The organism is Nitrososphaerota archaeon (assembly GCA_027887005.1).
Taxonomy (GTDB): Archaea; Thermoproteota; Nitrososphaeria; order Nitrososphaerales; family Gagatemarchaeaceae; genus UBA183.
In genome coordinates, this window is record JAPCJI010000002.1 from 1 (window position 1) to 222,440 (window position 222,440).

At 59.4% G+C, this 222,440-nt stretch carries 247 protein-coding genes, 13 tRNA genes, 1 rRNA gene, 2 other RNA genes and 1 pseudogene (1 of these 264 running past the window's edge); 135 read left to right on the top strand and 129 right to left on the bottom strand.

The features are described from left to right. Window positions 1-89 precede the first annotated feature (89 nt). Complete coding sequence (locus OK438_01960) at window positions 90-767, bottom strand: hypothetical protein (GenBank protein MDA4124207.1); 678 nt, start codon at window positions 765-767, stop codon at window positions 90-92. Between the two features lie 170 nt (window positions 768-937). Between OK438_01960 and OK438_01965 the strand changes: the two genes are divergently transcribed. Both OK438_01965 and OK438_01970 read left to right on the top strand, forming a co-directional pair. Next, window positions 938-1,348, top strand: a complete 411-nt coding sequence (locus OK438_01965) for a hypothetical protein (protein MDA4124208.1) — start codon at window positions 938-940, stop codon at window positions 1,346-1,348. A 14-nt stretch (window positions 1,349-1,362) separates the two neighbouring features. Then, window positions 1,363-1,824 carry a cupredoxin domain-containing protein gene (locus OK438_01970; protein ID MDA4124209.1) on the top strand — a complete coding sequence of 154 codons (462 nt, stop codon included), beginning with the start codon at window positions 1,363-1,365 and terminating at the stop codon, window positions 1,822-1,824. Window positions 1,825-2,046: 222 nt separating this feature from the next. Here OK438_01970 and OK438_01975 read toward each other — a convergent pair whose 3' ends face one another. After that, window positions 2,047-2,265 carry a hypothetical protein gene (locus OK438_01975; GenBank protein MDA4124210.1) on the bottom strand — a complete coding sequence of 73 codons (219 nt, stop codon included), beginning with the start codon at window positions 2,263-2,265 and terminating at the stop codon, window positions 2,047-2,049. Window positions 2,266-2,434: 169 nt separating this feature from the next. On the opposite strand from OK438_01975, the gene OK438_01980 reads away from it, so the two are divergent. Further along, the gene (locus OK438_01980; GenBank protein ID MDA4124211.1) at window positions 2,435-3,193 is read left to right on the top strand and encodes a hypothetical protein; all 759 of its coding nucleotides are present in this window, start codon (window positions 2,435-2,437) and stop codon (window positions 3,191-3,193) included. 99 nt (window positions 3,194-3,292) lie between these two features. On the opposite strand, the gene OK438_01985 is transcribed toward OK438_01980, so the two are convergent. Further along, entirely contained in the window at window positions 3,293-3,991 is a 699-nt protein-coding gene (locus OK438_01985) for a hypothetical protein (GenBank protein ID MDA4124212.1), read from the bottom strand. A gap of 233 nt (window positions 3,992-4,224) precedes the next feature. Here OK438_01985 and OK438_01990 point away from each other — a divergent pair, with 233 nt between their 5' ends. Continuing rightward, the gene (locus OK438_01990) at window positions 4,225-4,581 is read left to right on the top strand and encodes a hypothetical protein (GenBank protein ID MDA4124213.1); all 357 of its coding nucleotides are present in this window, start codon (window positions 4,225-4,227) and stop codon (window positions 4,579-4,581) included. An 82-nt stretch (window positions 4,582-4,663) separates the two neighbouring features. After that, entirely contained in the window at window positions 4,664-4,834 is a 171-nt protein-coding gene (locus OK438_01995) for a hypothetical protein (GenBank protein MDA4124214.1), read from the top strand. Between the two features lie 221 nt (window positions 4,835-5,055). Here OK438_01995 and OK438_02000 read toward each other — a convergent pair whose 3' ends face one another. From OK438_02000 to proC, 3 genes are read right to left on the bottom strand one after another with little or no spacing between them, the layout of a single operon-like run. Further along, window positions 5,056-6,201, bottom strand: coding sequence for a cystathionine gamma-synthase (locus OK438_02000; GenBank protein MDA4124215.1), 1,146 nt, complete (start codon window positions 6,199-6,201; stop codon window positions 5,056-5,058). 4 nt (window positions 6,202-6,205) lie between these two features. Next, window positions 6,206-7,573, bottom strand: a complete 1,368-nt coding sequence (locus tag OK438_02005; GenBank protein MDA4124216.1) for a pyridoxal-phosphate dependent enzyme — start codon at window positions 7,571-7,573, stop codon at window positions 6,206-6,208. A gap of 8 nt (window positions 7,574-7,581) precedes the next feature. Further along, on the bottom strand, window positions 7,582-8,385 hold the full coding sequence (gene proC / locus OK438_02010; GenBank protein ID MDA4124217.1) for a pyrroline-5-carboxylate reductase: 804 nt from the start codon (window positions 8,383-8,385) through the stop codon (window positions 7,582-7,584). Between the two features lie 155 nt (window positions 8,386-8,540). On the opposite strand from proC, the gene OK438_02015 reads away from it, so the two are divergent. Continuing rightward, complete coding sequence (locus tag OK438_02015; protein MDA4124218.1) at window positions 8,541-9,593, top strand: hypothetical protein; 1,053 nt, start codon at window positions 8,541-8,543, stop codon at window positions 9,591-9,593. Window positions 9,594-9,631: 38 nt separating this feature from the next. On the opposite strand, the gene OK438_02020 is transcribed toward OK438_02015, so the two are convergent. Next, window positions 9,632-10,027, bottom strand: coding sequence for a RidA family protein (locus tag OK438_02020; protein MDA4124219.1), 396 nt, complete (start codon window positions 10,025-10,027; stop codon window positions 9,632-9,634). 185 nt (window positions 10,028-10,212) lie between these two features. Here OK438_02020 and OK438_02025 point away from each other — a divergent pair, with 185 nt between their 5' ends. Both OK438_02025 and OK438_02030 read left to right on the top strand, forming a co-directional pair. Continuing rightward, on the top strand, window positions 10,213-11,010 hold the full coding sequence (locus OK438_02025) for a hypothetical protein (GenBank protein ID MDA4124220.1): 798 nt from the start codon (window positions 10,213-10,215) through the stop codon (window positions 11,008-11,010). A gap of 10 nt (window positions 11,011-11,020) precedes the next feature. Next, the gene (locus OK438_02030) at window positions 11,021-11,452 is read left to right on the top strand and encodes a cupredoxin domain-containing protein (GenBank protein MDA4124221.1); all 432 of its coding nucleotides are present in this window, start codon (window positions 11,021-11,023) and stop codon (window positions 11,450-11,452) included. A gap of 238 nt (window positions 11,453-11,690) precedes the next feature. Here the strand turns inward: OK438_02030 and OK438_02035 are convergent, their stop codons facing one another. Beyond that, window positions 11,691-12,188: a hypothetical protein gene (locus tag OK438_02035; GenBank protein MDA4124222.1), complete on the bottom strand. Its 498-nt coding sequence runs from the start codon at window positions 12,186-12,188 to the stop codon at window positions 11,691-11,693. A gap of 286 nt (window positions 12,189-12,474) precedes the next feature. On the opposite strand from OK438_02035, the gene OK438_02040 reads away from it, so the two are divergent. Continuing rightward, window positions 12,475-13,056 (top strand): dihydrofolate reductase family protein, encoded by a 582-nt coding sequence (locus tag OK438_02040; GenBank protein MDA4124223.1) that lies wholly within the window; start codon window positions 12,475-12,477, stop codon window positions 13,054-13,056. A gap of 48 nt (window positions 13,057-13,104) precedes the next feature. Here OK438_02040 and OK438_02045 read toward each other — a convergent pair. Beyond that, window positions 13,105-13,236, bottom strand: a tRNA-Lys gene (locus tag OK438_02045). A 174-nt stretch (window positions 13,237-13,410) separates the two neighbouring features. Here OK438_02045 and dph5 point away from each other — a divergent pair. Further along, window positions 13,411-14,451 carry a diphthine synthase gene (dph5, locus tag OK438_02050; GenBank protein ID MDA4124224.1) on the top strand — a complete coding sequence of 347 codons (1,041 nt, stop codon included), beginning with the start codon at window positions 13,411-13,413 and terminating at the stop codon, window positions 14,449-14,451. Window positions 14,452-14,454: 3 nt separating this feature from the next. Then, window positions 14,455-15,054 (top strand): FAD synthase, encoded by a 600-nt coding sequence (locus OK438_02055; protein MDA4124225.1) that lies wholly within the window; start codon window positions 14,455-14,457, stop codon window positions 15,052-15,054. Here OK438_02055 and OK438_02060 read toward each other — a convergent pair. Further along, on the bottom strand, window positions 15,051-15,683 hold the full coding sequence (locus OK438_02060; protein ID MDA4124226.1) for an RNA-binding protein: 633 nt from the start codon (window positions 15,681-15,683) through the stop codon (window positions 15,051-15,053). The genes OK438_02055 and OK438_02060 overlap by 4 nt on opposite strands. Before the next feature lie 90 nt (window positions 15,684-15,773). Between OK438_02060 and OK438_02065 the strand changes: the two genes are divergently transcribed. The 3 genes from OK438_02065 to OK438_02075 are packed head-to-tail and all read left to right on the top strand — an operon-like array spanning window position 15,774 to window position 17,182. Beyond that, window positions 15,774-16,706, top strand: a complete 933-nt coding sequence (locus OK438_02065) for a DMT family transporter (protein MDA4124227.1) — start codon at window positions 15,774-15,776, stop codon at window positions 16,704-16,706. 3 nt (window positions 16,707-16,709) lie between these two features. Next, a complete protein-coding gene (locus OK438_02070; protein ID MDA4124228.1) occupies window positions 16,710-17,018 on the top strand; it encodes a restriction endonuclease in 309 nt (102 codons plus the stop codon). After that, window positions 17,015-17,182, top strand: coding sequence for a hypothetical protein (locus OK438_02075; protein MDA4124229.1), 168 nt, complete (start codon window positions 17,015-17,017; stop codon window positions 17,180-17,182). Before OK438_02070 ends, OK438_02075 begins: the two co-directional genes overlap by 4 nt. On the opposite strand, the gene OK438_02080 is transcribed toward OK438_02075, so the two are convergent. Then, window positions 17,174-17,533, bottom strand: coding sequence for a hypothetical protein (locus tag OK438_02080; protein MDA4124230.1), 360 nt, complete (start codon window positions 17,531-17,533; stop codon window positions 17,174-17,176). The genes OK438_02075 and OK438_02080 overlap by 9 nt on opposite strands. An 81-nt stretch (window positions 17,534-17,614) precedes the next feature. After that, window positions 17,615-18,103: an acyl-CoA thioesterase gene (locus tag OK438_02085; protein ID MDA4124231.1), complete on the bottom strand. Its 489-nt coding sequence runs from the start codon at window positions 18,101-18,103 to the stop codon at window positions 17,615-17,617. A 72-nt stretch (window positions 18,104-18,175) separates the two neighbouring features. Here OK438_02085 and OK438_02090 point away from each other — a divergent pair, with 72 nt between their 5' ends. Further along, window positions 18,176-18,778 (top strand): hydroxyacylglutathione hydrolase family protein, encoded by a 603-nt coding sequence (locus tag OK438_02090; protein MDA4124232.1) that lies wholly within the window; start codon window positions 18,176-18,178, stop codon window positions 18,776-18,778. Here the strand turns inward: OK438_02090 and OK438_02095 are convergent. The 6 genes from OK438_02095 to OK438_02120 all read right to left on the bottom strand — a co-directional run bounded on the left by OK438_02095 (window position 18,750) and on the right by OK438_02120 (window position 22,795). Continuing rightward, complete coding sequence (locus tag OK438_02095; protein ID MDA4124233.1) at window positions 18,750-19,745, bottom strand: threonine/serine dehydratase; 996 nt, start codon at window positions 19,743-19,745, stop codon at window positions 18,750-18,752. The two genes, OK438_02090 and OK438_02095, sit on opposite strands and share 29 nt — an antisense overlap. Further along, on the bottom strand, window positions 19,733-20,758 hold the full coding sequence (fen, locus tag OK438_02100) for a flap endonuclease-1 (GenBank protein ID MDA4124234.1): 1,026 nt from the start codon (window positions 20,756-20,758) through the stop codon (window positions 19,733-19,735). Before fen ends, OK438_02095 begins: the two co-directional genes overlap by 13 nt. 28 nt (window positions 20,759-20,786) lie before the next feature. After that, window positions 20,787-21,035, bottom strand: a complete 249-nt coding sequence (locus OK438_02105) for a hypothetical protein (protein ID MDA4124235.1) — start codon at window positions 21,033-21,035, stop codon at window positions 20,787-20,789. Window positions 21,036-21,106: 71 nt separating this feature from the next. Next, window positions 21,107-21,397 carry an elongation factor 1-beta gene (locus tag OK438_02110; GenBank protein MDA4124236.1) on the bottom strand — a complete coding sequence of 97 codons (291 nt, stop codon included), beginning with the start codon at window positions 21,395-21,397 and terminating at the stop codon, window positions 21,107-21,109. A 10-nt stretch (window positions 21,398-21,407) separates the two neighbouring features. After that, window positions 21,408-21,590 carry a zinc finger domain-containing protein gene (locus tag OK438_02115; GenBank protein MDA4124237.1) on the bottom strand — a complete coding sequence of 61 codons (183 nt, stop codon included), beginning with the start codon at window positions 21,588-21,590 and terminating at the stop codon, window positions 21,408-21,410. 56 nt (window positions 21,591-21,646) lie between these two features. Next, a complete protein-coding gene (locus OK438_02120; protein MDA4124238.1) occupies window positions 21,647-22,795 on the bottom strand; it encodes an NAD(P)/FAD-dependent oxidoreductase in 1,149 nt (382 codons plus the stop codon). 63 nt (window positions 22,796-22,858) lie between these two features. Here OK438_02120 and pth2 point away from each other — a divergent pair, with 63 nt between their 5' ends. From pth2 to OK438_02135, 3 genes are read left to right on the top strand one after another with little or no spacing between them, the layout of a single operon-like run. Next, complete coding sequence (gene pth2, locus OK438_02125; GenBank protein MDA4124239.1) at window positions 22,859-23,206, top strand: peptidyl-tRNA hydrolase Pth2; 348 nt, start codon at window positions 22,859-22,861, stop codon at window positions 23,204-23,206. Then, window positions 23,203-24,471: a tRNA pseudouridine(13) synthase TruD gene (locus OK438_02130; GenBank protein ID MDA4124240.1), complete on the top strand. Its 1,269-nt coding sequence runs from the start codon at window positions 23,203-23,205 to the stop codon at window positions 24,469-24,471. Before pth2 ends, OK438_02130 begins: the two co-directional genes overlap by 4 nt. 49 nt (window positions 24,472-24,520) lie before the next feature. Then, entirely contained in the window at window positions 24,521-25,516 is a 996-nt protein-coding gene (locus tag OK438_02135) for an NAD(P)/FAD-dependent oxidoreductase (protein ID MDA4124241.1), read from the top strand. 1 nt (window position 25,517) lies between these two features. On the opposite strand, the gene OK438_02140 is transcribed toward OK438_02135, so the two are convergent. Genes OK438_02140 through OK438_02150 form a run of 3 tightly spaced genes read right to left on the bottom strand, consistent with a single transcriptional unit; the run spans window position 25,518 to window position 28,125 of the window. Further along, entirely contained in the window at window positions 25,518-25,979 is a 462-nt protein-coding gene (locus OK438_02140; GenBank protein ID MDA4124242.1) for a 50S ribosomal protein L15e, read from the bottom strand. A gap of 45 nt (window positions 25,980-26,024) precedes the next feature. Continuing rightward, window positions 26,025-26,936, bottom strand: coding sequence for a hydroxyacid dehydrogenase (locus OK438_02145; protein ID MDA4124243.1), 912 nt, complete (start codon window positions 26,934-26,936; stop codon window positions 26,025-26,027). A 4-nt stretch (window positions 26,937-26,940) separates the two neighbouring features. Next, a complete protein-coding gene (locus tag OK438_02150) occupies window positions 26,941-28,125 on the bottom strand; it encodes an NAD(P)/FAD-dependent oxidoreductase (GenBank protein MDA4124244.1) in 1,185 nt (394 codons plus the stop codon). Window positions 28,126-28,178: 53 nt separating this feature from the next. Between OK438_02150 and OK438_02155 the strand changes: the two genes are divergently transcribed. Further along, entirely contained in the window at window positions 28,179-29,384 is a 1,206-nt protein-coding gene (locus OK438_02155; protein ID MDA4124245.1) for a redox-regulated ATPase YchF, read from the top strand. Here OK438_02155 and OK438_02160 read toward each other — a convergent pair. The 7 genes from OK438_02160 to OK438_02190 form a co-directional block, all read right to left on the bottom strand. Continuing rightward, window positions 29,364-29,987 (bottom strand): 30S ribosomal protein S3ae, encoded by a 624-nt coding sequence (locus OK438_02160; protein MDA4124246.1) that lies wholly within the window; start codon window positions 29,985-29,987, stop codon window positions 29,364-29,366. The two genes, OK438_02155 and OK438_02160, sit on opposite strands and share 21 nt — an antisense overlap. 34 nt (window positions 29,988-30,021) lie before the next feature. Next, window positions 30,022-31,578: a serine--tRNA ligase gene (gene serS, locus OK438_02165; protein MDA4124247.1), complete on the bottom strand. Its 1,557-nt coding sequence runs from the start codon at window positions 31,576-31,578 to the stop codon at window positions 30,022-30,024. After that, window positions 31,572-32,981 (bottom strand): DHH family phosphoesterase, encoded by a 1,410-nt coding sequence (locus OK438_02170; protein ID MDA4124248.1) that lies wholly within the window; start codon window positions 32,979-32,981, stop codon window positions 31,572-31,574. The genes serS and OK438_02170 overlap by 7 nt, the downstream gene beginning before the upstream one ends. A gap of 18 nt (window positions 32,982-32,999) precedes the next feature. Continuing rightward, window positions 33,000-33,449: a 30S ribosomal protein S15 gene (locus OK438_02175; protein MDA4124249.1), complete on the bottom strand. Its 450-nt coding sequence runs from the start codon at window positions 33,447-33,449 to the stop codon at window positions 33,000-33,002. 61 nt (window positions 33,450-33,510) lie between these two features. Beyond that, window positions 33,511-34,185 (bottom strand): Kae1-associated kinase Bud32, encoded by a 675-nt coding sequence (locus OK438_02180; protein MDA4124250.1) that lies wholly within the window; start codon window positions 34,183-34,185, stop codon window positions 33,511-33,513. After that, the gene (gene kae1, locus OK438_02185; GenBank protein ID MDA4124251.1) at window positions 34,154-35,146 is read right to left on the bottom strand and encodes a KEOPS complex N(6)-L-threonylcarbamoyladenine synthase Kae1; all 993 of its coding nucleotides are present in this window, start codon (window positions 35,144-35,146) and stop codon (window positions 34,154-34,156) included. The genes OK438_02180 and kae1 overlap by 32 nt, the downstream gene beginning before the upstream one ends. Before the next feature lie 6 nt (window positions 35,147-35,152). After that, on the bottom strand, window positions 35,153-35,674 hold the full coding sequence (locus OK438_02190; GenBank protein ID MDA4124252.1) for a hypothetical protein: 522 nt from the start codon (window positions 35,672-35,674) through the stop codon (window positions 35,153-35,155). Window positions 35,675-35,725: 51 nt separating this feature from the next. Here OK438_02190 and OK438_02195 point away from each other — a divergent pair, with 51 nt between their 5' ends. Genes OK438_02195 through OK438_02205 form a run of 3 tightly spaced genes read left to right on the top strand, consistent with a single transcriptional unit; the run spans window position 35,726 to window position 36,822 of the window. After that, window positions 35,726-36,160: a hypothetical protein gene (locus OK438_02195; GenBank protein MDA4124253.1), complete on the top strand. Its 435-nt coding sequence runs from the start codon at window positions 35,726-35,728 to the stop codon at window positions 36,158-36,160. Between the two features lie 25 nt (window positions 36,161-36,185). Then, entirely contained in the window at window positions 36,186-36,461 is a 276-nt protein-coding gene (locus OK438_02200) for a hypothetical protein (GenBank protein MDA4124254.1), read from the top strand. Further along, on the top strand, window positions 36,445-36,822 hold the full coding sequence (locus OK438_02205) for an SCP2 sterol-binding domain-containing protein (GenBank protein ID MDA4124255.1): 378 nt from the start codon (window positions 36,445-36,447) through the stop codon (window positions 36,820-36,822). Before OK438_02200 ends, OK438_02205 begins: the two co-directional genes overlap by 17 nt. Here OK438_02205 and OK438_02210 read toward each other — a convergent pair. From OK438_02210 to OK438_02230, 5 genes are read right to left on the bottom strand one after another with little or no spacing between them, the layout of a single operon-like run. Beyond that, window positions 36,819-37,250 (bottom strand): Zn-ribbon domain-containing OB-fold protein, encoded by a 432-nt coding sequence (locus OK438_02210; protein ID MDA4124256.1) that lies wholly within the window; start codon window positions 37,248-37,250, stop codon window positions 36,819-36,821. The genes OK438_02205 and OK438_02210 overlap by 4 nt on opposite strands. Before the next feature lie 4 nt (window positions 37,251-37,254). Further along, a complete protein-coding gene (locus OK438_02215; protein MDA4124257.1) occupies window positions 37,255-38,415 on the bottom strand; it encodes a thiolase domain-containing protein in 1,161 nt (386 codons plus the stop codon). A 7-nt stretch (window positions 38,416-38,422) separates the two neighbouring features. Further along, window positions 38,423-39,583, bottom strand: coding sequence for an acyl-CoA dehydrogenase family protein (locus tag OK438_02220; protein MDA4124258.1), 1,161 nt, complete (start codon window positions 39,581-39,583; stop codon window positions 38,423-38,425). A 51-nt stretch (window positions 39,584-39,634) separates the two neighbouring features. Beyond that, entirely contained in the window at window positions 39,635-41,623 is a 1,989-nt protein-coding gene (locus OK438_02225; protein ID MDA4124259.1) for an enoyl-CoA hydratase-related protein, read from the bottom strand. Window positions 41,624-41,667: 44 nt separating this feature from the next. Further along, a complete protein-coding gene (locus OK438_02230; GenBank protein MDA4124260.1) occupies window positions 41,668-42,813 on the bottom strand; it encodes a CoA transferase in 1,146 nt (381 codons plus the stop codon). A gap of 186 nt (window positions 42,814-42,999) precedes the next feature. On the opposite strand from OK438_02230, the gene OK438_02235 reads away from it, so the two are divergent. Continuing rightward, entirely contained in the window at window positions 43,000-43,185 is a 186-nt protein-coding gene (locus OK438_02235; protein ID MDA4124261.1) for a hypothetical protein, read from the top strand. 46 nt (window positions 43,186-43,231) lie between these two features. After that, complete coding sequence (locus tag OK438_02240) at window positions 43,232-43,378, top strand: hypothetical protein (protein MDA4124262.1); 147 nt, start codon at window positions 43,232-43,234, stop codon at window positions 43,376-43,378. A 3-nt stretch (window positions 43,379-43,381) separates the two neighbouring features. Here the strand turns inward: OK438_02240 and OK438_02245 are convergent, their stop codons facing one another. From OK438_02245 to rtcA, 3 genes are all read right to left on the bottom strand, one after another. Further along, window positions 43,382-44,035, bottom strand: coding sequence for an MBL fold metallo-hydrolase (locus OK438_02245; GenBank protein ID MDA4124263.1), 654 nt, complete (start codon window positions 44,033-44,035; stop codon window positions 43,382-43,384). Between the two features lie 11 nt (window positions 44,036-44,046). Continuing rightward, the gene (locus OK438_02250) at window positions 44,047-44,628 is read right to left on the bottom strand and encodes a proteasome subunit beta (GenBank protein ID MDA4124264.1); all 582 of its coding nucleotides are present in this window, start codon (window positions 44,626-44,628) and stop codon (window positions 44,047-44,049) included. Between the two features lie 79 nt (window positions 44,629-44,707). After that, entirely contained in the window at window positions 44,708-45,742 is a 1,035-nt protein-coding gene (gene rtcA / locus OK438_02255) for an RNA 3'-terminal phosphate cyclase (protein ID MDA4124265.1), read from the bottom strand. Between the two features lie 139 nt (window positions 45,743-45,881). Here rtcA and OK438_02260 point away from each other — a divergent pair, with 139 nt between their 5' ends. Then, window positions 45,882-46,016 (top strand): hypothetical protein, encoded by a 135-nt coding sequence (locus OK438_02260; GenBank protein ID MDA4124266.1) that lies wholly within the window; start codon window positions 45,882-45,884, stop codon window positions 46,014-46,016. Between the two features lie 320 nt (window positions 46,017-46,336). On the opposite strand, the gene OK438_02265 is transcribed toward OK438_02260, so the two are convergent. Next, window positions 46,337-47,446, bottom strand: a complete 1,110-nt coding sequence (locus tag OK438_02265; GenBank protein MDA4124267.1) for a DDE-type integrase/transposase/recombinase — start codon at window positions 47,444-47,446, stop codon at window positions 46,337-46,339. Window positions 47,447-47,621: 175 nt separating this feature from the next. On the opposite strand from OK438_02265, the gene OK438_02270 reads away from it, so the two are divergent. Then, the gene (locus tag OK438_02270; GenBank protein ID MDA4124268.1) at window positions 47,622-47,765 is read left to right on the top strand and encodes a hypothetical protein; all 144 of its coding nucleotides are present in this window, start codon (window positions 47,622-47,624) and stop codon (window positions 47,763-47,765) included. Between the two features lie 28 nt (window positions 47,766-47,793). On the opposite strand, the gene OK438_02275 is transcribed toward OK438_02270, so the two are convergent. Further along, window positions 47,794-48,282, bottom strand: a complete 489-nt coding sequence (locus OK438_02275; protein ID MDA4124269.1) for a hypothetical protein — start codon at window positions 48,280-48,282, stop codon at window positions 47,794-47,796. A 117-nt stretch (window positions 48,283-48,399) separates the two neighbouring features. On the opposite strand from OK438_02275, the gene OK438_02280 reads away from it, so the two are divergent. From OK438_02280 to OK438_02290, 3 genes are read left to right on the top strand one after another with little or no spacing between them, the layout of a single operon-like run. Continuing rightward, a complete protein-coding gene (locus OK438_02280) occupies window positions 48,400-48,936 on the top strand; it encodes a nicotinamide-nucleotide adenylyltransferase (protein MDA4124270.1) in 537 nt (178 codons plus the stop codon). Beyond that, entirely contained in the window at window positions 48,929-50,029 is a 1,101-nt protein-coding gene (locus OK438_02285; protein MDA4124271.1) for an alanine--glyoxylate aminotransferase family protein, read from the top strand. Before OK438_02280 ends, OK438_02285 begins: the two co-directional genes overlap by 8 nt. A gap of 37 nt (window positions 50,030-50,066) precedes the next feature. Continuing rightward, entirely contained in the window at window positions 50,067-50,855 is a 789-nt protein-coding gene (locus tag OK438_02290) for an FKBP-type peptidyl-prolyl cis-trans isomerase (GenBank protein ID MDA4124272.1), read from the top strand. Here the strand turns inward: OK438_02290 and OK438_02295 are convergent. Beyond that, window positions 50,852-51,892, bottom strand: a complete 1,041-nt coding sequence (locus tag OK438_02295; GenBank protein MDA4124273.1) for an NAD(P)-dependent glycerol-1-phosphate dehydrogenase — start codon at window positions 51,890-51,892, stop codon at window positions 50,852-50,854. The two genes, OK438_02290 and OK438_02295, sit on opposite strands and share 4 nt — an antisense overlap. A 42-nt stretch (window positions 51,893-51,934) precedes the next feature. After that, on the bottom strand, window positions 51,935-52,186 hold the full coding sequence (locus OK438_02300) for a hypothetical protein (GenBank protein MDA4124274.1): 252 nt from the start codon (window positions 52,184-52,186) through the stop codon (window positions 51,935-51,937). Between the two features lie 444 nt (window positions 52,187-52,630). On the opposite strand from OK438_02300, the gene OK438_02305 reads away from it, so the two are divergent. The 3 genes from OK438_02305 (at window position 52,631) to OK438_02315 (ending at window position 55,786) form a co-directional block, all read left to right on the top strand. Continuing rightward, entirely contained in the window at window positions 52,631-53,302 is a 672-nt protein-coding gene (locus OK438_02305) for a proteasome subunit beta (GenBank protein ID MDA4124275.1), read from the top strand. 32 nt (window positions 53,303-53,334) lie between these two features. Then, window positions 53,335-55,218 carry a beta-CASP ribonuclease aCPSF1 gene (locus OK438_02310; GenBank protein MDA4124276.1) on the top strand — a complete coding sequence of 628 codons (1,884 nt, stop codon included), beginning with the start codon at window positions 53,335-53,337 and terminating at the stop codon, window positions 55,216-55,218. Between the two features lie 97 nt (window positions 55,219-55,315). After that, window positions 55,316-55,786 carry a GNAT family N-acetyltransferase gene (locus OK438_02315; GenBank protein ID MDA4124277.1) on the top strand — a complete coding sequence of 157 codons (471 nt, stop codon included), beginning with the start codon at window positions 55,316-55,318 and terminating at the stop codon, window positions 55,784-55,786. A gap of 27 nt (window positions 55,787-55,813) precedes the next feature. On the opposite strand, the gene sepF is transcribed toward OK438_02315, so the two are convergent. Further along, entirely contained in the window at window positions 55,814-56,110 is a 297-nt protein-coding gene (gene sepF / locus OK438_02320; GenBank protein ID MDA4124278.1) for a cell division protein SepF, read from the bottom strand. 198 nt (window positions 56,111-56,308) lie between these two features. Beyond that, the gene (locus OK438_02325) at window positions 56,309-56,788 is read right to left on the bottom strand and encodes a hypothetical protein (GenBank protein MDA4124279.1); all 480 of its coding nucleotides are present in this window, start codon (window positions 56,786-56,788) and stop codon (window positions 56,309-56,311) included. Between the two features lie 63 nt (window positions 56,789-56,851). Here OK438_02325 and OK438_02330 point away from each other — a divergent pair, with 63 nt between their 5' ends. The 7 genes from OK438_02330 (at window position 56,852) to OK438_02360 (ending at window position 61,248) form a co-directional block, all read left to right on the top strand. Beyond that, window positions 56,852-57,082: an LSm family protein gene (locus tag OK438_02330; GenBank protein MDA4124280.1), complete on the top strand. Its 231-nt coding sequence runs from the start codon at window positions 56,852-56,854 to the stop codon at window positions 57,080-57,082. An 85-nt stretch (window positions 57,083-57,167) separates the two neighbouring features. After that, window positions 57,168-57,827: a hypothetical protein gene (locus OK438_02335; protein MDA4124281.1), complete on the top strand. Its 660-nt coding sequence runs from the start codon at window positions 57,168-57,170 to the stop codon at window positions 57,825-57,827. Further along, window positions 57,827-58,516: a ribose 5-phosphate isomerase A gene (rpiA, locus tag OK438_02340; protein ID MDA4124282.1), complete on the top strand. Its 690-nt coding sequence runs from the start codon at window positions 57,827-57,829 to the stop codon at window positions 58,514-58,516. Before OK438_02335 ends, rpiA begins: the two co-directional genes overlap by 1 nt. A 69-nt stretch (window positions 58,517-58,585) precedes the next feature. Then, window positions 58,586-59,014, top strand: a complete 429-nt coding sequence (locus tag OK438_02345; protein ID MDA4124283.1) for a ferredoxin family protein — start codon at window positions 58,586-58,588, stop codon at window positions 59,012-59,014. Window positions 59,015-59,151: 137 nt separating this feature from the next. Next, window positions 59,152-60,039 carry a DMT family transporter gene (locus OK438_02350; protein ID MDA4124284.1) on the top strand — a complete coding sequence of 296 codons (888 nt, stop codon included), beginning with the start codon at window positions 59,152-59,154 and terminating at the stop codon, window positions 60,037-60,039. A gap of 45 nt (window positions 60,040-60,084) precedes the next feature. Next, window positions 60,085-60,459, top strand: coding sequence for a hypothetical protein (locus OK438_02355; protein ID MDA4124285.1), 375 nt, complete (start codon window positions 60,085-60,087; stop codon window positions 60,457-60,459). Next, window positions 60,460-61,248 (top strand): proteasome assembly chaperone family protein, encoded by a 789-nt coding sequence (locus OK438_02360; GenBank protein ID MDA4124286.1) that lies wholly within the window; start codon window positions 60,460-60,462, stop codon window positions 61,246-61,248. It abuts the gene before it with no gap. On the opposite strand, the gene OK438_02365 is transcribed toward OK438_02360, so the two are convergent. Both OK438_02365 and OK438_02370 read right to left on the bottom strand, forming a co-directional pair. After that, window positions 61,245-62,702 carry an RtcB family protein gene (locus OK438_02365; protein MDA4124287.1) on the bottom strand — a complete coding sequence of 486 codons (1,458 nt, stop codon included), beginning with the start codon at window positions 62,700-62,702 and terminating at the stop codon, window positions 61,245-61,247. The two genes, OK438_02360 and OK438_02365, sit on opposite strands and share 4 nt — an antisense overlap. A 71-nt stretch (window positions 62,703-62,773) precedes the next feature. Beyond that, window positions 62,774-63,196 carry an archease gene (locus tag OK438_02370; protein ID MDA4124288.1) on the bottom strand — a complete coding sequence of 141 codons (423 nt, stop codon included), beginning with the start codon at window positions 63,194-63,196 and terminating at the stop codon, window positions 62,774-62,776. A gap of 62 nt (window positions 63,197-63,258) precedes the next feature. Between OK438_02370 and OK438_02375 the strand changes: the two genes are divergently transcribed. Next, on the top strand, window positions 63,259-64,005 hold the full coding sequence (locus tag OK438_02375; protein MDA4124289.1) for a lipoate--protein ligase family protein: 747 nt from the start codon (window positions 63,259-63,261) through the stop codon (window positions 64,003-64,005). Here OK438_02375 and OK438_02380 read toward each other — a convergent pair. The 8 genes from OK438_02380 to OK438_02415 form a co-directional block, all read right to left on the bottom strand. Continuing rightward, complete coding sequence (locus OK438_02380; GenBank protein MDA4124290.1) at window positions 63,991-65,184, bottom strand: aminotransferase class I/II-fold pyridoxal phosphate-dependent enzyme; 1,194 nt, start codon at window positions 65,182-65,184, stop codon at window positions 63,991-63,993. The two genes, OK438_02375 and OK438_02380, sit on opposite strands and share 15 nt — an antisense overlap. A 31-nt stretch (window positions 65,185-65,215) precedes the next feature. Beyond that, on the bottom strand, window positions 65,216-66,184 hold the full coding sequence (locus OK438_02385) for an NAD-dependent epimerase/dehydratase family protein (GenBank protein ID MDA4124291.1): 969 nt from the start codon (window positions 66,182-66,184) through the stop codon (window positions 65,216-65,218). A gap of 43 nt (window positions 66,185-66,227) precedes the next feature. After that, on the bottom strand, window positions 66,228-66,458 hold the full coding sequence (locus OK438_02390) for an Lrp/AsnC ligand binding domain-containing protein (protein ID MDA4124292.1): 231 nt from the start codon (window positions 66,456-66,458) through the stop codon (window positions 66,228-66,230). An 83-nt stretch (window positions 66,459-66,541) separates the two neighbouring features. Next, entirely contained in the window at window positions 66,542-67,840 is a 1,299-nt protein-coding gene (gene hisS, locus OK438_02395) for a histidine--tRNA ligase (GenBank protein MDA4124293.1), read from the bottom strand. Then, the gene (locus tag OK438_02400; GenBank protein ID MDA4124294.1) at window positions 67,815-68,780 is read right to left on the bottom strand and encodes a replication factor C small subunit; all 966 of its coding nucleotides are present in this window, start codon (window positions 68,778-68,780) and stop codon (window positions 67,815-67,817) included. The genes hisS and OK438_02400 overlap by 26 nt, the downstream gene beginning before the upstream one ends. A gap of 93 nt (window positions 68,781-68,873) precedes the next feature. Further along, the gene (locus tag OK438_02405; protein ID MDA4124295.1) at window positions 68,874-69,596 is read right to left on the bottom strand and encodes an ABC transporter ATP-binding protein; all 723 of its coding nucleotides are present in this window, start codon (window positions 69,594-69,596) and stop codon (window positions 68,874-68,876) included. Next, on the bottom strand, window positions 69,597-70,355 hold the full coding sequence (locus OK438_02410) for an ABC transporter ATP-binding protein (GenBank protein MDA4124296.1): 759 nt from the start codon (window positions 70,353-70,355) through the stop codon (window positions 69,597-69,599). A 36-nt stretch (window positions 70,356-70,391) separates the two neighbouring features. Further along, complete coding sequence (locus tag OK438_02415) at window positions 70,392-71,768, bottom strand: ABC transporter substrate-binding protein (protein MDA4124297.1); 1,377 nt, start codon at window positions 71,766-71,768, stop codon at window positions 70,392-70,394. 68 nt (window positions 71,769-71,836) lie between these two features. On the opposite strand from OK438_02415, the gene OK438_02420 reads away from it, so the two are divergent. The 15 genes from OK438_02420 to OK438_02490 all read left to right on the top strand — a co-directional run bounded on the left by OK438_02420 (window position 71,837) and on the right by OK438_02490 (window position 86,050). Beyond that, the gene (locus OK438_02420; GenBank protein ID MDA4124298.1) at window positions 71,837-72,934 is read left to right on the top strand and encodes a branched-chain amino acid ABC transporter permease; all 1,098 of its coding nucleotides are present in this window, start codon (window positions 71,837-71,839) and stop codon (window positions 72,932-72,934) included. Window position 72,935: 1 nt separating this feature from the next. Then, complete coding sequence (locus OK438_02425; protein MDA4124299.1) at window positions 72,936-74,135, top strand: branched-chain amino acid ABC transporter permease; 1,200 nt, start codon at window positions 72,936-72,938, stop codon at window positions 74,133-74,135. 128 nt (window positions 74,136-74,263) lie between these two features. After that, window positions 74,264-74,764 carry a hypothetical protein gene (locus OK438_02430; protein MDA4124300.1) on the top strand — a complete coding sequence of 167 codons (501 nt, stop codon included), beginning with the start codon at window positions 74,264-74,266 and terminating at the stop codon, window positions 74,762-74,764. A gap of 10 nt (window positions 74,765-74,774) precedes the next feature. Continuing rightward, on the top strand, window positions 74,775-76,814 hold the full coding sequence (locus OK438_02435; protein ID MDA4124301.1) for a minichromosome maintenance protein MCM: 2,040 nt from the start codon (window positions 74,775-74,777) through the stop codon (window positions 76,812-76,814). A gap of 16 nt (window positions 76,815-76,830) precedes the next feature. After that, window positions 76,831-78,972 (top strand): DEAD/DEAH box helicase, encoded by a 2,142-nt coding sequence (locus OK438_02440; protein ID MDA4124302.1) that lies wholly within the window; start codon window positions 76,831-76,833, stop codon window positions 78,970-78,972. After that, window positions 78,969-79,727 (top strand): asparagine synthase C-terminal domain-containing protein, encoded by a 759-nt coding sequence (locus tag OK438_02445; GenBank protein MDA4124303.1) that lies wholly within the window; start codon window positions 78,969-78,971, stop codon window positions 79,725-79,727. The genes OK438_02440 and OK438_02445 overlap by 4 nt, the downstream gene beginning before the upstream one ends. Window positions 79,728-79,763: 36 nt before the next feature. Continuing rightward, window positions 79,764-80,027 (top strand): hypothetical protein, encoded by a 264-nt coding sequence (locus tag OK438_02450; protein ID MDA4124304.1) that lies wholly within the window; start codon window positions 79,764-79,766, stop codon window positions 80,025-80,027. After that, complete coding sequence (locus tag OK438_02455) at window positions 80,024-80,548, top strand: methyltransferase domain-containing protein (GenBank protein ID MDA4124305.1); 525 nt, start codon at window positions 80,024-80,026, stop codon at window positions 80,546-80,548. The genes OK438_02450 and OK438_02455 overlap by 4 nt, the downstream gene beginning before the upstream one ends. Window positions 80,549-80,682: 134 nt before the next feature. Further along, complete coding sequence (locus OK438_02460; GenBank protein MDA4124306.1) at window positions 80,683-81,327, top strand: helix-turn-helix domain-containing protein; 645 nt, start codon at window positions 80,683-80,685, stop codon at window positions 81,325-81,327. Between the two features lie 121 nt (window positions 81,328-81,448). Continuing rightward, entirely contained in the window at window positions 81,449-81,982 is a 534-nt protein-coding gene (locus tag OK438_02465) for a hypothetical protein (protein ID MDA4124307.1), read from the top strand. After that, entirely contained in the window at window positions 81,979-82,464 is a 486-nt protein-coding gene (locus tag OK438_02470) for a hypothetical protein (protein MDA4124308.1), read from the top strand. Before OK438_02465 ends, OK438_02470 begins: the two co-directional genes overlap by 4 nt. Before the next feature lie 33 nt (window positions 82,465-82,497). Next, window positions 82,498-83,364, top strand: a complete 867-nt coding sequence (locus OK438_02475; GenBank protein ID MDA4124309.1) for a hypothetical protein — start codon at window positions 82,498-82,500, stop codon at window positions 83,362-83,364. A 71-nt stretch (window positions 83,365-83,435) separates the two neighbouring features. Then, the gene (locus OK438_02480; protein ID MDA4124310.1) at window positions 83,436-84,356 is read left to right on the top strand and encodes a Rieske 2Fe-2S domain-containing protein; all 921 of its coding nucleotides are present in this window, start codon (window positions 83,436-83,438) and stop codon (window positions 84,354-84,356) included. Between the two features lie 15 nt (window positions 84,357-84,371). Continuing rightward, on the top strand, window positions 84,372-85,784 hold the full coding sequence (locus OK438_02485; GenBank protein ID MDA4124311.1) for a cytochrome bc complex cytochrome b subunit: 1,413 nt from the start codon (window positions 84,372-84,374) through the stop codon (window positions 85,782-85,784). Next, a complete protein-coding gene (locus OK438_02490; protein MDA4124312.1) occupies window positions 85,781-86,050 on the top strand; it encodes a hypothetical protein in 270 nt (89 codons plus the stop codon). The genes OK438_02485 and OK438_02490 overlap by 4 nt, the downstream gene beginning before the upstream one ends. Before the next feature lie 1,070 nt (window positions 86,051-87,120). Here the strand turns inward: OK438_02490 and OK438_02495 are convergent. Both OK438_02495 and mtnA read right to left on the bottom strand, forming a co-directional pair. Further along, window positions 87,121-87,210: transfer RNA gene (locus OK438_02495), tRNA-Arg, on the bottom strand. A gap of 26 nt (window positions 87,211-87,236) precedes the next feature. Beyond that, a complete protein-coding gene (gene mtnA, locus OK438_02500) occupies window positions 87,237-88,259 on the bottom strand; it encodes an S-methyl-5-thioribose-1-phosphate isomerase (protein ID MDA4124313.1) in 1,023 nt (340 codons plus the stop codon). 113 nt (window positions 88,260-88,372) lie between these two features. Here mtnA and endA point away from each other — a divergent pair, with 113 nt between their 5' ends. Genes endA through OK438_02515 form a run of 3 tightly spaced genes read left to right on the top strand, consistent with a single transcriptional unit; the run spans window position 88,373 to window position 90,948 of the window. Continuing rightward, the gene (gene endA, locus OK438_02505) at window positions 88,373-88,921 is read left to right on the top strand and encodes a tRNA-intron lyase (GenBank protein MDA4124314.1); all 549 of its coding nucleotides are present in this window, start codon (window positions 88,373-88,375) and stop codon (window positions 88,919-88,921) included. A gap of 6 nt (window positions 88,922-88,927) precedes the next feature. Continuing rightward, window positions 88,928-89,773, top strand: a complete 846-nt coding sequence (locus OK438_02510) for a geranylgeranylglycerol-phosphate geranylgeranyltransferase (GenBank protein ID MDA4124315.1) — start codon at window positions 88,928-88,930, stop codon at window positions 89,771-89,773. Beyond that, entirely contained in the window at window positions 89,773-90,948 is a 1,176-nt protein-coding gene (locus OK438_02515) for an AAA family ATPase (protein MDA4124316.1), read from the top strand. The genes OK438_02510 and OK438_02515 overlap by 1 nt, the downstream gene beginning before the upstream one ends. On the opposite strand, the gene OK438_02520 is transcribed toward OK438_02515, so the two are convergent. Both OK438_02520 and OK438_02525 read right to left on the bottom strand, forming a co-directional pair. Then, the gene (locus tag OK438_02520; GenBank protein MDA4124317.1) at window positions 90,945-91,268 is read right to left on the bottom strand and encodes an ArsR family transcriptional regulator; all 324 of its coding nucleotides are present in this window, start codon (window positions 91,266-91,268) and stop codon (window positions 90,945-90,947) included. The genes OK438_02515 and OK438_02520 overlap by 4 nt on opposite strands. After that, complete coding sequence (locus OK438_02525; protein MDA4124318.1) at window positions 91,228-92,400, bottom strand: AAA family ATPase; 1,173 nt, start codon at window positions 92,398-92,400, stop codon at window positions 91,228-91,230. Before OK438_02525 ends, OK438_02520 begins: the two co-directional genes overlap by 41 nt. A gap of 131 nt (window positions 92,401-92,531) precedes the next feature. Here OK438_02525 and OK438_02530 point away from each other — a divergent pair, with 131 nt between their 5' ends. Further along, the gene (locus OK438_02530) at window positions 92,532-93,560 is read left to right on the top strand and encodes a zinc-binding dehydrogenase (protein MDA4124319.1); all 1,029 of its coding nucleotides are present in this window, start codon (window positions 92,532-92,534) and stop codon (window positions 93,558-93,560) included. Here the strand turns inward: OK438_02530 and OK438_02535 are convergent. Both OK438_02535 and OK438_02540 read right to left on the bottom strand, forming a co-directional pair. Continuing rightward, window positions 93,557-93,898 (bottom strand): OsmC family protein, encoded by a 342-nt coding sequence (locus OK438_02535; GenBank protein ID MDA4124320.1) that lies wholly within the window; start codon window positions 93,896-93,898, stop codon window positions 93,557-93,559. The genes OK438_02530 and OK438_02535 overlap by 4 nt on opposite strands. Window positions 93,899-93,971: 73 nt before the next feature. After that, the gene (locus OK438_02540) at window positions 93,972-94,535 is read right to left on the bottom strand and encodes a hypothetical protein (protein MDA4124321.1); all 564 of its coding nucleotides are present in this window, start codon (window positions 94,533-94,535) and stop codon (window positions 93,972-93,974) included. Between the two features lie 363 nt (window positions 94,536-94,898). Here OK438_02540 and OK438_02545 point away from each other — a divergent pair, with 363 nt between their 5' ends. Further along, window positions 94,899-96,041, top strand: a complete 1,143-nt coding sequence (locus OK438_02545; protein MDA4124322.1) for a hypothetical protein — start codon at window positions 94,899-94,901, stop codon at window positions 96,039-96,041. A 1-nt stretch (window position 96,042) separates the two neighbouring features. Here OK438_02545 and OK438_02550 read toward each other — a convergent pair whose 3' ends face one another. After that, window positions 96,043-96,165, bottom strand: coding sequence for a hypothetical protein (locus OK438_02550; protein ID MDA4124323.1), 123 nt, complete (start codon window positions 96,163-96,165; stop codon window positions 96,043-96,045). A gap of 229 nt (window positions 96,166-96,394) precedes the next feature. Here OK438_02550 and OK438_02555 point away from each other — a divergent pair, with 229 nt between their 5' ends. The 4 genes from OK438_02555 (at window position 96,395) to OK438_02570 (ending at window position 99,710) form a co-directional block, all read left to right on the top strand. Next, a complete protein-coding gene (locus OK438_02555) occupies window positions 96,395-97,048 on the top strand; it encodes a VIT1/CCC1 transporter family protein (protein MDA4124324.1) in 654 nt (217 codons plus the stop codon). Between the two features lie 140 nt (window positions 97,049-97,188). Beyond that, window positions 97,189-97,845 (top strand): haloacid dehalogenase type II, encoded by a 657-nt coding sequence (locus OK438_02560; protein ID MDA4124325.1) that lies wholly within the window; start codon window positions 97,189-97,191, stop codon window positions 97,843-97,845. A gap of 54 nt (window positions 97,846-97,899) precedes the next feature. Further along, entirely contained in the window at window positions 97,900-98,715 is an 816-nt protein-coding gene (locus OK438_02565) for an ECF transporter S component (GenBank protein ID MDA4124326.1), read from the top strand. 35 nt (window positions 98,716-98,750) lie between these two features. Beyond that, the gene (locus OK438_02570) at window positions 98,751-99,710 is read left to right on the top strand and encodes an AIR synthase-related protein (protein ID MDA4124327.1); all 960 of its coding nucleotides are present in this window, start codon (window positions 98,751-98,753) and stop codon (window positions 99,708-99,710) included. On the opposite strand, the gene OK438_02575 is transcribed toward OK438_02570, so the two are convergent. Then, window positions 99,681-101,264, bottom strand: a complete 1,584-nt coding sequence (locus OK438_02575; protein MDA4124328.1) for a DNA topoisomerase I — start codon at window positions 101,262-101,264, stop codon at window positions 99,681-99,683. The two genes, OK438_02570 and OK438_02575, sit on opposite strands and share 30 nt — an antisense overlap. A 129-nt stretch (window positions 101,265-101,393) precedes the next feature. On the opposite strand from OK438_02575, the gene OK438_02580 reads away from it, so the two are divergent. Continuing rightward, window positions 101,394-102,116, top strand: coding sequence for a PAC2 family protein (locus OK438_02580; GenBank protein MDA4124329.1), 723 nt, complete (start codon window positions 101,394-101,396; stop codon window positions 102,114-102,116). Between the two features lie 6 nt (window positions 102,117-102,122). Here the strand turns inward: OK438_02580 and OK438_02585 are convergent, their stop codons facing one another. Continuing rightward, entirely contained in the window at window positions 102,123-102,575 is a 453-nt protein-coding gene (locus OK438_02585) for a M48 family metalloprotease (protein MDA4124330.1), read from the bottom strand. A 12-nt stretch (window positions 102,576-102,587) separates the two neighbouring features. Then, complete coding sequence (locus OK438_02590; GenBank protein MDA4124331.1) at window positions 102,588-103,013, bottom strand: hypothetical protein; 426 nt, start codon at window positions 103,011-103,013, stop codon at window positions 102,588-102,590. Window positions 103,014-103,120: 107 nt separating this feature from the next. Between OK438_02590 and OK438_02595 the strand changes: the two genes are divergently transcribed. Next, a complete protein-coding gene (locus OK438_02595) occupies window positions 103,121-103,873 on the top strand; it encodes a DUF5781 family protein (GenBank protein MDA4124332.1) in 753 nt (250 codons plus the stop codon). A 4-nt stretch (window positions 103,874-103,877) separates the two neighbouring features. Next, window positions 103,878-104,387 (top strand): hypothetical protein, encoded by a 510-nt coding sequence (locus tag OK438_02600; GenBank protein ID MDA4124333.1) that lies wholly within the window; start codon window positions 103,878-103,880, stop codon window positions 104,385-104,387. A 126-nt stretch (window positions 104,388-104,513) separates the two neighbouring features. Here OK438_02600 and OK438_02605 read toward each other — a convergent pair whose 3' ends face one another. Together OK438_02605 and OK438_02610 are read right to left on the bottom strand one after the other, a co-directional pair. Continuing rightward, window positions 104,514-106,046, bottom strand: a complete 1,533-nt coding sequence (locus tag OK438_02605; protein MDA4124334.1) for a radical SAM protein — start codon at window positions 106,044-106,046, stop codon at window positions 104,514-104,516. Window positions 106,047-106,263: 217 nt separating this feature from the next. Continuing rightward, window positions 106,264-106,443: a hypothetical protein gene (locus tag OK438_02610; protein MDA4124335.1), complete on the bottom strand. Its 180-nt coding sequence runs from the start codon at window positions 106,441-106,443 to the stop codon at window positions 106,264-106,266. Between the two features lie 89 nt (window positions 106,444-106,532). On the opposite strand from OK438_02610, the gene OK438_02615 reads away from it, so the two are divergent. From OK438_02615 to OK438_02630, 4 genes are read left to right on the top strand one after another with little or no spacing between them, the layout of a single operon-like run. Continuing rightward, window positions 106,533-107,297, top strand: a complete 765-nt coding sequence (locus OK438_02615; GenBank protein MDA4124336.1) for a hypothetical protein — start codon at window positions 106,533-106,535, stop codon at window positions 107,295-107,297. Next, on the top strand, window positions 107,294-107,671 hold the full coding sequence (locus tag OK438_02620; protein ID MDA4124337.1) for a hypothetical protein: 378 nt from the start codon (window positions 107,294-107,296) through the stop codon (window positions 107,669-107,671). The genes OK438_02615 and OK438_02620 overlap by 4 nt, the downstream gene beginning before the upstream one ends. A gap of 6 nt (window positions 107,672-107,677) precedes the next feature. Further along, the gene (locus OK438_02625; protein MDA4124338.1) at window positions 107,678-108,100 is read left to right on the top strand and encodes a hypothetical protein; all 423 of its coding nucleotides are present in this window, start codon (window positions 107,678-107,680) and stop codon (window positions 108,098-108,100) included. Further along, on the top strand, window positions 108,097-108,504 hold the full coding sequence (locus OK438_02630) for a hypothetical protein (protein ID MDA4124339.1): 408 nt from the start codon (window positions 108,097-108,099) through the stop codon (window positions 108,502-108,504). The genes OK438_02625 and OK438_02630 overlap by 4 nt, the downstream gene beginning before the upstream one ends. On the opposite strand, the gene OK438_02635 is transcribed toward OK438_02630, so the two are convergent. Further along, entirely contained in the window at window positions 108,501-108,992 is a 492-nt protein-coding gene (locus OK438_02635; protein MDA4124340.1) for a DUF309 domain-containing protein, read from the bottom strand. The genes OK438_02630 and OK438_02635 overlap by 4 nt on opposite strands. 284 nt (window positions 108,993-109,276) lie before the next feature. On the opposite strand from OK438_02635, the gene OK438_02640 reads away from it, so the two are divergent. From OK438_02640 to OK438_02650, 3 genes are all read left to right on the top strand, one after another. Next, window positions 109,277-109,741, top strand: a complete 465-nt coding sequence (locus OK438_02640; GenBank protein ID MDA4124341.1) for a hypothetical protein — start codon at window positions 109,277-109,279, stop codon at window positions 109,739-109,741. 77 nt (window positions 109,742-109,818) lie between these two features. After that, window positions 109,819-110,154 carry an arcadin 1 gene (locus tag OK438_02645; GenBank protein ID MDA4124342.1) on the top strand — a complete coding sequence of 112 codons (336 nt, stop codon included), beginning with the start codon at window positions 109,819-109,821 and terminating at the stop codon, window positions 110,152-110,154. A gap of 26 nt (window positions 110,155-110,180) precedes the next feature. Beyond that, a complete protein-coding gene (locus OK438_02650; GenBank protein MDA4124343.1) occupies window positions 110,181-110,645 on the top strand; it encodes a peroxiredoxin in 465 nt (154 codons plus the stop codon). A gap of 73 nt (window positions 110,646-110,718) precedes the next feature. Here the strand turns inward: OK438_02650 and OK438_02655 are convergent. Further along, a tRNA-Gly gene (locus OK438_02655) sits at window positions 110,719-110,795 on the bottom strand. A 58-nt stretch (window positions 110,796-110,853) separates the two neighbouring features. On the opposite strand from OK438_02655, the gene OK438_02660 reads away from it, so the two are divergent. From OK438_02660 to OK438_02675, 4 genes are read left to right on the top strand one after another with little or no spacing between them, the layout of a single operon-like run. Next, window positions 110,854-111,717, top strand: coding sequence for a 6-carboxytetrahydropterin synthase (locus tag OK438_02660; GenBank protein MDA4124344.1), 864 nt, complete (start codon window positions 110,854-110,856; stop codon window positions 111,715-111,717). Next, window positions 111,717-112,340 carry a 7-cyano-7-deazaguanine synthase gene (locus OK438_02665; protein MDA4124345.1) on the top strand — a complete coding sequence of 208 codons (624 nt, stop codon included), beginning with the start codon at window positions 111,717-111,719 and terminating at the stop codon, window positions 112,338-112,340. Before OK438_02660 ends, OK438_02665 begins: the two co-directional genes overlap by 1 nt. A 54-nt stretch (window positions 112,341-112,394) precedes the next feature. Further along, window positions 112,395-113,252 carry a DUF72 domain-containing protein gene (locus OK438_02670; protein MDA4124346.1) on the top strand — a complete coding sequence of 286 codons (858 nt, stop codon included), beginning with the start codon at window positions 112,395-112,397 and terminating at the stop codon, window positions 113,250-113,252. Between the two features lie 4 nt (window positions 113,253-113,256). Beyond that, complete coding sequence (locus tag OK438_02675) at window positions 113,257-114,048, top strand: hypothetical protein (GenBank protein MDA4124347.1); 792 nt, start codon at window positions 113,257-113,259, stop codon at window positions 114,046-114,048. A 10-nt stretch (window positions 114,049-114,058) separates the two neighbouring features. Here OK438_02675 and OK438_02680 read toward each other — a convergent pair whose 3' ends face one another. Genes OK438_02680 through pstS form a run of 5 tightly spaced genes read right to left on the bottom strand, consistent with a single transcriptional unit; the run spans window position 114,059 to window position 118,555 of the window. Continuing rightward, the gene (locus OK438_02680; protein MDA4124348.1) at window positions 114,059-114,685 is read right to left on the bottom strand and encodes a phosphate uptake regulator, PhoU; all 627 of its coding nucleotides are present in this window, start codon (window positions 114,683-114,685) and stop codon (window positions 114,059-114,061) included. 12 nt (window positions 114,686-114,697) lie between these two features. Then, window positions 114,698-115,525, bottom strand: a complete 828-nt coding sequence (gene pstB, locus OK438_02685) for a phosphate ABC transporter ATP-binding protein PstB (GenBank protein ID MDA4124349.1) — start codon at window positions 115,523-115,525, stop codon at window positions 114,698-114,700. Then, window positions 115,518-116,354, bottom strand: coding sequence for a phosphate ABC transporter permease PstA (pstA, locus tag OK438_02690; protein MDA4124350.1), 837 nt, complete (start codon window positions 116,352-116,354; stop codon window positions 115,518-115,520). Before pstA ends, pstB begins: the two co-directional genes overlap by 8 nt. Next, window positions 116,351-117,286, bottom strand: coding sequence for a phosphate ABC transporter permease subunit PstC (gene pstC, locus OK438_02695; protein ID MDA4124351.1), 936 nt, complete (start codon window positions 117,284-117,286; stop codon window positions 116,351-116,353). The genes pstA and pstC overlap by 4 nt, the downstream gene beginning before the upstream one ends. Window positions 117,287-117,334: 48 nt before the next feature. Continuing rightward, entirely contained in the window at window positions 117,335-118,555 is a 1,221-nt protein-coding gene (gene pstS, locus OK438_02700; protein MDA4124352.1) for a phosphate ABC transporter substrate-binding protein PstS, read from the bottom strand. Window positions 118,556-118,692: 137 nt separating this feature from the next. On the opposite strand from pstS, the gene OK438_02705 reads away from it, so the two are divergent. Next, on the top strand, window positions 118,693-119,706 hold the full coding sequence (locus OK438_02705) for a phosphate uptake regulator PhoU (protein ID MDA4124353.1): 1,014 nt from the start codon (window positions 118,693-118,695) through the stop codon (window positions 119,704-119,706). A 21-nt stretch (window positions 119,707-119,727) separates the two neighbouring features. On the opposite strand, the gene OK438_02710 is transcribed toward OK438_02705, so the two are convergent. Further along, window positions 119,728-120,036, bottom strand: a complete 309-nt coding sequence (locus OK438_02710) for a hypothetical protein (GenBank protein MDA4124354.1) — start codon at window positions 120,034-120,036, stop codon at window positions 119,728-119,730. 129 nt (window positions 120,037-120,165) lie between these two features. Here OK438_02710 and OK438_02715 point away from each other — a divergent pair, with 129 nt between their 5' ends. Next, a complete protein-coding gene (locus OK438_02715; GenBank protein MDA4124355.1) occupies window positions 120,166-120,624 on the top strand; it encodes a DNA-3-methyladenine glycosylase I in 459 nt (152 codons plus the stop codon). Window positions 120,625-120,896: 272 nt separating this feature from the next. Here OK438_02715 and OK438_02720 read toward each other — a convergent pair whose 3' ends face one another. Next, window positions 120,897-121,997: a hypothetical protein gene (locus OK438_02720; GenBank protein ID MDA4124356.1), complete on the bottom strand. Its 1,101-nt coding sequence runs from the start codon at window positions 121,995-121,997 to the stop codon at window positions 120,897-120,899. Window positions 121,998-122,097: 100 nt separating this feature from the next. Here OK438_02720 and OK438_02725 point away from each other — a divergent pair, with 100 nt between their 5' ends. The 3 genes from OK438_02725 to OK438_02735 all read left to right on the top strand — a co-directional run bounded on the left by OK438_02725 (window position 122,098) and on the right by OK438_02735 (window position 125,067). After that, window positions 122,098-122,580 carry a hypothetical protein gene (locus tag OK438_02725; GenBank protein ID MDA4124357.1) on the top strand — a complete coding sequence of 161 codons (483 nt, stop codon included), beginning with the start codon at window positions 122,098-122,100 and terminating at the stop codon, window positions 122,578-122,580. Between the two features lie 41 nt (window positions 122,581-122,621). After that, window positions 122,622-124,415 (top strand): hypothetical protein, encoded by a 1,794-nt coding sequence (locus tag OK438_02730; protein ID MDA4124358.1) that lies wholly within the window; start codon window positions 122,622-122,624, stop codon window positions 124,413-124,415. A 157-nt stretch (window positions 124,416-124,572) separates the two neighbouring features. Further along, complete coding sequence (locus OK438_02735; GenBank protein ID MDA4124359.1) at window positions 124,573-125,067, top strand: flavodoxin family protein; 495 nt, start codon at window positions 124,573-124,575, stop codon at window positions 125,065-125,067. Between the two features lie 77 nt (window positions 125,068-125,144). Here the strand turns inward: OK438_02735 and OK438_02740 are convergent, their stop codons facing one another. The 5 genes from OK438_02740 to OK438_02760 all read right to left on the bottom strand — a co-directional run bounded on the left by OK438_02740 (window position 125,145) and on the right by OK438_02760 (window position 130,548). Beyond that, window positions 125,145-127,322 (bottom strand): acetate--CoA ligase family protein, encoded by a 2,178-nt coding sequence (locus OK438_02740; protein MDA4124360.1) that lies wholly within the window; start codon window positions 127,320-127,322, stop codon window positions 125,145-125,147. 120 nt (window positions 127,323-127,442) lie between these two features. Next, on the bottom strand, window positions 127,443-127,607 hold the full coding sequence (locus OK438_02745; GenBank protein MDA4124361.1) for a hypothetical protein: 165 nt from the start codon (window positions 127,605-127,607) through the stop codon (window positions 127,443-127,445). 435 nt (window positions 127,608-128,042) lie between these two features. Beyond that, window positions 128,043-128,525 (bottom strand): ferritin-like domain-containing protein, encoded by a 483-nt coding sequence (locus OK438_02750; protein ID MDA4124362.1) that lies wholly within the window; start codon window positions 128,523-128,525, stop codon window positions 128,043-128,045. Window positions 128,526-128,829: 304 nt separating this feature from the next. Further along, window positions 128,830-130,254 (bottom strand): NHL repeat-containing protein, encoded by a 1,425-nt coding sequence (locus tag OK438_02755; GenBank protein ID MDA4124363.1) that lies wholly within the window; start codon window positions 130,252-130,254, stop codon window positions 128,830-128,832. A gap of 219 nt (window positions 130,255-130,473) precedes the next feature. Further along, window positions 130,474-130,548, bottom strand: a tRNA-Ile gene (locus OK438_02760). A gap of 86 nt (window positions 130,549-130,634) precedes the next feature. Between OK438_02760 and OK438_02765 the strand changes: the two genes are divergently transcribed. Together OK438_02765 and OK438_02770 are read left to right on the top strand one after the other, a co-directional pair. Next, window positions 130,635-130,707 (top strand) — tRNA-Ala (locus tag OK438_02765). Window positions 130,708-130,830: 123 nt separating this feature from the next. Then, window positions 130,831-131,295 (top strand): CBS domain-containing protein, encoded by a 465-nt coding sequence (locus tag OK438_02770; GenBank protein ID MDA4124364.1) that lies wholly within the window; start codon window positions 130,831-130,833, stop codon window positions 131,293-131,295. Here OK438_02770 and OK438_02775 read toward each other — a convergent pair whose 3' ends face one another. Continuing rightward, window positions 131,296-131,892: an Hsp20/alpha crystallin family protein gene (locus OK438_02775; GenBank protein ID MDA4124365.1), complete on the bottom strand. Its 597-nt coding sequence runs from the start codon at window positions 131,890-131,892 to the stop codon at window positions 131,296-131,298. A gap of 458 nt (window positions 131,893-132,350) precedes the next feature. Then, a complete protein-coding gene (locus tag OK438_02780; protein MDA4124366.1) occupies window positions 132,351-132,575 on the bottom strand; it encodes a hypothetical protein in 225 nt (74 codons plus the stop codon). A 155-nt stretch (window positions 132,576-132,730) separates the two neighbouring features. Here OK438_02780 and OK438_02785 point away from each other — a divergent pair, with 155 nt between their 5' ends. Beyond that, window positions 132,731-133,639 (top strand): M48 family metalloprotease, encoded by a 909-nt coding sequence (locus OK438_02785; GenBank protein ID MDA4124367.1) that lies wholly within the window; start codon window positions 132,731-132,733, stop codon window positions 133,637-133,639. On the opposite strand, the gene OK438_02790 is transcribed toward OK438_02785, so the two are convergent. Continuing rightward, on the bottom strand, window positions 133,636-134,079 hold the full coding sequence (locus OK438_02790; GenBank protein MDA4124368.1) for a hypothetical protein: 444 nt from the start codon (window positions 134,077-134,079) through the stop codon (window positions 133,636-133,638). The genes OK438_02785 and OK438_02790 overlap by 4 nt on opposite strands. 50 nt (window positions 134,080-134,129) lie before the next feature. Next, window positions 134,130-134,235: transfer RNA gene (locus OK438_02795), tRNA-Val, on the bottom strand. Window positions 134,236-134,390: 155 nt separating this feature from the next. Between OK438_02795 and OK438_02800 the strand changes: the two genes are divergently transcribed. Both OK438_02800 and OK438_02805 read left to right on the top strand, forming a co-directional pair. Beyond that, window positions 134,391-135,674, top strand: coding sequence for a hydroxymethylglutaryl-CoA reductase, degradative (locus OK438_02800; protein MDA4124369.1), 1,284 nt, complete (start codon window positions 134,391-134,393; stop codon window positions 135,672-135,674). A 47-nt stretch (window positions 135,675-135,721) separates the two neighbouring features. Beyond that, the gene (locus OK438_02805) at window positions 135,722-136,513 is read left to right on the top strand and encodes a DedA family protein (protein ID MDA4124370.1); all 792 of its coding nucleotides are present in this window, start codon (window positions 135,722-135,724) and stop codon (window positions 136,511-136,513) included. Here the strand turns inward: OK438_02805 and hutU are convergent. Continuing rightward, the gene (gene hutU / locus OK438_02810) at window positions 136,488-138,143 is read right to left on the bottom strand and encodes a urocanate hydratase (protein MDA4124371.1); all 1,656 of its coding nucleotides are present in this window, start codon (window positions 138,141-138,143) and stop codon (window positions 136,488-136,490) included. The two genes, OK438_02805 and hutU, sit on opposite strands and share 26 nt — an antisense overlap. Window positions 138,144-138,251: 108 nt before the next feature. Between hutU and hutI the strand changes: the two genes are divergently transcribed. Next, window positions 138,252-139,484 carry an imidazolonepropionase gene (gene hutI, locus OK438_02815; protein MDA4124372.1) on the top strand — a complete coding sequence of 411 codons (1,233 nt, stop codon included), beginning with the start codon at window positions 138,252-138,254 and terminating at the stop codon, window positions 139,482-139,484. On the opposite strand, the gene OK438_02820 is transcribed toward hutI, so the two are convergent. Further along, window positions 139,481-140,956: an aromatic amino acid ammonia-lyase gene (locus OK438_02820; protein MDA4124373.1), complete on the bottom strand. Its 1,476-nt coding sequence runs from the start codon at window positions 140,954-140,956 to the stop codon at window positions 139,481-139,483. The genes hutI and OK438_02820 overlap by 4 nt on opposite strands. A 75-nt stretch (window positions 140,957-141,031) precedes the next feature. Between OK438_02820 and OK438_02825 the strand changes: the two genes are divergently transcribed. Both OK438_02825 and OK438_02830 read left to right on the top strand, forming a co-directional pair. Continuing rightward, complete coding sequence (locus tag OK438_02825) at window positions 141,032-141,973, top strand: agmatinase family protein (GenBank protein ID MDA4124374.1); 942 nt, start codon at window positions 141,032-141,034, stop codon at window positions 141,971-141,973. Window positions 141,974-142,053: 80 nt separating this feature from the next. Then, window positions 142,054-143,019, top strand: coding sequence for an acetoin utilization protein AcuC (locus OK438_02830; protein ID MDA4124375.1), 966 nt, complete (start codon window positions 142,054-142,056; stop codon window positions 143,017-143,019). A gap of 49 nt (window positions 143,020-143,068) precedes the next feature. Here OK438_02830 and OK438_02835 read toward each other — a convergent pair whose 3' ends face one another. After that, window positions 143,069-144,073: a UbiA family prenyltransferase gene (locus OK438_02835; GenBank protein MDA4124376.1), complete on the bottom strand. Its 1,005-nt coding sequence runs from the start codon at window positions 144,071-144,073 to the stop codon at window positions 143,069-143,071. Between the two features lie 99 nt (window positions 144,074-144,172). Here OK438_02835 and OK438_02840 point away from each other — a divergent pair, with 99 nt between their 5' ends. Together OK438_02840 and OK438_02845 are read left to right on the top strand one after the other, a co-directional pair. Next, window positions 144,173-145,522, top strand: coding sequence for a cytochrome P450 (locus OK438_02840; GenBank protein MDA4124377.1), 1,350 nt, complete (start codon window positions 144,173-144,175; stop codon window positions 145,520-145,522). Window positions 145,523-145,593: 71 nt separating this feature from the next. After that, window positions 145,594-145,690 (top strand) — tRNA-Gly (locus tag OK438_02845). Window positions 145,691-145,713: 23 nt separating this feature from the next. On the opposite strand, the gene OK438_02850 is transcribed toward OK438_02845, so the two are convergent. Continuing rightward, window positions 145,714-146,043 carry a tRNA-binding protein gene (locus OK438_02850; GenBank protein MDA4124378.1) on the bottom strand — a complete coding sequence of 110 codons (330 nt, stop codon included), beginning with the start codon at window positions 146,041-146,043 and terminating at the stop codon, window positions 145,714-145,716. Window positions 146,044-146,140: 97 nt separating this feature from the next. Here OK438_02850 and OK438_02855 point away from each other — a divergent pair. Continuing rightward, window positions 146,141-146,242, top strand: a tRNA-Ala gene (locus OK438_02855). On the opposite strand, the gene OK438_02860 is transcribed toward OK438_02855, so the two are convergent. Next, a complete protein-coding gene (locus OK438_02860) occupies window positions 146,243-147,544 on the bottom strand; it encodes an MFS transporter (protein MDA4124379.1) in 1,302 nt (433 codons plus the stop codon). A 92-nt stretch (window positions 147,545-147,636) separates the two neighbouring features. On the opposite strand from OK438_02860, the gene OK438_02865 reads away from it, so the two are divergent. From OK438_02865 to OK438_02895, 7 genes are read left to right on the top strand one after another with little or no spacing between them, the layout of a single operon-like run. After that, window positions 147,637-148,452, top strand: a complete 816-nt coding sequence (locus tag OK438_02865) for an RNA methyltransferase (GenBank protein MDA4124380.1) — start codon at window positions 147,637-147,639, stop codon at window positions 148,450-148,452. Window positions 148,453-148,503: 51 nt separating this feature from the next. Beyond that, entirely contained in the window at window positions 148,504-149,451 is a 948-nt protein-coding gene (gene rplC, locus OK438_02870) for a 50S ribosomal protein L3 (GenBank protein MDA4124381.1), read from the top strand. Between the two features lies 1 nt (window position 149,452). Beyond that, complete coding sequence (gene rpl4p, locus OK438_02875) at window positions 149,453-150,256, top strand: 50S ribosomal protein L4 (protein ID MDA4124382.1); 804 nt, start codon at window positions 149,453-149,455, stop codon at window positions 150,254-150,256. Continuing rightward, window positions 150,246-150,512, top strand: coding sequence for a 50S ribosomal protein L23 (locus OK438_02880; GenBank protein MDA4124383.1), 267 nt, complete (start codon window positions 150,246-150,248; stop codon window positions 150,510-150,512). The genes rpl4p and OK438_02880 overlap by 11 nt, the downstream gene beginning before the upstream one ends. A gap of 3 nt (window positions 150,513-150,515) precedes the next feature. Further along, the gene (locus OK438_02885; protein ID MDA4124384.1) at window positions 150,516-151,262 is read left to right on the top strand and encodes a 50S ribosomal protein L2; all 747 of its coding nucleotides are present in this window, start codon (window positions 150,516-150,518) and stop codon (window positions 151,260-151,262) included. Continuing rightward, window positions 151,263-151,658: a 30S ribosomal protein S19 gene (locus OK438_02890; GenBank protein ID MDA4124385.1), complete on the top strand. Its 396-nt coding sequence runs from the start codon at window positions 151,263-151,265 to the stop codon at window positions 151,656-151,658. 1 nt (window position 151,659) lies between these two features. Beyond that, window positions 151,660-152,064, top strand: coding sequence for a hypothetical protein (locus OK438_02895; protein MDA4124386.1), 405 nt, complete (start codon window positions 151,660-151,662; stop codon window positions 152,062-152,064). Here OK438_02895 and OK438_02900 read toward each other — a convergent pair. The 8 genes and pseudogenes from OK438_02900 to OK438_02935 all read right to left on the bottom strand — a co-directional run bounded on the left by OK438_02900 (window position 152,061) and on the right by OK438_02935 (window position 160,544). After that, complete coding sequence (locus OK438_02900) at window positions 152,061-153,641, bottom strand: aldehyde dehydrogenase family protein (GenBank protein MDA4124387.1); 1,581 nt, start codon at window positions 153,639-153,641, stop codon at window positions 152,061-152,063. The genes OK438_02895 and OK438_02900 overlap by 4 nt on opposite strands. A gap of 22 nt (window positions 153,642-153,663) precedes the next feature. After that, window positions 153,664-154,320 (bottom strand): lipoyl(octanoyl) transferase LipB, encoded by a 657-nt coding sequence (gene lipB / locus OK438_02905; GenBank protein MDA4124388.1) that lies wholly within the window; start codon window positions 154,318-154,320, stop codon window positions 153,664-153,666. After that, window positions 154,317-155,714, bottom strand: coding sequence for a dihydrolipoyl dehydrogenase (lpdA, locus tag OK438_02910; GenBank protein MDA4124389.1), 1,398 nt, complete (start codon window positions 155,712-155,714; stop codon window positions 154,317-154,319). Before lpdA ends, lipB begins: the two co-directional genes overlap by 4 nt. Before the next feature lie 62 nt (window positions 155,715-155,776). Continuing rightward, complete coding sequence (locus OK438_02915; GenBank protein MDA4124390.1) at window positions 155,777-156,985, bottom strand: 2-oxo acid dehydrogenase subunit E2; 1,209 nt, start codon at window positions 156,983-156,985, stop codon at window positions 155,777-155,779. Between the two features lie 54 nt (window positions 156,986-157,039). Next, a complete protein-coding gene (locus OK438_02920; GenBank protein ID MDA4124391.1) occupies window positions 157,040-158,128 on the bottom strand; it encodes an alpha-ketoacid dehydrogenase subunit beta in 1,089 nt (362 codons plus the stop codon). 48 nt (window positions 158,129-158,176) lie between these two features. After that, window positions 158,177-159,010, bottom strand: a pseudogene (locus OK438_02925) (thiamine pyrophosphate-dependent enzyme). Window positions 159,011-159,189: 179 nt separating this feature from the next. Next, a complete protein-coding gene (gene lipA, locus OK438_02930; protein ID MDA4124392.1) occupies window positions 159,190-160,116 on the bottom strand; it encodes a lipoyl synthase in 927 nt (308 codons plus the stop codon). A gap of 2 nt (window positions 160,117-160,118) precedes the next feature. Then, window positions 160,119-160,544, bottom strand: a complete 426-nt coding sequence (locus OK438_02935; GenBank protein MDA4124393.1) for a hypothetical protein — start codon at window positions 160,542-160,544, stop codon at window positions 160,119-160,121. Window positions 160,545-160,731: 187 nt separating this feature from the next. On the opposite strand from OK438_02935, the gene OK438_02940 reads away from it, so the two are divergent. Beyond that, on the top strand, window positions 160,732-163,599 hold the full coding sequence (locus tag OK438_02940) for a DEAD/DEAH box helicase (protein MDA4124394.1): 2,868 nt from the start codon (window positions 160,732-160,734) through the stop codon (window positions 163,597-163,599). Here OK438_02940 and OK438_02945 read toward each other — a convergent pair. Genes OK438_02945 through OK438_02955 form a run of 3 tightly spaced genes read right to left on the bottom strand, consistent with a single transcriptional unit; the run spans window position 163,578 to window position 166,898 of the window. Next, window positions 163,578-164,132, bottom strand: coding sequence for a hypothetical protein (locus tag OK438_02945; GenBank protein MDA4124395.1), 555 nt, complete (start codon window positions 164,130-164,132; stop codon window positions 163,578-163,580). The genes OK438_02940 and OK438_02945 overlap by 22 nt on opposite strands. Then, window positions 164,132-164,890, bottom strand: coding sequence for a hypothetical protein (locus tag OK438_02950; protein MDA4124396.1), 759 nt, complete (start codon window positions 164,888-164,890; stop codon window positions 164,132-164,134). The genes OK438_02945 and OK438_02950 overlap by 1 nt, the downstream gene beginning before the upstream one ends. A gap of 1 nt (window position 164,891) precedes the next feature. Further along, entirely contained in the window at window positions 164,892-166,898 is a 2,007-nt protein-coding gene (locus tag OK438_02955; protein ID MDA4124397.1) for an AAA family ATPase, read from the bottom strand. 112 nt (window positions 166,899-167,010) lie between these two features. Between OK438_02955 and OK438_02960 the strand changes: the two genes are divergently transcribed. Genes OK438_02960 through OK438_02970 form a run of 3 tightly spaced genes read left to right on the top strand, consistent with a single transcriptional unit; the run spans window position 167,011 to window position 171,334 of the window. Then, entirely contained in the window at window positions 167,011-169,854 is a 2,844-nt protein-coding gene (locus OK438_02960; GenBank protein ID MDA4124398.1) for a DEAD/DEAH box helicase, read from the top strand. Window positions 169,855-169,890: 36 nt separating this feature from the next. Further along, entirely contained in the window at window positions 169,891-170,574 is a 684-nt protein-coding gene (locus OK438_02965; protein ID MDA4124399.1) for a hypothetical protein, read from the top strand. A 1-nt stretch (window position 170,575) separates the two neighbouring features. Beyond that, window positions 170,576-171,334, top strand: coding sequence for a hypothetical protein (locus OK438_02970; GenBank protein MDA4124400.1), 759 nt, complete (start codon window positions 170,576-170,578; stop codon window positions 171,332-171,334). A 2-nt stretch (window positions 171,335-171,336) separates the two neighbouring features. On the opposite strand, the gene trxA is transcribed toward OK438_02970, so the two are convergent. Then, complete coding sequence (gene trxA / locus OK438_02975; protein MDA4124401.1) at window positions 171,337-171,705, bottom strand: thioredoxin; 369 nt, start codon at window positions 171,703-171,705, stop codon at window positions 171,337-171,339. 66 nt (window positions 171,706-171,771) lie between these two features. Here trxA and OK438_02980 point away from each other — a divergent pair, with 66 nt between their 5' ends. Next, window positions 171,772-172,317, top strand: a complete 546-nt coding sequence (locus OK438_02980; GenBank protein MDA4124402.1) for a CoA pyrophosphatase — start codon at window positions 171,772-171,774, stop codon at window positions 172,315-172,317. 32 nt (window positions 172,318-172,349) lie between these two features. On the opposite strand, the gene OK438_02985 is transcribed toward OK438_02980, so the two are convergent. Continuing rightward, on the bottom strand, window positions 172,350-172,844 hold the full coding sequence (locus OK438_02985) for a phosphoribosyltransferase family protein (GenBank protein ID MDA4124403.1): 495 nt from the start codon (window positions 172,842-172,844) through the stop codon (window positions 172,350-172,352). Window positions 172,845-172,908: 64 nt separating this feature from the next. Beyond that, window positions 172,909-172,999, bottom strand: a tRNA-Val gene (locus OK438_02990). Between the two features lie 121 nt (window positions 173,000-173,120). On the opposite strand from OK438_02990, the gene eno reads away from it, so the two are divergent. Continuing rightward, on the top strand, window positions 173,121-174,410 hold the full coding sequence (eno, locus tag OK438_02995; GenBank protein ID MDA4124404.1) for a phosphopyruvate hydratase: 1,290 nt from the start codon (window positions 173,121-173,123) through the stop codon (window positions 174,408-174,410). 7 nt (window positions 174,411-174,417) lie between these two features. On the opposite strand, the gene OK438_03000 is transcribed toward eno, so the two are convergent. The 3 genes from OK438_03000 to OK438_03010 form a co-directional block, all read right to left on the bottom strand. Then, window positions 174,418-174,533 (bottom strand) — tRNA-Ser (locus tag OK438_03000). Window positions 174,534-174,574: 41 nt separating this feature from the next. Next, an RNA gene (ffs, locus tag OK438_03005) (signal recognition particle sRNA) lies at window positions 174,575-174,887 on the bottom strand. Window positions 174,888-174,896: 9 nt separating this feature from the next. Next, a complete protein-coding gene (locus tag OK438_03010) occupies window positions 174,897-175,829 on the bottom strand; it encodes a TIGR00269 family protein (protein MDA4124405.1) in 933 nt (310 codons plus the stop codon). Window positions 175,830-175,902: 73 nt separating this feature from the next. Between OK438_03010 and OK438_03015 the strand changes: the two genes are divergently transcribed. Continuing rightward, window positions 175,903-177,132 (top strand): site-2 protease family protein, encoded by a 1,230-nt coding sequence (locus OK438_03015; GenBank protein MDA4124406.1) that lies wholly within the window; start codon window positions 175,903-175,905, stop codon window positions 177,130-177,132. A gap of 40 nt (window positions 177,133-177,172) precedes the next feature. Next, on the top strand, window positions 177,173-177,439 hold the full coding sequence (locus tag OK438_03020; protein MDA4124407.1) for a hypothetical protein: 267 nt from the start codon (window positions 177,173-177,175) through the stop codon (window positions 177,437-177,439). On the opposite strand, the gene OK438_03025 is transcribed toward OK438_03020, so the two are convergent. The 7 genes from OK438_03025 to OK438_03055 form a co-directional block, all read right to left on the bottom strand. Next, complete coding sequence (locus OK438_03025; GenBank protein MDA4124408.1) at window positions 177,426-178,484, bottom strand: hypothetical protein; 1,059 nt, start codon at window positions 178,482-178,484, stop codon at window positions 177,426-177,428. The genes OK438_03020 and OK438_03025 overlap by 14 nt on opposite strands. A 9-nt stretch (window positions 178,485-178,493) precedes the next feature. Next, complete coding sequence (gene dnaG, locus OK438_03030) at window positions 178,494-179,669, bottom strand: DNA primase DnaG (GenBank protein MDA4124409.1); 1,176 nt, start codon at window positions 179,667-179,669, stop codon at window positions 178,494-178,496. Window positions 179,670-179,777: 108 nt separating this feature from the next. Further along, window positions 179,778-180,176 carry a hypothetical protein gene (locus OK438_03035; protein ID MDA4124410.1) on the bottom strand — a complete coding sequence of 133 codons (399 nt, stop codon included), beginning with the start codon at window positions 180,174-180,176 and terminating at the stop codon, window positions 179,778-179,780. 220 nt (window positions 180,177-180,396) lie between these two features. Continuing rightward, window positions 180,397-182,016, bottom strand: a complete 1,620-nt coding sequence (pheT, locus tag OK438_03040) for a phenylalanine--tRNA ligase subunit beta (GenBank protein ID MDA4124411.1) — start codon at window positions 182,014-182,016, stop codon at window positions 180,397-180,399. Between the two features lies 1 nt (window position 182,017). Continuing rightward, entirely contained in the window at window positions 182,018-183,502 is a 1,485-nt protein-coding gene (locus OK438_03045) for a phenylalanine--tRNA ligase subunit alpha (protein ID MDA4124412.1), read from the bottom strand. A 9-nt stretch (window positions 183,503-183,511) separates the two neighbouring features. Beyond that, window positions 183,512-184,642 carry a tryptophan--tRNA ligase gene (gene trpS / locus OK438_03050; GenBank protein MDA4124413.1) on the bottom strand — a complete coding sequence of 377 codons (1,131 nt, stop codon included), beginning with the start codon at window positions 184,640-184,642 and terminating at the stop codon, window positions 183,512-183,514. 44 nt (window positions 184,643-184,686) lie between these two features. Beyond that, a complete protein-coding gene (locus OK438_03055) occupies window positions 184,687-185,181 on the bottom strand; it encodes a phosphopantetheine adenylyltransferase (protein ID MDA4124414.1) in 495 nt (164 codons plus the stop codon). 90 nt (window positions 185,182-185,271) lie between these two features. Here OK438_03055 and map point away from each other — a divergent pair, with 90 nt between their 5' ends. Further along, on the top strand, window positions 185,272-186,156 hold the full coding sequence (map, locus tag OK438_03060) for a type II methionyl aminopeptidase (GenBank protein MDA4124415.1): 885 nt from the start codon (window positions 185,272-185,274) through the stop codon (window positions 186,154-186,156). Here map and OK438_03065 read toward each other — a convergent pair. The 3 genes from OK438_03065 to rrf form a co-directional block, all read right to left on the bottom strand. Beyond that, window positions 186,148-186,351 carry a hypothetical protein gene (locus OK438_03065; GenBank protein MDA4124416.1) on the bottom strand — a complete coding sequence of 68 codons (204 nt, stop codon included), beginning with the start codon at window positions 186,349-186,351 and terminating at the stop codon, window positions 186,148-186,150. The genes map and OK438_03065 overlap by 9 nt on opposite strands. Continuing rightward, window positions 186,348-187,463, bottom strand: coding sequence for a DUF1512 domain-containing protein (locus tag OK438_03070; GenBank protein ID MDA4124417.1), 1,116 nt, complete (start codon window positions 187,461-187,463; stop codon window positions 186,348-186,350). The genes OK438_03065 and OK438_03070 overlap by 4 nt, the downstream gene beginning before the upstream one ends. 90 nt (window positions 187,464-187,553) lie before the next feature. Next, window positions 187,554-187,690 (bottom strand): 5S ribosomal RNA (gene rrf, locus OK438_03075). Window positions 187,691-187,772: 82 nt separating this feature from the next. Here rrf and OK438_03080 point away from each other — a divergent pair. From OK438_03080 to OK438_03100, 5 genes are all read left to right on the top strand, one after another. Then, window positions 187,773-188,042: a Trm112 family protein gene (locus OK438_03080; GenBank protein MDA4124418.1), complete on the top strand. Its 270-nt coding sequence runs from the start codon at window positions 187,773-187,775 to the stop codon at window positions 188,040-188,042. 99 nt (window positions 188,043-188,141) lie between these two features. Next, entirely contained in the window at window positions 188,142-189,464 is a 1,323-nt protein-coding gene (locus OK438_03085; GenBank protein MDA4124419.1) for a GTPase, read from the top strand. A 31-nt stretch (window positions 189,465-189,495) separates the two neighbouring features. Then, a tRNA-Trp gene (locus OK438_03090) sits at window positions 189,496-189,665 on the top strand. 85 nt (window positions 189,666-189,750) lie between these two features. Further along, window positions 189,751-190,155, top strand: coding sequence for a hypothetical protein (locus OK438_03095; GenBank protein ID MDA4124420.1), 405 nt, complete (start codon window positions 189,751-189,753; stop codon window positions 190,153-190,155). A gap of 4 nt (window positions 190,156-190,159) precedes the next feature. Next, window positions 190,160-190,864 (top strand): hypothetical protein, encoded by a 705-nt coding sequence (locus tag OK438_03100; protein ID MDA4124421.1) that lies wholly within the window; start codon window positions 190,160-190,162, stop codon window positions 190,862-190,864. A gap of 36 nt (window positions 190,865-190,900) precedes the next feature. On the opposite strand, the gene OK438_03105 is transcribed toward OK438_03100, so the two are convergent. Together OK438_03105 and OK438_03110 are read right to left on the bottom strand one after the other, a co-directional pair. Then, a complete protein-coding gene (locus OK438_03105) occupies window positions 190,901-191,875 on the bottom strand; it encodes an exosortase/archaeosortase family protein (GenBank protein ID MDA4124422.1) in 975 nt (324 codons plus the stop codon). 90 nt (window positions 191,876-191,965) lie between these two features. Further along, window positions 191,966-193,174, bottom strand: coding sequence for an endonuclease Q family protein (locus OK438_03110; protein ID MDA4124423.1), 1,209 nt, complete (start codon window positions 193,172-193,174; stop codon window positions 191,966-191,968). A 53-nt stretch (window positions 193,175-193,227) separates the two neighbouring features. On the opposite strand from OK438_03110, the gene OK438_03115 reads away from it, so the two are divergent. The 7 genes from OK438_03115 to OK438_03145 all read left to right on the top strand — a co-directional run bounded on the left by OK438_03115 (window position 193,228) and on the right by OK438_03145 (window position 200,833). After that, window positions 193,228-194,469 (top strand): MFS transporter, encoded by a 1,242-nt coding sequence (locus OK438_03115; protein ID MDA4124424.1) that lies wholly within the window; start codon window positions 193,228-193,230, stop codon window positions 194,467-194,469. An 8-nt stretch (window positions 194,470-194,477) separates the two neighbouring features. Beyond that, window positions 194,478-195,089, top strand: coding sequence for a DNA-3-methyladenine glycosylase (locus OK438_03120; protein ID MDA4124425.1), 612 nt, complete (start codon window positions 194,478-194,480; stop codon window positions 195,087-195,089). A gap of 24 nt (window positions 195,090-195,113) precedes the next feature. Beyond that, window positions 195,114-195,189: transfer RNA gene (locus tag OK438_03125), tRNA-Pro, on the top strand. Between the two features lie 41 nt (window positions 195,190-195,230). Next, window positions 195,231-195,701, top strand: a complete 471-nt coding sequence (locus OK438_03130) for a hypothetical protein (protein ID MDA4124426.1) — start codon at window positions 195,231-195,233, stop codon at window positions 195,699-195,701. A gap of 272 nt (window positions 195,702-195,973) precedes the next feature. Further along, complete coding sequence (locus OK438_03135; protein MDA4124427.1) at window positions 195,974-198,064, top strand: ArsR family transcriptional regulator; 2,091 nt, start codon at window positions 195,974-195,976, stop codon at window positions 198,062-198,064. A 153-nt stretch (window positions 198,065-198,217) separates the two neighbouring features. Beyond that, window positions 198,218-200,527 carry an adenosylcobalamin-dependent ribonucleoside-diphosphate reductase gene (locus tag OK438_03140; GenBank protein MDA4124428.1) on the top strand — a complete coding sequence of 770 codons (2,310 nt, stop codon included), beginning with the start codon at window positions 198,218-198,220 and terminating at the stop codon, window positions 200,525-200,527. 69 nt (window positions 200,528-200,596) lie between these two features. Continuing rightward, window positions 200,597-200,833, top strand: a complete 237-nt coding sequence (locus tag OK438_03145; GenBank protein ID MDA4124429.1) for a hypothetical protein — start codon at window positions 200,597-200,599, stop codon at window positions 200,831-200,833. Here the strand turns inward: OK438_03145 and OK438_03150 are convergent. From OK438_03150 to OK438_03165, 4 genes are read right to left on the bottom strand one after another with little or no spacing between them, the layout of a single operon-like run. Further along, window positions 200,823-200,960, bottom strand: a complete 138-nt coding sequence (locus OK438_03150; protein MDA4124430.1) for a hypothetical protein — start codon at window positions 200,958-200,960, stop codon at window positions 200,823-200,825. The two genes, OK438_03145 and OK438_03150, sit on opposite strands and share 11 nt — an antisense overlap. Beyond that, window positions 200,957-201,598 carry a V-type ATP synthase subunit D gene (locus OK438_03155; GenBank protein MDA4124431.1) on the bottom strand — a complete coding sequence of 214 codons (642 nt, stop codon included), beginning with the start codon at window positions 201,596-201,598 and terminating at the stop codon, window positions 200,957-200,959. Before OK438_03155 ends, OK438_03150 begins: the two co-directional genes overlap by 4 nt. Before the next feature lie 5 nt (window positions 201,599-201,603). Beyond that, window positions 201,604-203,013 carry a V-type ATP synthase subunit B gene (locus OK438_03160; GenBank protein ID MDA4124432.1) on the bottom strand — a complete coding sequence of 470 codons (1,410 nt, stop codon included), beginning with the start codon at window positions 203,011-203,013 and terminating at the stop codon, window positions 201,604-201,606. Then, a complete protein-coding gene (locus tag OK438_03165) occupies window positions 203,010-204,797 on the bottom strand; it encodes a V-type ATP synthase subunit A (GenBank protein MDA4124433.1) in 1,788 nt (595 codons plus the stop codon). The genes OK438_03160 and OK438_03165 overlap by 4 nt, the downstream gene beginning before the upstream one ends. A 142-nt stretch (window positions 204,798-204,939) precedes the next feature. Here OK438_03165 and OK438_03170 point away from each other — a divergent pair, with 142 nt between their 5' ends. Continuing rightward, on the top strand, window positions 204,940-205,167 hold the full coding sequence (locus OK438_03170; protein MDA4124434.1) for a winged helix-turn-helix domain-containing protein: 228 nt from the start codon (window positions 204,940-204,942) through the stop codon (window positions 205,165-205,167). After that, complete coding sequence (locus tag OK438_03175; GenBank protein MDA4124435.1) at window positions 205,140-205,829, top strand: hypothetical protein; 690 nt, start codon at window positions 205,140-205,142, stop codon at window positions 205,827-205,829. Before OK438_03170 ends, OK438_03175 begins: the two co-directional genes overlap by 28 nt. Before the next feature lie 6 nt (window positions 205,830-205,835). Here OK438_03175 and OK438_03180 read toward each other — a convergent pair whose 3' ends face one another. The 5 genes from OK438_03180 to OK438_03200 are packed head-to-tail and all read right to left on the bottom strand — an operon-like array spanning window position 205,836 to window position 207,906. Further along, window positions 205,836-206,432: a V-type ATP synthase subunit E family protein gene (locus OK438_03180; protein MDA4124436.1), complete on the bottom strand. Its 597-nt coding sequence runs from the start codon at window positions 206,430-206,432 to the stop codon at window positions 205,836-205,838. A gap of 5 nt (window positions 206,433-206,437) precedes the next feature. Next, on the bottom strand, window positions 206,438-206,734 hold the full coding sequence (locus tag OK438_03185) for a vacuolar H+transporting two-sector ATPase F subunit (GenBank protein MDA4124437.1): 297 nt from the start codon (window positions 206,732-206,734) through the stop codon (window positions 206,438-206,440). Then, complete coding sequence (locus OK438_03190; protein ID MDA4124438.1) at window positions 206,731-207,060, bottom strand: hypothetical protein; 330 nt, start codon at window positions 207,058-207,060, stop codon at window positions 206,731-206,733. The genes OK438_03185 and OK438_03190 overlap by 4 nt, the downstream gene beginning before the upstream one ends. 49 nt (window positions 207,061-207,109) lie before the next feature. Continuing rightward, window positions 207,110-207,436, bottom strand: coding sequence for a nascent polypeptide-associated complex protein (locus OK438_03195; protein ID MDA4124439.1), 327 nt, complete (start codon window positions 207,434-207,436; stop codon window positions 207,110-207,112). Window positions 207,437-207,438: 2 nt separating this feature from the next. Continuing rightward, a complete protein-coding gene (locus OK438_03200; protein MDA4124440.1) occupies window positions 207,439-207,906 on the bottom strand; it encodes a queuine tRNA-ribosyltransferase in 468 nt (155 codons plus the stop codon). 132 nt (window positions 207,907-208,038) lie between these two features. On the opposite strand from OK438_03200, the gene OK438_03205 reads away from it, so the two are divergent. From OK438_03205 to OK438_03225, 5 genes are all read left to right on the top strand, one after another. Beyond that, window positions 208,039-208,545, top strand: coding sequence for a tRNA (cytidine(56)-2'-O)-methyltransferase (locus tag OK438_03205; GenBank protein MDA4124441.1), 507 nt, complete (start codon window positions 208,039-208,041; stop codon window positions 208,543-208,545). Further along, window positions 208,542-209,051 carry a transcription factor gene (locus OK438_03210; protein ID MDA4124442.1) on the top strand — a complete coding sequence of 170 codons (510 nt, stop codon included), beginning with the start codon at window positions 208,542-208,544 and terminating at the stop codon, window positions 209,049-209,051. The genes OK438_03205 and OK438_03210 overlap by 4 nt, the downstream gene beginning before the upstream one ends. Next, window positions 209,048-209,599 (top strand): HDIG domain-containing protein, encoded by a 552-nt coding sequence (locus tag OK438_03215; protein ID MDA4124443.1) that lies wholly within the window; start codon window positions 209,048-209,050, stop codon window positions 209,597-209,599. The genes OK438_03210 and OK438_03215 overlap by 4 nt, the downstream gene beginning before the upstream one ends. Window positions 209,600-209,876: 277 nt before the next feature. Continuing rightward, window positions 209,877-209,985 (top strand) — tRNA-Met (locus tag OK438_03220). A gap of 203 nt (window positions 209,986-210,188) precedes the next feature. Beyond that, a complete protein-coding gene (locus OK438_03225; protein MDA4124444.1) occupies window positions 210,189-210,668 on the top strand; it encodes a DUF1801 domain-containing protein in 480 nt (159 codons plus the stop codon). 37 nt (window positions 210,669-210,705) lie between these two features. Here OK438_03225 and OK438_03230 read toward each other — a convergent pair whose 3' ends face one another. Beyond that, window positions 210,706-211,590: an arginase family protein gene (locus OK438_03230; protein ID MDA4124445.1), complete on the bottom strand. Its 885-nt coding sequence runs from the start codon at window positions 211,588-211,590 to the stop codon at window positions 210,706-210,708. A gap of 60 nt (window positions 211,591-211,650) precedes the next feature. On the opposite strand from OK438_03230, the gene OK438_03235 reads away from it, so the two are divergent. Continuing rightward, complete coding sequence (locus OK438_03235) at window positions 211,651-212,820, top strand: aminotransferase class I/II-fold pyridoxal phosphate-dependent enzyme (GenBank protein MDA4124446.1); 1,170 nt, start codon at window positions 211,651-211,653, stop codon at window positions 212,818-212,820. Here OK438_03235 and OK438_03240 read toward each other — a convergent pair. Both OK438_03240 and OK438_03245 read right to left on the bottom strand, forming a co-directional pair. Then, a complete protein-coding gene (locus tag OK438_03240) occupies window positions 212,795-214,000 on the bottom strand; it encodes a tRNA(Ile)(2)-agmatinylcytidine synthase (protein ID MDA4124447.1) in 1,206 nt (401 codons plus the stop codon). The two genes, OK438_03235 and OK438_03240, sit on opposite strands and share 26 nt — an antisense overlap. 47 nt (window positions 214,001-214,047) lie before the next feature. Then, window positions 214,048-214,281 carry an Lrp/AsnC ligand binding domain-containing protein gene (locus OK438_03245; GenBank protein ID MDA4124448.1) on the bottom strand — a complete coding sequence of 78 codons (234 nt, stop codon included), beginning with the start codon at window positions 214,279-214,281 and terminating at the stop codon, window positions 214,048-214,050. Between the two features lie 109 nt (window positions 214,282-214,390). Between OK438_03245 and OK438_03250 the strand changes: the two genes are divergently transcribed. After that, complete coding sequence (locus OK438_03250) at window positions 214,391-214,900, top strand: DUF367 family protein (GenBank protein MDA4124449.1); 510 nt, start codon at window positions 214,391-214,393, stop codon at window positions 214,898-214,900. 38 nt (window positions 214,901-214,938) lie between these two features. Next, window positions 214,939-215,226: RNase P RNA component (rnpB, locus tag OK438_03255), an RNA gene on the top strand. A gap of 82 nt (window positions 215,227-215,308) precedes the next feature. Here rnpB and OK438_03260 read toward each other — a convergent pair. After that, window positions 215,309-217,978, bottom strand: coding sequence for a GNAT family N-acetyltransferase (locus tag OK438_03260; GenBank protein ID MDA4124450.1), 2,670 nt, complete (start codon window positions 217,976-217,978; stop codon window positions 215,309-215,311). Between the two features lie 175 nt (window positions 217,979-218,153). On the opposite strand from OK438_03260, the gene OK438_03265 reads away from it, so the two are divergent. The 3 genes in view from OK438_03265 to OK438_03275 are tightly spaced (at most 48 nt apart) and all read left to right on the top strand, a layout consistent with a single transcriptional unit that may run on beyond the window. Next, entirely contained in the window at window positions 218,154-219,413 is a 1,260-nt protein-coding gene (locus tag OK438_03265) for a DNA repair exonuclease (protein ID MDA4124451.1), read from the top strand. Further along, a complete protein-coding gene (locus OK438_03270) occupies window positions 219,410-221,455 on the top strand; it encodes an SMC family ATPase (GenBank protein ID MDA4124452.1) in 2,046 nt (681 codons plus the stop codon). The genes OK438_03265 and OK438_03270 overlap by 4 nt, the downstream gene beginning before the upstream one ends. Before the next feature lie 48 nt (window positions 221,456-221,503). Next, on the top strand, window positions 221,504-222,440 hold the 5' portion of the coding sequence (locus OK438_03275) for an Nre family DNA repair protein (GenBank protein MDA4124453.1). The gene runs 380 nt beyond the window's last position; 937 of the gene's 1,317 nt are visible here — the first part of the coding sequence; the start codon lies at window positions 221,504-221,506; its stop codon lies beyond the right edge, outside the window.

Here is a 222,440-nt window from a genome sequence, read left to right on the forward strand (position 1 = left end):
CCTATAAAGTGAGCGAGGTGCTCAGGAGAGGGCAGCCTTCACGTCGACCACGAGGTAGCCTGGCCTTCTACCTACTAACCGCGTATCTGTCAAGAGTGTAATTGCGGGAACACCTCTCCGCCATAGAAATCAAGGGAGCACGACTTGGCAACCTGATAGCCTCGGCCGGCGTATTGCCAGCTGACAGTAATACCTAGGAAGTATCTGCCTTGGGCAAACCTGAAGTGCTTACGTTCAGAAACCATCTCACCCTCGTTGGTTCTTTCTTTCTCCCAGTTCAACTCGAACTGTTCATCGGCAGCGCTGTAGATGAGACTGAAGCCGAGCTCCCTCTTGAACGGAATAACCTCGATTTCTTCCTGAGGGAGAAGAACACCAGAGAAAACGATGAACTTCTTGTGCGTCCCCGACGCGCCCGAACTATCGATCGACACCTCGCAAGTTGCGTTGTTTGCCATCCGTCCTCCCGTGTTGCGGATTTCAAAGAGCCAGCTGCGTTCCTTTTCGTTGTCTGTTTTTGGTATGTGGGGTTCAACTTCGATGAAGGGACGGATGGCCCAGTCACTGACGGCGGACAGGGCTAACACCAGGATGATGGAACCCACGAGCAAGGACGCGGGGTCGGGAAAGAGAGCGCGGAAACCCGTAGGGAAGAGAAACGCGGAGGCGAGCCAAAGCACCATCGCGCCCACGAACAGCTGAAAGAGAATGTGGGGGTTGAGCCAGTAAAACCGAAGATACCTGTCCAGGAGTCCTCGCTTCGCCAAGGATTCCTTGTCAGACCGGGGATTATTTGAAGCATTGACCTCTGACTCGCTGGAGACGAGAACCCTCAAGAGAGATTACTGGAATGCTTGCAACTCGTCATGAAGCGTCGGAGAATTCATGTCACACCTTAACCCTTATAGATTGGGTGCCAGAGCCCGACTTCCAGCAAATGAAACCCGTAAACATGGTTCTTTCAGTCGTTCTGCTGATTTCGGCGGCCGTAGGAAGCTACATCTTGGCCACCGATTCATATCTCTGGTCAGTGGCTCCGACGCACGCCTACGGACTCGCGGCGTTCACGGTCCTTGACCTTGTCTTGATAGTCGGCCTGTGGAGAGTGCCGAAGTTTGCAATAATCGGCGCGGTCCTTCTAGGCCTGGTACAAATGGGGGCCATGGGAGGCGACGTCTTCCTCGGGACGCTAACGTTCTCCTCAAACGTCACCACCGCCACGGCCTTCTCGAAATATCTCCTTGGCAACATGGCGTTCCTGACCCTGCTTGGGGTGCAAGTCGTCCTCATCATCACTGGAATCGCAGCCTTCGTGATGTCGCGCAGGACCCCGGTCGCGCCAAAGTAGAACTGAGCACCGTCATGAAGACGAATGCCGAAAGGAGGTCCGCAGTTGGAACAGTTGCGGTCGTTTCGGTGGCAGTAGTCGTCATCCTTGCTGCCGGCGTGGCCTATTACGTTCTTGTCGCAGGGACGGCCAAAGCCGCGACGACGACCCCAACAACAACCATCTCAGGGACAAAGACGGTGAATGTGATCATCCCCAGCGGTGTCAGCACGAACCAGTCGCTCAACTTCCAACCCGCGAGTATGACCCTCGTCATCGGGGTAAACAACAGCGTGAGGTGGGCGAATGATGATAGTGCCCCTCATGACGTCATGTCCACTTCGGTGCCGAGCGGTGCGTCGACCTTCAGCTCGGGGAACATGAACTCCGGGGCGACGTTCACATTCACATTCACCGTCCCAGGCACTTACACGTACCAGTGCACCTATCATTCGCTCTGGATGCTGGGAACTTTGCTTGTTAAGCAGACCGCGTAGGATATCTGGCTTTCCCAAGATTCACCCTCCTGGGTGATCTGGTACCGAATGGTCTTGGACTTGCGCACTTCCGCCCCCGGTCTCAAATCATCAATCAGGTCTGGTCAAAGACCGCCTTTATGGCAGAATAGCAATATCACAACAGAGAACCGTCGAGTTGGAGTACGGGAATCAATCGCGCGGAGTGAACTCATAGCGACGGGGCTGTTGGGTGATAGGACCCTATAGGCGCCTGGACTTCGTCTTCCCCCTGCCTCTTGGGTACACCGCTCCTACGATAGCCCCGACTACACCTACCCAGAATCCGTCGTTCACAAGGTCCCCGGAGTACACGTATCCGTTGTTGATGAGAACGCCATCCATGTAACCAGCGTAGACACCCAATATCACTCCGCCGACCCCGCCAATCAGAATCGCCAGCGCCAAGTTCATTTCTTTCATCGTCCCAATGCGTAATGTGTTTGATAAAGGATTCGCGGGGCGATTGTAAGGTGGCGATGGTGCTTACTGGTTCAAGGTTCAGTGCATCCTTCTCTAAAGGACGGGAACCGTTTCGCAACAGCCCCCGTGGCAAGCCGTTGCGTAGACTTTATGAACCGAGTGGGCGGAGATGCAAATCAGTCCAGCATCCATGAGCGACGGTGATACTTTCGTTGCAATCGCGTCTGGATGGATTGCTCTCTCGGCGCTTGGTGCTGTCATAATCTACGCACACTGGCCTCCAGTTCTCGCCATCGTTTGGATATCGGAGAATCTGATAGCACTGACTCTGGTCGGTTTGACCTGGAGCTTGAACGACACGGACAAATTCTTGGCATTCACATTTGGATGGATTATCTTTGGGGTTCTGAGCAGCGCCGTAATCTACGCATATTGGCCTCCTCTTCTCTCCGTAGCGTGGATAATCGAGAATCTCTTGGCATATGCAGTTGTCAGCCTATCCAAGACCTGGTCGATGGAGAAGGGCCTGTGGGTCTGGGCCTCGGACGAAAAAACCCAGCGTCGTCTAACCAAGAAAGTGTCAGAGTCAAAGCGTCTGATGGTCGCGCTCGAGGCCATCAGGAAACGCGAGGAAGGCCTCAGCAACGCAGAACTCGACGATCTCACTTCTGACAACTCAAATTGGATGACGCTCTGGGTGATGCGACAGTTGCTCTCGTTGGGCTTCGTCGAATACCAGGTGGATTTGTTCGGCAATTCCGGGAAATACAAGCTGACAGCCCTCGGGAGAGACACGCTGCAGAAGCTAACCGGACAAGCTCCTTCCGTCAAGCCGCCAGCGCAGACAGCACGGCCCTCCACATCTCCTGGTCCCGTGGCTTCCTCGCCTGACTCGGAGAAGCTTCAGACGAAGCCTGCGCAGACTTGAGAAGACACCCTGAGCTCTTCCTACTGACGGCGATTGTTCGAAGTGATTGGTACTCTTTCGTCGGAGAGACGCAAAGTGCTGCGCGCAATCACACAGTACTCAAGTTTCTCTCGTCGTGAAGTACCAGAACGAGCCTACTGTTCCGATTAGGAAACAAAAGATATACGCGATCCAGTCGACGCTGTAGATTGGGGCCATGCTGAAGAAGGCAACCGGAAACACTACGGAGAGGTAAACCAAAGCGAAGACCATCGCGAGGCTGACTATGGTCGAGACGTAGTCACGAAGGCTTTGGCTTTGGAACCCCGGATGACTCCGTTCAAACCATATGCCCGCGTTTAGGATACTGAAACCCAATACCAGTCCCATAGAAGCGAATGTTACCGTCGCAGGTCCAACAGAAGTCTGGCCTCTCACCAGCGAGAAGGCATTCGAGGCTATCGGAATGACAATCAGCATCAGTCCATAGAAGAAGGACCTGAACCCGATCTCCCTGCTAGAAGCTCTGAGACTGGCGACGAGAAAGCCAAGGAAAAGAATTCCGAGGGTGGCGGCAAACCCAACAGACCAGTTCGCGAAGGTCAGGGATCCACCAAGGACTGCAGCATCAGGGGCAAAGATTGCCGTAACAATCCCCGCGGGAAAGTTTGCTGAGTTGTCGACCAGGCCCTGGAACAAGCTTGGGTTCGACCTGAACGAGAGATAGACGAGAGTGTTCCCCATTATGATAATCGAGATGATCGCAACTGCGAACAGGATTCCAGGAAGTCCTGTCCTAGACAAGCCAGCACTGGCCATGAATGCGCACCCGGCCCTGTTATTGATAAAAAGAGTTTCTTCAACCTGAAAGTTCAGGCCGTGGTCCTCCCACTTGGACAGGGAAACGCGACTGCAATCCTATCCTCGATGGATGAGGCGAGACAGAGAGAACTCGCGAGGTGGTGGAGCTGAGGAAGCTGTTGCGTAGTTGTAACGCAAGTGAAGCCTGCAGGGGTAATGGTTTAATTATCAAATCGGGTGGCATTGTCTAGATGCCCGAAAATTCGGTTTCATCACTGATTCAGGTGGTTCTCACTCTTACTATCGTAGGGGTTCTGGTCTATCCTCTCTACCCAGTCGTGGAGGGTCTGAATCATGCCTATGGGCTGTTCTTTGTCCTAGCGGTTGCATTGGTACTGGCGGCCGTTGTCGTGAAACTGGCCGACGGGTCGCGGGGGCTAGGTGAGAGGAAGAAGGCGTTTGGTTTGATTGGAACCTTGCTCTTGTTCGCGACTTTGGTTGTTGTAACGCTCGCAGTTGTGTTTCTCATTGGTGGCACGTCCCTCCAGTTGTCGGTTATCTTGGACGTCGTGGCGATCGCAGTCCTCCTCGTCCTCGCGATGTCTTAGATTCAGCGCAACGAACCAACCTCCCTTCCTAGTGACGTGAGAGACTTAACTATGGGAATGACTCCGTGAATGACGCGCACAATTGATTCATGTGTGGGAGGTCGCCGTTGGAATCGTCTTCGCAGCCGTATGGCTTCCGATCCTGTTCTTTTCCATTGCCCACTGGAGCACGCTCCCGGTCGCCACGATCCTCTCAGTAATCACGCTCGTAGTGTTCGCACTCTTCATGGGTCTTATGCATGACAGCAGTTAGACCCAAACTCGTGCCCTAGTCATCGCAAGCAACGGCTCGACCTGAGGCTACATGGAATACTTCCAGATCATGGGATCGCAGTCTCGTCAAGACCGCGGCAACGTGGCGGGCCTGGTGAGGCCAGCCCCCAAACATGTTCCGAGAAGGTCTCCGTGGGTAGTGGCGATGTTGCAAGTCTGCAGTAGGGCCGCTCACTTTCGCCTATGAAGTGAGCGATGCGATCAGGAGAGTGCCGCCTTTAGGTCGGCTATCAGGTCGTCAGCGTCCTCTATCCCCACCGAGAATCTCACCAGTCCGTCCCCGATGCCGAGCTTCTGGCGCCTTGTGGCCGGGAGGCTCGCGTGCGTCATGGTCGCGGGGTGCTCCACGAGAGACTCCACCCCACCTAGGCTCTCGGCCAAGGAGAAGACCTCTAGCCTGCCAAGGAACTTGCTCACTGCCTTCATCCCTCCCTTCATCTCCGCCGAGACCATTCCTCCCGCCATACGCATCTGTCTCTTCGCCAGGGCATACTGAGGATGAGACTTCAGCCCCGGATAGTGGACGGCCGAGAACTTGGGGTGAGAGGCGAGGAACTCCGCCACCTTCAGGGCGTTCTGGCTGTGCCTCTCCATCCTGAGGTGCAGAGTCTTCGAACCTCTCAGGATTAGGAAACAATCGAAGGGGGACGGAACGGCACCGATGGCGTTCTGGTTGAACTTGACTGAATCGAAGAGGGTTCGGTCGTTGAGGATCACGGCCCCCCCGACCACGTCGCTGTGTCCCCCGATGAACTTCGTCGTGCTGTGGACTGCCACGTCCGCCCCGAGGGCAAGGGGGTTCTGGAGAAACGGGCTCGCGAAGGTGTTGTCAACGACGGTCGCCGCCCCGCCGTCCCTGGCGGCCTTCGAAATCGAACTGATGTCGCAGATGTGCATCAGGGGGTTGGTGGGGCTCTCCAGCCACACGAGCCTGGTCTTGGGGCCGATTGCCTCCTTGACCGCCCTAAGGTCCCTCGTATCGACGTAGGTTATGGCGACTCCGAACTTCCTGAAAGTAGTCTCGAAGAGCCTGACGGTCCCGCCGTAGAGATCGTTGCCCGCGAGGACGTGGTCCCCCTTCTTGAGAGCGGAGAGGAGGAGGGTGGTCTCCGCGGCCATCCCCGAAGAGAAGGCGAGGGCGTAGTCTGCGCCCTCCATGATTGCGAGCCTCCGCTCCAGGGCGAACCTGGTCGGGTTCCCGGTCCTGGAGTACTCGAGGCCTCCGGTGGGCTTTGCCGAGTCCTTTCTCGCGAAGGTCGCCGAGAGGTGGATGGGCACGACAACGTCGCCAGTCGCGGAGAGGTCGGGCTCCTCGCCCGAATGGACGGCCCGGGTCCCGAATCCCAAGGGCCTACGTTTCGGCAAGGTAGTTTATCACATCTGCGATGGTCAGGACGCCGACGATCTTTCTCCCGTCCAGAACCGCCACCGCCCCGGCGTTGCCGAGGAGGGTCCCGGGGATCAGCATCTTCGCCTTGAGCTGGACGGAGGGGAGGGGCGGGCCCATGCACTCCTCGACCTTGCCCCGAGGGCCCGGCCGGACCGCTGCTCTGATGAGTGCGAGGCCCGAGAGGCAGCCCACCTGAACCTCGCCCCTGACGACGAGGAGATGCGTCAGCTTGCGGTCGGCCATCAACCGAAGGACGGCTGAGACCTTCCTGGAGGGGGGGACGGAGACGAACCCTGGGCCCCCGTCCGCAGAGGATTTCATGAGGGAGCGCACCGAGACTTTCCTCCCTCGGGACGGGAGGAAGGCGTGCTCCTCCATCCAGTCATCGTTGTAGACCTTGTTCAGGTAGCTCCGTCCAGTGTCAGGAAGGATCACGACGACAGTCTTCGACGAGCCAAGGCCCCGGGATGCGCGGAGGGCACCGAGCACGGCTGCCCCCGACGAAGAGCCGGCGAGTATCCCCTCCTCCCTGGCCAGGCGTCGTGTCATGAGCATAGCCTCTTTGTCCGAGACTGTGACGAAGTCGTCGATGACCTTCATGTCAAGTGTCTTCGGGAGGAAATCCTCGCCGATTCCCTCGACCTTGTAGGCCAAGGCCCGCGACTTCTTGCCGCGGAAGAGCTCGGCCAGGATCGAGCCCTCCGGGTCTACCCCGACCACCCGGATGGAGGGGTCCTTCTCCTTCAGGAACTTCGCAGTCCCGGAGATGGTCCCTCCGGTCCCGACGCCCACCACAAGGACGTCCAGCTTCCCATCGGTCTGCTCCCAGATTTCAGGCCCCGTGGTCTCGTAGTGCGCCCTCGGGTTGGCCGCATTTTCGTACTGGTTGGGCATGAACGCGCCGGGGGTCCTCTTGGTTATCCTCTTCGCGACCTCGACGTAGCTCTCAGGATGGCCCGGGGGCACGTTGGAAGGGGTCACTCTCACCCGGGCGCCCACCGCCCGAAGGAGGTCGATCTTGTCGCGGCTCATCTTGTCCGGGACGGTGAATACCACCTTGTACCCGCGGTGGATGGCCGCGAGGGCGAGCCCCATTCCCGTGTTGCCCGAAGTGGGTTCGACTATGGTAGCCCCTGGTTTGATGAGCCCCTTCCTCTCGGCGTCGAGGATCATCGAGAGGCCGATCCTGTCTTTGACGCTGCCTCCGGGGTTGAAGAACTCGAGCTTGGCGTAGACCTTCGCCCTGACGCCCCGGGTGACCTTCTTCAGCCTGACTAGGGGCGTCCCACCGACCAGCTCGAGGATGCTCTCTGCGACGCGCGGGCCCACCCTGGGGGTCACTCCTCTCCTTCGAACTTCTTCGCAACCCTCTCGGAGGCCCGGGTGGCTGCTTCTACGGCGTTCATCACGCTCGTCCTGAAGGAGCCCTTCTCGAGCTCGTAGATGCCGGCTATGGTCGTCCCGGCTGGCGTCGTCACCGAATCCCTGAGTTCCGCGGGGTGCATCTTCTTCTCCTCGAGAAGGTCGGCGGTTCCGACCAGCGTTTTTGTGACAAGCTTCGACGCGATTTCTCTCGGCATCCCTACCATAAGCGCGCCGCTGACCATCGACTCGATGAAGGTGGCGATGTAGGCGGGGCCGCTCCCGCTCAGTGCCGTGACCGCGTTCATGAGGGACTCGGGGACGCGGATGCTTTCGCCGAAGGACCTGAGGACCGACTCGACGGCTCGTGTCTCGCCCTCGCTCACTTCGGGGGAAAGAGAGTAGGCGGTGATGGATTCTCTGATGGTCGCCGCTATGTTGGGCATGGCCCTGACCACCTTGGCACCCGGCAGAGCGGCCTGGATTCTCTTGATCGAAACAGCGGCCATCAGAGAAACGACCAGTTTGCCCCTGGTGACGCCCGATATCTCCTTGAGAAGAGCCTTGGCATCCCCCGCCTTCACCGAGACGATGACCAGGTCGGCGTCCTTCGCGGCCCTCCTGTTGTCCGTAGTTACCTGAAGCTTGGACGAAGCGAGGTGCCTGACGGGACCTAGGTTCCTCCTCGTCATGATCACCCTTGAGACGCTCTTGGACCTGGAGAGGCTCCTCGCCACCGCCTCCCCTATCCTCCCCCCTCCGAGCACGGCCACTATCATGTCCTATCGCATTGGACGGGTTCCTGCGGGGCTGATTTACTTTGCGGGGGCGCCACCCCCTGCTGGCTCGGAAGGACGGTGATTTCGGGCTTCGCGAAGGCCCCTGGGGGTGTTTGCGCGGTTAGAGTTATCTAGACCAGACCCCAAAACCGTGTGTGAGAAGAGAGAACAGGACCTCGAAGGCAGTCTCGGCTGTCCTTGTCGTCTCCCTGGTTGCGCTGTCAGGGTTGGGGGCCTACCTGGTCAACCAAACGATCCTGGACTCGAGTCCTCTAGTAGGCAGCGCAGTGAAGGTGGCTACATCATCCTTCAGCCCGTTCGTAGGTGCGGTGGGAAACGTAGGGTACCTCTACGTCGGACTGCTGAACGGCACAGTGGTGAAGATGGAAGCCCAGAGCGGCAAGGTTGTGAAATCCGTCGCCCTCCCCGACCAGAACTCGGCCGCGCACTTGGTGTACTACAACGACTCGGTGTACGTCGGGACGGAGAAGTTGCCAGGAGCGAAGGACACTGGACCGTATCACGTCTACAGAATCGACTCCCAGACGATGCAGATAGCGGGACAGATGGCCATGAACCTTCACGAGGCCAACGGATTCCTGTTGGCCTTCAACGGGTATCTCTGGGCAGGGGACGGCCAGTGCACCCTCTACAAGATTGCGCCGCGCAACCTGACGGTGGTGAAGATGGTCCCGAACGTTGCGGAGGACGAGATGGCCTTTGACGGGCAGTACTATTGGACTCAGTGCGTTCACAGCGTCCACGTTCTGAAAGCAGATTCCACCCTATCGAGCGTGGCCGCAGGCGTGCTGACAGGACCCGGAAGGCCGCGGGGCTTCTTCATTCTGGGTTCATCTACCTACTGTACGGACACGGCGAACTTCACCCGGCACCGGATGCTCCTGTCTGGGCATACGGTGATGTTCAGTAGGGTGGGAAGCTTCCTCGACCAGGCCATCGGGACCCGCGACGCCTTTTCATTGAAGGGCCTTCTTTACTTCTATGAGACCAGGGACGACAGGCAGGTCCCTGGCCGGATCATCGTCTATGACGGGAATCAGAAACTCGAAGTCGTAGTCAACCTGTTCGGATACGGCCTTCCGACGGACGCTTCACAGCATTCGATGTTCCTCCTCGACGGGAGGATCTACTTCGTGACGCCTTCCGTGGTGGGATATCTCCTGCCTTTCGACGCCCAGGCGGTCTGAGCCTCTTCGGAGGGGCACCCGCCAACCCTTTCCAAGCCTCAACCCAGGGCAACCGCTTCTATCTCGACGACTTGGCCTGGAAAGGCAAGGCCCTTAGTTTCCACCAGTGTGGACGCAGGAAAACCGTCTGAGAAGAATTGTTTCGTAAGCTCAGTGAATTCCTCGATGGTGCCCTTCATGTCAGTCACGTAGGCGGTTATCTTCATGACGTTCTGGTTCGCCATTCCGCTTTCATTCAGGACTGCGGCTATCCCGTCGAGCGCCATTTGGCATTGCTCTCGGAAGGTGCCGCCGACGAAGTTGCCTTCCTTGTCCGCGGCGAGCTGGCCCGAAATGAAGAGGATCCTTTTGCCTCCTTCGGCCAGGATGCCTTGGCTGAACCCATATGGATCGCTGTTGAAGATCGAGGGAGGCGCGATTGCCCTTCGTTTCAAGGTACGGGAATGCCGGGAGGGGTGAAGGTGGTTTATCCGTTTCGGCATCGGAACTCCAGCGAGTTCGCGAACAACGAATTCAAGACCGAAGCGGCCCGGTGGGGCTCAGACCTATTATGGGATCGAATCCGAGCGTTGGCTAGGCCACAAGGGTTAAAGGGATTCTATGCCCCATTCCATAACGAATGCTGGACTTCGCTCCTAGCTTCCTAGCATGGTTAGCTTCCACAGCTGTTCCAGCCTTCGTGGGATTGCTGGTAATTACCAGCCTTGGTTCACTCGTGAAGCCCAGGTATCTCAACGCCTTCGCGTTAGGTATCTTCCTCTGGTTCTTCGTCGACACGATCGGCGGGTCCTCCAACCTGGAGGTTAACCAGGGCTTCAGTGGCGGAGCCAGCCAGGCCGCAGTCCTGCTGCTCTTCGTTGTGGGTGTCGTGCTGTCTTTCTCAGGAGATAGGGGATTGTTTTCTGCCGATTCGGTGGTCGGAACTTTCGACCTCAGGATTCCGCTCTTGGTGGCGATTGCGGTGGGAATCCATGGGTTCGGCGAAGGTACTGCGTTCGGCAGCACCGCAGCATCCACCTCGAACACTCAACTTTTGGACGCTTTCGGGGGGGTGAGTGCCGGAATCGCGTATGCGCTTCACAAGGCGCTCGAGCCGATGATGATAGGAGCGGTCTACGTCTTCTATTCGCGAAATCAAATCAGAGGGGGCCTGAGCAGGGCGAAGGATCTGGTCTTCCTGACGGTTCTATTCGTCTTCCCGTCGTTAATCGGGGCGGCGACTGGGTACTACGTGAGTTATGACGCGACCTACTTCTTCGCGCTGGGGACGGGGACCTCGGTCTACGCCGCGCTGAAATTGGCCAAGCCTCTCTTCCAAGGCCCAGAGGTCGCAGGTTCTGCGGACTCGCTGAAGGTCGCGTTGTGGCTGGTCTTCGGGTTTGTCTGCATTTATTTCGCAGGGCTATTCCACTCCTAGGTGAGAATTCTTGAAACTTGACCGCCGTACGACCATTCTGATTCTGGTTGTCGCCGTTGTGATTAGTTCCACGTTGGTGGTTGCGTACTCTCTGAACTTGGGGAAGGCTGGCCCGGGCACGAAGCAATCTGGCGGTTTCCTGATAATCGCCGGTCCCAACGGGTACAATGACAGCATCGACCACGGCGTTCCTCAGAACCCTTGGCCCATAGTCAAGGTGCAGAAGGGAACCACGGTGACCATTTCGGTGTACAACTCCGACCACCAGGCACACGGATTCCAAATCACGCACTATCTCGCTGGGAGCATAAACACTGTAGCCCCGGGACAGACGTTCACGGTCTCGTTCGTCGCCGATGAGACGGGGACATTTCAGATCTACTGCGCGATTTTTTGCACGGTGCATGCCTTCATGCAGAGTGGGGAGCTCATCGTCCAATAGCGTTCGCCCAAGTATTCATTCGGTGACTGGGAAACGCAAGGTAGACTCGGCGTTCTCCGAAGCCAACCGCGCCGAGTTCAGGCCCAAGCGACTCCCGTACTTCAGCGTCTTGGCCGGGACTTGTCAGTCAATGTAGGCGCCCCAACATACGAGTTGAAGGATGCCATAGCGGGCCCGGTGGGGTCCGCCCACAAACGGGTCCGAAGTATGGATTCCGACAGATGAACGCGACACGAATTCAGTAGAATCCGGCGGCGACCATGAAGACCGACGCGAGAACAAGAAGGAGGACCGTCAGAGTGGCTGTGTCTGAAGCCCTCTTGAGCGTCTTTGGAAAATCCGCCGGGGGTTGATGCTGACCGGAGGCTTGCATTTCCTTTATCATGTTTATCGCCTTGACCTGGATTGGAACACTTACGAATTCTGAGATTAGGAACGCGACAAACCCAATGGACAGCCCAATCGATAAGTTGACTCCATAAGAGGTCGAGGGGTCGAGCAGCGGCAAGCTCCCGAGGCTATAGAGAAGAAGTACTCCGAACAGTATGGTCGTGCCCGCAAATATCTGAAAGAACCGAACGACCCTTGGGACGACTTTCACTAGGAATTCGCCTGAACTGGGAGGTGAGAGCTTCGCGAGGGCTGGTCCCACCACAAAGGCGAACATTATTCCGCCGCCAAGCCAGCCTATAGCTGAAACAATGTGAAACCAGGCAAGAATCGCCGTGAACAGCATTCCCTAAGGTCCTCGTTTCGGACTTGGCATTACGCTATTTAACTGTGGGTTGAGGGAAAAGTTCCCCCCTTAGGTCGCCACCTGACAACCGACTCGACGATTCCAAAGAGAAGCGGGCCCGGTGGGGTCCGGTGCGGAATCGTACCCCAGAGCTGGCCCAATAATGGGCCTTACTTAGTCAGCCCCGGCTACTTCCTGAGCCTCTCCACCAACTCCTTGTACCTGGACCTCTTCAGAAGGCGCCTGTTGCCTAGGCTTAACTCAGTCGACCAGAGGGGTAAGGACCATGAGACATCTGATCCTTGACACAATAGTTTCCCTTGACGGGTACTTTACGAGTCTGAGGAATGAGATTGACTGGTTCGGATTCGACGACGACGAGTGGAAATGGTCTAGGGATATTAATCGCAGGGTGGACACGATGCTCTATGGGCGAGTCACTTACGAAGAGTTCAGGCAGTTCTGGCCGACTACAGCCCCGAAGTCAATGGGGGTGGATCCCACTCTCATTCAGCAGCTGAACACCCTGCAGAAAGTAGTTTTCTCGCGGACTCTCGCCAAGGCGTCTTGGAAGCCCGCGACCCTCGTGCGAGGCAACCCGAGCGAGGCCGTCTCGAAGCTCAAACGACAGAATGGGAAGGACATAGTCGTCGTGGGCAGCGGAACGCTGGTGGGCTCGCTCCTCCGAGAGGATCTCATCGACGAGTATTACGTCCGGGTACGTCCCATCATACTGGGCTCGGGGAGGCCCATATTCGTCGACCCCGACGGCAGGCACCCTCTAAAGCTGATCAGCGCCAAGACGTTCAAGTCGGGAGTGGTCGGACTCCACTACGAACCACTAGCGCAGACGAGAGACAGAAAATAGGTTCACCTCTCTTGATTCTGGAACCGCCGCGGGGTACGAAACTCAAAGCGGGCCCGGTGGGATTCGAATTCGTGGGCGTTTTACACGCCTCCCACGACATGCTGGTGACTCCCACCTGAAGCTAAGAGCCAGCCGCTTGAGCCGAGATTTATCTCTCTAACCTGGCTGAGCCACGGGCCCGCAGTTTGAGCGTCCGTCTTTACCGATTTAAAGAGATTCTTTGGCAACTGTGAAACGATTGAAGTTTCCTTCATCTTGAGATTTATCTTGTCGGCAAAAATGCCATCATTGTTCGTGAGGGGAGTGTGAAAGTGCTTTCTCGTTGATATACCAGGCATCAAATGAGGAAGCCGAATGGGAAGACTGGTGTTTGTCGGCCTGGGGCTGGGCGGGAAGGGAATAAGTCTCAACGGCATCGAGGAACTGAAGGCGGCAGACGTCGCATACCTCGAATATTACACTTCACCTCATGAGCCGGGCCTCCTCAAGGAGCTGGAGGACGCCGTAGGAAAGCGTCTTGTCATCGTCGACCGGGCTTTCGTCGAGGACGGGACACGGATCCTAGACGAGGCAACTAACAAGAAGGTGGCTTTGGCCGTCCAGGGCGACCCCATGATTGCGACGACCCACGGGGAACTGAGAGCCAGGGCGACGAAGGCGGGAATCGAGACGAGAGTGGTCCACGGGGCCACCATAGCGTCGGCGGCGGCCAGTGAATCCGGACTCCACTACTACAAGTTCTCCCGGACGGTGACCGTCACCAGGGAAGCGGTCGGCAGGTTAACCCAGGCGTACCACGTGCTGCACCAGAACCTGCTCGAGGGGGCGCATACCCTCATCCTGCTCGAGTATGACGAAGATAGCGGTGAAGGAGTCTCACCTGCGTCCGCCATCGCCGGACTCCTGCTCGCCGAAGCGAACTTCAAGAGGGGCGTTGTGAGTGAAGCGACCTTCGCTCTCGTCCTGTCGAGGGTCGGAAGGCCTGATAGCGCGGTCGGAGGAGGGACATTCGCTGAGCTTGATAAGAAGGACTATGGTCAGCCGCCCCACACGCTCCTCATCCCCGGGAAACTGCACTTCACCGAGACTGAGGCGGTTGCTGCGATCTTCAAACTGAGCAAGGCGGAGGTCCGCAGCAATTCGGAAGGGGTGCTTCGGACGGCCCAGACCCTGGTCCCGAAATACGTGGCCAAGACCAGGCGGGCGTTGGAGGGGGTCAGGTCTAAGCTTGGGTCGCAGTATGAACCCGTCCTTGAGAACGCGGAGCTCTACATGAAGGACGCGGAGAACTTCCTCGCCAACGGTGAGGACGAGCTGGCGATGCTGAGCATCGGCTACGCCGAAGGTCTATTAGATTCACTCTCGTTCGCCGGCGTTGTAAAGATAGACTGGTAGCAAATGAAAGGCAAACAAATCCTCTCAGTCATCTTCTCACTGAGTCTCCTGGGGGGAAGTCCCACCCTCATCGAGGTCGGGAAACGGCTAGGAGTTGAGGCAGCGGACATCAGGGAAAAGGTCCAGGAGTGCCTGGCAAGGGGCCTCATCGTGAATCGACACGGAAAGCTCGCACTGACCAAGGACGGACGGCGCGCACTCAGGGTGGTCTTCATCGGAGGGGGCTTCGAGATCATACACCAGGGGCACCTGTACACCATCGAGAAGGCGAAGGAATTGGGGGATTTGTTGGTGGTCGTGGTGGCGAAGGACAGCACGATCCGGAAGAGGAAGAAGCGGGACCCGGTGGCGGGGGAAGAGAAGAGGGTGGCCTTGCTTTCGTCGCTCAGGCAGGTGGATGCAGCTATCCTGGGGGTCGAGGGGAACATCTACGACACCCTCGAGAAGGTGAAGCCCGACGTGGTCGCGCTGGGATACGACCAGCATCATCTGGAGTCCGACATAGCCCGCGAGGGGAAGAAGAGAGGACTGAAGCTGAAGGTGGTGAGGCTGGACTCCCCGATTCCCGACGTCAAGACCAGCGCGATGCTGAGGGACTTCTAGCTGCGGGCAGCGTTGTCGAGCTTCTTCTGCAGGCGAGCTAGAGACGAGTTGACCGATTCCCGCCTCACCTCCTCCGTAAGGAGGCCTCGCGTATCCTCGACGAGCATCCTCGCCACGTCGATCTTCCTCCTCGCCCCGTTGGCCACGTGGTCATAGACCGCGAGCGGGGAACAGACCGAGTAGAGCTCCTCCATCACCGAGAAGTACTTCTTGGCCTTCGTGACCCTTCCGTTCATTATCGAATCGAGCACGAGGCGCTTCAGCTCACCGACAGTGTCCAGCAGCCCAAGGAGGTAGGCTTCTGGGGAAGACCCCAGCGAAGCCCTCGAAGGGATTGGTTTCCCTTTGGCTAGGGCGACGACGGCCGACGCTTCGACGTACTCCGTCTCTGGAGATACGAGGTATCGCGCCAGGGGACCGTCTCCGGACTTCTTTAGCGCCGCGAGGAGAGACTTCGCGCGAGCGAGCTCCCGTTCCGCGTCCTTCGTCCTCCCGTTGTGGACGTTGATTATTGTCCGCGACGCAGAAGCGATGACATCCCTGCTGTCCTTCAGGAGCCTGTCCCTGCGCTCGAGCTGCAGCGAGAAATGGGTCTCGAGCCCCTTGATGGAGCGGTTCACCTCTTCCATGGCCTGATGTCAGAGGCGCCCTTCCCATCGTCATAAGTCTACCCGTCGCAGGCCAAGGCTTATCTGCGGAAATTCAGCCATCGCGGAGACTTGAGGAGGGAGGCCGGCCTAGCCCTGGCCGAGACGGCGCTCACGGCGGTTCTGTGGGGGACATCCTTTCCCGTAATCTCGGTAGGAATCAAGGGGGGCCTGGACCCCAGGACCTTCGTCTTCCTCCGGTTCGCCATCGCCGCGCCGATAATGCTCGCAGCAGCAGCTGCGCTAGGAAAAGACGTCAGACGCCTGTTCAGGAGCCGCGGTGTCTGGATCGTAGGGCTTCTAAACGCCGCAGGTTTCCTCTGCCAGTTCCTCGGTCAGCAGTACACCGACGCTTCCGTAGCTGCCCTCCTGGTCAATCTCTCAGTTGTGTTGGCCGCGGGCGGGGCAGCCGTGTTCCTGGGGGAGAAGTTCGGGGGGCTGAAGGTGGCCGGGGTGGTCCTCGCGGTGTTGGGGACCGTCCTGATTACCACGGGGGGAGACTTTTCGGTTGTCACAAGAAGCCAGGCTTTCGGCGACGGGCTGTATCTCATCGCCGCGGTCTCCTGGGCCGGGTACATCGTCTATGCGAAGAAGAAGACGGACGAGGAGAAGTGGGACCCGCTCGCGGTCGCGGCTTGCATAGTGACGGTGACAGCGGTAGCGGTGCTTCCCGCCGCCCTCACAGCAGGCATCGGAGTCTCCATCTCCCCTGGCTCCCTCGCCGTCATAGGCTACACCGCGGTCTTCAACACCGTCATTCCCTTCGTGCTTTACCAGGCGGGTTTGAGGTACCTGTCGGCGGCCACGTCGGCTGTCGTGCTGATGCTGGAGATTGTGGTCGCGGTGATGGTCTCTGTGGCCTTCCTCGGAGAGACTCTGCCCTTTGTTGCTTGGATAGGAGCCGGGGCGGTCTTAGGTTCAATCCTGCTGGTCTCGGGATTGGAGCTGGGTGGCAAGAGCTTATCCGTGTCTTCTGACAACGCTGCCCCAGTGAAGGACTCGTAGGGCATGGCCCGGACCAGGTATGAAAGAGGAAGGGAAAAAGAGTATAGAACGATGAACCTATTGAAGAAAGACGGATGGTTGGTGTCTAGAAGCGCAGCGTCACACGGCGCCGTCGACGTATTTGCCGCAAAAGGCGGGATGATCTTGCTGGTGCAGGTCAAGAGCGGCAAGGCACGGGTGAAGAAGGAGGAACTAGAAGAACTGGTTCAATGGGCAAAGAGCTCGAACGGACGGGCCGAAGTGTGGCACTTCAAGGGCAGAGGCAAACTCGAGAAGCGCCGGGTCTACGCATCTAAGGGGGGAAGAGGTTGAAACCGAAGTGCTACTTCTGCGACATCGAGCTCGAGGTCGTCCTGCATAGCTTCAAGGTCGGGCCACGGGACGAGCCCGTCTGCGAGGAGTGCTACATGAAGACGGTCAACAGGCAGAAGGCAAAAGAAGAGGAAACGAAGGGCGGTTCGGACGGCTCAGGCTGAGGCGCAGGCGCGCTTCAGCTCTCGGATAAGAGTCGAACACTCGGTGAACTTGTCCTCGTCCTCCTCGCGACGATAGCAATCGAGCGCCCTTTCGTACTCCCCCAGGGCTGAAAGAGCCCTGAGCGTAGGCGGGGTGGTGGGCTGTGACAGGATCAGCCGGCCGGCGGTCTCGTACCAGTTCCCTGCGTCTTCATACTGCTCGAGCTGGAAGAGCCAGTGGGCGATCGACTCGCAGACGTCGAGCTTCTGGGGCGAGGCTGCGAACTTCTCGAACTCCTCTCTGAGGAGGTAGACTGCGGGGTTCCCGCTCCGCATCTTCTCCACCCTGAAGACCTCGGCAAAGTCTCCCATTCGAGGACGAAAGCATCTGTGGAGACGTAAGAGGGGACTGCTCTAGATTTGTTGAGCCAGCAATCAAAAGGAACCCCGAAGTCAGTGGCCTTCGGGCACAGTCACTTCGGCCTCTCTAAGCTTCCTCCTCGCCAGGGCCTCCCGGAAGCGCCGCTTCTCCTCCTTGGTGATGGGGATCAGCTTGGGGATTGGAGTTGGTCTGCCCCTTTCGTCGATGGCCACGAAGGTCAGGTGGCATGAGCCGGTGTGGGTGTTCTTCCGCGTCGAAGGGTCCTGGGCCTCGATCCTGACCCCCACTTCCATCGACGTCCTTCCTACGTAGTTCACCGTGGCCTTGAGGATTAGCAGGTTGCCGACGAAGACCGGGGCGTAGAAGTCCATCCTATCGATCGAAGCGGTCACGCAGTTGCGGCCTGCGTGGCGCCAGGCGACTATCCCTGCTATCTCGTCCATGTACCGCATGATCGCGCCGCCGAATACGTTCCCCGCGACGTTGGCGTCGGTGGGCATCATGAGCCTGGCCGTAGCCATGCTGGATTCAGAGGGGCTCTTCGGACGCGGTTGGGCCATCGTTGAGAACGAAGCACATTCTGAGGTTCATAAAGTTGATACCTCGACCACAGGCCCGGGCAGTGGGCCGGATTGATAGTCAAGCAGATTGCCGTGGGGACGATGGCGAACTTCGTTTACCTGCTGGTGGACGAAAGGAGCCGCGAAGGGGCGGTCGTCGACTCCGGATGGGAGACGGAGCCGATTGTCAGGGCGGCGGACGAAGCAGGCGCCAAGGTGAAGTTCGTCGTGGCCACCCACGAGCACTTCGACCACACCTCGACCATCTCCGAGCTCGCGCAGAAGCTATCCGCGAAGGTCGTGGCCCACAAGGACTCGCCCATCGAATGCGATCTGAGGGTCGGAGACGGACAGGTGTTGGAGCTGGGCGGGGAGGGAGTGCGGGTCCTCCACACGCCAGGGCACACCGAGGACAGCGTCTGCCTCTACGACGGCCGCGAGGTCTTCACCGGAGACACACTCTTCGTGGGGACGATCGGGAGGTTCGACAGGATGTGGGCCGAGGCCATGCACAAGAGCCTCAACGAAGTCATCATGAAGCTTCCGGACTCGACCGTCATGTATCCGGGGCACGACTACGGAGGCGTCCCCTTCAGGACGCTCCGCGAGGAGAAGGCGGCCAACCCGTTCCTGATGGCGGCGGACCTCAAGAGCTTTCTTTCGCTTTTCTCGTAAGAATCGAAGAGAGGAGCTGGACTGAGATGTTCCCGCCGCTGACTACGAGCACGATCTCTTCCCCCACCTCCTCTCTGAGAGGCCCCTTCATGGCGGCGAGGGGGGAGGCGCCGGCGGGCTCGGACAGGACCCTTCCGAGGGTCAGGAGGTCGTAGATCGCGTCCTCCAGCTGGAGGTCCGTAACAAGGCCGACCCTGTCGACGTACCTTGTCGCGGCTTCGAAGGTCAGCTCCCCTGGGATGGCCGCCTGCATGCCGTCGGCTATCGTCTTCTTCGGGTCCACGTGGACCCTCGAACCCTTCTGCAAGGATTCGTACATCGAAGGTATGGCAACGGTCTCGGCGCCGTAGACCCTGACCCTGTCCAGGGACTCTTTGAGGGCGATGGCGATGCCAGAGATCAGCCCACCTCCGCCGATGGCCACCGCGGCGCTGTCCATGTCCGGGAGTTGCCTACTCATCTCGAGGCCGCAGGTCCCCTGTCCGGCGATTATGTCCCTGTCGTTGAAGGCGTGGATGAAGGTCAGGCCTCTCTTCGCGGCGGTGGATACGGCGTGCTCATAGGTTTCATCGTAGCCGCTGCCGAACCTGACGATTTCCGCCCCCTGCTCCTCGATCGCACTTAGCTTCTGGGGGTTGACGTTCTGAGGGACGCAGATGGTGGCCTTCACTCCGAAGATCCTAGATGCGTAGGCGATGGCGAAGCCGTGGTTTCCGGACGAGGCCGTGAGCACGCCCTTGCCTAGGTCTGAATCCCCCAGGCACTGCAGTTTGTTGAGCGCGCCCCGGATCTTGAAGACGCGGATGGGCTGGAATGTCTCGAGCTTGAGGTACGCCTCGCGTCCGAGTAGGTTCGAGACCCCTTTCGAGTATTCCAGGGGCGTTTCGGGAATGTACTTCCGGATCCTGGCTTCTGCCTGTTCGATGTCTCTCAGGGTCGGAAGGCCCGTCTGACTCAGCCGAACCACTTCTCCAGGGTTTCGGTCGGGGGGGCCTTGGCGGACTGGATTCTGCCGATGGCAGACTCGACCCTTTCGCGGGAGAAGGAATGCTCTCCGACGAGGAAGGACATGAGCCTGTCTCTGTCGAAAGGCCTCCAATCAGGGTTCACGCCCTTGACGCTAGGGGCGTTCAGGTAGAGACTCCTTATCTCCTGGAACCGGACCTGTTGAAGAGAATCCTTCAGCTCCTTGATGTCCTCGAGCTTGCCGTATTTCTTGAGATACTTCAACGCAGTGGCGGGGCCCACCCCTTCGAATCCGTCAGGGTTGAAGTCTGTCCCCAGCAGGATCGCGAAGTCGACGAGTTGTTCTCTGGTGAGGCCCGTAGACGATAGGACGTCAGCCAGTCTGATCCGCTCGGGTAGGACGTTGATTACTATTCCCTTGCTCGGGAGGCGCCTCTTGCCGGAGATGGTTACGTTCCTGACGAGGACGGGGGCGCCGAAGACGATCGAGTCGTGGTCCTGGGAAGCGACAGCGTTCACCGTACCTTCCATGGCCATGGTGGAGGCCTGCGCCTCTCCCTCGGAAGGTGCGTCGACCCATGGGATCCCCATGGCATCCAGGAGTTCCTTGGCGTCGGACACCATGTCCCGCCCGAGGACTGTGGAGGCTTCGGCGTACTTTCTGGCCTGTGGGAGGTCGCCGACCTGGAGCGCCTTCAGGTACTGGTCCTTCGCTTCCCTGCGCACGGCGGAGCGCCTTTCAATCTCCTCCATCTTCAGCTCGGGGGGCTTGCCGTCGAACACGTAGACGAGCTTGATGCCGAGCTCCATGAGGTTCACGTTCCTGTAGAAGAGGCCGGAAATGTGGGAAGTGACCCTCCCCTTCGAGTCCTTCAGGTGCCCTCCGTCCATGCCCCGGATTATCGCGAGGAACTGGTAGAGGGTGTTGTAACCGTCGACTGCGAGCTTCCAGCCGGAGATGTCTTCTAGCTGGATCTTCTCTCTTGGGATTGAGTCGCCGAAGTCGACGCCCATGGACGACGCCGCCTGGCCGCGGTCGGATTTATTCGCTTATCCGGGGGATGCGCATGTCCTCGGTCGGCTTCTCGATCGCCTCGATCCTGCGCTTGTCCTTGCTGACCCATCTCAGAGTGATGAGCCCCAGGATCTCCAGTTGCATGAGCAGCTTGTTCAGCTCGTCCGGGGAGCATTTGCTCCCGTTCTTGTTCAGAGCCTCCAGTAGGTCGTCGTCGGTGGCGCTCTTCTTCTCCTTTACCCATTCGTAGGCTGCATATCTGAGAGGATATCTCATTGTCTAAACATCGTGCCAGAAACGGTGGAGAAAGGGCGTCGGGCGCGGTATAAAAGGACTACAGGAATGATTCAGTGCTGACCGGGGAGCCTGCTGGACATCCTGCTGACCCCCATGAATTCTGACTGGCCGACCAGGGGAGCGCCTGTCACCGCCGCCTCTACCTTGTCGATCTCTCCTTCTTCCTCCGGAGCCACGATGTCCATGATTATGGCAGAGAGGCCGAAGGCTATCGGTTCGATTTTGTGCCCTCTTACCTGCGCCTCGGCAGGCAGGGCCATAGCCACAGAATCAACGATCTTCTGGTGCTCGGTCGTCGTGTCCTGGGGAAGAATCTTGAGCCGGATCACGTAGGAACCCAAGGGAATCAGCCTAGGGTCCTTCGAAGCCGCAGTTGACGCACTTGTACCGTCTCGAGAACTTCCTGCACTTCTCGGACCTCCAGATGAGGGTCTCGTGGCAGTTGGGGCAGAGGAAATGGGTCGCTCTCTCCGCCGGCTTGATGGGCCGGTTGCAAGAGCTGCAGATCGGGAGCGCGGCCGTGGCTTGAGACATTTCTCGGGGAACCCCTTCGGCGCTGGCAGATATAGATTACTGAGTGAAAGGAGGTTTCATGCCTCGGAGATGAGAGAACGCATCTCTGCTGATGCGACGACCCTGGCGACCCGGAGAAGCCCGGGCAGCCCGAGGGCCCCAAGGAGGGCCGATGCGTGAAAGTCGAAATCGGTCTGCGAAAGCTTGAGGACGAGCTTGGGCGTTGCCATGGCAGCCACCAGAGCGTCCATGTCTGAATTGGACAGCTTTCCGAAGACGCCCCGAAGCTTGAGCATGGTCTTCATCTCCTTCAGGAATAGAGACTCCCACTCCCTTTGATACCCCGCGAGTAGGGAGGAATCGTCGAGCCTTATGCTCTCTCCGACCCACTTCGCCGCAGAGACGGCTCCCGCGATTGAGGTCATGATCCCACCGGCCGTGGTCGGCTTCACCTGTCCCGCGGACTCTCCGACGAGTATCCTCCTGCCCTCAACGAACTTCGGAGAGGGCCCCCCCACATAGATGGGCGCAGAAACGCGACGAAGCACTTTGTGAGGCTTGTCGGCAAGGAACGCGTCCAGGGCCTTGAACGGGTTGATCCCTATCCCCGCCGCCCCGACTTTGGCCTTCCCGCGGCCAAAGGGTATCACCCAGGCGAAGAACGCCGGGTACCGGTCTGCATCGAGGAAGACTTCTACGACCCGCTCCCTGACCCACTCTCCCTCAAGCTCGTACTTTGCGGCGGGAAGTATCCCTCCTCTGGGACTTGAGGCCGGGCCGGTCGCGTCGACGTAGTACCTGGCTGAGACTGCCCTGTCGCCCACGGCTACCTTAACACCGTCGCTCTTCTCGGAATAGCCGCCGACCCGCACCCCGGTCGATATCTTCGCCCCCCTTGAGGCGGCCTCCCTCGCTACCTGCTTGTCGAAGGCGCTCCTGTCGAGCACCACCACCTCGAGGGCGGTCGCGTTGACTGCGAAGTTCTTGCCGAAGGGAGAGTGCACGAGGGCTGAATTGATCTGATTCTGAATCACGTCCTTCTCCGGAAGGTAGCCGTACTTCCTCAGGCCGCGGAGACTGACCAGGCCATCGCACTTTTCGGGCTCTCCGATCTCCTGGTGTTCCTCGGCAACGAGGACGGTCAGTCCTAGGTTCGCGGCTTCGGCGGCGAAGGTCAGCCCTGTGATGCTCCCCCCGGCGACCACTATGTCGAAATCAGTTGCCAAGGCCAGTAGAACCGTCGCAAAGGCTTATTCCCACTCGTAATAACCGTTCCAATGAAGGGAGCCATGAAACAGGCCATAGTGGTCAGGTCGGACCTCAAGATGGGGAAGGGTAAGCTCGCGGCCCAGGCGGCCCACGCGTCTCTGAGTGCGGCCGAGCAGGCCATGGGACGGAGGTCGCCATGGTTCGACAACTGGAAGGACGGGGGTCAGGCGAAGATCGTGCTGAAGGTCCAGTCGGAAGAGGAGCTGCAGGAACTCTTCAGGAAGGCGAAGGCCGCCAAGCTTCCCGCATCTCTGATTGAAGACCGGGGGCTCACCCAGCTTGAGCCTGGCACGGTCACATGCCTCGGGATAGGGCCCGGACCGGATGAGGACATCGACAGGATAACCGGGAAGCTCAAGCTGCTTTGACCGAGGTCGCGGATGCGGACAGGGCGATCGGCGTCGAGGCGTATGCGAGCTCAGGCCCCCCGTGCGCTGCACGTGCCAAGTCTTCTGAGGAGGACTTTAGGGTCGAGGAGCTCGTCTCAGGACCTGGAGCCATCAAGGAGCCTCGGGAGGGGTACTACCCGCTGTATCGGGTCGAAAAGCGCGCCATCGACACGATGCACATGGAGAGAGAGCTTTCTGACATCCTGAAGAGCAGGGTCAGCTACGGAGGGCTGAAGGACAAGAGGGCAGTCGCTGTCCAGTACGTGACGCCGACGAGCCTTCGCTCGGAAAGACCCGAGGCGATAATCCGCGAGAAGTTCACCGCAACCCTCCTCGGGTTCGTCCCGCGGCCTTTGTCCAAAGGCTCGGTGACAGGGAACAGGTTCGAGGTCGTCCTCAGAGACTGCTGCGAGGAGGTCGGCGGACTCGTGGAGGATGTCTTCGGCCTGGCGGAGGAAATGAAAGTGCCCAGTTTCTACGGGCTCCAGAGGTTCGGATCCCGAAGGGCCGGAACGCACACGTTGGGCAGGGCCCTTGTCAAGGGGAAGTTCGAAGAAGCAGTCAGGCTGATGCTGACGGAAGCACGCTCGGGGGACGACGAAGACACCCGCCTAGCCAAAGAAGCCATGGCGAATGGCCGCTATGGGGAGGGATGGAAGTTGCTCCCGGCCCACCAGGACGTGGAGAAGAGAGTGGCCCGGAGGCTGTCTCAGAAGCCCGGAGACTGGGTGGGGGCGCTTAGGGCCGTTCCGATCAGGTTGAGGAGACTCTACACCCAGGCGTACCAGTCTTTCATCTTCAACCGAACCCTGAGTCTTGCGCTGAAGAGGGGGTTGGACATCTCGAAGTCTGAGGACGGAGATAACTGGAGCGAGTCAAGAGACGGCGGTTTCACCCTTTCGCCAGTGCACGGCGTAAGGGAGCCTCGCACCGACTCGGCCTTTCCCATGGTCCAGATTCCGGGATTTGCCTACCGGAATTATGGTTCGAGGTTCGACTCGTGCGTCGAGGAGGTGATGAGTCAGGAGGAGGTGTCGGCCAGGGAGTTCTACGTCCGCGAAATGCAGGAGGCGAGCGCCGAGGGAGGGTTCAGGGTCGCCCACATGGCCTTCAGGGACGGGCGGTTTGAGGTCGATGGCACGACTGCGACCCTGAGGTTCACCCTGGCCAGAGGGCAATATGCGACCGTCCTGCTCAGGGAGATAATCAAACCGACCGACCCAAAGGCATCCGGGCTCGCCTAGAACTCGACAACGCTTATACACCGTTCCCTTACGGCGTTTCCGAAAGCCGATGTCTCAGGATGTTTACGACCTGACCATAGTCGGTGCGGGCCCAAGTGGGTTGTTCGCGACCTTCTATGCGGGACTCAGGCAGATGAAGACGAAGATCATCGACGCCCTGGAAGAGCCCGGAGGGCAGGTGGCGGTGCTCTACCCTGAGAAGTACATCTTCGACGTCCCGGGGTTCACGAAGATCCTTGCGAAAGACCTTGTGAAGAACCTGGTGGAGCAGGCCTTCCAGTACCACCCCACCGTGGTGCTCGGAGAGCGGGTAACTACCCTCCACAAGGATAACGGCGTAATCGAACTCGGGACTGACAAAGGGACCAAGCACTACAGCAAGGCCGTCCTAATCGCCGCAGGCGTAGGCGCCTTTTCCCCCAACAGGCTCGAAGCCCCTGGCGCTTCAGACTACGAAGGGAAGGGGGTCTACTACTTCGTGAAGGACAAGAGCGCCTTCAAGGACAAGAACCTCCTGATAGTGGGGGGCGGCGACTCGGCCGTCGACTGGGCCCTCAACATCAAGGAAACGGCGAGGAAGATCACCCTCGTCCACAGGAGGGACGTCTTCAGGGCGCACGAAGGGAGCGTGGTAGAGCTGATGAAATCAGGGGTCGAGGTCAAGCTGTTCTACGAAGTCAGGAGGGTGGTAGGAGACGGTTCGAAGATCAACCAAGTCGTCGTCTTCGACAACCGGTCCCAGGCAGAGACCACGTTGGACGTCGACGTCATACTCGTGAACATAGGCTTCAGAGCCGACTTGGGTCCCATAAAGAACTGGGGGTTGGAGATCTCGGGAAGAGAGATCGCGGCCAACGGGAAAATGGAGACGAGCATCCCCGGAGTCTACGTGGCAGGGGACATCGCCGGGCCCCTCGACGGGGTGAAGCTGAACCTGATTGCGACGGGCTATGCCCAGGCAGCTCTCGCGGTGAACGTTGCGAAGGCCTACGTGGACCCGAACTCTAAGATATTCCCCGGGCACAGCAGCGAGATGAAGAAGTAGCTCAGCTGACCGTGCCGAGCGCCCTTCCGAAGTTATAGTCTTTCTTCACTGCCGGATGTAGCGGGTCGACGAGGATGCACTCGAACCATGCGAACCTTCCGTCATGCCACACCGGGTAGGAGCCGAGCAGGCTCATGTTCGGGTACCTTTCTGAAACTCTCCTTTCGGCGACGGTCTGTGAGGATACGTCGGACTTGATCTTCAGAACACCCATGTGCTTCGGCCTCCTTCCGGAGGTCGGCCGTTGCTTTCTCATCCCTCCCCTCGAGACCCTGATGCGCACCACAACCACACCCTCCTTCGCTTTGTAACCTAGGGCCCTGGCCCTGTCCAGTCTCCAGGGACGGTCTACCCTCAACATGGCTGGCTCTTTCCTCAGCTGGACTGCGCGGACTCTGATGTCAGCGGCCTTCTCATGGAAGATGGCCTGCCAGGTCTTCGAGATCTGCTGGTACATGGGCATCTGGGCGCCTCGCCCTAAGTCAGCAAATAAACGTTCTGAGCGTTACTATGACTTTTCGAAGAAAGTCCTGACCTTGGCGCCGATGACCGCGATCGCGTCGGCCTGGGCCTCCTCGGTCTGGCCGCCGATGTGGGGGGTGAGAATGGTGTTCGGGGCCTTCAGGATTGCGCCCGAGGGGGGCTCGTGCTCGAACACGTCCAGAGCCGCGCCTCCCATCTGCCCGGCGGCCAGGGCGGCTGCCAGACTATCCTCGTCCACGACACCGCCTCTGGACGTGTTGATCAAGAACGCACTCTTCTTCATCCCAGATAGTCTTTCGGAGTCCACCATGTGCCTGCTTTCAGCCGTGAGCGGGACGTGGAGGGTCACGTAGTCCGAGGATGCGAAAAGCTCGTCCAGTAGGACGACGCGGGCGTGCAGCTTCGAAATGACCTCGTCAGGTATTGCAATCACGTCGTAAATCAGGACGTGCATCCCGAGGGTGCCGGCTATCTCGGCGATCCGCCTCCCGATCCTCCCCAGGCCGACGATCCCGAGCGTCTTGCCCTTCAGCTCCGTCCCCATGAGCGAGTTCTTCTCCCACCTGCCGGCTTTGATGCTCTGGTCCGCCTCCACCAGCTTCCTGCTGAGCGCGAGCATCAGGAGGACTACGTGCTCGGAGACAGCCTCCACGAGAGACTCTGGACTGTTGACCACCTGGATTCCCTTGGATTTCGCGTATTCCACGTCCACGTTGTCGAGGCCGGTTCCCGGCCTGGCGACGAGCTTCAGACTAGACGCCCGGTCGATGAGGTCCCTGTCCACCTTGGTCCTGCTCCTGACTATGAGGGCGTCGTACGGTCCGACTGTTTCGAGTAGCTCCTCGCGGGTGATCGAAGGCCGGTAGTCCACGTCGATAGAGTCTCCCAGTGCGAGGCTGTCGACCTCCACCTGGTCGCAGATCAGAATCTTTGTCATGGCATCATTGCGCCCGCCTCAGCCCCTCCCTTGCGGTCTCCGAAACGAGCGATATATCGGTTGAATCCCACGCCCCCTGGTAGGCCAGGGCCGCGAGGGGAGCGCGCTGCGAAACTGCTTGAGATAGAAACTCGAGGACCTTCGCGCCGGGCCTTCCGACCAACTGGGCTCCGAGGACCCCAGAATCGCGTCTATCGTAGACTATCAAGCAGAGGCCTTCGGCTGTAGACATCCTGACCTCCCGGGGGTCGAACCCTTCACCCGTGGCCTCTTCCAGGCTCATCCCTACCGAGGTTAGCCTGACCCCGAAGACCTCGGCCTCGAACCCCAGGTGGAGGCGGAAGTGAACCCTTTGTCCCGAGGCGTTGGCTCCAGCGACCCGTCCCGAAGAGCGGGCGGCCGAGGCCGGGATGATTCCATGAGAGATTCCATCGGGGCGGAGACAGGCGCACTCTCCTGCAGCGAATACTCCCGGCGAACCTGCCTTCAGGAGGGAATCCACCAGGATGGCGCCACTCGAGTCCTGCTCTGCCTGAACCATGGGCACGTTGGGCACCATCGCCGGGACGATGACAAGGAGGTCGCAGGGGATGAGCGACCCTCCGGCCAAGACCGCCTCGACTTCTTCGAGGCCGAGGACTCTTGCGAGCTCCGAGTCCAGGATCGAGACCCCTCTCTCTTCGGCGGCCCCCCGGAGCTGAGACGAGACTTCGGGGTTGAGGAACGCCTGAGGGGCGGGCCGGTTGGTCAGCAGAGTCACCCTCCGCCCGGCGACTGCAAGCCTGTCGGCGACCCTCAGGGCTGGAAGGCCTGAGCCGGAGACAACTACCCTGTGAGCGCCGGGGCGGTCCATCCCCTTCTCTATGAGGGAATCTGGATGGTCGAGGAGGATGACCCCAGCCTTCTTGTGGCCGGGGAAGGGCCTGCGGAGGGGCCTGCATCCAGTCGCGATTACGACGGAATCGAACGCAACGCTGCCCCGAGGAGTCGCCATGTAGGAGGCCCCGACGCTGAGGACCGGCTCCTCAGTCCTGATTTGGACGCCCTGGGACTCGAGCATCGCGACATGTCCTTCTGAGCCGGAGAGCGGGCCCCTCTCGAAAAGGCTGACCTCGTCGCCGTTCGTCGCTGCTTCAGCGCAGGCAGAGAGTCCCGCCCTGCCGCCTCCCACGACGCACACGCGTGTCATCTGACGGACGAGGAAGATTGACGGTTATAACGGGCAGGGGTACGCCGTCGGATGTGCTTGTGGGAGTCGTCGGCAAACCTAATGTCGGGAAGTCCACCTTCTTCGCAGCCGCGACCCTGAAGGACGTTCCGATAGCAGACTACCCTTTCACGACGATACAGCCCAACGTCGGGGTGGCGTACCTCAGGACGAAGTGCGTGTGCAAGGAGATGGGGGTGAAGGACAGGCCGAAGAACTCGGTCTGCGTCGACGGGGCGCGGCTGATTCCGGTGAAGCTCGTCGACGTCGCAGGTCTGGTGGAAGGTGCTTCCGAAGGGAGGGGGCTTGGGAACAAGTTCCTGGACGAGGTGAGGCAGGCAGACGCCCTGATTCACGTTGTGGACGCTTCGGGCTCCACGGACGAAGAAGGGCGGAAGGTCACGCCGGGGTCTCACGACCCGATCAGAGACCTGGAGATGGTCGAGCGCGAGTTCGACCTCTGGGTTTTTGGCCTCCTGAGGAAGGACTGGGAGAGGGCGACCAAGATCCTCGAACAAACAGGGGGGAAGGTGGTGGAGCACGTAGCCGACAGGCTTTCGGGCCTTTCTGTCTCGTTCGCCGACGTTGAGCAGGCGGTCTTGCACCTCCATTTCAGGACCGAGAAGCCGAGCTCCTGGACTGAAGAGCAGCTCATGCAGCTTGTCTTGGAGATCAGGAAGCTGACCAAGCCCTCGCTGATCGCAGCCAACAAGGCCGACCTTCCTACCTCCGCTCCGAACATCGGGCGGCTCAAGGAGACGGGGCGCAATGTGGTTCCGTGCGCTGCGGAGGCTGAACTCCTTCTGCGGAGAGCCGCCGAACATGGCCTCGTTCAGTATGTTCCCGGAGACCCCAGCTTCTCCGTCCCGTCTGCCGAGAAGCTGAGCGCGGCTCAGACAAACGCGCTGAGAATGGTGGACAAGGAGGTGATGAAGATCTACGGCGGGACTGGCGTGCAACAGGCCATAAACGAAGCATACTTCGGCCTGCTAAGCGCCGTAGTCGTGTTCCCGGTCGAGGACGAGGCCAAGCTCTCCAACAAGGACGGGGACGTCCTCCCCGACGCCTTCGTGATGAGGGGAGGGTCGACATCGCTGGACCTGGCCAGGACCGTGCACAGCGAATTGGCGGAGACCTTCCTTTACGCCATCGACGCTAGAACGGGAAAAAGGCTCTCTGCAGACCACAAGCTGGCGAACCGAGATATTGTGAAGATCGTCTCAAGCGGCAAGCGGGGCTAGGGGCTCCGCCTTCTTCTGTTCCGGCCTGAAGACGAGCTTGCTCTTCCTGACGCCGACGTGTCTCAGGTGAGTGACCTTCTTTGCCTCGTTGTAGACGTCGGACGCGACCTTCTGGAGGACGAGCTCCTGGGCAAGCTGGTCGTAGGTGAGGCTTGCAGCCCTCTCGGCGATCACCCTGTCCATTATCACCCTGAGGTCGTGTTTCTTCGAGCTGTTCATCTTGCCCTGAGAGAGGGCGGTGCAGTAGACCCTTACGATAAAGCCGTCCTTGGTGGTGTAGTCCCTGATGAAGTCGGACATGGACGACCCTCTCCTGATCAGGCTTCTGAGGAACTCCCGGGAGTATTCGTGCCCCTTGAAGACCGTGGAGGCTGTCTCGTTCTCCACCTTGTCGATCTGGAAGAAGAGCTTGAAGCTGTAGTGCTGAGGGTCCTGCTTCAGGATGTCGTAGAGGGTGGTCTCTATGACCCGGCCGAGGGGTTTCTCAATGTCTGTTAGGGGGACGCGCGCTATGGGTGCACTTCCAAAGGATGGAGACGCTGTGACTACGACCCAGGACTTCAGCTTCCACTTGTCTCTCACCTTGGCGACTTTCTTCGGCATTCAGAGGCGCCTCGCCCGTGTCCCGTTTATAACCTCATTGCCGCTGGAGCGATTCGACGCCCCCCATGTAGGGGCCCAGGACCTTGGGTATCTTCACGGAGCCGTCCTTCTGCTGGAAGTTCTCGACGAGCGCGACCAGGGTCCTCGTGACGACTGCGGACGAGTTGAGGGTGTGCACCAGGGTCGTTGGGACGTTCTGTTTCTCCCTGTACCGAATCAGGAGGCGGCGGGCCTGGAAATCGGTGACGTTGCTTGCTGAGGCCATCTCCCTGTAGTTCCCCTGGCTAGGGAGCCAGGCTTCCAGGTCGTAGGTCTTTGCGGACATGAACCCAGTGTCGCCGCTGCAGAGCGCGATCACCCTGTAGGGGATCCCCAGGGCCTGGTAGATCTGTTCAGCGTTGGAGACGAGCTCCTCGTGGAGCTTCCAGCTCTCCTCCGGCTTGCTGAAGACGACCTGTTCAACCTTGTAGAACTGGTGGACCCTGAAGATTCCCTTCGTGTCCCTCCCGTGGGCCCCAGCCTCGACCCTGAAGCAGGGACTGAAGCCGCAATACTTGATGGGGAGGTCCGAGGCTTCGAGGATCTCGTCCCTGTGCATCGACACCAGCGGATGCTCTGAGGTGGCGATGAGGTGGAGGTCCTCCCCTTCCAGCTTGTAGATGACCGGTCCGAAGTCGTCCAGGTTGACGACCCCCTCGTAGGAGGACCTGTTCAGCATGAAAGGTGGCTCGACTGCGGTGAACCCCCGGGCCATCAGGAAGTCGAGGGCGTACTGCATTATCGCGTGCTCGAGCTTCACGGCGTCCCCCATCAGGAATGAGAACCTGGCCCCCGCCACTTTGGCTGCCCTCTCCATGTCGACCATTCCCAGGGCCGAAAGGACGTCGATGTGGTCCTTGGGTTTGAAATCGAACTTCGGCTGCTTGCCCCAGGACCTGACGGTCACGTTCTGTGACTCGTCCTTCCCCTCGGGGACGCTATCGTGTAGGATGTTGGGAAGGCTCAGGAGGATCTTGGAAAGGCGGGCGTACCGCTCGTCTGCCCTGGCGTCGAGGTCCTTTATCTCCCTCGGGATGTCCTTGATTTCAGCGAGCTTTGCGTCGATGGATTCGCCCTTCTTCTTCACCGCGGCCACCTCGCCCGTAAGCTCGTTCTGCCTGTGCCTGAGCCTGTCCGCCTCGGTCTTGAGCTTCCTCCAGTCGGCGTCTGCCTGGGCCGCCTCCTCGACGAGAGCGGCTTTCTGGGGGGTTCCCCTCCGCCGGAGGCTCCTGACCACCGATTCAGGGGATTCGCGGATGAGCTTGACGTCCATCAAGGAGAGGGCGGCTCCATGCTCGGAGGCGTCCAACTGTCTCGATAAAAGCCATACCTCCTGAAATAGGGAGACGTCGTTCAGGAGGGAGATGGCTGTCGAAAGCGAGGTAGCCGCAGTCGCTGAGGATATCTGGAAGTTGAGGGACCTCTCTTTGCGGACCACCGAGAAGCGCATCCCCTTCGGCCCTCCCAGGTTGTCGGGCGCGAGGACGTCGTCCAGACTGTCTCGGACCTGTTTGCTGCTGCATCGGACAGACAGTCTGATCTTCGTCAACATTGTGCTGTTCTCTCGTCCACTGCCCTGAGGAACGCCTCGGCCATGCCGACTGGGATCTTGGCGCCTGCGGCCATGGTGTGCCCCCCTCCCACTCCATTCACTGAGTCAGCCGCGTCATGCATGACGAGGGCGAGATTCACATGTCCAGCGTAGAAATCTCCGACCCGGGACGAGATCTTGAGTTCCGAGTCCCCGCTCGAGGCGCATCCGACGACTACCTTGTCCTTGAGCCCCGGCGAGGAAGTCAGGATGGATATGACCGGACCCAGTATCCGTTCGTCGACCAGCCCCTCTCCGTTGACAAACACGAAATTCGGGCGTTGGACCGTCCTAGCTGGCTCGCCTGCGAGGTCGTCGAGGGCCTTGTTCAACCCTGAGCGGTATTCGACAAGGGTCCTCATGGCTGCCTTCAGGGAGTCAGTCCTGTCCCCCAGGCAGACTGCGACCCCTGTCCCCGCGCTCCCCATCCTTCCGCATGCGTTGAGCAGGGTCCCGAATTCTCGTGCGTCCCTGAGGGGGGTGAAGGAGTCCTCGAAGCTGAGGGTATAGACCTCACCCACCAGGCCGGCGATGGCGTCTGTCGCCCCCTCCGCAGAACCCAACATGCCCGCGATCACCTCGGTCAATTTCATCTTCTCGTCAGAGGAGAGCGAGGAGATCGTGCGCCAGGTCCCGCCGTCCTTCAGCTGTAGCCCCGACTGGTGTAGCGCAGCCAGGACCGCGTCCTTGCTGCCGGTCACTCCCCGCATGAAGGGGGTCGATGTGAGCGCCACCGCTTCGTGAACAGGCCGGGTCTCCCTGCCGGTGAACATAAGGTCCTTCGAGACCCCCAGGAGCCCGGCCGACTGGGCCTCTTCCATGGCAGCCCTGTTCAGGCCCGTGAGCGACCTGCCGGGGCCCTGGTCCTGCCTGTCTGCCACTGCGCCGACCACGGCCAGGGGAGAAAGGTCGGTGTTCGAGGGGTCGAGGGAGGATGCGAAGAAGTAGGCCATGGCCGACGAGCACGCCTCGGTCCCCCCGTCGAACCCGTAGGTCCAGGCGTTCACGACCGAGGGCTTCGGCATGTCTTCCTTGGAAAGCTGATGGTGGTCGATGGTCAGGAACCTCCCGTCGATGATGGCTTCGAGTTCGGAAACCAGAGTGGAGGCCAGGTCCGTGAATATGTAGTAGTCGAACTTCTGGTCAGCGAGCGCCCTGATCGTCTTGGGGTCGAGGTCCGGGACTGTCCGAAGGGTGACGTTCCCTCCCTTCCTCATCAGCGAGGTGAAGACGATGGAACCGCTTGCCAGGCCGTCTGCGTCGATGTGAGTCACTACGAGGACCCGTTTGCCGCTGGTGCAGAGCTTCAGGAGCTCGGGGGAGAGAGACCTGTACCTGGTCAGGAGGCCTTCGGTGTCGGCCAACTGGTGCGCCTGGCCTCGCTAGGCGAGCTGGGCGACGACTGCCGTGTACTTGAAGTCCTGCGGGAGGATGCCCTTGCCTCGGTAGAACTTCGATAGCCTATAGATCTTGGCCTCGACGAGTTCGAGTGAATGGACGTTCTCCCTGTCGCTCTTGTGCACCCCCAGGTGCTTCTGGACCCTGTGTGCGCGGTCGATCAGGTCCTGCAGGTCCTGAGGCATCTTGGGCGCGGCCTTCCCTTCGACCAACACTTCGCCGATCGACTTGCCTAGGAGCTGCTTTGCCAGGGGCACGCCGTAGTCGTCCCTGAGGGCGAGGCCTATCTTGCTCGGGGGCACCCCCTCCTTGGCCAGCTTGAGTATGATCGCCTTCACCTCCTCGGGGCTGGTGGCCACCCAGCTTGGCGCAACTTTGCTGGTCGGCCTGGTCTGGTGCGACTTTCCGTGCCTATGAGAGTGAATCCTCGCCAATTCTAGTCGGGGAACAAGTCCCACGAGTTCGGCTCATAAAGGTTGCCCGCGGAATCGGCGTTCAGTCGAGCCTGGCGTACCTTCCTCTGCGCTCGATGTTCCTTAGCTGTCTAATGACCGCCCTGCACCGCTCGGGGCCCGCGACAGTGGAGTACCCCTTGACGAGGCTCGTCAGGGCGAGGGATGAGACTTCGGAGTGGGCGCCGACCAGGGTCTCCTTGATCAGCCTGATGTCGACCGCGTGGTCCTCGAGCCGCGAGGTGTGGAGCGAGAGACCGAAGTCGATGAAGTATAGGTCTCGACCCCTGACGATCATGTTCGCTGTGGTGAGGTCGCCGTGCATTATCCCTGCGCCATGGAGCTTCGCCGCGTTCCTGCCGACGGATTCGAAGAGCCTTGATGCTTCTTTTCCCGAGGCCCGGGAAAGGACGTCCTTCAGCCTGGCTCCGCGGACGAATTCCATGACAAGGGTGGAGCCGGGCGGGTCGACGAGGTAAAGATGGGGGGCAAGCACGCCCGCAGTCCTGGCAGAGTGGATCATCTCGGCCTCGCGCAGGGTCCTGAACCTCCGGATGGCATCGTCCAGGACAGGGTGCCTGTAGGGGAGCGGCTTCCTCAACTTGAACACCGCCTCGAGGCCCTGCCATTTTCCCCTGACAAGGTCCGCCTCGGCGCCCCGATAGATCAGCCGTCCTAGCAGGGGCTCAGCTTCTCCATGGGATGTCGACTGTATCAAGCCTCCAAGATTGGCGGACCGGCGATTCCCGGATTGGCAGCTTGGCTCCGCGGCTGCAGGCCAAAAGCCCGGTCCAGGCGATCTGGGCGCCGCAGTCGCCGGCGTACTCGACGGGGGCGAGGCTGACCGATGCGGAGTGTCTGGCCGCCATGGTCGCGATCATTTCGTTCAGCCGTCTGTTGGCAGCGACCCCTCCGACGATCATGACCTCTTTCTTGCCCGTGAATGCAAGAGCCCTTTCGGTCACCTCTGCGACCATGGCGAAGGCAGTCTCCTGGATCGAATAGCAGAGGTCGTCGAAGCCGGCGCCACCGCTCAACATGTTCTTGGCGGCCGTCAGCAGCCCCGAGAAGGAGACGTCGTTCCCCTTCACCGAGTAGGGAAGCTTGAGGTATTCTGATGACCGTGATGCGGATTCCTCGATCGCTGCGCCGCAGGGGGACGAGAGTCCCGCGTGCCTCCCGAACTGGTCCAGCAGCTGTCCGAGGGTGAGGTCGAGGGTCTCGCCGAGCACCCTCCACTTGCCTGCTGAGAAGGCTATGACCATCGTGTGTCCCCCGGACACGAGGAGTACGACCGGGTCCTTCGAGTGGGAGAGCAGGGCACCCAGTTCGATGTGCCCGACTGCGTGGTTGACCGGGACCAGGGGCTTCCCGAGGGATGCGGCCAGGGTTCGAGCAACCACCGCCCCGACCCTCAAGCAGGGTCCGAGTCCCGGGCCCATCGAATAGCAGACGGCGTCGAGCTCCTCGACGTCCACCCCCGACTTCGCGATGGCTGCGGAGACAACCCCGGGCGCGGACCTGAGGTGGCTCTGGGACGCCTCGAAGGGATGGATGCCGCTCCCGGCTGGGGGCCTGTACACGCTCTTCTCGTTGGAGAGGATCCTCCCCCCGGAGGAAACGACAGAAACGGAGAACGTGTGGGCAGTGCTCTCGACGCCTATTACGTACCGCATCATCGCAAGCTACATCTTTCTGGTCTGCCGGTAGAGGTCGCCGAGGAGGTTGATGAACGGCTTGACCTCGGCCAGGAAATCGTCGAACTTGCCCCGCTCGAAGGTGGTCGTGTGCTTCCCTTTGTCCACCTCTATCTTGGCCGCGAGGAGGATGCCTCCGCTCCGCTCAGGGTTCGACTTCAGCTTCGGGAAGTGGATTAGGGCGCCGAACCCCACCTTCCGCTTGCCCTTGATGAAGACGATGTTGTAGTACATGCTCAGGGTCTTGGTGAACTGGCTCAGCTGTTTCTTCCTGCTTTCGCTCCGCTTTACCTCGTCGAAGTCGGCGCTGGCCAGGGTATCGATCATCTCCTTCAGGACCTTCATCTCGCCTACCTTGTTGGTGTAGCCTGCGTACTCGATCGGCATCTGGTAGACGCTGTGCATTACCGAGTCCCAATCGTCCAGGACTGCGAAAGTCTCCGTATCCAGATTCATCTCACGCTTGAGCTCGTCGGAGAGGATGTCCTCGACTGTCAGCTTCTTTGGCACGCCGAGGGTGCGGAAGACTCACATAGTTATCGATTGCGGAAGATGAATTAGTTGAAGGGACCGGTTCAGTCCGTCGAGGTAAGCTATCTGCTGCATGCCACCGAGGACCCGGCCAGGGTCTCGGCTGCTGTCACGTGGCTGCTTTCAAGGGAGGGGCGGCCGGAGACCGAGGAGCTGGAAGGCCACTTCGGGAACAAGATTGTGCGCGTCAGGTTCCATCTGACGGGAGAAGAGGCGACAGCCGCGGTCTCCAAACTCGCTTCCAGCATGCCCGAGCGCCTGAAAGCGGAGCTTTCTGATCGGCTGGGAGAAATGGTGGACGAGCACTCGGCTCTTTTCATCCGTCTGGACAAGCAGAAGCTCGTCTCCGGAATCCTGGCTGAGGGCTCATTGGACCCGGTAAGGATCAAGGTGAAGCCGAGGGCGTTCCTCCCGAGAGGAAGTGCGAGAGAGTTCTACGCCAAGCTGCTCCTGGGGGAAGCCTAGGCTGTCGAAGAGGTATGTGCTGCTGATGGCCGAAGGCCCCCTGACGGAGGAGGACTGCAAGACGCTCGGACTGATACTCGGCCAGAGGCACGGGAAGGTCAAGGTCATCCCGGTGGCGTCCAACCCCAGGGCCATCATCGTGAAGACGGACAACTCCGTCGCGCCTATCCTTCGGGAATCCAGCGGTCAGATCAGGCTCAGTGGAATGACTCTCGTGACTGTCCTGACGTCCGGGTCCATAGGTAAACTCAAAAGGAGAGCGTCTGGGCCGGGGATGACGGGGAATGGCAAAGTTCCTTAGCGACGAGTACTTCTCCCAGGTTCAAGCCGCACTTTCTCAGGACCCGAAGTGGACGGAGAGCACCAGGGGCGTGAAGACAAGCATCGCCTTCAACGTCACGGATGTCGGCCAGAACCATGTGCTGGGGGTGGAGAACGGAGCGACGACGTTCACGAAGGTGGCGCCGGGGACGCCCGCCGAGTTCTCCTTCGACGGGACCTACGAGACCTGGTCCAAGGTGGTCCGTGGAGAGATGGACCTCCAGTCGGCCGTGCTGAAGGGGCAGCTCAAGTTCAAGGGCTCCATAACCAAGATTCTCATGTACAGGGACAGGTTCATCAGGGTCGCCGAAGTCATGAGGGACGTGCCTAAGGAATTCTAGGCGGGCACGAATACATAGAACGGATTCCCTTCCTTGCTGGTCCTTTCCTCCACCTTCAGCTTCATGCCCACCTTGGCCTTCTCATGAGGGATTCCCTCGAGCCATGCAAGCACTTTCAGGCCCCCCGCGAACTCCCCGATCGCGATGATGTATGGGTCGTTCTCTGCGAAGCTCGCCGGGGTGACTTGCACGTAGGTGTAGGTGACCAGGGTCGCATCGGGACCGACGTCGGCCCATTCGAACTCGTTGCTCATGCACCTGGGACAGTCGGCCTGCGGGGGGAACGTGACCTGGCCGCACTTCTTGCATTTGGTCGTGACGAACCTGCTCTGGCGGAGAGCGTCCCAGAACTCGTGGGTCTTCGAGATCGGGATGTCGAACTTCAGGGTGATGGACCTGCGCGAATGTAGGGCCTGGTCCTGCTCCAACTTCTCAGTTCCTCGATAGGATCGTGACATAGGCGTAGTGTCCGGTACCCCCCACGTTGTGGACGAGTCCGACCCCGTTCTTGATCGGAGCCTGGTGGCTCCCCGCCTCGTTCCTCAGCTGCTTCGTGATCTCCACAGCCATGGAGACGCCGGTCGCCCCTATGGGGTGGCCCTTCGCCTTCAGGCCTCCGTCCAGGTTGACAGGTATCCTTCCGCCGAGCTCGGTCTGCCCCTCCCGGATCATCTTCGCCCCTTCTCCCTTCTTGCAGAAGCCAAGGTCCTCGTAGGCCATGAGCTCGGCGATGGTGAAGCAGTCGTGGCACGTGGCGACGTCGACCATGTCAGGAGTGACCTTGGCCATGGCGTAGGCGCGCTTCGCTGCGTCCACGGACGCCTGAAGGCCGACGAAGTCGGATCGCCTGCTCAGGTTGGCAGAGTCTGACGAGTAGCCGACCCCCTTGATCCAGATCGGCGTGTCCGTCAGGCCCTTGGCCACTTCCTCGGAGGCCAAGATGACGGAGGCAGAGCCGTCGGTCAGAGGGCACGCGTCGTAGAGCTTCAAGGGCCAGGAGACGACCTGCGATCCCATTGCCTTCTCGAGGGTGATTTCCTTCTGGAACTGGGCCAGCGGGTTCATCGCCCCGTAGTGGTGGGCCTTGACCGCCACTCTGGACATGTCCTCCTCCGTGGTGCCGAACTTGTTCATGTGGGCGACCGCGTACAGGGCATAGTAGGCTGGGAAGGTCATCCCGAAGTTCTCGAACTCCCACATGTACGACCCGGCGCGGCCGATCAGTTCGATGGAGGTCAGGGTGTCCACCTCGGTCATCTTTTCGATGCCGACTGCCATGGCGATCTTCGCTTCTCCGCTGAGGATGCTGTTGTAGGCGGTCTTCACAGCCGCGCTCCCGCTGGCGCAGGCCGCCTCGACCCTCATGGTGCCGACCCCGTCGAGGCCCGCATACTCGTTCACTATCACCGCCGGGAGGGACTCCTCGTACCATCCCCCGGCGCTTCCTATGATCACGTTCTGGATGTCCTTCTTGTTGACACCGGCGTCGTCGACGGCTTTCTTGATGGATTCGAATGCGAGCTCTGCGACGTTGACGTCGGTCCTTCTTCCAAACTTCGAGTGCCCTATCCCGACTACGGCAACCCTGTCCAAACTAGCTTCACGCGCCGTCGAGAAGTTCCTTCGAAAGGATCCATCTCTGGACTTCGGAAGTCCCTTCCACTATATCAAGTATCTTCGCGTCGCGCAGATATCTCTCCACCGGGAGCAGTTTGCTGACGCCGTATCCTCCGTGGATCTGGATGGCCCGCTCGCAGGCCCAGACCGCGGTCTCGCTCGAATAGTACTTCGCCATGGCAGCCTCTTTCATGAACTCCTTTCCGCTGTCGTGGATGGTCGCCGCGTGATAGGTCAGTAGCTTTGCAGCGCTGATCCTGGTCGCCATGTCAGCGACCATGAACCTTATCGCCTCGAACTTGGCGAGAGGTCTGTCGAATATCTTCCTCTTGTTGGCGTATGAGAGAGAAGCCTCGAGGGCCGCCTCCGCCACTCCCACCGATGCGGCAGCCGCGCCTATCCTGGACTTGCTCAGGATCGTCATGGCTATCAGGAATCCGTCCCCTTCGTGGCCTATGATATTGGACGAGGGTATCTTGCAGTTCTCGAAGACCAGTTCGGCCGTCGCTGTGCCTCTGGCGCCCATGACTTCGAGCTTCTGGCCTACCCTGAATCCTGGGGTCCCCTTCTCGACAAGGAACGCGGTCACCCCGGCGGCCCCGTCCTCGGCAGTCCCGGTCCGTGCGAAGAAGACCAGGAGGTCTGCGACCAATCCCTGGGTGATGAACATCTTCGATCCGTTGATGACGTAGGAGTCCCCGTCCTTTGTCGCTTTAGTGGAAATGGCCGCGGCGTCAGACCCGGCCCCCGGCTCGGTCAGCCCATAGGCTCCAATCAGCTCGCCTTTGACGAGCCTCGGGAGATACTTCGCCTTCTGTTCGGTTGAGCCGAAGAGCGCGAGGACTCCTCCGGCCAGGCCGTTCTGCACGCCGATCAGAAATCCGGCAGAGACGCTTGCCTTCGATATCTCCTCGCCGATTATGACGGAGGCCATCAGGTCCAGGCCGAGCCCCCCGTACTCCTGGGGGATGAAGGGCCCGAGGAGGCCGTACTCCCCCATCTTCTTGAAGAGCTGCATGGGATACTCATCGTCCCTGTCGATCTTCGCGGCGATGGGGAGGATCTCTCTGGTAGCGAACTCCCGGGCCCACTTCTGGATGTCTGCGTACTCCTGTTTCACATGGATCTCGGGGAAGGAGCTCATAGATGGTTACTTTCTGGATACCATCTCTTCCAGTGGAAGATAACCCTTCCGCTACTCGCCCTTGAAGTCGGGTTCCCTTTTTTCCAGCATGGCAGAAATGCCTTCGCTGGCGTCCTGGGTGGAGAGGAGGAGTCCGAACCCGCTGGCTTCGAAGAGCTGGCCCAGGTCAGTGGGTACCTGGGTCGACAGGTTCAGAGCCTGCTTCGCGAACTTCAGAGATTGAGGGGGTTGCTTCGCGAGCTTCGAAGCGAACTCGGTGACTCCAGCTTCGAATTCCGCCTTCTTGAAGACCCTGTTGACGAGGCCTGCCTTCAACGCCTCGTCCGCCGTCAGCCTCTGGGCGAAGAGCACCATCTCCTTGGCCTTGGGGAGGCCGACGATCCTCGCGAGCCTCTGGGTGCCCCCGGCTCCGGGGAGGATGCCGAGGCGGGTCTCCGTAAGGCCGATCTGGGCGTCCTCGGAGGCGAGCCGGAAGTCGCAGGCCAGAGCGAGCTCGCAGCCCCCTCCAAAGGCGAGGCCGTTTATCGCGGCAACGACAGGCTTGTTGAGCCTCTCCGCCACGGAGAAGGCCTCGAACCATCCCCTGGCGAAGTCGAATATCTTGGCGGGAGAAGAGACATCGAAGCTCGTCAGGTCGGCGCCCGCGCTGAAGGCTCTTTCCCCTTCTCCGCGGATGATGACCACCCGCACCGAAGGGTCGGCTTCGAGGGACCTGAGGGCGGTGACAAGCTCTTGGACCAGCTTCTGAGTTATCGTGTTGAGCCTGTGCGGCCTGTTGAGCACCACCCAGCCGAGTGGCGGAGCCACCCTCACCGCGATTTCTTCCATCTTGGTCTCGCTGGAGGAGTAGTCGTAAAACCCTTTGCCGGCCTTCGTTCCGAGCTTCCCTTCAGCCACCATCCCCACGAGCAGAGCGTCCGGCTTGTAGAACTCCCCTGAAGCTTTCTCGGTGGACCGGAGGCTCGCCACAACCTTGTCGATTCCCCATTTGTCCGCCATCTGAAGGACCCCTTCTGGGAAGCCGAGGCCCAGCTTGACGGACCTGTCAAGGTCCTCCCTCGTGCAGACGCCGTTCCTGATCAGCCACGCAGCTGCGTTTATCGCTGGTGCGAAGACCCTAAGGGGGTCGACCCCCTGACCTGCCTCCTTCGAAATCGTGGGGCGCTCCCATCCTTGGCCGGAGTACTTGTAGAAGCCCTCCCCGGTCTTTTGCCCGAACTTTTTTTCCTCGAACCTCTTCTTGAAGGGCGGGGCCAGGAGGACGTTCGAAGCGTCCCTCATGCTCACGGCCAACCCTGCTTTGTAGATCGTGTCGATCCCGCTGTAGTCGGCAAGCTCGAAGAGCCCCATCGGAAGGCCCACGGCGTAGACCGCCATTGAATCGATCTGTTCGACTGTGGCCTGGTTCCTCTCGACAGTCCAGGCAGCCTCGTTGAGCAGAGGACCGAGTATCCTGTTGACTATGAAGCCCGGGACGTCTTTTCTGCAGAGGACGACCTCCTTCCCGAACCTCTTGCCAAGGGCGACGGCAGTCGCGACAGATTCGTCGGAGCTCTTTTCCCCCCTGACCACCTCGAGCAGGGGCATCAGGAGAGGGGGGTTGAAGAAGTGCATCCCGACGAAGTTCGCCGGGTTCTCCACGGCTCCCGAAATCTCGCCTATTGGCAGGGTGCTCGTGTTTGAGGCGAGTAGGGCCGTTGTCGGCGCCAGCTTTGAAACCCGGCCGAAGAGCTCCTTCTTGATGGAGATCTCCTCGGGTGCGGCTTCGATGACCACGTCCGCGTTCTTCACCGCTTCCTCGAGGTCGACGGTGCCCCTGATCCGGGCGAAGGACTCGTCCGCCATTTGCTGGGTCACAGTCTTCTTCTCCGCGAACTTCGAAAGACTCCAGCGGATCTTCTCCAGGCCGTTCTTGACGAAGGCTTCCCCAATGTCGTAGAGTCGTACCTCGCACCCTGCGAGGGCTGCGACCTCCGCTATCCCGTGCCCCATCACGCCTGCCCCCAGGACGGCTACGACTCTCACGTCTTCAGATTTCATGAGAACGGCCTTCGGCGCAGGGCGCCGTTAATAGGGTTAGCCCGTCATTCCACGACTCGGAGGCGTTTGAGGCGCGAGACCTCCCGCCGCGGGTAGCCCACCGAGCGCATCAGAGAATCCGTGTCCTGTCCCAGCGACGGGGCCCTGGTGAACGGACGAGTTCGCAGCCTGGGCCTGGAGCGGACTGGTCCGTTGAGGACAGTCCCATCTTTCGCTACTCCGACGAGCATCGACATAGAGCGTGCCCAGTTGCTTGTTAGGGCCTCCTCGACGGTGAGCACCGGGGTGGCGCACGTGTCCGCGTGCATCAGTAGGCCTGCCCAGTGGTCTCGTGTCTTGGATGCGAAGATCTGCTTCAGTCTGTCGGCAACCTCTCGCCTCTCCTCGCGCGACCCGAACCGCTTGTGCTCCAGCTCGGGGGCACCCAGCTTGGTCACGAGGTTTCCCCAGAACTCCTCCTCGATGGCGGCCACGGCCATGTACTTTCCGTCCGAGGTCCTGTAGAGATTGTAGTAGGGGGTCGAGCCGAAGACCAGGCTGTGCCCTTCCTTCGGGGGCTTGCCGGTTGCGAGGTAGGCCGAAGCGGGTATGACCATCCAGGCCAGGAGCGATGAGACGATGGGCACGTCCACGTACACCGCCCCCCTCCTCCTGAGCAGCCCTCCCAGGATGGCCACGGCCGCGTACATTCCCGACACCATGTCCCCCAGCTGGAGCAGGGGAACCTGGGCCCTGGAGTGGTATGCGAGGGTGCCCGCCATCGCCTGGAAGTTGATGTCGTGGCCCGGCATGGAGCTCAGCCTGCTTGATTCTCCGTAGGCTGAAATCGAACAGTAGATTATCTTGGAGTTCACCTTCCTCACTTCTTCGAAGGAGAAACCCAGCTTCTTCATGGCACCAGGGCGGAATCCCTCGATGAAGACGTCCGCATCCTTCAGGAGCTTGCGCATTACGGCCTTGCCCTCCTCTGCCTTCAGGTCGATCCCTATGCTGAGCTTGTTCCTGTTGACCGTCGCGTGGACCGGACTGACCCCGTCCTTGGTCGGGGGGGTCGCCCTCATGTAGTCTCCGAGGCCGGGCTGTTCGACCTTGATGACCTCAGCCCCCATGTCTGAGAGGAGCATGGTGCAGAACCCACCAGGCAGAAGGCGGGTCGCGTCGATGACGCGGATGCCGTCCAGGTAACCCACGGCCAGCGGTCAATAGTCCGCAAATAAAGCCTAAATCGTAGCCGCGGAGCGACTGGCTGACGATGAGGTGAACGCCGTCCCAGTCATAGCCCGGGTTAGCTCCATGGGCAGATGATGAACTCGCGACGATACTGAGTCAAGCAATCCCCAGCCTAAATAGAGGGAGGGAGAGCGTCCTCAATCCAATTGGCAAAATCCGTGAGGGTACACGAGGACACACACGCGGCACTGAAGCGGCTCAAAGCGCACAGGAGGGCGGCGAGCCTGGACCAGGTGATCAGAGAGGCGATCAAGGATGCGATGGAGGGAGGTCCGGAGGAGGGCGCTCTCAAGAGAAAGTCGGAGCTGCTTACTTCTTACGCTGAAGGATGAATCGGTAAGACAGAAATACGAACTCGGGAAGGCGGTGAATTCAGCCATGGCCAAATTCGATGGGATAGTTGGAAAAGCGCTCCTCGCGGTCGAAGAAAAGGAAAACGAGCTGACTCTTGTCTTCGCGGACAACAGATATCTGTTCGTGAAGCTCGAAAACGGGAAGCTGAAGTCTGACAGCGTGCCCGAGTAGGGCCTATTCCTTTTCGAGTATCTCGACGGTGCGGCTGCCGCCTAGCAGCGCCTTGAACCTCTCCGCGTCGGCCCTGCTTCCTACGATGGACCCGAAGTGCATGGGCACCACCACCTTCACCTTCATCGCCTTCGCCGCCTCTGCCGCTTCCTCGGCCGTCATTACGTAGGTGCCTGACACGGGCAGGAACGCGACGTCGGTCTCGAGCGCCTCCATCTCAGGGGTGTCATCGCTGTCACCCGAGTGGTAGAAGCGGACCCCGTCGAGGGTGACGACGTAGCCAACTCTTCCGTCAGCCCTTGGATGAAAGACTCTGCCGGGCTCCCGGAACTTGTTCAGGTTGTAGGCAGGCACGGTCTCGATCGTGACTCCCCTGAGTTCGAGCCTGGCCCCGGGCGCCACGAAGACCTTCTCCATCGCGAACTGTCGGAGGGGTTCTTCGCAGACCTTGGGGGCGACGATGGCGGTCGAACCGCTGGTGAACCTCCTAATGTCGTCCGCGTTCAGGTGGTCGCTGTGCTCGTGAGATATCAACAGGAGGTCCGCCTTGTAGTCGCCGCTGGCCTTGTACGGGTCTATGATGACTGTTCTCGAGCCCTGCAGGACGAAGCCGTCGTGCCCGAGCCAGTGGACCTTGATGTTGCGGTAAGTCCACATGCCCGGCTCCCCTATAGTTCGACTGCTTCCTCTTTGATGCCCGTGCGGTCTATGGTGAGCAGGTCGATTCCGTTGCCGCTCATGGCGTCTCGTGCGATTGCGGCCTTGATCGAGCTCACGACGAGGTCCCTGGCCTCCTTCTGGGTCATGGTCGGCGAGTAGCCGGCTTCGACGACGCCGATCGCCATCTCTTCCCCGGTCCCGACTGTAGCATACTGGTCCGATATGACGCTCCCTAGAGGGTCAAGTACATAGACGATGGGCTTGGCGCTGACGCCCCCCAATATCACCTGAGTCAGCAGGGGCGCGTAGCGGTTCTGGAACATGAGCGTCGACATCAGCTTGGCGACGGAGTTCGGCTTCAGAGGCTTCCTCGACTCCAATTCCTTGAGCTTCGAATAGACTGCGACCTCCTTCACAAGGTTCTGCATATCAGCGACCATCCCCGCACAGACCGCGCCGACGGTTTCGGTCACCCTGAAGACCTTCTTGCCCGACTTGCTCCTGACGAAGGAACCGAGGGTGATCCTCCGCTCGGCGCCTAGGACCACGCCGTCCTTGTAGGCGATGCCCACGGCTGTCGCGCCGGGCATGTACTGTTCGTAGGACAAGGTTTCCAAACAGTCCGAAAAGACTCGCCTTTTTAGACATTGTGCTGAAAAATTGACAGAATCAGGCGGATGCTATTGAAACGACCGAACTCCCGGCGTCGGACCTGGTATTGATTCCTCGGGAGGTGAAGAGCTTCGCGACGTAGATACTCGTTTCCAGGTGCTTGGAGACCTCCGCCACGCGCAGGTCCGAAGGGCCCGGAGCAAGCGAGAGAAGCGGGACAAGCATGTCGGCGAGGTTGATGTCGACGCAGGCCCCTGCGGCGGCGGTGGCGAGCATCCCCTGAGCTGCTTCTCTTCCGACTTCCTCGGCTGGCTTACCCCTCGCGCCTAGGGCATCCGCCCCGAGGAAGTAACCGTCCCCTGAGGTCGCGACCAGAATGGAGGACCCAGGAGAGTCGGCAGGTTCTTCGACCACGCGACTGACTCCGACGTTGATGCCTCCTTCTCTGAGGAGGCCCTCGGCGGCCTTCAGTTGTCTCTCTGCGACGCTCCTGGGGAGGAGTGCACAGCGGCTGACGATGTCCACCGGGCCCGGTTTCGGAGAATCAATCATACGGAGGGGACGGAGAGAGACACAGGGTTCCACTTCGACTTTCACCAGTCCGCCGCCCTTAGGGTAGTACCCTCTCCTGCGCACCTCATCGTTGAAGTTGATCCCCATGACTGCGAAGGCCCTCCGGACCACTGCGTCAAAGTAGTCGAGGGTAGGGCTCCATGGGACGTCCGTGCCACCGCGAACCTCGATGGAAAGGCTCGACCGCGAGAGAGCCACTGCGGGGACCACGGTCTGGAGCACGAGGGTGATGCTGGCCGCGGTCTTGGTGTCGATCACCAAGGACCCCAGGCGAGGGGGGCCAGGGACGAAAGAAACGTCGGAGGATCCTTCGACCGCCCCCGTCAGTTCGGATTCGAAGATGTCACCGAGGACTTTCAGGGTGGCGACGTGCTGCCGCCTCAGGCCTGGGACCTCCCTCCCTGCCCTTATCTTGGAAACCCTGATGGGCTTCCCCAGCACGATAGAGAACATCAGGGCAGTGCGTAGTATCTGGCCCCCTCCTTCTCCGTAGGACCCGTCTACCTCGAGGAAGTCCACGCCAATCTCAGGAAAGGGGCGAGGTTAAGAGATGTGGGATTAGGTTCTGGTAACTCTTCTGGAGATGGGGGTCATTCTATCTTCTCCCTGTTAACTGACTGGAGATACGGTTATCTTGGAGCGACTCAGGAGAACGAGCATGGAACCTACAGCCATAGGCATGTTGACTGATTTGGAAGATGCTATCGAGACTCTGGCGGATGAGGTCAAGAAACTCCAAAGAAAGATTGATAGGCAGACCGAAGAGATTGAACGGTTGAAGAGGAAACCGTAGCCCCTTCGAAGTCAGTTTCGCCTTCGAATCTGTGTAGATGATATCATCTACAACGTTTATTATCGAGGCATGGCATATGATACGGAACCAAAAATGTGGCCCCCATCGTTCAAGTAGGACACCGCTACTGGTAATAGCGGAGACGCGAGACCATACCTCGCGGGGGGCCTCCTTTAGTTTTCTACTTGATGGTATCAAATAGGGAGACAAATAGTATTTAGGGATTACGTAGTCGCACTTCATCTCAAGCGCTTCAACTTGCCTTTCTTCGTGGGGAGTTTTATACCACATTTTGTCGCAGGAGAGGGTCGCAAGCACGTTTAGACCCCTACTTCAGCCTCTTTCGAGGCATTCTGGATGATAGTCAGCCATTTGTTTGGCCCTTCAACCTTGATTCCCGCTCTGTCGGCAGGGGTCTCCCCGTTCAAGGCTTCATGGGGTCGGATGAAATTGTGATAAATCTGGAGCCCCTTCAGGATGGGCGTGTCCGCCCTCTTCAGCCCCCTCATCACCTTCTCTCGGTCTCTGATTTCACCGTTCATCCGCTCCATCTTGTTGTTGTGGACGATTCCTTCAAGCGTAATCTCCTTGACATGGACTGGCTTGACATCAGGTCGAGCGTGGGCGAAGTTCTTTATCCAAGCGCGGTGATAGGAAGGTAGCCCGTCCGTGATGAAGGTCACGGGAACCTTGCCCCCCGCCTTCATGCTCTGGGTGAAGAACTGGTTAGTGTTCTGCTTCTTCTTTGTATCCGCGACTTCCTGTGAAATCCAGAAGCGTGTTTCATCATCCATCATAGAGAAGAGATACTTCGGGTCGCCCTTGACCTTGACATACATCTCGTCGGCCCTCCAAGTGTCTGAGACCTGCGGAGTGAATCCCTTCAGGTATTCATCCATCAGGGCAATATACTTCCGAATCCACTTCAGAATGGCCACATGGGAGACCTTGACCCCCTGAAGGCGCAAGGCCTTCTGAGTGTTCCGAAGGCTCTCTCCTGAAAAGTAGAGTTGAATTGCCATAGTGATCGCTTCAGGGCTCGCCCTCATCCGCTCGAATCCAAGATTATTGGTGAACCGAGAGCCACAGTCCTTACAGAGAATCCTCTGGATGTCTCCGCTGTTGTTGTGAAGGATGCCGTCTCTGACGAGTCTCTTGGATGAGCAGGAGAGGCATGACTGATAGTCGAGAGGCACAATCCTCTTGGCGTTCTCTATTCGCCGTCTGATTTGTAGCGAGAGTTCGACCCCGAAGATGTGTTTACACTTCAGGCCTCGGTATGCGAAGTCAGGGCAGGAGCAGTTCCAGCCACCCTCAGTTGAGAGGATTTGATATTCCCCGTTCCCCGACTGAGACCTGACCCGATACTCGTTCTTGTCAATCCGTCTTACGTTGGCCTCGACCCTTGCTATGGCCTGACCCTTCGTCATACGAGAATCAAAAACGGGAGCGGACATCTCTACCACTCCCTCTTGCTCTGTCGGTTCTCTGTCCACGCCTCGAATACGTCCGAATCCATCTCGAAGCGGGCTTGTTCGGTGGTCATTGGTATCCAATGGTATAGGTGGTAAGGTATATATGGGTTCCCATTGGTAGGTATTGGTAATGATGAACAAAGTCATGGTGAGCATGACAGACGATATGCTGAAGGCACTTGAGCAGGAGAGGAAGGCGCGGAAACTAGATTCCGTGCCTGAGACCGTAAGGTCTGTCCTTGGAGAATACTTCAAGGTCAAGGCGGAAACCTGACCGACAATCCATCGGATGAGCAGGCGTATCATGGGCAGATAGTCCTAGTTATGGGATTGCTGGGGTCGCTTGCCTTTGCGGGTCTGATTTTTGTGGTGAGTGTGCCCAGCAGATTCAATGAATCGGTTACGGTTTTTGGCCAGGTTTTCAACCCACAGGGGTACTTGGCAACTCTCATGTTCCTGCTTGGTTCGACGAGTATCTTTTCCCTCGTCGGGAGTCTGGCCTCAGCCCGAGCGAGCGTTTCAGAAGAAAAATGGCTGGGGCGTTTCGGGATAGTCTGTCTGTTCTTTGGCGTGTTGTCTTTCATTTTGGTCGTTCCCTTCCTTACACTTCCTCTCGACGCCAACGTTCCCAACGATATTCTATACCTCGAATTGTTCTTGTTTGGCGTGCTAGGCCTCTTTGGGCTAGGTGGTTTGCTGAAGAAAAGGAAGTAGAGCCCGATAGGCCCCACTATTAGCAAGAGGATGAAAAGGATGACCGTGATGATTCCTACTTCGACTGTGCCAGCCATTCAGCCGACACCTCGGCTGTTAACTCGCTGGAGATGATTTTGACACTTGGGAGAAGTTACCAGTTCCTGGGATTACGTCTTAAATAGACCTCGTCGGTTCGGCCGAATGAAAGGGAATTGCGAGTCGGACTCCTGGTCGGCCGCTTCCAACCATTCCACAACGGTCACCTTGCCGCCGTGAAGTATGCCCTCAAGAGAGTCCAGTACCTCTACGTCGTCGTTGGGAGCGCCCAGAGGAACCACGAGAGGGACAACCCCTTTACCGCAGGCGAGAGGATTACTATGATCAAGTCCGCCCTTGACGGGAACGGCGTCGACCCGTCCAAGTGGATGGCAATCCCCATCGCAGACGCAGATTCGCATTCTCTGTGGGTCTCGACGGTGAAGTCCATGGTCCCGAAGTTTGACATGGTCTTCACCAACGACGCACTTACCTTTTCCCTGTTCAAGGAGGAGAAGATCGGCGTCACCGCAGTTCCCTACCTGGACAGGAAGAAGTACTCCGCAACCAACGTGAGGGACAGGATCCTCGAGAGGAAGGATTGGGAGTCGCTGGTCCCATCCCAGGTGGCAGAGCTGGTCAGGCGTTTTGGAGGTGTCGAACGGGTCAGAGCACTTATGCGGAAGGACCTGACGGGTGGCAGCCATGAGTAGCGAACAGAAGCTGATCATGCTTCCGGGGCCGACCAACGTATCAGACAGGGTGATGAAGGCGATGTTACGCCCGATCATCAACCACAGAGGGGACGCGTTCCGCGACCTGTGCAGGGGCCTGCTCGAGAAGGAACGACACCTCTTCCAGACCAAAGGAGAGGTCCTCGTCCTTTCATCGTCAGGGACAGGAGGAGTGGAGGCAGCGGTGTGGAATCTAATCAGGGACGGGGACGTGGCAGTCGTGCCCGTGTACGGCGAGTTCAGCAGCAGGCTCGCGGAGACGGTGGAAATGGCGGGAGGAAGGGCGGTCGAAGTCAGATCTGATTTCGGCAAGGCGCCCACGCTTGACCAGCTGCGGAAGGCGATGGACGAACTTGGAACCTTCAAGGCCATGTTCATGGTACATAATGAAACGAGCACAGGCGTCGCGATTCCCTACGTGAAGGAAGCCTGTAAGATGGCTCAGGAGCACGGAGCGCTCGTTGTGATCGACGCGATATCCAGCCTGGGAGGCTACGCGATTCCCGTGGATGAGTGGGGGGTGGACCTCTGCATTACCGGGAGCCAAAAGTGCATTGCTGCCCCGCCCGGCCTGGCCCTGCTCTCTGTGGGCGGCAGGGTCGTCGAGTTCCTGAAGGGGTCGCCTCCCAAGACGCGCTACTTCGAAATCCCAAGGTACCTGGAATACGGGGCCAGAGGAGAGACCCCGTTCACCCCGGCGCTCCCTCTCTTCTATGCCCTGGACGAGGCCCTCAGCGAGCTGCTCGAGGAGGGACTGACCAAGAGGGTCCAGAGGCACGACGCGATGGCAGCCAGGCTCTACGACGGCCTCGCGGGGCTGGGGGTCATGCCTGTCGCCGACAGGGATGTCAGGTCGAAGACTGTGGTCGCTTCTTACTACCCCAAGGGGGTAGACGACTCGGCCTTCAGGAAGGCTTTGGCCCAGGAGAAGGGAATCGTCGTAGGCGGCGGGTTTGGACCCTTCAAGGGCAAGGTGTTCAGGGTGGGTTGCATGGGGCAGATCAATGAGAGTTACGTCGACAGGACACTGAAGGGAATCGGCGAGGTCCTGGGAAAGACCCGCGACCCGTGAAAGTCTATAAACCCAATCACAGGGTCGCTGAAAGCCAATGACGCTTGAGAAAGGGACGCTGATTTTTGCCAACTACACCGCGAAGGTGAAGGACACCGGGGAGGCGATTGAAACGACCGTCGAGGACGAAGCCAAGAAGCTGAAGATCTACGACGCTACCAGGAAGTACGAGCCACGGCTCGTCGCAGTCGGGGAGGGCTGGTTGATATCCGGACTGGACGACGAGGTCAAGGACCTGGAGGTTGGCCAGCGCAGGGAGATCGAGCTTTCTCCGGGCAAAGCCTACGGCGTGCGTGACCCAACGCAGACGAGGATGGTCCCACTCCGGAAGTTCGGCGAAAGGGAGCGTGAACTGGAGGTGGGGGACAGCGTAGAGCTCGACAACAGGGTGGGGATCGTGAGGTTCATCGGGTCGGGAAGGGCCCAAGTGGACTTCAACCACAGGCTCGCGGGGAAGTCGATAGTCTACGACTTCGAAGTCATGAAGAAGCTCGAGTCAGACCAGGACAAGCTCAGGGCCCTGATCGACAGAAGGCTTGGCGGCGAAGGGGGCAAGGTCACCTTCGAGCTCGGGCCGAAGACGCTCGATGTCGTAATCCCGGAGGACCTTTTCCTCCTGGAAGGGTTGCAGATAATCAAGCGCGGGATATCGAACGACGTGTTCAAGTTCATTCCTATGGTGGCGGAGCTGACCTTCGTCGAGAAGTTCGTCAACGAAAAGGCACAGGAGAGGAAGGAAGAGGTTGCCCCTGAAAAGACCGAGGCGCCCGCCGAGCCCGCTCCGAAGCCCCGAAGGAAGAAGGCGGCTCCGGCGTCGCCCGCCTAGATAACTCCGGTCGAAGTCGCCAGCTCGGTCGCCGAGCGCCTGGTCAACTTCCTTCTGGAAAGGATCGTGTAGCGGTCCGGTCGTATTGAGCTCGCTTTGACGAGCGATTCGACGACTTCGGCGCTCCCGACGCCGAGCTCAGAGGAGGTCACGGGAGCGTTGACGTTCTTCAGTGCCGAGCGCACGGCCTTCCAGTCCAAGCGGTGGAGCTTCGCCATCATTATCGTCCCGATTCCGCACTTCTCTCCATGAAGGCCCGAATCCGGCGCCAAGATGTCGAGGTAGTGGCTGAACAGGTGCTCCGAGCCGCTGCAGGGCCTGGAGCTGCCGGCTATCCCCGCGGCCACCCCGGTGCTGATCAGGGCCTCGACAAGGTCCCGGACGCTGTCGCGGCCGAACCTCCCTATCCGCTTCGAGCCGTCAATGACCACGCTCGCGCTCATCAGGGCGAGGCTGGCCGCGTAGCTTCCGTAGTACTCACCGTTCACTCTGTGGGCCAGCTGCCAGTCCTTGACCGCCGTCAGCTTTGACACCAGGTCCCCGCAGCCAGAAGCGAGCAGCCTCCGAGGAGCCGAGGCGATGATGTCGATGTCAGCCAGGATGCCCAGAGGGGGCTTCGCCATCACTGAGTAGGGGCGGTCGAGTCCCTTCAGGGACGCGAAGGGGCTGGAAATCCCGTCGTGCGAAGCGCTCGTGGGCACTGAATAGAAGGGGAGGTGAAGGCGGAAAGCGGCGAGCTTCCCCACGTCGACGCTCTTTCCCCCACCTACGCCGATGATGCACCCGGCCCCCGCGCTCTTCTGCATGACCGTATCCACGTTCGCGACATCGGCAGCGGCGACGTCTACCCAGACTCCCCGGCCGTCAATGGCATCGTCCACGGCCTGCCTCACCTTTGCCTGAACGTTCGAACCGGAGGCGATGACCAGCTTCTTTGTCCCCGCCGACTCTTCGATGAATTCCCCGAGCTTTGTAATGACGCCGTCCCCGATTAGCACCTTCGTCGGGAGCTCCATCAGGTGGAAGTTGGAATCCACGTTCAGCGAAGATGTCAGTGCTGATTTAAGCGCGTTGCGCCCTCAGGTCCTGTGGAGGACGGTGGAGTTCTCAGCCCAGACATGGCCGCACTTCGAGCACCGGTAGCTGGTCTCGTAGCTCATGCGTTCTATTGTAACCCTTACTGGTGTGGTGATCGGGTTCCCCGTTCCCGCGTTCCTCCCGCTTCCCGTCCTCACCAGCACCGAGCTGGTCGTTTCTTCTGTCTCGTCTGGGTGTCCAGGACCCTCCTGCCCTGGGTTGAGACCCCAAACCTCTTCCCGCAGGAGGGGCACTTCTTGAAGAGAGACAAGGACTCCCCCGGAAACCCTGGCTAATAGATAAACAGATGAAACAATTGAGTCTGGCACGAAGGAGCGAGACGGAGAATTGAACCGGGTCCAAGCGGGATACGTCAGCGGCGTGGGGCTTTTGGCACTCGGTTTCTTTTTCGGCTTATTTGCCCTCGGGCCGTGTAATGCGCAGAACTGTCTCCTTTGGCCTTCCAACGCTTTGGTGGATTCGATTGTAGGTTACTTGCTGAGTTGGGGATTGGTCATTTCGGGTATCGGAATTCTGACCGCAAGTCTTCTTATGCGACGCAGAACCCAGACTACCAAAGGTGAAACAGCCTCATGACCAACAAGAAGTCGGGACAGAACCAAACATTTCTCGGGAAACATTAAATAAGGAACTGCCTCAACGCCGATTTGTACGTTCTGAAGGAGTTTGTCGACCTAATGTCAAGAGATTTCAAAGCGCCGGCTGGGAAAACCCTGGGTTCCGCCATGTATCACGGAACCACGACGGTCGGGTTGGTCTGTTCAGACGGGGTGGTCCTCGCGACCGACACCAGAGTCACGGCGGGGGGTTTCATCGCCCACAAGAGGGGGAAGAAGCTCCTCAGAATCGACGACAACATCGCGATGACGATTTCAGGAGGGGTGGCCGACGCCCAGAACGTCGTTGACACCCTCAAGTACTACACCAACCTCTACAGGATAGAGAGGGGCCGCCCGATGCCCGTGAAGGCCGCAGCCCAGGTGGTCTCGAACATGCTCTTCTCGTCAAGGCTCTACCCCTTCATCGCGGATGTCCTCGTGGGCGGGGTCGACACGAAGGGCGGGGCTCTCTTCAACGTGGACTTCTTCGGCTCGATGAACAAGGAGAACGTCATTGCGACCGGGAGCGGGTCGCCAGTCGCCTACGGGGTGCTGGAGGTCGAGTTCAAGGAAGGGATGACGGTGGCGAAGGCCTATCCGCTGGCTGCGAAGGCGATAATCGCCGCGACGCGCAGGAACGTGGCCACAGGGGACCACTTCGATATCGCCATCCTCGACAAGGACGGGTTCAGGGAAATATCTGAGCAGGAGAAGGACAAGCTCCTCGCCCAGTTCTCGACTAACAATTAGGTTTGGAACAGAAAGCGAACGGTGTCAGTCTGATGAGCGCCATACTGAACACTATCCCAGCGGAGGCTCAGATCACTAGGATCGAATACGAGGGGCCGAGGATCGCGCTCTACACCAGGAACCCTGCCTTCCTCCACAAGAACTCCTACGTGATCTCCGAGATAGTCAACACCCTGAAGAAGCGGGTGGTCACGAGGACTGAGAAGTCCATCAGGAAGCCCGAAAGCGACGCGCGTCAGGTGCTGGAGAAGACCCTCCCGGTCGAGGCTGAAGTCTCCAACTACTTCTTCGACGACGCCCTCGGGGAGATCACCGTTGAGGCGGGGAACCCGAAGGTACTCTCCCAGGAGGCCGGATTCGACCTGGGGAGTTCCATGGACCTGACCGGCTGGAAGGTGAAGGTGAGGAAGGCACCCCACATCAAGTCGACCGCCATCCAGAACGTCTACTACGCCATGAAGGCTGGGAGCGACATAAGGGAGAAGTTCTATCGAGAACTGGGAGAGGCAATCTTCAGGCCAAGGCTGACGTCCAGCGAGCACGTAACAATCAAGACCCTGGGCTCCTTCCAAGAAGTGGGGAGGTCCTGCCTCCTCGTTGAAACTGCTGAGAGCAAGGTCCTGCTCGACTGCGGGATCCATCCTGGCTCGAGGAACGCCTGGGACGCGTACCCGAGGCTCGACTGGGCAGACGTGTCCCCGGGGGACATAGACGCCATAGTGATCAGCCACTCGCACCTCGACCACATGGGCTTCCTCCCTGCGATGTACAAGTACGGCTACGACGGCCCGGTCTACTGCACGGAGCCTACGCTCCCCCTGATGACGCTGCTCCAGAGCGACTTCGTCAAGATTGCCCAGATCGAAGGTGGGAGGCTGATCTACGACCAGAAGGACATAAGGGACGTCGTGCAGCATGCCATCACCCTGCCCTACGGCATGGTCACAGACATCTCCCCAGACATCAAGCTCGTCTTCAACAACGCTGGGCACATACTGGGCTCGGCCACCGTCCACCTTCACATCGGAGAGGGCGCCCACAACATCGTCTACACCGGGGACTACAAGTATGGAAGGACCCAGCTCTTCGACTCTGCGACCTGGAACTACCCGCGCGTCGAGACTCTGATCACAGAGAGTACCTACGGGGCCAAGGAGGACATAATGCCCATCCGAGAGGAGGTCGAAATGAACTTCGTCAATTCGATAAACGGCATTCTCCAGGGAGGGGGCAAGGTCCTGATTCCGATACCTGCCGTTGGGAGGGCCCAGGAGATACTGCTTGTGATAGACCAGTACATGAGGAACAAGGTCCTGGTGGAAGCCCCGGTCTTCATGGAGGGGATGATCTCGGAGGCAACTGCCATCCACGTCTCCTACGCCGAGTACCTGTCTAGGGAGCTTCGAACCAAGATCCTGGACGACGGAGTGAACCCCTTCAAGTCTGAGTACTTCACAGAGGTGGAGCACCCCTCGAACAGGGAGGAGGCCTACCGAGAGGGGCCAGCGATCATAATGGCAACGTCGGGGATGCTGGAAGGAGGGCCGGTCCTCGACTACTTCGAGAACATCGCCCCCTCGGGGAAGAACAAGATCCTCTTCGTCTCATACCAGGTCCAAGGCACCCTGGGGCGCAGGGTCCTCGACGGAAGCAGCCAGGCGAGCCTCATGGACCAGGGGGGCAAGATCAAGATCGTGGACGTAAAGTGCGCCGTCCAGAAGGTCGAGGGGTTCAGCGGCCACAGCGACTACAACCAGATCATCAGGTTCATCGGGAAACTTAGGCCGAAGCTGCAGCAGGTCCTCGTCAACCACGGAGAGAAGAGGAAGACAGAGAACCTTGCCTATGCGATTCAGAGGATATATCGCGTGCCCGCGCTTCACCCGGCCGTCCAGGAAGCAATCCGAGTCTACTGAGAATCTGATCAGCGGGGCGACCGCCTACCCAGTGGGAGCGAAGCGCGAATAGAATCGTTTTAGCCTCAACGGATGCCACCCATGCGAAGAGAGAGGAGTGACGAAGGGTTTCGAAATCAAGCTTGCAAGATCCGGCGACATAGACGAACTGGTTCGGCAGAGGCGCATGATGTTTGCCGACATGAAGCATGGAAATGATCAGGAACGCGTCATCGGTGACCGAGCGTACAGGAAGTGGGCTCTCGAGAAGATGAAGAAGGGACTTCTGCGGTGCTATCTGGTGACAGACGAAAAGGGAGAGATAGCCGCGGGTGGAGCTGCCTGGCTCAGGGAGGAGCAGCCGGGACCAGGGCACGGAGCCCGCCTGGTGCCATACCTGATGTCGATGTACACTGAGCCCAAGTTTCGCCGGAAAGGGCTGGCTTCACTTATTGTACAGGAAGCGGTTGGCTGGGCGCAGAAGAATGGCTATCCGGGCATGACACTGCACGCGTCGAAAGAGGGAAGAAAGGTCTACCCCAGGCTGGGATGGAAGCGAGGCTGGGAGATGTACCTCGACTTTGAGTGACAGAAGCGACTGAGAACGAGTCTAGGCTTACTGGAGGCCGCGCCAGATCTTCACGCCGGGCGGAGTAATCACTACCCTCTCGTCCCCTAGCCGGGCAATGTCTCCTCCGACGGATGTGGCGTATTCATAGAGTTGTTCGACGGATGACTTCAGCTCTTCCAGGCTCTTCTGTGCCAGGGGGGTTACCTTCAGGATCACTATGGTCTTGTTGGCGACGTCCTCCTGGATCTTCGGTATGTCCTCTATGCTCTTCAGCGCCAGGGCTTTGAGCAGGATCTCCTTGCTTTTGCCCTCCATCCTTCTTTCCTGGACTACGCCGGACATTTGCTGCTGTTTCGCCTCAAAGCCAAAACCCATTATTAAGCGTGAACCGAGAGCGCAATTCTATCAACGCCGTGAATTTGTTAGACCAACTTGTAGAGTATTGTTCAGAAATCGAGGTTTTCGTTCTCAGCATATAAGGGGAGGGTTCCTTGAAACTTCTCCGCTTCGCGGGAGAGCCACGGTGCCCCCCCGTCCGCCTCAGATGGTCTTGTGCAGGTTCCAGAACCTATCGCCGACCTGGTGGACGTTCTTCAAACAACTCCCCTTGGTCATCGCCTTGGCCTCGGCACCGGTCACCGTAGAGACCCCCACGGCGATAGCCCTCTCCTTCTTGTCCTCCCTGACGACCACCGCCCTTCCGACCCCGCCCCAGTCATCCAATCTTCTGATGCCAGGCCTCATCACGTCCGCACCGTTGAGGAGGAACTTGATGGCCCCCTGGTCGACCACGGCCGAGGGGAAGAGCGCCAGAGCTGCGGCTGACCCCAGGAATGGGATGAAACTGGCCTCGGACTGGACGAAGGTGAGACTGTCTAGGTCGACGAAGACCACCCCTTCGGCGGGCTCGGCGCACTGGGCCTGTGCCGACTTCGGGAGCTTGAGCTCGACGCCCAGCTGTGACTCGATCTTCTCGATCATGTCCACAGAATCCCGCCGCGACAGGACCCACTTCTTCACCGACCGCGCAAATCTGAGTCCTTAAATAAATCCATTCGGGACGGCTTCAACAAGGGTTCGTCTTTGTCAGTAGACATGGCAGTGAAGGTTCTCGATGAGAGCGTGGGGAAGGTAGTGCTGATCAAGCTGAAGGGAGGCAAAATAATCAGAGGAAACCTGCAGGGGTTCGACCAGCACATGAACCTATCACTAGAGACGGCGGAAGAGGTGTCAGAGGACGGCAAGTCCAATTCCCTGGGCTCGTTGATCGTACGGGGGGACAACATCATCATGATCTCCCCGCCGCCGAGCTAGACTCGCACCATCGGGACAGCAGACGGAACGCACGAATCTAGTTTTAATACCGAGACAGGTTGAGGAGAGGCAAGGAAACTATTCCATGGTCGACCTGCTCACTGCCGTGGTTGGGGGGGCGGTTGGGGTGGGGCTTGCGGCCGTGGTGCTGTACTACGTGTTCTACTCAAGGCCCAGTCAACAAAAGGTCGTCGTCGCCTCGCCATCGCCCAGGGGAGGGGTCACGGCGGCCACGGTGCCCTTCTCAGACCTGGAGCGCTCCAGAAGGGAAATGCGCACCATCATGGTCGAGAGAGACATGCTCTCGTCGGCCCTGATGAAGTTCTACGAGGCCGAGAACGAAGGGCGGATCACGAGAGAGGAGCGCGAGATGATGTCCAAGCGCTACAGCGAGCAGATAAAGGACCTGCAATCCAAATTGAAGGACGTGGAGTTGATAGTCGAGGTCGGAGAGCTCGAGAACCTCAGGAACGAGCTTGTTTCCCTCTTCGAGCAGAAGATTCAGAACATAGAGGGGAGGCTCGATGCGGCAAAGCAGAGGCTCGGGCCCGCCGCCCCAGAGGCCGTCAAGAAAGAGGCAGGCCCACGAGCTGAACGCACCACCGACCTGGAGCGCGCCGTAGAGAAGAGGTCGAAGCCGGAGATGAGCGATTCGGAGAGGAGAGTGAAGGAAATCAGGGACGAAGTCATGGAAGCCCTTACCCGCCTCGAGCAGATCGACATCGAGAAGAAGCAGGAAAACTGATGGACAGGCAACGGCAAGCGCTCAAGGGAGTGGCCCAGGAGCTCTCGAAGAAGGTCGCCACAGGAGCGATCATTGGGCTCGGGAGCGGTTCGACTGTCGCGGCCCTGATTGAGGAGTTTGCCCCGCTTGCGATAGGGAATTCCAGGCGCATAAGCGGGGTGCCCACTTCGACCCAGATCGAGATGGTCGCGTCCAGGAACGGCATCACCTTGGTACCGTTCAGGGGGTCCGTGGACCTGGCGGTCGACGGAGCGGACCAGGTGGACGCGGAGCTCAACATGATCAAAGGCGGAGGCGGGGCATTGCTGAGAGAGAAGGTGGTCATGGGGAGCGCGAAGGAAATACTGATCGTCGCCTCGGAGAACAAGTTCGCCCAGAGGCTCTGCGAGAAGGGGGTGCGGGTCCCCGTCGAGGTCGTCCCCATGGCACGTGAGAGCGCGAAGCTCAGGATTTCGAAGCTTGGCGGGGTCCCCGACGAGCGGCTGATGCCGAAGGGGTATCCATACTTCACCGAAAACGGAAACGTGATCCTCGACACGCTCTTCGAGCCCCTCGATGACCCGGCTGTCATGGAGACCAAGCTGAAGGGAGTCCCTGGGGTCGCCGAGGTGGGGATATTTACCTTCAAGCCCATCACAGTCTACAAGCTCAATGACGACGGGAGTTACGATGCGCTGAAGAAGGCCTGAAATTCTGTGAATCTGATTTTAAACCGATTAGATTTATAACATGCTTTTCGAGACGCATCCTGTTCGACAATGACCCGAGACGTAGGATACAAGTCAGCTCCCATCGATCCGAACTTCCTTTCTAAGCCCGACCAGTTCCCGTTGACTGGCGAGCACAACGGACACAAGATCAGGGCCGCAGGGGCGAGCAGGATGGATGGAGAAAGCAAGCCCTACCCCACCACAAATGGCATTCACGGGACCGCAGTCGCGGTCGACTGGGAATCCTGTGTTGCAGACGGAGTCTGCATGGACGTCTGCCCCGTCTTCGTGTTTGAATGGCAGCTCAATCCTGGACAGGCAGGGACGGGGAAGGACAAGGTAGTCGAACAGGGGACGCCGGAATGGGACCAGTACAGATCAGACAAGTCCGAACCCATAAGAGAGGCGGACTGCATCTTCTGCATGGCTTGCGAGACTAGCTGCCCTACATTGTCAATCAAGATCACGCAGCCGTAGACGAATGCTTTCTGAGGAATTCATCCTGTGCCAACTGCAAGAACTGACCTACCTCTTCTCTGATTCCGAGTCTAACAAACCCGTTCGCTCCTACTCCAAACGAGTGCCTTAAAGCGGATAAGTCGGTGGGCCGATTGTTGCAGAACCTCAAGGGCTACGCCCTCCTCGTATTGCTGGGCGTAATCTGGGGGAACGCCTTCGTCGCCATCAGGGTGGCAGTGAGTCCCGGCGAGCTGACACCGGTCAGCCTTACTCTCCTCAGGTGGTTGATCGTCAGCGCCGCCTTCCTTGCCCTGTACCCTCTCATCGGGAAGGCGAAGGCGAAGTTCGAGAGGAAGGATTTCTTCAGGCTACTTGTGGTGTCCCTGACCAGCGTCGCCATCTACCACCTTTCCCTGAACTTCTCGGAGCAGACAGTGAACGCGTCCCTGGCAGGCCTGCTCATCTCTCTCTCGCCGCTGTTCAGCGTCGTCCTTTCGGCGCTGGCACTCCATGAGAAGATAGGCATCAGAGTCAAGGCGGGCCTTGTGGTGGCCATCGCTGGCGCGGCCGTGATTTCCAGCCCGGACGTGAGCCTCGGGTCCACGAACGCCTTCGGTCCACTTCTTGTCGTCGTCTCTGCGCTCTCCTCCGCGGTGTTCACCGTCGCGTCAAAGCCGCTCGTGAGCAAGTACGGGCCGTTTCCCGTGGCAGTCTGGTCGGCGGTGCTGGGGACTGCGGTCCTTCTTCCTCTTATCCCCGTCTTCTCCCCGAACATCGTCCAGGAAGCGGTGAACCTCAACCTCCAAGGCTGGACCGCCGTCCTCTACCTTTCCCTGCTCAGCACCGTAGTCGCGAACCTGATCTTCTACACCCTGGTCGGGAGGCAGATGGTCTCGAGACTGGTGGTGCAGTTGTACATCGTCCCCCTGGTGAGCGTCGTGGGCGGGGTGCTCATCCTAGGGGAGCAGTTGGGCCTGGCGACGGTCGTCGGAGGGGCGATGCTCCTGGTGGCTGTGGGACTGGCGACCATTTCTCGGCACTGACCAGCAATCGTTTTATCTTCGGCGCCTCAGGTGAGCCCGGATACCTTGGAAGACGACGCTGAGCTGAGGCTGCTCGAGAGGAGGAAGCTCGACGCGATGAGGAAGAGGATCAAGACGACCTCCGCGCCTGCAAAGGCCGAGAAGACGGACAGACAAATAGTGGAAGAGATGCTCTATGACAGGGGGGACGAGGTGCTCGAGGCGGCCTTTTCCATCTACCCCCTCCAGACCGTAAGGATGGTCAAGGAGCTGGCTGGCATGATAAGGGAGGGGAGGCTTCTAGAGAGGGTCTCCGGTGGGGAACTCTACTCGATATTCAGGCAGCTGGGTCTGCGCTTCAGACTGAAGACTTCAATCAAAGTCCAGGACAGGGGGAAGCTCGTCGACCTGAGCGAGAAGCTGAGCAGGAAGGAGGAGTAGGTGAAGGCCAAGGACGGGGCGGAGGAGGGCATCATCAGCACCAAGGTCCTCCAGATGCCGAAGGCCTCCAACCCGGTGCTCGTCTGCGGGCTCCCCGGGAGCGGATACGTCGGGAAACTGGCCGCCGACCACCTGGTGAGGACGTTCAAGCTGAGGAAGGTCGCCGAGTTTTCGAGCGAATCCTTCCCTCCCCAGGTCAACGTCAAGGAGGACGGGACGGCTGAGCAGCTGAAGGGGGAGCTTTTCTATGCTCCGACGAAGAAGGGTCAGAGCCTCTTCGTGTTCACCGCTGACGCGCAGCCGACCACTTCTGAAGGAGAGTACGCCCTCTCGGATGCGGTGGTGAGCCTGGCGAAGAAGTGCGGAGTAAAGAAGGTCTACACCCTGGCTGCGTACATCACCGGGGCGTTCTCCGCGTCTCCGAAGGTGTACGGGGCGGGCACGTCCAGGAAGATGCTCGACTCCATATCAGAGGAGGGGGTGACCCTGATGAAGGACGGAGGGATAAGCGGGATGAACGGGCTGCTGATCGGCATCGCGGCCCTTCGAGGGCTCGATGGAGCCTGCCTGCTGGGAGAGACCTCTGGATACGTGCTGGACGCGGGGGCTTCGAAGTCAGTGCTGGAAGTGCTTTCGAAGATAATCGGGCTGCCGATCGACACATCGAAGCTCAAGGAGAAGGCAGAGGAGACCCAGAAGTTGATCAGCCAGCTCCAGGCCATGTCAGAGCAGGAGAGGGAGACCTCCCCGCAGCCGAAGAAGGAGCCCAGGCCAGGCTACATCGGCTAGCCTTTGATGTTCCCCACGGGCCTGAGGGCGACTACTTTCTTCGAGATACCGGCTAGGTCCATGGTCTCGACCACTTCCGAGATGTCCTTGTAGGCCATCCCCGCCTCCTCTGCGAGGCCGTCGATGGTCGCCGACTTCACGTAGATCCCCTTCTCGAGCATCTTACGTTGCAGCTCTGCCCCGCGCACTTCCCGCTTCGCCTGGGTCCTGGACATGGTTCTGCCGGAGCCGTGGGCCGTGGAACCGAAGGTCTCCTCCATGGCCTTCTGGGTGCCGACCAGAAGATAGGAGCCGGTCTCCATGGAGCCCCCTATTATGACTGGCTGGCCCACATCGCGATAGGGAGCTGGGATATCCGGATGGCCAGGACCGAAACTCCTGGTCGCGCCTTTGCGATGGACGAGGAAGTCGGCGTTCACGCCGTCGTAGGAGTGCCTCTCGACCTTCGCAACGTTGTGGCAGACGTCGTAGATTAGATGCATGTCCAGGGCCTCGGCGTCCCGGTGGAAGACTGTGGAGAAGGCTTCCCTGACCTTCTGGACGATCACCTGCCTGTTGGTGAAGGCCATGTTCGCAGCACAGACCATGGCGCCGTAGTAGTCGGTCCCCTCTTTGGAGGAGAAGGGTGCGCAGGCGAGCTCTCTGTCCCGGACGTTGATACCGTAGCGCTTCATGGCGCCGTCGAAAACACGAAGGTAATCGCTCCCGACCTGGTGGCCGAAACCTCTGCTCCCGCAGTGAACCATCACAACCACCTGGTCCTCGTCCACTATCCCGAAGTGCTTCGAGAGCTTCTTGTCGAAGAACCTAGCTGGGTCGACCACCTGGATCTCGAGGTAGTGGTTGCCTGAGCCTAGAGTCCCGAGCTGCTCGATGCCCCTGCTGCGGGCCTGGCGGCTGACCTTGGACGGGTCGGCCCCCTTGATGAACCCCCCCTCTTCCACGTGGGCGGGGTCGTCCTCCCAGGCAAGGCCGTTCTCTGCGCACCACTTCACCCCGTACTTCATGACCTCCTCGAACTGTGATTCGGAGACTCGCAGCGTCCCCTTCACGCCCACTCCTGCGGGGACGAGCCTGAAGATCAGGTCGACGAGCTCCTTGACGTGTGGCTTGACTTCTGAATAGTGTAGATTCGTCCGGATGAGGCGCATCCCGCAGTTGATGTCGAACCCCACGCCGCCGGGAGAGATAACACCAGTTTCGAGGTCGAAGGCGGCGACTCCTCCGATTGGGAAGCCATACCCCCAGTGCGCGTCGGCCATGGCGTAGGCGTAGCGGACTATTCCGGGAAGACAGGCGAGGTTGGTGACCTGCTCGATGACCCCCTGGTCCATGGCTGCGAGCAGCTTCTTCGTCGCGTAGATCTTGGCGGGGACGAGCATTCCCTCCTTGTAGGATGTGGGGATTTCCCAGGACACTTCGGACACCTGCTTTGCGGAATCAATCAGAGGCATTGTGGGGGAATCTCCTCTGAAGTTTGCGACCTTCGGCCTGATTCTTTAAGCGTTTAAGGCGACAAGAGGCATCAGATGTCGAGGACAATGGTGGCCTTCCACTTCGAGCCTTCGTGCCTGACCCCGAACATGTTCATCGTGACCGCCTTCACGTCGTTCCGCAGCCCGTGCCTCACTCTGTCGATTGGTTCGCCTCGAAGGTCGGCGGTCAGGGCCTTTCCGTCCGCTCCGACGTCGACTTGGACGTCGCGGAAGAGGAGGGAGTCGACGTCCTTGATCACGATGAGTTCGGTCAGGAAGTCGTAGAGGAGCCTGTCGAGGTCTTCTGAGGTCAGGGAGACCCGTCGGGAAGTCTTGGAGCCGAGGGTCTCGGGGTCAACCATGATGTCGGAGAGCGCGCGGGCACAGTCCTCGAAGAGGCCGTCGACCGAGGTCGACTCGACTTCGAAGGCGATGTCGGCCAGGGCGATGTCCGGGAGGTACTTGAAGGGCAAGGGAGTTCGGCGAGGGGGAGCACTTCAAAGCTCTAAATCTCTTCCACCCCCCGACTGCGGGGTTGAGGGGAAGGCTACTCGAGGTCGTCCTTGCTGACCCCTATGCGAACCTGGCTCTGGAGGAGGTTCTGTTCAACGACGTCCGCGTGCCAACGCTCAGGGTCTGGAGGAACCAGAAGTCGGTCGTGATAGGTCGGGCCCAGCTTGCGGAATTCGAGACAGACCTTCAATACTGCCGGATTCACTCGGTTCCCGTGGTCAGGAGGTTCACCGCGGGAGGAGCGGTCTACAACGGCCCGGGCAACTTGAATTGGTCCTTCCTTATCCCGGGAGGGGACGAGGGCGTCGAACTGCAAACGAGGGGTCCTAGGGGAGTTTTCGAATCGTTCGCGTCGATGGTCGTTTCTGCGTTGAAGCGATGCGGCTCGGAGTGTGCCTTCAAGGCCCCGAACTCCATAGTGGACGGCTACGGGAAGGTTAGCGGCATGGCTGCCTACCTCTCCAAATCCGCGGTGATGTGTCATGGGACGCTGCTGGTGAGCGCAGACCTGGAAGAGGTGAAGAGGTTGACCCGGCCGAGAGACGAAACGGTTGCGAAGAAGTATCCACGCAGTAGGTTCGCCCCCGTCTCGAACTGCGCAGTCGACGAAGTGAGGTTTGTCAGAGAGCTTGTGGAAGCGTCCGGCTACTCCCTCCAGCAGGAGGGGCTGACGGAAAGGGAATCCAAGCTCAGCCTGGAGCTTGCGTCGTCCAAGTACAGGAAGCGCGAATGGACCTTCGGGGACCCGTTCGCCCTAGATGATCTCTAGCTCCCTTCCAGCTTTCTCGAAGGCACCTACTGCGAAGTCGAGGTCTTCTTTGTTCAATGCCGCGTTCATTATGGTCCTGATCCTCGCCTTCCCCTGGGCGACCATCGGATACACGATGGGAAGCGCGAACACCCCCAGCTCGAAGAGACGAGAGCTCAGCTTCTTCGCCTTGGCGCTGTCGCCGACCATGACAGGAGTTATCGGGGTCTCGCTCCTTCCGAGGTCGAATCCGAGGTCGTGCATTGCCTTCTTGAAGTATCTGGTGTTCTCCCACAGACTCTGCACGTGTTGTGGCTCGTGTTCCAGCACGTCCACCGCCGCGATGCAGGCCGCGACGACGGCCGGCGGGTGCGAGCCGCTCAGCAGCCAGGTGCGGGACTTGTTGTAGGCGAAGTTGACGAGGTCCCTGGAGCCCGAAACGTGGCCACCTACCACGCCGAAGGCCTTCGAGAAGGTTCCCATCTCAACCTGGACCTTGTCCCGGGTCAGGTTGAAGTGCGAGACGATTCCGCGCCCTCCCTGCCCAAGAACTCCCTCGCCATGGGCGTCGTCAACATAGAGCATGGCCCCATGTTCTGCCGCGTGGGCTGCTACTCTGTCAAGGGGAGCGATGTCGCCATCCATCGAAAAGACGCCATCGGTGATTATCAGGATTCGCCTGTAAGAGGGCGAGGCCTTCTCCGCATCGTCAAGCACCTTTGCCAGGTCGTCGGTGTCCGCGTGCTTGTAGACCCCCCTCTCTGCGTGGGAGAGCCTCACGCCGTCTATGATGCTTCCGTGGTTCAGCTCGTCGCTGATGATGATGTCCCCCTTCCCGGCGAGCTGGGGGATGAGCCCAGCGTTGGCGGCGAAGCCGGTTTGGTATACCAGCGAGGCGTCGGCCCCCTTGAAGCTGGCAAGCCTTCTCTCAAGCTCGGCGTGCAAGTCCATGTTGCCTGCGATGGGCCTCACCGAACCCGACCCGGCCCCGTGGGTCCTGACAGCCTCGATGGCTGCCTCCTTCAGCTTCGGGTGGTTGCTGAGACCGAGGTAGTTGTTAGAGCAGAACATCAGGACCTTCTTGCCGTCGACGAGGCACCAGGGTGTGCTCGGCCCGCCGAGGACTCTCAGCTTCCAGTCGAACGCCTGGTTCACCAGGTCGTCGTACTCCAGTTTCAGAAACGAAGAAGGGTCGCGCATGTCTCTCGGTCTTCGGGCTCAGATGTGGAGTCTAAACGTCTTTCCTTGCGCCCGTCAGCCTTGGACCCAGTTTTGCGACCATGTCCGAAGTCATCCTTGCGAGGTCGTATTCGTGGGCCCATCCCCAGTCCTTCCGTGCCTCGGAATCGTCGATGGACATGGGCCAGGAGTCGGCAATCTTCTGGCGCGAGTCGGGCGCGTAGGATACCTTGAATCCCGGGACGTGCTTCGTGATCTCCTTTGCAATCTCGCCTGCAGAGAAGCTTATGGCTGCCAGGTTGTATCCCGAGTGCCGAGGCACCGATTCGCGGTCGGCCGTCATCAGCATCACCGTGGCCCTTAGGGCGTCGGGCATGTACATCATCGGGAGGACGGTGTCCTCCCTTAGGAAGCAGGAGTAGGCTCCGTCAGTCAGGGCCTTGTAGAAGATTTCGACAGCGTAGTCGGTGGTCCCCCCACCCGGGGGCGCTTCGCTGCTGATGAGCCCCGGGTACCTCAGGGACCTCACATCAAGGCCGTACTTCAGGGAGTAGTAGTTGCAGAGGAGCTCCCCTGCCACCTTGGTGACGCCGTAGATGGTTGTTGGGTTCAGAGGCGCGTTCTGAGGGGCCCCCTTCCTTGGGGCGTCGGGCCCGAAGACTGCGACTGAACTCGGCCAGAAGACCCCGGCCAGCCGCCCGTTCCTTGCGACTTCGAGGACGTTCCTCAGGCCGTCCATGTTGACCTCCCAGGCCAGCTGGGGGTTGTTCTCCCCGGTCACCGAGAGGAGGGCCGCCAGGTGGTAGATCGTGTCGACCTCGTGGTCCTTCACGACCCGGCCGAGGGCCGCGGGGTCCGAAACGTCGAGGACCTCCACCGGCCCGGCTCGAAGGTTGGGGCTGCCTGCGGCCCTGTGAATCACTGCTACGACGTTTTCGTTTCCGTAGAGCGCCCGGAGGGACGGGACCAGCTCGGCACCGATCTGGCCGGCAGCCCCGGTGACAAGTATCTTCTTGGGCAATCCGAAGTTGCCCGATACGAAGGTAGTTTAAACCTTGGTAGTTCTAGGAAAGAATCTTCATCGTGATGGTTGAAACGACGCCAGGTTTCGAACGCAGGCTGTCGGCTATGATTGATTTCACTGCCTGGTCGTCCGCTCCCTCCACCATGACCAGCAGGTCGTAGAGGCCGTAGAGCTGGTAGACAGCCTGGATCCCCGGCATCCCCTTAAGGGCGGCGATGCTCTGCTCCTCTGCGCCTGGGCTCAGGTTGACCAGAACTATTGCCTTCTCCATGCCGAGTTATCTCCGAGGCCCTCAGATTAAAGATTATGCCGTGATGTCAATCAGGAACGAACGGATTGATGAGAAGGTTCGAGCTAAGAGCCTTCCAGTCGCGTGAGGACCTGGGCCAGAGTGAGGAGCTCCTCTTTCCTGCTTCTCATGTCGCGAAGGGTCACGCTCTTCGCAGCGAGCTCCTTCTCCCCGACTATGACGCACCACGCGGCGCCAGCCCGGCTGGCCTCCTCGAGCTGCTTGGAAAGACTCCTGCCGGGCTGTGAAATGTCTGACGAGTGGCCGGCACTTCTGAGCTCCGCAAGTACCCGCTGGGCCTGGGGGTAGACCATGTCTGCTACACATGCCACGTAGGTGAAAGGACCGGCAGAGGAAGTCATGGAGCCCATGGACATAGACTCCCTCTCGACGCCGCCAGCAGCGCCCGTGGCTGAGAGGTCTGGTCTCCCAAGCAGTTTGGGGAGAGCGTCGTACCTACCCCCACCGAAGAGAGAACCCAGCCGTGGGTTCCTGTCGTCTGCGGCTTCGAAGACAATTCCAGTATAGTAGTCGATTCCTCTGACTACGCTCATGTCATACTCGACTTTGGCCACACCCCGCGATTTCAGCAGGTCGAGAAGGTCGCCCAACTGCGAAGCTGTGCCCAGACCCAGCTCGGAGAGTCTTCCCAGTACGGCCTCGGGATGCCCGCGGATCTCGCCCAGCTCCATCAAGCTCGAGAGCTGCCTCTTTTCGAATCCCTTGTCGAAGTACTCTTTCTCGAGTTCTGGACGTGTCTTCTTCCCGACTTTGTCAAGGGCGCGCATGAGTTCGATGGCCCGAGCGTCGTCTTCCACCCCTAGCTGATTTCTGATGAAATTCTCCACCACTCTCCTGTCCCCGACCCTGACCGTCGAATCCAGGAGGCCGAGCTTCCTCAGAATCGCTGCGCTAGCATCGATGACCTCTGCGTCGGCCTCGATGGAGGCAGGGCCGAAGATTTCCAGGTCCCATTGGTGGGACCATCGGAACCTGCCGTATTGGGGTTCGTCATATCTCCACATTCCACCGAAGGAGGCCAGCTTGACCGGCGGCTTGAGGTCGCGCCTCGAGCAGACGTAGCGCGTCATCCCGACCGTCAGGTCGAACCTGAGCCCCAGGTCCCTCCCCCCCTTATCCTTGAACGCGTAGATCTCCTTATCGATGTCGACACCGCTCTTGGCTCTGAGGGTCGAAAGGTGTTCGAGCGAAGCCGGCTCCATGACCTTGAAGTTGTAGAGGCCCGCGACCTCCTCAAAGGCGGTCCTAACTCTGACGTGCCGCTCGTACTCCTCTGGTTCGATGTCTCTTATCCCGCGGGGGAGCGTTAGGTCCGTGTCAGTCCCCCTTCTTGAGCGAGGCAAGCTGGGCTAGCATGGCGGTGAGTTGCAGCTCCGGCTGGGAGCCCTGGACGAGGCGGAAGTCGTACTCGGCCAGGATGGAGACAGCCTTTCCCATGTCTTCGACCTTGAGAGAGCTGAGAGACTCGTTGGCGAAGCGGAGGAAGTCCCTCTCGGGGATCCCATAGACTCGTGTGAGCTCGACCATCTTCGTCCTTGCGCCTTCAAAGTTCCCTTCCAGAGCCAGCTTGATCACCTCGGCTGCCCGGGCCTTGACGGCCGACCCGGTGACCGATTTCACTGACTCCACACTAATCTCACCAGACGCAGAGGCGGCCTGCATCATGTTGATGGCCTGCCTGAGGTCCCCCTGGGTCCCCTCGTAGATCGCGCCGTAGACACCTTCCGACGCCACCTTGACCTTCTCCTTCTTGGCTATGACCTTCAGGTGTTCTACCACAGAGGCTTCGTCGAGGCGCTGGAACCGGAAGATTGCGCATCTGCTCTGAAGAGGCTCGATTATGCCCGAGGAGTAGTTGCAGATCAGGATGAACCGGGTGTAGGCGGATGACTCTTCCATTATCCTCCTTAAGGCGGTCTGCGCGTCCTTGGTCATCTCGTCGCACTCGTCCAGCATCGCGATCCTGAAGGGGACGCCCTCCCTCCGGTCCACGAACCTGGCGAAGGTCTTCACCCGCTCCCGGACGATGTCTATCCCCCTCTCGTCGCTGGCGTTCAGGGACAGGGTGTATTCCTGGCTGTGCTCGCCGAGGATCTGCTTCGCGATTATCTGGGCGGTGGTGGTCTTCCCTGAACCTGGCGGGCCAGCGAACATCAGGTGGGGGAGCTGCTCCTTCTTCACTAGCATCTGCTTCAGCCTCTGCTTGATTGATTCCTGATTCACCAGGTCATCGAGCTTCGATGGCCTGTACTTCTCAACCCACATCAGGTCTTCGAGAGGCAACCACGATCACGCCTGCGCCCATTCAGCGAACGCAACAATACGGGGCCCAGTCGGATGGTATTCGTATTTATCCGTTCGATTGGAGCGGAGCGACTACCCCACTGCTACCTTGAGTCCAAGGTAGAGTTTGGCGAGCTCCTGATGCGCGAGGAGCTCTTTCGCTGGTCCCTTGAAGGCGTTCCTTCCGCTGACCAGCAGATATGCGTTGTCGCCGATCTCGAGCGCCCTCCTGGCGTTCTGTTCCACGAGGACGATGGTGATCTCTCTTTCCTTCGCTAGGCCCTGTATGGTCTTGAGCACCTGCGTCGCGTATTTTGGCGAGAGGTTCGCGGTCGGCTCGTCGAAGAGTATGACCTTGGGCTTCCGCATCAGGGCCATGCTCATGGCCACCATCTGCCGTTCCCCGCCGCTCAGGTTGACCACCTTCGACTTGATGTAGTTCTCAAGCTGTGGGAAGATGCTCAGCGCGTCCTTGAGCCTGGGTTCGAAGTCCACCTTGGACACGGTGTACGCTGCCATCTTGAAGTTCTGAGCCACTGTCAGTTGGGCGAAGGTGCTGTCTGTCTGGGGGAGGTAGGCCACCCCCGACCTCGCGATGACGTGCGAGGGGAGGCCTGAAAGAGTCTTGCCGTCAAGGGTAACTGTGCCCTTGTACATGGCGCAAAGCCCTGCGATCGATTTCAGAAGAGTGCTCTTGCCCGACCCATTGGGCCCGACCACTACCGTCAGTTGACCTGGATCTGCGTCGAGTGAAATGTCCGAAAGAATCTGGAGCTTGCCGTATCCTGAAGAGACCTCATCGACCCTGAGTGACATTTAGGCCCCCAGGTAGGCTTCGATTACCTTCGGGTCGGCCATAACCAGTTCTGGTTTTCCGGCCGCGACTACCTTGCCGAAGGCCATGGCCGTAACTGTGTCCACGTAGCTCAGGGCGATGTCCAGCCTATGCTCCACGATCAGGAAGGTGACCCCCAAGTCGTCGCGGAGCTTGAGTATCCTGACGAAGATCTCGTGAGCCAGTGTGGGGTTCACCCCGGATATGGGTTCGTCCAATAGGATGAGCTTCGCCCCGCTCATCAGCACCCTCCCCATTTCAAGCAGTTTCATCTGACCGCCGCTCAGCTTGATCGCCGTGTTATCCCAGACCTTGCTGAGGCCAAGGAGCTCCAGCAGCTTCAGGGCCCTCTCAGTCGCGTCCTTTTCGCTCTTGACCCAAGAGCGTTTGAAAAGCGATTTGCGAAACGATTCGCCCGGATTGCCCTTCTCGGCAACGAGCACGTTCTCGAGGACCGTGAGCTTCCAGAACAGATTTGGGATCTGGAAGGTGCGGGCGAGACCTAGCCGATAGGCCTTGAAGGGGGGAAGCCCGGTTATGTCCTTTCCATCGAATATCACTGTCCCAGAGTCTGCCTTGTAGAAGCCGCTGATTGCGTTGATCAAGGTGGTCTTTCCTGACCCATTTGGGCCGATGAGAATGTGCACCTTCTTCGCTTCGGCGTCGAAGGTAACACCATCGAGCGCTCTGAGGTTCCCGAAAGACTTCGAAAGTTCTCTTACTTCTAAGAACGACGCCATTCACTATCACAAAAAGAAGATGGGGGATCTCTTGGTTTAGGGTGCGTTCGTCCAGGTCACGGTGTCGGTGTTGTAGTCCCAGCTTCCAGCCAAGACCCAATTGAAAGTGCTGCCGCTGGCTACGACCTTCCAGATCTGGTATGAACCAGGAATCCTGTCGTTTCCAGAGAGCCCTTCCCAACCGGTCAAGCCGTAGAAACTGTTCGACACTGTCGGCAATACTGCATGGATAGCAGTCCCGTCGTTGCTACCTGCCGAGAGTATTGACAAGGCAGCGATCCATGTGTCGTCGTAGCCTTCCAACGTATAGAAGACTCCGCCGCCGACGATGGCTGCGAGCTGCGATGTTCCTGCGTACTTCTGGAAGAATGCGAGTGTCTTGCTGTTATTGACCACGTTAAAGAGTGTAGATGGAAGGATGACGTGTGACGTGTACTGGCCTACGCTGGAGTTGCTCAAAAGCGAGTTCTGAGCTTCACCGTCGCTCCCGAACCACGGCACATCGTTGTAGATCGCAGCGCTCTGGGTCGAGGCCTGCTTCAGGAGCGTTCCAAGTTCTTGGAACGAAACCGAAACAATAGCCACGTGCCCTGCGGCCGCGCCCGCGTTCAGCGTGTTGTAGGAGTTGGTGATCGCAGTGATCAGTGAAGTGAAGTCTGTGGTCGCAGTGTCGTATTTGAATGGGCCCGCGATGCTAGCCGCTGCCAGGCCGTCCTGCTTCAGGAAGCTGACGGTCGCGTTGGCCAACCCGCCGCCGTAGGTGTCGTCTCTGTTGACTACGATTACTGCCTTCGCGCCCTGGGTCAGGACTTCCCTTGCGATTGCCTGTCCCTGGGCCGCGTCGTTAGGCGCAGTCCTGAACAGGTAATTGTTTGTCACGTCAGTAACGTGCAAGGCAGGTGAAGTCGAAGACGGGCTGATGAGCACGATGTGGTTGGAGTTTGCGTAGGCGAGAATCGCGAGTGCGGCTCCGCTGTTAAGCGGACCAATGACCACGCGGATTCCGTTCGCATACATTGCCTGAGTCTGAGATAGTGCGGTTGGACCGTCGAGCTTGTAGTCGTTGTTGTCCAAGACAAACGTCACGTGGCAGCCTGCGCTGGCCTCGTAGGCGTTGATTTCTGTGATTGCGAGTTGCTCTGCCGCCAAGTCGCCCTTCCCCTGCGCGGATAGTTGGCCGCTAAGGTCGTTCAGGGCGCCGATGTGGACCGTCTGGCCGTTACACAGGCCAGAGCCTGTGCCGGCGACGGTCGTGGTTATCGTTTGTGTACCGCCGCTTCCGGCGATGGTTGTCGTGACGGTACTCCCCAGACCGAGCGATGGAGCGGCAAGATAGATGCCACCCGCGCCGATGAGAAGCCCCACGATAAGAGATCCGAAAACTGTTGCTGTAGATACCCCTCTCTTTTTCAACGGAGCTTGGACGGTAGTCGGGAAAGAGTTTTAAGGCTTCCTAAGTGGTTTGGCCCAGTTCTAGACCTTTGGTTCCAGCCTACCTGGTCTCAGCCGTTGTCTACGGAACTTTCTTCGCTCTCATGGCGATGGGTCTGACACTGACCTACCTGACGACCAAGGTCCCCAACTTCGCCTACGGCTCTTTCGTCACCATCGGCCTTTACAGTGCATACCAGCTTGAGACCCTCAACCACCTCTCGCCCTATGCTGCCAGTCTGGTGGCGTTCGTGGTCGCCGGAGGAGCGTCGGTTCTGATGTACGTCGGGATCCTGCGCCCTCTGGCGAAGAGAGGGACTCCCCTCGTGGCCCTGATGATCGCGACCTTCGGAGTTGATATCGGTTTCATCGGGGTCTTCGGCATCTACACAGACTACCTCCAGACGCGCTACAAACTCATCGATGCCAAACAGTTCTTTGCCCTCCCAGGCGACTTCACCATCTTCGGAATCCAGGGAGTGGTATTTGTCGCGCCACTTGTCCTAGTCCTGATTACGGTCATGCTGTTCCTGCTCTTCACGAGGACGCGGTTTGGAGTGGCGATGCGGGCATCCGTGGAGAACCCGCCCCTAGCCAGGGTCCTCGGAATCAACGTCGAAAGGGTGTACACAGTCTCGTGGATGCTTGCGGGAGGATTCGCAGGGCTGGCGGGCGCCCTCTATACATTGTGGCTCCCGGGCGGGACGAGCACCGGTTCCGACCTCATCGTTGAGATCTTCGCCTCCAGCGTGCTCGGAGGTCTGACAAGCATTTTCGGGGCTGTCGTCGGAGGCCTTGTAATTGGGGGGAGTGAGGACCTTGTGACGACGGGCCTAGGCGAGGGGTTCGGGTACATCGGAGCGGGGCTCATCGCGGTTGCGACCATACTAATCGGCGTCTATTTGTTCAGGAAGAGGAGAATCGGATCGAGAATCGGCGGGGCGATCTTTGGGATTCTGGGGGTGTACATCTTCTTCGAAATGGCGACAGGGTTCTCTACCGACATTCTCGCCCAGGGCCTAGTGAGCGGGTTCGGGCCAGATGTCACTCCATTCCAGAAGGGGATTCCACTCCTGATCATGGTAATCGCCTTGATGGTTCTCCCCCAGGGCCTCATCTCACTCAGGTTTAGGAGGAAGAAGAAGTAGCATGGGCCTGCCCCAGCTGCTGATTGGGGGCTTCGACCTCGTGAGCTTCGGCCTGGGCTTCCTCAACTACTACGCGCTCTACCTTGCGATAAGCCTGACACTGAACCTCGAGTTCGGATTCACCGGGATCCCCAACTTCGGCAAGGTGATGTTCATCGCCGGCGGGGCCGCCTTCTCCGGCTCCATTGCCGGGAGGGTAGCTGCGTACGCCTATGGGATAGGTGTCAATCGCGACTTCATCGTATTCAACCCGTCGATCATCAGTGGGGTAAATGCCAGGCTGGCGACGGACCCGGCGTTCGCGGTTCAACTCGTCATCTTCTCGCTCCTAGTGGCCGCGCTGGTCGGCGCTCTTCTCGGGTATCTCTCCTCCTATCCTGCAATACGGCTCAGAGAGGACTACCTCGGAATGCTGCTCCTAGGGGCTGCGCAGTTCTTCCAAGTGATCCTCAGGACTTACACACCGCTGATTGGAGGGGCGCAAAACATCGAAGTGCCCGACCCCTACGTCTATTGGTCGTCCCTTGGACCGGGATACAGGGACCTCGTGGCCGCGCTGGTAGTCTCGGCTTTCGCGATAGTCGTTTTCCTGTACGCCGAGCGCGTGGCCAAGTCACCCCTGGGACGGATGCTGAAGTCAGTTAGGGACAATGAGGATGCAGCAAAGGCACTGGGTAAGGACGACGTGGCAGTGAGGCGCAACATCCTCATCATCGCCTCGGCCATAGCAGGGATGGCGGGCGCGATCTTCACCTTCTACATCGCGTCGGTGGAATCCGATAATTGGACGAGGTTCGCATGGACCTTCTGGCCCTTCCTGATTGTCATCATAGGTGGGGCGGGCAACAACTTCGGCGTCGCCCTGGGGACTTTCTTCTTCATGCTCATCTTCAAGGGGCTGCAGCAGATTCAGCCTTACGTCCAGCCATACATCTTCTTCGACGTGAACTGGCTGCAGGACATCCTGTTTGCCGCGCTTCTCATAATCATCTTGCTCCTTCGTCCGGAGGGGATAATCAGGGAAAAGCCTACCCCGACGCTTTCGAGGTCGACCGTCGCGGCCATGGTCGGCGCTCTAGCTGGGCCCGGAGGAGGTGGGGGCACCGAACCAGAGGAGCCTTCGAGGTTGCGACGGTTTGGGAGGAGGGCGAAATCGCTTGTCAGACGCGGGCAAAAGTCAGGGACCGTCGGCCCACCCTAGCAAACAACCCGAATCCGACGCTTGAGCCCACATACGTTTATTATCGTGGCGCGGGTTCGCGTTCCGCTTTGCTGAATGAGTCACAGCCACTAACTCAGTTGCTCGAACGTAGGGAGAGGGAGTATCTAATGGGCAAGGCGAAGGTCGTCATGCGTTCATCGTTGGATAACATCGACGTAGGAGACTTTCGGATCGACGGCCTCAAACAAGGGGAGACGGTGGAGCTCCCACGATGGGTGGCGGAGGAGCTGTCGAGCCTGAGCCTAGCCGAGCTGGCGGAGGAGCCCTTTGAGACCGAGATCTTCAGGGCGATAGGCAAGGAGAAGATGATGGGCCCGCTCCAGCTCTCGGCCCTGCCTCAGGACTTCTACCTGAGGATGAAGAGGAGGCTCAGCCTCCTCGGCCGTGCGGCGACAGATGGGAAGGCCAAGAAGGAAGACCTGGACAGGCTGAAGGCGGGGAGTTACGACCTGATCGGCATGAGGCTTAGCAAGTTGCTTTCCCTTTCGAGCTCTTCTACTTCGGTCACATCGCTGGCTGACAAGCTGACCCCTGAAGAGAGCGCCTTCTTCACTGCCTCCCAGTCGGTTTCGAAGGAGTGGCGAGCAGCCCTGCTCGGAGTGACCTAGTTTGGCCACCATGGCCAGCGGCAAGCTATCAGAGATGCTCGAGGATTTCCTGAAGACTGTCACCGACAGGTCTGGGAACTACACCTACCGGACCAAGATCTCGCAACTCATTTCCAACGAGGGCAAGTCGCTGACGGTCGACTTCGGGGACCTCCTTAGATACGACAACGACCTAGCGAATACGCTGCTTCTGAAGCCTGATTACGCGCTGGCTTCGTTCAAGACAGCAGCCTACGAAACGATGAGGAGCGAGAACGCGCTGTACGCTGACAGGGTCAAGAGAGACCTCGCCGTGAGGATTCGAGCAATATCCGACCTTGTCCCTCTGCGAAAGGTTGACGTTTCATACCTCGACAAGATGCTCGCTGTCTCTGGGATGATAGTAAGGACCTCTGAGCTGAGGCCGTTGATGACCTCGGCGGCCTGGGTCTGTCCGAGTGGACACGTCACCTTTCAGGATCAGGACGACCTCGCCCTGAAGAGGCCCCCCAAGTGCGACATATGCGGCGAGGCCCGGAACTTCGAGCTCGAAAAGAAGCAGAGCAGGTTCATCGACTTCCAGATTCTAAGGGTCCAGGAACTCCCAGAGGAACTTCCACCGGGACAGCTTCCTCAGTTCTTCGACGTCAACGTGGAAGGCGACATCGTAAACCAGGCGAGGCCGGGGGACAGGGTCGTGCTGTCTGGCATCCTGAGGGCGGTGCCAGACTACGCCGTCGGGCAAGTGAAGACGAGGCTGTTCAAGTCTCAGATCGACTGCAACCACGTGGAGGTCAAGGGGAAGGAGCCGGAGATGGTCCAGATCACGAAGGAGGATGAGGCACTTATCAGGAGCGTGGCGTCCTCGCCTGACGCCTACGATAGATTGATCTTGTCGGTGGCCCCTGTGATTCTAGGCCATCTTGCGGAGAAAGAGTCGATACTGCTCCTCCTCGCCGGCGGGTCAGCTACGGTCCTCCCCGACGGCACCAAGTTGAGAGGAGATCTCAACGTCCTGTTTGTGGGTGACCCGGGGACAGGCAAGTCAGAGATGCTGAAGTTCGCTTCTCAGGTGGCGCCTCGTGGCATCTACGCGTCGGGAAGAGGGACGACTTCCGCAGGGCTTTCAGCGGCAGTTATTAGAGAAAAGAACGTGTTCATGCTCGAGGCCGGAGTTGTGGTGTTGGCGGACCAGGGGATAGCAGCCATCGACGAGTTCGAGAAGATGAGGCCCGAGGACAGGACGGCCCTCCACGAGAGCATGGAGCAGCAGACTGTTACGATCGCGAAGGGCGGGATCTACGCGACGCTGAACGCGAGGACCGCGATACTCGCAGCCTGCAACCCGGTTCTTGGGAGGTACAACCCCTTCCAGAACCTGACCGAGAACATTGGGACGCTCCCCATTCCGCTCCTGACGCGCTTCGACCTTATCTTCGTGACGAAGGATCAGCCCGCACCGGCTGAAGATGAGAGACTGGCCACCCACATACTCTCGGTCCATGAGAGGAAGGGGTACGCCGCCCCTCCCCCGGTCGAGTTCAGCCTACTGAAGAAGTACATCGCATACGCCAAGAAGATTTCACCTACGCTCACCAAGGAGGCAATAGCCAGATTGAAGGACTACTACCTCGAATTGAGGAAGGCCGGGGGCGATGAGGGCCAGATTCCGCCCACCCCCAGGACCCTCGAAGCTATGATCAGGGTCGCCACTGCGAGGGCCAGGATTCTGCTCAGGGAAACGGTGACCGAGGAGGATGCTCTCGCGGCAGTCGCTCTGATGAACCGGATGGTCGAGGACGTGCTCACTGACGCCACCACCAAAAAGACGGATTTCGGGATTCAACTGGGGAAGCCCGCGGGGGAGACAAGGAACCTGAGGGCGGCCATGGAAGTGCTCAAGTCCCTCGAGGGACCCGACAAGAAGCCCGTCGAAAGGAGGGCCTTCAAGGAGGAGCTGATCAAGTCGAAGTTCTCCGATGAGGACGCCGAGAAGATGATTAGGACGATGTTCAGGGAAGGAATGGTCTACGAGTCGAAGCCCGGATTCATCCGGCGGCTCGGCAGCTAGGCGCGGAGGCCGTCTATTGAGGTTTGACGAGGCGAAGCTCCCCGCGGAGCTTGTGAGGTACTTCGAGGAGAAGGGGCTCACAGACCTGTACCCCCCGCAGGAGGAGGCGATCCGGGCGGGACTTCTCGAGGGGAAGAGCTTGGTTGTGGCTTGCCCGACGGCTAGCGGAAAGACGTTAATCGCAATAATGGCCGCCTACGTGAAGGCGAAGAAGGGGATGAAGGTGGTGTACCTCGCACCTCTCCGTGCGCTCGCGTCAGAGAAGTACACCGAGTTCTCCGAGCTGGCCAGGTTTGGGATTAGGACGGTGATATCTACGGGGGACTACGATTCGAGCGGCGAGTCCCTGGGGAGGGGAGACATCATCGTGCTTACGAACGAGCGCTTCGACTCGGTCATGCGTCACAAGGTTAGCTGGCTTTCGTCGGTGGGGCTCTTCATCGCGGATGAGGTCCATCTTGCGGGGAACGACTCGCGGGGGCCCACCCTCGAGATGATCCTGACCAAGATAATGAGCCTGGGACTCGACATACAGATGCTGTCGCTCTCCGCCACCATAAGCAATGCCAAGGTCGTAGGGGACTGGCTGCGCTCGGCTGTAGTCCAGCTGGACTGGAGACCGGTGCCCCTGAGGGAGGGGGTCTACGACTACAGCAGGATTGTGTTCACCGACGGCGAAGAGCGACCCCTGGCCAGGTCGACCTACGGAGCCCCTATCGATGTGGCCATGGACACCCTGAGGGGGGGAGGGCAGGCCCTGGTCTTCGCGAACACCCGGAGGAGAGCGGTGAGCCTCGCCACCAAGGCGGCGGAGGTCACCCAGAGGCAGCTCAGCGAGCAGGAGAAGAAGGCTGTTTCCGAGGCCTCGCGGCGGATTCTGACCTCGGGGGAGGAGACGAGCCTGAGCAGGCTTCTGGCGGAGGTCGTAGCGAAGGGCGCGGCTTTCCATCACGCCGGGCTCGACACGGAACACAGGAGGATCGTCGAGGAGTACTACAGGGCAAGGGCGATCAAGCTGCTTGCTGCGACCCCCACTTTGGCGGCCGGCGTGAATCTCCCGGCGAGGAGAGTGGTTGTCGCAGACATGACGAGGTACGACGTGGAGCGCGGGGGCAATGCCGAGATCTCTGTCCTTGACTACAGGCAGATGGCGGGGCGGGCGGGGAGGCCCCAGTACGACGACCATGGAGAGACAGTCATCATACCGGCCCCCTCCCAACCCTCGGCCCAGGTCCTGGAGCACTACTCCAAGGCCCCTCCGGAGCCCATCGAGTCGCGGCTCGCCGACGAATCTGCGATGAGGTTCCACACCCTCGCCACCATCGCCACGTCCATGGGCCTGTCGAAGAAGGATCTGGACAGCCTCTTCCGTGGGACCCTGCTCTCGATGCAGGTGGGTGAGGAAAAGGTGGGCAGGTACACAGAGAAGGCCCTGGGATACCTCCTGGCAGAGAGGCTCGCTGAGTCCCATGGGGACCTGTTCTACGCGACTGATTTCGGGAAGAGGGTCTCGATGCTGTACATCGACCCGGTCACGGGGGTCATCTTCAGAGAAGCGATCAGGCGGGCGGAGCCTGGGAGGGACTACACCGCAGGCCTCCTGCATCTCATCGCCAGATGTCCGGACTACGAGCCGAAGTTTCCCCTTAGGAGCAAGGACTACGAACAGGCGATGGCCTTCCTGGAGGAGCACGCCCAGGAGATGATGGAGAAGCCGACGCCGCGGGCTTTCTCGGACTACGATCAGACCCTCCAGGAGATGAGGACTGTGATGGCCCTGCACGGCTGGATTGACGAGTGGCGGGAAGAGCAGCTGCTTTCGAGGCTAGGAGTGGAGCCGGGTGACATGCACCGGGCGGTCGACAACGCAGAGTGGCTGCTGCACGCCCTGGGGGAGCTCTCGAAGCTCTTCAAGAGACCCGAGATGGTGGCGCAGTCCGAGCTGCTCAGGCGAAGGGTGGAGAGCGGGGTGAGCGCAGAATTGGTGGAGCTTACTACGCTCCAGGGGGTCGGGAGGGTGAGGGCCCGCGCGCTCTACACGGCCGGTTTCAGGACCCTGGAAGACATCGTCGAGGCGCCTGCGGAGAAGCTCGCCCTAGTTGAAAAGGTGGGGACCGCGGTCGCTCGCAGGATCAAGGAGCAGGCGGCGAGAAAGTGACCCCATACTCGGGTACTTTCGAAGAGGCTGCCCAGGAGCTCGCAAGGGCGATCGACCTGTCGGTGTCCGAGTCCGTATCCGGGATAGGTCGGGCGGCGGTGGCCTTCTCCGGAGGTCTTGACAGTTCGACCATCGTGGCCTGCGCCAGGAAGAAGGTTGGAGCAGTGGCGTGCGCGGCCTTCGCCAAGGGCTCAGTCGACTCTGCGAGGGCGGCGGCCGCGGCAGAGGCGCTGGGAGTTGAGCTCGTGGCTACGGAGCTCTCAGAAGGGCTGGTCCACGAGGAGCTTCGGTCGATCTCCCTTCCGTTCGAGCCCACTCTTATGGACAGGAGCCTCTGGTCGCTCTATTCGATCGTCTCCCGAAGCGCGTCCAAGGCTGGGGCGAAGCGAATCCTTCTGGGGCAGCTGGCGGACGAGCTCTTCGGGGGATACGCGAAGTATCAGGCGGCCCCGGAAGGAGGCGGAGAGAGCGAAGCGGAGCGGATGATGAACGCGGACGTGGCTGACTACGAAAAACGCGGAAGGGTGAGGGACGTGAGCGCCTGCACGAGGTGGCTGGAGCCCAGGTTTCCGTTCGAGGCCAATGGAGTCAGAGAGCTCGGGATTGCCCTTCCTGTTTCGTTCAAGATCCGGGGCGGTGTCAGGAAGGCGGTGCTCAGAGAGGCGGCCATCATCCTAGGGGTGCCGGAGGGACTCGCAGGAGTCCCGAAGAAAGCGGCCCAGTACAGCTCTGGCATCCAGAAGATCGTCAGATAGCTCACGCTTTTATCCGCCCTGGTTTGACCGAGAACCATGATTCCTTCGCAGCAGCCCAAGGGGAAGCTGGTCGGGTTCAAGCCCCTGCAGGAGAGATTCAGCTACTACGCGCTGGAGGACGGGACGGTTTTGGGAATAAAGCCTGCAGTGGTGAAAGTGTACAGGCTCCAGAATCCTGACAACAGCCCAGCCTTCTCTCCAGACGGGACCCCCGCGTACTTCTACCAGACTCAGAACATAACCCAGGTTCTCAGCCGGGAAGAGTACAAGTCATTCAAGGACGACGGCATCAGTGAATGAGAAAGGCCTACCTAGCTTCTGACGACTCGGCCCTTCTGAGGAGAGCGCTCGGCTCCTATTCGGGGAGAGCGTGCCTCGAAATCGGAGCAGGCAACGGGGGGAACCTGATCGACCTCAAGAAGCGGTTCTCGAGGGCCCTAGGCACCGACGTCGTCAGGCCCGGGCTCGACGATTGGAAGGGTGCAGGCGTAGACTACGTCCTTGCAGACGGCGCCTCCTGTCTGAAGGACGAGTGCTTCGACCTTGTGGCGTTCAACCCTCCCTACCTGCCCCTGGAAGTGGCGGAGGACGTCGCGGTGGAGGGGGGCAAGGAGCTCGAGGTGCCGATGAAGTTCCTTCGGGAGGCCCTCCGCACTGTGAAGAGGACCGGGAGGGTCATACTTCTACTGAACGACCAGGCCCCGATTGGCGAACTGGAGGCGATATGCACACAGAGAGGGTTCAACCTCAGGAAGGTGTTGTCTCAACGGCTCTTCTTCGAGGAACTTGCGGTGTACGAGGCCTCGGCAGACCGGGCGTAGCCGAATCTGGTCGTCGCGAGGCGGATGCCGCGCCACAGCTCAGACCCGGTCTAGACGGTGATGTCAGCTTCTCAAGGATGAGAATCGTGTTCCCGCGTTATATACGCAAGCACGACCCTAACGGATTCGGGAGCATGCTCAGGCAAGTCGCGCTCGAGGTGCGCGCCGAGAACAAGCTGCAGGACGCCGCGAAGGCATCGGGAATCAAGATTACCATAACCGACTGCAAGCCCTTCAACGAGAAGGGGATGACCCTGCTCCTCGAGCTAAAGGGCGATGCCCATGCCATGAGAGAGACTGCGAGCGCGATCAAGAGGCTCGGCGGTGTGAGACAGGTGCTGGAAGGGGATGACGCAGGGGAGACACTCCCGCTTCTGGTGGTCATGGACCGGCCTGCGGTGTGCCGCGCCTCGAGTGATTCAGCCATAATATGCCTGGACTGCCCGCTCAATGCAGACGTGCAGCCTGCGTCCTGGCGTTTCATAGTCCGGAGGACGAGCGACCTTAGGCAGATTCTTTACAGGCTCGGGAAGGAGGGTGTCGAGACCCGGATCGAAGACGTGTCGCCCCTGAACCAGAAGGCGGCGCTTACAGGGAGACAGAAGGAAATCGTGGCGACCGCGGTCGCGAAGGGATACTTCCAATTCCCCAGAAAGATAAGCCTCACCGGACTCAGCGAGCTGGTGGGTGTCAAGCCCTCGACCCTGAGCGAGATACTGAGAAGTGCGGAAAGGCGGATAATGGAGAACGCTGTCGGCGTTCCATTCCCAGAGAACTAATCAGATCTGGGCGAACGACGGGTAACCTACCACCTGGGGACATGTGCGACGGCGAACGGACCCGCGGAGTGAAAAGAATCCTGAGCTTTAATACTCCTTGCCAGAATCCAGCGGTTGCGGTTTGGCGCAAGCATTCGAAGACAGCGAGAAACAATCCAAAACGCTGCATCGAATCTTCCTCTTTCTCTACCTTCAGTTCGCCTTCTATTGGGCGACAATCGCCGCGGGAATGCTCGTGAACTACTATTACGCGGTGCCCGGTGACATGCAAGCAAACTTCAGCAGCATCCTCCTGCAGTTCTTCGCCGCGCCTTCGCTCTTCGCCCACGTTACTTTCGCGGTTCTAAGCACTAGCATGAGCATTCCGGTGATCATCTTAGCGAGAAGGGCCCGGCTTTCGCATGTAGTTCTCCTGCACGCTGGCGCAGTCACCGCAAGGATGGTGGGCTTCATTACTGGTCCGTTGTTCATGTACTACGCGACTTCCGAAGTTGCTGACCCCTATTCCGCGAATATCTCGACCTTCATCATGGCCTCGGTGTTCCTGACCGCCGTCATCCTGACGTTCATGAGCAGGATATTCATTGTCAGAGAGGATGTCCGGATCAAGTACGTGGTGGGCGCAACGCCTCTGGTAGGTTTGAGACCGCAATGAGGGCAGTATCGCTTGAGGGGGAGGAGATTGGCAATCTCGGCCTTCAAGGCCTGAAGCTGACATTGAGGCTTTGCTACTTCAACTTCGTCGTCTACCTCGCAATATACATAACAGGAATGTATCTCAACATATTCGTCACCTCGGGAGTGAACACCGTAAGCATAGGGGACACCTCCAACATGGTACACATGGTAGGGGCCACCCTGAACTTTGCATTCACCTTCATCGTGATGATGGTGGGTTTCATCTATGGAATGCGGAAGGTGGCGTTGTTCAGCCTTGGGGCGGTTGCCTCCTTGGTTGTGGCCACGATTGGAGGACTGCTGTTCCTGGCGACCGGAGGCGGGAGAGGCTCTGGAGGACTCACCCTTGCCGGCGGATGGATAATGTCACTCCTCTTCATGCTCGCGCTCTTCCTTTCATACTACGCCACTCTGAAGATCATGAGGGCGGTCAGGATACTGGAAACCGTCCGAACGTAGTGAGAAGATGACATGCTAGGGATGAATGGTTCGTTGGGATCCGTGGCAGGCGCTGACGAAGGGCAGGCGAAATGGCTCGTATACCTAATCTATCTTCAGGCGGCCTTCCTCGCCGTGACCTACGCCGAGGGGATGTGGTCGGCGCTTACTGTGCCCAGCTTCTCAGTCACCCTGCCTGATGTTATCGAGCACGGGGTAGCGTCGTCCGGGTTCGCGCTGATGACAGGCGTTGTGGGGTTCGTGGCTGCGCTCCGGGGTCACAGGCGCGTAGCGATCTCTAACATTGTACTCTTCGTCATCACGGTGATTGCTGGTTCAACTGGCTTCGCATTCCTGGCCAACACGACCGACCCCGGCCAAATAGCGGAGACGAACCTTTCAATGATAGCGACGGTCGCGCTGGGCATGCCCATCACTGGATACTCCCTGACCAAGGTGTCCCGAGCGTCAAGAAGCGACCCGGGCGACGCGTCCCCTGCCACCATTATGATCTATTTCGCGCTGGGGACGCTTGCCATTACGATCGTAGCAGGCGCTGCCATGCTTTCGACTTCACCGTCATGGTACGCCTTCGCCGTCTCGGCACATGTCGGGTTGGCGGCCCTAATGGTTGCCCTTGTTCTGGGAGTTTTAGTGACATCTGTAACGGGAGCGTTCGGAGGAGATGCGTCGAAATGGGACCCGCAGGCGGTGGCCTACTCTCTCATTGCCCTTGGGTCCGCGACAATCGCAGGTGCCGACGGCGTGGTCTACATGACTTCGGGCGGCCTTTCGTACGTGATAGCAATGGCGGAAGTGGGCGTCCTCGTCTACGTCTTCCTGATGATCGCAAGCGCCGGGCCACATCATCGGGGGGTCACTCGGATTGACGGCGAAGGCCCGGCAAGAATTGCGCCTTGAGTCGTGGTTGGACAGTGACCTCCGCTAGTACTCCGATTCGTCTTCCTGATGTTAAGTCGGGAATCCTGCAGATGGCGTTCCTTTGCCTTGCCATCATGTCTACGCTGTTGGCCATGCCGCATGCGGCCAGGGCCCTCGCTACCAGTGGGAATTCGACCCGGACCGCGGTGGGGTTAGGTTCGACGAACCTGAACCTCACAACTGGGGCCGTTGTGACTTTCATCATCCTGCTGCTGGGGCTTGCCGCCGCGTTCTTGCTGATAGGGAGGTTCCAGAAGTCCCAGAAACGTAGCCAAGATTCGGTCACGGTGGACACGAAGTCCACGGAGGCCGACGAGGTCGCCGAGAGGGCCAGAAGCAAGAGGAACTTCCTGAAGCTGATGCTCACTCTGGGCGGGGTAGCTACCCTGGGCACGTTCGCGAGCATCTTCAGGATACTTGAGTACGTGCCTGCGCCTGGGCAGGGTTCTCGCACGACTGTCGCTCTCGCCTGGCCCGAGATCAAACTCGTCAACATCTCGACCCTCGATCCTTCCAAGCCGCTGCGCTTCAACTACCCGCTCGTGGACACGCCGTGCGTGCTCGTCAAATGCGGGCAGAAGGCGGACTACGGGGTCGGGCCCGATTCAGACATAGTCGCGTTCAACGACATCTGCCAACACCTGGGGTGCTTCTACGCGGTTCTTCCGCCGGGTTCGTCACCTCCGTGCGACGCAACTTTCCTTGCGGCCACTCCTCAGGGGTACTGTTGCTGTCATGGAGGGCAATACGACTTCGTCCATGCAGGCACGGTGATTGGGGGGCCCCCGCCGAGGAGTGTTCCTCAGGTCGTGTTGCGATTCGATGCGAGCACCGGCGACATCTACGCTGTAGGGATGGGGGGCCCCACGATCTTCGGGCACGGGCCGCCAGGAACGACAGACCCGGCCCTGGTGCTCAAGTATGACCTCACGGGCGGAACGGTCGTGACAGATGCGACGGTGTTCTCCTGAACGGGAGGAAATGACATGAGCACAAACCTGGGAGGGAAGCTCGTGGAATGGGTGAAGACGCGTTTCGGGCTCCGGACAAACGTATTGCGTCCCGTCCCGGAATACAGCATGAACCCCCTCTATTGGCTCGGCGCGTTGACGACCATCGCATTTGGCCTGCAGGTCTTCACTGGCCTTCTGATGATGATCTATTACGTTCCCACGGTCGAACAGGCCTACTCCTCCACACAGTTCATCATTCAGAATGTCCCCTTTGGCTGGCTCCTGGAAACCGTCCACCTTTACGGAGCCTATGCGATGATACTCCTGGCCCTACTCCACCTCTTTCGTGGCTACTTCCTCAGCGTCCAGAAGAAACCCAGAGAAATGATGTGGGTCACAGGAATGCTGATGGGCCTGACTGTGATGGGGTTCGGCCTCACGGGCTACCTGCTTCCGTGGACCGTGGTGTCCAAGTCTGCCACCGACGTCTCAATTGGCATGTTGAGCTTCCTTCCCGGACAGGTTGGGTCCATAGTCACGTTCCTCGTGGCCGGTGACGGCAGCAGCGCGGGAGAGCTCACGAGATTCTTTGACCTTCACATCCTCGTCCTTCCAGCTGCTCTCATTTCGCTCGTCGCGCTCAAGCTCTTTCTATTCGAGGCACACGGGGCCGCCGAACCTGTGACCGGCCCGAAGGAATCCCGGGACATCCCATGGTTCCCCACTGTCTACCTCTATTTCGCGATGCTGGGCAGCTTGCTCATTGCTGCGATTGTAGTGGCTTCGGCGCTGTTCCCGTTCAACCTCGCAGCGCAATTCACGCCTGCCGGCGCAGCGAACTACGTGCCCCAGCCCGAGTGGTATTTCCTGTGGATGTATCAGATCCTGAAGTTCGCCTCCTTCGAGGGCTCCGGGATATACTACGCGCTGGGAGTGGTGACGGCCCTGGTAGCAGGACTGGTGCTTCTGCCATTTGTTGACCGTGGGGTGGCGCGGAACCCGAAATCGAGGCCCCTCTACACCACCGTCGGCGCGATAACGGTCGCGGAGCTATTGGTGCTGACAGTCTGGGGATACCTTACGCCTGGGCAGATAATCCCTGACGCGCAGGCGGTCGAAGTGGTCGGGGCTGCAGCCTTGGTTGGTGCGGTGATGTCCGCGTTTCTCCTCAGGATGCCGCGGGGGATTCAGAGGTTCACTTCGGCAATCAGGTCCATACCACTGGCGCTAGTCCTTCCCCTCAAGAACCGGGGGGCGGCGTTGGCCTTCGTGGCCCTCCTATGCGTCGGGTCGGTTTGCTTCGCCAACCTCGTCGGGTTCGCTTCAGGTGCGAAGGCGGGTTCACCGCTTCTCTTGCTGGACATCGCGGGGTTGGTCACAACTTTCTTCGCTATGGTGAGAATCATGAGAGGAATGACCTTGGCGTACCGCAGGTCCCAGAATTGAGAGCGGAAGACGAGATGATGAAGTACACCGTGGAAACCCTGTTGGCGGCCGCCGCCCTCACGCTGACGGTCTATGCGTGGTTGATCGACCCGGTTGTGAACCAACGAGCCTTCGGCGCGTTGATCGGGTCGGCGTTTGTGATATTCTCCATGATCATCTACGCATACTACAAGCCCTCGCTTACAGGAAGCAGTAACACCTGGCTTCTCGCTGGATGTGTTACCGTGGCCGTTTTCCTCTTGCTTGCGGTGCAATTGGCAAGCTAGCCCCCCCAGGATTGATTCGACCGCAACACGACCCCTCTCTTCGCATTACAGTTGGTATCCGACTGGCCAACGTTGCGGCGGACTTTCGGCGCTGATTCAATCGAAAAAGCGTGGCTTGGCATGCGACACCCGTCGAAATGCTTCGCGTGCGAGAAACATGACTCGAGGCCTGTCAACTCGCCAACGAGACTAGCCTCAGCATCCGTAGAGGAGCGGGCCCAGAGGGGCTCAGACCTAATGTGGGTTCGAATCTCCGAGAGGTTGGAGATAACCTCAGACTTTAGGCTGCCAATCCTATTGTTGCGCACAAGAACTGTACGGTCGTCGGAGTCTCAGCCCCTTTGCGTTCATGCAGACTAGGTGTCCTATGGCGAACAAGGACTGAAACGAAGTCTAAAGGTCGACAGAAGATCCATGAGCAGCGTAACAATCGACACACTCGGCAAACAGTTAGAGGTTTTCAAAGACGCCAACTGCTTACCGATAGGATGAGGTGTGTCCCTAGCGGTGAAGCTTCGCCCGTATCCGCTTCAGGTAAGTCATGAACCTGCCGTTCGCGCTTGCCGCTTCTGTCGTACTTGCTTGAGTGTTTGTTTCCATTTGTATTCACCATTTGTTACACATATTACAAGACATATGGGTCTACCTATGACTAGTGTGCAATTATTGCAGATAACGGCCAATTTGCCCGCTATACGTCCAACAAGGCGCGTCAGAGTTCCTCGGTGCCAGGTTGAGCCCGAGTGTTCGCGCAAGGGGCGACGTCCGGCAGTTCGCTCGTGCTTTTCGAATTCTGAATTGGTCCTTAGGCGGTCTTCGACGGGCGCCCGGCACGTGGTTCAAGGGCATTTTGGTGGGAAGCATTTCTGCGTCTTCGAATGGCCTCCCATTTCCTTCTGCGTGCAAAAGTCATGGTTGTAATACTCTCCAGCGAGTATATAGGACGTTGGGTTAGGTTCTTCGAATTTGGGGCCTTCCGGATTTCCACCCCTGAGAAAGGAATCCAAATGGCCAAGAAGGCCCGAGGGGCAGTCAGTCTAGCAAAACGAGGCCGAATCATGCTTATTCAACGGGCCCGGAGGGATTCGAACCCTCGGTCTCTGAGCTCATCTCTTCAGCTTCGAAGGCTGACGCCTTAATCCGTGCTAGGCTACGGGCCCAAGGACGGCGGCGGCGACCTGGCTAATTAAGACATGAGGCGCGGGATGCTCGTTTCGTATGGCCTTTCGACCAGGCCCCTGTCGGTGATAATTCCAGTTACCAACTCCGGGGGCGTCATGTCGAAGGCCGGGTTGGCCACGAGCACCCCCCTTGGGGCGATTCGTCTCCCGCGGATTTTCACGACCTCGTCGAAGGACCTTTCTTCGATGATGACCTTTTCGTGGGTACGAGTGAGGTCGAAGGTCGAGAAGGGGGCAGCTGGATAGAACGGGACTCCGTGCCTATGGGCGAGAACGGCCTCCTGATAGGTGCCGATCTTGTTGAAGACGTAGCCATCCTTCGTGATTCTGTCCGCCCCGACTATCACCTTGTCCGCTCGCCCAAGGCTCAGCATGTGACCGACTGCGGTGTCGGGAATGAGCGTGCATTCAATCTCGTCGGTCATCAGCTCGAACGCAGTCAGCCTTGAGCCCTGAAGGGCTGGTCTCGTTTCGGGCACCAGCACCTTGACGAACTTCCCCTCTTCGACTGCCGCCCTGACGACTCCCAGGGCAGTCCCGTAGCCGACGGTCGCCAGGGCCCCTGCATTGCACTGGGTCAGGACCGTGTCTCCGTCCTCTATCAACTTCGCTCCTACCTTTCCGAGCCTTCTGTTCACCTGAATGTCCTCCTCCTCCATTCTCTTGACCTGGGAGACGACCGCGTCCCTCAGAGAAGAGATGGACTTCGCGGAGCGCGCTCTGTTCATCACCCTTTCAATCCCCCAGAAGAGGTTCACGGCAGTCGGCCTTGTCGACCTCAAGAGGTCCGCGTTCACCCCCAGTTCTCCGAGGAGCTCCTCCCGGGTCTTGGCCTTGGAGCGAACCGCAGCGAGGGCAACCCCCATGGCAGCTGCTACGCCGATTGCGGGTGCCCCCCTCACCACCATGGTCCTGATGGCCTGGGCCACTTCCTCTGGCCGGGTGTAGGTCACGTGGGTGAGTTTGTTGGGAAGCGCCGTCTGGTCGATCATCTTCACCGACCCGTCCACCCAGGTGACGGTCCGCATGGTGAAGAAACCGGCCAACGATGCATGCGCGTGGTGTTGCCTCTAAAGCGTTTGCGCCCATGATTGCGTTTAACCTTCAAATACGGTAAGATGGGCGTCGGAAAGTCAAGAGATTGGAACAAGCAGCCAGCCCCGAGGAGGCCCCACCGCCATTCAACGCGCTACTTCGCGACGGGAGGAGTTTCGTGGTCGACAGGGAGAGATACGGGGAGCTCGAGGAGTCGGGTTACGGGACCAAGGAGGGGAAGGAGCTTGCGCTGCGCGACTACGAAACGCTGTACCTCCTCTATGCGAAGAAGCTGGAGCTGAAAGACAAGAAGGGCGAGCTGGTGACGTTCGAGAAGCTGGCTGAGCAGGCACAGGGGAGGGCCAGCGACTCGTGGACGAAGTTCCTGGTCTACCGGGACTTGAGGAGCAGGGGCTACGTGGTCAAGGAAGGCTTCGGATTCGGGACGGACCTCAGGGTCTACGAGAGAGGGGACTTCCCAAAGAAGCCAGCCAAGTACGTGGTCTTCGCCCTGGACGAGGGGATCGAGAAGGGCATGGGGGACCTGCAGAAGTCGGTCAGAGAGATGGCGAAGATGGGGAAGGAAGCGATTATCGCGGTGATTGAAAGAAGGGGCGAGGTAATCTACTACAAGGTAAGCCGGGCGAGGTTCTGATCGCAGGTGGGCGTCAGAGCGGGCGTCGACCTGATCCGGCCGGTGAACTGCGCGATGATCGGTTTTGCCGTCATCGTAGGGGTCTTCGTCTCAAAACCCGCGAGCGTCTCGTTCATCCAGAGCGTGCTCGGGTTCATGACAGGGTTCTTCGTGTGCGCCTATTCGATGGTCGTCAACGACGTCTACGACGTCGAGGTGGACAGGGTCAACAGGCCCGAGCGACCTATACCCAGCGGACGGATATCGACCCAGGTCGCGTCTCGTCTTTCCATCGTCGTGCTCCTCGCCGGCATCGCCTGCTCCGTGCTGAGCCTTTCTCCAGCGGCCGTGGTCATAGCTCTGGTCTACGCGTCCCTCTCTTGGCTCTACAACAGCAGGGCCAAGAAGGCTGGCCTGGCGGGGAATCTCATCGTGGCGTCGTCTCTGGCCATCCCATTCATTTACGGTGGTGTCGTAGCGGGGGGGAACATCGCCGGCTCCCTGCTCCTCATGATGGCCCTGACTTCGTTCTTCGCCGGCGTGGGGAGGGAGGTCGTGAAAGCGATGGCCGACATCGAAGGAGACGCGGAAAGAGGGATTGGCTCGGTCGCGAGGAACAGAGGGCTGAGGACCGCATCCTTTGTGGGAAGCGCGTTCTTCCTGCTCGCGGTCGTCACGAGCTGGGTCCCCTTCGTCCTGGGGCTGGCAAACCGGGTCTACCAGGTCGGCGTGTTGGCTCCCGATGTGATCTTCCTCTACCTCGGTTGGTCGATCCTGTCGAAGCCCGAACCTCATAACGCCTACCGGGTCAAGAAGCTAGCGCTGGCGGGCATGACCGTCGGGCTGGTGGTCTTCATCGGAGGCGCGTTCTGATGTGGTCTGAGAAGCACAGGCCTAAGAGCCTCGACACGATGGTGGGGAACGAACAGGCGAGGGTCAAGCTCTTGTTGTGGCTGAAGAAGTGGAAGCCAGGCGTCAAGGCTGCGCTCCTGGTGGGTCCCCCTGGGACTGGGAAGACGACGACGGTGCACCTGGCCGCCGACGAACTCGGCCTGAGGCTTGTGGAGCTTAACGCCAGCGACACGAGGACGAAGGACAGGCTCTCGAAGAGGATAGGGGAGGTGATTTCGAGCACCAGCCTCTTCGGGGAGAGGAGCCTCATCTTCCTCGACGAGGTGGACGGGCTCGCAGGGAGGTCTGACTACGGTGCGATAGATTTCATCAAGGACGCTGTGAAGAGGAGCGAGAACCCCATAGTGATGGCAGCGAACGACCCTGAATCGGACGAAGTCAGGAAGCTGGCCAGCGCCACCAGCAGGATTGAGTTCCAGAAGCCAGAGCTCGAGGCAGTGGTGGGTCATTTGAGGAAGATCGCAGACGAAGAGAAACTCCCCATGGGGGGGAAGGAGCTCGAATCGATCGCAAGGGCTGCGAACGGGGACATCAGGTCGGCGATAAACTTCCTCCAGACGGGGATGGCCGGCACCAAGGATGAGGAATTGACTGCTTCGCAGTCGGTGAACGCCTTTTTCAGAGCCACCGACGAAAAGGCAGCCCTGAAGGCGCTGAGGTCCTACGGGGGTCAGCCGAGGGAGAAGGTCCGGGACCTGTTCAATGGGGTCGTCAAGGCGAAGGTTCACCAGGAGAGGAAGGCCGAAGCCCTTGAGGTGCTCTCGAGGGCTGACGTCCTGATGGGGAGGATAATGCGCGGAAAGGATTGGAGGCTCCTCCGATACCTCGACCCGATGCTCGCAGCCGATCTCTGGTCGGCCCTTGGGGACGGAGGGGGAGCCTTCACCATGGACGCGGTCCCCTGGCTTCTTCAGGTCAGGATCTGGAACGATTCCAAGAAACTGAAGGATATCGGCCTGGCTGCAGGGCGGAGGACGGGGACCAGCCAGAGGGGATTCCTCGTGGGGGACATGCCCTACCTCCTGCTCCTGTGCAGGGGGGAGGCGTTCAGGGAGGCGTTCGTCAAGAGTCTGAACCTCGAAGAGAACTACGCGGCTTTCATCGAGAAGGAGTCTGCGAGGAAGGGGGGCCGCTAGTTGAAGGCGTGCGGGTACTGAGATTCTTCGGCCGTCTGCCAATCCTGGAAGAACCTCGTGAGGGCTCCGACCCGGGGGCTCGTCCTGTCGACCCGGAATATCCTGATCCTGTTGAAGCGCTTCTCCGTCAGGATCCCGGAATTCGTGAGGAATTCCAGGTGCCGGGCCGCGGCCGTGTGTGAGAGGCCTGACCTCCGGGTGATCTCCGAGATGTTCAATTCTCCGCTCTCCAGCATGATCGCGAGCACCTTGGTCCTCCCGTAGGAGGACAGCAACCTCTCAATTTCTAACGTCTGCGACCAACTCCTTCTCGAGCTCACCGATCAACTCCTTCGCGGATACGAGCGACAGCCCAATCAGAGTGGTCCGTCCCCTTATCCCCTTGCCCGAGAGCTTGGTCTCGATGATGCCCTTCCTGGAAAGTTCGTTGACGTCGTTCCACACCTGGGTGTGGTGGTTGGGGCCTAGGCCCATGCTTTCGCAGAGCGCCCCGTAGCTCTTCTCCACCTCGCCTATGGTGACGTAGGTCGAGTCCCCCTTCTTGAGGAGGGCGGAGACTGCCATCAGTATCAGCCTCTGGTGCTTCGTGAGATAGCTCAGCTCCTCCTTCCTGAACTGAGGGGGGAGGGAGGCCTTGGCAGACCTGATGTGCTCTGGGAGGATGCGCGACGACTCGGATATGTCGGCCAGCTTCCCGGCGTTGTAGACCAGTTCGAGAGCGTAACGAGCGTCGCCGAAGACCCCAGCTATGTCTGCGGCCAACTGCATCGAGCTTTCGTCAAGGGCCCCGTCTGTGAAGGCCTCGCTTCTCGACGTCAGGATGTCCAAGAGCTGGGGACCGGAGTAGGGCTCGAGCGCGACAGTGCTCCACTGGACAGAACTGAGCGTGCTCAGGTCCACAGTCTTCATGTAGTCAAGAGTCTTCGAGATTAGCAGAGAGGAGAAGACCTGGCTGCCCTGCGCCGTCTCCCTTAGGCGGGTGATGGTGTAGAGGGCAGAGGGGTCGGACCTTACCAGATAATCGACCTCGTCGAACGCTATGAGGAGATGCGTGTGGCTGCTTCTGAGTTCTTCGATTAGGACCGAGAGGAGCTCCTCGAAGCTGTACCCCCTGGACGGGTAGTTCTGCCCCAGCTCCTTGAGCGCCCTGGTCATCACCGCCTGCAGAGTCTTGTCGATCCTGCAGTTTACAATTATGACCTTGACCATGTTCCCATAGAGAGTTGCCTTCTTCGGAAGCGACTCGCGGAGCTTCTTCGCAAGCATCGTCTTGCCCGAGCCGTTGGGCCCGTATAGTATCACGTTCTGGCTTGCCTTCGACGCGTTCTGAACTACGCTCTGAAAGTAGAGCTCGAGCGCCCTGAGCTGGTCGCCCCTGTGCGGGATCTGATGAGGAAGGTATTCAGGAAACAGAAAGGATTCGTCGCGAAAGACGGAACGCGGGAGGGCCATGGGAGATTTCTCTCATCGGCCTCTCTTCGCCTTATAACTTTGATTATGCATTGGAGCGGACGACTGGTAGAGGGTTCAGCGAAAGTGTTCTGCAGAAGGGTAAAAAGGAGCCAGAGAAGCGCGGGCCGCAGATGAAGGCTGTAAGGTTCCACAGGCACGGGGGGCCCGAGGTCCTGCAGTACGAGGACGCTCCGGACCCGGTTCCCGGGGGGGACGAAGCCCTGGTCAGGGTGAAGGCGTGCGCCCTGAACCACCTGGACCTTTGGGCGAGGAACGGGTTGCCGAACGTGGAGATTCCCATGCCGCACATTTCCGGAAGCGACGTATCCGGAGTGGTCGAGTGGGCGCCTCCGGAGGAAAGGGAGTTCAGCAAGGGGGACGAGGTCCTGGTCAACCCGGGGGTCGGGTGCGGGAGATGCGACCGGTGCCTTCTGGGGAAGGACAACCAGTGCAGGTACTACACAATCATCGGCTATGGGATTGACGGAGGCTACGCGGAGCTTGTCAAGGTCCCCCGGGCCAACCTGGTAAGAAAGCCCGAAGGGATGAGCTTCGAGAACGCCGCGTCCTTTCCGCTGGTCTTTCTTACCGCCTACCACATGCTGGTGACCAAGGCCGGGGTGGGACCGAGCGACACCGTGTTGGTCTTGGCGGCGAGTTCTGGGGTGGGCTCTGCCGCCATCCAGGTTGCGAAGCTCCACGGGGCCGAGGTGATCGCGACAGCGGGAGACAAGGCGAAGGCGGAGCAGGCCAAGCGACTGGGGGCAGACCACGTGATCGACCACTATGAGAGGGACGTCCTTGAGGAGGTAAGGCGGCTGACTGGGAAGAGAGGGGTCGACGTCGTCGTCGAGCACGTGGGGAAGGCGACCTGGGACGCCAGCGTAAAGGCTCTCGCGAAGGGGGGGAGGCTTGTCCTATGTGGCGCAACAACGGGAGGGGACGCAGTAACGGACTTGAGGTATGTCTACAATAGAGAGCTCACAATCTACGGGAGCTTCATGGCAGGGAAGGGAGAGTTGCTCAAGGTCGTCGACCTCATCAAGAAAGGAAGGCTCATGCCTGTGGTAGATTCAGTCCTCCCCCTCGAGAAAGCCGCCGAAGCTCAACGTAGGATGGAAGCGAGCAGCCATTTCGGGAAGATTGTGCTGAAGGTCTAGGGGACGATCTCGTAGGTGTGGGTGATCTTGGCGGTAGGTGCCAGGGTCGCGCCGACGCTGCAGAACTTTTCCGCGCTGTCTTTGATCGCCTCTTCCACGTACTTCCTTTCGAGCCATTCTCCGGAGAGGACATATTTGATGTGGATTGAAGTCCAGGGTTTTGGGAGGCCCTGCTCTGGACGCCCTCCGGAAAGCAGCATGTTCAGTGACCTCAACTTCTGTTTTCTCTTGTTCAGGATTGCGACAATGTCCATACCTGTGCAGGCTCCAAGGGACGTGAGTAGGGCCCGCATGGGCCCGATCCCCTTCTGGTTTTCGTCACGAGAGTCGTAGACCACCGTATGACCAGATGTATCTGTGCCAAGAAAGACGTTTTCTCCGGCCCAGGAGACCTGCGCTAGCCAGTCCTGCTCACTCGACTTCGATCACCAATGGTCTAGAAGTCGCTTCCACCGAGCCTTTTTCTATGAAGCTTCTGCGCCCCCACCGGGCGGCTACGCTCCCGACAAGTTTGTGCCCCCCCTTGCCGAGGATGGACGCCGGGAACCTCAGGGTCTTCTCCACATCGAGCATCTTGGATTTGGCGTCCTCGACGTTATTCGGGATTTGCGGAGGCCCTCCGTCCTCGGGAACGACCATCGCCCATATCCGATAAGGCAGGTCGGGGTCGCGGCTCCAAAAGAAGCTCGCCTTCCGGACCTCCTTCTTGATTTCAGCTACCCTCCTCCTCAGCGGCCCACGCTGAACCCCGATTGACATCTTCATGGTCAGTCTTAGAATCTTGTCGAAATCTTCCCAGCTGACAGTCCAAATATCGGGATGAAACGCCTCTCTCAGCCCGCCAATAATCCTATAGCCGACATTTGCCGATACTGTCTCGGTGGGGGAGTAGGACAGCTTGTCCGTGACCAGGTGGACTCGGTCGACCCTAGTCTCCGTCCATGAGTATTCACCTCTCCTGTTCCTAAGAGGCAATCCGTTCAGGCAGCTCTCTCTTGCTGGTTAAAAGGTTGATTGGGACAGGACTCCACATTCTTGGCGCGTGGAGGTAGATCAATAGACTTCGCCCCAGACCCCTGGTGCGTCCGCAGGTCGAACCGCGAGTGAGACGCGCGGGGGATTATTGCCAGATTCCAGAATTACTTAGATTTCGCATGGTAGGAAGAGCAGAACAAAGAACAAATTCCAAATAAAGGCCTAGAAGTCCTGTTTCCATGCGTTGAGACAAGTCGGACGCCTAGTCCAGGGGGGAGAACCATCCAAATTCAGGATTCGGAATCAGCACACCTTAAATTCAAAGTTGGCACCTATCATCGCGGGGATGGCAAGGAGCACAAGATGACCCCAATCGATGCTGAGTCGAGTAACGTCAATTTGAGGACCGTTCAGTTGGTCAAACTCTTGACTGAAGTCGGACCAGATGTTCCAGAGATCTCCCGCCGGCTGGGGCAGTTCAAGGAATCGGTAAGGTACAGGTACAAGGAGAAGATTATCAACAAGGGGTTCGCGGTTCAGGCGGCAGTCGACAACGAGAGGCTTGGATTGAAGAGACTTCTAGTTGTCCTCGAGTTCGCCGAGGAATACAAGGCATACGCCCAAGCGATACTTGCGTCGATGAACGAGCTCTGTTACCTGATAAGCTTCTCGAAGGTCTTGGTTGCTGGGAACTACGTGGTGAATTTCGCGGTTCCTGAAGGGTTCGTCGACGAGGTGAAGTGGTTCCTCTCGGAGATGAAGGAGAATGGCATGTTCAGTCGTCTGGAGATTCTGGATTTCGAATGGATCAGAAACGTACCGATGAAGGCAGAGCACTACGACTTCGACTCCGGACGATGGGACTTCGACTGGTCAGACTCGTCGGCGAGAGACTACGATGCCGCATCTTACGCTCCATCTCATCCTGCCAAATTCGACTTCGTCGACCTCTTGCTAATCAAGGAGTTGCAGATGGATGCAAACAAGTCTCTGAAAGTTATCTCCGATAATCTCGGTGTCAACTACAAGAAGCTCGCCTGGCACTTCACAACGCATGTGAAATCGAGAAAATTGCTAAGGGGGTACACGGTCAACTGGATGGGGACAAGATATGACTACGCCATCGAGAAGGCCCTGCATAGGAAGCATAGGTATCTGGGAATAGGTCTGATCGTGAGAAATGTCAATGCCGCGGAAACAATGTCAATCAGAGAGAAGGTCGACAGGTTGCCGTACCTGTGGGCTGAGGCGGCGGGAAGGAACTACTATGCAGAATTCGCTTTCCCGGTCGACTTCGTGGTTGACGGCCTAGAGTTCTTGGGGGACGTGGTGGCGAACGTCAAGGACAGGGCACAGGTCCTAACAATCGACCAGACGGACGCAGCAAGGTTCACCATTCCCTACAAACTGTTTGATCCTACAAGGAAACGGTGGGTGTTCGACGGACAGGGTCTGATAACTAGATTCGAGGGCCTGCTGATGGAAATAAGAGGAAGAACAGGCTAGTCTAGCCTGTTCCGAAGCCGCCGATGATTTCGAGCGGACCTACCTTTAGTCCTAGTGTCGCGAAAACAAGACTCGCGCCACTGAGGGCTATCATTCCGTATCTGATCTTCTCGTCTAGGGTCATGTGGCGTCCTCCTCAGAGACCGCTGTTTTTAAGATTGTGCCTACGCATGACGAAGGTCGCCTCCGCCTAGGCGAATTCTAAAGCCTAGATTCATCCCCTGCAGGTCAAAGGCCCTCTGTTTGGGCCCAGGAGGCGCCAATCCCTAAATATGAACCTCTCATGTTAAATCCGAGCACCGCTGCCCAAAATCCAGCAAGAGAAGCACCAGCACATACCCGGGAGACAGATCATGGACAAGATTGTCCTCGGCGGGAGCGATGGGGCGATAGAGGCAGTGGCCATGACTGCGGCCCTGAACGGGGCGAAGGTGACCTTCGGCACCATCCTGCTAGCTGGCTTCGCTTTCGCGATCGCAGGAGGGTTTTCCATGTTCTTCAGCAGCTATCTCTCGAGCCGGGCAGAGATGGAATCCCTCCGGATCGACGTCCAGCGGGAGCGCATGGAAATCGAGACGGAGCCCGAGGAGGAGAAGGCAGAGCTCGAGGAACTGCTCAGGAAGGATGGTTACAAGCAGAACGAGGTCGATGTCATAATGGGGAGGCTTGTTAAGGACAAGGAGATGTGGCTCAGAACCCAGCTGAGGCACGAACTGCGGCTCAACATCGAGGACCTGGCCACGGACCCCCTTGTCCGGCCAGGGTCGGCGGGGCTGGCCTTCTTCCTCCTCGCACTGCTCGCGCTCTCCCCTTACGGCCTCCGCTTGGAGCACTTCGAGGCGCTCGTGGCTTCGGTTGCGCTGTCGCTCTGTGCCCTGTTCGCCCTGAGCTCGAGGGTCTTCACACCGAGCCACTTCAAGCCCAAGGCCGGCCTTGAATCTGCCCTGGTCGGCCTCCTTGCGGCTGGGCTCCTGTACGGCGTAGGTTATCTGATTTCGGCGCTCTGAGGATCACAGGTTCATTAACCGCGCATCCATGGTCCGCTCTGCTTGGATCCACACGGAGCCGCGCGCGAAGATGCGCTCGGGCCCCAGCGCAGACTGGAGATAATACCCGACTCTACGCGGACATCCGGGAGGAAGTCAAGATGAAGTTTCGTTACCTCACGTTCGATTGCTACGGAACCCTGATCGATTGGCAGAAGGGAATTGAGAGGTCGCTCGAGGCGTCGTTCGGTAAGCTCCCGGTGCATGGTGGCGCCCTCATGGAGTCCTACGCTGCGGCGGAGAAGCTGGAAGAGGCGGACTACCAGAAGTATAGAGAAGTGCTCAGGAAGACATCGCTGAGACTCGCGGAGGAACTGGGACTCAAGACCACTAAAGACTCCGCAGTAAGGTTTGCGGGGTCGGTCTCCTCGTGGCCCGCCTTCCCTGACACTCAGGCAGCCCTGAGAAGTCTGGGGAAGCACGGCTACAAGAGATACATTCTGTCGAACGTCGACGTTGACCTGCTCACCGCGACCATTAGGGAGAACGGCTTGAAATTGGACGGCTACGTTACTGCAGAGGATGTGGGAAGCTACAAGCCCGCCCACGCTCATTGGCTGAGGTTCATGGAGATGACCGGGGCCACCAAAGACGAGATCCTTCATGTCGCACAGAGCGTCTTCCACGACATCGTCCCGGCTGGAAAGATCGGCATCCAGACTGCCTGGGTGAACAGGTACAGACAGGCATTGCCCGCCGGAGCCGAGCCCCTTTACATCGCGGACAGCATGGAGGGCCTCGTAAGCCTGCTTGAATGAAATCGACGCAGAAGGTATATTTCTTCCCCAGAAAGGCCGAGACTAGGATTCAGGATGCGCACCAGGACGGTTGCGAGCACCGCTATCTTCACAGCTTTCGTCGCGGCGGTCACCTTGGGGTTCGTGATCGTCATCCCTGCAACAAAGGGTTACTTCAACATCGGCGAGATAATGGTGTATGTCGTCGCCATGTTGATGGGGCCCTACATCGGAGCTTTCGCAGGGGGGGTCGGGTCGGCAATTTCCGACGCCTTGCTTGCGCCGGTGTATGCGCCCGGTACGCTTGTGATCAAGGGGATGGAAGGGCTGATCGTCGGTTACCTGACGAACCTGCCTATGGCAAATCTGACCCGAAGGTTATGGGTGGCCATCAGCACTCTTCTTGGAGGGGTGTTGGCTACATTGGTAGCCCTCCTCGGCATGGACTACCTCTCGGGCCCCCAGAACCTGTACCTTGGACTCTCCTACTGTTCGGCGAACTGCTCATCTATTTCTCCCGCAACGACGGCCGTGGGCCCTCAATTCTCAGCCAACTTCAACCTACCTTGGGAACTTTGGATCGTTGTTGGAGTAGCTGCATTCCTAGTTGTTGTGGGGGTCGGCCTGTCTCTCGACGAAAAGCTTGGCTGGACAATCATTGCTATCCTAGCGGGGGGGTCGGAGATGGTCATCGGGTACTTCATCTATGAATCCATGGTGCTACAGCTTGGTTTCATCACAGCGTCGGCAGAGGCGCCCTTCAACATAGGACAGGTGCTCGTTGGCCTGTTGGTGGCGGTGCCAGTAGTGCGAAGTTACAGAAGGATTGTTAGGCGGAATCCAAAACAGACCTCGGGGACGGGCATGAGCGGAAGTCCGGCTTCGAAATGAATCGACTCCCCCTAGGCAAGCTTCCGATAGGTGTGATGCGCGAAACAGTACTGAAGGCGACCGGCGCCGCATCTTCGATGATAGTCACCCCGCCAAATGCGGGTCTAGACTTCGCAGCGATCAAAATGCGGCAGGGGTACATGATCGTCTCAGCGGACCCCATCACAGGCGTGGCTTCCCAGATAGGCCGCTATGCGATGAACGTCAGCGCCAACGACGTCGCCACCAGTGGGAACAGGCCCCAGTTCGCAGAATCCGTCGTGCTGCTAGCTGAGCAGTCGGATGTCGCCTACGTCAGGAGGCTGGCCCAGGAGATGGATGCCGCGGCCAAGGAGCTGGGCATCGCGATCGTCGGCGGGCACACCGAGGTCACTCCTGGTCTGATGAGACCAATCATCGTAGTGACGGCTTTCAGCTTCGTCAACAGGTATGTGTCGTCGGGGGACGCCCGGGAGGGAGACATACTGCTGATGACCAAGACGGCGGGCATCGAGGGAACGGCGGCAATCGCGGGAGGGGACGTGGCCTCTGCAGCCGGGATCTCCAAGGCCGTCGCGCGGAGTGCGGCGAAGTTCGTTTCGCAGATGAGCATCGTCGACGAGGCGGTCGCCGGATTCCAGACGGGCGCGGTCCACGCAATGCACGACTGCACCGAAGGAGGGGTCCTGGGTGCTGCCTTCGAGATGTCCCTCGCCTCGGGGCTCGGGTTCAGACTCGAGGAGCAGCTTGTGCCAGTCGCGGACGTGACGCGGATTCTGTGCGAGCGGCTCTCACTCGACCCATTGAAACTGATCGGTTCCGGGTCGCTCCTCCTGGCAGTGGAAAGGGGAAGTGAGTCCAGGGTGAAGAAGGCACTCGCGCCCATCTGCAAGGTCACCCGCGTAGGGGAGTTCACCCGGAGGAGACGAATTCTGGTGACTCGGGGCGGGAAGGAACAGTGGATGCGGTCCGCGCCAGAGGATGAGCTATGGCGAGTGCTTGGGCGCCCGGTCTGACGTGAGAGCGGCCTTCGTAGTGTCTTCTTCGCTTTTCCAGGGATGTGAGCTCCCGGCCGCCCAGGAGAACTTCTTCTGCATGGACTTGCTGTAGACTTTGGCCCAGTCCAGTCCCACATAGTCGCACCAGGACTTGAAGACCCGCGGGTCAATGTAGTTCTTCATCGACGTGTTGAGGTTGTAGTTCTTCGTCCGCACGAAGAAGTCGAGCTCCATCTGGAGCTTCTGCGCGCGCCTGTCGCCCGTTTTCGCGCCTTCCCTCGCGGCCTCCAGCTTTTGCTTCTTCTTCTCCAGGGACAGCTCCCAGGTCTTAGGAGGCGTCCTCTGGTGGTTGCAGAATATCGCGGCTTTCAGGTTGGCCTCCTTTGCATGGTAGAGCTTCTCCAGGTCGTCGGCGTCCCTGACGTCCTTTGACTGGAGTGCTTCGCGTGTCTTGGCCGTGGCGTGGAACGTCCTGAAGACCTTGGCGCTCAGTCCCTTTACGATGGAGGAGAGGTATTGGTTGACCATCCCGGAATCGACGTCGTGGAAGACCTCGGCTTCCTTCCGCTTGCCTGACGTGAATTCTTGTAGGTTTCGGAGGACCGCGGGCGGGGGGGCGTCACGCTTGTTCCAGGGCACGGAGTCCTTGCCGAGGAAGTTGAATTCAACGCTCGGGCCTTCGATCCTTAGGTGTTCGACCCTCAGGGTGCTCGCTCCAACTGTGTCCGCCTCGTCTTCGTCTTTTTCGTCTCCGACCCTCATCCCAAGGACGTCGATCAGGTAGCAGACGGACGCGACCTGGCGGGTCCGCTCGTCCTTTGAAACGAGGTCCCGGATTATTCTTGAACGGATCTTTTTGATGTTCGAGCCTACCTTGAGGGCGTTGTCGTACTTCGCCCTGTTCCTCGATTGCTGGAGAGGGGAGCTCTCGTGGAGCCAGACGTACTTTTCCTTGTCCATGAGATTGTCAATCCACTTTGCCATCCACATCGAGTTGTGGTCGTGGACCACTTCTTTCCAATGGCCGGGTGGCACCGTGGCCGACTCGCCGAGGTTCAGGGTTACGTCAGATTGGTTCACCCTCGGCTTCCACCTGCCCCTCATCGGGTGCTGGCCCCGCCCCATGAACAGACCTGGGGGTTCGACGAGCCAGTTGGCGATGTCCACTTCCTTGCCGTCAAGGATGGCCTTGCCGTAGTTGGCCTTCAGGGCCTCTCTCCTTTCCTTTCTGCTACGCGCTAGCTTCTTCTTCGCCCTCTTGCCCATGCCTTCTTTCGCGGCCTTCTCCTGATCGACAATCTTGAAGAGCTGGGAGAAGCTGACGTCCTCGAATTTCGCACCTCTGCACCACTGGGGAAGCACCTTCAGGAAGTCCAACATGAAGTTCGCCGTGAAGACAGGGTCCTGGATGTACGGCGTGTCCTTCTTCTTGGCGAGGTTGTATGCCATCTCTTCTGCCAGGGGAGAGAGGGGCAACGTCCTCCCCTTCACAGAGGCGGAGAGGCCCCTGGGCGCGTAGAGGTCAGGAAAGTTGACGCCGTGGTGGGAGAGGGTCGTCCAGTAAGCGGTCATGAATCGGATAGTCAAGATTTGACCCTGCCGTATTTAAGAAAAATGATGATCGAACCAGTCGGGTTCTGTGTGCGCGCAGTCCGAACGATGGGTTAATACAAGAGGGTCGAGAAACGGGTCGCCCTTCCCATGTGGCTGGATTTCGAGAAGAAAGATCGTAAGACATTCAACAGGCCGGTCCTGGTCGTCGCAGTGTCGACGTCCATCCCGCAGTACAGGTCGATGTACTCCCAGGCGAGAGAGTTAGCCGAATACATGGTGAAGAAGATGGAGTTCGAGAGGGTCGCGACCGTCTATTCTTCCGCGTTCCCTCCAGAAGTCCTCATCAGGGAGGGCGGAGTGTCGACCCTGCCTTCCTGCGGCTTTGATGTAAATCGGGGGAAGAAAGATGTGGTGCTATTCAGTGGTGATGCGAGCCCCATGGAAGACCAGCATGAGTTCTCCCAGCTCATCCTTGACTACGCGAAGGAGATCGGGGTAAAGGAGCTCTACTCCATCGGCGCGAGGTGGGCTGAGAATCCTACTCCTGAGGCGGAGCCGGTTCCGAACGGGTTCGCGACGGACGGACAAGGAGTTGCCAAGCTGAAGAAAAACGGGGTCAAGATCATTACCGAAGAGGCTGCTCCATTCTTCGCTTCGATGGTCGTCGGGATGGCGGCGGATTATGGGATAAGGGGGTACAAGCTGTCTGTGGACCACGGAGAGCCCAGCCCGCATCCAAAGTCGGTGGCCAGACTCCTGGGAGTCCTCTCGGCCATGGCTGGGTTCGAGATAGCTATGGACGAGCTAGTCTCAGGCGCCAAGCTTCAGCCGCCGCCGGGGAACGGCGGGAACACCACGATCTACAAGTAGGCTCCCCTAGGCTGAAGGGACTGTCTCGGCTTCCCCGTCGAGGGCGTCCATTTCGGCACTGAACCCCCAGCTTCTTGCCAGCCTATCTGCCTCTTTCTCCCTGGCCGGAGATTCTTCCGGGGCGACGTGCTCGTTGAGCCAGGCGTGAGCCAGCTCGTGGGCGATTACGGCCTCCGCCGCCTTGTCAGAGAGGGCATCCAAGAGGTCCGAGTAGAAGGTAATGGTCTGTTTCGGTCTCGCGAAGAGGAGCAGGAACCTCACCTTCGAGTACCTCGTGAGACCGACGGTGGTCTTGGTCGGATGGTTTGAGAGCGCGACTTCACGCAACGTCGAGATCTTCGGCACAGACTTGGGCGGCCGTCTGACCGCGTCCCTGAAGAGGCGGGCGAACCTTCTGTCCTTCGCCCTGAAGGTTACCTCCCCGCTGAGGACCCCTTGGAAAACGCGAGTCTCAGGCATGAAGCCCGCAGCTCAGGCTCCCTTTGCCAGGCGCCGGCCGATAATGGCCATGGCGAGGCCGACCCAATAGGGAGCGTAGAGGAGGACGTTGTCCAATCCCAGCTTGTAGGATGTGTAGCCGAAGGAGATCAGGAGGCCGAGGAAACCCGCTCCACCCCCCAGGTAGATCAGAATCCGTCCTATCCTGACGTGCCCCAGTAGGATGACCAAGCCGCCTGCGAGGACGGTGATGCCGCCCAGCCCTATCAGAATGACGAGGATAGTTACCGCAAGGGCAGCGGCGTTCAGAGCGAGGCCATTAAGGAAGTCAGAGAGATTCGGTGCGACGTAGATGTTCAGAGCTTGGAAGAGCAGTCCGCGGGAGGTGTATCCGCTGAATACCATCAGGAACCCGCCGACGACCGCGAGGATTCCGCTGGCCCAGCGCTTGGCTCCCATGACCGGATTGTCCCACGGGTGGTAGAATAGGCTTGCGATGGATTATGTCAGGCCTCAGGGGACACCGAGACCTTTATCCGAAGGCGCCATCGCGTGACGAGAACGAAATGCACGCGGAGAAAGTGGATAGGTCCCTTCAGAACACACTGGAGTGGGCCATGGACAGGATGCGAAACAAGGGATACGTGGTGAACTCTCCAGTGGTGCTCTCGGTCGACCCGAACCTCTCCATAATGGGATATGCAAAGAAGGAGGGGGAGTCTCACAGGATAGTGATTTCAGAATGGGCCCTAGATTCCGAGATGCTTGGTGGGCTGGTCCTCCACGAACTAGCACACATCTACTTCACGGAGAGGGGGGCGCACTCTCACGACGGGGAGATGCTCGAGGAGATACTCCAGGGATTGAAGGAGAAAGACGGCCTGCGTGCGAAGGAGACCGAGTATCTGATAGACGCGTTCAACCACCTTCAGAACATCCTCGTGGACGACGTGGTCTTCGCCGTAATGGACGAAAAGGAGCTCGAAATGGCGAAGCGGTTCTTCTCTGAGTGGGTCGCGGAGAAGCCTTCGGGAGACCCTGTCCTGGACTCGGCGCTCCTGTCCAGGAACGCCTTTGCCATAGCCTCGCTGAAGAGGAGGAAGATACTCGATGGTCAGAGCGACATGGCGTATAGGAACAAGGGGTTCGTAGTTGCCCTCGGCCAACATGCGGAAGCAGACTTCGAGTGGTTGGAGGGGTTCCTGGAGAACGCCCGGTCGGATTGGGGGAAGAAGCAGCTCCAGGAGGCCATCGAGGAGTACTTCGACAAGATCCTGTCGCTAATGCGCTCGTCATCCAGGCTAGACGACCTGAGATGACAAGTTGAACCAGGGTCGAAGTAGGCGCCCGTCGAGCACCAAGTTCCTCGTACTTGTGGCCATAGCGGGAGCGGTCGTCTTCTCTCTGTACCTCGGGTACCTCGCCTGGTCCAATGACAGTTTTCCCCTCCAGGAGAAGCCCTTTGGAGACTACGCTTCGGTAACTTCCTCCACCTTCAACGGGACGGAGTACGCGTTCCACATCCATTGGTTGAACGGTGGGTACGTGCCGCTCTACGCGCAGCTCACGTCTGCGGTCTCTGATTCCGCAAACACCCCGGTGTGTGACACTGGGTTGAGCTCGATCGCGGGCGGACAGACTGTCTTCATGCCTTTCACGATAGCACCCAGCTCCGCCGAGCTCTCGAGTGTAAACCTGTCCATAGCAGTGAGGTCGGTCGCCACGGGGAGCGAGTTCACCATCGTCTACAGTGTAGCTTCAGTCGCCGCCCAGCCGGGCAACATAATGCCGTCGGGGGCCTCCTGTCAGCAGCCAGCCGGCGGAGCGATGTAGCCCGCTGCCTCCCTTTACAGGGTAGCCAGCTGCACTCTGGGCGGAACCCGAGTGGAATCCCTCGGGGGCCAGAATTGGCGGAGGTGAACAGACCGATGAGTGGGAACTGAATATCGAGCCGCAGATCTAGGTGCCCGTGATTGGTTGCATTGGCAGAGGCTCGCCGTGCTCGCCTGCCGCGCATCCGCAACCCTGGACATGCCCACCGCGCCTCAACGTTCCTCTGTATAGTCCGTCCTCCAGCTTCCTTCCTGTCTTGGCTTCCCAGTCCTCGATGGCCATGCCGTACTTCTGCTGAATCCGGTCCCTGTACCATTCGGGGATGACGTTGAAGCTGCAGAAGGGTATGATCCTCAAATCTGGCGTCAGATAGTGGATGTCGCAGCGCTGCAGCCTCTCCTCGTCCTGGTTGTACTTGTCCTGAAAGTGCATCATCCCCAGGAACATGCTCTTCAGGTGGAACTGGCCGATGGCGGTGTAGTCGTGCTTGATCAGCGCGTCAGTGAGGAGCTTCGCGAAGCTCAGGCTCTTGGGCTGCTTCTCCTTGTTGACGAAGGACGAGAGCTTGGTGAGGACCTTTGCCGCCACGATGTAGCGGTTAGTCCCTGAGTAGATTTCTTCGCTCTTTTCGTCTAGGTACTCGATCATGCCTGGAATGTCGACGAACTCTGGCAGAGGAACGAGCCTCTTCTTGTCTGGATCGTTGAAGACGTAGGTCCCTGCGCCGCACGCGAAGTGTATCGAAAGCTCGTACTGTTCCCTCTTGGTGAATGCCTCGATAAAGCCTGTCACCGGGGAGCACGAGGGGACCGGGAACCAGCCGTCTTTTGTAATTTCGCCGTTGGTCTGTTCCTCAATCCTATCGATGCAGTCAGGAATCGTTATCCTGTACTTCGCCCTCTCCGTCTTTGTCAGCCTTCCTGTGAGAGAAACAGGCTGGAAGTTCACCGCGTGGACCGTGTCGATGTTCCTCTGGCCGAAGCGGATGATGTCGCCCAGTTCGTGGTCGTTAATCGACTTGATGACGGTGGGGACGAGGACGATGCCTACTCCCTGCCTGCGGCACGCCTCGATAGCGTACGGGGCCTCCCAGTGGTTCTTGGGGTTGGTCTTCGGGGTCGTTCCGTCGAAGCTCATGTAAAGGTTTGAGACGCCTGCGTCCTTCAGGCGCTTGGCGAGCCCTGGGTTGAGCGCGAGGTTGATTCCGTTCGTGTTAAGCTGTATGTGGTCGACCCCTTCCTCCTTCAGTATCTTGATGATGGTCGGGAGGTCTTCCCTGATTGTCGGCTCGCCGCCAGTTATCTGGACAGAGTTACCGGCGACTGGCCTCTCGGCCTTGAGCGAGCGGCCCATTTCCCTGATCTGGTCTAGGGTCGGTTCGTAGACGTAGGCCCCCTCCAATCCTTTCTTGACGTAGAAGAAGCAATACCAGCAGGTCAGGTCGCAGCGGTTCGTGACGATGATGTTGGAGAGCCCAGTGTGCGAGAGGTGGTTCGAGCAGAGCCCGCAGTTTGCAGGGCAGGAGCAGACGTCCATGGGCACGTTGGCGGCATGGGTGCCCTTTCCGTCCTTCCAGTATCGTGAGAACTTGCTGTACATTTCATAGGAACCGAAGTAGAGTTCCTCGGTCTCGCCGTGCTCTGGGCAGGTCTTGGTCATCCAGACCTTGTTGTCCCTCTCGAAGACGATAGCGGGCAGGATCCTGTTGCAGTCAGGACATATCGACTGGGTCTGGCGGATGAAATTGCCCTTCGAAACCTGCTTCTTGAGTTCTAGACTGATATCTGCGATTTGAGCCAATGCGAAACGCTTGGAGTACTCCTCTTCGAGCAGAGCATATAAGCATTTTAACTTTACAGAGGGTGAAAGGTTAAAGTCAGGCAGGCTTGCCCCGTGTGCTTGAAGGCTCGTCTGGTTGGATTCCCTTGATGGCAATCACCTTTCGTTCTGGAGTGACGACGAGCATGTCCCCGCAGGCCTTGCACTTGTAGTACATGTTGACCCCGTCGTCGGTCTTCTGTTCGCCAACATACTCGAGGGTCTCGTGCTTGCACAAGTTCCTTCGGTCGTCCCCGAGGAGCGCGGGATATACACTTTTGGCCGTCTTCCCGTTGCAAGCCGGAATATGGGAGGCCTGGCTGGACCTTGACCCTGGGCGAGCCGGCGAGCTCGGCGCTGGAGGCCTTGGGGCTGACCGGGAGCGAGGTCAAGGCGTACGTGGCCCTCCTCAAAGGTGGGACCATGACTGCGAGCGACGTCAGCAGGGAGGCCAGGATTCCATACTCCAAGGTCTACGACGCCCTGGAGTCGCTCCACAAGCGTGGATGGGTTGAGGTGCAGAAGAGCAGGCCGATTGTCTACACAGCCAAACCTCCGGACACGGCCCTCGAGGAGCTGAAGTCTCGGCAGGAGACTGAGAGGAAGGAAAAGGAGCAGGTTGCGCTTGAGGAGCTGATGGGAATCTATGTGAGCAGAGGAGAGCAGGAGAAGCCGGACATCTGGATCATGCGCGGGACGAACGAGATACTTTCCCGGGTGAAGAACTTGCTCCTGAACTGCAGGACTGAGCTGCTCGTCGCGCTCCCGGCCCAGTTGCTCCCGTTCACTGAGAGAATTGAACCGTTGCTGGCCACGCTCAAGGAGAAGGGGGTCAAGAGCCTCATCCTCACCTCCACCGACTTGCCACGGGGGGCGGCCGACAAGCTACAGAGGTACGCGGAGATCAGAACGAGGAAGACGATGTATGGAGGGGGCCTCATTTCGGATTCGAGGGAGGTCATCCTACTGCTGGGAGGTACAGAACAGGGCTCCCTCCCCCTGGCGATCTGGGCTTCGCACCACGGACTTGCCAGCTTCGCCAAGGACTACTTCGAGTTCCTCTGGGACTCTCCCGAGACGACCAAGCCTTGAAGCGAGTCGCGCCCAAGGGTCCAGTCCGGGATGATGAGGACCTGGTGTCCAGGCTTGGAGCCGAGACCGGACTCACCAGAGACGAGGCATCCTACTACTTGAAAATCCTCCGCCAGGGGTCGGTCCCGGCTTCGCCAAAGGACGAGCTGGCCGAAGGGCTCACCCACCGAGGAATGACAATCCTCTCCGGCGACGGACAGAGGATTATTCCCGTCCATCCGAGGCTCGGCGTGGCCAATCAGTATCGGACCTGGAGGGAGAGCATGGTCAGGGAGATAAACGACCGGAGGATGAGGACAGACAGGTTGATCCTCGAACTGATACCTTTCTACGAGGCCGCAACGGAGAAAAGGACGGACGAGGGGGGCGAGTAGGAAGCCATGGCGGCGCACGAGCATGAAATTGTCTTCATGGGGATGATCAACGTCAATCGCGACAACTACCTGCAGGGAGTGGTCGACGTCTGGCGATGCAGGGGGTGCAGGAAGCTGTTCTGCGACGACAAGAGGTACGGTGAGCCACTGAAAGCGAGCGTCGGGTTCGAAACGATACCCGATGACGAGAAGTGGGGGGTGTTGACCTGTACGACCCTGAAGGAGGTTTACATGAACAGCCTAGGGGTCAAGCCTGGGAAGAAGATCACCCACGCGTGCAGGAGCGGCGAGGTGCACGAGTTCGTGGTAGGGGCAGACTGGTCCCTCGCTCCGCGGGTGGCCAATCCGATACACGGGCTGTACCTGGTCGACGAGTATGTGAACAAGAACATCGAAGCTGGGTACTACAAACTGACGATGGCGAAATGAATTTCGGAAGGCTTGCGGTCGTCGCCGGCGTTGCGACCGGACTCCTGTCGACTGGAGGTAGTCTGTTCTCTTCTTTCGCATATCCATCTCAATGTCCCTCCGGCGCACAGTGCGCCTCGTCGCCTTGGTCCGTGATCACGATCCTTGGGGCGTTAGGAATCCTTCTGATCTTCGACTCGGCGATCAGCTATGTGGGTCCGAGAAGGGCGTTCTACGGAGAGACCGGTGTATCAGTCCTGATTGCCGTCCTCTTGGTCAGCATTACCGGCGAGGCGAGCGCGACCTACTTCTGGCTGACACTGACACTCGCACTTCTGGCGGCAGTTCTCTCCTTGGTCGCAGCAATTCCGAGGTCGGCGCTCACCGAACAGTCGAACCCGATGAACCTCCCCGTCTTCGGCTAAACCCTGAAGATCTCGAGTTCGCCAGTAGACACAGCTCGCCCGACGTTGCGTCGCAAGGCGGCCGTATCGATTCGATGGTAGGTGGGATCTTTGAAATCCAGCTGTCTCAGTGCCCTCCCTAGGACGCCGAGGGCGATGTCCTTCTCTCCTTTCTGGAGGTGGACGAAGGCTGCGCATACGAGTATTATTCCTTGGACGTAGCGCTTCTCGTCCCCCTCCATGGTCCGCCAGGCGCTCTCCAGGGTCTCGTGACACTCCCAATACCTCTCGGAGTTGAACTGGCTCCTCGCTTCCGCGAAGAGCTCCTCCTCGGTCATGTGCCTAGGAGCTTGGTTGAGGTCCCGGATGAATTCGAGCGTCCCGAGGGGTTCGGCGGCCGCGACGAAGGTCTCGAAGTCGAGTTTCGAGGGGACGAAGACGTCCAACTCCAGGGCCCCATACGAGGTCCACTTCGGGTTTCGGACATCGGCGCCCGTCGCGCGTGCCATTGACTTTATCCCTCTCAGGAAGTCCTCCCTCGGATCGGAAGGCGCGCGGAACCGGACTAGATATCGCATGAGGACCCGTTTGGCTTGGTGGTGGGTTCCGGACTCAAGATCTTTCTCATTGCTTTCAATCGAGCTATTCAGGTCATCACCCACCAAGGCAGGTTGTCTGTGGCTTTCGTTAAAGCCTTGACCAGAACTGTCAACGGGGGAAACTGGGATGAAACGGATGAGTTCGGGTATTAGTTTATATCCACTGAATCGTTCGGGCGCTTTCGGCGGGGCCTTTGGTACAATTAGACCTGACCTGTTACCTTGAGGGATTCCGCAGGTTCCTGATCAACAGCACGTGCAGGAGCTACATCCCGGAGTCGTACTTCCGGGACCCAGAGGTCTTCCCGGAGAAGGAAGGAGACCAGGGTTCCATATACGTCGAAGCTGTCGACAAGGTTGACCTGAAGCAGATCCGGGACATCAAGTTCATCAACGCAAGGGATATCCTCGGGATAATCTACACCTCCAAGAGCGGGAACACCAAGCTGAAGTGGCGCCAGCTCAGGGGAGACACGGGAAGGATGACCGGGGAGGCATCAGGCAATTCACTCGGGAACCTAGTCATGGCCCGCGTGATTTCTCCAGACGAGGTCGAGGCGATAATTGCGGCCGAGGAAGGCGCCGAAGGAGCGCAGCAGCCAGAGAGTGCGGAAGGTGCGCAGCAGCCCGAAAGCCAGGCCGACGCGTCCCAAGACTAGTCGTTTTCACCGAGCAAACCTGGTGCAAACTCAATATCCGCTTAGTTTATAGTGAGCTGCGGGAACTGTTTCGAAGCATGGGCAAGGTAAAGGTCAATCGGATAAGCAGCGTGACCGACCCGCTAACAGGCCTCCCCGCCAAGCAGATTGAGCTAGTGGAGGTCAGAGACGCGCGAAGGCCCGAAATGTTCCCTGCCGGCGATGAAGGCCGGCTCATCCAGGGCATGGTCTCCCAGCTGCAGGGAATGGGCCTGATGCCTCAGATGAGGGACTTTGGGTATTCGAAGGTGATCATGACTCTCACGGAATCCGAATACGACATGTTGGGGATGAGGCTGGACGTCAACGAAGTGTATGAGCTGGAAATCAGGAACGGCTCCTTCGCCCTGAAGAAGATAACCGAAGGGACCTGAGGCAGTCCGGGGAGCTGAGCACCGAGTTGGGCGGAAAGGTCCGCGAGGGAGACAGGGCGCCGGATTTCGCCCTGGAATCTCAAGACGGGAAGGTCATTTCCTTGCGTGACTACGTTGGCTCAAGGAATGTGGTCCTGTACTTCTACCCAAAGGACTTCACTATGGGTTGCACCGCGGAGGCGAGAAGTTTCAGCGAGAACTACGCTGAAGTGAACGAGATGGGGGCCGAGGTCATCGGGGTAAGCTCTGATTCAACCGAAAGCCATTCAAGCTTTGCAGGCGAGTGCGATGTCAAGTTCCCTTTGCTGAGCGACAAGGGTGGGAAGGTCAGGGAGATCTACGGCGTCCGGTCGACTCTCGGTCTGCTCCCCGGAAGGGTGACCTTCATTATCGACAAGCAAGGCGTCGTACGTCGGATCTTCTCCTCTCAGATCAATCCTAGGCGACATGTGTCTGAGGCGATCGAGGCGCTGAAGACGCTGCCACGCTGATCCTCCAACTCCGGCCCAGACCGTCGAGGAAGAACTCCTGGAGTGATCCAGCATAGGCTCCTGAAGAGGTGGATGGTGCGGCCTCCGGGATTTGGACCCGGGCAAGTGGCTTGGGAAGCCACTATCCTAACCAGGCTGGATCAAGGCCGCGCCGACGTGCCTGAGATTGGAAATACTATAAACGAACCCATTGCGGGACTGCCAGAGCATGAAGCAGGACCTCCTCTCAAGGCTGGCGCCAAGGCTGAAGGGGCTTTCAACGGGGGGGTATGAGAGAACCTACAGGGGCGGGTCGAGGTCGAGGAAGACGAGCGTCCATCAGCTGATTGCGAGTCTGCTCGATTCCCTTGGAATCGGATACAAAGAGGATGTCAGGGTCACGGGAGCTGGTCAACTCCGTGCTGATTTCCTGGTCAACGGGACCTGGGTATTTGTCGAAAGGGACCTGAGTGCGCCCGAGCGAGAGGCCCTGCGAAAAGGCGGGAGGGACTGCCTGATCGTAAGAAGGGACGCGCTGCGGAGCGACGAGTTCGACCACGGGATACGCGTGCTGTCACTCGGGGAGACGGGAGACCTTCAGACCATTTTCCTAGACGACCCATCCTTCAACTTCGATTACGCCCACATCCTACCGAAGACACGGAAGTGTTCGGTGATGCATGGGCACACCTCCTCGGTGCTGGTGGAGTTGGTGGGGAAGCCGGTCGAGGGGATGGTGGTTGATTTTGGAGTGGCCAAGGAAATAATCAGGGACGCAGTAAGGAGCATTGACCACAAGCTCTTCATCAGGGAAAAGTATGTGACCAAGATGAATTCCAGGAGTGTATCTCTCAAGTTCAGGACTGTCCACGGAGACTTCGCGATCAAGGCGCCCAGAGCCACTACTGTCCTGCTTTCTGGAGAAGCGACGGTGGAGAACCTCGCCAGGGAAGTCCTCTCGAGGATCGCTCCGCGCATGCCAGATAACGTGACGGCGGTAGGCGTCTACGTCTATGAGGGGCTTAACAAAGGGAGCCATCTCGTCGCCCAGGTCCACCAAGACGAGGTTGAGGAACGACGAAAGAAGCGGTAGTGCTCCTCTCGGGCGGGATCGATTCAGCCACCTGTGCCTACCTGGCCAAGGGCAGGTACCGGCTAAGAGCACTGACGTTCGAATACCGAGGCATTGTCAGGGGGGAGATTGTTGCCGCCAGGGGGGTCGCGCATTCGGCAGGGGTCGCCGCCCACAGCTTCTTCAGACTCCCAGATCTCAGAGAAGCGGGGGATATCCCTGGGTTCAACCGTGGAGAAATGCCCCCTACCTACATACCCATGAGAAACGGTATCTTCTATTCCGTGGCGGCCTCGGTCGCCGAGGAGGTAGGTGCCGACGCCATCATCGGCGGACACAACAAAGACGATGCGAGGACATTCGTGGACGCCGGACCAGACTTCTTCAACCAACTCCAAAGGTCCATGTGGGCAGGGTCGAGATTCCTAAGGTCGAAGAGAATCAAGATCCTCAGACCTCTGGGCGGAAGGACGAAAGTGCAGGTGATCAGGCTGGCGGAGTCTCTAGGCGTACCGTTCGAAGAGACCTGGAGCTGCCACCGCCAAGGGAAGACCCACTGTTGGAAGTGCGACGGATGCCTCGCGCGGATCTGGGCCTTCATTGAAGCGGGGGTCGCCGACCCGCTTCGAGAGACCCGGGGCTGAAGACGGCTTCCAACCATCAGCTTAAATCGACAGGCGGCCGCCGAGCCCGAAGGCTTGGCTGACCTGCTCATCGGCACTTCGGGATGGTCCTACAACGAGTGGGCGGGAGTCTTCTACCCAAGCTCCAGCACCAACAAGCTGTCCTTCTATTCGAAGGTGTTTGGGACTGCCGAGGTGGATTCGACCTTCTACGCCTATCCTTCGAAGGGGCTGGTGTTAGGATGGTCCAGGTATTCCCCCGACGGTTTCGTGTTCTCGGCAAAGCTTCCGAGGCTGATCACACACGACAAGAAGCTCGACCTAGGGAAGGGGGTCGAATCAGACTTGGTCAGATTCCTGAGCCTGATGAAGCCCCTGATAGCCAGCGGGAAGCTGGGGCCGATCCTGGTGCAGCTCCCCCCGAGCTACTCCTATCAGGCCGACTTCGACAAGCTGAAGGGCTTCCTGGGGGCGGTCCCCGAGGACGTGAGGTTCGCAGTAGAGTTCAGGCACCCCTCCTGGCTGAGGGACGAGGTCTGGTCGATGCTTCGGAGCCGGAACGTCGCCAACGTGATCGTGGATGAGCCTCTGCTCCCCCCGGACATAGTGGTGACGGCAGACTTCGCATTCGTGCGCTGGCACGGGAGAGGGACAAGGCCCTGGTACAACTACAGATACAAAGAGGCGGAGCTGAAAGCATGGGTGCCGAAGGTGAAGGAGGTCGCTTCCCGGGTGAAGAAGACCTTCGGTTACTTCAACAACCACTTCCACGGGTTCGCTGTGGAGAACTCTCTGAAGATGATGGGGATGCTTGGCGTCTCCACTCCCCGACAGGATGAGGTCGGGGCGAAGGCCACGCGGTTCATCGAGAGTGGCGGTAGGAGCTCTGGGGAGGGAAGCATGATGGAATTCGTGGGGACGGAGGGAGCCTGAGCAGATGAAGGTGAAGATTCTGATGGACGGAGGAAGGCCGAAGGTGGACCCGGGGGAGCTCAAGAGGGTCATCAAGGACGCGGGTCTGGAGATGACCACGGGAAGGGCAGATCTCGGAGTGGTCGTCGGAGGGGACGGGGTGTTCGGCGAGTATGGGAGGACAGAAACGGTCCCGCTCCTGTTCGTAGGGGTCAGGTCGAACAAGGTGACGGGCTCGAAGGCGTTCCTTGCGGCCGCCTACTACGACGAGCTCCCGGAGGTTCTGGAGAGGGTGAAGACAGGGAGCTTCAAAGTCAGCGAGCAGAAGCGGCTCGAAGTCTTCAAGAACCAGAAGAGCCTCGGCGAAGTGTTCACGGACGTGTATGTCCAGAGGGGGGCAGAAAGCAACTGCCTGAGGTACAAGGTTAGGACGAAGGGCGAAGGGGCTTCGACTGAGGAAGCAGTCATCGGAGACGGGGTGGTGGTCACCACCGCGGCCGGGTCTACTGGATACTATTCCTACCCCGAAAGGATCTCTGGCGGTGGATTCCGCGCGTCAGCCTTCTCCAAGTTTCGGATAGACCAGCTTGGCATCTGCCACATCAATCCGACCTACATCGAACGTTCTGGCTCCATGGAACCCCCGTTCAGATACACGGTGCCCTGGGGGAGCCAGGTCGAGATATCTCTGTTCCGTGATGCGGACGCCAGGGTCTACGGGGTCCAATCCGGGAGAGATGGGGTCAGGGTCTCCAAGAATGACAGGGTCACAGTAGTTCCTGGAGAGCACTCGACCCGCGTGATCTCTTTCGACTAGGCAGTCGTTGTCAGATTGAAGGTTCGACGCCAGTAACGATGTAATCCACGGACTGTCCGATGTAGGTGGCGTGGTCAGAAATCCGTTCGAGGTACCTGAGGATGAGCCCGGCTGAAAGGGCGCACCTGATGTCCTTCTTCTGGACCATCACGGTCCTGACGTGGCGTCTGTAGGCCTCGTCGACCGTGTCGTCCATCTTCGGGATCTTCCTCGCCAGGGCGACGTCCCGGCGCGCGAAAGCGTCCACGCTCATCCTGATCATCTCCTGCGACGTCCGAGCGGTCTCGAGGACCGCCTTGCGGTCGCACTTGTCCAGGTCTCCAAACATGTCGAGGACCTCGACTATGTCCAAGGCGTATCTACCAAAGCGGTAGTATCCGTAGGAGATTTCGAAGCAAGCCTTGATGAACCTGAGGTCGGACGCGACAGGCTGATATCTCGCAATTACTTCCATTGAAAGGTCGCTCACTTGCCTGTGAAGCGATTGGAGGTGGTCTGACCATTCTCCGACCTGGGTGGCCTTCGCTCCTTTGCTGTAGGCGTCGATGGCGGCTGTCACTGCGTTCTCTGAGAGGGTCGCCATTTCGAGCATCATACTGTTCAGCTTGTCCAGCCCCATGTCCATTAGTCTTGGCAAGTTCTCTCTCCTTTAGCCGAATTTCCCTGTGATATACCTCTCGGTCAGCTGCTCTTTCGGATTTTCGAACAGTCTTGCAGTTTCGTCGTATTCTATTAGCTTGCCCAAATACATGAAAGCGGTGTAATCTGCTACCCTCGAAGCCTGTTGCATGTTATGGGTTACTATGACTACAGTGTAGCTTCTCTTGAGCTCGGCTATGAGCTGCTCAATCTTCGCGGTCGCCGTAGGGTCGAGGGCAGAGCAGGGTTCGTCCATGAGAATCACTTCGGGTTCTATGGCAAGAGCCCTGGCGATGCAAAGCCGTTGCTGTTGGCCTCCGGAGAGGCTGGCTCCCGAACGCTTGAGCTCATCCTTGACCTCCTCCCACAGGTAGACCTCTTCGAGGCTCCTCCTCGTGGCCATTTCGAGCTTCCCCCTGTCCTTCACCCCGTTCAGTTTTAGGCCCGCGACGACGTTGTCCGCGATTGACATGTTCGGGAAGGGGTTCGGTTTTTGGAAAACCATCCCAATCCTTCTCCTCACATCCACCGCATCGAGGTCAGCTCCATAGATGTCAGCGCCGTCCAGGAGGACCCGTCCTTCCACAGTGGCTCCGAGCACGAGCTCGTGCATCCTATTCATGCATCGAATCAGGGTCGATTTCCCGCACCCAGACGGTCCGATCATAGCCGTGACCTGGTTGGGTCTGATTGGAAGTTCGATGTTGAACAGAGCCTGCCTCTTATTGTACCACGCGTTGAGATTTTGCACATGGAGCTTGGCTCCCTCGCCGGTGTACCTGGCGGCTGGCTTGACCTCCTCGATGTCTGTCGCCGTGGGCAGCTCCTCTCTAAGCATGGCCAGTCCTCCCCCGTGTTATAATCCGTACCCCGAGGTTGACTCCCATCACAATCAAAATGAGGATGAAGGCGGCTCCCCAGGCCAGGTTCACCCAGTTCGGGAAGGGAGAGGTGCCGAAGTAGTAGATGTAGTATGTGAGAGAGGCGACTGGCTGGAACGGGCTCGAGAACCAGAGCGTGCTGATCCCGGCGGTCAGGATGAGGGGCGCGGTCTCCCCCATCACCCTGGCAAGGGCCAGGAGGGCTCCAGTGGCAACAGCGCTCTTGGCGTTTGCGAGCACCAGGATGGACGTCCTCCACTTCCTGATCCCCAGCGCATGGGAGGCCTCGCGGAGCGAGTTGGGGACTAACTTTAGGGCCTCGGCTGTGGTGTTCGAAACTATGGGTATCATCATTACCCCTAAGGCAATCCCGCCCGCGAACAGAGAGAACCCATGGAAGGGAAGGACCAGGAGTATGTAGCCAAGAATTCCTATCACAATGGAAGGGTTCCCTACCAGGACGTCTCCCAGGAATCTGACGGTGGAGCCGTACCAGTTGTTGCCGTATTCCGAGATGAAGATCCCAGAGAAGAGCCCTACTGGCAGGCCTATGGCGGATGCGAGGGCGACCAGCATAAGGCTCCCCTCGATGGCGTTGCCCATACCACCAACCGCCCCCGGAAGAGGGGTGGGAGGGAGCTTGGTGAAAAAGTCGAGGTTCATGGACGAGATTCCAAGCCTGGTGACCTCGTAGAGGATGCTCGCCAGTGGGATTATGGCCACGACAACTGCCACGAAGGCAAGGGAGAGCCAAATCTTGTCGGCCAGGAACCTGCGGGACATCATAGGTAGGAAGCAGCCTCCCTGCTCTTCACGAGCCTGCTGATCAACAGCCGCGCCGCTATGTTGGTTAGGAACACCACGGTGAGGAGCACGAGGCCGGCCTCCACAAGCGCGGAAATGTAGACCGTTCCCGTCGCCTCGGTGAATTCGTTCGCGATGAGGCTTGCCAGGGTGTAGCCTGGGGAGAAGAGCGAACCTGTGATTAGGGGGGTATTTCCGATGACCATTGTAACGGCGATGGTTTCTCCGAAGGCCCTCCCCAGGCCGAGGAAGATGCTTGCGAAGATGCCGGACCGAGCGTAGCTCAGCACCGAGATTCTGATTGCCTCAGATTTGGTCGCACCGAGGGCATAGGCTGCCTCCCTCTGGGAGTTTGGAACAGCCAGGAGTGCATCTCTGGAAATAGACGAGACTATGGGGATAATCATGATTGCCAAGATTATCCCCGCGGTCAGTATGCTTACCCCGGGAAGCTGGGTGCTGGAGCTCTGGAAGATGGGAAGGAATCCCAGATAGGTTCGCAGCCCCGGATAGACGTTGTCTCTGAGGATGGGCGCGAGCACGAACAAGCCCCAGAGGCCATAGACCACGCTAGGAACGGCCGCGAGCATCTCGACCACGAATGAGAAGGGGGACCTGACTCGGTGTGGAGCCAATTCGGAAAGGAAGACGGCGACACCAAGGCTGATTGGAACCCCGATCACCAGGGCGATGGCCGAGGTGACCAGGCTTCCGTAGAGCATGGGAAGTATGCCGAAGACGTTTGCGATAGGGTCCCACCGGGAGCCGGTCAGGAACGAGAACCCTGTTCCGAGGGTAAGCGAGGAGCCCGTTCCAAGTTCATAGAAGAACAGAGCGGCAAGTCCCACTACTACAGATGCGAAAATTATGGTCAGAGCCTTGAAGATGGCATCAGCGCGGCTGCGCCCCTTCATTGGCGAAACCTACGATTGGACATGATAAAAAGAGAAGGCGGGTTCCACTCAGCCGCTGATGAATGGAACGCCGTTGTAGTTCATCTTCGCGATGATGGATTGATCGATGGAGACCACTGCCGAAGGCAGAGTCGGATAGAAGAGACTAGGCCCAAATGCCTGCCCCTGGTTGACAATCCACCAGAAGAAGTGCGCTGTGTCGTAGCCTTGCTGTTGGTTGGTTTGGTTCTGCCACACCAGGAGGTATGTGTACGTCGCGATGGGGTAGGAGGAGGTTCCTGGAGCGTTGGTTATGGCGTAGGTTGGGTTGGCCTGAATCTGTGCTGCAAAATCCGACGCAGCCGCAGCGATGTTGGCTATGGATGGAGCGAGGAAGTGGCCGGCCTTGTTCTGTATTGAGGCCGCGTTGAGCTTGTTGGAGAAGGCGTAGTACGAGTCCGCATAGCCGACTGTGTTCTGGTTCTGCTGGACGTATGCCGATACTCCACCGCTTCCCTTGGCGCCGATCTCGAAGGCTGGCCAACTGACCGAAGTCCCGAAGCATGGGCAGCCTGAGGAGAACGAAGCATTCCAGTTTGTGCTGACTTTTTCGAAGTAATTGGTAAGGGCATAGGTTGTGCCGCTTCCGTCAGACCTGTGGACCGGCACAATTGTGTTGCCTGGTAGGTTGACGCGCGGGTTGAGCGCTTTGATGGAGGTGTCGTTCCACTTTGTGATTTGGCCGAGGTAGACCTTGGCAATGATTGGGCCTGTAAGGTTGAGGCTCACGGTCACGCCTGGAATGTTGTAGAATACTGCGACCCCACCCAGCGTCTCGGGGATCGTCAATAGTGGGCCCTTTGCCGCCGTGTAGTTTACAGACTGCGAAGAGGATACTGGCGCGTCGCTCCCTGCGAACTCGAAGGTTCCCTTCAGAATCCCGGTGATGCCAGCCCCGCTTCCGATGGCCTGGTAGTTGGTCTGGACCGCACCGTTGCTGTATTGGTTGAAGCTAGTAGCCCAAACTTGCATGATTGGGTTCACGAAGGTCGAGCCTCCTGCCTGGAGTGTTAGAGGATAGTAGGTTGTGGTTGCTGTGGTCACGCTAGTTACCGTACTAGTCCCCACGCTTGTTACAACACTGGTCTGAGTGGTCCCTGTCGTCACGGTCAGGGTAGTCGTCGAGCCAGGATTGAGGGCGATGTAGGCCCCCGCTGCTACGATGACTACGACGAGTGCTACAGCCAGTCCCGCAACAGTTGAGCTAATACCGTTCTTGTTGACGTTCATGTTCGGATTAAGCCGACCCTCGACGGGATATATTGCTCGCCGACGTACTACGTGAGGGGATATTGTGCCCAATAGAGAGTATATTGCCAAAGCGAAAAGCCGCAGAATTATATATTGGCACTATATCCAAGCATAACGTGCCCGAGTACCGGAAAGTGCAGGTAACAGGAGGAAACAGCTTCGTCGTTTCTCTGCCCAAGACATGGGTCAAAGACGTAGGGTTAAGGCCGAAAGATGCTGTCGCGATAATGATCCAAGCTGACTCTTCGCTTCTTATCATCCCAAAGAAAGATTTGAGAGAGTCCGAGAAGACCGAGGCAATCATCGAGGTCATCGGGGGTTTCGACAAGGATGCTGTCCTTCGCCACTTCATTTCCTACTACCTGGCCGGATATGATACCATCCGAATCAACCTCGGAAGATCTGACGTTTCGCTGAGGGCGTCGATACGGGAGGGGATACGGAAGAAGCTGGTCGGGGTCGAGATAATCGAGGAGTCGCCCTCGGCCATCCTGACCCAGTGCCTTTCAGGATACGTGGACCTCCCCCTCAAGAAGGCGCTCGAAAGGATGGCGATAATCGCAGCGGGGATGATCACTGACGCGTCTGCGGCCCTGCACAAGGGAGGTTCGGCCCTCGCCCTGGAAGTCGTCCAGAGGGATGATGAAGTGGACAGGTTTTACCATTTCATTCTTAGACAGCTGAACATCGCAGTCAGGGACAGGTCCGTCATCCAGGAGATAGGGCTCAGCTCTGCGAGGGATTGCCTGGGGTACAGGCTGGTCGCCAAGAGCACGGAAAGAGTCGCCGACCATGCGGTTTCCATTGCTGCGCAGTCTGGGTCTCTATCCTCGCTTCCTGAGGGTGCAATCAAGAGGGTTCAAGACATGACCCAAATGTCCAGAAAGGTCTTCGAGGGATCCATCACGGCACTGCTCAGGCTCGACCCCAAGGTCGCTGAGGAATCGATTTCGAGCGGGAAGGAAGTCGTCAGGCTTGAAGAGAAGCTGAGCGGGGAGATTCTCAGCCCCAAGATGACCGGTGCGCAGATGGCTTCGGTGAAGTTGATGCTGGAGAGCATACGAAGAGTGGCCGAATACGGAGCCGACATTTCGGAGGCCGCGCTCGACCTCGCAGTCAAAGAGCCTTAAATCTGATAAAGAAAGCAGGTCCTACTGCTCGGGCAGTTCGCACATCTTTTCCAAGGTATGGAGGAGGGCCAATTCGCCTTCGTCGGTTAGGCGCAGGGTCTCCCTGACCTCATTCCCGTCCAGCTGCGAGACCACGTCCACGAGGTAATCCCTGTGGAGCCCGTCCAACAGCTCTCTGTACTCCGAAGGATTCACTCCCAGAGACAAGCGCAGCTCGCCGCTCGTGAGGGACTTCCTGGCCAGGGCGAGCAAGGCAGCGAAGCTCTGCTTCGGAAGATATCTGTCTTGGCCAAAATCAGGGGCCCCTACCGTCTGAAATTCTTGTTTCATTGGTGGCCAATTAAGGTACTGAGAATAAAGCGGTTCCCGAAATGGAATCTATTGCCTATGCGAAGTATTGGGAGCTGTGGTTTGGCCGCCTAGACGCGCATAAATACTGAGTACACGGCTTCGTCCTCTGTGCCGCCGGCCTCTAATGTTGCACCGCCCAAGGACGACGCAGACTACTTTGGCAGGATGACCAGAGCCATATTCGCGGCAGGTCTCAATTGGAAGATGATTGAGAACAAGTGGCCTAGGTTCACAGAGGCGTTTGGGGCCTTCTCCCCGTCCAAGGTCGCCAGCATGACTGAACGAGACATCGCCAGGTTGATGAAGGACGAAGGGATAGTCAGAAATGAGAAGAAGATCAGGGCGACTTTGCACAACGCAGGAGAGTTCGTTCGGGTGGGAAAGGAGTTCGGGTCGTTCAAAGAGTACCTCCAGTCCTTCGGAAGGGACGAGCAGAAATTGCAGGAGGACATTCAGGAAAGGTTCCATCACCTAGGACCATCTTCTGCCAGAATGTTCCTTTGGCTTGTAGGGCACAAGCTCACGCCAAACGCTGAGGAGAAGGCGTGGATGGCAGGGCACCACTAGTCAAAGTAGGCTTTTTTCCCCATTCAAGAGAATTCTTCCGGTTTGGCGGGACGAGTTTTCCAGATATTCGTTCAAAGCTACTGTATTATCTTGGATGCCGCATTTGAACCGCCTGGAGGGGGTGAAAAGAGTGAACCAAGAAGACGCATACAGCATAGCCCGCGCCCTCCTTCTCATCGGAGGCATAGCGGAGAGCAAAAGCCCCCTGCTTTGTCTGTCAAGAACCCCCAACCGTTTTTCTTTGTTCATTCACGCAGCGGTCGGACTAGGGTCTAAAGCCCCATCATTTGCGCGACGGGCTTGGAGAGGTCCCCGAGGACCTTGAGCCTGTCGTGGATGAAACTTGCGCTTAGCCCCTTGTCTCCCTTCTCTCCGGGCCTTCCTTCAGTAAGCTTCTTGACAAGTGCCTTGTACCTAGGACCCCACACTTCGAACACGACCTGTAGCACTCTGTAGCAGTCTACATTCTCCACGGGTTGCTCCCCGTCAAGGGTAAGCCTGAGAAGAGCCACCTTCTTCTGGGCCAGATCGGCCAGCTCCTTCGCGAGCTCTTCGGTCGCCTTCTTAATCGAATCCAAGTCAACGTAGGAACTGAGTGATGGGTCGTTCATCACATTGACAGTGTGCGCCTCGTCGGTGTACTCGAGGCCGACGAAACCATGGTCGTCCGAGCCCGAAGTCACTATCTTCATTCTTCCGCCGTTTCCCGCCCGCTGGAAGTTTGCTCGAATCCTCCCTCCCGTGGTCTCCGCGTCGGCCAACACGTACTGGTCGAGCCTCTCGAAACCGGGGACCCTATTCTTCAGGAGGGTTCTGGAGAACCTGACCGGCACCTTGAGTTCGTACCCGAGACGCGAAAGCATCAGCTCCTCGTGAAAGAGGCGAGAATTCTGCGCGGCAAGCCCGAAATCGTACTTCATACCTCCTTCACACTCGTATCTTGAACGGGCTTCGTAGACGCCGTTCGCGAGCCTGACTGAGACAGCGGTTTCAATGATGGGGAGGGGGTCTTCAGCGAGATATGCTTCGAGGCTCTTGGTCGCCTTGTCCTTCTCACCGGCGGCGGTCCTCCTCAGTTCAGCCAGCTCCTCCTTGGCCCGCCGCCTCAGCTTCTCTCCTGCCTGCTCCTTGGCCGTGAAGAGGAACTCGGAGAGCTGCCTGGAGAGCTCTTTGAGAGGCAGTTCAGGGTCGTTCTTGAAAGAGGAGACCAGATTGAAGATCTCCTCGGTCTGGGACTCTAGTTTGTTCAGCCCGGCCTCGAGGTTCGCCTCAGCCTTCTGGGCGGCTTCCTCGAGCTCCTTGGCGTGCTCGCTGTATCGCACCGCGTCGAAAAGATGAGTGACAGTCTGCCTCAGCGAACCAGAGGCATCCAACCGTTTCCGAACCGGCCTCACCTGCTATAACCGTTTTCCTGAATGTGTGGGGACGGAGCCAAGGGTGAAATAGAAGTTGCAACCACGATAGTAGCCCGTATTGAGCGCTGACGATGAGAAAGCGGAGGAGCTGTTCGACAAGCTGATACTCGACGTCAAAGCCCTTGTCCTGCTTCACGGGTCTGACAGCGACCTGAGGACCAAGCTTCAGCATGAGCTAGCCGATTCGCATGACGACAGCCTCAAGAAGTTCGTCGAGTCCCTCCAGTCGGGGAAGAGACCCGGGACAGGCAGATTGGTGGTCATCGCAGCGGGAGAGTTAATCCTCGCCTCTCTCCTGGTTCTGGCTGGAACGGTGACGCTTATTCCTGTAATGGCAGGCATAACTACGCCCCAGGGGCTGATAAGCTACTTCGCGGGCCAAGTCTACAGCTCATTGGCAGGTTCACCATTCTACCCATACACTGGTCTGATCGAGTTTGCCCTAGGGGCGCTGCTGGTCCTTTCAGCGTTTTACACGCTGCGCCAAGCGGCGCTTAGCCTGAAGGAGGTGGGTCTGACAACAAAGACTGGTGAGCGATAGCGGCCCGGCCTAGTCCCAGAATCAAACTGGCAGCTCTGATCATGAAGACGGTCGCCCTGGGAGTGGGGGTCGTCCTTACCATCGCTGGCCTGGGGTATGCCTATGATGAGCTGACCCGGCTCTCAGGCAAGGCAGCCTTGGGCGCGGGGGACGTCGTCGCGATAGTCGCGATCGCCGCATTGGTCTTCTCAGGAACGGCGTTGATAGCGCAGCTGCCTGACTCCCTCAGGGCGAGATTTAGAAGGCTGCCGGTTGTGATCAGGAGAAGGCCGGTGTATGGGTTCGGCACGATGCTCGCGGTGGGAGTGGGCGCCACGCTGGGCTCACCTCTCTTCATTCTGATCCCTCTGAACGTGGAGCAGTACGAGGTCGTCTCCTTGCTTTCCCTGCTACTGGCCACCTTGCTTTCGGTGGGGATGGCAAAGGTCTACGCTGACATGTACAGGGAATCTAGGGAGCTCGGCCTTGAAAGCGTAGGCGGGCCGTCTTTCACAAAGCTGGCCTGGGGGAGCAGGAGCGCCAGGTACTTCATTTCAAGGCTCTCGATGTGGGTGGCGAACACGGCCCTTGCGGCGTATACGAAGATCGTTTTTCTGGTTTTTGACTTCGATTTCATGCCGCCGATTCTTAGAACGGCCGGCGTTTCGCCCACTATTGCAACGGGCGCTACCTATGTAATCGCAGGGCTTTTCATCGCCTGGACCCTAATCAACGTACTCTTCGAACAGCGCTACCTCCGCGCACTCGGTGTCATCCAGATTGTACTGACGGCTGTGCTCCTCTTGCTGCTGAGCTACCATGCTGCGGTCCTGGGTAGCGAGAGCGGCTGGGACCTCTCCGGGCTCCTGAACTTCAGCGGGGGTGGGGACTGGGTCCCGGCACTTGTCGTGAACACCGGCTATCTGTATCTGCTTTTCTTTGGTTTCCAGGAAATCCAGGCCTTGGAACGGGACGCTGTCGGACGCTCCAGTGTCCCAATCGTCTCCTGGATAAAGAGAGGGTTCACTCTCGAGAAGACAACCTACCTAGGCGTGGCCATGGTCTTGAGCGTAGTCGTGGCCTCCGCTTTCAACATCCTCTATGGGCTCGCCGTCTTCGCGTCAAGGCCCTCCCTGACGGCGCTTCAAGGCTCGCAGATACCTGCGCTCTACCTGGCGCAGAACGTACTAGGCCCGGGTCAGGAATTGTTGGTGGGCGTTGCCTTCCTCATTGCGACGGTGACCACCTTCGTCCCTGCGTTCCTTGCTGCCGCGCGGCACCTCAGCGCCTTGGGAGAGGACGGATACATGCCAGCTTCAATCGCAAACCTCTCCTGGGTCTTCACCCTCCTGGCAATCTTCCTTCTTGCGATTGCCAACAGGGACTTCCTCGTCAACATTACTGATTTCATGGTGCTGGTAAGCCTCGGGATGATAACGATCTCTGGAATGTGGCTCAGGCAGCGGGCGGGGGCAGGTGGGGTCGGAAGGAGGGGGCTAGCGCTGGTCGTGGGGGCGGGCTGTTTCCTCTTTGGGGGGGCGGTATACTTCATCGACCCCACGGTCGTGGTTTTCGGGTCCGTGGCGGTCATCTTCGCATACCTTGTCTTCGACATAATCGAGCTTGGAAACCTAGGCGCACAGCTCTTCCTGTCTGTTTTCGGCCTGGTCTGCATTGCAGCGCTGGGGTTGTTCAGGCACACCATCTACTTGCGCGGGGTCGTCCTGTCCGCCACGCAGTTGTTCGGACCAGACCCCAACGCTCTGCTGTACTGGGGGCTGTTGGCGGCATCTGTCCTCCTAATAGCCAACGTCCTGCTCGACGTCAAGGTGCTGGAAAGGACTTCGATGACCTAGGACCCTCGCTCGTGGCGGGAAAACCAATGTTTCACAGGTGAAACGACTGCTGCCAGTTCGTCCTTACGAGAATCTGACCTGGAAACTCCTTCTCAACTGTGAGAATCATGTCAGCGAGTTAAATCCGTGCCAGGGAGAAGTGAAGGTGGAAGGAACATTGCAAACGAGCAACTTGCAGAGGACGGAGTCAAAGACCGCAATCGTAGTCTACTACACTCAGTTCGGCAATACTGAGAAGATCGCCAGGTCGCTGACAGCTGGGCTTGACAAGGCCGGCGCGAAGACGACGTGTGTAAGCACAGCTGGTGTGCGGCCCGATTCCTTGAAGGACTTCGATATCATCGTCCTTGGGGCACCCACCCAGGCGTTCAGCGCGGCCAAACCGATGAAGGAGTTCATCGAGAGCCTAGGACGAGTGGAAGGTTTGTCGGGGAAGTCTTTCTTCGCGTTCGATACCAAGTTACCCAGTCACTTCTCCGGGAGCGCAGCGAAGTACATTGAGTCCCAGCTTGAGCGGATGGGCCTCCGGGTCGCGCTTCCTCGCTCTTCCGCAATAGGCAGGGGTGGGGAGTTCAAGCTCGACCAAGGGGAGGAGGAGAGGTTCGAGAAGATCGGCATCGAACTGGGTACCCTGCTGAAAGGAACTGAGTGAAGCGTCGCAGACGGACACAAGACGAATCGGGCCCAGTTGAGATGCCAGAGTCGGGGTCTCTCAGAGCGGTGGCCCGCCTATTCATTCTGGCGATCCAACACGACCCGTGCATCAACCGCCAGGACCGCCTTCGAAGTGACGATCAAGGGGTTGATCTCGACCTGAGCTATGGAAGGGTTCTGGGCGATCATCCTTGAGAACCTAGAAATCAAGGGCAGGAGTCCTCTTGGGTCGGACGAGGTCCGGTGAAGGCCCGCGGTTAGCTTCCGACCCACCCTTGTGTCGTTGACCAAGTTGTTCGCCTCGATTAGATCGAGAGGAGCCAGTGCCACAGAGACGTCCTGAATGAGTTCCGCATTGGAACCTCCCGCTCCGAAAACCACCATCGGCCCAAAGGTGGCATCTCTCTTCCCTCCCAAGAGCAACTCGACATCCCCTTCCACCATCTTCTGAACCAGCATTCCCTCGAAAGGGGTGTCGCGCTTGGCCGCCAGCTTCCTGAGCTTGGAAAACGAACGGGCCATCTCACCTTCGTCTCTGACATTCAGAATGACGGCTCCAGCGCCGGCCTTGTGGAGCATCCCCCGCGAAGCAAGCTTGCATGCGACCGGGAATCCCAGCTTGGACGCCTTCTCAAGTTGAGCCTCGGTTCCGACCAGGACGGACGGCGGCTGCCCTATCCCATATTCTGAAAGAAGGAGACCATTTTGAGTGGCCGCCAGGGGTCCAGTGGCCGACCTCAGGAACCTGACGTTGGCTCTCCTTCCTAGAGGAGGTGGACTCTTGGTGGAAGCGCGCAACCTAGCATAGGTCGACAAAGCTGTCAGGGCCCTCACCGTCCTCTCAGGGGTCGGGAAGCTGGGCATGCCGTGTTTGATGAAATCGGAGTGAACCATCCTTGCGAATTCCGCCCTCCCCATGACGCAGGCGCAGGCGGGCTTGCCGGTGCGGGAGACAGCCTCAGAAACGCGTGCCGCGATGTTTGGTCCTATGGCAGGAGTCTGGTGCGTAGGAAGGACGAGTGCCATGTCGTAGTCCTTCGAGCCAAGGGCCAGCGCCGTCGCTTCTGAGAAATCGTCAGCAGGGACGGTCGCAGTTAGGTCCAGGGGGTTTCCGAGCGAAACATTGGACAAGAACTGGCTCTCCTTGAACCTCCGCCTGATGGTGTGAATCAGGGAGCTCCTCATGGGACTGACCACCAATCCATTCCTCTCTGCTTCGTCTGCAGCTACAGCCCCGACCCCTCCCGCGTTGGTGACGATGACAAGCCTGGTCCCAGGCTTCGAGGAGAGGAGCGAGAATGTGACGCACAAGTCGGCGAGCTCCTGCAGACTTCCCGCTTCAACGACTCCCGCTGCCTTGAACGCCGCTCGGTAGGCATCATAGTCCCCCACGAGGGATGCGGTGTGGGTAAGAGCCGCTCGGGCTCCCGAGGTCGTCTTGCCTAGCTTGAAGACCACTACAGGCTTCCTCGCCGATGCCCTTCTTGCAAGTCGGACGAAGCGCCTGCCGTCCCTGATTCCCTCAAGGTAGACGGCTATCACCTTGGTTTCGTCGTCATCTGCGAAGTAGTCGATAATGTCTTCGACTGAAACGTCCAGCTGATTTCCAGTCCCGACAAGGGCCCTGATTCCAATTCCCTCTGCTGCCAGTTCTTCGGAAACTATCTCGCTCAGGTGCCCACTCTGGGTAATGATCACCACACCTCCCTTGGAAGGCCTTAGGAGAGAGGGCACTTCCCGACCAGACTCCAGCTTCTTGGTGGGTAGGAGGAACGTGGAGTCAACCCCTGAGGTCATGTCGAGTAGACCCATGGTGTTGGGGCCGAGAATCCTCATCCCCGTCCGACGAGCAATCGCGAGCACTTCGGACTCGAGCTCCCTTTTGCCCACCTCTGCGAAGCCCGCGGAGACCATGATGACTGCCTTGACCCCTGACTCAGCTGCTTCTTTGACGAGCTCCAGGGCGCTCGTTGCAGGGACTGCAACCACGAGGAGCTCGGGCGGCTCAGGGACCGCCTTCAGCGTCGGGTAGCATCTCAGGCCTCCCACCTTCCTATGGGCGGGGTTCAGAGGGTAGAGGGATGCTTTGAGGACACCCGCCCTGTGGTTCCTGAGGAGGTTGGAGAAGATAATCGATGCCAGCTTGGACAGGTCGTCGGAGGCACCCGCGACAGCTATCGAAGAAGGTTCGAAGAAGTATTCAACTCCGCGGGTGGTGGAATCTCTCATCTCGGCTTCAGTGGTGACCCCCACCGTCGGCGGGACTAAAAGATAGGCCTGAGAACCGACTGGGACCCCGTCTTCGGGAGGAACGAAGGGGAGGGGGCCGTAGTTGAGATGCTTTCGATTGTACGGGTCAGACCGTCAACGACGTCACGTGGAACCGAAGATCTTGTACCATACCCTTGTTGAGTTCTCCTCGGTCGGAATCAATTCTATTTCGATGACCTCCCCAGAGGTCAGAATGCGCACTTCGCTCACAGAGGCGAGGAACTTATCCTCTGTCTTTCCCTCTGGCGTGATCTCGAACGACTTCAAGAAGACCAGGCCAGCCCTTCTGAGGGTCGCAAGCTTCTTGTAGACCGAGCTGAGAGGGATTGTCGTCTCTTCGGATGTCTGTTGAGTGTTCTTTGGGACATTCCGGATTGCGTGGAGAATCCTCGGAGAATCGAGGTCACCTACCGCTTCGGAGATTCTGGCACGTAGCTCCGGGTCAGTGATCTTCAGTTATTCCACGACCGGCTCAGAGAGCATACGTTCTGGATTGTATTACGTTGGCGTTCAGATCTGACCATCCGGTATGCCTCTTCAGAAGCCCTGGGGCCCTCTTCAAGCACCTCCTGCACCACGAGGCGACCCGTGCCGTAGTTGCGACCGAGTCGCTTTAATTGGTACCTTTAGCCGCCGATGTCCAAGTCCCTTATTCTGAGATGGCGAATAGGAAAGAGAGAACGGAAGTTGGAGTTAGCCGTTCTAGGCCTTCGAGAGGAACCTTTCCCATTCTTCTTCGTCGTCTACTTCGTCCTTGAGAAGGTCTTCGAAGATCTCGTGGGTGACCACGTCCGTAGACCTGTACTTCTGGGACATCTTGCTGTAGAAGCCTATGGCGCAGGCTTCAGCGTGCAGAACATCTCGAACCACCTGCTGGAGGTCTGTCGGGTCCTTCGGCGGCTCCTTGTAGCCACAACCGCACTTTTCAATCAGCTGGGAGGGGTTCATGACCGGACTTCCGCCAAGCTGCATTATTCTCGTGGCAAGCTTGTTTGCATGGCCTAGCTCGTCCAGGGACTGCTCTTCGAGGACTGGCCTGAGGGTGTCAGCGTCCATTCCCTTGATCCATTTGGCCGTGAGCCAGTACTGGTAGTGTGCCAGCCACTCGTCCGAGTAGGCGGTGGTAAGGTCCATAATCACTTCTCTGAGATTCGCTTTGACTATCTCCCGTGCTTTCTTTCCCATTCGATATTACATCTATCATGCGTCAGGTGCCCACTTATCAATGTCAGACACGATTCTCAGGTTTGGTACCATGCAGAGAAGATGAACCTGAGCCTCAGGGCTCTTCTGGTTCGAGACTCTTCCTCGGGCCTGACTATTCGACTAGGCCCTCAATTAGTTGTCAGTCCAGGTAATTGGACCGATCCGAATCCCATCCGAGCTTCGCGAGGCGCCTTGGCCGGGACTTCGCGCTCTAGGTAGGCGCCCCAACCTAGTTGCCGGTGGAAGGACGTGGGGGCCCGGCCAAGTCCCAAGGCCTTTGTGCCTAGATTAGTCGTCTTGACACGTTGCGTCTAATCAGCAGGTAGGATGTGACAATCAGTGCAGTAAGGACTGCGGCAGTCAGTGGTTGAAACGGGAACTCTGGTATTCCTCCCCCTCCCCCGGTCGTCCTTGACGCGGTGCTGGAAGAAGTGGTGCTCGATGGAGTGGATGAAGTGAAGGTGGATGGAGTGGAAGAAGTGGTGGTACTGGCTGAGGTGGTAGGCGACGAAGTGGAAGTGCCCGTCGACGTGGACGTAGTGGCAGCCGAAGAGGATCCATACTGCAGGACCCTGCTATTTGCGGTGTCCGCAACCCAGAGGTATCCGCTCGAGTCGAAGGCGAGGCCATAAGGACCACTAAGTCCCCTCGAAGTGGTCGCGGCGGTGTTACTTGTGAAGTCCGACTGGCCGATTACAATGCTCGCGGCTTCGTCGGTAATGAAAGGGGCATTGTATTCCAGGACCCTGTTGAAGCTCCCGTCCACAACCCAGAGGTTGCCGCCAGAGTCGAACTTGAGGTTAGTAGGATTAAACAGCACCGTCGAACTTGTCGCGGGACCACTGCCTGTGAAGCAACTATCGCAGGCTGTAAAGCTCGACTGGCCGATTACGAGGCTGGCGGCTTCGTGAGTGGAGAACGGCGTCGTGTACTCCATGACCCTGTCGTGACGGAAGTCTGAAACCCAGAGGTTGCCTTTGGTGTCGAATGCGACAGCGTTGGCACCATTCAGCCCCTTCGCAGTGATCGGGAAGTTACTCGTGGTAAAGCTCGACTGGCCGATTACGAGGCTGGCGGCTTCGTGAGTGGAGAACGGCATAGTGTATTCTAGGACCCGGTTGTTAGCCTGGTCCGCGACCCAGAGGTTTCCGCTTGAGTCGAATGCAAGGCCAGTGGGATAGCTCAGCGAGGTTGAATTGGTCGTTGCGAAGTCGCTCGTTGTAAAGCTCGACTGGCCGATGACGAGGCTGGCGGCCTCGTTGGTTGAGAACGGAGTCGTGTACTTCAAGACCCTGCTGTTAAGCTGGTCCACAACCCAAAGGTTTCCGCCTGAGTCGAATGCGAGGCCTTGAGGATTGTTCAGCCCCGTCGAAGTGGTCGCGGAGGCGCTGCTTGTGAAGCTCGACTGGCCGATGACGAGGCTGGCGGCCTCGTGGGTGGAGAATGGAGAGGTGTACTCCAGGACTCTGTTGTTATTGAGATCTGCGACCCATAGGTTGCCGCCCGAGTCGAATACGAGGCCATAAGGAAGGTTCAACTCTGTCGAAGTTGTCGCAATGTTGTTCGTTATGAAGCTCGACTGGCCTATCACGAGGCTCGCCGCCTGACCGTTGGAAATCGCCGAGGCATTCGACACGAAGCCGAGCAGAAAGACGGACAAGAGACCAAGTAGACCTAGCATCGTCGACCTGCGATGAGACAGTTTCACGACTTGCACCTTTAGTATGCTCGGATTGAGTAATAACCTTTGTCGGTACTGGCAAAGAGCCGAAGACAGATATCGGAGAGGCGCCCTGGCCGGGCCTTGTTGGTCTAGGTAGGTCCTCCAACAAATGAAGAACCTAGGTTGAAACCCTGGCGATTCGCGAAACTCGTTAGATTGGGCGAATACAAAGGAAAACTGCAGTACTAGTATGCTTTGCGTAAGTGGGCCGAAAGGGATTCGAACCCTTGACCTCCCGATTATCAGTCGGGTGCTCTAGCCAAGCTGAGCTACCGGCCCACTGACTGCTGGCGCTTCTGAATCGGCTATAATTCCTTTCCAGGTGAGAAGAGGATAAGAATGAACCCCAGGCTGGCCTTCATAGTGGGCCGGTAGTTCAGCGGTACGAACGTCCGCCTTGCACGCGGAAGGTCGGGGGTTCAATTCCCCCCCGGTCCACTTCATCCCTTTGTCAATCGGTTCGCGGCGAATCCGACACAGAGCGGTGAACAGCGGCCAAGGGCTCGGTCGATGCTCGGGGCCAGCCAACTGATATATCAGCCTGGTCTCGGACTTTGGGCGTTGAACCCGCAGGATCAGCTCGTGTCGGATATCATGGTGAAGGCTGTGATGGCCGTGGACCTGGACACTAACGCAAGAGACTGTGCCAAGGCGATGGCGAAACGAGGAGTCAGCTGTGCGGTGATAACCCAGGCTGGAGGAGCGGTCGGAATCGTAACTGAAAGAGACATGATTTCCAAGGTGCTCGCAGACGCGTTCGACCCGACCAAGGTCATGGTGAAGGACATAATGTCCACGCCGCTGATCACAATCTCTCCCAACGCGACCGTCACAGAGGCTGCGGCTGAAATGGCCGAGTACAGGGTGAGGAGGCTCGTAGTGGTTGACAGAAACGGCGCCATGATAGGGATCGTGACAACGGGAGACATCGCGCGATCTCTTGCGGAGAAGCACGGCTACAAGGAAGCGACCTTCAACGCGATGGCCAGGTACAAGGAAGGACTAGAGGGCGGCCCGTACCAGTAGTCAGTCGACGCGGAGTTTGACCCCGCTTCCGCCAGGGGACTTCAGTGGGATCGTCACCTCAAGGACTCCGTTGTTGTAAGAGGACTTCGCGTCCTTCGGATTGACAACCCCCGGCAGCTCCAGCTCCTTGTAGTATCTCCTGCCTTCCTTGTCGACTGAGATGACTAGAGACTTCTCGCTCACGGTCAACTCTATGTCCTCCTTGCTGACGCCTGGCATCTCAGCAATCACCCGGACGTTCTTGTCCGAGCTGATCACGTCGACCAGAGGCTCTCGCCTGTCCTGGACCTCCTTCCAGGGCTTCCCCTCCCCCTTCCTGACGTTGCCAAACTCCCTGACCACCGGTTTGCCGTCGGAGCCGATGGTCACAGAGTACCCGTAGACTATCGGACCGATCTCCTTTCTGACGCTGCCGTCTGCTGACTTCGTCTCCCTGACGAGGTTCTTGGGAAGCTCCTTTTCGAGTTCCTTGAACTGCGCCGAGAACGACTTCTCCATCTCCTTGATCATCTCATCTATGTCCGGGAACGCCCAGGGGCCGAAGGGATACCCCTTGCCCCGCTTCGTTGGCCACTCGCCGTCATTATTATCTTCCAATCTGATCCCCTTGGGTCTTCGAGAGTCCGCTGGAATTTTATTCTTTCGGTCGAGCCGGGGAACTGGTAACTTGACCCTCTTCCAAGGGTCAAACCCTTCCATCTCCAGCGAGCTAACAATTCGGAAGATGACCTGAGGTGGCCGATTTTCATTTCCTCGGCCCGTTGGCTGTATCTTCGGGGGGTCTCCTTTATCTCTGGAAAAAGCGGAGGAATGGCTTCAGTTTGGGTAGACTCGATTGGGCAATTGCCGTAATGGTGGCCGTTGGCCTTCTCTTCCAGTTCCTCACGTTTGAGAACATCGGCCCGTCTCTCTTAGGCTCCTACGGATGGACACGCCAATCCTGAAAGGCCTCCAAGTCTATCACAATTTCATCCGACCCCACGAGGCCTTGAACGGGGACACGCCAGCCGACCGAGCGGGTATCAAAGTCGCGGGGCAGAATAAGTGGCTTGCAATCATCCAGAACGCGGCGCATCAACAGAAGGAGTCGTGACGGTCTTGGGTTTCCAAAGCCAAGCGACGAGGAAGTATATCACGAAGAACACGAGCGCGAGTGTCGATGGTGCACCCACCAGCCAGTCGTTGGCGGAGAGGACATACAGTCGAATCGGGACAATGGCCAAGGTGATGAGGCCAACCACGGCAAACCAAATGAGAACTAATGTCCTTGACTCTCTCACGACATTCGGTCAAACTGCGACCTCATTTAAGCATCTCAAATCAGTTAACAGTGAGAAATCGGAATGACTCCTATCTCCAGACGAGTTACCAGAACACGAGCCGGCCTCGAAAAGTCTTTATTGCGGCCGAAGCGCGCATTTCTCTCCGGACTGAAATGTCTGCTACAATCTACTTCAAGATAACACTGCTTTTCGCAGTGCTGACGGGGCTCCTGATGGCCATAGGGTACGTGGTGGGGTACTACTTCTTCAACGACCCGATCACATTCATGCTGCTGGCGCTGGGGCTCTCGGCGCTCATTAACTTCGTCTCCTACTACTACAGCGATTCCCTGGTACTTAGGATGAGCAAGGCAAAGGTAATCCAAGAGAGCGACAACCCGACTCTCTTCAGGGTCGTCAGGAACGTTTCCCAGAAGGCTGGGATTCCGATGCCGAAGGTGGCGATGCTCGATTCGCCACAGCCCAACGCCTTTGCGACCGGGAGGGGTCCTCAGAGGGCCGTCGTATGCGCCACCTCGAGCATAGTGCAGACCCTGACCCCGGATGAGCTTGAAGCCGTGATAGGGCACGAGATCGGCCATGTGGTCCACCGCGATGTTCTGATGTCGGCCGTAGCAGCCACCATGGCGGGCGCCATCTCATACATCGGAAACATCGCGATGTTTTCGCTCTGGTTCGGAGGTGGGAGCAATAGGAACAGGGGCGGGGGTTCGCCAGTCTTTCTCCTGCTCGCGGTCGTTCTTGTCCCGCTCGGGGCCACGTTCATCCGACTCGGGATAAGCAGGGGGGACGAGTACAGCGCCGACGAATACGGAGCGAAGCTCACCAGGAATCCCAGTGGTCTGATCAACGCCCTCCAGAAGATTACGGCGAAGGCCCAGACCAGGCCCATATCGAGTAACCCGAGCCAGGCACCGTCGCCGGCGATGGCTTCGCTCTGGATTGTGAACCCATTCAGGGGGAGCGCCCTGGTTGAGCTCTTCTCCACCCATCCGTCTATGCCTCACAGGATAGAGAGGCTGAAGAAGGTGGCGCGAGAGATGAACCTGTACATCGCCTAGCCGAGGACCAGCTTAAGGAAAGCCAACAGGGCACCGACTTCAAGGAGTTCGTCCTTCGCGGCCGGAGCCTCGGTCTTCGCCGTTGAGCTCTGCGTCGGAGATGCAAGGGACAGGTTTGGAAACATGCTGTTCGGAAAGAGCGCGGAGCTGTAGGAGGCCAGGGAATGAGGGATGGGTTGTGAGGATGATGGCGTCGCCGTGGGGAGAGGGGCGGTGACCGCAGGCAACGGAAGGGCCTCCGTTACAGGCGTCGGGTGCGGCATTATGCGCCTCGGTTGTTCCTGCGGCCTGGTCGTCGGAGTCTTCATTGGGCCGGGCCTGGGCGAGGAGAGCAGGGCCGGGAAGAGCAGGAAGAAGCCGATGAGGGTCACCGGGTAGAAGCCGAAGGCTATGCCCACGAGTATCAGGAAAACCGAAGCAACGAGCAGATTCCGGTTCATACCTAGCCAATCATCAGCGAGGGTCTCGAAGTATTAAGGATTGAGAAGGATGGTGGGCCAGCCCGGAATTGAACCGGGGACCTTGGCTTGCAGGAGGACTCCTCCCGCACTTCGCCGTGTCAGAGCGATGTCCTGACCAAACTAGACGACTGGCCCTGTTCGCGTTTCGGACGGCCGCTTCAGCCGCCTTTTATCTTTACGCAGGAATTGAGACAGGTCGAAGACCCTGCTATCGCGTTCATCCGTTGACCTGGCGAGCAGGCCCAGTCGCTTCGATTAAATAACCAACCAATGGTCTCCCGAATCAGGGCATGGAAGGGAGTTCAGAGGTACCCGGGTTCTACAAGCTTTCGATGGCTGAGCGGCTCAACGTCGTCAAGAAGATGACTGGGCTGACAGATGAGGAGGCGAGGACGCTCGCAAACACGGGCGGATTGCCAGCGGACATGGCTGACAGGATGATCGAGAACGTCATCGGAGGGCTCACCTACCCAATGGGCATCGCAACCAACTTCAAGATCAACGGGAAGGATTACCTGGTGCCGATGGCGCTGGAGGAGCCGTCAGTTGTTGCCGCGGCGAGCAACGCGGCGAAGATGGCCAGGGTCAAGGGCGGTTTCACGGTAACCAATACTGGGCCCGTGATGATAGGACAGATTCAGGTGGTCGACGTCCCCGAGCCTGAGGAAGCGAGGACTAGGCTTATGGGGCGGAAGGAGGAAGTCCTGAAGAAGGCCAACGAGCAGGACCCGATGCTCGTCTCGCTGGGGGGCGGGGCCAAGGACCTGAACGTGAAGGTCCTCTCGACGATCAAGGGACCGATGGTCGTCGCTGAACTGATAGTCAACACAGGGGACGCGATGGGTGCCAACGCAGTCAACACCATGGCTGAGGCGGTCGCCCCGATGGTCGAAGAAGTCACCGGTGGAAGGGTCTTCCTCAGAATCATCTCAAACCTAGCTGACAGGAGGCTCGTCAGGGCCGCGGCCGTATTCGAGAAGGAGACGATCGGAGGGGAAGACGTTGTGGACGGGGTCGTTTACGCGTACGCATTCGCAGACGCCGACCCCTACAGGTGCGCGACCCACAACAAGGGGATAATGAACGGCGTGGTCGCTGTAGCCATCGCGTGCGGTCAGGACATCAGGGCACTCGAATCGGGGGCGCACAGCTACGCCTCGAGGAGCGGGAAATACAAGCCGCTCACGACCTGGGAGAAGAATGGGGATGGCGACCTGGTCGGGAAGCTCGAAATGCCCATGGCGGTCGGACTGGTCGGGGGGGCGGCGAAGACCCACCCCGCAGCGAGGGCTGCCATTAAGATACTCGGGGTGAAGACGGCCATTGAACTGGCTGAGGTAATGGGGGCGGTGGGGCTCGCCCAGAACTTCGCAGCCCTCAGGGCCCTGGCGACCGAGGGGATTCAGAGGGGTCACATGCGGCTTCATGCCCGCAATATCGCTGTGTCTGCGGGGGCGACCGGCGGGATGATAGACGAAGTCGCAGGCAGGATGGTTCAGGAAAAGAGGATCCGGTTCGACAGGGCGAAGGAGCTGGTCGAAGAGCTTTCTCGGACCAAGCGACCTGGCAACTGAAGTCGTCCGCAAATTCCTATAAGCTGTCGTCGGGCGGTCGGTCGAAGTTGGAAGGAGATTACCGTGCGACGGCTCCTCACGTACCCAGGAACAAGTACCTGCTTCTCGCCGCGACAGTGGCGCTTGCGGTGGCCCTTTTGCAGCTTGCCCACCTGGCAGAGCTCCCCTTTGGCTCCTGGCTCTCAGGCGCGGGGGGGTCGGTGCTCTCGACCGCGTCACTGCTTGATTTCATGAGGAAGTACGGCTACATCAGCCTCTTCATGTTGATGGCCCTTGAGAGCGCCTCGACCCCGGTGCCGAGCGAGGTCGTCCTGCCCTTCGCGGGATACCTCGTCTCAGTGGGCGTTCTGGACTTCTGGCTGGCCCTGGCCGTGAGCACTTTGGCGAGCCTCACCGGCGCTCTGGTGGACTACTTCCTTGCGCTCTGGTTGGGGAGGCCCTTCGTCCTGAGGTTGCTGAAGGTGTTCGGGCTGGGGACCGGGTCGCTGGACCGGGCAGAGAGGTGGTTCGAAAGGTCGGGCCAGTGGACGGTCTTCGTGGCGAGGTTCGTGCCTGCGGTCAGGACCGTGATTTCGCTCCCAGCTGGGCTCTTCGAAATGCGCCTGAGGCCCTTCATCATCTTCACCGTGGCGGGATGTCTTGCCTGGGCGGCCATCCTGATCTACGCCGGCTCCTTGGCGGGTGCGTACTGGAACACAGCCTTCGCGTCTTCGTCGACTGTGATCGACGCCCTATCCGGGATCGTCGCAGTGATTGCAGCTGCCTACATCGCGTATTTTGTCTACGGAGCGAAGGGTTCGGGGCGGATGAAGACTAGGGCTCAGACATCGGTATCCTGATGCCCTTGGCCTTGGCAGTGCTGATGGCCTCGTCATAGCCCGCGTCCGCGTGCCGGGCGACACCTAGGCCGGGGTCGTTGGTGAGGGCCGTTTCGATCCTTTCGTCGGCTTCCTTCGTTCCGTCCGCGAGGACTGCCAGCCCGGCATGAATTGAGTAGCCGATCCCGACTCCACCGCCGTGGTGGACTGATACCCAGGAGGCTCCCGAGACTGCGTTGAGGAGGGCGTTCAGGATGGGCCAGTCGGCGATTGCGTCCGACCCGTCCTTCATCCCTTCTGTCTCTCTGTATGGCGAAGCGACCGAACCGGAGTCGAGGTGGTCGCGCCCGATCACGATGGGGGCAGATATGGAGCCGTCCCTGACCATCCCGTTGATTATCTTCCCGAACTTGGCACGCTCCCCATAGCCTAGCCAGCAGACCCTCGCTGGTAGGCCCTGGAACTGGACTTGGTCGTGCGCCTTCCTGATCCATCTGACAAGAGACTTGTTGTCGGAGAACTCCCTCATGACAGCCTCGTCGGTGGCGTAGATGTCCTCAGGCCTTCCGGACAGAGCAATCCAACGGAAGGGCCCCCGCCCTTCGCAGAAGAGAGGCCTGATGTACTCGGGGACGAACCCCGGAATCCTGAATGCGTCGTCGACTCCCGCATCCTTCGCCATCTTCCTGATGTTGTTGCCGTATTCGAACGCTATCGCTCCAGCTTGCTGGAAATCGAGGAGCGCTCTGACGTGCTTCGCAATCGAGGCCATTGAGCGCTTTTGGTAGGAATCCGGGTCGGACGAGCGGAGGTCGGCAGCCTCTTGGATGCTCAGTCCTTCTGGGATGTACCCCGAAAGAGGGTCGTGGGCTGCCGTCTGGTCGGTCACGACATCGGGCCTGAACCCTGTCTTGACTAGCTGTGGGAGTACCTCGGCCGAGTTGCCGAGGAGGGCTACGGAGAGGGGTTTCCCCTCTTTCGCAGCCTGTCGCGCGATCTGCACCGCCTCCACTGTGTCTTCGACCACCATGTCGCAGTATCCTTTGTCGAGCCGCCTCTGGATCGCCCTCCTGTCCACCTCGACCACGAGTGCGACTCCGTCGTTCATCGTCACGGCGAGGGGCTGAGCCCCTCCCATCTCCCCCAGACCGGAGGTCAGGACTATCCGTCCCTTCAACGAACCTCCGAAATGCTTCGTCGCCAGAGCCGCGAGCGTTTCATAGGTGCCCTGGAGGATTCCTTGGGTTCCGATGTACATCCAGCTCCCTGCGGTCATCTGGCCGAACATGGTCAGGCCTCTTTCCTCGAGCTCCCTGAAGTAGGCCCAGTCGGCCCACTTCGGGACGAGCATCGCGTTGGAGATCAGCACCCGCGGGGCCCTCTGGGCCGTCTTGAAGACTGCGACCGGTTTGCCCGACTGGATTATCAGCGTCTCGTCGTTCTGAAGGGTCTTCAAAGATTTCACTATGGCGTCGAAGGCGGGCCAGCTTCTGGCAGCCCTCCCGGTGCCCCCGTAGACGATCAGGTGCTCGGGGTCCTTGGCGACCTCGGGGTCGAGGTTGTTCATCAGCATCCTCAGCGCCGCTTCCTGGTGCCAGCTCTTGCAGGTGATATCATTCCCACGCGGAGCCCTGATTGAGTGCTTCTGCACGAAATTTCGGGGTCGTCTCTCGATTTAAGAGTTCAGTCGCGCGCGCAGTTTTTCCCGAGAAGCCTTATGACGAGTGGGAGGCCCGACGCCCACGGGGAGATTCGGGATTTGGCAGACCTGGCGCTGGTTCACGCAGGGGAGCTGGTCACCTGCGACGGGACCGGAGAGGAAGGACTGGGGATCGTGCAGGATGGCGCTCTCCTCTGCGACGGCGGCAGGGTAGTCTGGACAGGCACCACGAGAGAGCTTGGGCGCAGGCTCGTCGGGAAAGCGGTCAGGAGGGTTGATGCCCAGGGAGGCCTCGTAGCCCCCGGGTTCGTCGACCCCCACACGCATCTTGTCTTCGCAGGGAGCCGGGAGGATGAGCTGGAAAGGAAGGTCAAAGGAGAAAGTTACACCAGCATACTCAACAAGGGGGGAGGGATCCTGCGGACGATCAGAGAGACGCGGAGGGCGTCCGTCGCGTCGATAGCAAGCGAGTCGGCAGACCGCCTCGACCAGCTCCTGAGTAACGGGGTCACCACCGCCGAGGTCAAGACGGGCTACGGCCAGGACCTGAAGGGCGAGACGAAACTGCTGACAGCAATCGGGCGCCTCCGGAAGCGAAGCCCAGTTGAGCTGGTCTCAACCTTCTTGGGCCTGCATGCCACTCCCCCGGAGTTCGGGAAGGCGAAGGAGTACGTCGACCACGCCATCAGGAAGATGCTCCCGATGGTCGCCTCCATGAAAGAAAGGCCCTCGTTTTCGGATTGCTTCTGCGAGGAGGGGGTCTTCTCCGCCGGTGAATGTGAAAGGTACCTAAGGGCCTCGCGAGAACTAGGCTTCGCGTGCAAGATCCACGCAGATGAATTCAGCGACTCTGGGGGCGCGACGCTGGCGGCCAAGATGAAATGCGTCTCGGCGGACCACCTCGGGAGCAGCAGCGCCGAAGGAGCGATGATGATGGGGAAGGAGGGAGTCGTCGCTGTCCTTCTGCCGGCTACATCTCTCTACTCAGGCATCCGCTATGCCGATTCACGGAGATTGGCGGAAGCAGGCTGCAGAGTGGCTCTGGGGACCGACCTGAGCCCCAACTCCTGGGTCGAATCTCCACAGTTCGTCATGGGCCTAGCGTGCGCCGGACTGAGGATGACGCCCGCCGAGGCGCTGAAGGGGTTCACAGTCAACGCAGCCCTCGCCCTGGGGAGGCCTGACCTGGGGAGGTTGACGGTAGGAGCTCCGGCCGATTTCGTCCTCCATTCAATCGCAAGCTACGAGTTTCTTGCATACCGGGTTGGAGGTCACTACGTTCGAAGCGTCTACAAGGGGGGGCGCGAAGTGTACGCGTCGCCTGAAGTCTAGGGGAGCTTTCCGGCTCCTATTGCGGACGCCAGGTTCTCGATTTCGTCCGCCTGGGACCTGTCACCCCGGAGCAGTGGGGAGAGGCCCCTGACGACCGCGCAGACCTCCTTGGAGTGTTCCGAGACCCCTGTGTCGTCAGAGCCCAGGAGGTTGGAGGCACAGATCAGCTCGATCGCCAGTACCATCGCCACGTTGGATGCCACGGCAAGGGCCTTCATCCCGGCGTTGACCCCATGGCTCGCGTGGTCCTCGATGCCCCCCGAGACGCTGGCAGGGTAGGCAGATTGGGGATAGACCTGCTTGGCATTGTCGGCTGTCAGGGCGGTCGCAGTGTACTGAAGTATCATCAGCCCGGACTCCAGGCCGGGTTTCCCAGCCATGTACTTCGTCTCCGCAGGCGTCTTCGAAAGGAGGAGATTGATCCTCCCAAGCGAAATGACCCCGAGGTACGCTAGAGAAATCGATAGGAGGTCCAGCGCCATGGCTACGGGCTGGGCGTGGAAGTTCCCTCCGTGCAGCACCGCTCCGTCTTCGAGCAGGACGGGATTGTCTGAGACCGAATTCATCTCGTCGACCACCAGCCTCTCGGCGAAGCCGAGGGCGTCCTTGAGGGAACCGTGGACCTGGGGGGCGCACCTAATCGAATAGGGGTCCTGGGGGACAGGCCCGGCCCGAATCCTGAGGCTGTCCTTCAGGGACTGTCTGATGCGCTTCGCTACGTATTCCTGGCCCGGGTCCCTCTTCAGTCCTATCAGCCTCTCGTCGAAAGACTGAGAGCAGGCGCCCAGGACTTCGCTGGTCAGTGCCACGGAGCAGTTTGCTGCCTCGAGGAGGATGCCTCCCCTCTGGGTGACCACCGCGCCCAGGGCGGTGGTGAAGGCAGTCCCGTTGATCAGAGAAAGTCCTTCCTTCGCGTGTAGGATGATCGGCTTGAGCTTGGATGCGGCCAGCGCCTTCCTCGAGTCTGTCAGTCGGTGCCTGTGGTAGGCTCTTCCTTCACCGACCATCGTGAGGGCCATGTGGGCCGATGGGACGAGGTCCCCGCTGGCTCCGAGGGAACCGAACTCGGGGACCCGGGGGGTTACCCCTTTGTTCAGCATAGCAGCGATGAGCTCGGCGACTTCGGTCCTTACAGCGCTGTTTCCGTTGAGGAGGCTGTTGAGCCGGATGACCATCGCTGCCCGGACCACCTCCAGTGGCATTGGGTTCCCGACTCCGGCAGCGTGGCTTCTGATCAGGTTGAGCTGGAGTTCTTTGAGGTTCCCGAGGCGGACGGCCTTGTCGGAGAGGGACCCGAATCCCGTGTTCACCCCGTAGACGACCTCCCCCCTGCCCAGCTTATGGTCGAGCAGAGACCTGAACCTCTCCATGCGTCGGAGGCTGGAGACGCTGACCCTGACTGGGACGCCCCGTTCCGCGACGTCGATGGCCGATTCGAGAGTGAGAGACCGCCCATCCACTGTAACGACCATTGCTATGCACCCCCCCAGGCCTGACTAATAATCCTCGACATACGTTTAACTCGACTTCGACGTGGGACCAGAACGTTGAGGACGCAAGCGGAATACCCGGCCCCGAGGTACAGGGACCCGAAGGACAGGAGGCTGGTCCAGATCATCAAGCAGGCCCGAAGCAGCAGAGCGGGGGCGGTCAATCTCATGGGGGTCCCATTCGACGGGGCGGTCTTGGGCAGGAAGGGAGCCGCGGGCGGGCCTGCCGGGATAAGGCAGGCACTGTCGTCGTTCTCGAACTACAGCCTGGAACTTGGCTCGGACCTTTCTGGAGCGAAGGTCTTCGACCTCGGGGATGTCGTCACTTCGCAGGACGTCTTCGCCGCTCACACACAAATCGAGAAGGAGGTCGCAGAGGCGCTCGGAGGGGACTCCCTGCTGCTGGTGTTGGGTGGGGACAACAGCATCTCCCTGCCTTCCCTCAGGGCATTCGGCAAGAAGTTCGGGAAGGTCGGCCTCATAGTCGTCGATTCGCACTTCGACCTGAGGGGCGAGATCGGGGGGAAGCCGACGAGCGGTTCGAGCTATGGCCTCGCTGTCAGGACCGCGAAGGGGCTCGACCCGAGACGTTTCGCGGAGATTGGGATCCACGGGTTCTTGAATTCAAGGGAGTACGCGAGGGAGGCGGCGAAAAACGGGATGACGGTGTACACCGCGAGCGATGTTAGGCAGGAAGGTGCGACCGCGATTGCAAGAGATGCATATGGTGTGGCGAGCAAGGGATGCGAGGCGGTCTACCTGAGCATCGACCTTGATGCAGTGGACCTGGCATACGTGTCAGGGGTGAGCGCGCCGAGCGCAGGTGGAATCTCAGCTGCCGACCTCTTCGACATCGCCTACTACCTCGGGGGGAGGGACAAGGTCAGGTGCGCCGACCTGGTGGAGCTGGCTCCTCAATTGGACCCGAGCGGAAGGTCCCAGATCACTGCGGCGACAGCCCTTGTCTATCTGATGGCGGGATTCAGTTCGAGAGCATAGGCGACTGGGGGGCGCGGGCAGATCGATGCCAGAAACTCGACCTCAAGCTTAATCTGACTCAGATCGCGGGAACAGAATCGATGTCGGAAGCTCGCAGGTGCAGGCTCGGCGTCTCTTTCGGTCGGGAGTCAGAGCTCTATTCCTTTCCGGAGGGGAACCCGATGAACAGTTCGAGGACGACTTTGTTTGCCGACGCAATTGGCAGGCTTGCACAGAGCAGTGGTTCAGGGAAGCTCGACCTGGTCGAACCAATCCAGGCCAGCGAGAAGGACCTGACGACCTTCCACGCGCAGGAATACGTGGACTTCGTAAAGGCCTCCTCCAGGATGGGAGAAGGATACCTAGACTACGGCGACACCCCATCGTTCAAAGGGGTCTACGAGGCCTCGCTGTATCCAGTCGGGAACACTCTGAATGGACTGGACCTGATAATCAAAGGGAAGTTCGACCATTTCTTCAATCCGGTGGGAGGGCTGCACCACGCGCGAAAGGAAAGGGCGGGGGGGTTCTGCGTCTTCAATGACGTCGCGATAGCGATATCGAGGCTCTTGGAAATGGGAATGAAGCGGGTCGCCTACGTCGACATCGACGCCCACCACGGAGACGGTGTCTTCTACTCCTTCGAGTCCGACCCAAGGGTCGTAATAGGGGACGTTCACGAGGACGGCCGATTCCTCTATCCTGGGACAGGGAGCGCGGCGGAGACAGGAAGAGGAGACGGTGAAGGGACGAAGCTGAACATCCCGATGGCTCCGGGGTCTGGCGACGCTGAATTCATCGAATCCTTCGACAGGATAGCGAACTTCGTCAGAGGGTTTGAGCCGGAGTTCGTGCTCTTTCAGTGCGGGGCCGACTCGCTCCTGGGAGACCCTATCGCCCAGTTGAAGTACACACCCGTCTCTCACGCCTATGCGGCCAAGAAACTGCACGACATCGCCCACGAATTCTGCCAGGGAAGGATCCTGGCGATGGGAGGGGGCGGCTACAACCCACTCAACGTGTCGGGCGCCTGGACCGCGGTTGCTAAGGAACTCGCGGCCGTCTGAGGTTCGTGGGGATGGGGGAGAGTCGCATCGGACCTTAGTGCACAGCGGACTAGGCCATCATTGCGCCCACGGACCCCCATAGAGCCTTCTTGACCAAGATATACCACGCGAGAGGGAAGACTGCCAGGAAGAGCACGGAGACGGTCCCGAGGACGACCAACAGGAATCCGAGGACCGCGTAGAAGGAGCCCAGCTCGCTGATGGCCGCGTGCAACATCAGCCGAGACCGCTGCTCCGAGGGGCGCGGCGCGATAGTCCGGGCAGATCCGAACAGTGATATGACGAGAAATGGGACTCCCACCAGCAGCGTCCAGGCCGGGACCAAGGTTGCGAGGCCGACGAATGTCCCCGTCTGGCATCCTTTGATCGCCAGGGTCACTGCCCAAGCCTTCCTTGGTACGAAGAGCAGGCCTGATTCCTCTCTAGCGCCAATCGTCTTCATGAAGTTCATCCTGTCGGCGTGCAAGTCTTTCAAGCTCGTAGCCACGGCGTTCTGGAACAGACATTCGAAGAAGGCCAGCCCAGACACAAGAACGATCAAGGGTCCAAAGTGGCCGGCGACCGAGTAGTAGCTGAATGCGGCCAGGGGCGCGAAGGTCAGGGCGAAGAAGATGGGCGCGGACGCCCAACTCTTGCTGCTCCGGTTGTATATGATGCCCGAGGCGTAGCAGACCGCGAAGATTGACGCGCCTGTGACGGACCCGGAGATTAGGAGTGCGAAGGCCAGTCCGATCATGTGGAGCCCTAGCACCGCGCGCCTCGCCTGCGCCACGGGCATCGACCTACCGAGGGGGAAGACTTCCTTGTTGGGGTCTGCCAGATCTTGGGAAAGGTCCTGGAGGTTGTTGTCACCGAAGCCGGCCATGTGGAAGATGAGGCCGAAGAGCAGCCAGACTGCGGTTCCTGCTGAGAGGAGGCTCCCGCCGCCAATCAGGTATCCTAGGACCAGATAGGTCATTGGGGTCGACGCGGATTCGAGGCGGAAGAAGCGGAGGTATCCGGAAAGCGAGGGCAGGCTCCCTTTCATCCTGAGCCGCCTGGACGACGCCTCCATCCGATGAAGCTGCGTCCATGATTCGATTTAAGGGTGGGTCGGGCAGGTGGGTGCCAAGGGGCAATCGACGTTATTAGGCCAAGCGCGTGCCCTTGAGACGTGCTTGAGTCACCAGCAAGACGCTGGCAACTGAGCAGGCTCCCGTCTTCGATTCTTCTCGACGTCCTGCGCGACCCCCTTTCGTCCATGGTTCGAATCCAGCGGGAATTCGGAGACATGGCGGAGTTCAGGTTTGGGAGATACGTTGTCCTGGTCGTCTCGCACCCTGACCTCATCCGCGACGTCTTGGTGACGAAACACGCCAGCTTCGTCAAGAGCAGGTCGATGCAGTTCGGAAGGAAGCTCATGGGAAATGGCCTCCCTGCCTCCGAGGGCCTATTCCACAGGAATCAGAGGAAGGTCATCCAGCCTTCTTTCAATCACGAACGGATAGCGGAATACATGCGCGATGCTTCCTCCTACGCCGAGGAGGCCATATGCCAATGGCGGGAAGGCGCGCCCCTGGAGTTCAGGGGCGAAATGATGAGGCTCACGCTCGCGATAGCCGCGAAGGCACTGTTTGGCGCCGACCTTCGCGCCGAGAGCGGGAAGACACGCTCAATGCTCGTCGAATCGATGGAGCACTTCACTCTCCAGTATTACCTCCGCGTCTTCTACTTTGACCAGGACAGGAGCCCCTTCGCGGATTTCTTCGAGGCGCTGCCGTTCGGAGAGAACAGGCGATACAAGGCCGCGAGGCGCTTCCTGGACGACGCGATTGAGCGCTTGATATCCGAACGGAGAAGAGATGGGACTGAACACGGGGACCTCCTTTCGGTTTTGCTTCGGTCGCAGGACTTCATGGGAAGCGGGGCCTCGCTTCCCGACCAGCAGATTCACGACGAGTTGATGACCTTCCTCCTCGCCGCCCACGACACCACGGCCACCGCCATCACCTGGGCCGTCTACCTTCTCCTTGGTAACTCAGGTTCGTGGAGACGCGTGCAGCGGGAGGTCGACGACGCGACGCAGTCCGCTCCCGAGTATGTCGAGAGCGTGGTGGCAGAGTCGCTTAGGATGTATCCTCCGGCATGGATCATTGGGAGGCAAGTCGTTGACGAATGCGAAGTAGGAGGCCACAGAATAGAGAGAGGCACTACCGTGCTGATGAGCCAGTACGCAGTTCATCACGACCCCCGGTTCTTCCCCGACCCCTGGTCGTTCAATCCCGAAAGGTGGACCCGTGAGATGACTGCGGCCCTCCCGAAGTATGCCTATTTCCCGTTCGGAGGAGGGACCCGCGCGTGCATAGGCGAGGGCTTCGCGAAGGCCGCGGCTTCGCTTATCCTTGCCACCGTCGCATCAAAGTGGGACTTAGAACTGGCCGAGAAGCCGGCAGTCGTACCGCACGCGAGAGTGACCCTCCACCCGAAACATGGAATGGTGGTGGTGCCCCGGAAGAGAAAGTGAGGATGCCCAAGGTCTCCGATGAAACGGAGCATACAACGTTCATATCCAGCCAGCGGAGGCGCGGGGTGGGTGCGGTGGTCGTCTAGCCTGGTCTAGGACGGCAGCCTGCCACGCTGTCGACCCGGGAGACCCCAAAAAGGTCCGGGAATTCAAATCCCGGCCACCGCATCTGCGATTCGAGGGTGACAACTCTAGCCGATTCTAGTCCCAAGGGGCAGCACCCTGTCCAGCGAAAGGAGAGAGAGTTCCGTTTCGTTGTAGGCTGCGAGCAGCATGCATTCGGAGGCGACTCCGGCGACCGACTTGGGCAGGAGGTTGACCACGGCGACGACGACTTTGCCCATCAACTGTTCCTTCTGGTAGAAGTTCTTGATTCCGGCGACGCACTGTTTTGTCGTCCCCTCCCCGAAGTCGACAGTGAGTTTGTACATCGGGTTGCGCGCAGCGGGTATGTCGTCGACTGAGACGATCTTCCCCACCTTCAGCTCGACCTTCGCGAAGTCGTCGATGGAGATTGCCACGACTGCCTGCGGGCGTGGACTTCAGATAAGCCTTGAAAACAGAATGAGAAGAAGAGGATAACTAGTAGCGTCTAGACCGCCTCAGACTACGTGAAGCGGGCCGGTAGTCTAGTCTGGTAGGATACAGGCGAATCGTCCAGCCCCTTGGCAAAGGAATCCAGACTGGGGGAGGTCGGGGGTCCAAATCCCCCCCGGTCCACTACTGATGGGCCCCTGAATGAGTGTCCTGAGACTTCGGCAACCGTGCCACGATCCCGACCGCGACGAACAGCAGGATTCCCGATAGCACGAAGGTCGTGTAGAACCCGAGATAGACAGAGATGAAGCCGGAAACAAGGGAACCGCTCATGGCCGAGATCCCCACTACAGCAGAGTAGACCCCCAGGGCAGCGCCAGGGTTCTTGCGTTGGACGGTGTTGAACATCATCGTGTTCGAGGATGTATAGTAGACGGCAAAAGCGACGCCCGCAGCTATTGGGTAAATCACCAGCGCGGGAAGGATGAAGAGAGGGCCTGCGAAGAAGAGCGCGAGGGCGCCCAGCGCGACGTAGGACCAGCCCCTCAGCAGCAATCCCTGCGCCGAAGTGACTACCAGCGACCTCGAGCTGACGAAGCGCCCTGCTCCCCGGAAAGCCAGGGTCTGCACGCCCATGCCCGCGAGGATGACGGCGAAGACCTCCCCGTTTGAAAGCGAGAACTTGGACATCGCAGGCACGAATGAAGTGTTGAAGAGGCCGCTTGAGAGGTAGAAGAAGACTGTCGAGATGTAGAAGAGCGGGACGTAGCTCGTCAGGCTCGACCTGAGGCCCCTGAAGACCCTTCGGAAGTCGGACGCCCTGGGGACGGTGATGAAGAAGACCGGGAGGGCGAGCAGCCTGTTGAAGAAGCTGGGCCTCCTCAGGGCGACCGTCTCTCTTTCGAACTCGAACGAAGGCTCGGAGATCGTGGCGATGGCGAGCCCTGCGGAGACGAGGGTGGAAACCCCGAAGGGGACGGAAAGCAGGATCAGCGGGAGCTGCGCCGGCCAGAGGGTGCTGAGGATCAAGCCTGCGACGTTTCCGACGCTCGACATCATAGAGAGCTTCGCGAAGGCGCCCGCCCACTTTCCTTTCTCCTCGGTCTCCATTATCAGGAGGTTGAGCGGCGTGGCGGACGCCACCGAGACGAAAGAGAAGATCGAATACCGGGCTATAGTCCCTGCGGTCGTGCTGTCGAAGTAGAAGGAGAAGAGGACTACGGCCATCAGCGCATAGCTCACGGCGATAAGTGCACGTCTCTGGTGGAGCCTGTCGGTGGCAGAGCCCCAGAAGAGGGCGGCGGGTATGCTCACGCCGTTGAATATCGCGACAGCGAGGCTGCCGTAGAGCGTGCCGAGGGTATGACCGTTGATCTCGATGAGGTAGAGCTGGACCATGGTTCCCAGCGAGCCGGTGGCCAGCGAGACGGGAAAGACCGAATAGACCCAGGTGGTCCTTCGCTGTTTCGGCGGAGACTGGTCCATGAGACTCCCCTGGTCAGCCTCTGTTCATCTGCGTATCGGACGGCCGAGGTCTAGGCAAAGCTGAATTAGCGCTCGAATTGCCTCCCGACTGCTTGGTCCTCTCTGGAAAGAAGCTCGCCGTCTCTTTTCCCGATACTGTCCTCGAGGAGAAGGAGTCCCCCAGGGACAAGACTGTGAAGCTGGGTCTCATCGCCAGGGCCTGTTCCATCTACGGCGTAGACGTGATCGAAGTATTCCGAGATGAGAGGAAGCGCGGCGAAGGGAACTTCATCCGGAGAGTTCTCGAGTACCTGGAAACCCCTCAGTACCTGAGGAAGAGGCTGTTCCCCATAGACGAGTCGTTGAGATACGCAGGCCTGCTCCCTCCGCTGAGGATTCCATCCCACAGGCCGAGAGTCCCGGTGGAGAAACTGAACGTAGGTGACGTAAGGGAAGGGGTTACGAACCCGGATGGAACGGTAGACATTGGACTAGAGAGGAGCCCACACCTGGTCGGCAGGGAGAGGGCGAACAGAAGGGTGACGGTGAGGATTGCCTCGAAGACGCCCTTGACCGCGGAGTTGATGCCCCGGGACAGGGTGGGCGAATACTGGGGCTACACGGTCGAGAGCAAGGAGGCGGGAGAGGTCTTCTCCGACCAGCGCTTCGGACTCGGGATAGCGACGTCTAGGTTCGGCAACGGGCTCAAGGCCATCGCGCCGCGGCTTCGAGACTCGGTCAGGGATGCGGCTGGGGTGAAGCTCGTCTTCGGTTCGCCCTCCAGAGGGCTCTTCGACATCGTGGGTCCCGAGCTCTCGCGGAAGGCGAGCTTCGTCATCGACCTCTTCCCCGAGCAGAACGTTGAGACTGTGAGGACGGAAGAGGCGATACTCGTCGCTCTCAACCTCGTCAGCGTCCTTACAATCTGAGAAAGCTTAAGTGCGAACCGCAAAACGGGGTTCGGGAAAGGTTAACGTGAATTGGGCCATAGAAAGCATTCCGCACCGCGCAGAGGCAGTCTTGCCTACAGGCCTAGGGGACGCGCCAAGACCCTTGTCCCGAGAATAAGGACCTGGCCCAAGGTCCAAGGCGACAAGCCGACGATGCTGGGTTTCCCCGCTTTCAAGGCCGGGACCATGCACGTCATAACCGTGGACGACAGGGCGAAGACCCCTAACTTTGGCAAGCCGCTGTTCAACGTTTCCAGCGTACTCTCCCTTCCAGAGGTCGCGGTTGTGGGCCTCCGGCTCTACAGTCACGAAGACGGCGCCGACCTGCCAATCGCTGACGTGAAGTCTGCGGCTGAGGGTTCGGCTAAGATGCCTCTGGGCAAGGCGAAGAGGGTCACCGCGCTGGTGTCCACGGTCCCCCACGACGCAGGGCTGTCGCAGAAGCAGCCCATAGTCATGGAGGTGGGAGTCTCGGGAGCGGACGTGAAGTCCCAGGCGGACTACGTTCTGGGGCTGGTCGGGAAGAAGATCAAGTTCGCAGATGTCTTCAAGGCGGGGATGTACGTGGATGTTCTAGGGATAACGAAGGGCAAGGGGTTCGAAGGGGTTATCACCAGGTTCGGGGTAAAGAGGAAGCAGCACAAGTCCAGGAAAACCGTCAGGGAGGTCGGTGTAATCGGCCCGTGGCACCCGGCTGCGGTCATGTACACAGTCGCAAGAGCAGGCCAGATGGGCTTTCACCAGAGGACGGAGACAGGAAAGAGGATTCTGTTGACTGGGAACGCCAAGGAGAAGCCGATTACCCCTGCAGGGGGTTTCTTGCACTTCGGCGAAGTCCAGGGAGACTACGCAGTCCTGCGAGGGTCGGTTCCTGGTCCCGCCCGTAGGTTCGTCATGGTCAGGCAGAGCGTGAGGGGATTCCACAAGAACCTGAACCCGCCTCAGGTGGTCGAAGTCAGCACCATGGTGGGGAGATGAGATGGTGAAGACAGACGTGGTAGGTCTTGATGGGAAGGCTGCGGGGAAGGTCGACCTGCCGCAGGTCTTCGACACTCAGTTGAGGCCAGACCTGGTCAAGCGCGTCTTCTGGCTTGTAGGTTCGCATGGGCTCCAGCCCAAGGGCAGGGACCCCATGGCGGGCGAGAGGACGACGGCCGAGACCCACAGCCCTCCGACTGGGACTGGGCGCTCTAGGATACCAAGGGTGAAGGGGGAAAGGTACCCCAGGGGCGGAATGGCGGGCGGGGTTGCGAGCGTTGTCAAGGGAAGGCTTGCTCATCCTCCGAGGTCCGAGAAGGTAATCTATCTCGCAGTGAACAGGAGGGAAAGGCAGCTTGCAAGAGACTCGGCCATCGCCTACACAGGGGTTCTAGACGCGGTGAAAGCTCGAGGGCACAGGGTGAAGAAGATCACCCTTCCCCTGGTCGTCACCGACGACCTGGAGACCGTCGAGAAGACGTCTGAGTTGAAGAGCTTCCTCGGGAAGATTGAGCTGGACGCGGACCTCGAGAGGGTCGACGCAGGCATAAAGCGCAAGACTGGCAAGAGCAGGCTTCGGGGAAGGGTCTACCGGACGGGGGTGGGCCCGCTGATCGTGGTGACTAACGACAGGGGGGTTGGCAAGGCCGCGGGGGGGATACCCGGACTGGGAGTCGTCAGGGTCGAGAGCCTTAGCGTGCTTGACCTTGCTCCCGGAGGAGTGCCTGGGAGGCTAACGATTTGGACAGAATCTGCGCTGGGGACGTTGAGCGCGAGGGAGGTAGAGCTCGAAGTTGCGGCTTGAAGACGCACAGCGGATCCTGAAGCGGCCGTATGTGACTGAGAGGACCTTCGAACAGATTGAGAAGGAGAACAAGCTCTGCTTCCTGGTCGAAGACAAAGTGTCGAAACCTCAAATAGCGAGCGCGGTCGAGGCGCTCTACGAGGTCAAGGTCAAAGCTGTCAACACTGAAAGGACGATCAAGGGGAAGAAGGCTTTCGTGAGGTTGTTGGAGGATAACAAGGCAGCCGAGCTTGCGACCAAGCTGGGCCTGGTGTAGACTTTGGGAAAGAGGATTCTTCAGCGAAGACGCGGGAAGGCGGGCATCCAATTCAGGGCGCGGACGAGGGGGAAGATAGCGCCGGTGAGGTACCCGAAAATCGGGGTCGCGTCGGAGGGAACGGCGACGGTCACGGCGATTCTTGATGAAAGGGGGAGGAGCGCCCCCCTGGCGCAGGTACGACTCTCGAAGGACCAGTACACCTACCTGCCGGCTGTGGCTGGGCTCACCGTGGGGAGAGAGCTTGCAATCGGCTCGGCGGCCACGAACACCGCAGGGAACATCATGGCGCTTTCACAGATTACAGAAGGGACGCGCATCTGCAACATCGAGCTCAAGCCGGGGGACGGAGGGAAGATGGTAAGGGCGTCGGGGACCTCGGCGGTGCTCTTTTCGAAGGCGAACGGGAAGGCCATCCTGCGGCTCCCTTCTGGCAAGAACATGCTCATCGACGACAGGTGCAGGGCGACCATCGGGGAAATCGCGGGAGGCGGAAGGAAGGAGATGCCGTTCATGAGGGCGGGAGCCAGGCACCATGCGATGAGGGCAGCCGGAAGGGTGTACCCGCGGATGAGAGGCATCGCGATGGCAGTGGTCTACCACCCGTTCGGCGGAGGAAGGCACCAGCACCCCGGAAAGTCTACAAGCACATCGAGGAACGCACCACCAGGGAGAAAGGTAGGTCTGATAGCGCCCAGGATGACCGGACGGGGCAGAAGGGGCCGGACCAGCGCGGAGGTCAGGGAGTAGATGCCGAAGGAGTTCAGCTACAGAGGGAAGACCCTCGAGCAGCTCAGCGCCATGTCCACGGAGGCTCTTCTGGAACTGCTCCCTTCCAGGGCGAGGCGGTCCCTGAACAGGAGCGTCTCAGAGGAGAAGAGGAAGCTGCTGGAGGATGCGAGGGGCATCAAGGAAGGGAGGATTCAGGGGCAGATCAAGACCCACGCGAGGGACATGATCGTGCTCCCCACCATGGTCGGGCTGACCATAGGGGTCCACAACGGCAGAGAGTTCGTCCCCCTGGAGATAAAACCCGAGATGATTGGACGATATCTGGGTGAGTTCGTGATAACGAACAAGAAGGTCGTGCACGGGACGCCGGGCATAGGCGCGAGCCGCTCGAGTCTCTACGTCCCGCTGAAGTGATTTGTTCGACGGCGTTTCGTTCGTTCGAGCTGTCGTCTTTGCTGTAATCTTCGCAGGAATCGAGTACAGATACATCAACAGGGCAGAGGCCGAGTGGACCAAGAAGGTCGAGGGGTTCTTCGAGAAGCCCGCCTTCTGGGTGATCTCTCCCTATCAGGCCTACCTCCTCCTCCCCCTTTTCATTACCGCGGCCTTCACCTTCTCGATCACTGCCTGGGCGGGCAACACGTTCCTTGTGGCAGTGCTCGAGGACATGGTCTACTTCGCGTGGAGGGGTAAGATGGTGATGGAGGGGGAGTGGACGACGACCCTATTCGGGAGTTTCAGGATTGGCAGGTTCGTCATCCCGACCTGGTGGCCGCTGGACCTCCTGGTTGCGGCGGGACTCTATGCTCTCCGGTTCTAGCTGACTGTGGTCTGGGACTGGTCGCGGAGGAAGTTGAGCAGGTAGTGGGGCCCTCCAATCCCCCTTCCGGTCGCTCCGCTCGCGTTCCATCCAGTGAAGGACTGGGCCCCTGGCCACGCGCCGGTGGTCGAGCCGCCGCTCCTGTTGGCGTAGGTTACCCCGAACCGAATCCCGTCGAAGAACTTCTTGACCTCCCGCTTGTCCTTCGAGAAGATGCCGGCGGTCAGACCGTATTCGGTCGCGTTGGCCTTGGCTATGGCTTCGCCAATGGTGTCGAACTCGTCTACGACCACGAAGGGCATGAAGAGTTCGTCTCTGAGGAGCCTTGTCCCTGACGGAAGGCCGGAGACCACTGTTGGAGATACGTAGTACCCCCGTGACATTACCCCGCGTTTGATCACCTTTCCGCCGGTCAGGATCTTCCCCCCTGTCTTCTTCGCCTCGTTGACCGCCGACTCGAACCGTTCTACTGCGGACTCGTTGATGATCGGACCCATGTAGACTTGGCGCTCCCTCGGGTCGCCCACGGTCAGTGCTTCCACCCGGATCTTGAGGGCGGAAAGGAGCTCGTCCTTGATTCCCTTCTGGACGTAGAGGCGCGAGGTGGCGCTGCACTTCTGTCCTCCGTAGCCGAAGGCGGCCCTCACCGTGCCCTCCACCGCTTTGGAGATGTCGGCCTTGGCCGAGACAATCGTGGGGTTCTTGCTCCCCATTTCAAGCAGGATGGGCTTCGGGTAGGGCTGGCCGGTCAGGAATCTCCTGTAGAGGCGCATGCCGACGTCTCTGGACCCGGTGAACGCGATGCCTGCGACGTCTGGGTTGGTGACGAACTCGTCCTCAAAGTTAGCGCCGGGCCCTGTTACGTAGTTTACGGCACCCTTGGAGACGCCCGCGTCCCTGAAGGCTTCATAGAGCATGAGACCCGTCAGCGGGGCTTCGCTGGTGGGCTTTAGTATGATGGAGTTGCCGGTTATCAGGGCCCCAAGGGCCATGCCGCCTGCGAGCATGAAAGGGAAGTTGAATGGGGAGATGACCGGCCATACGCCGAAGGGCTTGCCGAAGACGAGCGTGTGTTCCCCGGGGCCTCCGGGGCCCATCTTCGTCGTGTACCCCTTCTCATCGCGCATCACCTTCGCGTAGTACTTGACCGCGTCGACCGCCTCCCAGGCCTCCGCGAGGGCCTCGAGCCTGTTCTTCCCCACTTCGTAGGTGATGGCGACCGCCAGGTCGAACTTCCTCTCGTCGACGAGCTTTGCGAATCTTTCCATCGCTCTGACTCGTTCCTGCCAGGGCTTCGAACTCCAGGCGGCGAACCCGGACTTCGCTGCTTCAATCGCCATGTTTGCGTGGACCCTGGTGCCGACCTGGAACTTTCCGACGATGATTGAGGTATCGATAGGGCTGCGGTGCTCGAACTCCCCAGCGTCGGACCAGACGGCCTTCGAACCGATGTGCATCGGGTGGCGCTGGCCGAGCTTGGGCGCGAATCCCTTCAGGGCGGCCTCGAACTTGGGGTGCACCGTTTCATCTGCGAATAGGGTGGTGTAGGTGACCTTAGGGGCAACCTTCTTGGTCATCGAAACCGCGCGACCCTCTGCGCTACTTAATGTTTGTTAGCTCAGTGAGACGAGGGCCGCTCTCACGAGTGAAGGCCTCGCCGGATGCCGAGGAGAACTCGGATGCTACCGCTTCCTTGACGGCCGCGTAGTCGGCCCTCTTCCCGATGACCTTCTCCATCGAGGTCATGGTGGTCGGGTCGAGTCCGCAGGGGCGTATCAGCTCGAAGTACGACATGTCGGTGTTGACGTTCAACGCAAACCCATGGTAGGTCACCCAGTTGGTGACTGCAACGCCGATGGAAGCGAGCTTCCTTCCGCCCACCCAGACCCCCGGGTGCCCCTCGAGCCTCTCCCCTTCGACGCCGAACCTTCCCACTGCTTTGATCAGAGCACCTTCGAGGGTCCGCACGTGGCGGCGTACGTCGTGGTCTTCGAGGCGCATAATGGGGTAGCCGACGAGCTGGCCGGGGCCGTGGTAGGTTGCGTCCCCTCCCCTTTCGACCCGGAAGACGGGGACTGCCTGGGGCTTGAAGTTCTCCGGGGTTGTCTTCCGTCCTAGGGTGATGACGTGGTCGTGCTCGACGAGCATCAGGACGTCGGGGATGTCGCCCGAGGCCCGCATGGCAGCGAGTCTGCGCTGGAGGTCCAGGGCGGACCCGTATTCCATCCTGCCGAGGTCGAGGAGGGTCCCGGTCATGTCCTCAGCTGGTGGATCGGCCTGCCAGCCGCAGATTCGGACGCTTCCATCAACGCTTCGGGGAGGGTCGGGTGTGGATGGATGGTCAGGGCGATGTCCTCCACCGTCGCGCCCATCTCCATCGCCAGCGCGGCTTCGCTGATGAGGTTCGAAGCGTCGGCGCCGACTATCTGGACCCCCAGGACGAGGCCGTCGTCGGCCTTGGAGACGATCTTGACGAACCCCTCAGGTTCCCCGGCGGAGAGCGCCCTCCCGAGGGCTGCGAACTGGAACCTTGTCCGCTTCACGTTGAAGCCAGCCTCCACCGCCTTGGCCTCGGTGAGCCCTGCGCTTGCCACTTCGGGGTCGCAGAAGACAGCCTCGGGGATGACCTTCCAGTCCGCTGCGCTTGGGAGGCCGGCGATGCACTCGGCCGCGACGATGCCCTCCTTGGACGCCTTGTGCGCCAGTAGCGGAGGGCCCCTTATGTCCCCTATGGCATAGACGCCGGGCACGTTGGTCTGCATCCTGTTGTCGGTCTGAATGAAGCCCCTGGCGTCGACCTGTACGCCCATGGTCTGAAGGCCCATCTTCTCGGTGTTCGGCTTCCGGCCGACGCTGACTAGGACCCTGTCCACTTCGAGAGAGACCTTGCCTTCAGGCGTAGACACGTCGACCTTTGCGACCGCGCCGCTCTTGTCGATCCTGTCGACTTTGGACTTCAGATAGACCTTCGCCCCCTTTCCTTCCAGTTTCCGATGGACGACCCTGACAACTTCTGGGTCGCTTCCGGGCATGAGCTGGTCCATGACCTCGACGATTGTAATGGCGCTCCCCAGCTTCTGGAACATCGACGCGAATTCGAGCCCGATGGCGCCGCCTCCGACAATAAGCATCCTCTTCGGGGCGTTGGTCAGCTCGAGGCCCTCCTTCGAGCCGATGACGAGGGAGCCGTCGAACTCCAGCCCAGGGAGCTGGACGGTCCTGGTCCCCGTAGCTATGACTAGGTTCTTGGTCGTGATCTCCTCCTTGCCGTCCGGCTTTGTCACAATCACCCTGTCCTTTGCTACTACCTCCGCTTCCCCCAGGATTATCGTGGCGTGGTTCCCCTTCAGGAGACCCTCGACCCCGCTCACGAGTTTGGCGACGACTTCGGACTTCCACTTCTGCATCTGGGCGAAGTCGATGGTGAGCCCCGAGGCCTTCAGGCCGAACTTCTCGGCTTCCTTCACCTTGTCGTAGAGCTTGGAGACTGTGATCAGGGACTTCGAAGGGATGCAGCCGTAGTTCAGGCACTCGCCCCCGAGCCTGTCGGCCTCCACGATGACGGTCCTGAGACCGAGTTGGGCCGCCCTTATGGCACAGACGTATCCTCCGGGGCCGCCTCCGATTACTGTCACGTCAGCTTCGAGCATGAGGAATCCTTGGGAGATTTGCTCCGTCTTACTGGCTTAAACATTGCTGAGAGGGTGGGCTCTCAGAGGACTTCTGCCAGGAGCTTCTTTGTGTCCTGGATCGTCTCAATGACCCTGCTGGTGAACCGAGCAGCGTAGGCTCCGTCCAGCACCCTGTGGTCGAAGGTCAGAGAAAGGTAGGAGATGTCCCTGATTTCCACTCTTCCGTCGCGGACGACAGGGCGCTTCACTATCTTGTGCAGGCCGAGGATCGCGACCTCTGGCAGGTTGATTATCGGAGTAGCGAAGAGCCCTCCGATTGCCCCGACGTTGGTGATTGTGAATGTGGAGCCGCGCACTTCGTCAAGGGTCAGCTGTCCCTTCCTCGCTTTGTCGGCGAGCCTTTCGATCTCCCCGGCGAGTTCGAACATGTCCTTGGTGTCCGCGTCCTTGACGACGGGGACGACCAGGCCCTGTTCGGTGTCGGTTGCGATTCCGATGTTGTAGTACTTCTTCAGGATGATGTTGCCGCTCGCTTCGTCCAGGGATGAGTTGAGGAAGGGGAACTCCTTGAGGGCCGGGACCAGGGCCTTGATAATGAACGGGAGGTAGGTGAGGTGGACCTTCCTCTTCTCTGCGCTCCCCTTGAAAGCCTCTCGGAGAAGGACGAGCTCAGTCATGTCGGCCTCGTCGACGTGGGTCACCTGGGCTGCAGTCTCCTTCGACTTCACCATCCTTTCAGCGATCGTCTTTCGGATCCCCCGGAGAGGGACGAGCTCTTCTCTTGCGCCTGCTGTGGATTGGACGGCGACGGACCCAGGCCCGGGCCTGGGGCCCGGAGCGGCCCTGCGCAGGTCGTCGTCTGTTACCCTGCCCTGGGGGCCGGACCCCCTGACGGAGGAGATGTCGACGCCGAGCTCGCGCGCGAGCCTCCTGGTGGCGGGTGTGGCTAGAATGCCAGAGGAAATCTGAGCCGGAGGCGCCTGCTGGGATGGGACTGGTTCTTTCGGGGCAGGAGCTTGGGACGGAGGAGCGGGCTGGGAGGCCCCGAGGCTTCCGTCATCGATCACCATTATCGTCTGCCCTACTTTTGCGACGTCCCCCTCTTTGACCAGTATCTGGGAGACTCTGCCGCTCCGAGGGGCAGGAATCTGGACGTTGACCTTGTCGGTCATGATTTCGACCAGAGGCTGGTCTTCCTTGACCTGGTCGCCTTCCTTGACCATCCACTTCAGGATCTCCCCCTCGGCCACGCCTTCCCCGATGTCAGGCAACGAGAAATTGTAGACCAATTCCGGATTCGAAACTCCGCAGCTCCACTGCTCTTTTAGCGTTTTCCGCCCCGTCTAATAGCCGACCAGTTCGGCGGCAGCCTTCACAATCCTTTCCTTGTTCGGGATGTAGTGGTCCTCCATCTTCGCGAGAGGGACGACGGTGTCGAAGCCTGTGACCCGCTTTATTGGCGCCTTCAGGGAGTCCAGGGCCCGGTCCGCGACCGTGGCTGCGATCTCGGCTCCGATTCCAAGGGTCCTCGGCGCCTCGTGGACTATGACCAGCCGGCCGGTCTTCTGCACCGACCTGATTATCGTTGGAAAGTCGAGAGGCGAGATGGTGCGGAGGTCGATTACTTCTGCTGAGATCGAGTGCTCGGCTTTGAGCGCGTCAGCGGCTCCTATGGTCGGGACCATCATGGCTCCGTAGGAGACGAGGGTGACGTCGGTCCCTTCCCTTACGACCTTCGCCTTGCCGAGTGGGATCGAGTACTCCTCTTCGGGGACCTCCATCTTGGGAGAGTCGTAGAGCCGCTTTGGCTCCATGAAGATGACTGGGTTGGGCTCGCGCAGGGCCGAAGACAGGAGTCCCTTGGCGTCGTATGGGTTGGATGGGATGACCACCTTGAGCCCCGGGGTGTGCGCGTAGTATGCCTCTGGGGAATCCGAGTGGTGCTCCGGCGCCCTGATCCCCGCACCATAGGGGAAGCGGATTACTCCTCGGGGCGCGTACCTTCCCCTGGTCCTGTTCCTCATCCTTGCGACGTGGCTGAATATCTGGTCGAACGCAGGGAGGGAAAAGCCTTCGAACTGGAATTCAGCGACCGGGACCATCCCTCCTATGGACAGGCCGACGAACATCCCGGCGATTCCCAGCTCCGCGAGGGGGGTGTCGAAGACCCTGTCGGGGCCGAATTCGTCCTGAAGGCCGCGGGTCACCTGGAAGACCCCTCCGTTTTCGCCCACGTCCTCCCCGAAAACGACGACCCTCTTGTCGCGCTTGAGGCCTTCGCGGAGGGCCATGTTGACTGCGTTCCTGATGTTGACCCCCGGCCTCCCGCCTGTGGTGGTGGGTTCGACCCCAGGGCTCTGCTCCTGGGGCGGGGGTCCCCCGAAGGCCTCAGCCTTCTCTTCTAGGAGCGCGGGGGTGGGCGTGGAGTACATGTAATCGAATATCGTCGACGGGTCGAGGGGAGGAATCGCACGGTACGCGGCGACCGCGTCGCTCATCCTCTTCTGGGCAGACTGGGCGACTGCTTCGACGCTCGCGTCGTCGAGGATACCCCTCGAGCGCAGGTACTTCTCGAACCTCGTTATCGGACTGCGCTTCTCCCATTCGGCTACCTCCTCCGGGGCCTTCAGCTTGTTCGATACGAGCTCCGCGGTCGTGTGAGGGCCGAGTCGATAGGTCGAGAACTCGATCAGCGTCGGCCCGCCCCCTCTTCTTCCCTTCTCCACCGCATATCTCGTCGCCTCGTAGGAAGCGATGGCGTCGTTTCCGTCCACTAGGATCCCCTCGAACCCGTAGGCGACCGCCTTCTGGGCGATGGTCAACGAGGCTGTCTGCTGGTCTCGCTTGACAGAGATCGCCCACTGGTTGTTCTCGACCGCGAAGACTACGGGTAGGTCGTAGATCCCCGCGAAGTTGAGCGACTCGTGGAAGTCTCCCTTGGAGGTCCCCCCGTCCCCGACACAGGCGAGGGTCACGGACCTTTCCCCCTGGAGCCACCTCGCCATCGCCAGCCCCACGGCATGAGGGAGCTGGGTCGCGACCGGGACTGCGAGCGGTAGCATGTTGAGATTCTCAGGGATCTGCATGCCTCTCTCGTCGCCGCCCCAGTACTGCAATACCTGGGAGGCGGGCATCCCGAAGGCGAGCATCCCGGCGGCGTCTCTGTACATCGGGACGTACCAGTCCCCCTTGTCCAGGGCGTTGATGAAGCCGACCTGGGCGCCCTCCTGTCCTTTTCCGGGCGCGTAGGTGCCGATCTCCCGGAGTGTTGAGAGGTTGCTTGCCTTTTCGTCAAAGACCCGCCCGAAGATCATCTGCTCGTACATCCTTCTGAGTGCTTCGGGACTGAGGTTGGGCTCCTTTCCCTTCAAGATACCTTCCGAGGTCAACCTCTGGTAGAGCGCGTCCTCGGCCTTTGAGAACTTGAAGTCTGATTCGCTAAAGATTTTCGGCACTGCGTCTGCTCCCTGGTTCTTCAGGAACTCTGACTCGGTCAAACCTGAGTTTCGACCTTGGCGGGAATATAAGACTGACCCCGCGATGACTCCCTTTCAATCGCGGACCGGATGAAGAACTCCCCAGCCCGGTAGCTGCTCCTTACCAGCGGGCCCGAGGCGACGTAGCTGAACCCGAGGCTCTCGCCCATGGCCCTGTAGCGCTCGAACTGGGAGGGCTTGACGTATTCGGCGACCTCGAGGTGGCGGCTGGAAGGACGGAGGTACTGCCCCACCGTCAGAAAATCTACCCCGGCCCTGCGAAGGTGCGACATGGCTAGGGCGACCTCCTCCTCTGACTCCCCGAGGCCCACCATGATCGAAGATTTCGTGTATGCGCCCGGGCTGAGCTTCTTGACGTTCCTGAGGACGGACAGGGACTGCCAGTAGTTTGCCCGGGGATCCCTGGCCTTTGAGGTCAGCGACAGGGTGGTCTCGATGTTGTGGGCGATGACGTTGGGCCGGGCTTCAACCACAGTCCGCAGGGCGTCCAGGTCTCCCTGGAAATCGGGGATGAGGACCTCCACGAGCATGCCAGGAGTCTTTTCCTTGACGAGCCTGATCGTGCGGGCGAAGTGCGAGGCGCCTCCGTCCGGGAGGTCGTCTCTGTCCACGGACGTCAGGACGACGTAGGTGAGGCCCATCTGCGAAAGCGCGAAGGCCACGTTCTCCGGCTCGAGCTGGTCGAGCGCCCCGGCCGGCTTGCCCGGGGTGACCATGCAGAACCTGCAGGCCCTGGAGCAGACGTCCCCCATCAGCATCAGGGTCGCCGTGCCGCCCCCCCAGCACTCGTGCACGTTCGGGCAGTGGGCCTCCTCGCAGACCGTGTGCAGGTTAAGGTTCCGGAAGAGGTTCTTGAGCTCGGCGTAGTTCTCCCCCCCGGAAGGCCTGACCGTCAGCCACTCCGGCTTCTGTTCTGCTAGCATTTTCAGCTGCCGACTAGCACTTTCAGCCTGTCAAAACTCTTTACTGAAAGAGTGCCGTCGCAGGCGGAGCACCCCTCCACCTGGAAGCCGGGCTCGAGGTCCCCGTGCAGTCCGCACATCATGTGGTTGAACCTGATGTAGTCCAGGACGTCCGTCATGGACCGAAGCGCCTCCCTCTGGTCGGGTGCCTTCGCGGAGAGGACCTGGGCTATCCTGTCCGCCGCCTTCGCTACCGTCGGGTCAGTCTCGAGGTTGACCATCATCCCCCTTGTCTTCCGGGCGTAGTTGCTGACCGAGGCTTGGGTCACACCCATGGCGTTCGCCACCTGCTGCTGGGTCATGTGGTGGTCCTTCTGCAGTCGTCTGGCGACCATCGCCCTGAGAGCGGGCAGGGCCGACTTCGAGACGATTTCGTAAGGGCTAATCATGACTTTATTACGTATGTTATATTCAATTATTTAAGGGTAGCAGGTGGTCATGGAGATTGGTTTCAGCCGACCCGTCCGGCTGAATGTCAATACGACCGCAAGCTTATTGGAGGAGAAACAGGCGTGCATTTCTTCTGGGTTTGCAATTCATAGTTAGGCTTGGGCTGTTTCCGTGCGGTGAGGGAAGTTGAGCGAGCAGAACGTCTTCGAGTTGTTCTCACCGCCTCTGGTCGCGGCCCTGAAGGAGAGGGGGTTCGATACTCCCACCGACCCCCAGATGAAGCTGGTGCCCCTCGTCAGGGCCGGGAAGAACGCCCTGTTGATGGCCCCGACTGGGACCGGGAAGACCGAGGCGGCGCTGCTTCCGATCCTGGACTCGATGCTCAGGGAGGGGGACGACAGGGACAAGGGGACGAAGCTGCTCTACATCACCCCTCTGCGGGCGCTGAACAGGGACATGCTTGAGCGGATGCAGTGGTGGTGCAAGCGCTTCGACATAAGGCTGGGAGTGAGGCACGGGGACAGCACTCAGGCGGAGAGGACGAACCTCAGCTTCGCGCCCCCGGAGATCCTGATCACAACCCCGGAGACCCTGCAGATACTTCTGGTGGGAAGGAGGATCCGCCAGAACCTTGCGAAGCTCAGGTGGGTAGTGGTGGACGAGGTCCACGAACTCGCCGAGGACAAGCGAGGGAGTCAGCTGAGCGTCGGCCTCGAAAGGCTGCGGGACGTGGCTGAGAACGAGTTCCAGATGGTCGGGCTTTCCGCCACGGTGGGCTCCCCCGAGAGGGTCGCGCGGTTCCTCGTCGGGGAGGGGAGGGAGTGCGAGGTGGTGAGGGTGCCTGTGGAGAAGAGCCTGGCTCTGAAGGTCGTTTCGCCCAGGGCGACCGGGGAGGACAAGATACTGGCGGAGTCCATCTATTCCTTCCCCGAGGTGATGGCGAGGCTTAGGACCATAAGAGAGATCGTCGAGAAGTACAGGTCTGTCCTGATATTCACCAACACCCGGACTGAGGCGGAGGCTCTCGCCAGCAGGTTCAGGGTCTGGGACCCTGAATTCAAGATCGGCATTCATCACAGCTCCCTGTCCAAGGCGACGAGGGAGGCGGTGGAGCGGGGTCTGAAGGACGGCAAACTCCTCGGAGTCATCTGCACGAGCAGCCTGGAGCTGGGCATTGACATCGGGTTCCTGGAGTACGTGGTCCAGTACAACTCCCCCAGGCAGGTCACGAGGCTAATCCAGAGGGTGGGAAGGAGCGGTCACAAGGTCGGGGAGGTCTCCAACGGGGTCGTGATCACACAGGATTCGGACGACACTCTGGAGGCGGCGGTCCTCTGCAGGAAGTCGGTGGGAGGGGAGCTGGAGCCCCTTGAGCCTGTCATGGAGCCCTACGACGTTGCCGTCCATCAGGTGGCCGGGCTGCTCATAGAGCAGGGGAACTGGAACTTCTCCGACATCGAGGCCCTGCTCAGGCGGAGCTATGTTTACTCAAGGATGGAGGGGCAGAAGCTGAAGAAGGTCCTGACATACATGAGGGAGAGATACCCGCGGCTCGCCTACTACAGCGAGTCTGACGGCAAGGTCTTTCGGGCGAGGGACGTCCAGCCACTCTTCAAGTACTATTTCGACAACCTTTCGATGATACCCGACGAGAGGCAGTACCTCGTCATCGAGGGGGACAACTTCGTCGGCACCCTGGACGAGGCTTTCGTCTCGGAGTACGGCGAGGTGGGGGTGAAGTTCGTCGAGGCCGGACGGTGCTGGAAGATAGAGCAGATCTACGGGAACAAGGTGTACGTGAAGTCCGAGGAAGACCCGACCGGGGCGGTCCCCAATTGGGTGGGGGACGAGATTCCTGTCCCCAGGGAGGTGGCGGCCGAGGTCGGGATGATACGGAGGAGGTACGCCGAGGAGATCGAGAAGGGGAAGGGAGGCGAGTATGTGGACGAGCTCTGCATGACCTACCCGGTCGCGAAAGAGGCGATGGTCGAGGCCCTGAAGGAGGTGGCCGAGCAGCAGGGAGCGGGGCTTCCAATCCCGTCGGAGAGGCTGGTGACGGTCGAGAGGTGGGACAGGTATGTGGTGATTCAGGCTGCCTTCGGGCACAAGGTGAACAGGCTTCTGGCGAGGGTGCTCGGATACATGATTTCGGAGAGGATGGGCCAGTCGGTGGCCGTCCACCAGGACCCCTACAGGATGGTGATCGAGGCTGACGTTGCCCCGTCGATGGTCCTCTCGGTCCTGGACGAGCTGTACGGGCTCGACCTGAAGGCGACCACTGAAAAGGCGGTCGAGAGGAGCGGGATCTTCAAGCGGAGGCTCATACATGCCGGGAAGAAGTGCGGGGCCATTGCCAAGGACGCTGAGTACGCCAGCGTTTCCATAGCCGGGCTGATCGAGTCCCTGAGAGACACGCCTGTCTACGAGGAGGCCATGAGCATGATCTTCCACGACGACCTGGACGTGGCGAGCTCGGCGGACGTGCTGGAGAAGATCCATGCCGGAGCGGTGGAGGTGAAGGTGATCGAGTCTGAGGGGCTTTCGCCCATCGCCAGGATCGGGGTGGAGGAGATCAGCAGGCGGGGAGAGATAGTCTCCCCCGAAAGGCTGAGGGCTCTGCTCAAGCAGTCCACGAGGGCGAGGGTCAACGACACCTTCCTGGTGGCCGTCTGCACCCGCTGCTGGAACTTCCTGGAGCTGAGGAGGGTGGAGGACCTCGACGGGCTGGTGAAGTGCCCAGTCTGCGAGAAGGACCAGATAGGGCTCTCGACTGACTCATACGAAAACGTGTTCTCCCTGGCGATGAAGGCGAGGAGCAGGGCCGACATGCGTGGGAAGAAGCTCCGGGTGGTCGAGAGTCTGAAGAAGTCGGCCGAACTGAGGCGGGAGTACGGCCACGCGGCAGACATGCTGATCGCGGGGAGGGGCATCAGGCTCACGGACGCGGCTGCGCTGGCGTCCAAGATGAGGAAGGAAGGAAAGGACCTTGTGGAGCTGATCATCGACGGCGAGAGAGAGGCGCTCAGGCGGCGCTACTTCTTCGGGGCTTCCTGAGCCCTGGCGAGTATCATGGTCATCAGCGTCTTCTCGTCGACCTCAGCTCTGGTCCGCCAGCCGACGTGGAGCATGGCCCTGTCGTCCTGCTCCAGGTACCCCCTCTTGACATACCTGTCCAGGGAGTACTCGACCCTCCACTTCGGGAACTTCTCTCGGAGGAAGTGCTCCACCTCTCTCCTGGCTGCCCTCCCCTGCTTGGAATTCACGAAGGCTATGGTGCTTGCGAGGACTGCGAGGTCGTCGATCCTGATCCCTGACGTCTCGGCTTCGCTGACGGTAGGAGGCTCCCGGAACCGCAGGAGGAAGCGGGAGGAGTCCTCGGTCCCGTCCACGCCCTTGACTTCGAAGACCTCGAGGCCGAGCGCCGCGACGTCCTCGCCGAGGACCTCGACTATCTTCCGGTAGTCCCTTCCAAGATAGCGCTTCATCTCCCATCCCTTGACCCCGGGGTTCCTTCCCCTTTGGAGGATGAGAACCTGGAAGGCCTTCCTCACCTTCCTCTCCAGGAGTGCCCTGTCTGTTGATTCCATCAGGGCTCACCAACTATCGAAATGGCGACCGACTTCGTCGGCCCCTTCGCCTTCTCCGTGAGGGCGGTCGTCCAGATCCTGCCGGTCAGCGGCTCGGTCTTGAGGGAAGCCCTCCCCTCGCTGATCAGGAACGCGAGGAGGTAGCCCTTGAGCACCTGGGCCTCGAAGGTCTCTGACTGGATGAACTCCCTGTAGTCGACCCACTCGCCGTTTGACTTTTCGAGGAGTTCGTCGTGGAGGTCCTTGAGGTTCTGCTCGAACTGGTCCTTGGTGAAGACCCCCAGCGAGATGAGCTCCTCGTAGCCCACCGAGCCCGGCCTGGTCCCGTAGCTCCCGAACTCGTCCTTGAAGCGCTCGGCCATGGGGGAGAGGTCCCGCCAGTAGATGAAGGCCCTCTCGAGCCCCTTCGGGGAGAGCTGGTCGACCTGCGCGACCGGATGCCAGCTCCTGATGAAGGCCTCCGAGAGGGCTTCCTTGGCTAGGAGCTTGACCTTCAGCTGGATGAGCAGGGGGTCGATGTAGAGGGAGGAGGCCCTGTGCTTGAGCCATTCGTCCTGGAGCTTCACTATCTGGGCGAGCTCGAGCAGGGCTTCGGAGTCGACGAGCAGCTCGTCGAGGAACTTCCACTCGGGGAGGCGCTCCTTGAGCACCCGGATCTTTTCTTTGATGTCGACGTCGAAGGGGTCGGCGGAGCTGGACTCGACGGAGCGGCAGAGCTCTATCACCCGCATGAGGTCCTCGAGCTTGTCCCTGTCCACGCTACTTGAGCTCCTTGACTTCGGACGCGCCGTGGACCGCCTGGACGGCGATCACGTGGGCGCTCCTGTCGAAGACAGTGAGGATCGACGGGGTGATGACCAGGTACTGGGAGGCTTCCCTCTGCTTCATCTGGGACAGGATCATCTTGAACATCGCTTCGCGGTTCCTCGGGTCCATGTGTATGTCGAACTCGTCCATGGCCCTGAGGGGTGAGACTATCCTGGCCTGGAGGGAGAGGATGAAGGCCATGAGGGCCACCGATCGTTCGCCCCCGCTCTGGGTGAAGGGGTCGAGGGTCGTGGGGGAGCCGCCCCGGAACCCGACGTAGAGCTGGATGCCTGCGTCCTCGATGTCCGCGCCCTCCTCGAACTTGATGAAACCGCTGGCGTCCGCGGCGGCGAGGACGGCCTGGTAGGGGGGGTCGACCGACTCGACTAGGCTGTCCATGGCCCGCCTCCAGACGTCCTTCCGGGTTTCGAGCTCGCCCAGCATCGCCTTCTTGTTTTCCTGCAGCTGGGCGAGCTTGACCTTGAGCTCGTCGATGTTGCCGGAGTAGTCGTTGTAGATCTTCTCTGCGTCGTCGGGGACGTCCTGCATCTTCTGGATGTGGGCGGAGACAAGCTTGAGCTCCTCTGAGACCTCGTAGGGCTGGCGGAGGGTCTCGACCCTGGCGCCTGCCTTCTCCAGGTCGGGGGCCAGCTTCTCGAGCTCGCCCTTGTATTCGCGGGCGCTGCGTTCGAGGTCGCGGAGGTCGGACTCGGTGACCTTGATCCTGTAGGACAGGACTTCGGACTTCACCCGGAAGGAGATGTAGCTCTCCATGGTCCGCTTGACAAGCTCCTCGGTCCGGCTGATCTCCGGCTGCAGGATGGAGACCTCCCTTTCGAGGTCAACCTTCCTCCGCTTCGCGTCCTCTTCGGCCGACGCGCCCTTGCCGGAAATGTAGTCTACGACCTCCTTGATACGCTTCGTGCTCTTCTCGGGGCCCTTCGCAAGGAGCTCGTCGACAGTGACTGAGAGGCCGGCCAGGTCCTCCTTGATGCTCCTGTAGGCGTTCTCAGCAGACTCGTCCTTGGCCTTGTCGGATTCGGCCCTGACAAGCGCGAAGTACAGCTTCCTCAGGTCCACCTGCTTGTCCAGGAGGGTCTGGTGGGTCTGGTCGGCGTCCGCCGCCACCTCCGCCTGCTGGGACTTCAGGTCTTCGAGGGCCCTCGTCTTTGCCATGATCTTCTCCTGGGCCGATTGAAGGGATTTGCTCAGCTTCGCCTCGGTGCTCCAAAGGAGCTCGCGGGCCAGCAGTTCGCGGTGCTCGATGAGCCTCCGCTTTTCCTGGTACCTGTCGTAGACCTGCTTCCAATACTCGAGGGCCTGGTTTGCGTTGTCGATGAGCTGGAGAAGGGAGCTCTCCTCTCCGATGAGCCCGCCCAGCTCCTGTTCTGCCAGGAGGATCCTCTGCCTGAACTCCGCGAAGCCGACTGCCTCTTCGACCATCCTCAGACGCTCCTGAGGGGTCACCGCGCCCAGCTCCTCGATCATTCCCTGGTGCATTATGATGAGAAGGTTGTCCGGGTTGATCCCGAACTCGCTGAGGAGTCTGACGACTTCGCTCTTGTCTATCTCCTTGTAGTCTGCCTCGAACCAGTAGGAGCCGTCCCGCTTCAGATACCTGCTGAGCATGAACGTGTCTGATTTGGAGTAGGGGATGGGGCGTCTGCCCTTCTTGACCGAGTTGTCGAAGATCAGGGAAACCCTCGCAATGTCCTTCCCCCGGCGGATCAGGTCCGAGAGCTTCCTCGAGCGCTCGGTGTACGCCTGGCCGAAGGCCACGGAGATCGCGAGCAGGACCGAGGACTTGCCCGCGCCGTTGGGCCCGACGATGAGGTTGAGGCCCTCCCGGAGGGGGATTCTTGCGTATTCGTAGCTCATGAAGTTCTCCAGGATGATCTCTTTGATCGTAGTCTGGGGGAGGGTCGCCTCTTTGGAGACTTCCTCGGTTCGCCTTGACAAGATTCTTACCCGCGCAGGCCTGTCCAGGATTTAGACCTTGCGCGGATTTGGATTACTTTCGGAGTTCCCTCCCCCGAAATCCCTTAAATGAACGGTGGAGGTTTCATGTCTGTTGGTCCCTGAAAGTTCATTCGAAGGACTTGCTCCTCAGGTCAGGGGGCTCCTGGAGGAGGCGGGGATCAGTGAGCCGACGGCTCCCCAGGTCAAGGCATGGCCACTCGTTTCACGCGGCGAGGACGTTCTGATCATAGCGCCGACGGGCTCGGGGAAGACCGAAGCCGCCATCCTGCCTCTGCTCAGCAGGCTCGTGGAGAGGGGACATGGGGAAGGGATTTCGCTGCTGTACATCACCCCCATGCGTGCCCTGAACAGGGACATGCTCAAGCGACTCCAGATCTGGTGCGGCAGGCTTGGGCTCACGGTCGACATCAGGCACGGCGACACCCCGCAGGCTCAGAGGACGAAGCAGTCGTCCCACCCCCCAGACGTCCTGGTGACCACCCCGGAGACCCTGCAGGCGATACTCCCAGGGAGCAGGATGAGACAGAACCTTTCGCACCTGAAGGCCGTGGTGGTCGACGAGCTGCACAACCTGGTGGAGAGCAAGAGGGGGGTTCAGCTGTCGGTGGGGTTACAGAGGCTGAGGAAGGTGGCTCCGAGGTACCAGCTGGTCGCGCTGTCGGCGACCGTCGGGACTCCGGACGTCGCGGCAGAGTTCATCTTCGGCGGGGGCAAGCGGACGATAGTCAGGGCGGAGACACCGAAGGAGTTCTCGTACGCGATCGAATATCCGGTCCCCGACCCGGCGGACCAGTCGGCTGCGAAGAAGACCTACGCAGCACCCGACTTGGCGGCAAGGCTGTCGAGGATCAACAGCCTGATCGAGGAGCACAACTCGACCCTGATCTTCGTGAACAGCAGGACCGTGGCGGAGATGCTGGGGGAGAAGCTTGCTAGGCTGAGGAAGGACGTGGGAGTTCACCACGGTTCGCTGCCGAGGGAAGAGAGGGAGAGGGTCGAAGGGGCGTTCAAGTCGGGACAGTTGAAGGCGCTGGTCTGCACGAGCACCCTGGAGCTCGGGATCGACATCGGTTCGGTCGACCTGGTCGTCCAGTACATGTCCCCGAGGCAGGTCACTTCCCTGGTTCAGCGGGTGGGGAGGAGCGGGCACAGGCTCGGGAGGGTCTCCAAGGGAGTCCTGGTCACGGTGTCCGCGGACGACATCATGGAGTCGGCGTCGAGCATCATCTCTGCGGCGAAGGGGAGGATCGAGCCGACCAGGCCCTACGCGAATTCTCTGGACGTGCTCGCCCACCAGGTCGCGGGGTACTTGATGGACTTCGAGTCCATGGACGGGGACCTTCTGCTGAAGGAAATCAGGAAGGCAGCTCCGTTCCGGGGGCTGAGCGACGAGAGCTTCAGGAGGACGGTCGGGTATCTTTCGGAGCTGGGGAAGCTAAGGTTCGACGGCAAGACTCTTTCCAGGACGAGGATGACCAGGGACTACTACTTCGAGAACCTTTCGATGATCCCCGACGAGACCAGGTATCTGGTGGTGGACCTGTCGACCAACGAGACGGTGGGCATCCTCGGGGAAGAGTTCGTTCTGCTCAAGGCGAAGGTGGGAGTCCATTTCATCTGCAAGGGTAAGATCTGGCAGATCGAGCAGGTCGCGGAAGACAGGAAGATCTACGTCACTCCGGTGGAGGACCCGCTGGCGGCCCTGGCCACCTGGGACGGAGAGATGCTCCCCATTCCTTTCGACCTCGCCATGGAGACGGGCAGGCTCAGACGCTCGATTTCGGAGGCGCTGGACGTCGGGGAGAAGGCTGTGGAGGAGGCTGTCGGGGAGATACCCGGGGAGGCTGCCGCGAGGGCTCTGGTGGTGGACGAGATCGCGGAGCACAAGAAGATGGGAGCGCCCGTGCCGTCCGACAGGCTGATTCTCTTCGAGGGGTTCGGAAAATATCTGATCGCACATCTGTGCTTCGGAGAGTCGGTCAACAGGACCTTCGCCTACGTCTTCGAGGAGATACTTTCCAGGAGAGGGTTGGTCAGAGTCTGGTGGCTGGATGGCTACAGGTTGCTGCTGGAGCTCACCGCCGACACCGAGGACCTCGACCTCAGGGCCCTGTCCAAGGAGCTGATGGGAATCAGCCCCGAGGAGCTCGAGAGGACCTACGCCGTGGCGGCCCAGCGCAACTTCCCATTCCCGGCCCGGGTCAAGTACGTGGCCGAGAGGTTCGGCGCCCTGAAGAGAGGGAAGCTTATCGCCCATCCCAACCTTTGCTCCCTTCCGACCCGGTTCGAGAGGACGCCTGTTTTCGAGGAGGCTCTTCAGGAGACGGCCAGGGACCTCATAGACATGGAGCATGGGAAGGAGATCCTGACGCTCGTCGCCGACGGAGGGATATCCGTGGAGACGTTTCTGGCAGGGGACAGGCCGACCCCCATAGCCTACAGCCTCCTCTACAGGTACCTTGAGGTGCCGGAGGCGGTCGCCCCCGATTCGCTCGGCAGGTCATCCTACCAGAGGATGAAGGCGAGCATATTCGGGACCGACGTGAGCCTGCTCTGCATGAAATGCGGGACCGACCAGGGTCAGACCAGCGTCGGGGAGCTGCCGGAGGACCCGAAGTGCACCTCGTGCGGATCGGGCCTTCTGGTCCCCTGCTACTGGGGGACGGGGAAGGTCGCCGACATTCTCGAGAGGAGGGCGGGGAAGGCTTCGCTCAACGAAGAGGAGAAGGCCGAGCTTTCGAAGGCGAGGAGAGCTGCGGACCTTGTGCTCTCCTATGGGAAGAAGGCCGTGGTCGCCCAGACTGTCTACGGGATAGGGCCCCAGACCGCCTCGAGGATACTCGCCGAGATGCAGGACGACGAAGAGGCGTTTTACCGTGACCTGCTCGAGGCGAAGATACGATTCGTTACGACGAGACCGTTCTGGTCTAACTGAAAGTCCATTAACGGGGGAGCTCGGGGCAGGTTCGGTTTGGTTCTAGCGGGAAAGGTCTTCGTGGTGAGGGAGAACTTCGACATGGACGTGCTGGCGGAGAAGCTGAAGGCTTTCAGGGTGGAGACCGAGAGCACTGTCGAGGACCAAGAGTTCAAGCTGGTTTCTGAGATCAGGGACCTTTCGGCCGGGAAGGGGACCCTGGACGGGACGTTCTCCTTCGACTCGGTGTTCGTCGTGAGGCACAGGGGGAAGCCCGTTCCAGTGCCGAGGACCTACGAGGCGCCGTTCTCGTTCTATCTCTTCAAGGACAGGCTCTTCCTGACTGTCTACGACAAGAAGAACAGGGCGAACAACATCGCCAACGAGATAAGCAAGGCGGTGTTCATGAGCCTCGGCCAGGTGGTGGAGGCTAGGATCGACCCGGAGACGCTGAGGAAGTTCCATGAGAAGAATTTTGACGAGACGAAAATTGTGTTCTTCGACGAAGTGGACATACCGAACATCAACAAGCTGTCACTCTACGGGGATGCTTTGGGGAACACGTCGCTCTACTCCGACTACCTAACTCATGGGAAGCTCTGGTACATCGTGCTGAAGAGCTCCAAGACCGGGTATGTGCTTGGCGTGACGAGGAACTGCGTCGTGACCGGGTTCAGCAAGATGGAGATTTCAGAGTTCGCCTCCTTCATCAAGGGAGAGATACTCCCGCTGATAGCGTGACTTGCTCAGGATAGTTCCCGGGGATGCGGCCCTTGTCTTTTCCAACAGCGGCGAGAGCACTCTCCTGATCTCCGACCTTCACCTTGGCCTGGAGAAGGAACTGGCGAAGAAAGGCTTCAGCCTGCCTTCTTATTCGGTGAAGATGGTTGGGAGGATAAGGGACCTCGCCGAGAAGTATGGGGCGAAGAGGCTGGCGGTCCTTGGGGACGTCAAGCACACGGTGGGGAAGGTGGAGGACATCGACTGGGGGATGGTCCCGTTCTTCTTCGACACCATGCTCGACTTATTCGAATCGGTGGAGGTGGTGCCTGGGAACCACGATGGTAGCCTCAAGATCGTGCTGCCGCCCCGGGTCAAGCTACAGCCTTCCCGGGGGACGGTGCTCGGCTCGGGAAGGGGGCGAGTCGGAGTCGCCCACGGGCATGCTTGGCCGTCGGAGGAGGCGATCGCATGCAAGAACCTAGTTATCGGCCATTCCCATTTCACCTACGAGATGAGGGACAGGTTCGGGGCCAGGACGCGGGAGTCCGTCTGGGTCTCCGCGAGCTACGACGTGGCCCAGCTCATGGAAGGGGCGGGGTACAAGTCCAAGGCGAAAGGGAAAGGCAAGCTGATCGTGATGCCACCGTTCAACAGGATGGTCGGGGGGCAGCCCATCAACAGGAGCAGGTCTTTCCAGTTCGGACCGGTGCTCTCATCAAGGTCGGTGAGCCTAGAGGAATCGGACATCTTCCTTCTGGACGGGACGAGAGTTACCTAGGGTCACTGGATGCCAGGGGAGTCGCCGTCCACCGCGCCCTTGAGGAGGCGCTCGAGCGAAGGCTCTCCCACGGCCCCGATTATCGCGTCCATGGGCTGGCCTCCCTTGAATATCATGAAGGTAGGGATAGAGAAGACCTGATAGCGCGAGGAGATGTTGATCTGTTGATCGACATTGACCTTTCCGAAGATTACCCTTCCCGAGTATCTGGCGGCCAACTTTTCCACTACTGGGTCCATCACCATGCAGGGTCCGCACCAGGTCGCCCAGAAATCTACGAAGAGGGGCTTCGGACCTGAGCTGAGTTTGTCGAAGTTCGCTTCGGTCAGCTCGACTGTCAGGCTTCCGTGCTCGGTTCCAGTGGGCATCATCGAATTGGGACTTCGGGACTGCGATGCATATTTAAGATTGCGAGGGTTGCTGCGGTTTCTTCCCAGATGGCAGACGTTTTCTCGGCGATTCTGAAGAAGCTCGACACTCAGGAGCCCCCTTCGGGACAGATGCGACAGGCGGCCGTCTCCATGATGCTGAAGGACATGGAGGCCCCGAGCGTCCTACTGATCAAGAGGGCGGACCGCGAGGGAGACCCCTGGTCGGGGCAGGTGGCCTTCCCTGGAGGGAAGGCCCAGGAGGGCGACGCGACGCTTAGGGAGACTGCGATCCGGGAGACGAACGAAGAAGTGGGCATCGATCTGGGGACTAGGGCCGAGTTCCTCGGGTACTTCAGCACGTTCAGGACGCACACTGGAACCATGGACGTCGTCCCAGCTGCGTTCCTCATGAAGGACGAAGTCGAAGTCAGGACGAACGACGAAGTGGCCTCCTACAGGTGGGTCAAGCTCGAGCGCCTCCTCTCAGGCGAGGCGAAGTCCGCCTACAGGCTGGAGTTCGGCGGCCAGGTAAGGGAGATGCCGGCGCTGCTGGTTGACGACTACGTCGTCTGGGGCCTCACCCACCTGATAATCTCCACACTTCTCGAATAGATACATGCGCGATTGACGGATCGAGTGGAATCCTAATTGATGTCCAGGCTTTCCCCGGATGCCTTCCTCATCCTGTTCACCTCGCTCAGCTCGAAGGGGAAGACTACCCACTTATCCACGACCTCGAGGTAGTAGTCGGGCTCGGTCTTGCTCCAGGGTTTCTTGAATAGGACAGCGGTCTCGAGAAGCCTGGGACCCTGGGCGGAAAGATGGCGTTTGAGCACGCTCATAGTGTCCCCCTGGTCGACGAGGTCGTCCACGAGGAGAACGCTATTTTCTTTCACAGGCTGAGTCAGCGTCGACAGGATTTTCGGAAGTCCCCTCTCGCCGATTCCGCTGTAAGATTTCACGTTGATGAAGTCGATCCTGACGTCGAGATGGTCAGAAACCACCATTGCGACAGGGATGCCTCCACGGGCGATGCCCACCACGACGTCGTATTTCTTTCCCGCAGCGCGCACCTTCTCGGCGAGCGCCTCCGCGAGATTGCCGTACTCCGCCCAGCTGATGTACCTAAACTCGGGCATCGAGGGCGGCGTCCAGTCAAGTCTACATAACTTTTCAGATTATTCTTTGCAGCAGGATGTAGAGTGGGCCGGCCAGGATTCGAACCTGGGACCTTCGCCGTGTAAGGGCTTGATGGGCAAGGCCTGACATCCTAACCGGGCTAGACAACCGGCCCCAAATCGCGCGCGACTCGGACATCTATTAAGGATTGGAGCGAACTCGACTCGTCGAATGGCGACTAGCTACGAAAGAGGGCGACGAATTGGATTTAACAGCCGAAAGCAGGCCACGAGGCGATAGCTGTGGCAAAGGATTCAGTCAAGATACTCGCCATTCGCGCACGAGAGATTCTAGACTCGCGGGGAAATCCTACTGTTGAAGCCGAGGTGATGACCGAGTTGTCGGTTGGGAAGGCGAGTGTGCCGTCCGGGGCATCCAAGGGCAAGCACGAGGCCGTGGAACTGCGGGACGGAGATTCCGAGAGGTTCGGCGGAAAGGGCGTTCTGAAGGCTGTGGAGAATGTGAATCGCACAATCGGCCCGAAACTGAAGGGATCGGACTGCGCTGACCAGAGGAAGATAGACAGCTCCATGCGCAGATTGGACGGATCCCCGAACAAGGCTAGGCTTGGGGCGAATGCGATCCTGTCTGTTTCTATGGCCTCGGCGAGAGCGGCTGCGAGTTCACACCTGCTGGGACTCTTCGAGGAGCTGAGGAAGTCAAGCGCATACACCCTGCCCGTGCCGATGATGAACGTTATCAACGGTGGCGAACACGCTGGAAACGAGCTTGCAATCCAGGAGTTTCTGATCGAGCCTGTAGGGGCAGGGTCCTGCGGGGAAGCCGTGAGGATGGGAGATGAAGTCTACCACGCACTCAAGCAGGTTCTCATCGAGGAACACGGCCGAGCCGCGACAAACGTGGGAGATGAGGGAGGTTTCGCCCCGCCGTTCGCCAGGACGAGAGACGCTTTGGTCTCCATCCGGAAGGCCATCAAACGGGCGGGATACGGAGAAAGCGACGTCAGGCTGGGAATCGACGCCGCTGCCTCGACCTTCTATCGTCAGAAGGATGAGACGTACACTATGGATGGGAATAGGTTGACTCCGCAGCGCCTCGAGGACTACTACACATCGCTCCGGGACGAGTACGGACTCCTCACCATAGAAGACCCGTTCGCGGAAGATTCATTCGAGTCCTTAGCTGCGATCACCAGAAGACTCGGACGGAAGACAAAGATCATCGGGGACGACGTGTACGTGACAAACGTTTCGAGGATGAAGAAGGGAATCAGGATGTCAGCGACGAATGCGGTGTTGATCAAGCTCAACCAGATAGGGACGGTCTCAGAGACCGAAGACGCGGTGCGCCTGGCGAGGAAGGCGAAGTGGACCGTGGTGGTATCCCACAGGTCGGGGGAGACGGACGACCCCTTCATCGCCCACCTTGCGACAGCGTTTGGGGCCGAGTTCATCAAGACCGGAGCCCCGGCCAGAGGAGAGAGGGTTGCGAAGTACAACGAACTCCTAAGAATTGAGGAGCAACTGGGGGCGAAGGCCAAGTACTCCGGAAAGCAGTTCAGCTAGAGGAGTGCGCAGGGGGTGGGATTCGAACCCACGAGTCCCGTGAGAGACACAGGCTTAGCAAGCTCGCGCCGAATCGTCTGCGCCTTACCAGGCTACCCGAAGGTGTCTCTAGGCTACCCCTGCTCGAGTTCGGAGCCGACCTGTGGCCGTTAAAAAGCAAGTGGCGGCGGGTCCCTCGGAGTTCACCATCACTCCTCGCCCCCGTCTCGTCAGACGGGGAATCCCCCACGTAGACGAGGCAGCGTGGTCACGTCACCCTAGGGCTGCTCCCTCCCGGACCTCGCCCGATTCGGCAATCAAGAGTCAGGACCTCTCCTTCGAGAGGACTGCTCCTCATGACCGCCCACCTCGGCGTGAGTTCGTCTCCCCCGCCAGTCGCGGGTTGCGGGGAAGGTGGCTTTACCCGAAGGTTACTGGCGCCGCATGAAGCCGGTTTCGGCCAAGCGGGGACGGCTATCCCCCGGTCCCTACCCACCGCCAACCCTGTCAGGTCTGGCCCACATATTTAACGTGCTGTTTGACTTCGGACTTCATCCGGCATACGTTACACAGGCCACTCGAGGAGGGCCTCCCGCAGTCGGAGCAGGGGACCGATTTCTTGTCCGACTTGCCGGCGTAACGCGAGATCACGTCAAGGCTGGAACTCAGGAGGACGTTCTTCACCCCAGGATGGTTCGCCTCCATCTGGTTGAGGTAGTCGCGGACCTCGCTCCTCAGGCCCTCGTGCATATAGGGGCAGCTCACGCTCTGGAAGGGGACCCCGGATTGGAAGGCGAAGAGGGCGACCTCCTCCTCGCAAATCTCCATGAACGGCTTCACTCGGCGCATGGGGAAGCTCTCGTCGACATAGGCGGGGTGGAGCCAGCCCAGGCGGGCGACGTCGCCGTGGAACAGGTTCATCATGAACGTCTGGATGTAGTCGTCAAGGTTGTGGGCCGTTGCTACCACCGAGACTCGGGCCCTCTCCGCGGCCTCGTCTATGGCCCTGCGCCTGAAGACTCCGCAGAAGCTGCACGAAGATACTTCGCGTTCTTCCTTCCAGTCCAAGGCCTCGTCCAGGGAGAACCCGAAGAGCTCCTTGTAGGAGACGGTGAGGTGCTCGACTCCCAGCCTGTCCGTGAGCGACTTCGCGTGCTCCAACGCCTCATCACGGTAGCCGGCGACCCCTTCGTCGACGGATATGGCGACCAGTTCGTTCCCGTGGAGGAGGCCGTGGAGCACCTCGAGGAGGGAAAGGCTGTCCTTGCCCCCCGAGACCGCGACGCCCACCCTCTCTCCATGGGCGATCATTCCGTACTTTGACATCGTCTTCCGAGTCTTCTCGACGATTGATTCCTTGAAGCAGGTGGCGCAGAGGGACTCGCCTGAATATCGCCTGGTGTAGAAGACCTTCCCCCCGCACCGTGAGCATCCGGCCATGGTTGTGCCGTCGGCCTTCGCGTCTCTATAAAGCGTGAACGCTTAAAGCGCCAGCGGATTCCGCGGGTCAAGAATGTCTTCGGAGGACTTCAAGAGGGTCGAGGTCTCGAGATACGGCATCGTCCTCCTGAGAACGAGGAGGTTCAAAGGCCTGATGGACAGGCTGGGCAGGAACAAGATTGCAAAGCCCGTAGGATGGGTATTGCTGTATCTGATGCCAATTGCCGCAGCCTTTGGGTTCTTCATCTTCATCTCGAATTTCCTTGTACTCTTTTCTCCCGTCGCTCACCAAGCGGCCGGAGTCGTCCGGGGGATCAGTCCGCTGGCCTATCTGGGGCTCCCAGGGATCAATCCGTACATCCCGTTCCTGTACGGCTGGATAGCACTCGTCTTCGGAATGATCGTGCACGAGGGTGCCCACGGGGTAGTCTCGCGGAGCCTTGGGCTCCCTGTCAAGGCGTCAGGCCTGCTCTTCTTCCTCTTCGTACCGATTGGTGCCTTCGTCGATATCGATGAAACAGCCCTGAAGGCTGCGCGAGCTAGAGACTCGGGAAGAGTGCTCGCTGCAGGGGCGGGAGTGAACTTCGTTGCCGGGATTGTGTTTCTTCTCCTCCTTTCGAACACTGTTTCGACGATGAGTCCTGCGGCCAACGGGCTGGCCATAACGGGTGTGGGCTCCCCTTCCCCCGCGGCTACTGCGGGGATCCATCCTGGTGACTTCATACTCTCCGTCAACGGCGTTCACCTTAACGACACGTCGCAAATCGTGAACTCCAATTGGTACAAACAGAATCAGACGATCACGATGACAGTCTGGAGGTCAGGAGAGGTGCGGACGGTTGGCCTGACGGTAGGGAGGAACCCGGCCAACGCGTCTCTTCCATATCTGGGCATCAACTCCATCGGCTACTCGGAGCTCCGCGGAATAGCCTCGAGATACTCGAACTCCTTCCTGACTCGTCCTGTGATCTACATCTGCATACCTGCCTTCCCATGCGCCGCATCGATCATCCCTTTTTCTGACACGCTGGCGCCCCTCTACACTTCGCCATACGGGGGGGCCCTGGTACCACTCGCCTCCCTTCTCTACTGGCTCTTCTTCCTGAACTTCAACCTGGCGATATTCAACGCGCTGCCGATATACCCCTTGGACGGCGGCCAGGCGTTCCGCATAGGGCTGGGCGCGTTGGGCCGTGGAAAGCTTAGCGAGAAGACACTGTCCAATCTGTCTACGGTCGCCACGTTGGTCGTCTTTGCGCTCATCGTGACTTTTCCGCTGTCAGCCTACCTGGGCCTCATCTGAGAAGAAGGCTCGTTAAATAGCAAGATCCAATCACGAAAGGATGCCCGCCATCCAGCCTCCTGCGCAGACGGGAGACCTGATTCAGCAGCTTGCGCAGCAGTTCACCTCGATCATGACGAGCGCCCTGACCACGATAGACTCGACGGTCGTCGACCTGGCGCGGTTGGCCTATGTGACGGTCCTGATGGTGGGGATCCTCCTCTACTTCACGCACGTCGAAAGGAGGCTCGGGAAGGACCTGATCAAGGGAGGGGTCGCCCTGGCCATCATGTCGGAGTTCGTATTCCCGGTGATCACGAAGTTCTGAGACCGTACCTCAGCAGTGCGACGATGCCTCCGAAGGAGGAGACCTGCTTCCCGAACTCCATCGAGGAGTCAGCGAGGTAGACCTTCCCACCGCTCTCCTCCACAGAGTTGAGCACTCCCACCAGGGTCTCCTCGTCCACGCCGGTGGAGAAGACGTTGTCTGATACCGCGCACGAATCGACCGCGCCGGCGTCCGCCGCTTCCTTTACCCGGGGGAGGGTGTAGGCGACCTTGGGGTCTGAGGAGGAGATCCTCCTGACCGCTTCGACCACGAGCTGCTGCATCTCCACGACCAGGGACCCCCTCGCAATCTTCTGGAAACCCGGGTCCTTCACCAGCGCCCGGACGCCGTCGGCCCCGGTCAGGTCCGGGCCTTCGACGGTCTGGACAGGATAGGACCTCAGCCTCTCCCGAAGCTGATTGGCGACCGCGCTTTTGAAGTTCCCGGGACCTGCGATGACTACGTCGTCACCCTCCTTCACCGACTGGGAGACCAGTTCGACCACCTTCGCCATGTAGGGCTTAGAGCTCTGCTCGTCGGACATTTTTCCCCCAAGGCCCGATTCCAGCGAGGCGATTATCGAAAGGTGGGAGCCGCTCAGGGCCCCGACCCCAGCCTCGCGCCTGTCCACGGCGACGATGATGAATCTCTTGGAAAGTTGTGAGGGTGGGCGGACAAGGCCGACGTCGACCTGGCTCCATCGCTCCTTGCGGACGGTCACGGTGTGGCCGGGGGAGAGAGTGATTGCGTGCGAGCCGACCTTGGTGACGCTATCGTCGCTCGCCTCCACGATGGTGCCCTTGAGCCTGAGCCTTTCGATGCTGCTGTCGAGGTGCACCTCCTGGACCAGGAGGGCGATCGTGACCCTGACCCTTTCTCCTTTGTCTGGACGCGAGAACTCGTCCTCGTTCTTTACGACCCGGGAACTGCGCGTGACTACGACGTCCCCCTTCGAGATGAGTCTTCGCAGGGTCCAGAGGTCCTCGGCGGATTCGATTATGAGAGAGCAGCGGCCGTGCTTTGGGTTGAATTCTGTGACTATCAATGGCCCGAGCTACTCTAGCCCGAGGTCCCTGAATGTCCCGATCCTCACGTCCTCGGGGATGTTGCTCAGCTCGCCGGTCCTGTGCCCGATGATGCCCTTGACGCCGACCTTGGTGGCGGATTCGACCAGCCTTTGAGTGACTATGCCGTCGAAGACCAGGAACTGGGCGCCGTTTGAGCTCTCCATCTTCTGGACGAGTTCGCTGATCGGGAATCGTCCGACTTCCTGCAGGCCCTTGTCGAGAAGGACGGCCTCCAGGGTCCCGTTCAGGCTTGGGTAGAGCTCGCGGGTCTTGAGGACGACGGGCTCCTCAGGCTCCTCCGGGGCCGCCGGCTCAGGTGCTCGTTCGGCGGGCCTTTCCCTGCGGGACGGCGCAGAGGGCGTCTCCGCCTTCCCCGCCTTCAGCATGTTGATGACATCGATCGGCGTCAGGTCTTCGACCTCCTTTCCTGGGGGGGCCCTGAGGACCTTCTCGACCCTGACGACCTGGCCGAGCTCCTTCTCTATGAGATCGCCTCCACGGTCGCCGTCGAGGACCGCGATGAGCCTCTTCTTCTTGCCTAGTTCGATTATTGAATCGGGCACGCTTGTCCCCTCGAGCGCGACAACGTTCTCAATCCCTGCCCTGAGGAAGAGGACGACGTCAGCCCTTCCTTCCACCAGGTAGACCAGCTCTGATGAGTAGATGCCCGGACCGGCTGGCAGATTCTCGAGGCCGTAGTTGATCACCCGGGCCCGCTTCGTGGACTCGGTCACGTCCTTCAGGACGTTCTCGCCCTCGCTCGACGTCTTCGAACTCCATTCCCTTACGATAAGCTTGGCACGGTCGACTATCTGCTTCCTCTTGGTAGCCCTAACGTCCTCGATGGCGTCCATGGTAAAACGCGCGCTGCAGGGGCCCACCTTGTCGACGCTTTCGACCGCGGCCGCGATCAGGGCGGCTGTGCCCACGTCCGTCGACATCGGGACTATGACTTCGCCGCGAGTTTTGTCGTTCTTCGACTCGAGGTTGATCTCTATCCTGCCGACCTTCCAGCTCTTCTGGAGTTCGTTGAGGTTCATTTCGGGCCCGAAAAGACCCTCGGTTTGGCCGAAGATTGCGCCGATTACGTCAGCGCGCTCGACGACGCCGTCTACCTCAAACCTCAGTCGTACTAAATACTTGACTATACCTGAATCTGGCAATTGCTTTCTTACCTCTTTCGTTCATTCGTGTTTCAACTCGGCTTAACGTGTTAAGCGTAAGTCGATTTATCGCAAAAATCCGCGGGAATATAAACTTCTTGTTTTCTGTCAGATTGCAGAAGGTTCTGCGAACCTAGAGAGGTTCTCAATGTGAAGGAAGACCCCCTTCGACGCCCGCTTGAGACGCCTCCTTTCCACGAGGGACGTCCTGAGGCCTTCGTGGCTGAGTCTCTTGGTAAACCGTGCGGCGAGCACGGCCCCCTCCCTGTCTAGGTCGGTCAGGATGATCACCCTGTCGGAAGTTCCGAAGGCTTCGATCCCGCTCCTCCCCAGCGCCGAGACCGAAACTAGATGGCCCTGGAAGCCTAGTACCCTGAGCGCCGTCTCGTCGCGTTTGCCCTCGACCAGCAGCGACCACCCACCCTCTGACAGGTGGTTGAGGTCAGTTATGAAGCGGGTCAGGAAGACGCCGAACTCCTGGTATGCCTTCTCCCGCTTGTCTATCATCGCTTTCCCTCTTTTTGGGTGTTGTTGCCCGCCTCTGACGAGCTCGGATCACGTCCCAGCTTACAGCGGGGAACATCACTAAGCCTCTTTGACGGGCAAACGGCTTTCGTCTGTCGCGCGACTGGGTAAACCACCTGCTCATCAAAGCGTTTCCGCCTTCGCAGCTGGCCGTTTTGCGCGCTTTGAAACGAAAGCCGTCTGTGGTCGGAGGAGGCTGGCGCTATTTTAGCTGTTTGTAGAGCTCGGAAAGGTCGAGCTCGAAGCCTGAGACAGGGACCTTGAGACCGAAAGCAGCGACGGCGTCCGGCTTCAACTCCCCGACGCTCCCGAGAGTATGGCCGCCGACGTCCACGGAGGCTGACCTCCCAGAGGCGAACGCCCAGTGCTGTGTCTCCTTGGCCTCGGCTTCCTCGCCTGTCAGGATTCTGCACGCTGCTTCAAGGTAGCTCTTGGCCTCGGAGTAGGACGACTGGGAGTGGGCCACCAAAGACCCGAGGTGCCAGGATTCGGCGACGCCATCTGCGGTCCTTGTGTAGACTCGGCCTATCTCGAAGACGCGCTGAGGGTAGTCGGATCTGATGTTGCTAGAGAGGGCTCCCATCAGCCCGGGGATCAAGGAGTCGCGGAGCACAGAGTGCTCGATGCTGCGTGGCTCGTGGACCGAGATCTTCCCAGCCGAGGGCCTCCCGAAATTCTCGAAGAGCGACTTCGCGTCGACCAACTCGAAGGTCATCGCCTCCAGCATGCCCGACCCCGCCATGATTGTCGACGCCGAATCCAGGAACTGCTCGAAAGGATGGAAGGACCCGGGCTGCCTGCTGGGCGGATAGAGGGGCTCGATCCTGTCGACTCCGTAGCCCAAAGCTACTTCCTCGGCGAGGTCCACGGGATGCAGGAGGTCGGCCCTATATCTGGGGGCGAGGGCTCTGCTCCCCTTGACCGAAAGACGGCTTCTCCCCAGCGACTTCGTGACCTCGGCCTTCGACAGGTCCAATCCTAGGACCGACCTGATGAGCCCGAGGTCAACCGGAAGCTCTCCGGGGGAAAGGTCCGGAGTCACTCGCGTGCGGTCGGAGTATCTGATGGACACGGTTCCAATCTTGCCTCCGGCTTCTGCGAGGGTCGTGGCGAGTATCGCGAGGACTTCGTCGCCGGTCCTCATTTCGGTGCTCGTCACGTCGATGAACATGTCGTGGGTCCGAGTAGACACCCGTGTCTTGTCGCCGTTGATTACAGGAGGGAAAGAAAGAACCGTGCCCGCGGAATCCCGGACCACCGGAAAGAGGGTGTTCCCACTCAGGACGGGTCCGTATGCCTTGCCCTCCGGTGTCCCGGAAAGGATCGCAGAGATCGTAGAGGGTTTCGTCCCCCCGAGGGGAACGAACTTGAAGCCCGGCGGAACGGCTTCGTAGGACAGCGGGGCCTTCACCGCCTTCAGGTCGTGGAGCCCTATCGCGACGACCTTCCTCCTTCTTCCCAATCCGTTGTGGAGGTCCTCCTGAAGGGAGATTATCTGGCGCACATCCTCGTTGCCCAGGCGGAGGCCCATGGCGGTGGCGCAGGCGATGTAGGGCCTTATTCGGACGAGTCTCCTATCCACTGCTACTGCGATGCCCGAGGAGGAGATGCGATACAAGGGCAGACCCACTTCCTTTCCCATCAGACCCTTCAGGGCGCGTGCAATCCCGAAGTCGGTCCCGAAATCTGGGCGGTTTGGGCTGTATTCCACCCTGACCGTGTCTCCCTCTACGCTTTCGATATCCAACCCAATGTAGGGAAGCCTGTCCAGAATGCGCCTCCGGTCCGCTCCGACCATCTTGGCGAAGCGAGGTAGCGACATCTCAACGACTGGCAATCTCAACCCTGTTCCTGAGCCACGAAAGGTCGTTCCCGTAGAGCTCCCTCATGTCGTCCAGTCCGAACCTCATCAGCATCAGCCTCTCAATGCCCGGTCCCCAGGCGAGGACGGGTACCTTGACCCCTAGGGGAATCGTCACTTCTGGCCTGAAGACTCCCGACCCGCTCAACTCGATCCAAGCCTTGACCGCGTCGGAGTAGCCGACAACCTCGAGAGAGGGCTCGGTGTAGGGGAAGTAGGATGGCCAGAGCTTGACTGCCTTCATCCCGAGTTTCTTGTAGAATTCAGTCAGGAATCCCATCAGGTGCCTGACGTTGAGCCCCTCGCCCACCATTATGCCGTCCATCTGGTGGAATTCTGCCAGGTGTTTGTAATCGAGGTTTTCATTCCTGTAAACTTTGCTTACCGCGAAGACGCGCGTCTCCTTTTCGCCCGACTCTGAAAGGGCCTTCACCGTCAGGACTGTGTTGTGTGTTCGGAGGACGAGTCGCCTAGCCTCCTCGATGTTCCAGGAATATCCCCATCCCCGGCTCCCGGTCTTCCAGCCGCTTTCATGGGTCGCAGCCACGTTGGCGATGACCCCCTTCCTGCTCAGCTTCTTGTCCGAGAGACCTTCCAGGTAGAAGGTATCCTGCATGTCCCTGCCTGGGTGGTCCTGGGGGATGAACAGGGCGTCGAAGTTCCAGAAGGCGGGGTGGACGCTGTTTCCTTCGAGCTCGGTGAATCCCATGGAGACGTAGGTTTCCTTCACTTCCCTGATGAAGTCCCGCACTGGGTGCCTCCGGCCTGGAAAGAGGCGAGGAGCCTTCGCCTCGACGTCGATCGGGCGGAGGTTCTTTCCCCGCCAGGACCCCGAGGAGAGGGCTTCGGGCGTGAGCCTGTCCAGGTACTGTTCCGAAACGGTGGAGGCCGCCGCTGCCTTGCCTGGATCAGTGATCATGACAGATACCTTTTGACTTTCCGACCTCAGGATCACACCTCTCTGTACGAGTTCTGGAATCAGTGACTTCTGCTCGGGTGCCAGGGTGGCCCCACCTGATCCCTTCGAGATGGATTCCAACAGTGACTTCAGCGGTTTCGGTCCCGCAGGGTCTCCTAGCCTAACGGCAGAGTCCTGTCCCTCCCCGTCCAGTGCAATCCATCCGAGCTTCTTCGCGCGGCCGAAGGCTGCCGCGAACTCACCTTCCGAGGCGAAGCTTCCCTTCAACGCCTTGATGGTCGGGGGCTCCGAGGACCCTTCAATCATCCTGAGGAGCTCAAGCTCAGGTGGGGAACGTCCGACTCTGAGCGCGGATTCCACCTTCTCATCGATCTTCACCAGGCCCTTCGACGACAGCCATTGGAGCGAACGCCTGACCTGGTCCTCGTTCAGGCCCGACTTCTCGACTAGGTGGTCGAAATCGATAGACCCCACCCCAGCCAGAGCCGCAAGGACCTTCCGCTCCATCGGGTGTAGCGAAGTGGACATCTCGTCCTGCTACTTCCCAGAGGACAGGAGATAACTCCTGCTCTTAGCCAGAAGCTCCTTGGCGTCCTTCATCATCGAATCGCGCTTCCTGTGATGTTCCTCCAGGAATTCTTTGACCAGGCCTAAAACCTCCTGCTTGCACTCTCCGCAGAGCCGTATCCCCTTCGTGCACTCAGTGTACACCCGTTTGACGTGCTCGTCGTCGAGCCCGAAGTGGAACTGGTAGAGGTCATAGATCGGGCAGATGTTGGCGTTCGCGCCCAGCTTCCTCTGCTCCTCGACCGTGTCCCTGCCACCGGTGAAGGAGCTCATCACCTTGCGGGAGGCGGAGGATGCACTGTCGTCGAGGGTAAGGAGCGAGGCCTCGGTCCGCTTGGACATCTTCTCGTTCCCGCCAAGGCTCTTCATGAGCCTGTGGTAGACCGCCGAGGGCGGGACGAACCCGAATTCATCGTGGTACTTCGCCGCAAGGTCCCTGGTAAGCCTGACGTGCGGGTCCTGGTCGGCGCCCACCGGGACGAGGACCGGCTTGGGTCCCCCGAATTCCGGGAGCTGGGGCATCAGAATGTCACCCGCCTGGACCAGGGCCGCCATGTACAACCCGATCTGCCTCTCCCCGTAGATAGCCTTCAGCATGTTGTTGGTGACGCCTCTGGAGAAAATGGTCGCGAGGCGCATCACCCTCATCTCTTCGCTCTGCAGGTAGACGACGGCCCGGTCCGGGTCGAGCCCGAGGGCGAGGATGTCCGCGACGTTCCTTACGCCAATCTTGGAAGTCTCGGTGAAGGATAGGCCGTTGTCGCTGTAGGCCTCGACGTCGGCTACGGCATAGTAGACCGTTGATTTCTTAGACAGGGACTGGAAGTAGACCATGTCATCTGCTGTCATCTTGGTGCCAAGGTGGAAGTCGCCGGTCGGCTTGATGCCGCTCATCACGGCGTAGGGCTTGTTCTTCTCTATCGCGTCGATTATCCTGCCCAGGTCACGGTGGCCGAAGTCGATGCCCCTGCTCAGGTGGGGGCTGGGGTTCTTGAAACGCGAGACGAGTGGAGCTACGGGCTCGATCCCGAACTCGGCCTGGAGGCGCCCATAGTCCTTGACTTCGGTGGAACCCCATGGATCAAGCCTGTCTTTCTCCACAATACTCTTGCCTGCAAGTGTTCGGATTTTATCCCTTTCGAGAATCAGGATGGACCCGTTTCTGCGCCGTGCTGCTTGAGGACCCTCCCATCGCGGTCTATCTCCCCTCTCCTGATCCTGGTCGAGGACATTGGTTTCCCATCCTTCGCGAGGACGAATTGGACCACCTCGACCTTGAGGGGAGGGTATCCCTTCTCAGCCCGCAACGAGTTGGCGATGGGCACTCTCGCGGCCGTCTCCTTGGTCACAACGATTGCCTCGACGTCGGAGGAGGCGATCCCCGGCCCGAAGAAGTCGTCGAGCTTCGCTATGATGTACTTCATTCCGGGGAACTTGGAACTGATGAGACCTTTGAGTCCCAGGACCCGCTCTTCGTAGGACTGGTCGGGGGACTTGCCTTCCCTGGATGCGAAGCTGTTCGAGGTCACACCGATCACCACTGTGTCCCCCAACTCGAAGCTCCTCGCAAGGAGGGCTTCGTGCCCCTTGTGGATGTGGTCGAAGGTCCCACCCGTGGCCACGGTCTTGTACTTCCTCATGAGGGCGTGTCCACTTGAATCAGTTGAAATACCACGGACTCGTCGGCGGGTCGAACGCAATAAAGGATTCGTGAATGCAAACTGAGTCTGATCGCTGAGGAGTACAGGAAGTCCGGGAAGATCACCAACGACGTGAGGAAGGTGGTCAAGGAGCGGGTCAAACCAGGGATGAGGTACCTCGAGGCCTGCCAGCTCGTGGAGAGGGAGATCGGGGCCCGGGGAGGAAGCCCGGCCTTCCCGACGGGCATAGGAGTCGACCAGGTAACGGCGCATTACGCCCCCCAGGGAGACGACAGCGCCCTCTTCGACGATAATCAAGTGATCAAGGTCGACTTCGGGGTGCACATCGACGGGTATGTCACAGACACCGCGGTTACTGTCACATTCAACCCGGACCGTCGCCTCCTCCTGGACGCGGCAGAGAGGGCCCTAGGCGCCGCCATCGAGACCGCAAAGAAGGACGCCAGGGTAGGCGAAATCGGCAGGGAGATACACCGGGAGGCAGCCAGGTTCGGGTTCAAGACCATCGAGAACCTGACTGGGCACACGGTCGACAGATACACGGTGCACGCGGGGAAGAGCATCCCAAACTTGTTCATTCCAGGCATGCAGCCCCTGAGGAAGGGGGACGTCTTTGCCATCGAACCCTTCGTGACCCTCGGCTCAGCGGCCGGCTATGTCGTCGACTCGCCGTCGGAGACCATCTTCTCCATCGTCGCGCGCAAGAAGACCGGGTCGGCGGAGCTGGACAGGTTCACGGAGAGAGTCTGGGAGGGCAGGAAGAGCCTCCCGTTCACTCCGCGCTGGTATGTTGAAGAATTCGGAGAGCGGAAACTCCCGGGAATCCTGGAGAAGCTCATTGGAAAGAGGGTCGTCAGGTCCTATCCGATGCTAGTCGAAGCGTCCGGGAGCCCCGTCGCCCAGTTTGAACAGACGATGGCCCTTGACGAAGACGGACTGGTCGTGCTAACCTGACGGCTTGGAACTCTCGGCGTAGACCAGGCTGACCCTTGTGTCGTTGCTGCACTTCGTGCACTTGGCTCCTGTTTTCGTGATGTAGTCGCCGACCACAAAGGCCCTCTTGGTCTTCTGACCGCACACGGGGCACTCTTCTATGGCGTAGACGAGGAGCTTCGATTTCTTGTCAGCTGCCGGGACGGAGCTCATCATTGGGCAACGCCCAGGGTGTTGCCGATGCCGGCCACCAGTACATCGTCTCCCTCCTTCGTCTTCTCCTCGATGAGGCGGGTGAGCACCTGCGAGACTTTGTCCGACGCCTCTGCTATCTCCTTCCTCATGACCGTGATTGCCTCGAGGATGCTCTGCTTGACCAGGATTGCGTAGAGCGGTATCTTGTAGTGCGTGGCGACTTCCTCAATCTGGAACTTCTCTACCCCGATCCCGCCGATGGCGGCGCCGACCCCTTCTGCGATCTCGCCCGTCTTCTCTCCCTCGAGCTTGAGAGCGGCATCGATCATTATGATTGCGCTGGGCCTGACTCCCATTTCTTCGACCACTTTCTTGATTGCGACTCCAGGTTGACCGACATAGGCCATGGGTCCGTCGGCCTTGAGGACGTAGAGCTTCCTCCCTTTGTATTCCGTGATCGCCATGACCGTGTCCTTGGCGATGGCCCTCTTCTCTTTCCCGACCATGAGCTTAGACACCACCACCGGTCCGACCCCGTCCCCGACGGGCTGGCCGACCTTGAACGAGTCGACTGCGTTGAGGAGTGCGTCCGCCTCCTGGATTATCATAGGCATGAGCATCTGGAGCTGGATGAGCGTCAGGTAGGAGTTCGTCTTCTTGCCAAGCAGGTAGAAGTGCCTGACTATCTTGTGAATCAGGTTCAGAGATGTGGCGACCTCGAGCAGGTTCTCGGAGATTGAGACGGTCACAGGGTTGTTCCCAGGCACGAGTCCAGCGACCTCCGCCCTCACTCTGTCGTTGTTCGTCGTGACCACGTGGTCAATCTTGCCCACGAGCCCCGCTGGGTCGATGTCAACCGGCATGATCGTGACGTAGTCGAGGAACTGGTCAACGCGTTGCGCCGGGTCGGCCGTAGTCTTGCCGACGTTGACAAGATAGTCAATGGCCTCCTTGCGCGACTTGTCCTTCATCACCTTCAGCTTGTTGAGACCCCTCCCGATGTCCCCCATGGCCATCCATATCTGGAGGCGCTGGCCGTAGAACATGAAGAGGACGAAACCTCCGAGGTAGACGATGGTGAGGATCGAGTTGAAGTCCCCGCCAACCAGTTGGAGGGTGGAAACAATCGACAAAGCTTATTCAAGAAACGAGCGCTTTTGCTCGAACTTAAATGTTCTGGACTTTGGATTCATGAAACGCACCATCGAGGCTTGGATTGGAAAAGGTGCCGGCACTCAGGCTTCACGAGGGCTCTCGCACCTCACTAGCACCCAAGCGTCGCGTGGTTTCACTTCTCCCCCTCTTTGGAGTCTGGGGTCGGAACGAGTCCAGGTGGGACCCACACGCTATGGCCGGCTGTGGTGGAGGCCGTGGCGAAGGTAGATTAACGTTTCTGGGTCTCCTGCGAGTGGCTTATACGGACGATAGGAAATACCCTCGCCATGCAGAGGAAGCTCCTGGACATCCTGGCGTGCCCCATCGACAAGCACTACCCACTGGAACTCCTTGAATTCGAGGTGAAGGGGGATGTGATATCCGAGGGCGCGCTCCTATGCTCCGAGTGCGGAAGATACTACCCGATAACTGAGGAGATCCCCGTAATGCTCCCCGACCACCTGAGGAACAGGAAGGAGGACCTGGGCTTCCTTGAGAAGTGGGCCGGGCGCATCCCTGAAAAGGTCGTTCACGGCGGCAAGCCCTGGAGCCTGTAGCCAGGTCAGCCACTCGGGAATCGCTGGATTCGGGAAATCTCATATAAGAACGAAAGCGCGGACTCCTCGGTCCTCGTGATACCTAGAAGAGCGGTGATAATGGGGGCGGCCGGGCGCGACTTCCACAATTTCAACGTCTACTTCCGGGAAAACCCAGAATTCAAGGTAGTTGCGTTCACCGCGACCCAGATTCCATACATCTCGGAAAGGACCTACCCGGCGAAATTGGCGGGGAGGCTTTACCCCAAAGGGATTCCGATCAGGCCAGAGGAGACCCTCGGAGAGATACTCGAGTCAGAGGAGGTGACCGACGTCTACTTCTCCTACAGCGACGTCTCCAACCAGTACGTGATGAACCAGGCCTCGGTGGCCCAGTCCAAGGGAGCCAGTTTCCACCTTCTCGGCCCAAACGACACCATGATCAGATCCAAGAAGCCAGTAGTCGCAGTCGTGGCCGTCAGGACGGGTGCTGGGAAGAGCACGGTCAGTCGGAGGGTGGCGGACGTGCTTCTGAAGCAGGGGTTGAAGTCGGTCGTCGTGCGCCATCCGATGCCCTACGGCGACCTTTCGATACCCGTCCAGAGGTTCGTCACTTACAAGGACCTTGACAGGTTCCACACGACCATCGAAGAGAGGGAGGAGTACGAGGGGCACATAGACAAGGGGCTCGTCGTGTACGCGGGGGTCGATTACCAGGCGATCCTCGACCAGGCGGAGAAGGAGTGCGATGTGGTGCTCTGGGACGGTGGGAACAACGATTTCAGTTTCTACAAACCCGACCTGAACATCGTGGTGGTCGACCCGGTCAGGACGGGTGACGAGCTGACCTACTATCCAGGGGAGACGAACGTCAGGATGGCAGACATCCTCGTCATCAACAAGGTCAACCTTGTGAGCGACCGCGTGGTCGACGAGCTGGTCAAGAATTGCCTTGGGCTCAACCCCCGTGCGAAGATCGTGAAGACGAAGTCAGAGGCGGTGCTCGACAAGCCTGAGCTCGTTAGGGGGAAGAGGGTCCTGGCTGTCGAGGACGGCCCCTCGGTCACTCATGGGGGGCTGTCCATAGGAGCTGGGGCGGTGGCGGCGAAGGGGGTCGGCGCCACGCTTGTAGACCCCAGGAGCATGGCGGTGGGTTCGATAAGAAGCGCGTTCGCGAGGTTCCCGAAGCTCGGAAAGGTCCTCCCGGCCCTTGGCTACAGTGAGGGTCAGCTGAAGGAGTTGGAGGAGAGCATCAACGCCGTCGAATGCGACGCTGTGGTCCTCGGGACTCCGTCTGACCTTACCAGACTGATTAGCATCAGGCGCCCGGTCGCACGGGTGTCTTTTGAAGCGGTTGAGGTGGGCAGGCCCACATTAGACGAGCTGATAGACGCGAGGAAGTTCGGACCTCCGAGTCCTCGGCGCAGCAGAGAGAAACCATAAAGCCTCGCCACCTCCGCCTAGCCGAACGTGTGGGGACGTGGCCCAGCCAAGTGGAATTCCAACTGCGAATTCACCCTGGACAGGCAAGGCGACAGGCTCCAGTGCAACAAGAACAAACTACTGACACGGCAACGTGGATGATAGAGCTTTGGAGCGGCAGAAGACACCTGTATATCGTCGGTTCGAATCCGACCGTCCCCACACTCGACGTCAGTAGGGCATCTTCTGTCGGAAGGGTGTTCAAACTCGTATGATTATATACCGACGAGGAAAGAAATAGGTGGACATGTTCAGGGCGTGGCACCGGGTCGGGTTTTTGTTCGTTCTTTCGCTAGTTCTCGCTGTCCCAGTCGCGTCGGCAGTTGCTCCGCCCCCCTACGCCACTACAAGCCTGACGGCGTCGGGAGTCGCCAAGGAAACCATAGCGGGATTCACCGGGGTGGGTGGGAACTACACGAACACCAATCTCGTCCTGTCAGGAGCTCTGGTATTCGTGTACGTCGACGTCACGAACGCGTTGAATCAGAATGTGTATGCAGGGGCCACGACTACGACCTTTTCATCGACCACGGCTTCGTTCTTCGTCCCTTTTGTCGGTCTTCCCTCGGGGACCTACCAGGTCGCGGTATTCGCGACGACGAGTGATGGTGTGCCGATATCGACTCCAGTTCACGTCCAGGTGGTCCTCTGACAAAATGAACAGCCAAAGCCAATTCAGTGCGAAGGTCATCGCAGCAGCGCTCCTCGTGCTGCTCGTGGGCGTCCAAGCAGTTGGGGCGACGTCAGCCTTCAAGATCACCGTCAAGATGGACCTGGGAACATACAGTGGCACTCAGACCGTGAAGGTGACGGGTTCTGTACGGGCGACGAATGGCTCGGGGCCAGGGCAAAACACGGCGGTCTTCGTGAAGATAACCAACCCTCAGAATTCGATCGTGGTCGCCACAACCGCTGCGCCGAACAAGACGAGTGGAGCGTACGAAGCTGACGTCGTGACCGGAGGGAGTTCTGCCTGGGTTGCGGGGACCTACAAGGTCAGCGTAACCTGGGGAGCGTATCCGCCGACCATTACCAACTCGACGACCTTCTCATACGCGCTGGCTGTGACAACGACGACCACCACGACCACGACATCCACGACCTCGAGTTCCTCGAGCACAACTTCGACCACCTCGAGTAGCACGACCACGAGTTCGTCGAGCACCTCCTCGGTGCCCCCCACCACCAGTACCACAAGCTCGTCCTCGACCTCCACTTCAAGCTCGAGCAGCTCAAGTTCTTCCGGAGGAGGGATACCAGAGTTTCCAATCGAAACTCCTCTGATCGCCTTGGCTTTCTCGGTGCTAATCGCTGCGCTGTACTTCTACGTAAGGCAAGACGCGAGAAAGCAGCTCGCATAGAAGGCCTCCTCCCGTCGCCAGACGATGGGTCGTGAATCAGACTGCGCCCTCGGGAGTAGTAGTAGGACCAAGCGAAAGGCTAGTCATCGCCTGGGAGGCCCGCTTCCGTTGGACGCCATTGCCTGAATACAGGACCAGCAGGACGATGTAGAAGCCGAGGAAGATCGCGTACCCGACCCAGTTGTGGAGAGACAGGAACGAGTCTAGCCCGAAGTCGTAGCCGACCCAGAGCAAGAGGCTTATCCTCACGGCGTTGAGGATTATCAGGATCAGAACCCCTAGGACAGCAACCTTCAGGGTGAAGGAAGCGGGCTTCCGAAAGTCCACGTACATCAGGCCCAGGAGGCCCAGGAAGGTGCTGATTGAGTAGACGCTGGAACAGCCAGGCGTCACAATCCCAGTAATCTGTGTCCCTCCAACCTTGGAGACCAAGCTGAAAGAAACACCCTGCCAGGTCACCGGGACGCCGACGATGCCTGCGATCCAAGAGCTGAGGAGGGACGAGAATGTCGCCAGAGGCCCGCCGAAGACTGATTGGAGCTGGACGGGGCCCACGACGCCCAACAGATAGAGAGCTGCGTAGGAGAGCATGAACCTGAGAGTCGTCGGATTCAAGATTAGGGATGTGCCGTAGAACACGAGGACGATCGTAACGCCTCCCAGCTCTATCGCGATGTATCCTGACGGGTCTGAAACTCCATTGGCAAACTGCTGGAGGACGAAGGGGGACGCGACGAGCAAGGCGCCGGCGGCGCGCAGGCGGAGGTGAGACCTCAGGCCCTCCTCGCCCTGAAGGAGCCTGTGGAGCTCGCCCCATCTTAGGATGAAGATTAGGATGAGCAGAGTCGCGAAAGGAATCGCCGAGTAGACGGTACCGAAGGTCTCCGTGAGCAGCCCGCTCAAGTTCGAGTAGAGCCCGACGACCTGCTGGTAGTATGCACCGAAGCATATCGCGAGGGCCAACGCTAGCCAGAGGAATAACCGCTGGAATCCGGAGTCGGGCCTCTTCAAGACCACGGGCCTTCCCACCGGATTTCGATTATAACCGTTCGGATTCCCAAGGGAGGGGCTCTTCCAGCACAGGGCGGACGGCTCCGCAAATCACTCGAACGACGGGACGCCGTACGCGCCGTCATATCCAGGCGCGAACTTCACCTTATCTTCCCTGACCGCCATGATCGCTCTCACCACTACTTCCTTCGTGAACTCTCGCAGCCGCTGGGGCTCGGCGTCCATGAGGACTGCGAGCTCGCTTCCGAGGGCCCTGATCAGCCTGTCCTGCTCTTCGATCACTGACTTCACGTAGAGCCTGTTCACCCCTGTTGCGAATGAGATGACCTCGTACAGGGGAAGGAGGTTCCGGTAGGGTATCGCACCGGGAGGTCGGTATCCTTCTGGTCTGTCGGCGAGCGCCTCCATCCTCTGGAGCACTCCCACTGTGAGCTTCTTCCCGCACCTCGGGCACTTTTCGTTCAACTGCGCCGACTCTTTTGGCGTCAGGGAGACGCCGCATTTCTTGTGGCCAGAGTAGTGATATTTGCCGTATGCTGGGTCCACTTCGATGGTGAAGAGAAAAGCCTCGGGGTCCCTGTTCCTGACGGCGTCAAAGATTCCTCCGTAGGACATATGGGTGAGTTCGAAGACGTTGGCTTCCCTTCCGAGCCTCCAGGGGTTTGGCGAATGGGCGTCGGAGTTGGAGACCAGGGCAACCCTGTCGAGGGATGAGAGCCGCCAGTTCATCGAAGGGTTGCTGGAAAGGCCCGTCTCTACGGCGAATATCTTTCCGGCCTGGTCCTGGTAGCATTCCTTGAGGGAGTCGAAGCCAGACTTGGCTCCGAAGACCCCGAACCAGGGCGTCCAGGCGTGGGCAGGGATGACCACGACTGAGCTCGAAATTGCCGAGAGCATCTCGACCAGTTCAGCCGAGTCGATGCCGGTCAGGACGGGGCGGCCGTCGGAGCTCATCCTCCCGTACTTCGAGAGGGCGGCGCCAATCTGCTCAGCGGCGTCAAGGTGGGGGGCATAGATCAGGTGATGCACCTTGCGTTTCCTGCCGTCCTGTTCGTAGACTGTGCTGACCTCTCCCGAGAGCATCCAGGTCATGCCTTCGTAGGAGAACAGGCCCGTGTCTGAAATCGGCTGGAGCTTCTCCTTCAGCTCTGCGAACCACTTGGGGTGCGTGAAATCCCCCGTTCCGAGCAGGTTGAGGCCCTTGAGCTTGGCGCCCTTCGCAAGGTGCTCGAGGTCCATGTCTTTGCTCGTCGCGATGGAGTACTTCGAATGTAGCTGAAGGTCAGCGATTACCCGCATCGCCGCGTGGAGACTCGCCTGATTAATTAAGAACTCAAGAAAGAGGCTAACAATTGACAACTGAGGTCCCTGCCGCCGGGGTCGGGTTTATGGCGTCGATTCCGACCAGGGTCAAACTACTCATCTTCACCCAGATACTAAACACGCTCACCTTCGGGTACTTCCTGATCTACCTCACTGCCTACCTCGTCGAAGCCAACGTCCTGGACGCCTGGCATGTCGGGGTAGTACTGGGCCTGGAAACGGTAGTCCTCATCCTGACGGGCATTCCCATCGGGGTGCTGTCGGACAGGAGGGGTAGGAAGTGGTTCCTGATCCTCGGAAGCTTTCTGCTCCCCCCGACTTTCATAATCTTCTCGCTGACGCACGATTTCACCTGGTATCTCTTCGCTTCCGGCCTCGCGGGGTTCGCCGAAGCGTGCGCCCTGGGGTCCTGGAACGCAATCATCGCAGACCAGACGAACCTGAAGAACCGGGACGCTGCGTTTTCGCTCTCGTTCATCGTCAGCAACGTCTGCCTGGCCATTGGACTGTCTGTTCCCCTCGTCATGCCCGCGCTCCAATCCTCCCTTGCTGTAAGCTCGGAGCAGGCCCACGCAGGGTCTCTTCTTTGGCTCGGTGTGGGGAATTTTGCGGCGCCGGTCCTCATATGGCTATTGCTGAGGAACTACAAAGAGACGCCCCAAAAGACGGAAGGCGACGAAGGTCCGGGCGACCTCCGGCTGCTCTTGAAGTTCTCGGGCCTCAACGGGATAATCGGACTCGGCGCTGGTCTCATAATTCCCTTGATGGCGACCTGGCTTCTGTACAAGTTCGCGGTGCCTGACACATACAGCGGGCCCTTCCTTGCCCTGTCAAGCATAACAATCGCTTTCGCTGCCTTCGGGAGCCCGAGGCTCTCGAAGAGGTTCGGGCTCTTCAGGGCCATCCTAATGACGGCGGGGAGTTCGACGTTCTTCATGTTCAGCCTTGCAGTAATTCCTAACGTCTTCCTTGCGGGGGCAGCATATCTGGTCCGAGCTACCCTCATGAACATGGCTGGCCCTCTCATGGACTCCTATCTGATGGGGATTATCCATCCCGGACGAAGGGGCCTCGCAAGCGCGATTGCAGCCATCGTTTGGCGGCTTCCGAACAGCGTCACAACGGTGTTGGGCGGACTGATTCTCTATGCCGGTGTCACCACTGGGAACTCCTTCCTCTACGACGTGCCGTGGCTAGGGGCCTCAGCCCTTTACGTTCTGGGCATTGGCCTGCTGTACTTGAGTTTCAGAAATGTGAAGCCGAAAGGGTAGGGGAAGTCTTGGAAGCGAGACTAGGGCGTTCGTTCTTTGAGAGATACACCCCGTTTGTCGCCAGAGACCTCCTCGGCTGCACAATCGTCCGGATTCTTGACGGGATTCGCATGGCCGGTGAGATAGTGGAAGCCGAGGCCTACAGAGGGAAGCGAGACCCCGCGAGTCACGCCTATGTCGGCAAGACGCCCAGGAACGCCGTGATGTTCGGAGAGCCAGGGCACGCCTACATTTACTTCACATATGGCTTCCACCACATGCTCAACTTCGCCACAGAGTCCGAAGGAACTCCAGGAGCAGTCCTGATTAGGGCAATCCACCCCACCGAGGGGGAGTCGGCCATGAAAGCTAATCGAGGAGTGGGGGCACCAAGTGGCGTAACCGATGGGCCGGGGAAGCTAACCAAGGCCTTGAAGATAGACCGGGACTTCAACGGGGAAGATCTCGTGACGTCGGAGCGGCTCTTCGTTGAGAGGGGACGGGCCCCAAAGGAATTCGGAACAAGTTCGAGGGTCGGCATAAGAGAAGGGGCGGGCTATCGGTGGCGGTTCTACGTGAAGGGGGATGCCTTCGTCTCCAAAGGAAGACCAACTCCGTCCAAGCCCAGAACCCATAACTAAGGCAGAGGGGGACGCCGAATTAGTGGGGTCGTCGGCTAGTCTGGTCTAGGCTTTCAGCCTTGGGCGCTGAAGATCGCTGGTTCAAATCCGGCCGACCCCATCCATCAAAGTCGTAAATAGGAAGCGCCAGACTAAGAGTTCATGAAACGCTTCTTCCTGCTTGCTCTCATCATAGTTGTCATTGTCGCAGGCGTGCTGATCTATGTTGTTGCGTACGAGGGTTCGCAGAATACTCAACCCCCTCAAGTCATCCTCTCTTACCAAGGGAATAACCACTATGGGGCACTCTACGCTTCTTGTTGGCCCAGTCCACCATCAAACGGAACTTGCGAAGACAGGGTCAACCTCAAAGTTTTACCCCCATTGGGCACACTCATCACTCAAAACACATCAGTGGTCTTCCAGGTCGTCGGTTATTCCAATCCAAGCATGTATCGTGTTGCGATTTGGAAGAGCACTGGCGTTAACGGCTCCGAGGTGGTGGCAATCAAGAACACTTCAAGCTCGTTAGTCATCGACTTGCAATCGGGGAACTACTACCTAAGCGCCTTTGCTTCATGGAACGATGGAAGGGCCGTAGGCTACACTTTCGAAATCGTAGTATCGGCTTGACTTTTCGGCGGCCATCGCCTACACAATCGAGGCAGTTGGGAGCATGCCCGGCCGACCCAATCTAAACTCACAACAACGCCCCCTGACCAAGTTCTTCGGTCGGCATGCGTCGAGGAAGAAGGACTTCAATCAATTCAACAACGGTCTGGTGAACCACAACGTTGCAAATTCCTTTCTCGCACGTCGTTTTCGAGATTCTCGGTTTAACAGAACTTCTTTTGACTAACTGTCCACATAGCTTGATATAGTTTCTTCTGGGAAGTCTTCCCGCGTTGCAGGCCGCCCCTCGGAGAGTAAAGACGATCTACAGCGTCATCGCGTCTCCGCAGAGGCTTGAGATTCTCAGGATACTGAACATCAAAGGGCCGCTGACCTACAGCGCGCTCAAGACGTTGGCCGGGTTCAAGTCGAAGAAGGAATCAGGAAAGTTCGCCTACCACCTTAGGAAGCTTGTCAAGCAGCTCCTGATACAGCTGAACAGACAGGAAAGGAAGTACACCGTGACCAACCTAGGGAGGCTGGTCCTCAACCTCACCCGGCAGATCGAAGAACAGTCCCTGGTCGAGAGCGGGAAGCTGTACGTGAGGACATCTCACCAGACCATGGAGGAGTTCAACGCGAACAAGATCCTGCAGTCGCTGGTGAAGGAGGCGGGAATGCCCGTCGAGCTGGCCCAGAAGATTACCAGTGAAACGGAGTCGCGCCTCTACAAGTTCCAGACCCAATACCTCACCGCGCCCCTCATACGAGAGATAGTGAACGCCCTCCTAGTCGAGCACAGCATGGAGGAGTACAGGCACAAGCTGACGAGGCTCGGGATGCCCATCTACGACGTGACCCAGCTCCTTGGGAAGGCGGGGGACGACGGCGGGAACGTGGAGTCGCTGATCCACCAGACGGGGCGGCAGGTCTTCTCCGAGTACCTTCTCCTCGAGCAGCTGCCGAGGGACGTGGCCGACGCCCACCTCTCCGGGGACATCCACATCACGAACGCAGGCGTCTGGGGGCTCACCCCGGACACGGTCTTCGTGGACCTGCTTTCCGTCAGAAGCGGGGGCCTCAACCCGAAGGGGAGGATAGTCAACACTTCGATGATACCAAGCCCGGAGAACGCTGAGCGGGCGCTGAACATAGTTCTGAACATGTCGTCCATGCTCTGTAAGGAGGCGTCGGACGAGATAGTCTTCCGCAACTTCCTCCAGTTCCTCGGGCCGTTCTGCAAGTCGAGGGGGAAGAGGGAGCTGGAGCTCCTTCTGCTCAGGTTCTTCGAGGCTGCGAGCTCCCCTATGGCGGGCTCCGAGTCCCCGGCCATCAGCATCGAGCTGAACCCCTACAGGCACCATGACGACGTGGGGAGGGAAGTCCTGGACAAGACCCTGGATGCTGCCATGGGAGCATACAGGAGCTATGTCGAAGAGACGCCCCGGCCGGACATCCGGCTCTTGCTTGCCAAGCCCAACAGGGTGGACGAAACGAAGACCCTCAAGGACGCAGCAGCCATAATTTTCAACGGGGGGAAGATCGCGTTCTTCTCGTCGGACCAGAGAAGGAGCTTCCTCGGCCTGGACGCGAACATACTCCCGCAGGAGTCTCAGGCCGACAACGTAAGCGTGCTTCACGGGCTAAGCCTCAACCTCCCGCGGCTCGCCTACGATTCGAACATGGATGAGACGTACTTCAGGGCGAAGCTGGCTCTGCTAATCTCAGTCGCGGCGGACGCCCTCTCCACGAGGAGGAGGCTGATTGAGAGGACCCTCAAGCGGGGGCTGCTTCCTTCGCTCTCCTCGGGGTCCGACGCAGTCACCTCGGACACGATGCCCCTGATAATGAACCTGGTCGGACTCGATGAAACTCTGGCGAGTCTGATCAGGGACCCCACGACTGCCTCACGCTATGAGCTGGCGGAGAAGATAGTCGAGACCGCGACCCAGGTGGCGAACGACAAGTCCACGAGGATAGACAGGCTGGGGGTGGCGATGCTCGACCTGGACGGAGCGGCGCGGCTCGCTTCTCTTGATTCCGAGAAGTACGGGAAGGCCAACCTCCAGCCGCTGCAGAAGGGGGCCTACACCCAGGCGCCGAAGCTGGTGCTGGCGGACCTAGAGAACCTGGAGAAGGTCAATCACATGGTGAAGCTCGCGGGCGGCCTGCGCGGGGGCCTTTCAGTCACCCTCGACGGGAACGCTGAGGAAGTGAGAGGGATCTACAATCTGATACTGAACGCGACCCCGAAGCTCCCGTACTTCAAGGTGGACAGGACCATTTCGGTCTGCAGAAACTGCGGGGCCAAGCTTCCCCAGAACGCGACGAGGTGCAAGAGATGCAAGTCCGTGGCCATGACACAATATTCGACAGCGGTCTGACCGAGCGAATCGAGTCCACATCCTGTCAAAAAGATTCAACCGGGCTGCGCCTCATGTTGTCCACTGTCCGTGAATGTGCCCCGCTCGTTTGTCAATACCGAGCAAGCCATGAGTGAAATATATAGCGGTGGTAATGGGTTCGGGGTTAACGTTATGACGTCAATTGTTGAAGAACCACGAGACGCTCCGAATGTCGGAGAACAGAACCAGGGAGAAGTAAGGCTCCCGTCAGAAACCCTTGCCGCGTTCGGAGGGGATGAACTGCGGGCCAGGGTCTTCTATGAAAAGTACGCCCTGAGGGACCCCGACGGCAGGCAGGTCGAGAAGGTGCCGGACGACCTGTGGCGCAGGGTAGCAGCAGAGCTGGCGTCGCCGGAGTTGGACGATGAGAGGAGGAAGGAATGGACGGCGAAGTTCCACTGGCTTCTGCAGGACTACCGCTTCGTCCCGGGTGGGAGGATACTCTTCGGCGCTGGGCAGTCCAGGAAGTCGACGCTCCTCAACTGCTACTTCTTCAAGATCAGGGAGGATTCCATCGAGGCGATATTCGACTGGTGCAAGGAGGCAGCTAGGACCTACAGCTTCGGCGGAGGGGTGGGCACCGACATCTCGGTGCTGAGGCCCAGGGGAGCCCCGGTCAACAACTCGGCCATCTACAGCTCCGGGTCAGTCTCATTCATGGAGCTCCTTTCGACGACCACAGGGACGATAGGACAGGCGGGGAGGAGAGGCGCTCTCATGATCACCATCAGGGTAGACCACCCAGACGTGATGGACTTCGTCAACGTCAAGAGCGACCTGAAGAAGGTCAACTACGCCAACATCTCCGTGAAGATCACCGACGACTTCATGAGAGCCGTCGAGTCCGATGGGGACTTCCAACTCCACTTCAAGAACGATAAGGTGGAGGTCAACAGAATTGTCAGGGCGAAGGACGTGTGGAAGTCGTTGATCAGGGGGGCCTGGAAGTCGGCGGAGCCGGGGGTCCTCTTCTGGGATACGATCAAGAGGGAGTCGACCACCGAGTACGGCGGGATGGAGGTGCAGGGGGTCAACCCCTGCAGCGAGCAGACCCTGGAAAGCTACGGGTGTTGCTGCCTCGGGTCTGTCAACCTGAGCGTGTTCGTCAAGGAACCCTTCACGGAGAGGGCGAGCATTGACTGGGACTCGCTGACCCGGGCTACCCAGTACGCGGTGCGGTTCCTGGACAACGTCCTCGACTACAACGCCGACAGGCACCCGCTGGGACAGCAGAAGACTGCCTCGCTCCACAGCAGGAGGATCGGAGTGGGCATCACAGGCCTGGGAGACATGCTGATCAAGCTGGGCCTGAAGTACGACGAAGATTCGACCATCGGGTTCGTGGACCACCTCTTCGAGAGGATCAAGAACCTAATCTACGACTATTCCAGCGACCTGGGCAAGGAGAAGGGGAGCTTCCCTGCGTTCGACGCGGAGAAGCACCTGGCGCAGCCCTTCGTCGCGAGGCTGGACGAGAAGGTGAAGGAGAAGATCAGGGCCCAGGGGATCAGGAATGCGGCCATCACCACCATTCCCCCGGTCGGCTCCGGCTCCATATTGGCCGGGACCTCCAGTGGGGTGGAACCGGTGTTCGCCCTGGCCTATACTAGGAGGAGCAAGTCACTCAGCGAGGGGGAGTTCAAGGTCTTCCACCCCCTGGTCAAGGAGTACATGGGGCGGACGGGCGCGAAGAGCGAGGCCCAGCTCCCGAACTACTTCGTCACCTCCCACGAGATAAGGCCCGAGATGAGGGTGAAGATGCAGGCTACGATACAGAAGCACATCGATACGGCCATCTCAAGCACGGTGAACCTGCCTCAGGAGATAACTCCGGAGGAGGTCGAGAACATCTACCTCATGGCCTGGAGGCTGGGGTGCAAGGGCATCACCGTCTACCGAGAGGGGAGCAGGGAGGGGATCCTCGAGACCATCAAAGTGGCAAAGAAGACAGAGGCGCCCGCGACCTCGTTCGAGAGGCCCAGGCTGATGGAGGGGAGGACCCTCAAGTTGAAGCTCCCGCAGGGAGGGCTCTACCTGACCGCCAACCTGGTCAACGGCGAGCTGAAGGAGGTCTTCGTAACCCTCGGCAAGTCGGGCGGGGACGAGAAGGCGGACGCGGAGGCCCTGGGGAGGCTGATCAGCCTCTACCTGCAGCACGGCGGGGACATCAAGAGCGCCATATCCACCCTCAAGGGGATCAAGGGGAAGTACGTCTCCTGGGACGAAGGGACCCAGCTGCTCTCGATCCCGGACGCCATCGCGAAGGCGCTGGAGCTGCTCACCCTGAACCATGTGGTGAAGGAGTCGGGCATGCCCACGCAGCCCGAGGCCCCGAAGAGGACCTCCATGGGAGGGACCTGCCCAGACTGCCACGAGAACAGCCTGATCTTCGAGAACGGCTGCTATCGCTGCGGTAACTGCGGCTACTCGAAGTGCGAGTAGGCGTGGGGGGCCGAGGAAGCCGGGGCCCCCGCGAACCATTTTAACGCCGCCTGGCCGCGGCGCCGTGCCTTGGCGGGGAAGAACGGGAAGAGGGTGCTCTGGACGGTCATGGTGGCGACCGCGTTGGTGCTGACCCCCCTCGTGCTCTTCGGAATCTATGTCGGGTACTACGTGGGAGACGCAGTAGGGTACTCGAAGAGCGTCCTGGCGATAGCCTTCTCCACAGCTGGGTTCATCGCAGGGATGGCCATCCTCTTCAGGGTGATACGGGCGGTCGCGGGACGACCGGACGAAGCTAGGCGCTGACCTTCTTCAGGGCCGTGACCTTCGACTTTTCGACCGTAGACTTCAGCTGGGAGACCGCCTGCTCGTGGGCCGCATCCACCTGCCTTGCTGCGGACTTGAAGGGTCCGTCGGTTATGGACTCGCTCATTGCGCCGCCTTCCTCTCGAGCACCTTCTTAACATGCTTTAGCCTGGAGAACTCCTCCCGCTCCCTTTCTTCGAGGGTCTGCTGGATGTAGCGGATGGAGGTCTCGTAGCGGGGGATTATCATGTACTCCAGGGCGTTGAGGAGGCGCTGTGTCTTCTCGAGCTCCTTGGCGAGCCTGAAGATGGCGTTCTCGAACTCGGCGGCCCTGAAGATTGAGGGGAGGACCTTCCGCATCTGCCGCGAGGCCCTGTCGACCGCCGCGTTGGTGTCGGCGAAGCCGTAGGTCATGCCTATCTCCTTCTCTGAGAGCTTGACTGTCGGCACATCCACGTCCACTATCCTCCGCACGTTGACATCCACCTCCACCATCGGGGGGGTGTTGGCTGCGATGCCCTCGAGCCGCAGAGGCCCGAGCTTGAGGTAGGCGTCGTATAAGGCAAGGTATGCATTAGAGAGCGGCTGTGAGATCTCGTCCCTCGCGACCGTGGCCTGCTGGATCATTTCGTCGAGGCGTTTGAGGAGCACGTCCCTCTTGTCGTCGAGGACTTTCTTCACCCTGACGGCCGTCTGGAGGCGGCGACGCGTGCCGATGAGTTCTATCTTGGTCGGAAGGACGTTTCCGCCTGAGGCTACGGACATCTCGATCAGGCCGACTTTTCGGCGACGTAGTATTTCTTGATGAATTCTTCCTTGATGTTTGTGAGCTCGCTCTGGGGGAGGATCGACAGAGTCTCCCAGGCGATCCTCAGGGTGTCCTCGAAGGTCCTGTTCTCGTCGTAGCCCTGGTTGAGGAACTTCTGCTCGAACTCGTCCCCGAAGGTCAGGTACTTCAGGTCAGACCCGGTCAGGCCCGACTTGCCGACGATCTCGGCGAGAGACCTGAGCTCCACAGCCCTGGCGTAGGCGTTGTAGAGCTGGTTGCCGACCTGGCCGTGGTCGGCCCGGGCCCTGCCCTGCTTGATGACGTAACCCAGAGCCGGCCCCATGAGCCTGCTCAGGCTTGAGAGCACGTAGACCGGGGGGTAGATTCCCTTCCTGAAGAGCTCACGGCCGAGGAAGATCTGGCCCTCGGTGATGTAGCCTGTCAGGTCGGGGATGGGGTGGGTGACGTCGTCGCTGGGCATGGAAAGTATGGGCATCTGGGTGATGCTCCCCTTCAGCCCCTTTATCCTCCCGGCCCTCTCGTAGTTGGTGGCCAGGTCGGTGTAGAGGTAGCCGGGGAAGCCCTTCCTCCCAGGGACCTCCTCCCTTGCGGCGGAGATCTCTCTAAGCGCTTCGGCGTAGTTGGTGATGTCGGTTATGATAACCAGGACGTGCATTCCGAGTTCGAAGGCGAGGTACTCGGCTGCGGTCAGGGCGACCCGCGGGGTAATGATCCTCTCGATGGCCGGGTCGTCGGCCAGGTTAAGGTAGAGTATGCTCCTTCGGATGGCGCCGGACTCGGCCAGGGTCCGCTGGAAGAAGGTGGCCTCGCTGCTCGAGACCCCCACCGCCGCGAAGACGACGGCGAACTCCTCGCCCTCTCCGACCACGGTGGCCTGCCTGGCGATCTGCGCGGCCAGCATGTTGTGGGGCATCCCTGCGCCTGAGAAGATCGGGAGCTTCTGGCCCCTCACGAGTGTGAGCATTCCGTCGATGACCGAGACCCCAGTCTGGATCAGGTCGGTCGGGTATTCCCTCCGCTCCGGGTTGATGGGGGCGCCGTTAACGTCGAGGAACTTCTTCGCCATGGGCTCGGGAAGGCCGTCCAGGGGCTTGCCGAGGCCGTCGAAGACCCGGCCGAGGAGCTGGTCTGAGACTGGAAGCTCCATGGTCCGGCCGAGGAAGCGGGCCTTGGTCCCGCTGATCGACAGGCCTGAGGTGCCTTCGAAGACCTGGACGACGGCCTTGCCGAATCCTGTCTCGAGGACGCGAGCGAGCCTGCGGCCCCCCTCGTTGTCCTCGATCTCGACGAGCTCGTCGAAGGCTGCCCTTTCGACTCCGTCGACCACGAGGAGGGGACCCCTGATCTCGGCGACCTTGTTGTACTCTAACCCCGACGAGGACTTGCTCATGCGGCCCTGACCTCCTGGACGGACGAGATTGAGGAGAATTCGTCGAACATCTGGCGGATGAGGGAGTCCAGCTTGGCAAGTTCTTCGCTCTTGATCGCGAATTTGGCCCTGAGCATCGGGGCGATCATCTGCATGGCCCTGATCTTTGATAGAGGGACGCCGTTTCGGAGAGCCTTGAGCGCCTCCTGGTGATACTGGACGAACATCTTCATCATCTTGAACTGCTTCTGCGGGCTGCAGTAGGCGTCTGTGTCGTCGTAGGCGTTCTGCTGGAGGAATCCTATCTGGATCATCCTAGCAACGTCGAGTATGAGCTTCTCTTCGTCCGGGAGGGCCTCCGGGCCGAGGAGTCTGACGATCTCCTTCAGTGCGTCTTCCCTCTGGAGGATGCCGTAGGCCTCCCCTCTGACGGAGAGCCAGTCCTTGTCCACCCTTTCCTTCCACCACTTGCTGACTGATTCGGTGTATCCGGAGTAGGAGCTCATCCAGTTGATCGACGGGTAGTGCCTCGCGTAGGCGAGCTTCGCGTCGAGGGCCCAGAAGTTCTTCACGAACCTGATGGTCTGGGAGGTGACCGGCTCGGTGAAGTCGCCCCCGGCAGGGGAAACGGCGCCGATGAGTGTGATGGAACCGGTCCGTTCGGGAGTCCCCAGGACGTCGACCCTCCCCGCCCTCTCGTAGAACTCGGCCAGCCTGGACGCAAGGTAGGAGGGGTACCCTTCCTCGGCGGGCATCTCCTCTAGCCTTCCGCTGATCTCTCTGAGGGCCTCGGCCCACCTGCTGGTGGAGTCGGCGACGAGGACGGTGTCGTAGCCCATGTCCCTGTAGTATTCCGCCATGGTGACGCCGGTGTAGATGCTAGCCTCCCTCGCAGCCACGGGCATGTTGCTCACGTTCGCTACCAGGATCGTACGCTCCATCAGGGGCCTGCCGCTCTGGGGGTCGATCAGCTCCGGGAACTCGACCAGGACCTCGGTCATCTCGTTGCCCCGCTCTCCGCAGCCGATGTGGAAGACCACCTTGGCGTCTGCCCACTTTGCGACGCTGTGTAGGGTGACTGTCTTTCCGGTTCCGAAGGCGCCGGGGATGGCGCCGGTGCCCCCCTTGGCCATGGGGAATACGGAATCAAGGACCCTCTGGCCGGTCATCAGAGGAATCTCGGGGTCGAGCCTCTCGCGGATCGGCCTGGGCTTCCTGACTGGCCACTTGTGGTAGAGCATCAGATTGTATTTCTTGCCAGTCTTGTCCTCCGCCGTCACCACTGTCTCGTCGATCTTGTACTTCCCTGTCCTGACCACGTCCTTCACCTTGGCCTTGGGCACCGTCGGGGGGACCAGGATCTTGTGGTCGATCAGGGGAGTCTCCTTCACCGTGCCGATGATGCTCCCCCCTTCGAGGTCGTCTCCCTTCTTGAGCGAGGGAACGAACTCCCATTCCTTGTCAAATGGGATTGAGTTCGCGGTGACGCCTCGGGTGATGAAGGAGCCGGCCTTCTTCGCTATGACGTCGAGGGGCCTCTGGAGCCCGTCGTAGATCGTGCCGATCATGCCGGGGCCCAGGGTGGTTGAGAGGGGCTGGCCTGTCCCTATGACTGGCTCGCCCGGCCGGAGGCCACTGGTGGACTCGTAGACCTGGACGAAGGCGATGTCCCCCGTCAGCTTGATGACTTCGCCGATCAGCTTCTCGTCGCCCACCGAGGCCACCTCGTACATCTTGGCGGATGACATCCCCGAGGCCTTTACAGCCGGCCCGGAAATCCACTCAATCTTTCCTTTTACAGGCAAAACAGAACCTGCTCGAGCGTCGAAATTGTCGGCCTTATAATGTTTAGAACAAGTCCATGATTCTGGACACAGTTTCTTCAGCTTTCTCTCGCAGGTCTACGAACGAGGAAATATATCGCCAGCCCATTCATACTCACTGACAATGTCGGAAGGGGACGGGCGAGGGGGTTTCGACTCGGCCAGGGCCGAGCTCTTCGAAGCGCTGGGGCATCCCAACAGGATCAGGATCCTGCAGGCGATGCGGGAGGGACCGCTGGGGTTCGCGGAGCTGAAGAGACAGGTGGGTATCGAAAGCTCGGGGCACCTGACGTTTCATCTCGGGAAGCTGGGTGGGCTGGTCTCTTGGGGCCAGATGGGCGTTACATGCTGACCGACGACGGGAGGGAAGCATTGAGGATCGTCGGGACAGCTAGAGACTGGGATGGGGAATCCTACCATCGCAGAAGACCGGTGGAAATCAGGAAGATACTGCTTGCGAGTCTCGCTATCCTGCTCGTCCTCCTTGCAGCCGTCGCTGGGGTCCAGCAGCTCAGAATAGCGCAGCTTTCGGCACAGCCGTCGGGGCTGGCAACCTTGTCGGGGAAGAGTTACTGGGACTCGACTCTCTCGCTGCAGGGCCTGCCCGATAATAACAGCCTTACCCTAATTTTCCATGGTGTGGAATTCACTCTTATCCCGACTGGTTCGGGGGTCAGCATTAACCCGGTTAGCCTCAACCTTACCGAGAATGGAGGGAGTGTGATGTTTGGTCAGACCAACGTGACCGTGAAGGTATCGAACTGGTCCACGTTCACGGGCGGAGGCGTGATCTTCTACATTTCGACGTTGTACCCCGACGAAGATGTGAAAGTGACATTCCCGGACGGCCATCAGGAGACGATGCACCTGACGACTCCGACCTACGACAGCGCGACGATGACTTTGCACAACGTGCACCAAGCCTTTCCCTGGTTCTCGCAGCACGTAGGGCCTCAGGCGGCCATCGTAGAAACCAACGGAAAGATTACGCTCTACGTTAGTGCTGATAGATAGAAACCACTAGCTGCCGGTCAGGATTCCGGCGACTTCTTTCCTGAGGATAGATCTGGTCCTTTCGAGCCTAGCTTCGAAGGTGTTGTCGAACCTGACCGAACCGTCGGGGGTCACGAGGACGACGCCACCGATGGTCTCGATGCTCTTGTCCTCGACGGCCAGCTTGACCTGCCCGCCGTTTAGCTTTCGGACAGCCGCGGAGACGGCCTTCCTGTCCCTTGGGCTGCAAGAGACGTTCGCCCTCGGCCCGATAACGTCAAGACCCTCCTTCACCAGTTGGGCAAGGGACTTCTCGTATGCGGGACCCGAGCCCGCCTTGAGCTCGTCCACCGCCAGACCGAACGCCTCGTTGACCGTCTTCTCCAACGACCTGAGCTGAGCGTCCCTGGACTCCAGTTCTGCGGCTCCGATGATCTGTCGCTTCAGGGACTCGGCGTGCTTGACGCTCGTCTCAAGGATCTTTTCGACGGCCGCTGCCGCTTCTTTGCGCGCTGACTCCACAGCCGCCTGAGCTTGGACCTTTCCCTCCTGCAGGTCGGCAAGGACCTCGGTTTCGAATTCCTGGGAGACCTTTTCGAGCGTGTCGGACGCTGCCTTGCTCAACCCACTCATACTCCTAGGATCGCCCGGAGCATGGCCCTGTACTCGACCTTCTCCTTCTTGCTACCCGGGCCGGGAACTTCGTAGATTAGCGGAATGGCCCTCTTCGACCTCATCGAGGTGAGCTGCTCGGCGATTGGCTTGGCCACCTCGTCGCTCACCATTATGAGACCCACCATAGGGTCCTTGACCAGGCTCTCCACCTTCCGGAGGGCAGCCTGGGGCGAGGAAACGTACTCGCCGGTCACGCCCGAAAGGACGAAGCCGGTGACGAAGGCCTTGCCCCCGACGGCGACAACTTTCATTTCGACTCCCCCAGGAGCCTTGCGACGACGGCTTCGGCAGCCTTCGTCTTTCTTCTTGAAATCGACGATTCGAACGCTTTCAATGATGACTCGCCCTCCTTCCTGATTTCTTCGGCTTCCTTCTCTGCCTCGGACATCGCTCTCGCCATCGTTTCGGAGGCCATCTGCTGCGCCCTTGAGATGGCGGCTGCCTTGGCAGACTCCGCCCAGACGGATGCGTCCTTGAGCATCTTCTTCTTGGACTCGGATGCCTCGGCCTTCGCCCTGTCCAGTTCGGATTCGAATTCCGCTAGGGCCTTGACAGTGTCTTCGATTGCCGAATTCACGAGAGCCGCTTTTTCGTCTGGCTCGGGTTTGCGTAATTAAACGTTAGTCTCAGGAAGTCAGTTTGAGAATCGCCCTGGCGACCTCGCCGTCCGATTCCTCCAGGGCGGCGACCGCCCTTTCCCTGGTTACGCTCGCCTGCTGCTGGACAAGAAGGACGTCCTCCTCGTTGAAGGCCTCCTTCTCGATCTCGACCTCTTCAACCTCGCCTATCACCTGGAAGACCCTGGTCCCATGGGCGTTCACCTCCGAGACTGAAGGGTTCTTGATGTGCATCTCCTTGTCGGGGGTCTTTATGACGACCTCCTCGACGTTGGGGATCTCTTTCGTGCTGATGCCCATGCGCTCCATCATGCGGCGGGCGTTCCTGTTGTCCATCTTCATTTCTCTCGACCTGTTCTGACCTTCACGGCCGCCCCAGACTTAAATCCTCGGATGTACTCTCCTTTCATGACAGCCATCCCGACCCCGAGAACCTTCCCCTGCTTGTCCACGACCGCGACCTCTCCTTTGGGAAGGACGTTCTTCCCCGCCGACTCGACGAACTTGCAGAAGACTGACTTGCCTCCCCTGACGAACCCTGCCGCATCGTCGGAGACGACGACGTAGTTGTGCTTGAAGCTCGGACCCTTGGAAAGGAGCTCCGCGCCGTAGATAGAGAGCGCCATGGCGCCGTTGGGCTTTACGGTGGCCAATAGCTTGCCGTCGTGGAAGATCAGCTTGACCCTGCCTGACCGCCGCGAGTAGACGACCCTGAGATTCTCTTTGGGGAGCGCCTTGCTTACCCCTCTGCCAAAGAGATAATCGAGCATGATCGAGACCCTCCGGTGCTCGCCCGCTTGTTCCATCGTAGGCCGCGCGACCGGCAGGGCGATAAAAGGAATGGGGGACCGGCGGGAGGTCTGTGGCCTCAGAGGTTATACGGAACCCCGGGCAGGGTCGGACGAAATCTGAAAACTTTGGATCGGAGCATAAGGGTCTTGAGACTTGGACAGCGGTTTGTGAGAGACGAGCGGACCCTGACGCACCTCTGCCTCGTCTCCAGGGCGCTCGGCGCGGAATCCATCTTTCTTGAAGACGCGGAGAAGGACGTCCTGGCGACGCTTGAGGATGTGAACCGCACCTGGGGCGGGGACTTCCAGGCGGTGCTCATGGCACCCTGGAGGAAGGTCATCAAAGACGCGAAGCAGGAAGGCAGGAGCGTAGTCCACCTCACCATGTACGGGACTCCCATCCAGGACGTCCTGGAGGAAATCAGGGGGTTGGAGAAAATTCTGATCGTGGTCGGGGGACCCAAGGTCCCGGGGAAGGTATACCATGAGGCTGACTACAACGTGTCGGTGACCTCGCAGCCCCACTCGGAAGTGGCGGCCCTCGCGATTGCGCTTCATGAGATTCAGGGTGGAGAAGAGCTTAAGAGGACGTTTCCAAAAAGTAGACTTCGGATTTTGCCCTCAGCGAGGGGCAAGAGAGTTGTAGAAGATTGAAAATAGAATACGAGGACACGTTTGTGAAGGTCGCCGGTCTCATCGGGGGGCCGGACTACGTCAGGGTAGCCAGGGCTCTCCTCAACAATGAAAACGCCACAGACGAGGAGATCGCCTCTGCCACCGGCCTCAAGATAAAGACGGTGAGGAAGGCGCTCTACGACCTCTTCGGCCGGAGCCTCATAACCGGGGTGAGGGTGAGGGACCCGAAGCGCGGGTGGTTCGTCTACAGGTGGAAGGCCCAGAGGGACCAGACTGACGGGTTCATCCAGACCCAGAGGAAGAAGGTCCTCAACAGGCTGAAGCAAAGGCTAGACTACGAAGAGACACACGAGTTCTACCACTGCGGGACCCCTACGTGCCTGACAAGGACGTTCGAAGATGCCATGGAGAACTTCTTCAAGTGCCCGACCTGTGGGAAGGCCCTCAACAGGCAGGACAACGCGGAACTGAAGGACTCCCTTCGCTGGAAGATCAAACAACTGGAAGAGGAACTCGTCAAGTGATACCCTCCGACGCCCAGGCGTTGGAGCTGCACAGGAAGTACGGGAGCAAGGATGTGATTGTGGAGCACTGCAAGACTGTTACGAAGGTTGCGAACGTCCTCGCTGGGGAGTTTCAGACAAAGGGAGTCGCCGTCGACGCGAAGGCAATCACGGCGGGGGCCCTTCTACACGACATTGGGAGGTCAAGGACCCAAACTGTCCGTCACGGAGTCGAAGGCTCGGAGATAATCGAGCACGAAGGCGTAGACCGGAAGGTAGTAGAGATCGTAAGGAAGCACGTGGGCGCTGGGATATCCCCGGAGGAAGCGAAGCTTTTGGGCCTCCCCGAGCTTGACTACGTCCCAAGAACCCTCGAAGAGAGGATTGTGTGTTTCGCCGACAAGATGGTGGACTCGAGCACGGTCAGGCAGTTCGAGGCCGAAGTCCAGCGGTTCACGGTCAAGAAGCACGACGTCGTGAGGCTCCTGGCCCTGAAGAGGGGGTTGCAGGAGGAGCTGGGGGAGGACCCGGAGCCTCTGATATTCGACAAGATTAAAGAAAGTCGGTAGAGGGCGGCGGATTCATGGCAGCGTGCATCTGTCGAATCTGCAGGCATCGAGACTACGAGAGTTGCGGAAGGTGCAGCTGCTGCGCATACAGTAGGTGCGCGTGCATGCAGAAGGCCGTTTCAACCGGATGATTCAGCAACCCAGATGGGGCTGTTAATAATTCACAGCACCGTTCATGGCAGATTATCCGCACCTGAGTTCTTCAGAGATTGTCCTCCTCCTACAAGAATCAGAAAGACGAGAAGCCTATTAAACAGTCAATAGCTCGGGCCATTTCAGCGAGGTGGGGAAGCCAGTCCCTAACGGGGGCTAGGTACATCCCGGCGGGCTCATAAGCTTCCAACGGAGTCACCCGCAGAGCGGAGGTTCAAATCCTCCCCTCGCTACCTTTGTTCTAGTGAAATTCGTCGAAACTCCAATGCCTGAACTCCAATTGCAAGTGCCGAATGCGAAAGGATTCGAACCCCTATTGAGAATGCTGGCTCTGACGGCTGCAAGCAGTCTCTCCAACAAGGCCCCAAAGAAGGTGATTGAAACGCGAGGAATGAACTCGTGAAAGGTATTAATCTCTGAAGACGAATAGAATTCCATGAAACCTGCACAGAAGGACACGCAGATGTCAGCCAAGAGCTCCACCGCGACAAGCAAGAAGTTCAAGGGATTCACGGACGAGGAACGAGTCGCGATGAAGGACCGCATCCAAGAGCTGAAGGCGGCCGCCCGCCCCGGACCGGAGGCAGACGGGGAAAGCGCCGTGCTCGCGAAGATCGCCGAGATGCCGGAACCGGATCGCACCATGGGCAGACGGGTCCATGCTATCATCAAAGTCAGCGCGCCAGCCCTCTCGTCGAGACTCTGGTACGGGATGCCCGCCTATACCAAGGATGGCAAGGTCGTCTGCCATTTCCAAGCAGCGCAGAAGTTCAACACGAGGTACCCGACGGTCGGCTTCAGCGACAAGGCGAACCTCGACGAAGGCACCATGTGGCCGGTCGCCTTCGCGCTGAAGGGGTTGACCGCTGCCGAAGAGGCAAGGATTGCCGCGCTCGTCAAGAAAGCGGTGAGCTAGGGACCATGCTCGGCGATTCCTAGGTCTGCCTGGACAATTAGGCCGCCTGATTCCAAAGGTCAGCCCGCTTCATCAGGTCGACGACTGCGTGTGCCGAAGACCTGTCTCTGTCAAGGGATGCGTTGTATGCTGCAATCTCGATGACTTTCAGCTTCTCAGTCTTGTCCAGGGCCGAGATGATCGCAACGACCTCGTCCGGGGTCAGCCCGTTCGGAGTCGGGTAACTGACGGCGGGGACGATGCTCGGGTCTATCACGTCCACGTCGAGGTGGCAGATGATCCAGTCAGACCTGTTGGCGAGGTGCCTCGCTGCCTCTTCGGCCACGTCTCTGGCGCCTGTGGTCCTGACCTGCTGTGCCGTGAAGAGCTTCGCAGGGGAGGAGTTGAACGCCAAGACCTCGGGCTCGTCGAGCGCCCTAGAGCCGACGTGGACCAATCTCTCCTGAGCGAGCAGGGGCCTGGCGGTCTCGACCTCATCCCCGAGTTTGGGACCCCTCCCACATGCCATGGCAAGGCACATTCCCCCGATGTAGCCGGAGGGAGAGGACTCCGGAGTGTTGAAGTCCCCGTGAGCGTCCATCCAGAGCATTCCCGGCTTTCCTGCGAAGACGTCCTTGAGGCCGGCGACACTCCCGACGGTCCCCGAGCACTCGTCGCCAATCAGAATCACCCTTTCAGTCCGTAGCCGACTGAAGGCTTCGCAAATTCGCGCGGTCGCGTCCTTGAAGTAGCCAAAGTTCTTGACATGTCCTTCCTCCAGGTCGACCTTGAGTGGGGCTATCGCGAGGTCCCCCTCGTCGAGCACGGCCCCCCTCACCGCGGTCAGTAGTCCAGCCGACCTCAGCGCCCCGGGCGACGCTCCCATTCCGGAGTGCTTTGAGAAGGTATAGAGCGGGATCCCGAGGATCGATGTCGCGTCCAAGTGGCTGTGTGTATGCCTCTGTCCTACTTATTTACACCTAGGAAGCCCTGTCGAAGTGATATGGCCAGAGATTCTACCCGGTCGGTCCATGAAGCTGAGCCCTTTGACGAGCAGTCCGGCTCCGTAGTGACTCCCATCTACCAGACCTCGACCTTTGCGTTCTCGAAGGCTGAGGACGCCAGGAAGGCAGTCACGGGCGAGAGCGGCAGGTACGTCTACAGCAGGTGGGACAACCCCACCACGGTACGACTCGAGAAGAAACTGGCGGCGTTCGAAGGAACTGAGGATGCGGCGTTCTTCTCCTCGGGGATGGCTGCCATCTCTACCTCGGTCCTCACTTTCCTCAAGGCTGGAGACCATGTCGTGGCGATCAGCGATTTGTACGGAGGGACGTTCCAGCTGATGGACAAGATACTCCCGAACTTCGGGGTGAAGACGACGCTCGTCGAGACGACCAACGAAAAGGCCATGAGGGACGCGATTCGCGAGGACACGAAGATGGTCTACGTGGAGAGCCCCACGAACCCCACCCTCAAGCTCGTTGATATCCGGAAGGCGGCGAAGCTCGCACATGGCGCCGGTGCACTCCTCCTCGTCGACAACACCTTCGCATCTCCCATCAACCAGAAGCCTGTCGAACAGGGTGCGGACGTATCCCTTCACAGCGCTACAAAGTACCTCAACGGCCATGCTGACGTGACCGCGGGAGCGGCGGCCAGCGACAGGGAGAAGGTGGACAAGATCAAGCACATGAGAAGAGACCTGGGAGGGACCCTCGACCCCCATGCGGCCTGGCTGGTCCTCCGAGGGATGAAGACCATGGCGCTCAGGGTCAAGGCCCAGAATGAGAACGCGATGGCGCTCGCAGAGTTTCTGTCCGCCCATCCAAGGGTGAAGGTGGTGCATTACCCCGGGTTGGAAGACCACCCTCAGCACGCGCTTGCCAACAAGCAGATGAAGGGTTACGGAGGGATGATGAGCTTCGAGTTGAAGGGGACGATGAAGGACGCGATGAGGTTGACCGAACGGCTCAAGGTCGTGTTCCTCGCGGCAAGCCTGGGGGGGGTGGAGACCCTGGTGTCCCAGCCATCGATAATGACGCACACCCAATTGACTAGGGCACAGAGGGCCAAGACGGGTATCCCTGAGGCTCTGATTAGACTCTCGGTCGGGATCGAGGACAAGGAAGACCTGGTAGAAGACTTCAGGCAAGCGCTGGCGTCTCGATAGACGGTCTGCCCAGCCAGCCTGAAACCTCGGTCGATTCCTGTTCTTGGGTTTGGTACCCGTATCTCGCGAAGGGTTTGGTCAGGTGCCTGTTGGCCCTCGGCGAAGAAATGTAGACGCCCCTCGCCAGAGTCCTCGGAGGACCCTTCGACACAGACAGGACCTGGATTTTCTCCACGTTGATCACTTTCAGATGCTTGGATGTGGGGCGCCTGACGCCCCCGTAGACTCTGACTGCGTCTCCATCCCGGAGGAGTTTCGCTACCCTTCTCAGGTCGCCCGTGGGCTCATAGACGGCGCAGTTGTGCTTCTTTCCCGCGAGGTCCAGCTCGAAGTAAACGTGTCCGCCCGGGCCCACTTTTGGTGAAGAAACCTTTCCTTCGGCCCACCCTGAGGAATAGACCTTCCAGTCGAGCGGCTTTTCGACGTGCGCGTCGGTGTGCTGGTTTGAAAGGTAGATCATGTGACCCAGTTGGCGTTCCTCGAAGGACACGAGGCGGAAGGCTTCGAGTACGGCCGCCGGGGAATCGCCGCGGATTCCGAGAAGGACGGGGTCGGGACCGTGGGGTGCGATGAGCACTTTCCTCTTTTGGTGGTCGTAATTGTTCAGGGTGTGAGGCCAGGTGCGGATTTCCATCTCCTTGACGGAAGCTGAATCGATGAGCCGTTTCGTTCCCCAGAATTCTTTGCGCCTGTAGGCGATGAGTTCGTAGGTGTGGTCGTAGCTCTCGTCGAAGGCCAGGGCGCTCGCTGCCCCTACCAGGCCCATTCCATTCCCGAGCTCGAACGACTTTACGCGGTGGTCTGAAAGGACTCTTCTTACGCGGTTTGGGTTGACTATCCCCGAGAGCGCGTCGAGGTAGACGGGCCTGAAGAGTTCTTTCAGGCTCAGGTCTTCCAGGAATACCATTCCTGTGTTGGCCCCGCCTTCGACATCTGAGAGTTCGGCGACCTTGGAAGCGAGGAGCCGGAAGGCTCGTTCCGGATCTGAGGTCTCGAGCGGGAGACAGATGGCTGCGTTCCCCCTGGTCTTGAAGGGGACGTTGGGATTGAGCCTGACGAGACGCGGGTAAGGAAGGACCTTCACCAGGGGGACAAGGTCCGTCGTAATGCGATAGGCGAGGTAGGTCGTGCAATAGCCGCGCGAAGAATCTGTGTCGTCAATCCCGACGAGGCAGCGCATAGGATGACCGGAAGAGATTCGGTATTTTAGCTTGGGAAGGAGGGTAACTAGGCTTCGACTACAATCATGGTGAGGGTGCTCCTCACCTTGTCTAGTCTGCGGATGTTCCAGGTGATCGTCTCCTTGACCTTTTCCATGGTGTCTGCCTGTACTCTGGCGACGATGTCGTACACCCCATAGACCACGTAGACGTCCTTCACGTTCTGAATCTCGCGGAGCTTCTTCAGGAGGTCCTCTTCAGCGCCCAAGTCAGCGTTGACTAAAACGAAGGCCATCGGCATTGTACGTCGTGCTAAATGAGCATCCACGGTATAAAAGAGTTGTGAGATAGAAGGAGCATTCGAGAAACAATTATTACCGAATCAGAAAGTGCGAGGCTCGTAACCCAGATTGAATGTCTACGCTCTTGAACTGTGCCAGGACGACCCCATCAAGTGCACGGCCAGGAAGATGATTCACATGGACCTGGCCAAGGGAGTTGGAAGGAAGTTCCACGCCTCTGACACCACCCTCGTGCTGAACCCCTACGCGCACCGGATGCTTTCCCCGCCTGACAGGGATGCGAAGGGAATCCTCGTCGTGGATTGCTCCTGGAACCAGGCGCAGGAGATATTCTTCAAGAGATTGGGAGGAAAGCACAGGCGGGTCCCTCTGCTTCTCCCGGCGAATCCGGTCAACTACGCGAGGCCGGGGATGCTGAGTTCCCTGGAGGCGGTGGCCGCGACCCTCTACGTTTTGGGGGAGGTGGAACAGGCCGAGGCGTACCTTGCTATCTACAAGTGGGGCCCGAACTTCCTGACGCTCAACCACGACCCCCTCGAGTCGTACAGGGAGTGCAAGAGCGAAGGCAAGGTCCTCCAACAGGAGAGGGAGTACTTCCCGCACCTCTTCCCGGAATAGCAAACGGTTAATTGCCGAAGGGTGGACGAGGTCCCGATACGAGTTGGCGGATGGGCCACGGGGACCTCCTGGGGAAGTTCCTCCCTCGCAGCAGGACGCGCGGCGTCATGAGACGCAGCCGGAGACGGCTGGCTCCAGAACAGAAACGTGACCCGGCCCATCTTGGGCGATGATGGGGCGACCTTGAGGTCGGTGGGTACCGGGATGAAACGGCTGACCCGCGCGGAGCAAGGCCAAACGTGGTTGATGAAACGCCTGCAGGAGACCAGGGTAGGCCGCTGAGCTGAATCCCGTCTAGAACAGAAGGAGGACTACGGCCAAGACGTATCGAGCATGGCTCCGGTGGAGGGGGAAAGACCCTCCATCGGGGGCTTTAGTTTTGGATTCTCTCCTCCCAGGCAGGCGTTTCTACTTGAGCGTAAGTTCGGCCCTGACGAAGTCTTGTTGGGTGGTGAGGGTGAAGCCCATCTCCCTGCAGAGGCTCAGCATGACAGCGTTGTCCTTTAGGACGACCCCGTAGATTGCTTCGAGGTGCTTCTCCTCTGCGATGTCTATGATCATGTCGAGGAGCTTCCTTCCTAGGCCCTTGCCCTGGTACTGGTCTGCGATCGCGACCGCGAATTCGCCACGGGCGCGTTCGGGCTCGGCGATAAGGCGGCCGACCCCCACTTCCCGGCGCCTGCCCCCCTCCTTGACCTCTGCGACGATTGCCATCTCTCTGTCGTAGTCGATGTTGCAGTAGCGGACCAGGTCGCCGTGGGGGAGGTCCCTCACGATGTTGAAGAACCTGTAGCGGCTCGTCTCCTCCGAGAGCCCGTTGATGAACTCGGCCTCCATGGCCTCGTCCTCGGGCCTGATGGGCCTTAGGAGGACGTCTGCGCCGTCTTCCAGCTTCCAAGGGACAACGTACTTCGTGGGGTAGGGCATTATCACCAGGTGGGGGTAGGGGACGGAGTAGTCGATGGGAGAGGGGTCGAGGAGAATCCTGACGTCTACCGCGAGTATCTTCCCTTCGGAGACTATGAGGGGATTGATGTCCATCTCGGCGATTTCTGGGAAGTCTGCGACCATTCCAGACAGGCGGACGATGACCTCCTCCAAGGACTTCAGGTTGACCGGAGGCTTGTTCCTGAGACCGTGGGCCAGGGCCTTGAAGATCTTCGTCTCCTCCATCATGCGCATCGCGAGCACCTGGTTTATCGGAGGAAGGCCTATGGAGAAATCCCGGAAGAGTTCCACGCCTATTCCTCCAGACCCGAAGAGCATCACGGCCCCGAAGTCCCTGTCCTTCTTCGACCCGAGTATGAGCTCGTAGTCAACTGCATTCGCCCTCTTCTGGACGTAGACTCCGTCGATCCTCGCTTCAGGCTTAAGGATTCTCACCCGGTCGAGGAGCTTGGTGAACTCGTCGGCCAGCCTTTCGCTGGTCGCTATGCCAGTCACCACGCCGCCCACATCAGTCTTGTGGGCGATCTCCTGGGAGACGACTTTGATGACGCAGGGGTATCCGACCCGGCGCGCGACCATCAGGGCCTCGTCGGCGGTCCGCGCGAAGCCTCCTTCCAGCCTTGGGATGTTGTAGGCGTCGAGGAAGCGGTCGGCGTCTCCCTGGGAGAGGAGCAGTTTCCCCTCTCTTATCGCGTTCCTGACCATCAGCTTCAGGTGGCTGTTGGGGGGCATCAGGTCGACGGGGAGTTCCTCCGGGGTCTCGTAGAGCAGGTCGAGGTTCCTCCGATACCTGTACATGTACATGTAGGTCCGCACAGCCTCCTCTGGCGTAGGGTAGGTCGGGATGCTGTTCTGGGCGAACCTCCTCCTAGCTTCGACGACCCCCTTGTCCCCCATCCAGACCGTGAGGATTGGTTTCCTCCCTTCCTTCGCGACCTTGACCACCACTTCGGCGAGGTCGGTCGGGGGGGTGACTCCCTGGGGCGCACAGATTGCCAGGAGCCCGTCGACGTTCGGGTCCCGGAGGCAGGCCTGGAGGGCTGTTTCGTATCTGTTCACGTCGGAGTCTCCCAGAACGTCCACAGGATTGCCTCGGCTCCAATAGGGAGGCAGGTGCTCGTTGAGGGTGCTGATCGTGAGTTCGGAGAGCTTCGCCAGCTCGCCCCCCAGGTCGGTGACTGAATCGGACGCGACAACCCCCGGGCCTCCGGCGTTGGTCACTATCGCGAGCCTGGGACCGGCTGGGAGGCGCCTGGAGTCGAGGACGCTGGCACAGTTGAAGAGGTCGCCTATCTCGTCCACCCTCACGACCCCCACGCGCTTGAACGCGGCGTCGTAGACTTCGAAGTCCCCGGCAAGCGCCCCGGTGTGGGACTGGACCGCCTTGGCGCCGGTGCTGTACTTTCCTGCCTTCAGGACGATGATGGGCTTGCTGCGGGAGAATCCCCGGGCCGCGCTCATGAACTTCTTCGCTGTGCCTATCCCTTCGACGTAGAGGATGATGCTCCTGGTGGACGGGTCGCTTCCCAGGAAGTCGATCAGGTCGCCAAAGTCCACGTCGAGCATGGAGCCCAGAGAAGCGAAGAGGCTGAAGCCGACGTGGGAGGTCATCGCCCAGTCCAGGATGGCGGACCCCAGGGCGCCGCTCTGCGAGATGAAAGCGATGGAACCCGGCTCGGGGTTGTCCCTGAGGAACGTGGCGTCCAGGTGCACCGAGGGCCTGGAGAAGCCGACGCAGTTGGGCCCGAGGAGCCTGAAGTCGTAATTCGACCTGATCTTCCTCAGGTCGTCCTCGAGCTTCACCCCTGCTTCTCCGATTTCGCGGAACCCCGCGGAGACGATCACTATTCCCTCGACGCCCGCCTTCGCGCACTCTTCGACGACTGCGGGGACAGTCGCGGCAGGGGTGGCGACGACGGCCAGGTCCACGTGGCCGGGGACGGCTGAAATGCTCGGATAGCACTTGACCCCCATCAGGCTTTCGTGTTTGGGATTGACTGGGTATATGGAGCGCTTCGCCTTGCCCTTCAGCAGATTCTTGAGGGTCGCTTCGCCTACCGTTCCCTCCTTGTCTGTTGCCCCGATCAAGGCAACGGCCTTCGGGTCGAACATCCTTGCGATGTCAGCCATCGTGCTCGAAGGCCTCGCCTCCGCGCGGGTATTACAGATTGCCCCGTATGCATGAGGGAACGCGTCTGTTCGAAGTCAACCTACCAAAAACGAGTGAGGATCGCGGGCTCCGGGCTGCACATAGGCTTCCTCTCCATAACGTTAAACCTGAGGTACGGCCGCCACGACGCACGATTTGAACAAGTTCGCGCACATGGCTGACGTGCACCTGGGGGCACACATAGAGCCAGTGCTCCAGAAGCTCGAGCTTCAGACATTCGACCTGGCCATGGCGCGGTGCGTCGAGCTGGGGGTCGATTTTGTGCTCATCTGCGGTGACCTGTTCCACGTCGCCATCCCCGACCTGGGGGTGGTGAACTCTGCGCTCAGGAGCATGATGCAGGTTCAGAGGCAGGGCATCCCCATCTATGCGATCTACGGAAGCCACGACTACACGCCCAATGGGACGTCGGTCATCGACGTCCTCAGCACCGCCGGCGTCCTGACGAACGTCTTCAAGCCTGAGTTCGAGGGCGAGCACCTCAAGCTTGGGATTACCGTTGACCAGAAGACGGGGGCCAAGCTCGCTGGCATCTCTGCCAGGAAGATCGGGCTGGAGAGCAGGTACTACGACGCGTTGGACAGGGACTCACTGGAAAAGGAGGAGGGGTTCAAGGTCTTCGCCTTTCACACCGGGCTTACTGAGCTGAAGCCCCAGCATCTGAGCGAGATGGAGACAGTCAGCGTCGAGATGCTGCCCAGAGGCTTCGGCTACTATGCAGGGGGACACATTCATGAAAGGGGGGAATACGACGCCGAAGGCTTCGAGAACATAGTGTTCCCGGGGCCGCTCTTCACAGGATACGGCCGTGACCTCGAGGCGACCGCAAGGGGGGAGAAGCGGGGGATGTACGTTGTGGAGTTCGACGACAGGGTGAGGGACAAGAAATTCGTCCCGATAGTGAGCGTCGGGGGAGTCTTCCGCGAATACGACCTGACAGGGAAGAACTCGAAAGAAGCAGGGGAAGTGATGACGCGGGATCTCGGAGGAGTCGACGTTTCAGGCAGGTTGGTGGTGATACGCGCTTTCGGCGAGCTGGCCGGGGGGAGGGTAGGAGAGGTCGGCTTTGCTGGGATCAGGTCGGAGCTCGCTGGGCGGGGCGCAATTCACGTTTACCTCAGCAGGAACTCGCTGAGGTCCAAGGATGCTCCGCAGTCAGAGGCGGCGGGACAGGACCCGGCCATGATTGAGCAGGCCCTCCTTTCGAAGGAGGTTGGAAGGGTGAGCGTCTCACAGGCGAATCTGACCGGGGAGCAGGGAGCGAAGACAGCGCTGGAGCTTCTCAGGCTGCTGCGCCAGCAGGCCAAGCTGGGCGAATCCAAGAAGGATTACGTTGCGAGGATGACGTCGGCGGGGAGGAAGACGCTCGGCGTCGGGGACGTGAATCAGAATTGATCATCCGAGAGCTCGAGCTGAAGAACATAAGGAGCTACGAGCACGTGCTGGTGAACCTCCCTCTCGGGAAGACGCTCTTCGAAGGGGACATCGGGTCGGGAAAGTCGACCATACTCATGGCCATCGAGTTCGCCCTCTTCGGCCTGGGGTCTGAGACAGGGTCGTCCCTGCTCAGGTTGGGCGAACAGGAGGGGGAGGTGAGGATGAGGTTCGAGGTGGACGGGAGCGAGTATGAGGTGAGGAGGGGGCTCGAGAGGAAGGGGGGAGGGGTCCAGCAGACGGACGGGGACTTCGAAGCCCCCGCAGAGAAGGTCGCCCTGTCTCCCAGGGAGCTCAAGGAAAGGATCCTCGAAGTCCTTCAGTTCAACGAGGCGCCGGAGCCCAAGGCGCAGAGCCTGATCTTCAGATACGCAGTCTACACGCCCCAGGAGGAAATGAAGGAGGTCCTTGCCATGCCCTCGGAGGTCAGGCTCCAGACTCTGCGGCGGGCGTTCAGGGTCGAGGACTACAAGACTGCGGCCGAGAACGCGAGTGAGATTTCACGCCAGATGAAGGGGGACATCAGGGAGCTGGAAGGGGTCGGGAGGGGACTCGAGAGGCTCAAGGAACAGCTGGACACCCTGATGCGGGAAGAGGAGGGGCAGAGGGGGTCCCTCGAGGCACTGCAGGCAGAGGACACGGGGTCGGATTCGGAGTTGAAGGCCCTCAGGGCCGAGAAGGAGAAGCTCCACAGAGAGCAGTTGAGCATGGAAGGGTTCAGGGCCGAGAAACAGTTGCAGGAGCGAGCCCTGAAGGAGGAAGAAAGGGAGCTGACAAGATTGGCCAGGGAGGAAGTGGACCTCACGGAGAGGGCCTCCGCGCTCAGGGTGGTGGTGGACAGGCAGAAAGGAAAGCATGCTCCAAGTCGGAGTTCGCCGGCCCGGTTGAAGGCGCGGGAGCTTGTGGCCGCAGCGGAGGCGAAGAGGCTCACCAGCCTTAGGGCGAAGGTCGAGTCGAAGCTGGGAGAGTACGGCTCGATAATGGAGAAGGGCGTGTGCCCCGTCTGCGACAGGCCGGTCCAGGCGCACGATTTCGAAGGCATAAGGTCCTCGAAGGAGGCCGAGCTCAGGCACCTGTCGGAGGAGCTGGCGAGGACGGAGCGGGAGGTGGAGGACCTGAGGGAGGCCCGAGAGTCGACGGAGGGGTACGTCGCGGAGAGGGAGAAGGTCAGGGAGAAGCGCACGGAGTTGGCTCGGCTCTCGAAGGAGCTCAGGGCCAGGCGAAGGGAAAAGGCGGCCGCCAGGAAGGGGATGGCCGCGGCCGGGGCCCGGCTTGAGGGGGTGGCCGAGAGGATGAGGCGGCTGGAGGACCTCTCGTCTCAGGTCGCGAGGGCGGAAAAGGGGATAGACAGAGCGGAGGAGGCCCTCGGGAAGACGCGTGAAAGGCTGGCGCGCACCCGGGAGAGACTCCAGATGTCCGACAGGAGGAGGGCCGAGCTGACCATCGAGATAGTAGCGAAGGAGGGCGCAGTAGCGAGGAGGGACAGGCTCAGGGAGAACGAAATGTGGCTGACCGGCTACTTCGTCCCGACAGTCCAGCTGATAGAAAGGTCGGTGTTGGGGAGCATCAACCAGGAGTTCGACCTGCTCTTACAGAAGTGGTTCGCGATGCTCGTCGACGACCCCGAGAAGGAGGTGAGGGTGGACGAGGATTTCACCCCAATCGTTTCCCAGGGAGGGTACGAACAGAATGTGCGTTACCTGAGCGGGGGCGAGAGGACTAGCGTCGCCCTGGCGTACAGACTGGCCCTCAACACCCTCACCCAGAGGGTGTCTGCCGGGATGAAGTCGAATCTGCTGATGCTCGACGAGCCGACGGACGGATTCAGCCAGGAACAGCTGGGGAACGTCAGGGAGGTCTTGGACGACGTCGGTTCGCCCCAGGTGATCATCGTCTCCCACGACAAGGAGCTCGAGAGCTTCGCGGACCAGATTCTCAGGGTGACCAAGTCGTGGGGAGTTTCAAGGGTCGAGACCCCGGAAGTCTATGCTCGGTCGTCGTAGATACCACCGGGTTTAAGTTCCGAGACAGGAAGATTCTGGGCGTTTCGTTTGCCGAGGAGGATAACCTGGCTTTCAAGCGTGATGCCCATGGCCGTCACGGGCCTGGAGGAGGATGTAGCGAGGTCAATCGAAGTGGTGGAGAACCCGCCCGCCTGGATGTGCTTGCGGTGCCGGGGTGCGAAGCTGCTTTGCGGGAAGCCGCGCTGCCCGATAATAGTCAAGGCCCAGTCCATGGCGAAGCAGGCTTCCTATCTGTCCGGGGACGAGGTCAACGGCTCGTCCCCTCCCGGGGTATTCGTGGGGAGGCTGGGGTATCCGAAGGTCTCCATCGGGCCCATGGTCCCCCCTCGGTTCGGAGATACTTCGATCCTAGATACTCCGGAGGAGTGGCTGGGGAAGCCGATAGAGCAGATCGTCGACTACCGGTATTCGCTCGTGCGAGGGAATGCCCGGGCGAGCGTCGACGACGCGAAGAGGCCGGGAAGGCTGCTAAGCTCTCTGCAGGAGCTGGCGATGGCGAGCCGCCCTGTGGACACCGAGCTGAAGCTGACGAAGCCGCCTCGGAGGATACTTGTTCTCAGCGAGGACACCCAGCCCTACGGACCTTCAGGGCCTCTCGAACGATTCAAGATCGGCAATACGTCGGTCGACAGGAGGATAGAGAAGGCGCACTATGACAGGGACCTGAAGGCGGCGGACGCGGTCAGGGAGCTCTACGCCAAGGGGGTGCTCGTCACGCGGATCCAGAAGTCCTTCAGCCTGGGGATGTTCGGGGAGGGGGCAAGGAGGAAGATAGTTCCCACCCGCTGGAGCATCACTGCGGTCGACAGTTCGATAAGCCTCAGCCTCCTTGAGAAGGTCAAGCACCACCCAACGATCGACGAGTATCGGGTGTATCGGTTCAACGTCTACGACAACCAGTACGTCGCCATCCTCCTGCCAGAGCCGTGGAGGTTCGAGTGGATCGAGGCCTGGTTCCCGAACA

What these genes read in the sequence shown, in the direction of transcription:
- OK438_02460 (MDA4124306.1), top strand. Translation starts at nt 80,683, where the DNA reads ATGCTCAGGCAAGTCGCGCTCGAGGTGCGCGCCGAGAACAAGCTGCAG.
- OK438_03010 (MDA4124405.1), bottom strand. Translation starts at nt 175,829, where the DNA reads ATGGCCGGATGCTCACGGTGCGGGGGGAAGGTCTTCTACACCAGGCGA.
- OK438_02390 (MDA4124292.1), bottom strand. Translation starts at nt 66,458, where the DNA reads ATGGAGAAGGCAATAGTTCTGGTCAACCTGAGCCCAGGCGCAGAGGAG.
- OK438_03020 (MDA4124407.1), top strand. Translation starts at nt 177,173, where the DNA reads ATGCCCGCCATCCAGCCTCCTGCGCAGACGGGAGACCTGATTCAGCAG.
- OK438_03095 (MDA4124420.1), top strand. Translation starts at nt 189,751, where the DNA reads ATGTTCAGGGCGTGGCACCGGGTCGGGTTTTTGTTCGTTCTTTCGCTA.
- OK438_02380 (MDA4124290.1), bottom strand. Translation starts at nt 65,184, where the DNA reads ATGCGCGACCCTTCTTCGTTTCTGAAACTGGAGTACGACGACCTGGTG.
- OK438_02675 (MDA4124347.1), top strand. Translation starts at nt 113,257, where the DNA reads ATGAAGGTGAAGATTCTGATGGACGGAGGAAGGCCGAAGGTGGACCCG.
- OK438_02830 (MDA4124375.1), top strand. Translation starts at nt 142,054, where the DNA reads ATGTCGGAAGCTCGCAGGTGCAGGCTCGGCGTCTCTTTCGGTCGGGAG.
- OK438_02285 (MDA4124271.1), top strand. Translation starts at nt 48,929, where the DNA reads ATGAGTAGCGAACAGAAGCTGATCATGCTTCCGGGGCCGACCAACGTA.
- OK438_02710 (MDA4124354.1), bottom strand. Translation starts at nt 120,036, where the DNA reads ATGAAACAAGAATTTCAGACGGTAGGGGCCCCTGATTTTGGCCAAGAC.
- OK438_02345 (MDA4124283.1), top strand. Translation starts at nt 58,586, where the DNA reads ATGACCCGAGACGTAGGATACAAGTCAGCTCCCATCGATCCGAACTTC.
- OK438_02645 (MDA4124342.1), top strand. Translation starts at nt 109,819, where the DNA reads ATGGGCAAGGTAAAGGTCAATCGGATAAGCAGCGTGACCGACCCGCTA.
- OK438_02080 (MDA4124230.1), bottom strand. Translation starts at nt 17,533, where the DNA reads ATGGGAGACTTTGCCGAGGTCTTCAGGGTGGAGAAGATGCGGAGCGGG.
- OK438_03170 (MDA4124434.1), top strand. Translation starts at nt 204,940, where the DNA reads ATGTCGGAAGGGGACGGGCGAGGGGGTTTCGACTCGGCCAGGGCCGAG.
- OK438_02730 (MDA4124358.1), top strand. Translation starts at nt 122,622, where the DNA reads ATGAAGACGGTCGCCCTGGGAGTGGGGGTCGTCCTTACCATCGCTGGC.
- OK438_02560 (MDA4124325.1), top strand. Translation starts at nt 97,189, where the DNA reads ATGAAGTTTCGTTACCTCACGTTCGATTGCTACGGAACCCTGATCGAT.
- OK438_03110 (MDA4124423.1), bottom strand. Translation starts at nt 193,174, where the DNA reads ATGCGGGTAATCGCTGACCTTCAGCTACATTCGAAGTACTCCATCGCG.
- OK438_02570 (MDA4124327.1), top strand. Translation starts at nt 98,751, where the DNA reads ATGCGCGAAACAGTACTGAAGGCGACCGGCGCCGCATCTTCGATGATA.
- OK438_02800 (MDA4124369.1), top strand. Translation starts at nt 134,391, where the DNA reads ATGGAAGGGAGTTCAGAGGTACCCGGGTTCTACAAGCTTTCGATGGCT.
- OK438_02405 (MDA4124295.1), bottom strand. Translation starts at nt 69,596, where the DNA reads ATGTCACTCAGGGTCGATGAGGTCTCTTCAGGATACGGCAAGCTCCAG.
- OK438_02160 (MDA4124246.1), bottom strand. Translation starts at nt 29,987, where the DNA reads ATGCCGAAGAAAGTCGCCAAGGTGAGAGACAAGTGGAAGCTGAAGTCC.
- OK438_02585 (MDA4124330.1), bottom strand. Translation starts at nt 102,575, where the DNA reads ATGCCTGAGACTCGCGTTTTCCAAGGGGTCCTCAGCGGGGAGGTAACC.
- sepF (MDA4124278.1), bottom strand. Translation starts at nt 56,110, where the DNA reads ATGTCCGGCGTAGTCCAGGAAAGAAGGATGGAGGGCAAAAGCAAGGAG.
- OK438_02575 (MDA4124328.1), bottom strand. Translation starts at nt 101,264, where the DNA reads ATGACCGCTTACTGGACGACCCTCTCCCACCACGGCGTCAACTTTCCT.
- OK438_02595 (MDA4124332.1), top strand. Translation starts at nt 103,121, where the DNA reads ATGCACGCGGAGAAAGTGGATAGGTCCCTTCAGAACACACTGGAGTGG.
- OK438_02550 (MDA4124323.1), bottom strand. Translation starts at nt 96,165, where the DNA reads ATGACCCTAGACGAGAAGATCAGATACGGAATGATAGCCCTCAGTGGC.
- OK438_02820 (MDA4124373.1), bottom strand. Translation starts at nt 140,956, where the DNA reads ATGGTCGTTACAGTGGATGGGCGGTCTCTCACTCTCGAATCGGCCATC.
- pheT (MDA4124411.1), bottom strand. Translation starts at nt 182,016, where the DNA reads ATGTCGCTACCTCGCTTCGCCAAGATGGTCGGAGCGGACCGGAGGCGC.
- OK438_03185 (MDA4124437.1), bottom strand. Translation starts at nt 206,734, where the DNA reads ATGAAAGTTGTCGCCGTCGGGGGCAAGGCCTTCGTCACCGGCTTCGTC.
- lipA (MDA4124392.1), bottom strand. Translation starts at nt 160,116, where the DNA reads ATGCTAGCAGAACAGAAGCCGGAGTGGCTGACGGTCAGGCCTTCCGGG.
- OK438_01965 (MDA4124208.1), top strand. Translation starts at nt 938, where the DNA reads ATGAAACCCGTAAACATGGTTCTTTCAGTCGTTCTGCTGATTTCGGCG.
- OK438_03035 (MDA4124410.1), bottom strand. Translation starts at nt 180,176, where the DNA reads ATGATAGACAAGCGGGAGAAGGCATACCAGGAGTTCGGCGTCTTCCTG.
- OK438_02275 (MDA4124269.1), bottom strand. Translation starts at nt 48,282, where the DNA reads ATGGCTGGCACAGTCGAAGTAGGAATCATCACGGTCATCCTTTTCATC.
- OK438_02920 (MDA4124391.1), bottom strand. Translation starts at nt 158,128, where the DNA reads ATGTACTCCACGCCCACCCCCGCGCTCCTAGAAGAGAAGGCTGAGGCC.
- pstC (MDA4124351.1), bottom strand. Translation starts at nt 117,286, where the DNA reads ATGAAGGGGCGCAGCCGCGCTGATGCCATCTTCAAGGCTCTGACCATA.
- OK438_02145 (MDA4124243.1), bottom strand. Translation starts at nt 26,936, where the DNA reads ATGACAAAGATTCTGATCTGCGACCAGGTGGAGGTCGACAGCCTCGCA.
- rpl4p (MDA4124382.1), top strand. Translation starts at nt 149,453, where the DNA reads ATGGTGAAGACAGACGTGGTAGGTCTTGATGGGAAGGCTGCGGGGAAG.
- OK438_03235 (MDA4124446.1), top strand. Translation starts at nt 211,651, where the DNA reads ATGGCCAGAGATTCTACCCGGTCGGTCCATGAAGCTGAGCCCTTTGAC.
- OK438_01980 (MDA4124211.1), top strand. Translation starts at nt 2,435, where the DNA reads ATGCAAATCAGTCCAGCATCCATGAGCGACGGTGATACTTTCGTTGCA.
- OK438_02945 (MDA4124395.1), bottom strand. Translation starts at nt 164,132, where the DNA reads ATGGAATCAACAGACAGGGCACTCCTGGAGAGGAAGGTGAGGAAGGCC.
- OK438_03100 (MDA4124421.1), top strand. Translation starts at nt 190,160, where the DNA reads ATGAACAGCCAAAGCCAATTCAGTGCGAAGGTCATCGCAGCAGCGCTC.
- OK438_01970 (MDA4124209.1), top strand. Translation starts at nt 1,363, where the DNA reads ATGAAGACGAATGCCGAAAGGAGGTCCGCAGTTGGAACAGTTGCGGTC.
- OK438_02240 (MDA4124262.1), top strand. Translation starts at nt 43,232, where the DNA reads ATGGCCAAATTCGATGGGATAGTTGGAAAAGCGCTCCTCGCGGTCGAA.
- OK438_02605 (MDA4124334.1), bottom strand. Translation starts at nt 106,046, where the DNA reads ATGACCAAGACCTGCCCAGAGCACGGCGAGACCGAGGAACTCTACTTC.
- OK438_03015 (MDA4124406.1), top strand. Translation starts at nt 175,903, where the DNA reads ATGTCTTCGGAGGACTTCAAGAGGGTCGAGGTCTCGAGATACGGCATC.
- mtnA (MDA4124313.1), bottom strand. Translation starts at nt 88,259, where the DNA reads ATGCGGACCGTCACCTGGGTGGACGGGTCGGTGAAGATGATCGACCAG.
- OK438_02545 (MDA4124322.1), top strand. Translation starts at nt 94,899, where the DNA reads ATGACCCCAATCGATGCTGAGTCGAGTAACGTCAATTTGAGGACCGTT.
- OK438_02310 (MDA4124276.1), top strand. Translation starts at nt 53,335, where the DNA reads ATGAGCGCCATACTGAACACTATCCCAGCGGAGGCTCAGATCACTAGG.
- OK438_02660 (MDA4124344.1), top strand. Translation starts at nt 110,854, where the DNA reads ATGAAGCAGGACCTCCTCTCAAGGCTGGCGCCAAGGCTGAAGGGGCTT.
- OK438_02115 (MDA4124237.1), bottom strand. Translation starts at nt 21,590, where the DNA reads ATGTCTCAAGCCACGGCCGCGCTCCCGATCTGCAGCTCTTGCAACCGG.
- OK438_03245 (MDA4124448.1), bottom strand. Translation starts at nt 214,281, where the DNA reads ATGCCGATGGCCTTCGTTTTAGTCAACGCTGACTTGGGCGCTGAAGAG.
- OK438_02785 (MDA4124367.1), top strand. Translation starts at nt 132,731, where the DNA reads ATGTCTGCTACAATCTACTTCAAGATAACACTGCTTTTCGCAGTGCTG.
- OK438_02225 (MDA4124259.1), bottom strand. Translation starts at nt 41,623, where the DNA reads ATGAAATCTGAAGACGTGAGAGTCGTAGCCGTCCTGGGGGCAGGCGTG.
- kae1 (MDA4124251.1), bottom strand. Translation starts at nt 35,146, where the DNA reads ATGATGCGGTACGTAATAGGCGTCGAGAGCACTGCCCACACGTTCTCC.
- OK438_02555 (MDA4124324.1), top strand. Translation starts at nt 96,395, where the DNA reads ATGGACAAGATTGTCCTCGGCGGGAGCGATGGGGCGATAGAGGCAGTG.
- OK438_02150 (MDA4124244.1), bottom strand. Translation starts at nt 28,125, where the DNA reads ATGACACGCGTGTGCGTCGTGGGAGGCGGCAGGGCGGGACTCTCTGCC.
- OK438_02635 (MDA4124340.1), bottom strand. Translation starts at nt 108,992, where the DNA reads ATGGCACGCGCGACGGGCGCCGATGTCCGAAACCCGAAGTGGACCTCG.
- OK438_02220 (MDA4124258.1), bottom strand. Translation starts at nt 39,583, where the DNA reads ATGAGCTCCTTCCCCGAGATCCATGTGAAACAGGAGTACGCAGACATC.
- OK438_02450 (MDA4124304.1), top strand. Translation starts at nt 79,764, where the DNA reads ATGATTCCTTCGCAGCAGCCCAAGGGGAAGCTGGTCGGGTTCAAGCCC.
- OK438_02470 (MDA4124308.1), top strand. Translation starts at nt 81,979, where the DNA reads ATGAGGGCAGTATCGCTTGAGGGGGAGGAGATTGGCAATCTCGGCCTT.
- OK438_02270 (MDA4124268.1), top strand. Translation starts at nt 47,622, where the DNA reads ATGATGAACAAAGTCATGGTGAGCATGACAGACGATATGCTGAAGGCA.
- OK438_02365 (MDA4124287.1), bottom strand. Translation starts at nt 62,702, where the DNA reads ATGCCTCTGATTGATTCCGCAAAGCAGGTGTCCGAAGTGTCCTGGGAA.
- lipB (MDA4124388.1), bottom strand. Translation starts at nt 154,320, where the DNA reads ATGACCGGGACCCTCCTCGACCTCGGCAGGATGGAATACGGGTCCGCC.
- OK438_02085 (MDA4124231.1), bottom strand. Translation starts at nt 18,103, where the DNA reads ATGGCCCAACCGCGTCCGAAGAGCCCCTCTGAATCCAGCATGGCTACG.
- OK438_02900 (MDA4124387.1), bottom strand. Translation starts at nt 153,641, where the DNA reads ATGACCAAGAAGGTTGCCCCTAAGGTCACCTACACCACCCTATTCGCA.
- OK438_03085 (MDA4124419.1), top strand. Translation starts at nt 188,142, where the DNA reads ATGGGGGCGGCCGGGCGCGACTTCCACAATTTCAACGTCTACTTCCGG.
- pth2 (MDA4124239.1), top strand. Translation starts at nt 22,859, where the DNA reads ATGAAACAGGCCATAGTGGTCAGGTCGGACCTCAAGATGGGGAAGGGT.
- pstB (MDA4124349.1), bottom strand. Translation starts at nt 115,525, where the DNA reads ATGCTTAGAGAGGAGCTGCCCACGGCGACAGACATCGAGGAGGTCAAG.
- OK438_02860 (MDA4124379.1), bottom strand. Translation starts at nt 147,544, where the DNA reads ATGGACCAGTCTCCGCCGAAACAGCGAAGGACCACCTGGGTCTATTCG.
- OK438_02935 (MDA4124393.1), bottom strand. Translation starts at nt 160,544, where the DNA reads ATGATTAGCCCTTACGAAATCGTCTCGAAGTCGGCCCTGCCCGCTCTC.
- fen (MDA4124234.1), bottom strand. Translation starts at nt 20,758, where the DNA reads ATGGGCGTCGACTTCGGCGACTCAATCCCAAGAGAGAAGATCCAGCTA.
- OK438_03240 (MDA4124447.1), bottom strand. Translation starts at nt 214,000, where the DNA reads ATGCGCTGCCTCGTCGGGATTGACGACACAGATTCTTCGCGCGGCTAT.
- OK438_03195 (MDA4124439.1), bottom strand. Translation starts at nt 207,436, where the DNA reads ATGGACAACAGGAACGCCCGCCGCATGATGGAGCGCATGGGCATCAGC.
- OK438_01990 (MDA4124213.1), top strand. Translation starts at nt 4,225, where the DNA reads ATGCCCGAAAATTCGGTTTCATCACTGATTCAGGTGGTTCTCACTCTT.
- OK438_03155 (MDA4124431.1), bottom strand. Translation starts at nt 201,598, where the DNA reads ATGTCCGTAGCCTCAGGCGGAAACGTCCTTCCGACCAAGATAGAACTC.
- OK438_01985 (MDA4124212.1), bottom strand. Translation starts at nt 3,991, where the DNA reads ATGGCCAGTGCTGGCTTGTCTAGGACAGGACTTCCTGGAATCCTGTTC.
- OK438_03225 (MDA4124444.1), top strand. Translation starts at nt 210,189, where the DNA reads ATGAAACCTGCACAGAAGGACACGCAGATGTCAGCCAAGAGCTCCACC.
- proC (MDA4124217.1), bottom strand. Translation starts at nt 8,385, where the DNA reads ATGATAGTGGCCGTGCTCGGAGGGGGGAGGATAGGGGAGGCGGTGGCG.
- pstA (MDA4124350.1), bottom strand. Translation starts at nt 116,354, where the DNA reads ATGATGTCCCGCAGGTTCCTGGCCGACAAGATTTGGCTCTCCCTTGCC.
- OK438_03140 (MDA4124428.1), top strand. Translation starts at nt 198,218, where the DNA reads ATGACGTCAATTGTTGAAGAACCACGAGACGCTCCGAATGTCGGAGAA.
- OK438_02480 (MDA4124310.1), top strand. Translation starts at nt 83,436, where the DNA reads ATGGCGTTCCTTTGCCTTGCCATCATGTCTACGCTGTTGGCCATGCCG.
- OK438_02035 (MDA4124222.1), bottom strand. Translation starts at nt 12,188, where the DNA reads ATGCTGTTCACGGCGATTCTTGCCTGGTTTCACATTGTTTCAGCTATA.
- OK438_02055 (MDA4124225.1), top strand. Translation starts at nt 14,455, where the DNA reads ATGAAAGGCAAACAAATCCTCTCAGTCATCTTCTCACTGAGTCTCCTG.
- OK438_02040 (MDA4124223.1), top strand. Translation starts at nt 12,475, where the DNA reads ATGAGACATCTGATCCTTGACACAATAGTTTCCCTTGACGGGTACTTT.
- OK438_02525 (MDA4124318.1), bottom strand. Translation starts at nt 92,400, where the DNA reads ATGGCCCTCCCGCGTTCCGTCTTTCGCGACGAATCCTTTCTGTTTCCT.
- OK438_03200 (MDA4124440.1), bottom strand. Translation starts at nt 207,906, where the DNA reads ATGGAACAAGCGGGCGAGCACCGGAGGGTCTCGATCATGCTCGATTAT.
- OK438_03260 (MDA4124450.1), bottom strand. Translation starts at nt 217,978, where the DNA reads ATGGCTGACATCGCAAGGATGTTCGACCCGAAGGCCGTTGCCTTGATC.
- trxA (MDA4124401.1), bottom strand. Translation starts at nt 171,705, where the DNA reads ATGATGCCCACTGGAACCGAGCACGGAAGCCTGACAGTCGAGCTGACC.
- OK438_02790 (MDA4124368.1), bottom strand. Translation starts at nt 134,079, where the DNA reads ATGAACCGGAATCTGCTCGTTGCTTCGGTTTTCCTGATACTCGTGGGC.
- OK438_03130 (MDA4124426.1), top strand. Translation starts at nt 195,231, where the DNA reads ATGAAACGCTTCTTCCTGCTTGCTCTCATCATAGTTGTCATTGTCGCA.
- OK438_02565 (MDA4124326.1), top strand. Translation starts at nt 97,900, where the DNA reads ATGCGCACCAGGACGGTTGCGAGCACCGCTATCTTCACAGCTTTCGTC.
- OK438_02530 (MDA4124319.1), top strand. Translation starts at nt 92,532, where the DNA reads ATGAAGGCTGTAAGGTTCCACAGGCACGGGGGGCCCGAGGTCCTGCAG.
- OK438_02290 (MDA4124272.1), top strand. Translation starts at nt 50,067, where the DNA reads ATGACGCTTGAGAAAGGGACGCTGATTTTTGCCAACTACACCGCGAAG.
- OK438_02410 (MDA4124296.1), bottom strand. Translation starts at nt 70,355, where the DNA reads ATGGCGTCGTTCTTAGAAGTAAGAGAACTTTCGAAGTCTTTCGGGAAC.
- OK438_03080 (MDA4124418.1), top strand. Translation starts at nt 187,773, where the DNA reads ATGCAGAGGAAGCTCCTGGACATCCTGGCGTGCCCCATCGACAAGCAC.
- OK438_02980 (MDA4124402.1), top strand. Translation starts at nt 171,772, where the DNA reads ATGGCAGACGTTTTCTCGGCGATTCTGAAGAAGCTCGACACTCAGGAG.
- OK438_02265 (MDA4124267.1), bottom strand. Translation starts at nt 47,446, where the DNA reads ATGACGAAGGGTCAGGCCATAGCAAGGGTCGAGGCCAACGTAAGACGG.
- OK438_02890 (MDA4124385.1), top strand. Translation starts at nt 151,263, where the DNA reads ATGCCGAAGGAGTTCAGCTACAGAGGGAAGACCCTCGAGCAGCTCAGC.
- OK438_02205 (MDA4124255.1), top strand. Translation starts at nt 36,445, where the DNA reads ATGGCAAAGTTCCTTAGCGACGAGTACTTCTCCCAGGTTCAAGCCGCA.
- OK438_02630 (MDA4124339.1), top strand. Translation starts at nt 108,097, where the DNA reads ATGAATTTCGGAAGGCTTGCGGTCGTCGCCGGCGTTGCGACCGGACTC.
- OK438_02435 (MDA4124301.1), top strand. Translation starts at nt 74,775, where the DNA reads ATGGCCAGCGGCAAGCTATCAGAGATGCTCGAGGATTTCCTGAAGACT.
- OK438_02260 (MDA4124266.1), top strand. Translation starts at nt 45,882, where the DNA reads ATGGAACCTACAGCCATAGGCATGTTGACTGATTTGGAAGATGCTATC.
- pstS (MDA4124352.1), bottom strand. Translation starts at nt 118,555, where the DNA reads ATGAACGTCAACAAGAACGGTATTAGCTCAACTGTTGCGGGACTGGCT.
- OK438_01975 (MDA4124210.1), bottom strand. Translation starts at nt 2,265, where the DNA reads ATGAAAGAAATGAACTTGGCGCTGGCGATTCTGATTGGCGGGGTCGGC.
- OK438_02335 (MDA4124281.1), top strand. Translation starts at nt 57,168, where the DNA reads ATGGTCGACCTGCTCACTGCCGTGGTTGGGGGGGCGGTTGGGGTGGGG.
- OK438_02305 (MDA4124275.1), top strand. Translation starts at nt 52,631, where the DNA reads ATGTCAAGAGATTTCAAAGCGCCGGCTGGGAAAACCCTGGGTTCCGCC.
- OK438_02425 (MDA4124299.1), top strand. Translation starts at nt 72,936, where the DNA reads ATGGGCCTGCCCCAGCTGCTGATTGGGGGCTTCGACCTCGTGAGCTTC.
- OK438_02580 (MDA4124329.1), top strand. Translation starts at nt 101,394, where the DNA reads ATGTGGCTGGATTTCGAGAAGAAAGATCGTAAGACATTCAACAGGCCG.
- OK438_02590 (MDA4124331.1), bottom strand. Translation starts at nt 103,013, where the DNA reads ATGGGAGCCAAGCGCTGGGCCAGCGGAATCCTCGCGGTCGTCGGCGGG.
- serS (MDA4124247.1), bottom strand. Translation starts at nt 31,578, where the DNA reads ATGTTGACGAAGATCAGACTGTCTGTCCGATGCAGCAGCAAACAGGTC.
- OK438_02835 (MDA4124376.1), bottom strand. Translation starts at nt 144,073, where the DNA reads ATGGAGGCGTCGTCCAGGCGGCTCAGGATGAAAGGGAGCCTGCCCTCG.
- OK438_02750 (MDA4124362.1), bottom strand. Translation starts at nt 128,525, where the DNA reads ATGGGAAAGAAAGCACGGGAGATAGTCAAAGCGAATCTCAGAGAAGTG.
- OK438_02515 (MDA4124316.1), top strand. Translation starts at nt 89,773, where the DNA reads ATGTGGTCTGAGAAGCACAGGCCTAAGAGCCTCGACACGATGGTGGGG.
- OK438_03150 (MDA4124430.1), bottom strand. Translation starts at nt 200,960, where the DNA reads ATGAGCGAGTCCATAACCGACGGACCCTTCAAGTCCGCAGCAAGGCAG.
- OK438_02200 (MDA4124254.1), top strand. Translation starts at nt 36,186, where the DNA reads ATGGCCGAAGGCCCCCTGACGGAGGAGGACTGCAAGACGCTCGGACTG.
- OK438_02060 (MDA4124226.1), bottom strand. Translation starts at nt 15,683, where the DNA reads ATGGAAGAGGTGAACCGCTCCATCAAGGGGCTCGAGACCCATTTCTCG.
- OK438_02485 (MDA4124311.1), top strand. Translation starts at nt 84,372, where the DNA reads ATGAGCACAAACCTGGGAGGGAAGCTCGTGGAATGGGTGAAGACGCGT.
- OK438_02105 (MDA4124235.1), bottom strand. Translation starts at nt 21,035, where the DNA reads ATGAGATATCCTCTCAGATATGCAGCCTACGAATGGGTAAAGGAGAAG.
- OK438_03045 (MDA4124412.1), bottom strand. Translation starts at nt 183,502, where the DNA reads ATGTCCACTTCGCTACACCCGATGGAGCGGAAGGTCCTTGCGGCTCTG.
- OK438_02985 (MDA4124403.1), bottom strand. Translation starts at nt 172,844, where the DNA reads ATGCCCGAGTTTAGGTACATCAGCTGGGCGGAGTACGGCAATCTCGCG.
- OK438_03055 (MDA4124414.1), bottom strand. Translation starts at nt 185,181, where the DNA reads ATGAGGAAGTACAAGACCGTGGCCACGGGTGGGACCTTCGACCACATC.
- OK438_02070 (MDA4124228.1), top strand. Translation starts at nt 16,710, where the DNA reads ATGGCCCGGACCAGGTATGAAAGAGGAAGGGAAAAAGAGTATAGAACG.
- lpdA (MDA4124389.1), bottom strand. Translation starts at nt 155,714, where the DNA reads ATGCTCGAAGCTGACGTGACAGTAATCGGAGGCGGCCCCGGAGGATAC.
- rpiA (MDA4124282.1), top strand. Translation starts at nt 57,827, where the DNA reads ATGGACAGGCAACGGCAAGCGCTCAAGGGAGTGGCCCAGGAGCTCTCG.
- OK438_02430 (MDA4124300.1), top strand. Translation starts at nt 74,264, where the DNA reads ATGGGCAAGGCGAAGGTCGTCATGCGTTCATCGTTGGATAACATCGAC.
- OK438_02245 (MDA4124263.1), bottom strand. Translation starts at nt 44,035, where the DNA reads ATGTGGACTTACCGCAACATCAAGGTCCACTGGCTCGGGCACGACGGC.
- OK438_02625 (MDA4124338.1), top strand. Translation starts at nt 107,678, where the DNA reads ATGGCGGCGCACGAGCATGAAATTGTCTTCATGGGGATGATCAACGTC.
- OK438_02025 (MDA4124220.1), top strand. Translation starts at nt 10,213, where the DNA reads ATGCTGGACTTCGCTCCTAGCTTCCTAGCATGGTTAGCTTCCACAGCT.
- OK438_03160 (MDA4124432.1), bottom strand. Translation starts at nt 203,013, where the DNA reads ATGAGCAAGTCCTCGTCGGGGTTAGAGTACAACAAGGTCGCCGAGATC.
- OK438_02455 (MDA4124305.1), top strand. Translation starts at nt 80,024, where the DNA reads ATGAGAAAGGCCTACCTAGCTTCTGACGACTCGGCCCTTCTGAGGAGA.
- OK438_02140 (MDA4124242.1), bottom strand. Translation starts at nt 25,979, where the DNA reads ATGCCCATGTACCAGCAGATCTCGAAGACCTGGCAGGCCATCTTCCAT.
- OK438_03065 (MDA4124416.1), bottom strand. Translation starts at nt 186,351, where the DNA reads ATGATGAGCTCCGTCCCGGCAGCTGACAAGAAATCGAAGCTCCTCGTC.
- dph5 (MDA4124224.1), top strand. Translation starts at nt 13,411, where the DNA reads ATGGGAAGACTGGTGTTTGTCGGCCTGGGGCTGGGCGGGAAGGGAATA.
- OK438_02135 (MDA4124241.1), top strand. Translation starts at nt 24,521, where the DNA reads ATGTCTCAGGATGTTTACGACCTGACCATAGTCGGTGCGGGCCCAAGT.
- OK438_02250 (MDA4124264.1), bottom strand. Translation starts at nt 44,628, where the DNA reads ATGCCCGGCGCGACAGCCGTGGGCATCGCCTACAAGGACGGCGTGGTC.